We start from the raw sequence: 224,392 nt of genomic DNA, 5'->3' as shown, positions 1-224,392 counted from the left end.
CAAAAACATAGAGGGCGTTACACCCAAGCAATATCGTGAACGAAACAAGATGTAATAGTATCATTTCATTAAATTGATGTGAGAAACCGTCCGGACACCATGGTGTCCGGACGGTTTTTGAGGTTGAAGCTTAGGATTCAATAATTTTTCTGGCAATCGCAGCTAGGTCAACAATATCAATCACGCCATTGCTGTCCACGTCGGCAGATTTGTATTTGTTCCAATCTGGATGCTGCTGGGTCATGCCGTAATGAGCCGCTGCGATGGCAAGGTCGGCAATCGAGTATTTGCCGTCGTGATTAACGTCGCCTGGCAATTCAGACGTCGTCGTCACTTCAACGGTCACGGACGCTGGAAGCGCCCCGCGCTCATGACCTTCTGCATCCCCGATCGTTGCGCTTGTCACCGCGATCGACCCGCTTGCACTCTGCGATACCTGCTTCGCCGCGAATTTCAGCTCTACCACATCCGCATCGCTTGTAATCGCATGGTCTGCCCCCAGACTAGCAATAATCAAGCGAAGTTGTCCCGGAGCTTGTGCCGGCTGTTTGTAGACCGTTAAGCCTTCGCGCATTGGAACCGCATCCTGGAATTCGTAGAGATTCGGATCATACTTCACCAGCATATCTTGAGCATAAATCGGCTCATGCAACTGCTTCAGGCCGAGGCGCACCGTGAACGAATCGCCCTTCATCACCGAAGCCGGAGCCGTCAGCCTCACGGTGGTTTCCTTAACTGTTTTCGCATCGACAGTGACGCTGATGCTTACCGTTAAATCTACGTTGTTCGGATTGGCCACCCCTTCAGGCAAGGTTACTGTTCCCTTTACGGTGAAGGTCTGAGCCGCCTTATCGGCTGGATCATAGTCCGAAGCATCAACATCCCATACCACGCTGGCAGCAACATTTTCCGTATCGGTTACCAGTTGGACGGTTGCAGGCAAGCCGAGATCATCCGCCGTCTTTGCCGTTCCGTTGGCAACCCCAGTAACAGGTGTCGGAGTCGTGATCGCTTCTAATGTCTTCGGAGTTGAATTTACAATTGGAATATTGGTTGTGCCCAGCAAGTTGCCTTTTTGGTCATAAAGTTGAACTGTCATATGATTTCCGCTTGAAGGGACTAAAACATTTACGGTTTGCTTACCCGCTGTTACAACATAGCTTTTGCCATCCACTAACACGTACATACCAACGGCAGCACCGGGATTGTTTAAATTGGTGCCCTCAATATCAATAGTTAAAGTGGTGTTTGTTCCGCCGTACACTGTGCCGGTGACCGTAGCATTAAAGCTCGACACATTGTAGAAATTTGCTGTTACGATATTATCGTAGAACGATGTGGCGAATTCTGTTGATGCGCTGTTCGCATCGGCAAACACCCCTCCATTGGATGCAGTCCAATTAAGGAAGTACGCCCCCTCGTTTGGAGTTGCGACAATCGGCATTGCCGTGCCCGAAAGATATCTGCCCGCACTGCCATGGGTTACAGTACCGTCACCAGATGTTGAGTAACTAAGAGTCGGTGTGCCGCTTCTAATATCCATTTTGAGAATGTTGCTTAGCTTGCCTTGTGAATCCTTCTCTTGGACATAGATCGTATACGGTACGTATGGTGCGAGGTTCGGAACACTTATTGTGTTTGTGCCAGCCAAACAAGCTGTGCCTGTGCCACTGGTGTTGATTGTGGGGGGGCTGTCGCCAAATACACCACTATAATCTACCTGATAGTAATATGATCCGGCGGCGTTGGTTGTAAACGAAACCAGAGCGGTTCCTGTCGGGCCGTTTTTGCCGTTTGCAATGCTGTCAGACGGAACGACGTTTCCAGCAGAGATCACGAGTCCGCTTGTGCTGGTGCCATATGGGGCGGATGCTACATTTAACGTCGCCGTAGATGTATATTTTGCCGGTTCCAAAGAGCCATTTGAGTTCGTGATTATGCACCGATATTGTGTGCCGTCATCAGCAACGGTGACTTGCGACGGAGTGGTGTATGCGCTCTCTGTTGCACCGCTGATATTGTTCCAAGATGTGCCATCGGTTGATGACTGCCACTGATAAGTCAGTGTACCGCCGTCAGGCGAGTATGCGAGCGTTTGAAAAGATACGGTTTGTGCGCCCACTACCGTTTGGGAACGCGGATTTGTAATTGCAATCGGCTGTGCAGACGTCGGGTTGGTTATTATATAGCTAAATGATGAAACAGGCGAATAGTTGCCGTTACTGTCGGCTTCTACAACCTTAAGCGTGCAACTCTTGTTTATCGCAATAGGTCCAGTTAGACGAGTTCCGTTTGTGGTTGGGTCAGTATCGTCAAGCGTGTAATAGATATTATCGCTCGATGCACTTGGTGTTACTGAAACCACAATCGGATTTACGTATGTGCCGGATGCTTGGTTAACAATAGGCGCGGAAATATTTGTTGGTACTGTCAACGCAGAAGTTGTGTTGTTTGTGCTAATTACTTGATTTGCCGGCATTTTACCATCATTAAAATCCCAATTCAGATAATTTTCACCTGTTGAATTATTGATAATTTGCAGATTGCCAATGTAGAAATCAGCATTAAACGTGTTAAATCCAAATGTTCCGCCGGTAAGTGTTTTCGCATTAGGGTTAGTTGCTGTTATAGCGCCATTGTCAATTGAAACAGTAATTCCGGCGGTGTTGCTCACCGTTATATCGAAATGATGCCATACTGCCATACCGTTGTTGTCAGCACGAGTTCCGATTCTTGGTGTTGTAGCCTTCGTATCGGCAAACGATGCTGGCAGTGATTTTGATGTAGCTGTAAATGTAGTCTGTAATCCCTTAATATTCAAGTTCATTGCATTGTTGCTACTATGATTAAGGAAAACTTGATACTGCGGAATAACGTATGTCGGTGAGTTGTTGTTCAAATTTGCATAAAGACTGAAGTTAACACCTTCATTGGCACCATATAATGTCGTACTCGAAGCAGTGTTCCAGTCGCCCATGAGGAAATCGAACGACATCGTATAATTGCTCCACGCTGGCACCGAGTTCATGTACATCGTTATGCCGCCCTGTTGATACATGGCATATGGACTGCTGTTTGTTACGCCAACGCCGGTAGTATTCGTTGCTATAAGAGGATTATTAACAACGGACAACAGTGGGGTTGAAGTACTAGAGCTGAACATATCGGCAAATGAGCCAATCCGGGGCAGTACGGTTGGTTGAAGATGTGCGTAGGCTGTTTGAAGTGCAGCCGTAGCACTAATCACGTCTGTATTCGTTGCGTTATAGTCATTATATATCGCTTTGGCATTTGCAAGCGCTGTTGTGAACGCATTCAAAGTTGCCGTCGGAATATTGCCTCCTGAAGCGGAAGAAGCTATCGCAATCGAATCGTTCAGCGGTTGTTTGTTGACAGTTACCGCTGACGGGGATGCAATCGTGCTGCCAATGTAGTAGTTGTACGCAACAGTTTCACTGTAATATCCGCCGCTTTCAGATACAACCTTAAGGGTAGAGCTGTTTGCGATATTGATAGCAGATCTGTAAAGAATGCCCTTAATCGCTGGGTCTGAACCGTCGGTCGTATAATAAGCATTAATACCTGTCGGGACGGTTACTTTAACATCCTGTGCGGTTGCGTATGATCCGGATTGGACGTCAGCTGTTGGAGCCACTATTGGATTTTGGGTTACTTTAAGATCATCGATATAGAAGGTTGCATTGTTGCTATCAATATCTAGGCCTCCACTGACATTTCCAATACTTACGCTGCCAACCTGCGAGTCGTTAATAGATACGACCAAGTTGCCATTTATTAATTGCAGCGCATATGTGTTCCACTGTGTAGGGTCAAATCCTGATGGCGGAGTGATGTCAAGGACTGTAGATAGAATACCATTGGAAACCTTCCAAATTTTCAAAGTGCTGGTTGCTCGTTGATATCCAAAAAGGTAGCGGTCTGGGTTAATTCCGCCACTAGCTGTGGTTGCAACGGCTAGAGCGAAAGAATCGGTCGAACTTGTTGTACCGCCGCTCCAGCTGACAAGCTTCATTCTTCCGCTAAACGTGTAATTCGACCAAGCTGTCGTTCGATAAGCGTACATGGAGTTGTTGTCAGATGTAATTTGTAAGACATTACCGCTTGAATTCGACGGGTCCGACATAATTTTATAGGTCATATTGTGCGGAGGTGTACCATAGCCGCTGTTGGTTACCCAGTTTGTTGGAACTGAGGTGCTGCCAAGGGTATAGCTTGTAAAATCCTCTGAATAGAGCGTTGTCGAACTTAACGCTGTCGGCGGAGTACTCACAAGCGGATGTGGAGCCGGTGCCGTTTGACCGCCGTACACATATAAATCTGCAAAGTAGCTTGAACCGCCGGTTTGTTTAGTGCCGACCCAAGATGGACCCCAGTCGCCCATACCAACATACTTGAAGGAAAGCGGGACGGCGTCGGTTGATTTATAATTTGCGACTTGCTGCCCGTCAATGCTGATCTTAACATCTGTGCCAGAGGAGAAGTCCATCGTTAGTTTATGCCAACCAAATATGCGCGGTACATTCGTTTCGATGGTTTGATTTCCCTTTTGGACAACGTAATAACTTTTTGAAGTATAATCGTCGGCACCAACGCCAAGTACATTTGCTCCGTCATCAACTCGTAAGAAAGAGTGCTGGTTGATTTCATCGGGTGGGTTGACTCCATTTTTATCGCTTAGATTGTTGGAATGGTAACGGTCAAACATGTCAACAGACACAATCTTGTTAAGCGAGTTCGTAAATGAGCGGCTAACGACAACTCCGTTCGAGTTTGTCGGTGTAAAAATCGGTAACGAACCGTGACCCGAAAGCGGGTGATCGGGTGTCCCAAGTACACCGTATCGCATATCAACCGAGCCTTTTTCCACCGTCATTTTCGAAGTGTCAAACTGCCAATTTTTAAACGATTCTGCGAAATAAACATCCGACGGCGGCGTTTGTTCATTTGCATATGTCCGTTCGTTGTTGCCAAGCAACTCCGATGGGAAGCTTGCTGTTAAGCCAATGTTTTTGTAATCCATTCGTGACGGATCAAAGCTCAATACAGTCGGTGCACCGTTGTCACCTGTCGAGTTCTTGGTGACATTTTGATACATAAATATGTCGCCATAGCTGCCCGGACGGATGGCAGCCGAGTGACCCGACTGAGTGTTCAATGCTTGAATGTCGGAGTAAACAAAAGAAGTTTCACCCATTGCATCGTCTAATCCACCGGAGGCATTTTTATCTTGCATGGACGGATGTGATCCAATATTAGCAATAACAACTTGGCTCATATAATTGTAGCGGTCAATGGTGGTATCAATGCCGCTAAGATTTGTTGTTAAATGGTTTAGGTCTGCACTGCCATGAGCATGGAATGCGTCATTTGACCAGTTGTTATTGCCCGGGGTGAGCCAAGATATGAATACTGCACTATCCTCACCACTATCCTGCTCGCAGTCGTGAACATACAGATAAGAAAAGTGGTTGCCAACAACCGCATTATCTCTAACCGGGTCGTATGTCGTTCTGGTGTAACCCCCATATCCACTGGTAATCCAGATCCCACGGCGCGGGGCGTTGTAAATTTCCATATGGGATATATTGTTGTAGCCTGAATCCATCAATACAAGACCGCTGCCAGTGCCTTCTAATTGACCTACATCGTGAATGAGGACATTATAAATGGTGTTGTTATTACTGTACTTTCCAACACCGGGATAGCCACCATCAATATATAGTCCCATGAGTCCGACTTCTTCTATTGTCGTGTTTTCAATGGTGTTATATTGGTTATCGCTTTGCATCATAATGCCGTTAATACCGCCATTTTTAACATGGGTATTGGTAATGGTAACGTGATTTGTACCATCCATCGTGATGATGCCAACGCGGAAGTCAGGACGCTCTGTAACTGTGTCATAGTTCCAGTTGGTGACACCTGGTACTATTGCTTCCGGCGGATGTGAGGTTATTCCGTTATTTGAACCGCCGTCAGTCTGGTCAAACAATTCCGAGTAGTAATTGTTGCAATCGGTGTCCTTGACTGTTAGTCCGTTGATAACAATGTTATGTACCTGGTTTGACGGATCGGGTACATCACCTGGATTGGCTTTTTGTGCGCCCTGCATATTGATAACCGTTTGCATTGTCGGCGTAACAACGGTTTTGTTGGTCATCGTTTCGTCTGACGGATAGTAATAGAGAACACCATTCTTTTTGTCGTAGTAATATTCGTCTGGAGTGTCAAGAAATGCAAGATTGTCTTGCAAGAAATATCTTGAACCGCCGCCAATGTTATATTTCGTCATATACTGGGTCACAGCCCAAAACGACCCACCGGCATTGACAGTCTGAGAATTCGGGAATTTAAGTTCCCCTATCGATGAATTGTAAGAAATAACCGGCTCGGTAACCGTATCCCAGTCCCATCCGCTGCCGTCAAAACCATGGAATGATGCAATATTCGGCATGCCATTACTTGCCGCAAGGTTTAAGCCGTTAATTTCAGCAGCAGTCAAACTGTTAGTAGAAATAGTAGCATTGTAATTGGAGTTTCTACCGCCAGTTGTGCGGTTATACCCTGCTCTGGAAGTTGCAAAGCCTCGTTGGTCTAGATTAGGTGTCCTTGCCAATGTTGCCCTTTGGTCATCAACATATAAGGTGTTAAACCCGGGAGAGTAAAGCCCAGTAAATGTCGTATTGGAGTAATTCGCCTTGTTCAGCTGAGTTTTCCACACTTTGCCCACCATGCGGGTCAGCATTCCGAAGTTGGTAACATCACTTTGGGTGGTTTGTGTCCAGCCGTTCGGATCAACAGGTATACCGCCAATTAGTTTTGCAGCGCCAATTCCGTCAGAACTTTCCCAAATGATGTTGTAACCGTTTGAGCCGGAATCCTGTGGTGTGAGATTAAGAGTACTTGGCATGTAATAGTCGCCTGGTGCAATGCTAACGATAATATTGCCTTTCATATTTTGATTGATTTGTCGCACGGCTTGTTGCGCCCTTTGTAAAGTAGCAAATGGATTGTCCTGTGAACCGTCACCAGAGGTGTCGTTACCGGTTGTTGCAACATAAACGGTTGCCATGACATTGCGTTGAGCTTGAACGTTTACATCGCTTGCGTTTACTTTTGTATTTGCGAATGCAAAGGATGTGATTACCATTGCAGCAGCCAATGTTATTGACATAATTTTTTTAAAATATTTGTCCATTGGATATACCTCTCTCCTTCATTTAATAGTTTTTCTGCATCAACCTTGGTTGCTGCATATACGATTTTGTCTACATCGATTTCATCGATATCACCCCCTAATATCAATCACCAGAAATAGCTTTCGATTCGGTTTCCATCAGGGTGTGCGAGCGCATAGGAAGCATAGGCATTGTGGGGTTCGTCAAGAAGTTTGTGTAAGAAGGTAGGTTAATACAGTGATACGGTTAATGAAAGCGGTTTCATAAGTTCCGATATTCTATCAGTGCATGGACTTTCCTCCCCCGAACATAATAGATTTTAAGTATCAAAGTAACCAACTGGAGTTTCACGATTTACCTTAATCTTGTCACAAATAACCTCCGAAAAAAATAAACATTTCTATTGAAATGTTTAACAATATTCCTCAAATTTTATATAATTTCTAGTATAGAAAAAGGGGGGTGAGTCTATGTCTAATCAATTCTTGAACGCAATAAATCCGTACATCCTTTATTGTATAAATGTCATTTCAACGAATTGCCCTCCCGCAGGAAAGCCCTTCCCTCCACGAACGACTCGGTGGTTCGAATTGGAATTGATAACTTGGGGCGAAGGATTTATGGTAACGGAAGGCAAGAGGATGAATGCGCACGAAGGAAAATTGTTTTTCCGTCCTCCCGGCGTAAAGGTGCAAGACTTTGCACCCTATTATTGTTACCTCGTGGTTTTCGACATATCGTATGACCCAACCAAAGAAACACTATATCAAGGTCCGTTTTCATTAAACAACCCAGAGGCCAGAAACTCCGAGGAGCATTGGAGAGAAATTTTCCCATGGGAAAATCCCCTATCGTTTACGCTAATCGGGTGAAAATAAACACAGCGAAATTAATGTTGATCCAAACCAATGATACTATCAGACAAATTTCCAGCACGCTTGGATTCGATAATGTCACTTATTTTCATCGACTTTTCAAAAACATAGAGGGCGTTACACCCAAGCAATATCGTGAACGAAACAAGATGTAATAGTATCATTTCATTAAATTGATGTGAAAAACCGTCCGGACACCATGGTGTCCGGACGGTTTTTGGGGTTGAAGCTTAGGATTCAATAATTTTTCTGGCAATCGCAGCTAGGTCAACAATATCAATCACGCCATTGCTGTCCACGTCGGCAGATTTGTATTTGTTCCAATCTGGATGCTGCTGGGTCATGCCGTAATGAGCCGCTGCGATGGCAAGGTCGGCAATCGAGTATTTGCCGTCGTGATTAACGTCGCCTGGCAATTCAGACGTCGTCGTCACTTCAACGGTCACGGATGCCGGGAGCGCTTGACGCTCATGACCTTCCGCATCCCCGATCGTAGCGCTTGTAACAGCAATCGATCCGCTTGCGCTCTGCGCTACTTGCTTCGCGACGAATTTCAGTTCGACGACATCCGCATCGCTTGCGATCGCATGGTCCGCTCCCAGACTTGCAAGAATTAAACGCAGTTGTCCCGGAGCTTGCGTCGGCTGTTTGTAAACCGTCATGCCTTCGCGCATGGCAACCGCATCCTGGAATTCATAGAGGTTCGGATCATACTTCACCAGCATATCTTGAGCAAAGATCGGATCGTGCACCTGCTTCAGGCCGAGGCGCACCGTGAACGAATCGCCCTTCATCACCGAAGCCGGAGCCGTCAGCCTCATGGTGGTTTCCTTAACTGTTTCCGCATCGACAGTGACGCTGATGCTTACCGTTAAATCTACGTTGTTCGGATTGGCTACCCCTTCAGGCAAGGTTACCGTTCCCTTTACGGTGAAGGTCTGAGCCGCCTTATCGGCTGGATCATAGTCCAAAGCATCAACATCCCATACCACGCTGGCATCAACATTTTTCGTATCGGTTACCAGTTGGACGGTTGCAGGCAAGCCGAGATCATCCGCCGTCTTTGCCGTTCCGTTGGCAACCCCAGTAACAGGTGTCGGAGTCGTGATCGCTTCTAATGTCTTCGGAGTTGAATTTACAATTGGAATATTGGTTGTGCCCAGCAAGTTGCCTTTTTGGTCATAAAGTTGAACTGTCATATGATTTCCGCTTGAAGGGACTAAAACATTTACGGTTTGCTTACCCGCTGTTACAACATAGTTTTTGCCATCCATTAACACGTACATACCAACGGCAGCACCGGGATTGTTTAAATTGGTGCCCTCAACATCAATATTGAGGTCGGTGTTTGTTCCGCCGTACACTGTGCCGGTGACCGTAGCATTAAAGCTCGACACATTGTAGAAATTTGCTGTTACGATATTATCGTAGAACGATGTGGCGAATTCTGTTGATGCGCTGTTCGCATCGGCAAACACCCCTCCTTTGGATGCAGTCCAATTAAGGAAGTACGCCCCCTTGTCTGGAGTTGCGACAATCGGCATTGCCGTACCCGAAAGATATTTGCCCGCACTGCCATGGGTTACAGTACCGTCACCAGATGTGGAGTAACTAAGCGTCGGTGTGCCGCTCCCAATATCCATTTTGAGAATGTTGCTTAGCTTACCGTTCGAATCCTTCTCTTGAATATAGACTGTATATGGCACATACGGTGCGAGGTTCGGGATACTAAAGGTGTTATCGCCCGCAATGCCGGCTGCTCCGGTTCCAGATGTGTTAAGCGTTGGTTTTGCGGCTCCGCTGTACACCACCGAATAGTAATATGTGCCGGCTTGAGTAGCGGTGAATGTCACGGTTGCGGTACCTGTAGGCCCGTTTGTTCCATCGCTGATACTGTTAGATGGAATTACGTCCTTTGCTGTGATTTTAAAAGAATCTGTACTCGTCGACGTCGGCATCGCTACGACATTTAGGGTTGTGGAGGGTGTTGTATAGATTGCCGAACGGAGCGAGCCTTTTGTGTTCGTGATCATGCACCGATATTGTGTTCCATTATCCGCAACGGTTACCGGTGAAACCGTTGTAAACGTGCTGTTTGTCGCGCCGCCGATGTTGCTCCATGTAGTACCGTTATCGATTGAAACTTGCCACTGATAATTGAGCGTTCCACCATCAGAAGCGTAGGACATTGTGTAGAATGATACGGTTTGAGGATCGGTTACCGTCTGTGAACGCGGACTTACAACCGTAACAGGAGTGGCAGCAGCAGGATTCGTGATGGTATAGGCATAGGACGAAACAGAAGAAATATACCCACTGTTATTCGCTTCAGCGATTTTCAATGTGCGACTCTGATTGATGGCAATAGGACCCGTATACAACGTTCCGTTTGTTGTGGGGTCGGAGCCATCCAGCGTGTAGTATACACTGTCACCGGAAGTGCCGGGCGTTACATTCACTGTAACCAGGTTTGCGTATGTTCCGGCGGCTTTATCTACCGTAGGCGAAGTCACTGACGATGCATTATTCGTAACGGTAAGGTTGTCAATGCCGAATTCGTTGTTTATTCCGCCAAAGCCAACACCACCAAAAGCATTTGATGGATTTGGTACTTGCGCCACCTGCGTGCCGTTAACGTAGAAAGTGATCGACGAGGGGCTGACGACAGCTTTGTAAGAATTCCAGTTGTTCATATCGAACCCGGACGGCATTTGAATGTTGCTCACTAGCGTTTTATCTGCCGGTGAACCACTATTATTACGCTGATATATAATCCATTGGCCATTCGAGAGATTCGGATAAGTATATCTCAATTCATATCGGTTTATATTTCCACCGCTATTAGAACTTACATAGACGTAAAGTGGAGCGAAGTTGGAATATGCCACTAAACTCGGGTTAGATCCCCAGCCAATAAATTTGATATTCGCGGTGGATGTGTAATTCGTCCACGACGAATTGCCTAAATTGGTGTAGACAAGGGTATCGGGTGTTTTAATATTCAATGCCTTCCCGCTTGCATTGCTCGGGTCTGTCGTGTCCGAAACAAGGCTATAAACAGGTGCGAGGCTCGGGGTGCCGGTTCTGTTGTGTGACCAGCCAGTTGGCGCCGAGGTGCTGCCTACCGTGTACCCGCTGAAGTCTTCCGAATAAAGCGTCGTAGTGCCAGGCGAAAACGTTGGTATAAGTTTAGCCCTGGCCGTTTGCAGCAAGGCAACAGCATCTATTACATCGGAGTCGGTTGCATTGGTATTTTTGAGCACCGAATTCGCACTTGTTATTGCAGAATTAAAAGCATTCCAACTTGCAGTTGAGTAGTTTCCTTGCGTAACAGACTTTGCATTGGATATTGCATCTTTGAGCGGTTGTTTGTTTACCCCCGCTGCAATCTGCGGGGCCGTTGTTCCGCTTATCGTGTAGTTATATCCGACTGTCGCGCTGTATACCCCGGCACTATTCACCTCTGCAACTTTGAGAATACAACTGGCATTAATGTTAATCGGATTTCCGGTATAAAGGGTTCCGAAAATGGCCGGATCGGAACCATTCGTGGTGTAATACACGGAATCGCTTGCATTTGCCGGCGTAAGGGTTACGCTTTGCGGATTGCTATACGTGCCGGATGATAGGTTCGCCGATGGTGGATTAATAGGATTCTGCACAAGGCTAATATTTGCCACATCAAACGTAGCATCGTATCCGCCAAGACCAAAGCCGCCAAAAGCGTTGCCGGGATTGGAAACTTGCGCAACCTGTGTGCCATTGACGAAGAATGTGATGTAACCATTTCCAGCTGCGATTTTGTAGGTGTTCCATTCATTCATGTTAAAGCCGGAAGGCATTTGGATATTGGTTACCAAATTGTTGTCGGCGGGATTGCCGCCTCTTTGGTAAATCACCCATTGACCATTCGAAAGATTCGGATAATTATACCTCAGCTCATAACGGGATACATTACCTCCATTATTGCCGCTGACATAAACGGATGGGCCAAAGGTTGCGTATGTGCCGTTCGAATTGCCCGACCATGACACGAATTTTGATTGCAAAGTCAATGTGTAATCGGTCAGAGAAGTATCGCCCAAGCCATAGAATACGACATTGTCCGGCTCCGTGATCCGCATGGCCTTGCCGACCGTTGCGTCTTGCACGATTTGATAGGAAGCCTTGGCACTGGAAGAACCGTCCCTGTTGTCTGCCCATCCGATCGGTCTGGCCGTACTGCCCAACGGGTATTGACTGAAATTCTCGGTATATGACCGGGGTTGGACCGCCGTGGGCGGAATGCTGGCAAGAGGTGAAACCGGCGGAGCGTCCTGACCGCCATAGATATAAAAATCACTGAAATCCGTCGAGCTGCCGACCGGTTTTCCATCCGGCCAACTTTTTCCCCAGTCGCCCATTCCAACATATGTGAATGCTGTTGCGACACCGTCTGCCACGGTGTAATCAGCAACCTGCTGATTGTCGATGGAAATTTTTACATCCGTTCCGGAGGAATAGTCCATCGTAAGGGTACGCCAACCGAAATCGCGACGCACATTGGTTACAATCGACTGATTGCCTTTTTGGATTGTATAGTAATCTTTCGATACTTCGCCGTTGGCACCAATCCCTAATATATTTTTACCGTCATCGACACGCAAGTACGTATGCGCCAAATAAGGGTCATTCGGAGAGGTTGTTGGCGGGTCTCCAAAGAAATAATCTTTATGTCTATCAAAAAACTTGACCGTTACAACCTTATTTATAGGTTGTTCAAAGGGACGGCTAACCACAACGCCGTTAAGATTAGTCGGGGTAAAGATCGGAAGCGACCTGATGCCAAGCCGCGGGTCGTTCGGACTTGCCAACACGCCCAAAGACATATCCACACTGCCTTTTTCTACTGTCCACTTTGTTGTGTCAAGAGCGGACTCGTTAAATGTATCCGAAAAATATACATTTGACGGAGATGTTTGCGGGTAGGTGTGTGGATTGGTTCCGAGCAATTGAGTCGGGAATGAAGAAGTTAACCCGATTAAATCGTATTTCATTTTTGACGGATCAAACGACTGTACGCTGGATATATCATCAATATTGTTGGTGACGTTCTGGAAAATGTACATATCGCCATAGCCGCCAGAGTTGCCGGGGCGAATGGCCAATGAGTGACTCTGCGTGTTTATGGCTTGAACATTTGAAAACACAAAACCGGTTGCACCCATGGCAGTATCCAATCCACCAACCGAATTCTTTTCATGCACGGACGCCGCGGTGCCAATATTAGCGATGAGCACTTGATCCATGTAGTTATAACGGTCAACTGACGGATCAATCTGTGAGAGGTTCGTGGTTAGATGGTTAACGTCATTGGATCCGTGCTGTGTTGCAGCAGAGTACCATTGTCCGCCTCCAGCGGTAAGCCATGACATAAACAGTGAGCTATCTTCGCCGGCATCTTGGTGGGTGTGGTGCATGTAGATGTATGAGAAATGGTTGCCGACGGTATAGTTATCTCTCACGTTATCGAAATTCGGATTTGCGCTTTTCCCGCCGCGAGGATAACCGCCAAGAATAAGCATTCCGCGTTTTGGCGAATTATAGATCTCCAAGTGGCTGAATGTACTTTGCCCGCAACTCATAACGGTAAGGCCAACCCCATGACCTACGAGCTGACCGACGTCATGGATCAGAACGTTGTTAATCGTATGATGGTTGGAATATTTGCCGACGCCAGGATATCCGCCGTCGATGGAAATCCCCCCGTCACCCGTGTTTTCAACCGTCGTATTCTCAATCGTGTTGTATTGATTATCGCCGAGCATGAAGATGCCATATATGCCGGCATTTTTAATGAGGCTGTTTTTGATAGTGATGTTGTTGGTGCCTTGCATCGTGATACTGCCCACTTGGAAAGCCGGACGATCGGCAGATTCGGTATAGGCCGGCATGGTTACGCCCTGTGCCAATGCTACCGGCGGGAATGCACCAATGCCTCCCATATCGCCATAGTTATATGAATAGCTGTAATAGTCGCTAAACTCTGTGTCCATTACGGCAAGACCGTCAAAAACAATGTTATGGACTTGTAGCGCCGGATCGGGTTGATCGCCGGGTTTTGCCTTTGGTGTACCTTGCATGTTGATAACCGTTTGCATGGTCGGCGTGACAACGGTTTTATTTGTCATCGTTCCATCAGCCGGATAGTAGTAAAGTATGCCATGTGTTTTGTCATAATAGTATTCGTCCTGAGTGTCGAGGAACGAGAGGTTGTGTTGCAAGAAATATCTTGAACCATTGCTAACTGGGTACTTTACGTAATATTGGTATTTGTGATAGAAATCTGAGCCATTTGCTTGCGGCTGGTTAAGTGTAATTGTTGAGGTACCAACGTTTATACTTGCGACAGGTTCCGTATCGGTAAACCAGTCCCACGAACCGGAAACGCCGCCGGTACCGCCGTCCCAAGTAAATACTTGAGCGACTTCCATACCGTTTTGCTGCGCCAATTGCAAGCCGTTGATCTGTTCCGGAGTTAAATCGCTTTTGTTGATTTGAATATTTTTCCCGTTAGAACTTCCAGTAACGCGGTTATAGTTATCCTTGGCTTCGGGGAATCCTGCCTGAGGCATAAGGTTGGGCGTTCTTGCCGAAGTGGCCCGCGCATCATTAACATATAATGTATTAAAAGCCGGTGAATTCAGTCCGCTGAATGTTGTAGGATAGTTCGCCGTGTTCAGTTGAACTTTCCACACCTTACCTACCATGCCGGTAAGCATACCGTAGTTGGTAACGTCGCTTTGTTCGGCTAATGTCCATGTACCTGTGACAGGTATGCCGCCATAAAGCTTTGCAGCACCGATTCCACCGGAGCTTTCCCAAATAATGTTGTAGCCGTTTGTGCCGGAATCTTGCGACGTAAGGTTAAGAGTACTTGACATGTAATAGTCGCCTGGAGCAATGCTAACGATGATATTGCCTGTCATGTGTTGATTGATTTGTTGAACTGCTTGTTGCGCCCTTTGTAAAGTAGCGAATGGATTGGCCTGTGAACCGTCACCTGAAGTGTCGTCACCGGTTGTTGCAACATAAATGGTTGCCATTACATTGCTTAGAGCTTGAACGTTTATTTCGCTTGCGCTTACTTTTGTATTGGGGAATGCAAATGTTGCGATTACCATCGCACAGGCCAATGCTAATGAAGTCATTTTTTTATTAAACTTGTCCATTGGATTTACATTTCTCCTTCATTTATCGTTTTTTTGCTTGTCGAGGGAAGTACATCGAGCAATAGAACGAAAGGGATAAAATAGCGCTTAATTGGGTTTTTAAATAAATGCCGATTCGGATTTCATCTGAGGTTGCGAGATCTTACTTACACGAATTGCGGGATGAGCAAGAAGTTTGTGTAGTCAGGAAGGTTTTATCCATCGGGACGATGGATAAAGGATGTGGTTTTTATACTCTGATGTAATTGTTCCGGGTGTGAACGAGGCCCAAGGATCCCCCCCTCTCTTCTATTGTAATGTAGTAAATAGTAGCAAATCGCAATACAAGGTTACACTGTAAAAAGAGCGCCTTAATGTAAAATGGTTCAATTGTTAACCCCAAAAATGTGTTTTTTCTATAAAATGTTTAATTATAACGCCGACCAGGGCGACGGGACAGCCCAGGTCGGCGATTTATTTTTTCGATAGGTATCGTGTCCGTAAACGAATCCCATCTCCGCCCGATTGAATTTCACCGTCGGAGAGAGTTCCGTGCCGCTGCCTTGGATTTTAAATTGAAGTGAAAAAACGTCCGGACACCATGGTGTTCGGACGTTTTAATGATCTGATGCTTAGGATTCAATAATTTTCCTAGCAATCGCCGCAAGGTCAACAATGTCGATTACACCATTGCCGTCTACGTCGGCTGACTTGAATTTGCTCCATTCAGCATGCTGCTGCGTCATGCCGTAATGTGCCGCTGCGATAGCAAGGTCTGCAATCGAATATTTGCCGTCGTGGTTGACATCGCCAGGCAATTCAGTCGACGTTGTCACTTCGACGGTCACGGTTGCCGGGAGTGCTTGACGCTCATGACCTTCCGCATCCCCGATCGTTGCGCTTGTCACCGCAATCGCCCCGCTTGCGCTTTGCACTACTTGCTTCGCGGCGAATTTCAGCTCGACGACATCCGCATCGCTTGCGATCGCATGATCCGCCCCCAGACTTGCAAGAATCAAACGAAGCTGTCCCGGCGTCTGCGATGGCTGTTTATAGACCGTCAATCCTTCGCGCATGGCAACCGCATCCTGGAATTCGTAGAGATTCGGATCGTACTGGATCAGCATATCTTGCGCAAAGACCGGCTCATGCACCTGCTTCAGGCCGAGACGCACATTGAATGAGTCGCCCTTTAACACCGAAGCCGGACCAGTCAGCTGCACGGCCGTTTGCTGCACATCGCGCTTCGTGACGTGAACCTGTGCCGTCACCGATTCGCCGCCATAAGATGCGCTGACTGTCGTAGTTCCTTCTGCTACCCCGGTCAATACCCCTTTGTTATCGACGGAGGCGATCTTCCCATCCGCCGTCGTAAATACGGCTAACGAAGTGACATCCTTCACTGTACTGGAATCCTTGTATGTCGCTGACACGACCGTTGGCTGCGTATCGCCAATGGTCAGGCTGTACGACGGTTGGTTCAGGCTGAGCGTGAACGCTTCGGCCGGTTGACCGGACAATACCTTCACCTTTTGCAGAACATCAAACGCATATTGGTCAACTCGTGCAACTGCAATGATGGTGCCGGCGCTTGCGTACATGGCAGGATCGAATTCGGCAAAGGATAACGCCAAGTCCTTAGATTCATTTGTGAATTGGGCGCTAATCGTTGATGGCAACTCCGGCGCCGTCCCCGCAACGGTGGTGACATCCTCAAGTTCGCCGATCGACTCAAGTCCCACGACATTTACCGTTGTGCTGACCTTACCGTTTAATCCGACTAACTTTCCTGTCGCTGTAAACGTGCCTGTAGTATTCTTATAAGCGGCTGGACTCACTCTATCCCAGTGAATTTCTACCGTTTGATTCGTACCGTCTTCAAACGTAACATTGGTTGTCGTTGGCAAGACAGGAGCTGTCCCACGCACAGTAGATACGGGAGAAATCGCTGCAACCGACGAAATCGTGTACGTTTTATCAATATAAATGGTATAGTCTTTACTGCCCGCTGATGTGATTTCCGAAATTACCAGCTTGTTTCTTCCATTATTTAAATTTGTAAGCGCGACTGCAGTTGTATAGTCAGGGAAATTGGCTGTAATATCCACACCATTGAAAGTCACAACCTGACTCACGCCCGATAATACAGGTTTTGGTTTGATTAAAGTAACCGGCTGTGAATTATTGCTGACAGTTGCCCCATAAGTAGTATAATTCGGATTATAAGTTCCCAATAACGAAACATTCCCTAGGTTGAAGTTAGAACCATAATTTACATACGTCGGGTTAGAAATAATTTTGATGTCATCTAGTAAAACAGTAGAGTTGATTCCTCCAAATGCAACACCACCAGTGGAGTACGACCCGTCATTAACCGATATTATTTTGGTTCCATCTACTACAAATCCGACTTTGCCGCCATAAGTCTGAATTTGGAATTCATGCCACTTCGTTGCATCAAATCCTTCTGGCACCGCAACCCTTCCTAGCGAGATGTCACTTGTTGGAGTGTGCTTATTAACTTCAAAATATGGTGTTCCAGCAGGAAAACCTGTTACTCCGCCTTTATTTCTGCGGTAGATCACCTGATAGGCTGGCGGGTTTGGTTCTGCTCCATTTGTATTGATATAAATTGTGAAATTATCATATGCTTGGTTTAATATGTTAGTGGAACCCCAGCCAACGAATTTCCACTTCATATTGACAATATAGTTGTTCCAAGGGGCACCCGTTTGATAATAACTTTGCCCATCTCCGATCACGGTTTGCATAACCTTATTACTTGGATTTGCGGGATCGGCAATAACGCTCAGAACAGGAGGCTGTGAGCCCTTAATACTAAGGCTCGGCACAACGCCGTCTTCAAAATTGAGATCTAGTCGTGTTTTGTTCTCGTTGGAGGCATCATAATCCGGTACAGTCTGAATGGGAATTGAACCTAGCGCAGGCGCTGGCGTTCCCCCATAAACATAAACCTGATCAAACCAGCTTGCGCCTGTACCACTAGGAGAACCTAATTGCAAGTAGTCAAATGGGAGAGCAGTAGCGTCTTGATACACCTGCACGTCATCAATATACATCGTTACACCTGTTCCCGTGTAATCCCATTTCAGTTCGTGCCAACCATTCGAACGCTTTACCGATGTGGCTTGCTCTACTCCATCAATATTTAATACATAATTATTAAAGTTTGCACTGCCTGAATTTGCGTTTACTCCAATACCTCTACTCTTTACTCCGTCATCCGCTCTTGCCATAGTATTGAAGTTTTTCATGTTAAAAGGTCTACCCGAATCATAACCAGTCGGATTTATAGCAAATGGGTCAAACATTTTTACTGAAACTACTTTGTTTAAGGCTTGAGGAAACTCCCTATATAATACAGGTTTTCCAGATCCGGAATCATCGATCATAAGAGAGCGACTATCCTGTAAAGGTGTGCCTGCCATATATAGCGTAGTCGTTTTTGGAAGCTTGTTTTGGTAGCTCCATTTTGCCATATCAATTTCCTTGTCCTCAAAGCTGTCTTCAAAGTAAGTATCTGTAGGTTTATTGGCGGCAACCAATGGCGTTTTATATTCCGCTGGATAAGCAGTGGTTACACCGATTTTATCAAACTCCATCTTAGACGGATCGAATGTAGGATCTTGATCGTATGCTGGCCCATAATTTAAGTTTGTGTTGTCTGAAATAAGCGCTTTGTCACCATAAGCAGGTTGGAAATATGAACCTCCCTCAAAATTTAAGTTCTGTGAATTAGTAGACATAACATTTTTAAAGCTTAGTCCGTTTGCGCCCATGTCTGTATTGATGTTGTTAGGTGTAAGGTTTGTCATCGTAGGATTCGAAGCGGTTTGATCGATAATAACTTGTTCAAAATAATTGCGTTTAAAGTTAGGTTCAGGATCTTTCCCCATATAAATCCAACCGACAAAGAGTGTGCCATCATCTCCACCGTCTTGTTGGCAATCGTGTACATACACATATTCAAAACGATTGTCATGAATATATAAATCATTGTAACGGTTTAAAAATTTGTCGCCAAAACCACCCACATTGTTCGGATTTCTCGCATAACCCGCTTGCAGAAGCAATCCTCTGCGTGGGCTGTTGTAAATCTCGACATGTCTTACAGTGTTTCTGCCTGCATTGTTCATTGAAATACCTGCTGAACAAAGCACCAATTCACCCACATCATGAATAATGGTGTTTTCGATCAGATTATCTCTCGAGTAGCCTTCTCCATTGATGCCTCCATTAATAGGGTCACCAGGATATCCACCCTCAATTTGAATACCATCGTGACCGACATGCTCAATTAAACTATCACGGATAGTAATATTGTGGTTTGCTAAATATAACGAAATGCCATTCATGCCTCCGTTTTTTATATGAGAGCGTTCAATATTGATATACGAGGCATAGTTCATTTTAATTATGCCAACCTGAAATTGCGGACGGTCTATAGCTTCGGCATACGATGGATTGGTTGAATTCATAGCTTCGGGCGGATATTTTCCCATACCCGTACCTGTATCGCCCCAGTTCCAATAAGGTGAATACCAATCAGGAAAGTTGGTATCCGCGAACTTGATTCCGTTAAACTGAATGTTATGTACCGTATTATCCTTATCATTTCCTTTGAAAAGAACGATTGTCTCTACTTTAGGTATAATGACATCCAATTGTGTAATATCGCCTGTTGGATAATAATACAGATAGCCTGTTGTTTTGTTGTAGTAAAATTCACCAGGCTGGTCAAGAAATCCTAAGTTCCCTTGAACAAAGAAAGAACTACGGTCCCCCACCGTAAAGCGTGGTCTGTTAAATTCAGGTTTGTTTGGATCAGTTTTAAAAGTAAACTTGCCTGTGGTATAACTGCTAAGCATAAGTGTATTGCTTTCCCAATGTCGATCTCCACCGTAATCATCTGTAAAAACCTGCGCGTCAAAGTCACCGCGCGCCATTGCGTTTATCATTCCGTTTCTTGTGTTAGCATCCAGAATAGAGTCATTAAAAGTCATGGATGTAACGTTTGAGCCGCCTGCCCCGCCACCAGATGTTTTGTAATAGTCACTAAATGAGCTAGGAAATTTGGGACGTTTATTTAAGTTTGGCGAACGAGCCATAATCTGTCTTGTATCATTCACATAAAGCGTATTAAAGTTTTTGCTTGGGTAATCTCCTGTGCCAACAAACGTTTTATAAACCATACCTGAAACACTGTTTGGTAAATCTCCATCAGGGTTTGCAGTTGGATCAGCCTTACCGTTAACTAAGGTCCATGAGTTAGGGTCCACCTTTTCTCCGCCAATAAAATTAACAGTATTGAGTCCATCCATTTCACGATAAATAATGTTATGACCATTTGTTCCAGAATCCGCAACGCCAAATTCTACTGTGTTCGTAATGTAGTAATCACCGGCTGCAAAAAAAACATAAATATCACCTGTCATATTACTATTAATTTTTGCAACAGCCTTACGAGCGCCATCTAAAGTAGCAAGCGGCTGTTCATAGGTTCCTTGGTTTGCGTCATTACCTGTCGGTGATACAAAGATTTGTGCCTGAATATTCCCTGCTTCGCTAGCACTTGCATTCGTAACGGCAACATCCACCGTATAGGTTGAGAATAGGATTGTAAAAGCCATTGCCACAGAAGTTAGTTTTTTAACATATTTTTTCACTGGACTCCTCCTACAAAAAAATAATGAGAAAAATGCTACGCCGCGATCTCCTCGTCATCCCCCAATTGATTTAAGAAATGATGTATTATCCTCGCTGTTTCAGCGTATTGGAACTACGAGATCGTGCATACAGGAAGAAGTATATTTCCCTCTAATAAGTAGCGAATTTCAGTTCTCTAAAAAAATACTTTTCATGAAAAAATGATGATTTCTGCGCTTTAACTGCTTGATGTAATTTTTTCAAAAAATTTGTCCATTAAATATACATTTCTCCTTTATTTAATCGTTTTTCTGCTAAAATGCCGATTCGGATTTCGTCTAGGGTTGCGAGATCTTACTTTCACTAATTGCGGGATGAGTCAAGAAGTTTGTGTAGGCAGGAAGGTTTTATCCATCGGGACGATGGATAAAGGATGCGGTTTTAATACTCTGATGTAATTGTTCCAGGTGTGAACGAGGCCCAGGATCCCCCCCTCTTCTATTGTAATGTAGTAAATAGTAGCAAATCGCAATACAAGGTTACACTGTACAAAGAGCGCCTTAATGTAAAAAGGTTCTATTGTTTAACCCCAAAAATGTGTTTTTTCTATAAAATGTTTAACTATAACGCCGACCAGGGCGACGGGGACAGCCCAGGTCGGCGATTTATTTTTTCGATAGGTATCGTGTCCGTAAACGAATCCCATCTCCGCCTTACGTTGTATATCATATATTTTTCAACAATTGATAGATCGTCTGAGCCATCTGCGCCCGATTGATTTTCACCGTCGGAGAGAGCTCTGTGCCGCTGCCTTGGATGATCCCTGTTTTGGCGAATAGCATCATTGGCTTTTCAAAAACATAAAGGGTATTACACCCCAACAATATCGAGAACGAAACATGATGCAATAGTAATTCATTAAATTGAAGTAAAAAACCGTCCGAACACCATGGTGTCCGGACGGTTTTTAGGGTTGAAGCTTAGGATTCAATAATTTTCCGAGCAATCGCCGCAAGGTCAACAATGTCAATCACGCCATTGCCGTCCATGTCGGCGGATTTGTACTTGTTCCAATCCGCATGCTGCTGATTCATGCCGTAGTGCGCCGCTGCGATGGCAAGGTCGGCAATCGAGTATTTACCGTCTTGGTTGACGTCGCCCGGCAACGAAATGGACGCCGTCACTTCAACGGTCACGGACGCAGGAAGCGCATTGCTTTCCTGCCCCAGTGCATCCCCGATCGTAGCGATTGTCACTGCAATCGATCCGCTTTCGCTTTGCGATACCTGCTTCGCGACGAATTTCAGCTCGACGACATCCGCATCATGCGCAATCGCATGGTCCGCTCCCAGACTTGCAAGAATCAAACGAAGCTGTCCTGGCGTCTGCGATGGCTGTTTATAGACCGTTATGCCTTCACGCATCGCAACCGCATCCTGGATTTCATACAGGTTCGGATCGTACTGGATCAGCATATCTTGTGCAAAGACCGGCGCCTGCACCTGCTTCAGACCGAGGCGTACAGTAAACGGTTCGCCCTTCACAACTGAAGTGGGAGCTGTCAGCTGAACAGCTGTTGACTGCGCATCACGCTTCGTTACATGCACCTGCGCCGTCACCGTTTCGCCGCCATAGGATGCGCTGATCGTCGTGCTTCCTTCTGCGATCCCCGTCAATACCCCTTTGTTATCGATGGCTGCAATCGTTCCATCTGCTGTCGTAAATACGGCGAGCGAAGTGACATCCTTCACGGTGCCGGAATCTTTGTAGGTCGCTGACACGACCGTTGGCTGCGTTTCGCCAATGGTCAGGCTGTAGGACGGTTGGTTCAGGCTGAGCGTGAACGCTTCGGACGGTTGACCGGCGACTCTGTAAGTCGCTTTTGCTTTGACCGAACTGCCCGCGACCGTTCCCTGAGCGGTAAATACGCCCGCTTTAGCAACCATCTCTTTGGTAATCGGTTCCCAAGTAACGTCTACGAGACCTGTTGTTCCATCGTTGTAGACGGCTTCAACCTGTGCCGGAAGGACAGGAATGACGCCTACGTTCGTATCTACAGCAACCGATTTGTAATCGACGATGGATTTTACGATTTCGTCGCTCACGCTAAAGACATTTATTTCCGCTGCCGATGCCCATCCGCTCATACCCGCCGTCGCTTCAAGTTTGACATGCGATGCATTCGTTCCCGTAAAGCTTACGGCTTTCTCCGCGCTGTCGTTCGCAAAGTTTCCGCTAGCAACTTTGGTAAAGGTCGCGCCGTCGGTGCTTGTATACACGTTATAGCTTGTAATCTTTCCATTATCGCCAGACTGCCTTGGTAAGTACGTAATTTTATTAACTTTGTAGGTCCCTCCAAGATTTAAAGTAATCGATTGCGGAAGAACATCGGATTTATCCCACTTGGTATGCCAGATCGTTTGCGGGTTTCCGTCAATGGCCATGGATGCTCCGTGATTCTCGCTGCTCGTTTCCTGGCTTGTCGCCGTTGCTGTCATTTGCGATTGAGGTACAATATTCCCAGTCGCTGTAATGGTGATTGGATCGCTTAGTACGGTCACCCCGTCCAAAGTCGCCTTTATAGTAACGGTCGCTTTAAATCCAGGCCCGATATCGCCCTTCACCAAGATCGTATTGCTGCCTTCAACGATAGATAACCGCTTATCGCTAAATTGATATTCGATCGCGGCCTTAGACAAATCTGCTGTTTCTCCCGAACTTAACAAACCTTTAATCGAAGCAATGATCGGTTCATTCGGTTGAACTGTCGTTTTACTCAGCGTAACGCTGACTTTGTCGAGATAAGAGCCCTGATAAATATGTCCTGATTTATCGACGTATAAATAAGTCACTTTCTCTATCGAACGTCCGCCGATCGTCACTCGAATCATCATCTTGGCCATACCTTCGGAGACAGCCGTGACCAGGTTGGAATCATTCACCGAAATCACATTCGGGGTTTCACTTGTTACCGTAACTTCGACATCTTTATCGATCAGATCTCCGGCACCTGTATAAGCCTTAATTTCATAGTTGCCCGTCGTCACATTGACTGGCTTATACGCATATTCGAAGTGATCCAACAAATTGGACTTATCGATTCCGTTGATGGCCACCTCAAGCAAATCCATTGTCGCTCCGTTTGAACCGCCGTCCATGATCAGTTTGACGTATTGCGCTGATGCGTTGATCGGATATTGGTTATAGAATCCAAAATAAGCATTCCCTGTTGGTCCATTCACGGTGCTGACATCTTTCCATTCCGCGCCGTCAACGCTGGTCTGAATCTTTATTGTTTTTGGTGTATTGACATAACTTTGTTCTAAGGAATTGAAATTGATATTTACACTCGCAATCTCGGACTTCGTCGGCAGTTTAAATTGAACCCAAGCCTTTTCATTTGCCGCTACCGACCATTTGGATTGATCCAAATGAATGCCCTCAATCCCTTTGCCATCAACCAATTGACTGACTGCTACTTGATTATGGCTAGCTGTAATCTCAGCATTCCTTGCAACATTTTGATACGGCAGCAGGTCCATGTAAATTTTATTTGTCGTAAATATCTTGCCGCCCTGCGTTACATCAGCCCAAATAACTCCCCGTGCAGGTTGTTCCACATAAGGCGTTATGATTTCATTAGTATTGAAAGTAAACGTATTTACTTCGTTGATCACGACCGGTTTATATTTATCGCCCGCTTTCAGATCGACGATACCGCCATGCCATACAATTTGCGCGGCATCCAGTCCGATGGCTCCGCCTTTCGCTGATCTGCCTTCGATTTGATAGCGAAGTTTCTCTAACGTACGGAACTCGCCATAGGATTCCTTGTCATTTACAAGCAAGGTTGCTCCGATCATGCGCTCTCCAACGTAAATTTTGCCGTCTCTTGCTGTGACTTTCAGCGTATCCTGTTTCGTCACGCCTTCATACGTACCGTGTACCGTGATCGTTGTTGTTCCATTCGATACCGGCGTCACGATCCCGCTACCGTTTACCGCTGCGATGCCAGGATCTGCGCTTTGGTATGTCAAGCCGGACAATTGAGCTTTAAGCGCTGGGAATGTCATATAGCCTTCAGCATGGATTTGGAGTGACGAAGGTGTTATCTGCTCTCCCGCTGTGTTGACGTTCGTAAGCTTATATTTACGATTCGGATTGTCCGTTACGATCTTGATAATCGTATCAATGGCATCTTCCTGTACGTTGGTTAGATCGATGGTCAAGCTGTCACCCGTCTGCACGAACGAGGTAACAGGCAGGTTCTCGTTCAACCATGTCACGGATGTCACCCGATCCTTAACTGGACGAATCGTTAAAGACTTTCCGGTAATGACATCAAACCCTCGCTTGCCATCAGGCCCTTTCATAATATGAAGATAAACATTGTTGTCCCGAGATGTTGCATAGCCCCATTGCGGACCGGTCGTACCGTTCGGAAAAGCAAATTTGTCATAGTTGCCTTTTCTATCGTCTTCGTATCCATAGCCAGCAAGATAATACGGCATGGTGCCTGTCGTAGACTCATGTCGTTCCGGCTTGCCTTCCGGCGCGAACCAGCTTGCAAGCCCTTCACGCACATCAATGAACTCTTGAATGGATTTCGGATATCTTGTTGCAACATCTTCTGGAGAATCCCAGTTCGTTCCACGGCTCATTAATGGCATTTGGTCATTGTTATCCACATAACCTCTGCCGGCATTCATGATCATTTCTTTTGCAACCTGACGGTAATCATCGCGTTTCGCATAGTATGGTGTAAAGTTGTTCTTCGTGTGAACAGACTTCCACGGCTCCATAGGGGTACGTTTTACGAGATGATTTGCACCAGTATTGGCGTAAATATGACTAGCTTCGGCTGTTCTTAGATCCGGGTCTCCATACTCTTCGCCCCATGCATTGGAATTGATAATAATGTCATCGCTGTAGTTGCGAACATTACTGTACATCACGTCATAATTGGCATTCTTCATGGCTTGCGGACCATCGAAATAGAGGTATGCCGGATCATAACGCTTAATCAGATCCTCCACATTCTGTACAAACACATCTGTAGAATAGTGCTGCAAGCCGCCGCCCTCCGTTGCATAATACAAGCCGAATTTGATCCCATAACGTTTGACAGCTTCTTCAAACTGTTTTAATCCGTCTATCACTTGGCCATGTTCGTCTTTCGGGTAATATTTCTGTCGTTCATGCTGTGGGTCGGAAAACTTGGACGGCCAATAATAATTTTGTTGCAGCGCTTCAATCGAGACAAGTGAATGTCCCTGACGTTTGGCTCGCTCTGCCCATAAATCGGCGGAGAAATTCGGATCAACGAAGTAGGGGTACGTGACAATCGTGTGGCTTAACGCGCCAACTCTACCCTCTTCAAACCATTTATTCGGGCGTTCCTTGACGGTCAATGTCATCTTCTTAGTCGCCTTATTTCCATTACGGTCAGCGACTTGTACGGTAAAGTTATAGTCTCCCGGCTCGCTGTTGATACTGATGATGCCTTTACTGCTGTTGAGATCAACATTGCCATTCACTAACCCGTCCGCGATGGTACCATCGCTATTGAGTTCCAAGCCTTCAGGCAACTTCCCCTCTACAATGCTCCACGTATAACCCGGTGCGCCTCCGCTCGCCATAAATTGGAATGCCGATGCTGCAACACCGTATTTATTGCTTGTTTTCGATTTATTCCATACATATGGCCATTCCTTGTAACCAATGGGCATGTTTTGAGTTGGCAGCGGCGTTTTGATGGCATCCTCGGTCGTTAGTCCTTGCGAGACGATTTTGAGGGAGCCGGCATCCCCTTCCACCGAATTCATGATTCCGTTGATCCGGTTGCCGTTCTGATCTGTGACGCGTCCATAAAACCCAAGATAGGCCACATTCTGATCTGCCCCGATCGGAACATTGTTGGCATTCACGTCTTCGGTGTACGTATGTTTGATTTGAATCATCAATTTGTTCCAGCCCTTTTTCAACTGGATAGCTTGTTTCGTCAAATCCTTCTGCACTTCCACAGGCGTGGTCGGCGAAGATACGCAGCGATCATTGACATACAGCCGATAAGATCCGCTGGCACCTACATTGAAATACGCTTGCTGCTCGACCGAACTGTAGACGTAAGTGTGCGCGTATACATATTTGTTTCTCGTATCGACACCTTTTTTGACTGTAAAATAACCGTACAGATCTTGATAATCATCATAGTTTCGATTCCAGAGACGGTCATCAAAGTACTCCCATTTCTTACTGTTTACAAGCATTTCTCCGACTTTCGGTGTAATACTGCCTCCCGGTTCCTGGTTACCCGGCGGAATGACACCATCTCCATCAAAAACATTAACTTCCGTAAAGCCAAGACCGACATTTTTAAGATTTTTCTGTCCGTCGTATACAATCAGCAGTTCAACCTTGGAAACATTGTTTACTGGCTGCTCAAGCTCAACTGCACCAGGGTTTTGCCCCAAAGGATCAATATCGGTGATAACACCGGTTTTTAGAATATTCCCACTCGCGTCCTTTAGCGTGTAATTAACCTTTTGGACATCTGAGGTATTGGGAGGCCAAGCGGGATTATTACGATCAAAGACCTCAATTCGTTTCACTTTGATCGGTTGCTTCCAGGTTAAATACAAGGTCGGTGCAGGATCCCATTTCGGCCAAGACGAGGGATTTCCAGCAGTATCATGCATTTGAGAGACCCAATTGGTATTTTTATCGCCATCTATAGCAAATTTGGGAAGAACACTAGAGGAATCTGTTCCTGTCGGAAAATCAACAGCGCTGGTTTTCCACGTGGAGCTTGAAGTCGCGTCGGCTGCTCTCGCCCAGTTACCGTCCATTGGCCTTTCAATCTGCTCCGTTACGGAGTGTTGATATACCTCGATCTCGGAGATACCAGTAACCGATGGATATGGCGTACGTCCTTTATCGATCTCGACCTTCATCTCCACGACCTTCTTCAGCCCAGACTGTATCGTATAGACCGTTGGCTCGGCTGAGCTCGCCGACGTACTATTCACCTTTCCGGATTCGACTTTGCTGCCGTCTTCAAGTGTAAATATCAGATGATACCAATTGTTCACGTGACGCGAATCGCCCCATTGCGCGATCTTCACTTCATTGATGGCAATCGGATCTTTCCATTTCAGATTGACCCAAGGATTAGAATCATTTTCGGTCACCCACTGTTTCTTGGTGCTTCCATCCACGAGATATGAAACAGGGTTCACGGCAAGCGTCGATGATGACGCTGTCATTTCAGATGCCAGCGGGGCAAGATTTACGACCTCTCCAACCTGGCATCCATAAATATTGTCTACGACTGGCGCATCGAATGGACCTGATACCAGCCACGAGTTAATAAACGGAGCGTTTCCTGTTGTCTGCTGTGCGTATGCCTTCGTACCGGGAAAGCCTATCATGAACGATGCAAAGAGCATTGCGGTTGCCAATACGCTAGAAGTGCATTTAGTGCCGATTTTCATCATTTGTACCTTTTTCCTCCTTCGTTCTCTAACTTCCGCGCGATTTCTTGCCATTCACTTATTTACCGATAAGCATCCTCCCCCGTGTTCAAAAAGTGAGGTACTATGATTTCAATTTCACATTAGTGGATCTGATCCATCTTGAATACAGGAAAAAGGACATCTTCCTCTGAAAACTAGAAATAACGGGTCTTTAAAATAAGCACTTTTCTTTAAGATTGTGATTTTTACGATTTTCTTGTATGAAATATGAATAAAATAAAGAACAGCCCCGCAGCCGTGAAAATGACTGCAGAACTGTTCCTTACTCTTGTTACTTATTATTCATGTTCTTGATCGTGCTCGTCTTCGTCACCAAAGCGAAAATGCTCAAAGTATTCATCGTATATTTTTTCCGACTGGTCACCCTCAGCCCAAGCAATCAGCCAACCATTTTTATAGTATGCAACTGCAGGAAGCTCCTTATAAAAGTTTATTAGAGGAATTCCCTTTTCATTTTTCAAGCCTAAGATATCCTTGTATTTATGGAGATTCAATCGCTGAAGCGTAAGTCCATTTCTCTCTGCCGACGCATTTATGATCGGCTCCATCTTCGTGCATAATTTGCAATCCGGTTCATACAAATAGATAAAACTTTGCTCATCAGAGTTGATAGTGCCCATCAGCTGGGCTCTAACTTCTCGTGCCGTTCCTTTTATCTCGTTAAGACCAACCTGCGATTCATCCATCTCAGTTGTTGTTCCGTCATACCAAATACTACTAATACCCAATAAAACGAGAAGAAGCAACACTATCCCGCTCAGTAGCCAATAATGTTTTTTCATGCTACCTCACCCATTCCTTCACTCCAATAGTTTAAACGCAACATAAGCAAGGTCTATTAATGATAAGGGGAGAATAATAGATCTCCCCCTATTTCATTACCGATCCGCTCTAACTATTGCTAAAGTGCGGCATAGTTTTTTGCAAGATCGCTTTAGCTACGATTGCAAGGTCTACTACGTCAACCTTGCCGTCTTTATTTACATCCGCTTTCGCATTCCAGCCCGCCTGGCCTTCTTGTTTACCGTATGCCCCTGCAACAATCGCCAAGTCTCCGATTGTGATACCGCCTTGACCATTAACATCTGCGGTTACTTTCTTCGTATCGAACACTTGAATTGCCGCATCCAACGCAGCTTTAGCATCATCTACCTGCTGCTGAGTGGCATTCGGATCGTTTGCTGTCGCACGGGCCGCATCGATTGCCGATTGCAATTGCGCTTTAGATCCAACCACATACAAGCCGTCCTCTTCTCCTTCCACTGCTGCATTGTGCTTAGCCTGAGCGCTTGCGATCAACGTAATCAATTGCGATTTATCTACCGATATACTGATTTGAATTTCGCTAGAAGATCCGTTAATCGACAGTTCATTCCCCTGTCCGTTGGCAATAACGACATTGTCTACAGAAACTACCGTATTGGTCGCCTGATCTCCAGATTTAGCTTTAAATTTGAATGAGAGCAGATTGCCTTGTGCAGGCACGCCAAGCACTCCTTGATCCGTTTTCACGCTTGCAGCTACAACCCGGATTTGTCCCGGCACAGACTCCTTTTTATCGATAACTTGGAATCCGTCCTTCAACGATGCAACTGATTCGAACTGCAATTTCGCCGGATCATAGTGAAGCGTCAAATCTTGAGCGTACATTTCCTGGTATACACTTTGCGTAACGTCGCTTAGTCCCATCGTTATATCGAATGTTTGGCCAGGAGTCACCTGCTCTGGACCTGTCAGTGTGGAATCTGCAGGTGGATTGTTAATGCTATACTCCACGATCCCGCCTTGGTTTTGCAGTTTCTTCAATACCTGATTCGATTCATCAGAAATAGCCGCTCCTCTTACATCGAGATATTGTAATTGGGATAACTCACTTATAGGCGTTAGATCTTTTATCCGATTGAAAGCAAGAGAAAGCCATTCCAGTTGCTTTAATACACTTAACCCGGAAATGCTGGTAACCTGATTCTCTTCTATATTGAGAGATTGCAGTTGAGTCAACATCTGTATAGCTACGAGATCATGGATTTGATTACCAGCCAGGTTCAACTCCTTAAGTTGAAGCAGATGTTCCAATCCGGATAAACTTCCAATTTGATTATTAGCCAAATACAAACTCTCAAGCTGCGTTAAGGAGCCGATTCCAGTTAATTCGGTTATTTGATTGCCTGTCAACCAAAGCGATTTCAACCGAGCAATGTTGCCGAGCGCATTCCATTCCGCGATTTCATTTTGGTTAAGGATCAAAGTTTCCAGGCCGGATAATGCCCCTAGTTTCGACACATCACGAATGCTGTTATCCGCTAAATTGAGAGACTGTAACCGAGTCGCATATTCGATACCGCTTAAGTCGCTGATCCCTCTGCCGGACGCATCCATACTTGTTAATCTTTCCATGTCCAAAATAGTAATATCTCCCGCAGACTTATTCAATGTGTCCCGCACAGCAGCTTCCAGGTTAACATCCGCGAAAGAGACTTTCCCTTCATTCGCGGAGGCCACACTCGCTATCTCTATTAAAAATAAACAAAATAGAAGGAAATATAGACTTTTCCATTTCAAAGCACCCTCTACTCCTTCCCCGTTGTTATTCGACGATCACAGTTCCCGTCATAAACGGATGAACCATACAGAAGTAATTAAACGTACCTGTTTCATTAAACGTATAGCTAAATCTCGTATTTCCATTCGGAGTAACAACACCATCAAATATCCCTTCGTATGAAGTAACGGTATGCATCATCGTGCTCTTCAAAACCCATGTAACCTTAGTACCTTTTTTGACTTTAATTTGAGCCGATGAGAATCGGTCATTCATGACTTCCACCAATACTTCGGAAGCAGATTCGATGATATAGCTTTCCGTTTGGACATCACTGGCATTTCCTGAAGTATCTATTCCGATAAATTTCAATATTGTATTTTGGGAGATCGGAATTGGACTTGTGTATCTAGCAGATGACTTCGTCGGTGCGGAACCACCCAGCGTATAATAAATTACGGCATTCGGGTCATCGTCTTGAATAGTTAAAGTCACGTTCTGAGTTGAGCTATAGGTGCCTCCTGCCGGAGCAGCCCGAACTACCGGCGCTGTCCGATCGCGATCCGGAGTATGGCACTCCTGACCGGTTTGATACTGTATCGTAATCGCGTCTGAAGAATGATCCATGTCAACTGTCGAACATAAATAGGTCGAAATGACGCTTAATGGAACCATCACTTTTCCTTTTACTTGCAAGATGGGTGACTGCAATTGAATCTGCTGTCCGTTCATAATGCCTAACTTTTGTATCAACCATAACTGAAACTCGGAGTTTTCCGTCTTATAGATATAATTGCGATCCTTCGCATTCGTCTGTAATGTCCCTCCGAATTCATCGGCGATAAACTGAAATGGAACATAGGTATCCCCCTTCAACTGAAAGGGAGCGACATCGAGCATGACATGCTCGCCGTTTACGATGGCATGTGTCTCTCCGACTTTTAGGGTGATCGTTGCCTCCCCAGTATTTCCAGCCTGTTCGATATGCGTCATCGTATGCAGTCCGCCCGGATAAACCCCGTTATTCGTGTTATCAACGATTTTATGGCTATGGAACGGAAAATGACCGCTTTGATCAAAGGTAACCAGAATATCCTTCGTTTCCCCCGGATCCAGATTAACGGTATCCTTATCTACGGGAATCGGCAACGGTACTCCATTTTCCGCGATGACCTGAAAGTGATGACCATGAAGATGCATCGGATGTTCATCTCTTCCCGGATTTATTAAACGGACCATAATTTTTTCCCCTACTTTACCGTGGATCATGGTGGAGGGGTCGCTTTCCAAATCGGGAAAGGACTTTCCATTGATTGTCCAATAGCGGGGGTGGAATTTTCCATAATCGTATAAATTTCCGACTTCCGCAGTCTGGTGCCATTCCGGATCGACTTCATTGATGTGGAATACATATTCCTTGTCATAATTCGGTCCGCCGGTCCATGCTTGTTTGGCCGAGCTTTTGGCTTTCACGACAAAAGGTCCATTCAACCCCATCTGAATTCCATATTGATTGGCATCATAGGAATAATAATAATAGGAACCGGCTTGACTCGCGGTTATAAGCCGGGTGTCGCTTTGACCGACAGACAGAATCCGATCATCGGCACTCTGATCATCAAGAACCTTGACACGGAGAGGACGGACTTGAAAATCGGCTCCGTTTTTTTGGGGGCCAATATTGGTCACGGTAACTTCAACGATATCTCCTTCCTCTGTCTCAATTTTAGGTCCTGGGAATACCGCGGTTCCTGGTTTGTTTTCCAGACTGTAGCCCCAAATATAAACCTGCTTTCCATCCGCCAAGGTATAATAGCCATCCGTAGCATATAACTGGACTTTCCTAGCATCCACAGCATTTGCATTCGAGGAAGCAACAATAAACAGCGCACAGAACGCTGCGATAAAGAGAAAATACCATTTCATCCTTGCGACGCGAAACATGCCTCTCATCACCACCACAGTTTCCATATTAATATATTGTTACTCTCCATCAACCTCAACCTGATAAGTGCCCGCTTGACCAAACTTAACCAATACATCGTATCGTTCTGCGGATGCCAAGGTTATGGATTGCTTGTCTACGGCCTGCTTCAAAGGCCTGCCATCCGACGCAATAACTTTAAAAGTTAGGCCATTCATGTTAAATGTACGTTTCTCATAACCGGAATTGATGAGTCTAATCAAGAAGGTCTCCCCTGCTTGCGCTTGTATTTCAGAACCCTCGCCTTTGGCTTTAAAATCACTATTCACTGTCCAATAATCCGGTATAAAAGCTGTCCGGTCATACGTATTTCTGTGTTCAACTGCGTCATGCCAAGATCTATCAATCTCATTCATATGAAACACCGCTTCTTGGTCATAGGACGGACCTCCTGTCCACGCCTGTTTGGCTCCCATCTTCGCCTTCACGATAAATGATCCCGTCATGCCCATCTGCAAATGCTCAATGGTATCTACATGACAGTGATAGAAATAGGTGCCGGCGTGATCGGCTTTAAAGCTATAGGTAAAGCTTTGTCCCACTAATACCGGGGGGGAGGTGTGCGGAACCCCGTCGTTCCTCTGATCCGTGTCCAGCCCATGGAAATGAATGGTGTGAGCGACAGGAAGAATCCCCTGCTTAGAGGGACCCAGATTCGTCAGCATAATTTCGACTTGATCTCCTTCCTCAACTTCTAGGGTAGGCGCAGGATAAACCGCCGTTCCCTTTTCCTTCTCTAAAGAATATCCCCAAATATACATTTGGCTTCCGTCGGGCATCGTAACGTAACCATCTGTCGCATACAAATTGATTTTTTTTACGTTTGTTTCGTGCGCGAATATGGATTGCAGCGTGCTGTAATTGAATGCCGCAGTACATATAAAGAACAGAAAGAGTGCAACAACGACCCTTTTCCTCATCTGCGATTCTCCTTTTTACAAAATTCTCATTCCAAAAGAGAAGGGGGAGAATAATAGATCTCCCCCATTTCACTATCGATCCGATCTAACTATCGCTAAAGTGCAGCGTAGTTTTATTTCAAGATCGCTTTAGCTACGATTGCAAGATCTACTACGTCAACCTTGCCGTCTTTATTTACATCCGCTTTCGCATTCCAGCCCGCCTGACCTTCTTGTTTACCATATGCCCCTGCAACAATAGCCAAGTCTCCGATTGTGATACCGCCTTGACCATTAACATCTGCGGTTATTTTCTTCGTATCGAACACTTGAATTGCCGCATCCAACGCAGCTTTAGCATCATCTACCTGCTGCTGAGTGGCATTCGGATCGTTTGCTGTCGCACGCGCCGCATCGATTGCCGATTGCAATTGTGCTTTAGATCCAACCACATACAAGCCGTCCTCTTCTCCTTCCACTGCTGCATTGTGCTTAGCCTGAGCGCTTGCGATCAACGTATTCAATTGCGATTTATCTACCGTTATACTAATTTGAATCTCGCGAGAAGATCCGTTAACCGACAGTTCATTTCCCTGTCCGTTAGCAATCACAACATCGTCTACAGAAACTGCAGTATTAGTCGCCTGAGCTCCAGATTTAACTTTAAATTTGAATGAGAGCAAATCGCCTTGTGCAGGCACGCCAAGCATTCCTTGATTCTCCTTCACGCTTGCAGCTACAATCCGGATTTTTCCCGGCACAGACTCCATTTTATCGATAACTTGGAATCCGTCCTTCAGCGATGCAACCGATTCGAACTGCAATTTCGCTGGATCATAGTGAAGCGTCAAATCTTGTGCATACATTTGCTGATATACGCTTTGCGTAACGTTGCTTAGTCCCATCGTTATATCGAATGTTTGGCCAGGAGTCACCTGCTGGGCGCCTGTCAATGTAGACTGAGGCGACTGAGGCTTTGTCTCCGCCAGCACAGTTACACTGACGCTCGTTGTCAATGCCACGTTGTTCGGATTTACCACCCCTGCCGGCAGAGTTACAGTTCCACTTACCGTGAAGATCTGCTGCGTCTTCAGTGACGGGTCATAGGATGATGCCCCTACATTCCATACCACATTGGCATTGACGTTTCCTGCATCGGTAACCAATTGTACTGTTGCTGGTAACCCAAGGGCTTCCGCTGTTTTTGCGGTTCCATTTGTCAATCCTGTAACAGCTGCAGGTGCTGTAATATTTGTCACGACTTTGCTGCCCACATCGAACTTAAACCAGTTTAAGTTACCTACATAGTTTCTTGAAGTCTTAAACACAAGGTATACGTCATGAATACCTGTAACACGTGTAATTGGGGTAGTTATCGTCTGATAATTCGACCATCCACCCGTATTACTAACAGTAAGCGTTCCCGCTAAAGTACCTGTCGGGCTGTCTAGCCTGACTTCGATCGTACCCCCTGCATTTTGATCTGCAGATACTCTTGCATTAAATTCCGAAGCACCACTGGCAAAGTCAAGATTTTTATATTCTAAATAATTTCCGTCTCTAACAAATCCCATATGCTGTCCACCGCCTGTATCCGGGGTGTTATTCTCGATGATAATGCTCCCTGACTTGGAATCAAAACTTTCTGCTTCGATCTGAACGGACAATGCCGAGCGCGATGCAGCAAGTACAGTTACACTGATGCTCGTTGTCAATGCCACGTTGTTCGGATTTGCCACCCCTGCCGGCAAGGTTACAGTTCCATTGATAGCGAAGGTTTGTGCGGTCTTTAGAGCTGGGTCATAGCTTGAAGCGCCTGCATTCCATGTCACATTGGCATTCACTTTTCCAGCATCGGTAACCAATTCTACACTGGAAGGCAAACCAAGGGCTGCTGCTGTCTTTGCCGTTCCGTTGGCCACTCCCGTGATTGCTGCAGGAGCCGTTATTCCAACAAGCTGCGGCACTTTCACTGAATCTGCAAATACATTAATCTCCGCAGCCGATGCCCATCCATTGACACCCTCCGTTGCTTCGAGCTTGACATACTTTGCATTTGCCGAAGTAAACGTTGCGTTTTTCTCATTGCTATCGTTTGCCCAATTTCCGTTTGCAACCTTCGTAAAGGTCACGCCATCCGTACTTACATATAAATTGTAGCCTGTAATATTTCCGTTAGAGCCTGATTGCCTTGGCAAATACGTGACTTTATTGATATTGTAAGTTTTTCCAAGGTTTAAGGTAATCGATTGAGGGAGAACATCCGATTTATCCCACTTTGTATGCCACATCGTTTGTGGGTTTCCGTCAATCGCCATGGATGCAATATCTTTACCCGTTTCCTCGCTTGTCGCCGTTGCCGTCATTTGAGACTGAGGGATCTTATTAACAGTTACGTTAATACTCGTTGTCAATGGCACGTTGTTCGGGTTTAAGACTTTATTAGGCAAGGTTACGGTTCCTGTTGCCGTGAAGGTCTGGGCCTTCATTGCAGTCGGATCGTAGCTAATGCCGTTTAAATCCCATGTTACATCAGCATTGTAACTTCCGGCTTCGGTTACCAGTGCTACTTTTCCTGGCAATCCAAGAGCTGCCGCTGTTTTTTCCGATCCGATAGCCGCTATAATCGGTGCAGGAGCTGTTATGCTCTTAAGCGCCGTATCGCTCTCCACAGCGAATGCATACAATTCATGAATGGAAACGTAATAACTAGAGCTTGTTCCCTTATTCACGATTTTAACGTAGCGCGCATCTATGGGCTCAAAGCTCTCGTCCATTTGAGATCCGCCGCTCCAGCTCGTATCTTTGCTTGCTACTTTAGTCCACGTTTGTCCGTCCTTAGAAACAAGCAAATCATATCCGCGGAAGAAATCAGTGTTCGTTCCGTGATCGGCAAATATACGATTGATTGTATGCACTTTCCCCATGTCGAGCTGGTACCACATATCCGGCTTTGCAACCTTGCCCGTTGTCCAACGGGTCGAGTTATTGCCATCAAACGCATTGGATGCCGGTGATCCAGAATCGCTGGCCGTTGCCGTCCAACCGGATCTGTTAATTGCTTTGCTAAAGTCCGGGGACTCGACACAGCTTGTGCTACATGCTTCTGAAGGGGGCGCATCTCCAGGATACGCAAACTGGAGCCAATTGATGTTTTGTCCACCCGTCGGGAAAACAATATACACATCATGAAAGTCTCTATTACTACTGGTTGCGGTTGATGTTGTTCGATTGATATAGGCGCTAGTTGTCGTCCATCTTTGCCATCCACCGGTGGTTATTCCCGTAGCTGTGGCTACTTTCTCGCCAGTCGGGCTGTCCAAGCGCACATCGACATTAAGTTTGTCGCTGTTGGATGCCATTCGGAAGTACATCTTTTCGATGTCTTTCATATCAATGTTTTTGAATAGAAGCCAGTCATTAGCATCAATATAACCGACGTTTTTACCGCCGTGAATATCGGTTGTATCCTCCGTCTGGGTTCCTTTCTGTTCATCAAAGTCTTCAGCTTGAATGCGCTTATTCCTGAAGGTAATGGAATCGCTTGCGCTTAACGGCGCTGAACCTTCTGCTCCCTTATCGGTAACTTCCGCGATGATTTCCCAACCAATTTTCGCTTCCGGTCCGTGTCCTTCGTCTAGCAAGGTGAATTCAACTTGACAACCGGTTTTCGGAGACATCGGATGGTAATGGCTGTCATGAAGCAACAACGCAGACCATAGGATTTCTCCACATGGAATCTCTCCATCTTCCTCGTCATTTGCCTCTACGGAAAAAGTGATAGTTTGCCCGTTGGTATAGAATTGTCCGGACTCAGGCGAGGTGATTTTCACTTTAGGGACGGTATTGCCTACGGTGATGGTTGTGTTCCAAACGGAAGATTTATCGGTACTGTCCGTTACAGTCAATACGACATTGTAAACCCCGTTTGTCGTATATGTATGCGAAGGGTTTGCTTCCGTTGATGATTGTCCGTCTCCGAAATTCCACGCATAAGTAATGACATCGCCATCAGGATCCGCGGTTCCTGTTGTATCGAAATGGACCGTTAGCGGCGTGCGTCCGGACGTCGAGTCTACCTTGGCCTTGACAACCGGCTTTCTTTCCATTTTTCCATAGAAAACTTTTGTAATGGATTCGTCAGGATCAACGTCCCAAGAGCTTCCAAATTCGGCGATATAAAGCGCACCGTCCGGTCCAACCTTCATGTCAATCGGGAGAAGCAATCCGGACAAGAAATCATCGACTTTTGAGATTTCTCCGTTATCATCTGTCGTAACGGCTTTAACCCAGTTGCGGGCAAAATCGTATGCCAAGAACTTACCTTGAAGGCCTGGAATCGCATTCGGTCCTGTATAGTTATACACCGGACCTGCCATTGCCGCTCTTCCTCCACCTCCCCAAGGTGCTTTATTGGCATATGGATAGAAAGCAATAGGCTTTTTGGTTGGGGCAAATTTTTCTGCAAATAAAGCGGTGTTGATTTGGCTATTTCCGTGTATTTCTTTGCTATAAGCTATGTTGCCAATCCCGTATGGCCAACCGAAATTTTGGCCTGGAGCGGTTACGGCATTGAGTTCATCGAAGTCTCCGTTAGCTCCCCCGTTAAACGTTCCATCCGGGCCTACATCCCCTTCATAAATGATCATTTTGCCGTTTGACTTTGTCTCGAAGGAAATACGGTACGGGTTACGGAATCCGTATGCATAAATGAAATCTCGCGCATCTCGTTGATTGTTGTCCGTATAGAATGGATTGTCGCTAGGAGCGGATCCGTCCTTATTAATGCGGAGAATGGACCCCCGCATATCATCTAAGTTCTGGGATGTCTCCAAAGAACCAAATTGCGGACCGCTTGTTGGCATACGATTGTCTCCGGACGTCAAATACAACTTCCCATCCGGGCCAAAAGCGACATAACCGGCTTGATGGCAACAGGTCGGATCCGAGGGAAGCTCCAATAAGATCTGCTCCGAAGCTGCATCGAGCTTTCCGTTTTGGTAAGTAAACCGTGAAAGATGGTTAATTAGTTTGTTATTCGCTGTTTTCACAGGATCTGTATAATACAAGTACATGTACTTATTTACATCAAATTGAGGATCAAGGGCAATACCCATTAATCCATGTTCACCTTCAAGGGTGGTTGGGATATTTAATATTTCTTTTGTATCTCCATCCTGTGATACTTCATAGACTTTGCCAAGCAAGCTGATAGCAAAGACCGTGCCATTTTTGGCGATATCCAGACCAACAGGGCTTGAAATGGTCTTGGTAAGGGAAAGCTTCTGCAAGCCAACTCTCGGTGATGGTTCGTTGCACTTCGTATCGGTTGCTTCACCCCATGCATACTGGAGTCCACCTAGAAGATGTTTTTGGAAATCTTCATTAAACCAAGTTTCCGTATGATGACCCAAGGCCGTATAGAACATTCTTCCTTCGCTGACTGGACTGCACCAAGCATTCGGATGATCCTCAAACGGACCGCCTGTAACACCGTTGCTAGTCATATTCAAGCTTAAGAGAACATGCTTCCCTTTGGTACGGGGACTTTCATTAAAGTAATACACTTCTTCCAGCGCTTCCCATGTTGGACCCAGATGGGATGTCGCCGGATTGTCTTCATCCTCCACATTGAAGGTTACCTTTTGCGTCCATGGATGGTTAGTGAAGTAGGCTCCTGTCAAATCACCGTACTCCGCCCAATCATATCCGGTATCGGTTGCGGAATGTGTGCCTACATAACCTTTGCCTGATTTAATAAAATTCATGAAATCTTGCTTTTGCTGCTCCGTTAAACCCCAATCTTTAAAATTACCAGTCGTGCTTGCGAAAAAGACAACATCGTATTTCGCCAGATTGACGGCATTGATATCTGCGGCATTCTCCGTAAAATCGACTGTAAAACCGTATTTTTCCGCCATCTGAGGCAAAACTACTTTAGCCCCTTGATCAATGGACGCATGTCGAAAACCAGTTGTTTTCGTAATCACCAGTACCTTGTGATGCTCACCCTCATGTGCAGATGCTTCTCCAGTACCAATTACAGAGCTAATTGGCACCAGGACCATTGACAAGAATAGAACGAGGGACAAAAATGAACATAAAATAGATCGCCGTCTTCTCATTACGTTAACCTCCTTTATACAACTTCTGACACCATGCAATCCCAACAAAGATAATTTTGATAGTTAGAACACTTCTCTTCGTATGAATCCGATTGATAATGGAAATGAATCAATATTTTTCCATGTTAAACTCAACAAAAAGTACATCGCTCCTTTCGTTCGTGTCTGATCCACCAAAGCCACCAATTTGCTTTATATGTGCACACATTCGGTTACGATAACGCTTCCGTAGCCTTGAAGGTGTGGGGGATCGCTGTAAGCGATACTGCTGTCATATTTGACCAAGTTTGTAGCATATGCGGCGATAAGTGAAATTGGTTGTCTTCGAATTTATGCAAGATATTGAAGTGGTTGGGATTTTTTAGATGCAAGCTTTTACAATCCGTGGGGTGGATGTCGTGGATGATCTCAGTTGATTTGCGGTGAGTTTGAAAAGCAAAATAAGTAACGTTTTCATGCTAATTAAATAATCATTTCCTTTGGAAAACAATACGATTTTGCAAAGACCGCAAGAATCTAGTACTCGTGCACAATTTAGGAATACTTGAAGGCTTATTGTGCTAAACAAAAAAAAGAGGAGACGTTTCCATATGATAACGAATTGATTCACGTACAAGGGTATCATCAACATACGTTATGAAAGAGCCTGCTTCTTGATTAAGTCTGCCCAATCCATTCAGAAGAACAAAACCCGTATTGCCAGGAACATATCGTCTGTATCCCTTTTTGTTATCACGCAACATATATCTCTCGATTTCTGTAATCCACGATATTGGAGGTATTGCATTAAAACCGACAAGCTCCAGAAGCTCGAGATGCAGATCCGCTTCACTTTGCTTCAAGAGCCCCAACCGTCTGGAGATCGTTGAAGCACACAGCATACCGAAGGCAATAGATTCCCCATGCGTGTACTTCCCGTTACCGATCAATTCCATGGCATGTCCGATCGTATGGCCATACTCTAACACAACTGCGTGATTTTTTTCATATGGGTCATCCCGCATAACCATCATTTTAGCCTCAATACAAAGCTCGATAACCTGCTGAAGCTCTTCCATGCGATATAGGCACGATGCTTTTAGTAGATTACGATGCTTCTCCATTTCATGAGGAAGAATCGCCAACACATTTTTTACGAATTCACAAAGGCCGGAACGGATCTCTCTTTCCGGCAAACTTTGCAGAAAGGACAGCTCCACACAGACGACTTTGGGCGTGTAAAAAAAACCGAGAATATTTTTCCACTGATCCAGATTCACGCCTTGCTTTAATGATAATACGGAATCGGAAGCGGCAATTAACGTTGTTGGTATATGAATGAACGGTAATCCACGGAACAACATCCCAGCGACCATTCCTGCAATATTTCCTGTTACCCCGCCTCCAAGAGCCACAATCGCCGTTCGTCGATCCGCACCAAGAACAAGCGCCTTCCTGCATAAATCTTGTACGGTAGACAAGTCTTTATGCTTCTCTCCCGGAGGAAATCGAAGCAAACTGGTCGTTCCCGCTTTTGCAAATGCAGCTACCGTTGTAGAAACTATGGATTCCGGAATTCCGCTATCGCTAATTATTATGTACTTATCCGTTTCCAAAGGATCCATCCATTCCTCAACCTGATGAAGTATGCCTTCTCCTGAAATGAAATCATAGCATTGAGCACCAAATTGAATCTGTCTTCGAAAAATGGTTATCCCTCCATTCGATGGTAAAACCCCTCATAGCCAGATAGTATCTTGTCGACGTATTTTTTGGATTTGCTTACATCTGCGGATGGATCAACAACCGTTGGATCCCAATCCCACCCGACGATCACCCGTCCATCGAACTTGCAATCGATCAACTTTTTGAAAATAGACTCAAATTGAATAAAGCCGTCTCCAGGAACCGTAAATACCCCTTGTTTCACGGAATCAACGAAGTCAATTGATTTTTCTCTTACATGATTTAAGACAGACTGCCTGATATCCGTGAGATGAATATATCGAATACGGTCATAGTAGTGATTTAACAGTGCAAGCGGATCGCTCCCGCCATAATACGCATGTCCGGTGTCCAGCAATAAATGCAAATGTTGCGGATCCGTCGCTTCCATTAATCTCCCGATTTCTTTGGCCTTTTCGACAACCGTACCAATGTGATGTTGATAAACCAATCGCATGTTGTACGACTGACAAATTTCACCCGCCAGATGCAATCCTTCAGCGAAAAAGTTCCATTGATCGTCCGTTAATCTAATTACCTCTTTCTCGTTATTCGAGCGAGTTGGATCCCAATGCACGGATCCTCCTACTTCACGGATGATAACGTGTTTACAATTCAATTCCTTTAACCGTTCCACATGTTTGCGAAACGATTCAAGCTCGCTCATACGCCACTCAGCTTTGGAAAAAATGACGTCCTTCCTCACGTGCGGCATTCGGAGGTCGCCATGATCCCAAGGGACTGAGGATAATTCAAACAGAGAAGGTAAGTTTCCCTTATCGCTCATTTCACTTCCCCTTTCTACGAATGATACCCTAGCATATTGAAAATCATTGACGGGATATCCCTTGCATGCCATATGTCCGATTGATTGACGACTTCATGCGACGGACCTATGGCAATGAGAGTTACCAGATCGTCTTCGGTTACAGGAAGAACGCCATGCGAGCCTCGGATGAGTTCCGGTGTTAAAGGGATAGATCTCGTCTTGAAATCCATAAACAGCTCTACCGGATCGTAACCGGGCTTACGATGGATATCAACGGTTGTTGCATAAGGAGGAGCCGCATCCGGGTCATTCCACCAATAATAGGGAAACCATGCGTTTCGCTGTGCAATAGCTATAAGATCACCTGCATTCGTATGGTCCAGATTCCACTCTTTTTTACCGGCATCGTCAAGAACTTGATCAACACCGATGATCTCTTTCAAAGCTTCTTTCACATCGTCGACGATCATCGGATTATTAATGTAAATGTGAGCAATTTGATGATCGACGACGGCAAATGCCTGACTATGGAAAGTATCAAGATACTCTTTGCCGTTAAGTTCAATGACTTGCAACCATCCTTGCTCCCGGAGAAAACGATTTAAGTAAACCGGAGATTCCACAGGATGAAGCGCATATTCGGAAAGTATGACCACAGCCGTATCTTCCATTTCTCCCATTTGTTCAAGTGAATCCACAAACTGCCCAACAATATGGTCAATATCCATGATCGCATCTTGTTGCTGCTCGCTGCCCGGACCAAACCGCTGAGCCTGATAATCCAGATTTGGCAAATAGACGTACGTCAAGGTTGGATGATGATTCTCAATGATGTGGAGCGTAGCCTTCGAGATCCACTCGCTGGAAGCTGCACCCGCCAATGGCCCCCAAAAGGAATGTAGCTTGAAAGGACCTTGTTTCTCCGCGATTTGTTCATATAATCCTCGAGGATTCGAAAAATACCATTCCTCCATCCCCTGTTCGAGATGCATGGGAGACGGGGTAACTATGAAATCTGCGCTATCATACTTAATATGCTGCATAAATAAAACTGCGGTCTTCGAGGCGGGATTAAGCCGTTTTAATGTTTCCCACATCCGTTCTCCCTCGAGCGGAGCAATCGTTTGTTCCCACATCAACACTTCTTTTTGCTTACGGTCAAACCGGCCATTACCCACAATCCCATGACGGTTTGGTTCAACGCCTGTCGTTAATGTAGCTTGCATCGCGCCTGTCACTGCAGGAAAAATCGGTTTCATTCTGGATACACTGCCTTTCGCAGCAATACGATTCAAATTTGGAGTTAATTGACTGTTCTCCAGATGAGCTGGCGTGAGGGCGACCAGATCGAGAACAACAACACGCTTGGCTTGTTTAGGCATAATGTTCTCCTTTCGTGTTCCACTAGGTCATGGATATGGATCGTGACAACCACAAAGATACGACAATAAGGAAGGCAACGATGAGAGCGTGAAGACTACCGTCAAAAATGGAGACGAGCGCCGCATTTAATAACAGCAATGACAGAATTCCATATTTTACTCCCCGCTTTATGAATTCAGGCTTTGGTTCCCGTATTGCAGGGTAATAGGCAAGAACTTGAAAAAAACAGTAAAGTGCAATAAAAAAAAGTTCCATGAACGCAAATGATCCTTTAAACAGTTCAAAACCAATGAGCCACAGCACGATGCCTAGAGGAATCAGCGCAATGAACGATATCGTTTTGGCTGTATAGCCGTGATTCTCCCCTCTGCTCAGAGCTGTTACGCCAATGATATGAAGGAAAGGAAGCAACGCAAGCAACGCAAAATCCCAAAAATGTTCATGTACAAATGAAAATCCGAGCAATATGTTCAGCCCCCGGCAAAGAGCCATCACCAGCGCTCCCGGGATTCCGTACTTTTTTGCCCAGATATTGTAGATCACGATACACATAGCCAAGACCAAGGAAATATAAAAACTAAGTTGGCTGAACGCAAGGGACAAGATAATACCGCCAACTAATAACAAACATGACAGGATGAATGCTTGCCCTCTGCCAACTTTTCCAGACGGTATGGGTCGTTCAGGGCGTTCGATTTGGTCCAGGGAGGCGTCCATCACATCATTTAAAGCAACGCCTCCCGCATAAAGCATGATCGAAGATAGAAGCAGAAGCCACAACATTGCGTAGGGACCCGAACCCATGCTTGAGACTATGAACGCTCCGGCTAAAACATCGCCGGCTGATGTCACTAAATTCGGAACCCGCAGGAGTTGTAAATAGCCTTTCATGATGATCCTTTCATCGCGGTTGTTGCACCCATCACTTCTTTCATTATGGGGGAAATATACGCAAACGCATTTTTCGTGGCGGGTATCGGATCTTCTTCATATGGGTAAAGTTCAATCGTAATAAAACCATCATAATTGGTTTTTGCAATTTCAGTCAGGACGCCTCTAAAGTCAATGACCCCTTCCCCGGGTACCAAATGGTGGTGTATTCTTGAAGACGAAATATCTTCAAGATGATAGTGTCTTGTATATGGCGCCAATCGGCTGACCAATTGCACAGGATCTTCCCCCGCACAGTAGAAGTGACCTATATCAAAATTCAGAGCGATCTGGGGCGACGATATACGTTCCATGAACTTCAAAAATTGTGAGGAAGTCTCGATTAATAACTCCGGCTCTGGCTCAATCATAACAATGACACCTTTTTTTTCTGCATGTTCGGCAATTTCGTGAATCGCTTCCTCAAAGACATCAAGCGCCCAATCTTCCTTCGCTCCATCAAGCGGCCCTCCAGGCTCTATGGAGAGATGAGGGACCCCCCACTCTGCAGCCAGATCAATACAGCTTAAGGTGTGATTGATCCTTTTACGTCTCTCGCTTGCTTCCCGTTCGATGTAGGAAGGACGCCAGCAATCCCCAAGAGCGTATAACATGAAAGCGTTCAAGTTGCATATCTGTATTCCGTTATTCTCTGCTCTTTCTTTTATTTTTTGTCTTTGGGCTCGGGTTAGATCGGGAGGATAGGCATGCGGGATATCACACAAAATTTCTATTCCTTCAAACCCAATTTCTTGCAAGGTATCTATCGTTGTCAGCAAGTCGAATCTTTTATACGCATTTGCGCTAAAACCCAGCTTCATTTCCTGTTCCTCCTTCTTGTTTACCTTTAGTAACTAAACATTTAATTTCCCCGACATTTTATAGAACTCATAAGGATTGTTCCATACGACCTTTTGAATCTCTTCCTGGGAGAATCCCGCTTCTTTCATTCTTTTGCATGTTCGGGGAACACTGATCGGGTCAGCCGGTCCCCAGTCGCATGCACTGTTAATCATAACCCGATCCGTTCCATGTTGCTTCATAATGGCTATCGCCCTTTCCGGTGTAATCTTCCCCGGATATATGGTCATTCCAGCCCATGCCCCGTATTCCAATGCGAGGTCTACAGTTTCTTCAATGTTGTGATCCAGCAGCACCTTCTCAGGGCGCATACCGATCTCTTTCAGAATGGCAATGGTTCTTCTCGTGCCTTCCCGTTTATTGAAGTGAGGAATATGGACCATGACCAGCATGTCCATTTTCTTGGCCAGTTCAAGCTGTCTGCGCATCACTACCTCTTCCGCATCCGTAATTTTGTCAAATCCGATTTCGCCAACCGCTAGGCATCTCGGGTGCTCGAGAAACGGTTCCATTCCCTCAACGACTTGAAGAGCAAGTTCTAGATTGTTTGCTTCTTTGGGGTTTGCGGCAATACATGAATAATGTTCAATGTCATATTTTTTGGCTCTTGCCGGTTCAAAGTCCAGTATATGGCGGAAATAATCATAATAAGTATGAACGGATGTCCGTTCGCTTCCAAGCCAGAATGCAGGTTCAACGACGATTTCAATCCCGCTTAAAGACATTCTTTCATAATCATCAACTGTCCTTGAATACATATGTACGTGCGGATCTATAAGACGCATATGATTATCAACTCCTTAGTGTGTGAAATTGTAATTCAACATGTGCGCAAGCGCACGTTTTGCAGCCCCATCGGGGTCATCAGAGTACGGATAAATTTCAAACGTGATATAACGATCATATCTGATCGATTGAAGCGCTTCCAAAACTGACGCGAAATGAATATCGCCTTCGCCGGGAATGAGATGGTAATGCTTGCGGCCCCGGATATCTTCGAGGTGAATATTCGTAATCTTGTCTCCAAAACGTTGTATGGTTTCTGCCAATGGTTCTCCGAGAACTTCGGCATGGCCAATATCCAAATTAATCCCGAACGAGTTGCCATCGAATACCTCTAGAATACGCTGGGCCTCATTTGCATTTTCAATTAACAATCCCGGTTCGTATTCTATGCCGATTCGTATATTTCTTTTTTCCGCATATTGCATAATGCGAGCTATAGAATCAACTAACAAATCATAGGCTCGATCAGGATGATTTCCGGCAAGGCATTTTCCTGATGTAATACTTACGCAAGATGCCCCCCATTCCACAGCCAGATCTATACACCTTTCGGTATACCGAATTCTTTGAAGTCGCACTTCTTCTTTGCGATTGCATAACGAAGGCTCAAAAATTGTCTCTCCGTTGTTCTGAGCCATTGGATATACGCAAACCGCAGTATTGGCGTTGATATTACTGACGGACAATCCTCTTTGCTCCAACAAACGTGACACTTGTTTCACTTCGTGATAAGTAACATCGAGAGGACTTACATGAGGAAAGTCAGCAAGAATTTCCAATGCTGAATACCCGCAGTGATGAATTCTATCAATGGATTCAAGTAATGAGAAACGAGTGTAAACATTACTACTGATTGCGTATCGCATTTGAACCTCCTTTAACCGCATCATGGGACGCAAGTATGATTTTCTCCTGGCATCAGATTGAAATGCACTTGATTCGGTATACATTTATTGTAGATAAAAGGGTATTTTTGGACAATCAACTAAATTGAGGGGAAATTATATATTCTTGCGGTTTTTTAACGGTTTGCAACCGTCATAATAAATGGGGGAGAAAATAAATCTCCCACCACTTTATATTTGACAATTATTTTTTATTGCAAGATCGCTTTGGCTTTAAGCCCACCACATTTCACCTGCCTTTTCACGAATCAAGATGTCATTAAGAAAACGAGCCGCTTTCGTATACCCTTCGTTCACAGACATTAAACTATCTTCATGTTCAATACTGATAACGCCATCGTAGCCTACTTTTTGCAGTGTGCTCACAATGCTTTTCCATACTTTAACGTCTGCGCCATACCCGATCGTGCGAAAAATCCAGGACCTGTTCAGCTCATCCGAATACGGTTTGACGTCCAACACGCCATTTATGGCAGTATTCCTGGGATCTATATGCGTATCCTTGGCATGCACATGGAAAATAGCGCTTCCTAATGCCTTAATGCATTCAACCGGATCCATCCCCTGCCAGAATAAATGAGATGGATCAAAATTGACGCCGATATTATCTCCTGTCGCTTCACGCAGACGTAATGCAGTCTCTGTGTTATAGACGACAAATCCCGGATGAGCTTCAATGGCTACCCGAACCCCGTATTGCTTGCAAAATTCGGACTGCTCCTTCCAATATGGAATAACCTTGTTCGTCCACTGCCATTCCAGTACATGTAGAAAATCCGGGGGCCAAGGACATGTAACCCAGGAAGGATATAACGAATGCTCAGAATCTCCGGGGCAACCAGAAAACGTTATGACCGTGTTTACGCCAAGGGCAGCGGCGAGTCTCACAGTATCCTGAAAATCCTTGTGATCAGCTAACGCTTGTTCCTGATTCGGATGAAGCGGATTGCCATGACAACTGAGCGCACTGATGGTCAATCCTCGTTCTCCCGTCATCCTTATGATCCTGCTAATCGCTTGTTGATCTTGTAATAGTTCGGCCGGTGCTATGTGGGACTTGCCCACATAGCCTCCTGTACCAATTTCTACCGCCTGCAACCCCTGCGATTGCGCCAAGTCCAGCGCCTCTTCCAATTGCTTAACGCCGAACAGAACCGTAAAAACACCTAGTTTCATGAGCACCTTGTTCCTTTCAAAGAATTAATAGTTGGCATCCATATTGATAAATTGATCTACGTTTTCCGGAGTAACCGGTGTTGCTTCCAAAACGATGTGATGCGGAACGGATTTTTCCCAGAATCCTTCCAGACCTTTATTCTCCAAAATTCTAGTTGCCATGTTAACGGCGGTGCCTCCCATTGTAGGCGAGTAGGTCAGGGATACGATAACCTCAGGCATTTGCTTTTCTTTCATCATTTGATAAATTTCTTTCATGCCGCCAGAACTGACGATAAACATTTCTTTATCGCGTTTCGCATCACGGATCGCTTGGACAATGCCTATCGTCATGTCATCGTCTTGTGAGTAGACAGCATCAATTTGCTTATTGGCTTGTAAAATGTTTTCTGTTGCTTTCAGCGCTTTTTCTCTTGTGAAATCGCCAGGCTGTGTAGCTATGATTTCAATCTCAGGAAAATCTTTAATATAATCGCGGAAGCCCTTCGATCTTAAATCGGTAACGGTAGACGGCACGCCGGATATTTCGATGACTTTACCCGCAGGCTTGCCCGTCTTCTTCGTCAATGCTTCCACTAAATATTTGGCGTCTCCATAACCTATGCCGTAATTGTCACCGCCTACATAAGTACGGTAGCTTTCTGTGTTTACTGCTCGGTCGATGACAACGAGTGGGATTCCCGCTTTGCTTATTTTTTCGGCTGCCGGAGTTAAAGCGGCTGATTCCATTGGCAGCATGACAACAGCGTCAACTTTTTTGGTAATCAAATCTTCGATATCGGAGGTTTGCTTAGCAGGATCTTTAGCCGTGTACAAGATGTACTTCACATTCTTATGCTTTTCCGCTTCCGCTTTGGCGTTGGCGACCATTGCGCCCATCCATCCGTGATCCGCGGATGGAAGCGATATCCCGATCGTATAATTGCCTGTTTCGCTTGTTGCAGCTGTTGACGGACTTTCTTTTGTACTCTCTATATTTGTTTCATTCTTCGGATTACTGGCGGTTTCCTCCGTGCAACCCGTTAACACAGCACCGATAGAAAGCATTATAACCATTGGTAATACCCACAATTTTTTCACCATTGACTGACCCTCCAATTGAAATAATAATTAACGGCATTGCCTGTTTTCTTGCTAATCCCTCTTTTGCAATAAGACAGCCGCAACAATAATTAAGCCTTTAACCACCCCCTGTAAGTATGGCGAGATATTTAACAAATTCATAATATTACTTAATACTCCCAGGATCAGAACTCCGAACAAGGTGCCGAGAATGCGCCCTCTTCCCCCAGCCAAGCTGGCCCCGCCAATAATAACGGCAGCAATTGCATCCAATTCATACATAGTTCCGGAGGTTGATGTAGATATAGAGTTCAATCGGGAAGTCTCAATAATTGAACCAACTGCTGCTGTAAATCCACAAATCAAATATGCAATGATCGTGACTCGGAATACAGAAATAGCTGATAGACGCGCTGCTTGCGAGTTGCCTCCAACAGCATAAATGTGTCTTCCTAATACTGTTTTCTCAAGCACGATATAGGAGAGAAACACCATTACGGCGAAAATGATAACCGGAATCGGTATGCCGAGCACATAGTTATTACCGATTTTGGCATATAAAGAATTCATTCCCGAGATGGCGCCTGCGTCTGCATAATAGAGTGCCAGAGATCTTGCGATCGTCATCATGGCCAAAGTAGCGATGAATGCAGTTATTTTCCCGTATGTCACCATCAAACCATTGATAAGACCGATCAATACGCCGCATAATAAGCCCAACAAAATCGAAACAATGACAGAGGAATGATAGTTTACTTGTGCAGCCATAACGACTGTGCCAGATAACGCTAATACGGAACCAACCGATAAGTCGATCCCCCCTAGTATGATCACAAACGTCATGCCAAGGGATAAAATGCCTACGATGGAAACTTGCCTCAGTATGTTCGTAATGTTGGCAACACTTAAGAAGTATTCGCTTAATATCGAAGCAAAAATAATCAGCACAATAAGCGCAAATAGCACGCTGTATTGATCCCACACATATTTAATCCAGTTTCGATCTTGCTTAATATCCTTATTGACTCCCGTTACTGGGGTTGACATGCATCCTGCTCCTTTTCATTTAAAGTCCTGTAGCTAGTGCCATTACATTTTGTTCATTGGCGACGGTGTGATCAAGTACTCCCTTGATTTTACCGTGATGCATAACGAAAATACGGTTACATAAGCCAAGAAGTTCGGGCAACTCTGATGAAATGACGATTACAGTCTTGCCTCCAGCCGCAAACTTGGAAATCATCTCGTAGATTTCCTTCCTGGCTCCTACATCAATGCCTCTGGTCGGTTCATCTAGAATGAACAATTCGCTATCAGCAGCAATCCATTTAGCGAGCACGATCTTCTGTTGGTTTCCGCCGCTTAAGTTTTTGACGGGGGCAGTTCGTTTATTTGCTTTAACATTTAATTCGTTTACCTTCTGTTCCACGAATTGTTTCTCTAATTTCCGGCGAATAAAACTCCATTTGCTTACTTTGCGCGAGCAAGTTACCGAAACATTCTGAGTTATACTCAAATCCAGAAAAAGACCCGTCCGTTTCCGATCTTCGGTTGCGAAGCCGATACCTGCTTTTACCGCATCTAATGGACTCCTGAACGCAGCTTTCTCACCTTTCCAATACACAGCGCCGGCATCCGGCTGCCAATCTCCGAAGATGGTCCTAACGAGTTCTGTGCGACCGGCCCCGATCAATCCTGCGAAACCAACGATTTCGCCTCTCCTTACGGAGAAACTTACGTCTTCAAAATTCGGCTTGCGCGTCAGCTGCTCGACCCTCAAGATCTCATCGCCAAATCGTTGGCGTTTATCCGGATACAGATCACTTAGCTCGCGACCCACCATAAGATTTGCGATTTCTCTTTCTGTAAGCCCCTCCATTGGGAGTGTTGTCACGAATTGGCCATCACGCAACACGGTTATTCGGTCACAAAAACGCTTCAACTCGTTTAAACGATGGGAAATATAGATGATGGCTACTCCCTTGCTTTTAAATTGATGAATCAGCTCAAACAGTTTTTGCGCTTCCTTCTCTTCAAGAACTGCAGTCGGTTCATCCATGATCAGTATTTCCGCCTGCATAGACATCGCTTTTGCTATCTCTACGATCTGCTGTTCCCCGATGCTCAGGCTGCATATAAGCGCATTCGGGTCAAGTTGCATACCAAAGCTTTCCAATAACGTTGTAGTCTCACGAACCATCCGTCCAAAATCAGAAAACAAGCCAGCTTTCCTGGGCTCACGACCAAGAAATATATTTTCCGCCACACTCATATGAGGGATGAGATTCAATTCTTGATGAATAATGGAGATCCCAAGCCGTTTTGAAACGTTAGGCGACGAGATCGATACCAACTTCCCGTGTACGATGATGTCCCCTTCATCTGGCTGATAAATGCCAGCAAGTATTTTCATTAAAGTAGACTTACCAGCACCATTCTCCCCTACAATTGCATGGGCTTCTCCTGGCATCAAATTGAAATTCACTTGATTAAGCGCTTTCACATCGAAAAACTTCTTGGATATCCCTCTCATCTCTAGCAGCATTTCTCTACCTGCTTCCTCATTTAATTCGGTATAAATTATTGTAAATGAAAGGATATTTTGGGACAATTAACTTTATTGAGGGAAAATTATACATTCTTGCGATTTTAATATTCGTGATCGGACCCTATTACTGCTTTCTGAATTTTCCAGGCGATACACCTGTCATTTTCTTAAACAAGAGATTAAAGTAGTTGGAATTCGAATAACCAACCTGCATAGAGATATCTTGTACAGATAGTTTTGTCCCTGAAAGCAGCTTTTTCGCTTTGTCAATTCTACACTTTATCAAATATTGAATAGGCGATATCCCGATTTCTACTTTAAACAAATGAGCCAAGTAATAGGGGCTAACATACACAACTCCTGCTAAATCAGTTAAAGAAAGGTCCTCTGGGTAGTTGCGCTCAATATAAGCCCTTACAGTTTGAGGGATAGACGTCGTTGATGCACACTGGTTTTGATTGGTGAATCTGTACAGCAAAATGAGTAAAGTTTGAAGCAGAGAAACAATAATCTCTGCAGATCCAAAAGCCGATGTTGTGGCTTCTTTATAAATATCAGAGAACAAGCGTTTAATATGATTGAACTCCTCCTCAATTCTTATTAATGGCAACATGTCCGGTTCAAGCAGTAGTCCTTGCGGTAAACCTGAAATATGTAACTTGCAAACAGAAATGATAATCCCTCGAAGACAGGTATCCGTTGTTGAACGCAACCAATATTCCGTGTGTGGATGAATGACGAGTATATCCCCCTCAAGGATCGTTAGCAACAGGTCACCATTGTAAATCTCCCCACGTCCTTCTTGAAGCAAAAAAATACCTGTGTGTGGATTCGGTGTAAATGGATACGCTGCAGAGTGGTCGCAACGAACAAGAACAGCAGATAAGAAATGATGTGTATTTATAAATATGATTGACATCAGGTCTTAATTTCCCCACCTTTTTTGTATGAATAACTACTCTTCGTAAAAGCAACCGTTACCCCGTTATCAAATTAAGTTGCGCGTTCATTCCAAATATTTACCGATAAGCATCCTCCCCCGTGTTCAAAGTGTGAGGTCCATCATTGCAATTTCACATTAGTGGATCTGATCCATCTGGAATACAAGAAAAAGGAGATCTTCCTCTGAAAATTGACTATAACGGGTCTTTAAAATAAGTACTTTTCATTAAGATTGTGGTTTTTCCCGATTCGCTGTATGAAAAAAACCATTGATCCCATAAAAAATGGAATCAATGGCTTCATTAAACTGATTATTGCAAAATCGCTTTAGCTACAATTGCAAGGTCTTCAATATCCACTTTACCGTCATGGTTGACATCCGCTTTCGCATTCCAGCCCGGCTGGCCATCTTGCTTGCCGTACGCTGCTGCCACGATCGCCAAGTCTCCGACCGTGACGCCGTCTTTTCCATTGACATCAGCGGAGATTTTCTTCGCTTCGAACACTTGAACGGCTGCTTCCAACGCCGCTTTCGCGCTATCCACCTGCTGCTGTGTCGCATTCGGATCGTTCGTTGTCGCTTTCGCTGCATCGATCGCCGCCTGCAATTGGGATTTAGAGCCTTTCGCATACAATCCGTGCTCGTTTCCTTCCACTGCTGCATCGTGCTTCACCTGAGCGTTAGCAATCAGTGTATTCAAGAGCGACTTATCTACAGCAATACTGATTTGCAGCTTGTGGGAGACTCCCCCTACCTGTAACTCGTTACCCTCTCCGTTAGCAATGATAACATTGCTTACAGAAACGGTCGTATCGTTTGCTTGGGTATCGGAATTCACTATAAATTTGAACTTCAACAAATCTCCTTGGGCAGGCACACCTTGGTTTGCGCCTACACTGGCAGCTACGATCCGGATTTGTCCAGGCACCGTCTCCTTCTGATCGATGATCTTAAATCCGTCTTTCAGTGATGTAACCGAATCGAACTTCACATTCGCCGGATCATAATGAAGCGTCAAATCTTGCGCATACATTTGCTGATATACGCTTTCTGACACTCCGCTTAGTCCCATTGTTACATCGAATGTTTGGCCAGGGGCTGCTTGATGTGCACCTATCAATGTAGATTGAGGCATCGTTGATGCTTGAAGTACAGTCACTTGGATGCTTGTTGTCAATGGCACGTTGTTCGGATTCACCACCCCTGCTGGCAGAGTTACAGTTCCACTCACAGTGAAGATCTGCTGCGTCTTCTGCGACGTATCATAGCTTGAAGCCTCTACATTCCATGTCACACTGGCATCCACACTTCCACCATCGGTATCCATTTTCACCGTTTGCGGCAATCCAAGAGCTGTCGCTGTTTTTGCTGTTCCGTTTGCCACCCCTGTAACCGCTACAGGCGAAGTGATGCTGTTTAATTTTTTGTCAGTTTCCTTCTCCTTCACCAGTTCAAACCAGTTTAGATTCCATCCGCCTGTTTCTACGCGCAGCCTTATCGTATGTTTGCCGGCACTTAAGGAAACTTCGTCGGATACGGTCTTCCAATTCTGCCACCCACCGGTTGGCGGCAACGATGTTATTTTGTTCGAAACACCGTCTACGAGGAACTCGATTTTGCCCGGATTATTGCTGCCTACCGATACCCTGTAATTTACCTTATAAGTTCCTGTGCTCGGCACATTTATAACGTAATCCATCCAGTCTCCCGCATCTGTCCATCCTACATTTTTTGTACCCTCCGAGCTGTTCTCTGTCTGAATCCCTGACATAGCAGCATAATTCTCCGCTTCCACTTTGCCAAATGGATTTACAGTTACGCTAACGCTCGTTGTCAACGGTAGGTTGTTCGGGTTTAGGAATCCAGTAGGTAGGGTTACTGTTCCTGTCACATTGAAGGTCTGCTTAGTATTCTTCTGCGACGGATCATAGGATGACGCCTCTACATTCCATGCCACATTGGCATCTACCTCATATCCATCGATAAGAGCCAATTTCACCGTTTTCGGCAATCCGAGAGCTTCCGCTGTTTTTGCCGTCGCGCCCTCTACCGTTATCGCTGCGGGCGCTTTGATGCCGTTCAATACGAGCGAGATTTCTCCTGTTGTAAAACTCAGCCCATTGTTTGAGGCATTTGTCGAATAGGCGAGATCTTTGGTGTACGCAGTAACCTTCCAGTAATAGGTTGTATTCGGTTGAAGCTCGTTCTTGGACAACGTATATTTGTGATTCAAGATGTGGTCTCTGGTCAAAACAACATTTTTAAAGTCGCTGTCTGTTGCCACGGTAAGCGTATAGAAGAATGCATTAGGTGAATTTTCCCACTCAAATACGCCCCTTAATGATACATTTGTTGCATTATTTGCCGGGCTTGAAAGGTTGAAGCTTACAGGCGAATTACCTGGCGCTTTGGTTGTAAACGTGTTGTAAGCCGGTCCGTTCATCAATCTTGACCCATTGGCATTAACTGCATATGCTTTCCAATAATAAGTCGTAGAATGATTCAAAGGTACTGTAGGCTGGTAACATACCGCACTATTCGTCCCAAACACTTGTGTATTACATAAGCTTGTTATACCCGATTGATTGATTACTGGGTTGTTGAAATCAGGGTTATCAGCGACTACCAGCGTATATGAAGCAGCATTATATGCCTTCGACCATCTGAATTTTGGTGTTACTGCTTCGTTCGTAGTTCCATCGGAAGGCAGGTATAAACTGAAGATACCCGGTACAGTAACATTCGAGCCTACCAGAAAAGAGTAGTTTGAACCGTTTGACGCTACCGTTGAACCATTGGCGTTTACAGCAGTCACATTCCAGTAATACCGCTTGTCTATGGTGAGCGGCGTTGTTACCTGATAGCTTGTTCCTGTTACGCCTGAAGCATTGACTACAGGATTGGACATATCCTTATTTTCCGATATCAGAACATGATAGGTTGCAGCTCCCTGAGCCTGCGACCATGTCAGCACAGGTGTGGGAACAGCTACCTCGCCATCATCGGGAGTTTTCGCATGGAAGAAGCCTGGTGCTGAATCTGTTTTCTTCAGAACTAGCAGCCATACTTCTCCCGCTCCAAGGGTTACATCGACATCAAAATTGATATCCGAACTTGAATTTGCGGTCGAGTCAAAAGCCAATCCATCGTTTTCTGCAATGGATGAAGCGATCTTATACTTGTCTATACGGGTTGCCTGACCGGCAAAAGGATTGTTTTTCAATTGCAGAGTTGCTGTAGAAGTGGAATTACCTGCGTTGGATATTAGTATTTGGGCTTCACCTGCGGACGTATCTTTTGTTGCAATAGCCATCACATTGCTTGTAACCTGTGAAACATTTACACGGTCGCCGGAAAGCTTAGAATAAGCGTAGAATGTCCACCATTCCCTATTTCGCCGTGCAGAATTCTGGGAATTTTTGTCTAATACCAGCAATTCATCCAGATCATTTGAATTGACCCAAATGGCTTTGCTTGCCATCTTTACACCTCCGACAAGGAAGGCATTAAACATACGAACAATGTTGGGAGCAGTAGTACCGGGATTATCGCCCCATTCTTCTATGATTGCTCCTTTACCTTCAAGGGATGGATATTTATCTAGATATCCTTGTACTAAATTAACCTTCTGGGTTACTTCCTCTGGAGTCATACTGCTATTTGCAGCAGGAAAATCATGCCACGTGGCATAATTTATGGTCTGTCCGTTGTTGGCTGCCGTAGAGTAGTTAGACTCGTTGGCCGCATCACTCCAATATGCACTTGGACCTACCATTGTCATATCAGGAAATATATCCTTCACACCAGGCCAAGCATACTTGTAAATGTTGCCCATCGCATATCCCTGAAACCATTCATTTCCGATATCCCAAATTTCCGGTACGATGTCGTTATCCTTATAGTACTGTGCTACGTCCTTATTATACTGTTTCCATAAAGGCCAGTTATTTGGCTCGGACATGGCCCCGCCGTTTGGAGAAAGCCATGAAGGCGTATATCCCCCCAATAAGTATAAATTCATGTCCAAATCCTTTAAACGTTGTACTGCACTTTTACTCCTTGCCAGTAAGCTGTATTCCAAGGAAAACAGCTCAGTATCCGGACCATGGCTTTCTTTTGCTGCCCCAAAAGTTTGAGGATCGATTGATTCTCTGATATGTGTCATTCCAGTCATTTTTATCCTGCTATCGGGAACATCATAATTAGGAATTAGCAGCCCACCTAATAATTTTTTATTAATAGGACCTTTATCTGCATTAAAATCAATAATATATTCCTGAGGAGGCGTAGGTGGTACATAATTTGCAGTTCCATACACTTCAAGCTCGGACACTTGAGCAGCGGTTGATACACTGTTATCCGTAAAGTTCAACTGGATATACCTTGCAACAGTAGGTGCAAAGGTTACGTTTACGATATTGGAGCTTGAAGGGTCAAATGTATAGGTCGCTGAAGATAAGATAGACTTAAAGGTCGTATTATCCTTGCTCCCTAGAACAGAGAACGTCTGTGTTCTGCTTTCCCAAGCTGCAGGAAGCTTGACGACCAAACTGTTTACACTATACGCAGCTTTCAAATCGACTGTCAAAATATTCGGATATGCGTTATTAGCACCTTCCCAATATGAGTTCTGGTCAACTACCCCGTCATTTGCCTTGGTCGCACTAAAATCAGAACCAGGTACCGTTGAACCATTTGATGTAATAGGTGTGTTTAATGCTAAACTAGTTGCATCTCCGTATACCTCGAGTTCTGATACCTGTCCGTTATTAGCCCCGCTGTTAGCGGTAAAATTCAGCCTTACATATCTTGCAGCCGCTGGTGCAAATGTTACTGTAACGATATTGCTAGCTGCAGGGTCAAATAAGTAAGTTGTTGAGCCTGCCAATGCAGTATATGTTACATCATCATTACTTCCCAATATGGAGAATGTCTGCGTCCTGCTCCCCCAGCCTGTAGGCAGTTTGATGACTGCTTTATTGACGCTTTGCGAACTTCCAAGATCTACTGTCAAGGTACTGGGATATGCATTTTTTATACCTTCCCAGTACGAATTTTGACCGACTACTCCGTCATTGGCCAAAGTGGCCGGGAAGCTTGAACTGCTTGCTGTTATCGTTTTATTAAGTGCGAGGTTAGCGCTCGCTGCGCTTGCTCTTTCTGCCAAAAAACCAAACTCCGAACCTCCCAATAAAATTAAAATGGCAAGAAACAAACTGATTAAAATCTTCAATTTATTCATTTCTGTTCTTCCTCCTTATACAATTTTGTAATTTATTTCTTCTTTAAGATGAACTGAACATAACATTTATCAAAATAACCACCTCCTTTCAGGGCAAAATGGAGTCTGTTCATTAATCCAGAAATAGATCCTTTTGTTAATCTAAAACCAATCTGAACAATTACAGCTTCAAATCCGAAAGAAAGCAGTTTTTGAAAACGATTCCAAACTTGTTTTGTTTGCCAACAAATTCATTCTACTTGGATGAAAGCGTTTCTAATATTCGAAATAATTAATATAGGTGGATAATTATAAGCACATTCAATCAGCCCATGAAGGTCGGCACCACCATGAGCTGTTTGCAACATGTAGCCCTATTTGGGCAGCGTTAGTTATTTATGATATTCATTGAGAATACGATCCAATTCTATCGATAAATTCAAGATTTCTTCTGACCGTAGATCGAATCCATAGTCCAAACCAGCCTGATTCAACTCTATCCTTTTTTGTTCGATCTCATGGTTAATATCCGAGAACCTAACCATTTGTAAACCACCTACGCCTTCACACACTTTAACAATTACTTACTAATCATAGAGATAATCTACGTGACCGCTTCCGCTCCAGTGGCCTGATCTGTGAACCGCTTCGCTATCCAACCGTTTTTGTGTACAGTGGTCGAACCCTGCTGTTCCGTATGCAATGTGTGAATGACATTCCCCGCGATCTTCACCTCATACATGGTCTGCTCCAATGGCTCATAAAGCGAACAATTAATTACATGGTCCTGATCAAGATCCGGTGCATATACGACAAAACGAATTTCCGTCCAATCAAGAAATGCGGTTGAGAGGGCAGATTGCATATGCGGGATGACCGCGCCGGATTTGACCAGTATCACGATGGGGAGTTGATTTGTCGCGATGCAGTGCCACTCTCCACCTCGATAACGTTTGCCCGTCTGGTAATCGATCCACTCCCCTGGGGGCAAGTAGACTTGCCTGCTATCCGACTCTTCGAATAACGGAGCCACGAGCAAATCCGATCCGAACATGTACTGATCCTCGACAAGCCACGATCCGGGATCATCTGGGAATTCGAAAAATAGTGTCCGCAGCATCGGGTAACCGAACTCGGAGCTGAGTTTGGCCTGCGTGTAAATATAAGGCATCAGCTCGTACTTCAATTCCACGATACGACGGAACATATCCATGAACTCGGTGCTATACGCCCATGGCTCTCTTGGCGGCGCCCCGTGGCAACGGCTATGCGATGTCAACAAGCCGAACGGAAGCCAGCGACGGTACAATTCCTCCGGGCTGCTGTGAACAAAACCGCCGATGTCATGACTCCAGAATGAAAAGCCGCACAAGCCGAGCGACAAGCCCGCCCGCAAAGTCGCCATCATGGCACTGTTCGTATTTTCCGCATCTCCGCCCCAATGGATCGGATAACGCTGGCTGCCGGCCCAGGCGCTTCTCGCCCAAATGATCGATTGTCCGCTTACCGCTTCCGTGATTTCTGCTGCGGCGCGATTATAGCGCAGCGGATACAAATTATGCTCGTGAAATCCACTTTTCCCAGAAGCGTATTGTCCGTTCAACGGCGCGCCTTCGCCGAAATCGACTTTAATCGCTCCTACTCCAAGCCGGAGCAGTCCGGCCAATCGTTCCTTGTACCAGGATACCGCTTCTGGATTACTGAAATCCAAAATCGCGTCATCTGTCGGGAGCCGACCATCTGCTGTCAGCACGGCATAGCCATTGTTCACTATTTCTGCGAATAACTCATTCGTCGGGGTGAAATACGGCAACTGCCACAAGGAGATTCGATATCCTTGCTCCTTCAAATCGCTGATCATGCGCTCCGGATCATCGAACCGTTCTTCAGAAAACTCGTAATTGCATCGCCACTCTTTCTCGAACCACCCTGTGTCTAAATGAATAACGTCGCTCGGGATTGAATTATCCTTCAATTGCGCGGCGACTTCCCGCACTTCTTGTTCGTTGCCGTAGGTGATTCGGCTCATCCACAACCCGAAGGTCCAGAGCGGCGGTAGCGGACTTCGTCCGGTCAATCGCGTATATTCGGACAGCACCTCCTTGGGCGAGCCAATGAACAGAAAGATGTCCAGCTGTTCATCTCCCGTATAGAGAGTATTGGTGTCGTCGTAAGCAGCTCCGAAATCGAATGTCAATGGAGTCGATGTATGTACGAACATGCCGTAGCCCCTGCTACTCGTAAAGAAAGGTATAGGCTTATACATTTTTTGAGTCTGAACACTGAGTGCATCTGTCGTAAACAGGTTTACCTTCAACCCTCTTTTATTTAAGCGGGTAAAGGATTCCCCTGTACCGTATATTTTTTCGTCCGGATGCAAAAGAAAGCTCGCCGCCATTCGATTTCCCATATCATCAGAATTTCTCTTAAAAGAAAAAGGCAGCCCATTCGCATTCAATAACGACTTGCTGTCCGTAAAATGCCGGGTTTCCGTTACGATTCGACCGCTAGCATCACGAACGATGATTTTCCAAGGATTCTCCTGAACAGTCACCGATCCGGCTGAGCTGGTATATACGATCGCGTTTTCCCGCCGCTCCACCTTCCAGTTCGTGAGCTCGTTAACTGCTTGCTCATCCAGCATGAGCGAAGATTTGATATCACTTTTCATACCCTGACGTGAATGAATTTGAAGACGAACCGTTCTTTCACTCAAGAACGACAGTTTGAACTCCGATACCGGCATCTTCGGATATTCGTCGGGAAACTCCCAGGAAGGTGTTTCGGTAAACGGGAAATCGATTTGATTGAAGGAAAGTCTCGCTTTACGTATATATCGCTTCCACTCCATTGAGCCTTTGGCGCTTTCTGGATCAAAAGAGATGACTCGAGAAGCAAAAAAATAAGTGTCGGCACAATCTTCAAAATTTGCGCTCATATCAATAGGTTCGTTTAAACCGGTAGACTTATATTTCATACTTATCCTATCCTTTCACGGCGCCGTTCGTCAGACCGCTGACGATGTAGCGCTGTACGAATATAAACAGTAAAGCGACTGGAATCATGCTGACCGTACCGAAGGCCATCGTATTATTCCAAGAGGTACTCTGAAAGCCCAGAAAATTATATATCCCTGCCGTAATCGGTCTAAGCTGTTCCTTGCTAATAAAGGTCATGCCATAAATTAAATCTCCCCAAGCAAACAAGAAGGAAAACACTGCGGCAACCACGACGCCTGGAACTGCGATTGGCAGCATGATGCGGAGAAATGTGGTAAATGTGTTGCATCCGTCGATTTTGGCGGATTCCTCCAGCTCCTTCGGCAGTGTGGCAAAGTAAGTTCTTAACATGATGACGGAGAAGGGAATGCCTGCCGTCGCATTAGCCAAGATCGTACTCCAGTAGCTCGGACCGATTAACCCAATTTGCTTGAACAAAATGAATAATGGCGTTAAGAGCAGCGAAGCTGGCAGCATCTGTGTGACCAGAAACAGCAGCACAAACATGTGTCTGCCGGGAAAACGGAAACGGGCAACACCATACGCTGCCGGAATGGACAACAATGTCGAGATGATTAGCGACCCAACGGATATGAACAAGCTGTTGCGGAAACCCGCCATGATGTCGAATGACGAGCCCGATAGCTGCTCCGTATACGATTTGATGTACAGGGTGTGAGGAAACCACGATTGCGGGCTCTGGAAAATCTCCGCCTCCGATTTGAACGATGTCACAATCAGCCAATAAAGCGGGAACAAAAACATCGCTACGATGACAATACCGACTAGAGACAATAGCCATGGAGCATGTTTATGCAGCATTCTCATCCTCGTTCCTCCTTGTTCAGCAAACGCATATATAGGATGCCTACAATCAACAACACAAGAAACATCACGTTGGATACGGCCGCTCCCTGGCTGTATTGGAATTGCTCAAAAGACAGCTTGTAAGCAAACGTAGACATCATTTGGGTAGCATTAACCGGACCGCCGTGCGTGACGATCAGCACCAAGTCGAATACCTTGAAGGTATATATGAATCCAAGCACCAGCAATGACATGATGGTCGGTCTCAATAACGGCAATGTAATCCGAAAAAATCTTTGAACCGCCGTCGCCCCGTCAATCGCCGCGCTTTCGTAAATGTCCTTTGGAATGGTAGTCAGCGCTGTGGTCAGCAAAATCATATTAAAAGGAATACCAACCCATGTATTAGCAAGCACGAGCGTGAACATGGCTGTTCCTGCGTTAATGAGCCATTCGATCGGTGATTCTATCAGATGTAACCTAAGCAGCGTATCATTCACGATGCCATCTAAACTGAACATAAATTTAAACATCATTGCCGTAATCGTCGCCGGCAGCAACCAACTGATCATGACCAATCCTCTTAGCTGCTGCGCGAAGCGAAATGTGAGAGAGAATAGCATCGCGAATGCTAGCCCAACAATAAATTGCAAAATTAAACATGCAGCTGTGAATATGAGCGTATTGATAAGAACATGCGTCAGCGTGCCTTCGCGAAATAATTCGATGTAATTCTGAAGTCCGACGAATGGCTGCTCACCCGAAGAGAGATTCATCACATTGACATCGAATAAACTTAATCGCACATTGTCCACAATGGGATATCCAACAAAAAAAATCATGTATGCTAGAGCTGGAATTACGAATAAATATCCGACCCCATATTTTTTCACCATAGTCATGCTGTTCACTCCTTATAAAAAGGGAGTACATGAACTCCGCGCATGTACTCCAATATCAATGTTATTTACTACCAATAATTTGATCAATCTTTGCTTGGGCTTCTTTCGTAGCAACGTCTGGGGAAGAATTTAATGTAAGCACTTTGCTGAGCGCCTCAGAAATCGCGTTGGATATCTCCGGCCATTGTGGATGAGGTCCACGAGGCTGGGCATTTTGCATATTTTCAGCAAACACTTTTAGCTTCGGATTCTCCGTCCAATAAGGGTCGTTTGCCACATCTTTACGTGCAGGGAAGTAGCCAAATTGTTGTGCAAATTGCTTACTGACGTCTGGAGAAGCAGCGTATTTAATGAAATTAACGGCTTCATCTACATTTTCACCGTTGACCACACCTAAATTTTCTCCACCTAGTACAGAAGCATACTGCTTGTCTTTCGGCACGAAAGTGATTCCAAACTTCAAATCCGGCGCGTTCTTGGCCAAATCCGGAAGCTGCCAGGGTCCGTTCACCATCATCGCCAGCTTACCGGCTGCAAACTGTTTCATCACATCGGATTGCGTCCAGTTAATAACTTCCTTGCTCATCGACCCATCCTTAATCAAATCGGCCAAAATGCTGTACGCTTTCGTACCGTCTCCATCAATATGATCAAAGGTAGCCCCTGTCGAAAGCAGCCAAGGGAGAAACTGGAATGTACCTTCCTCGTTCTGCGGTGCACTAATGCCAAGTCCTTTGACGCCTTCCTTCGTCAATTTCTGGGCTGCAGTTCGCATCTCTTCCCAAGTTTGCGGTGGATTGACTCCGGCATCTGCCAGCATCTTTTCGTTGTAGAACAGCGCTAAATTATTGCTGCCGAGCGGAATGCCGTACTGCTTACCGTTATAAGATGCAGACTTCCACGGACCTTCAAAAAATTGCTCTTTATCCGGCCAATCGTTCAGCTTATCCGTAATGTCAGCAAACAGGCCCATTGCGGAATAAGCAGCATGATCAGGGTTGTCGATAATGACGATATCTGGTAAGTCTGAAGCCGCCAACCCAACCGACAGACGTTTCTTGAAGTCTGTGAATGGAATATATACCGGTTCGACTTCAATATTCGGATTTTGCTTGGTGTAGCCATCCGTCAACGATTTAATGATGTCGAATTGCGCTTTCCCTTCAAAGTAGAACCATAGTGTTAACTTCTTCTTTTCCTTGGCAGGATCGGATCCGGAATCCTTACTGCTGTTGTTCTCAGCTGATGTCGAATTATCTGTCGTATTCGAATTATCCACTTGCTTTGAACTACATCCTGAAAACACGAGCATTACAACGAGCATTGCAACGAGCATAACTGCTAATCTTGTTCGTTTCACATGACTGCCCCCTTGAATTTTGTTTGCTAACAACTTCATTCTACTTGCATGAAAGCGTTTCTAATATTCGAAATAATTAATATAGGTGGATAAATATAAGCACATTCCTCGGTTCTAAATATTCATGTTTCGATATTCCGCTGGCGACAATCCAGTCACCTCTTTGAACACCCGAGAAAAATATTTAGGATCTGAATAGCCGACCATTTGAGAGATTTCGAATATTTTAAGCTGAGGTTTCAGCAGAAGCGACTTGGATTGTTTGATTCGATAATTTTTCACGTATGCGCTGAAATTACTTTTTACTTCCTTGGTGAATAAACCGCTTAAATATTCCGGTGTAATACGAAGTGAGGAAGCCACCTCCTCTAGCGTGATCCCTTCTTGAAACTGTTCATGAATAATCCGCATCGTCTTTTGTACGATGAGACTGTAAGGAATAGATGGCGATGCAAGACCGATCTTACTCATACTCACCGCAATCGATTCGAAAGCGTCGATCAGTTCCACTTTTGTCTGGGCCGCCAAAATCGGATGGAGCCATTCCTTCTGGTATTGGTACACCCATTCGTCCCCATACATTTCGCCAATCATCTGTAAGGTCGAAGATACCAGCCTTACGGAGACATCAATGATATGTCGTGGATCGTAAAGCCTTGAAAAGCAATTTTGCAGCCAATCCTCAAAATACCGCTTAATTTGATCCAGATTTTTTTCGGAAATCGCCACTTTCACTTTATTTTCGAGTGAATGAGGAAACGGCAAAGTTTCAACCTTAAGGGAGGCGATATGTTGATCGTTCAGAATCGTATGAGCTCCGTTCAGCACGATAAACCAATGCCTGGATGCAGTCAGTGAATCGAAACACGCCTTCAAATTAGCAAGCCCAGGAATCTCTGTGCTGCTGATGACAGCCCGTGGTTCAACTGCCCTAAGAGCTGGCAGAAGCTCCTGAAGAAGTAAACGATTGACGTCAGCTCCGTTTAGGCACCCCTGAAGGATCGCGACCAGCGATTGTTCCTGCGGCACAGTAATGACTGCGTGATTTCCGATTCGTCCGAGCCATTCACTAAGATGCAGTTTAAGCAAAGTCTGTGCTGCTTCATACGCTTTTCCCAAATATACGCTGACGATATAGACAGGAGTTCCCGAGGAAAAGTCTATGACCTGTGCAGTCAAAGTCGGCAGTAACGTAATGGCCAAGTCACCATTCGTGACCAAACGATAGAGCAGGTGTTCAAATTGGGCTGTCGCATGTCCTGCAGGCATCCCCGCTATTTGCTGTAGCACTAATTCTTGCTCGACCTTCTCCAGTGTCATTTTTAAATCTAGTGCTGTAATCGGCTTTTCCAGAAATTCAAATACACCCAACTGCAGCGCTTTTTTCGCATATTCGAATTCTGAGAAACCTGTTAAGATGACCGTTTTATGCCGATGTCCTTTAAGCCTAAGCAACTCTAGCATCTCGATTCCGCTTAGCTGAGGCATCTTGATATCTGCGATTACAAGGTCCGGTCTCGTGTCTTCGATCAACCGCATGCCAGTCTCTCCGTTATCCGCCTCTCCCACAATTTCGTAACGACCGCCCAGCTTGTTTATTAATTTTATAATTCCATGTCTCGTGTTATCCTCGTCTTCGATCACGACAATTCTCATACGAATACGTCTCCTTTCCTAAGGATGGGTAGTACTATACTTACCTTTGTCCCTACTCCTTGCTGACTGATAATCTCATATGAAGCTTGGTCCCCAAAGTACATACGCAGCCTTAACAGCACATTTTGAATGCCTATTCCACCCTTAGGCCCTTCATTGTCTGTGCTTACCACCTGAATGGCATGAAGTTCCGCTTCATTCATACCAACGCCATTATCTTCGATCGTCAGCATAATGGACTGCTCCAAGATGAGACGGATGCTAATGCTGATCTGACCTCCCTGCTTGATGCCTGAAAACCCATGGATGATAGCGTTTTCAATAAAAGGCTGAATAATCAGTTTTGGAATAAGGCCTTCTAACGCCTTTTCTTCTTTGTGCACAACGCAAGCGAAAGAGGAGCTGAACCGATGCTGCTGCAGGAATATGTACCTTTCCATCCACTGCAACTCTTCTCTGACGCTTACTAGCTTATTGCTATCTTTGATGCTATATCGTAATATTTGTGCCAAACTTTTCAACATTTGACTGATTTGATGCTCATCCTTCTCAATGGCAAGCCAATTAATCGAATCCAGCGAGTTATATAGGAAATGTGGGTTTATCTGCGCTTCCAGAGCGCGGATTTCCGCTTCCTTGTGCTTCTCCCCCGTTTCCTTGATTTCGATCAGCAAATCATTGATCTTTCCCATCATTTTGTTAAAGCTTAAAGCAATCGCCGAGAATTCGTCCTTCATTGGCTCATCCAATTGGACGCTCAATGCCCCTTGACTTGCTGTTCTCATCGCTTTTACAACTTTGCGAATCGAATCCGACAGCTTCATGGAAAAAAAATAAATAAGAACAATTGCCGTGATTATTGCAGTTACTCCGACTCCAATGGTCAATCGCTGCATCGCGTACATTTCGCTGAAGAGCTCATTTTGATCGAGCAAGTTATGAATAGTCATACCGGTCTTTGAATTGACGTATGTGTTACTGATAGTTGTACTTGTTACGACCTCGTTCACCTGCTTGCCAATGCTGCTCTTATCCTGGGCAGAGACGATTTTCCCTGCGTTATCCGTTAGAAAATTCTGATTATCGATTTGCTGAGAGGTTCCAGCTACCGGGTCTTTCAAGTTTATCGCATGAGCCAACACGGATTCATAGACGGTAATGACCACAACGCCAATACTTTCCAGGCTAACCTTGTTAAAATCGGTTAATTTCCTCGCCAAATGAAAGCCGTACTGTTCATTATTATTGATAGAGTTCATCTTCTCGGGGAATGTCATGATGCTGCCCGTCTTATGATTAACGGCCGATTTGTACAAAGGGAGATTATTCAAATTACTGACATTGGACCACATATTATCGTAAGGAGAACCTGTCTGCTGATCGTAACAGACCAGCGTCCCATTGCTTGTGAAGATCGCCACGCTGCGAATGCCGTACTTGGCATAAGAATAGGACGATAAAAGATTGATCAGCTTCCGTCTACTTAGCTCGACATCTGCATTCTGAACGTTTGCTTCTTTGACCAACCTGATCACATCGTCATTTGTAATGATCTGAAAAAGCAAATCATCATAAGCACGCAATGAAATGTCCAAATTTTTGGACGTCTGAATCAGATTGGCATGAACAAGGTCATCAATCTTGCGTTTCATCGTTTCAGAAGAGACGTAATAGGAAACGATCTGCACGATCAATACCGGAAGTAAACTCACTAGCATGAAAGACATAATTAGCTTGTTGCGATAGCTGAAACGCCATTTTGGATGCAAACTTTTCACCTCGTGATCATTTTAGATAAAATCCGATTTACAGAAAAATTGAAATAGATCCGTGTTCCTCAACCGACCCATGCCCAGCCTAGATTCATCTTGATAGTGACTAGATTATAGCATTGTAAACACGTGACAATTCAATAGGTCTTCTAAAAATTAACAAAAACAACGTACTTGGGTAGCATACTTGATGTTCATAAAAAAGAAAGAGTAGAACTCCCTATTATTTTAGGAGTTCTACTCTTCTATAAATGTGAAATAGGAAGGAACATACATGTCATTTTATTTCACACTTATCATGCAAACGAAGTACGGCTTCTTCTATTTCAGAATCGCCTTGGCCACGATCGCAAGGTCTTCAATATCTACTTTTCCATCATGGTTGACATCCGCTTTCGCCTTCCAGCCCGGCTGACCTTCTTGCTTGCCGTATTCTGCTGCAACGATCGCCAAGTCTCCAATCGTGATGCCGTCTTTGCCATTAACATCAGCGGAGATTTTTTTACTTTCAAACACTTGAATGGCTGCTTCTAGTAGGGATTTCGCGTTATCCACCTGCTGTTGCGTTGCATTCGGATCATTAGCTGTCGATTTCGCCGCATTGATGGTCGACTGCAATTGCGCCTTGGAGCCTTTCACGTACAGTCCGTGCCCGTTGCCTTCCAACGCTGCATCGTGCTTCGCCTGAGCGCTAGCAATCGCAGCATTCAAGAGCGACTTATCTACTTGATTACTAATTTGCAGGGCATGGGTCGCTCCTCCAATCTCCAGCTCATTCCCTTTCCCGTTCGCAATGACAACATTGCCTACAGAAATGGTCGTATCGGCAGCTTGGGCAGCTGATTTGGCTGTGAATTTGAAGGCCAATAAGTCGCCTTCCACTTGCACGCCTTGGTTCACGCCTTGGTTCGCGCTTACGCTCGCAGCAACAATCCGGATATGTCCTGGCACCATTTCCTTCTGCTCGATGACCTGGACTCCGTCTTTCACCGACGTTACCGATTCAAGCTTCATATTCGACGGATCATAGTGAAGCATTAAATCTTGCGCATACATCTGCTGATATACACTCTGCGTAACACCGCTTAGTCCTAGCGTGACATCGAATGTTTGGCCAGGGGCGACTAGATGTGCACCTGTCAATACAGATTTTGGCATGCTTGATGCCTGAAGCACCGTCACTTGGATGCTTGTTGTCAATGGGATGTTATCGGGATTTGAAACCCCTGCCGGCAAGGCTACGGTTCCTTCAACCGTGAAGGTTTGTTCTGCCGTTACAGCCGGATCATAGCTTGAAGCATCCACATCCCATGTCACATCAGCATTTACATTTCCTCCATAGGTGACAAGTGCTACGGTCGCAGGCAGTCCAAGGGCTGCTGCCGTCTTGGCTGTACCGTTAGCGACACCTGGAATTGCTGCAGGTGCCGTGATGCTTGTAAGCTTTTTGGATCCGTCTGAGACATCAACCTGCTGCAATATTGTAGCATTACGTCCGTTAACATGAGCTACAGCTATAATTGTTCCTGCTTTTGAATATAAAGAAGGTTCAAGATCAACAAAAGTAATCGGTAATACCGTACTTCCGGGCTGACCATCTACTATCGTTTGCGCCGAAACTGATGTTGGTAATACAGGCGCTTCCTTAATCAATGTTGATATAGGCGATAATGAGTCTATTGATGTTACACCGTTAATATGGACTAGGCTGCTCACTTTGCCGTACATGCCCACCAACGAACCATTAACAGTGTATGTTCCCGGAGTATTCAGAACTTCATTGTTCATCATATCCCACTTAACAGGAATTTCCTGAGTAGTAACGCCATCAAATGTCACGGAAACCGTAGCCGGAAGTGTTGGTGATGTGCCGACCGTTGTTGATACCGGTGAAACCGTTTCTATTGTTGCATTTGTATAGGACTTATAAATACCAACAGTATAGTTAGTCGTTGCGCCCACTTTCGATGTCTGAGCGATTGTGATCGTATTTGGACCGAATATTAACGGTAAAGTTTGCGCCGTCATATCCGTGAATTGGTCCGTAATATTTGTGCCGTTCAGCAAAATGGAGAATGTTGCGCCATGTTCTGAAGTTGGCATAATAAGTGTGACGTCCTTAGTTGGATCGGTAATTGAAGCCTGATACGATGTGTGATTAGGGTTGAAATCTCCATTAAGTTTTGCATTACCCAGCTTGAGATTCGCATCATATACCATATTTGGTTCTATTTTGTTTGTCTTTACATTAATATCGTCTACGCCCAAGTTAAACTTAGCTTGGCCGAAGTCCCAAGGAGCAAAAGCAATAAAGCCGCTTGTATAGGTTGAGTCTTGCCCCACAATTGTGGTATTTCCGTCAAGTGTTGCGGATATCGTACCATTTGTAACAGTGATGGACAACGTATGCCACTTGCCAGTGCCAGTGACTGCTTTAAATAGGTCAGCAGGCAGATCAGCACTTGTCGATCCCTCTATTTTGTTGTTCGTATGGGTAGCATCACTATTTTGATCAGCACGGTATAACTCCATTTTATTGTTACTTTTATTAAAAGCAACATTGTATCCAGCCGGTTGGTATGTCATTTTCCCTGCGTGAGTACCGGATTTGACAATCGGCTGCGTATTAACAAAGAAACGTAATGGATGTGCAGTGTCTGTATAATCGCTAGCAAGCGCAAATTTTAAATCAAGCGTGTAATTGCTCCAATTATGCGCAGGCGCCTCTTCATAATAGAGGGCTGGTTCATTGTTGACGATCATAACATTGTTACTGCCATTTGTCGTATCTTTCTTCGGGTTCGCTATAACTTTCAAATTCGGATTAGTTCCCCAGAAAGTTGTAAAACCATCTTTATTATATGCTGCAGACTGTCCAGAACCCGTAATTGCAATTTCGGTTTTCGGCATTCCGTTCTCAAAATTCCAGTTGTTGATTAACGTAACAGGGTCTACTACTACTGGTGGCGTATAAGGTGGTACTGAACCCGCACTCGGTTGAAGCGGCACTACTGGATCAGCGTCTACACCACCGTAAACATCGATTAGATCATAGTAGGACATACCAGTATTTTTGCCTGGAGCGCCAGTGCTATCGTAATTTCCCATTCCAATATAATTGAATGACGCTCTATCGAGTGTTGTTACCTCTTGGTCATTAATATAAAGTGTAACTTTGCCGGCATTAGAGTAGTCAAACTTAAACTGATGCCACCCAAAACTACGAGGTATAGTCGTTAACTTTTCAGTCGTACCATCAAGATAAGTGAAATAGTCTCTGCTAGCATGACCGTTAATTCCAAGCCCTACATGGTTGGCAGAAGTATTGTCATCAACTCTCATGTACGATTGACCTCTAACATCCGAATCATTCAATCCTTCATTATAGTCATTACCGGCATAATCACGACGTTTATCGAAGAACCAACCAGTTACGGTTTTGTTTAAGTTGTCGTCGAATGTTCTACTGACTGCAACCCCATCTGAATTCCCTTTTGCACCGCCGTTAATGAACAGAGAATAATGACCGTTAAACGGACCTTCAGCTGTATACGCGGTGGAAATAACAGGATTACCTTTTTCAATTGACCATTTTGTTGTGTCAATCTCTCCGCCTTCAAAATTATCCGAAAAATAGCTATCCGATTGTAATTTCGGCGAGTTTGGATTATACAATTCGGAAGTAAATGGAAATTCTTGACGGTTAATACCGATACGGTCATATTCCATCTTCGAATTGTCAAACGAATAATAAAGACGCGGACTATACGCTGACGTTGGATAATCGCTGTTTACGTTATCAACATAAAATACATCACCATTTTGCGTCGGTTCAACACGTAAATTAGCACTTTGATTGTTAATACCTTCAATATTAGAAAGATAAGTACCTGTAGCACCCATAGCCAAGTCCATACCATGAACCGTATTAGGATCGCGGACGTCGGCTGCACTACCAATCTCCGAAGTTACAATTTGATTAAAGACATTACCCGCCTTGGATTCACCATATGGCTGACCTGTTACTGGATTAATAGCCTTTGCCGGGTCCTTTGTTCCGTATTTTCTCTGTACATCATTGCCTTTGAAGAGAGCTCCAATGAATATGGCACTATCCTCAGCGGTATCTTGTTCCGCATCATGCACATAAATATATTCGAAACGGTTGCCGTAGTTATACACGTCTCTCACCGGGTCAAAGTTTGGACTTGCATTAGGCATAGTTTGTGCTTGACCAACAAACGAAATTGCACGTCGTGGAGCATAGTAAATTTCTAGGTTCTTAAAAGTGCTAAAACCTGTATTCATTACTTGTAATCCAGCACCAAAAGCATTTACTTGTCCAACATGGTGAATGGACAAATTATAGAAGGTATGGTTGTTGTTGTATTTTCCAACTCCTGGATAACCGCCATCCGTATTGATACCGCCCATACCAGTGTTATCGATAACAAGGTTTTGGAACGTATTGTATGAATTATCGCGCCAAACAACGATTCCAAACATTCCCATATTAGTAATTCGGCTGTTTTGAATAGTAATATTATTAGTATTAATCAATGTAAACCCGCCATGCATATATGCAGGACGAACAGCATAGTCAGAATAATATGGCTGTGTACTGCCCGCTGCCTCTGGTGGTGGGTATGGAATTGCTGTACCGCCAGCATACCAAGTTTCACCGTAGCTCCAACCATCTACAATATAATTATCTGATTCTGTAGCTTCGAGATTGAATCCGTCGAAAGTAATGTGGCTAACTTGTTTTGCAAGATCCGGTGCTTTGCCCCAATCCGCAATTTCCGGTTTATCAGAACCTTGCAAACGAATAATTTCCTTCGTAGTCGGAACTACGACATTCAAGTTGTTCATATCCTGGGCGCTTGCAACACCATCAGCTGCTGTCGGATAGTAGTAAAGCCAGCCCGAATGTTTATCATAGTGATACTCGCCAGGCGATTCCAAGAAAGAAATATTTCCTTGCAAGAAATAACGAGCATTGGCATTAATGTTGTATTTTGTAATATACATTTCAGGATGCGCAGGATCGAACGGTGAATACATCATATTATTCGTTGTATCGATTCTGTTAATAGGAAGGGTGTTAGACTCAAAAGCATATCCTCCACAGTCAAAAACAAAAAGTTGAGCAATTTCTGCAACATTTGCGACTTGAGCTTTTACTAGAGCATCTATTTGAGCCGGAGTCAGGTCACTCGCTTTGTAACCCATATCTTTGTTTGAACCGCGGGTTGACAAGAAATAGGGGCCATTCCACGATGGGAATTCAGGATCCTCTACCTTATTGGGCGTACGGGCCATGATCGCTTTTTCGAAGCCAATATTATCTTTTTGAGAGCCAATATAAAGTTGGTTGAAGTTATATTGTTCAGGATCAAGTTTAACTTTATATACTTTACCCTCCGCAGATTGTGGCAATTGACTTAAATAATCTGTACCAACTACATCTGCAGCACTCGTCTGCACCCAACCGCCTGTAACAGGGTCGCCGCCGATTAATTGCGTGCTTCCGGGAGCTCCAAGGCTTTTATAATGAACCTGATGCCCATTAAAACCTGAATCCTTTTCGTCGAATTTCAACGGGTCATGAATGTAATAATTGCCCGGTGCAACAAAAACATAAATATCGCCAGTCATAGCTTTATTGATTTGACGAACAGCTTGTTGGGCTTTTGCAATGGTCAGAAACGGATGCTCATAAGTCCCATCATTATCGTCGCTGCCTGTTGTGTATACAAAAAACTCCTTGTAAATATTACCCGATGCGTTAGCGCTTACATTATTAACAACGCCACAGAAGGAGCTAATACTCAATACAAAAACTAAAAATAGTTGCAATATTTTTTTAGGATTATACTTACTCATTCCATCGTCTCCTCACATTCCTAAGTCTCTAATCGAAAACTCGCAGCGCCTATAAATGGAGCGCTTTCAAGAAGATCCTCCCCTTTCATCCATTTACAATGCTTCACACGTTGTTTGCATGTCATTGTGTATTCTGATCATAGTGTTTTAGCTGGACAAAATTAACTGCAAAAATGATGGAAAACGACATATTTGATAGAAATCATCCTATTAAATTTTGACTTTTCTCGAAAAAAACAAGGGTTTAAGCAATAGCAATCAAAATGAAGATCACCTGCGCCGCTTCAGCACGTGATGAAATTCCCTTCGGGACGAACTTGTCTTGTGAGCGTCCTTTGATGAGCTGTAGCTCAGCCGCTGCACTCACCGCGTTCACCGCCCATGGCGATACCTTATTCATATCTTTAAATCCAGGTGCTATAGAGGAGCCAAACGATTGACCGCTCATCAATTCGTATGCTTTCATTGTCATGGTGACCATTTCCTCTCGGGTTATTAGCCCTTTTGGATCAAAGCTAGTAGCGCTCTTCCCAGTCACGATTCCGGCCTTGAACGCCTTGGCGACCGCATCGGCGAACCAATCACCAGCTTTGACGTCCGCGAATTGAAGTTCTGCCTTATCATTCAGCTTCAAAGCTTTTACCATCATCGCCACGAATTCTGCACGAGTAATAGCGCGTTCTGGCTCGAATGTGTTCGCGCTAGTCCCGCTGATAATTTGCTTCGCCTCCAGCTCTGCAATCACATCGTAGGCCCAGTGGGTCGATGGAAGATCCGTAAACTTATGAACTGAACCGCCCTTTCCGCCTCCGTTGTTGCCGTTACCATTGCCGTTACCGTTACCATTGTTGCCATTGCCATTACCGTTACCGTTACCATTACCATTACCATTACCGTTGCCATTGTTGCCGGTATTCGAAATCGCGACCGTCGTCTTAACGCCAACTTGTTGCGACTTGGAAGCTATTTGACTGTCTACCAGCTTTAAATCTGTTAATTCAATGTTGGCATCTCCCGAATTTTTAGCGACGAAATTGATCGTGACAAACGTGATATTGCCTTTATCGCCAGGCACATCCCCCAGCTTGGTATAAGCGAATTTGATATGCCCGCGAGAAGTCTCACCCGCAGTAAACCCGAATCCACTAGCGCCCGCACTCACGCCCTGATACGTCAGCTTATCCGAATCATAATCAACATTCACTTCGTAACCGTAAACATCTGTCATATCCTTCCCTTTCACGGTAACGGAGAACTTGTCATCTTTCGCAATATGATTCTTCGAAATTGATAAAGAATAGGAGGGTTCGTTCGCTGCTAGAGCAACCTGCGGCAGTAAAGATAGGAATAATACGAAGGACAGGCTGTAAGATAGAAGTTTACGTCTCATGGATTTCAATACCCCTCTCATCTATGGAAGGACGGCATCCAGCCATCCTCCCTATCACTGTGCAATATTTAATAGATTTCCCTCGAAAAAATTAGATTGAAGCCACTGTGCAATTCGCCTCCAGCAGTCCCTCGGAGGATGCACTTATGACGATCTCACCCGCTTCTTCCATCGATTGAACAATAAGTAGACAGCTACCGTTGAACGCTTTTCTTCGATTGGATTTATCGGGCTCGTGACTGCTTGGGTTTCCGTTGCCAACGCCTAAGATCTTCCCTTTTCCTTCTACAGTGAAAGAGATTTCATGATCCGCCGTAGGTACAACGCGTCCATGCTCATCCACCACATACGCTCGAATGATAGCCACGTCACATCCGTCGGATTGCATTTGGGTGCGATTCGGCACCAGCTTCACCGCATACGGGGCATCCGTTGTTGTAACAACGGCGCGCGCTCCCTCCACCGAGCCATTCCGGCCGATCGCCACCAGCTCACCCGGCGCGTACTTCACGGTCCATTCCAAATGCGAGGCGCGTACCATTTCTAGATCCCCTAAGCTTACGCCGTTATGCAACAATTCGACGCGTTCACAGTTGCTGTACACCCATACTTCGATGTCCTGTCCTTCCTTGTCCGGCCAATTCCAATGCGGCATAATATGCACGATCGGCTCCTCCGTCCAAGCCGACTTCAAATAGAAGTAGTTGTCCTTCGGGAACCCACATGTATCCATCACGCCGAAATGAGAGTTGATGTTTGGCCATTCATAAGGCGTAGGCTCGCCCCTGTAATCAAATCCTGTCCAAATGAACACGCCGGAAAGAAAAGGGTTCTCGACGACATCGCGCCATGCTTTCTCCACGGAGCAGCTCCATTCAGGAATGTGGATGCCGTATTCCGGACAATACCCTTGAACATCATCCCGTTCATAAATCCCGCGGGTTACCGTACAGCTCGCACTTTCGCTGCCGATCATCTTCCGTGAAGGAAATTGCTGATGGTCACGAATATCTTGATCTTCCCGCTGACCGTAGTTATAGCCGACAATATCGACGCCATCGCTATATCCTCCGTCATTCCATCCATGATTCATCGCGGCAAGCGTCGGTCTCGTCGAATCGATGCTCCGCGTGATCGAAGCTAACGTTCTTAGCATGCGCGCGCCCATGACGGTCCCTTCCAGAATTTCTTCATTTTCCATGCTCCAAAGGATGATGCTGGGGTGGTTACGGCCGCGATACAACATAAACTTCAAATCCTCAATCCCGTTCGGCGAAATATCCAGCTTCCTATTCTCCTCCACAACCAGCATGCCTAATTGGTCACAGAGATCCAGAAGCTCTGGCGTTGCCGTATGATGGGCGCTCCGATAGGCATTGCACCCCATCTCTTTCAGCAATTTAAGCTTGTAAGCAATCAGTTGATCCGGCAACGCTACACCTACGCCCGCAAAATCCTGATGGTTACAGGTGCCTTTAATCGGATAATGCTTCCCGTTCAGGTAGAAGCCTGAATCCGCTGTAAATTCAATCGTTCGAATACCAAAGCTCGTCCGGTAAACGTCACGTAGCCCTGCTTCATCGTAGACTTCCGACATGACATAGTAAAGGTAAGGTGATTCCGGCGACCAAAGCTCGGGATGATCGATGCGAACTACCTGTTCGAACGTCCCTTGCCGTTCAAATGGAATGTCCATGTTGCTAGAACCTTCCCCTACGATATTTCCTTCTGCATCATAGATCTTCGATACGAGTCTACAAGCTTTGTCTGCAAAATACGCATTCTTCACGACCGTGACGATGGAAATTTCAGCTTGCTCTTCGCTAACCACAGGCGTCGTCACATACGTTCCGAACCGGTCTACATGAAGCCGATCCGTTACCGTTAACCAAGTATGCCGATAGATGCCGGCCCCCTCATACCACCAGCCCTCATAATCGGACGCATCCACTTTGACCAAGACAACATTTTTGCCTTCGATGCCATAACGCGCAATATCCGTAATATCGTAGCCAAAGCCTGTGTACCCGCTTGCGTGCGTGCCCAGCAAATGACCGTTTACCCAGACTGTACTGTTACGAAATACACCGTCAAACTCAAGCGTTAATTTCTTGCCTTCAAGCTCCTGCTGAATGTCGAACACTTTCCTGTAAAAACCAACGTCGGCAGATAGATAGCCATGGCTTTTGTGGTGCTTGACTTTGCCTCCATCATTCACATACTCTCCCTCAACACACCAATCATGGGGCAAGCTAACTGCTTTCCACGCTTCCGGATCAATTTGCGAAGGTTCTCTTTCGTCAAAGTAGGCGATCTTCAGCCATTCTCCATCTTCGATATCCTCGCAATCGGTAATGCCTCCCGTCATACCGCCCTTCACGGCATGCATGATCGGCAAATCTCCTTGATGGAACATCCATCCTTTGTCGAAACTTTCCTTTAATCTATTGATATCAGCCATATTAACTCTCCTTGTATCATGTTGAACCATGTTCCGATAATTGCTTGGATAATTTTATTGCCTGGGGAATAAATTGATTGAAGTATTTGTTGATGACATTCTCCGCCAGATCCGTGAACCCGCATTTTTGGGTAGCACAATAACTCCGGTTACTTGAATAGATTGTTGATTCGTATCCGGAGTTATCGTTTCTTGATTCTAACTTAATGCTCGTCCATTTCTATTTGCCGTTCGCAGCCTTCCATTCATCAATTTGCTTTTGAGCATCTGTAATTAATGCGTCTATACCCGCTGCTTTCAGTTTTTCCAGTAATTCTGGAACTGTTTTTTCAGGGTCTTGCGTTCCAGTATAGATGATCGAAAGATACTCATTCATGATGGCATTGACCTGCGCATTCTCTCTTTTCTTATCATCTGCATTGTATAGGAAACCAAGAAGCGGCGAAGTTATAGAGTCGTCATTCGCTTTTTTCATTTGATCCCACGTATCTGCCGGTTGACCTTTTTGCACATATGCATTGAACCAGCTACCGAATTCCCATGCATTGTTCGGATTGTAAGCCGAATCCTTGACAATTTCGACAGTGTTCTCGTCTACTTTCGTATAATGCTTACCCTCAATGCCGTACGTAACCAAGTTGTAAAGCTCCTTATCCTCAAAAAGTAGATCAAGCAGCATCATTGCTCTTTCCGGATTTTTACTATTTTTGTTAATTCCCGTCATTGCAGCAATAACAGAACCTGTATTTACAAATTGCGGTACGGGTTTTCCTTGAACGACCGGATATCCTAAATCCGTACTTGCACCAGATTCACTTCCAGGACCATATCCGCCTGTCACTACCACATATTTACCAGTCTTCGCCTCTGCTTTCTCATCTTTTAACGCAGCGGCATCTTTGCGGATATAACCTTTTTCGTACCATTCTCTGAACATCTTGGCTTGTGCCATAAACTCTGGACTTTCCAACAAGTTGAATACCTTAAACGCAGGATCATCGGTGCGAATGCCCAGCGGATTTACACTGTTCCCTTGCACCTGGTCAACCGTCATACCTTTTTCATTATCGTACAATTCAAACATGTGCGTAATGTTGCCTGTTGCCAAATAAGGTGTGATGCCAGGTTCACCCTGTTTCACTTGCCCAAGAAAAGGCGTTATATCTGCATACTTCTTAATTTTTGTTGTGTCCAGAGCATATTTGTCAGCCAGGTCTTTCTTGATGTTTAAACCTCTGCCGATCGCGTAAATCTGATAATTTAATACGCCATATGTTTTTCCGTTCACCTTTGCAGCAGGCCAGTACTTTTCAGGTACTTGCTCCAAAATATGTTTACCGTATTTTTGCAGCAGATCATCCAGCGGCAGCAAAGCCCCTTTAGATACGTTCTGCGTGTAGTTATTCGCCCAAGACGACGTGAAAGCAAGGTCGTACGGCTCTCCGGAAGAGGTGATGACGTTCATTTTCTGATCGTACGCCCCCCAATCGATCGTGTTGATAGTTAAGGTTGCATTGATCTTTTCTTTCAAAATTTTATTGATTTCATCCGTGACAAGCTGTTGGTCCTTCTGAGGCGTTCCCACGACATACCATGTTAAATTCACGGGGTCTAATGTTTGATTTCCTTCCGCATCCGTTGTTGATGCTTGCGTCGGCGTGTCCGCTTTCGCAGCATCTTGATTCGCAGATTTGGATCCGCAGCCCGATAACATAGCGGTCGTAAGCAAACCCACCGTTAATAGTAAACATAATGTCTTTGGCATCTTTCTGATTTTCATTGCTGAACCCTCCTGAATATCATTCTCTTTATCTATTGCATACTGTTGCCAGTATTACAACCCTTCATCGGATCTTTTACCCCTTGACAGAACCTACTGTAATGCCTTTGACGAAATATTTGTTCGCAAACGGGAAGATGAACATCATTGGGCCTGCCGCCAGCACACAAATCGCCATTCTCGCAGATTGGTCCGGCATCGCAACGCCCTGCAATAGTCCCATGGAAGCGGCTACAGAATTCCTTAGATAATCCGCGTTCGACATAATCCGCCAGAGCAGAAATTGAAGCGACACATATTCACTATTCTGAATAAACATCAGGCTTAAATAATAGTCATTCCAATACATGAGTAGGATGAACAGCGACACGGTGACAATGCCGGGCAGTGTAATCGGGACAACGATGCTGAAGAATACACGGTATTCGCTGGCGCCGTCCAATTTGCCCGATTCGATAATCGCTGGAGCAATATCGGACATGAAACCTTTCATAATCAATACAAACATCGGCATAACCAAGTAAGGAGCAATGAGAACCCAAATCGTATCAGACATATGCAGAACGCGAGAAATAATAATATACCAAGGTACCAATCCACCGCTGACTAACATCGTAAGGAATACATACAGTGAAGTTTTCTGTGCATACGGATAGTCTTTACGCGACATCACATAGGCCAGCATGGTGGTGATGATAATGCTGAAGATCGTACCTACGATACATACGAAAATCGTTACACCATAAGAGGTTAGAAGCTGACCTGGGTCTGCAAAAATAAACTTGTATGCAGTGAAATCTATTTTCTCTGGAATCAAGCTGTATCCCTGCTTCATAATGCTCTCTTCGCTGGAGAGAGAGACGGACACAACTAGAATTAACGGCAGTATACAGATGAGTGAGAATCCAAGCAAAATGATATGTGAGATGATTTTGAATACCGGAAAGCCCCGGTTAATGACTGAACTAGACATAGACAACCACCTTAAAATACGGAATTTTCTGAGTCGAATTTACGAATAAGACCGTTGACGATCAGGACCAATACGAGACCAACAATCGATTGATATACGCCGGCAGCCGAAGCCATGCCAATATCACCGAGTGATTTCAAGGATCTGTACACGTACGTATCAATAACATCTGTCGTGGCATAGAGCAGCGACGAATCTCGAGGAATCTGATAGAACATGTCGAAATTCCCTACGAAAATTTTGCCGACCTGCATGAGCACCATCAGGATGATGAGCGGCTTCAATAACGGAAGCGAAATGCTCTTGATCAGCTGCCATCTGCTCGCGCCGTCTACTCTCGCTGCCTCGTAATATTCTTCATTAATGCCAAGGAGACCCGTGAAATAGATGATCGTATAATAACCGGCATTCTTCCATACATACGTTAAAACGAGCAGCGGAGGCCAATATTTCGCATCGTTATACCAGAGTACGGCATCCTTCCCGAACCACTCTAGGATCGTGTTCACTAATCCATGCTCCATATCGAACATGGCTAAGAAAATGTAGCTGACCACCGTAAAAGATAGGAAATACGGCAGGAACAGCACCGTTTGATAGAACTTCACGGATGATCGTCTCATTTCATTCAGCATTAATGCGAATGCGACAGCGACGATCAGTAAGACAACGATAAAGGCCACATTGTATAAGACCGTATTTCTGGTGATCCGCCATGCATCCTGTGAGAACAAATATTTGAAGTTATCGAATCCCACCCAAGGGCTATCCCAGAAACCTAAATCAATTTTATAATCCTTGAAGGGCAGCAGGATACCGTATAGTGGCATATAACTGAATACGAATAACAGCAGCACGCCCGGAAGGGATAAAATGAATAGTTGTCTGTACCTCATGAAGGTTTTGATGAAGCTAGAACTTCGCAATGCCAATTCACTCCTTGTTGTTCGTTATTTCTCTTGCTAGTTCGAATCATAGAGCGAATCGCGATCCAAGAACACTGTCGAATTTAATTAATCCAGCAAATCCATCCTGTAAAATTTGATTTTTCCTGCATTTCAGGTGTAAATCGACATAAAAAACGCCGTTCAATCCCATAGGAATCTGAGCGGCGATGTAATTTTTAAGCTTTTCTATCGAAAGTTATTCTATTGCAAGATCGCCTTGGCTACGATCGCAAGGTCCTCAATATCAATCTTGCCGTCTTTATTGACATCCGCTTTCGGATTCCAGCCCGACTGACCTTCTTGTTTGCCGTACGCTGCTGCAACGATCGCCAAGTCTCCGATCGTGATGCCGTCTTTTCCATTGACATCGGCGGAGATTTTCTTACTTTCAAACACTTGAATGGCCGCTTCTAGTAGGGATTTCGCATTATCCACCTGCTGTTGCCTAGCGTTCGGATCGTTAGCTGTCGCTTTCGCCGCATTAATGGTCGACTGCAATTGCGCTTTGGATCCAACCGCATACAGACCGTGCCCGTTTCCTTCTACGGCTGCATCGTGCTTAGTCTGAGCGCTAGCGATCGTAGCATTCAAGAGAGACTTATCTACAGAGGTACTGATTTGCAGCTTGTGGGAGTATCCATTAACTTGCAGCTCATTCCCTTCACTGTTCGCAATGACTACATCGCCTGCCGAAACGGTCGTATCGGTTGCTTTGGTATCGGATTTCACCGTGAATTTGAATTTCAACAAATCTCCTTGGGCAGGCACACCTTGGTTCGCACCCACGCTGGCAGCCACAATCCGGATGTATCCCGGCACCATTTCCTTCTGTTCAATAACCTTAAATTCATCGTTCAGTGATGTAACCGAATCGAACTTCACATTCGCCGGATCATAATGAAGCGTCAAATCTTGCGCATACATTTGCTGATATACGCTTTGCGTAACGTTGCTGAGTCCCATCGTGACATCGAATGTTTGGCCAGGGGCGACTTGATGTTCACCTGTTAATGTAGATTGAGGCATCGTTGATGCTTGAAGCACAGTCACTTGGATGCTCGTTGTCAAGGCTACGTTGTTCGGATTAATTACCCCTTCCGGCAAAGTTACCGTTCCATTTACGATGAAGGTCTGTGCCGTCTTTTGAGCTGGATCATAGCTTGATCCGTCTACATTCCATGTTACATCGGCATTCACATTCCCCGAATTTGTGACCAGAACGACTTGTCCAGGCAATCCAAGAGCCACCGCTGTTTTTGCCGTGCCATTCGCCAGCCCCGTTATATCGGCCGGCGCTGTGATTCCGCTCAGTGCCGAATCTTGGTAAACCTTCAATGCATCAAATACCAACCAGTACCCGGACTTCTTCACCACTTTGATCGTATGTGTTCCGCTCGCAAGACTTTTGTTGCTATAAAGCACCGACTGTGGAATATAGCTCGAAGCAGTACCGCTTACCGTTTGCATAAGATTTCCATCAATATAAACGTCTTGATTCCCAAGATCCACGTTCTTAGCTCCGATATAATCGATACCCGTTCCTGTGAATGTAAATTGGAAGTAATCTCCGTTATTCTGCGTTTGGTGCACATCGTTCATATAATCGCCTTTACCTCTATTTTGCGAGTAAGAAAACGACCCGGTATAAGAGATTGCTGGATCATTATCATTCACATTCAGAACTGCACTGGCTTTGCTTACGGTAACGCTAATGCTTGTTGCCAACGATACATGATTAGGATTGGTAACCCCCGGAGGCAAAGTTACCGTTCCATTTACGATGAAGGTCTGTGCCGTCTTTAGCGTTGGATCATAGCTTGAAGCCTGTACATTCCATGTCACATTCGCATTCATGCTTCCTGCATCCATAACCATTTCTACGGTGGCAGGCAATCCAAGGGCTATTGCCGTCTTTGCTGTACCGTTCGCCACGCCTGTCATGTTAGCTGGCGCGGTGATTCCCACAACCTGCCGCTCTTTCATTGATTCTGCAAATACATTAACCTCCGCAGCCGACGCCCAGCCGCTCACGCCCGCTGTTGCTTCGAGCTTGACATATGATGCATTTGTCACAGTAAATGTTGCGATTTTCTCCGTAGCGTCGTTTGCCCAGCTTCCGGTTGCAACCTTGGTAAAGGTCGTTCCATCCGTACTTACATAAATATTGTAGCCTGTAATATTTCCGTTGCCGCCATCTGGCCTTGGCAATACCGTAACTTTATTAATATTGTCGTATGTTCCTCCAAGGTTTAAGGTAATCGATTGCGGGAGCGCATCGGATTTATTCCACTTCGTATGCCATATCGACTGCGGATTCCCGTCAATCGCATTGAATGCCACATCTTTTCCAGCCTCCTCGCTTGTCGCTGTTGCTATCATTTGCTTCTGAGGAATTCTATTTACGTTAACTTTAATCCTGGTTGACAAGGATACAGCATTCGGATTCTCAATACCATCTGGCAAAGTTACGGTACCATTGACTGTAAAGCTCTGGTGTCCTTTTCGCGCTGGATCGTAGCTTGCGTTGGTTACATCCCATACAACTACTCCTTTCGTTTTATTCTGGTTCGTAACTAGTTGCACATTGGAAGGCAGCGCTAACGCTTCTGCCGTCTTTGCCGTACCCATCTCTATGTCTGTGATTGCTGCAGGTGGTGTAATACTTACAAGCGTCACTTTTTGCAATCCGCCTGTTGGCTTCAATTCATAGGATGAATTCGCTTTGGTAGACACCGTGTAGACATCGCCTAAATTATTCGTACTCTTCGTTGCACTAATCCGTGCGCCGTCTTCATAGACCTCTACCTCTTGTCCCGGCCATGGGTTCAGAACGGAGAGAGCCTTTCCTTTCTCACTGAATATATTGACATACGTCGTTTGACCAAGCTCATTTTGATTAGCATCTACCAAAAATCCACCTTTCGCTCTTAAGCGAGTGAATTCAGCCTTTTGATCTGTGTGCCAATTCGCAAAAACATGGATAAAATCCTGATTGCTCTGCAATAGAGAATGCGTGATATTATTATAGAGCAAGGATGACTGAACAGTGCCGCCTACTGTATTATTGTTACGAATGCCCGTCCAATCTCCAACAGATCGATCTATAATCCCTTTTGTCAAAAAGTCAGTGATTTTCTTAATGTCATAACCAACATTGGTTGCAATCATAGCAGAACGATCCTCTTTATCGTTGTCATATTGCCAAGGTATAACATATTCAACATAATTTTTAGTATATTCTAGTAACTTAGGATCTGATGCCATTCCTACTAAATCATACAAATAAGTCGTATGAATGATCGGGAAACGCTGCCCATCGGGCTTAAGTCCATCTGCAGCAACAAATGTTATTTTACCTGCACCTGGTCTCCCCTCCGGGATTACAGCTGTCGGCAACGGAGATAATTTATCATAGAATTGTTGCCATTGGGCACGCTTATCCGCATCCACACCTAACGATTCACTTGCCTTAATCGCTTTCTCAAATGCAAAGTATGCAGATGCCAAATCCAGGAACGAGTTCTTTTGAAGATGATGTCCTTCAACGGTAGCCCCGCCAATAATATACTTACCCGTAGCTGGATTAAGTATTGCATAATCTTCAAAGAATTCCGTCAAATCGACGAGTTTACTATATAATTCTTTCTTTAAATACTCATCATCACCGGTATATTCCCAATATCTTACCATTGGAACTAGTCCCAATGATGCATTTGCTATCGATGCAAAGTAATCTGAACTGCTGTTGAAATGCTCCGTTCTACGCCCCCAAGGTGCAATATGTGTTGGGATTAGTACACCTCTTACTCCTTTAGTAAATTTAGGATACCAGTCGCTATTATTAATAACATAATTCATTTCCTTAGGGTCGGACGCAAGTGACCGGCCTACTTCCCAGAAGTCATTAATGAGCTTCGTGTAATTGTTGATATAACCAAGCCGATTTGCTACAATCGCTGCGTTTGGTGCTCGCTGCATATCGGCATTCATTGCATAATCTCCCTGCCAGTTTGAGTTTGGATTCCCAGTCCAAGGAAATTGATTGCCAGCCAATACTCCGCCATTATTGTCACTTTGAGCATCCAACGAAGCTCCCATCATGTACAATTGGCCATAATACACTCTTTCAAATAAAGCAGATTCAGCATCCAGCTTGATGAAGGACTTTAACCAGAAGTTTTTCCACCATTCCAGATGTTTTTCCTTGATACTTTGCAACTTCTCTTTGGTATTAATCGACAATATATGCTGTTTGGCATCATCTAGTGAAGTAGTGGAACTTTTCCCACCCTCAATTGCGGCAATGACAGTTACTGTTTCATCGGCAGTCAAATCAAATTTTGCCATGCTTGTTTGCTCATTAACTTTGCTTAATACAGCTTCCTTACCCATCACCTTTAAGGCTGTGGAAATATCAACGTGATCATTGTATTTATTCGAAACCAAGTGTTTGGTTACTGTAATAAGTTGGTTATCATTATCAACTGCTGAATTAAAGGAACTACCGCTATACGATTTATCAGCAGCAACGGCGCTAACACCAACCGTTATATTTGCTTCCGTCGTATTCGTTATTTCAGTAACGATCAGATTTTGTGTTGCTGATAGCCACGTTTTCGTTTCAAATCCTTTTTCAGAGACAGCGTTTACAATTCCATCTTTCATACTTTGGTCATATCTAAATACATTACTTCCTGACCCCGTATCCAACCTTTCATATGTGATCCTACCATAAGTAGTATTATGATGATCTCTGCCGCCTACAGGAGAATCCTCCCACGCATCCGATCTAGATATAAAGATTTGTTGCTTATTTTTATCTCCACCCATAAATGCAAGTACCGTGCCATTCCCCATTAGAGGTCCGTCTGGTGTAAGGCTTGTGGTGTTACTAATACTGGGAAGTTCTGTATAGGTTACAGGGTATCGATCTAGAATTCCACTTACCTCTAGCCATTCTGTATCTAGTTTCTCATTTGAATCATTAGCCTTTACACTTGTAGCTTTCGCTTCCTGTGGTATTAAAGCATTTGTAGCAATCATGATTGTAACTAGTGATAACACAATGTACTTCTTGAATTTAACCATTCTCCATACTCCTTCGCATAAAAGAATTTTAGAGATATCACTTCAAATTGCAAAAATAGTACTAACCAAAATTCAACATACAAGCTGGAAGGTTATTCAGGATTATTCTGCTAGATTTATGAATTGCCTACTACATCGTAGTGCACATGATATGACTATACCATGACATCCCCCCTATCATTGATCTAATCAACCACTTATCAATTAAGCGCTTACATTAACGGTTTAAGTAATCAAATTGAAGATCACCTGCGTCGCTTTCAGCACTTGATGATATTCCCTTCGGGACGAACTTGTCTTGTGAGCGTCCTTTGATGAGCTGTAACTCAGCCACCGCGCTCACCAAGTTCACCGTCAATGGCAATACCTTATTCATATCTGTATATCCAGGGGGCCGTATAGGTGCCAAGCGATTGACCGCTCATCAATTCGTACGCTTTCATCGACATGCTGACCATTTTCCTCCCGGGTCATTACCCCTTTCGGATCAAAGCTTGGGCCCTCTTCCTCATGAAGGTTTTGATGAAGCTAGAACTTCGCAATGCCAATTCACTTCTTGTTGTTCGTTATTTCTATTGCTAGTTCGAATCATAGAGTGAATTGCGATCCAAGAACACTGTCGTATTTAATTAATCCAGCAATGTAACCCTGTAAAATTTGATTTTTACTGTACTTCATGAAAAAACAAAAAAACGCCGCTCACTCCCAAAGGGATCTGAGCGGCGGTGTACATTTACGATTTAGTTATCGTTTGTTTCAGCACATGTTCTTTCGGCGTTACGCCATACTTTTTCTTGAATAGCTTGTAGAAATAGCTTTCATTTTCCATGCCAATCTTCTCGATGATCTGCACGATCGGAAGGTTTGAATTCTCCAGCATCTCTCTTGCCTTTTCCAATCGGACGCCATTAATATACTCCGACAGCGAAATCGTCATATTTTCTTTGAAAATTTTGCCCAGATGGGTAGAGGACATTTTCAGTTGTTCTGCGACAAGCTGCAAGCTTAGGCCTGGATCCGAATAACTTTCCTCGACGATCCCTTTAGCAGTCTCAATAATAAGGGCATGCTTCTCTGTATTGGATTGCTTGGCATTCCCTACGCCAAGGGAAATCAGCTGCATCAGCTCGTCCAAAATCTCTTCCATCGTTTCGAATTCCATCATCTTGAAATGATACACATTGTAATCGATATGTTGAGGTTGAAGCTTGGATTTGTTCATTTCATTGAGCGTATTCAATATAAAAGTCGTTACTTGCATAACCGATAACGTCATATTGTTGAAATTCTGCTCTTTAATCTCATCAAGGATGCTGACAATGACCTTTTCGGCATTTTGGATATTCCCCGACTTCATCGCATCAACCAGTTTTTTATTCCACTGCTGAGCATAGTACACTTGTTGATTTTCGTTATTAGCTGTCACGGAATCCCCTGTAATGATGGAATTTCTTCCGAATAGGAGCCGGTAGTTCGCATGATATAACGCTATACGATAGCTGCCTTCCAGTGCAATAGCAGATTCGGCCATTTCGCCAATGGACACGGATACAGTCATCTTGAAATAATTCATGATCATGTTCTGGGCTTCCGCAATACAGCCCGCCAGCGTAGGAATAACCTCGTCATGTTGGGCTTGTCCTGTATTCACGATCAGTACAATCTGGTCTTTCTTCATATCTACCGTTTCATTATAAAATTTAGCCTTCACCGTATCGTGCATAATATTGGCGATCGCAAACCGGAAGAGTTCTTGATCTCGATTGCTCTTCAGAAGAAAATGATTGTATTGATCGATACGAATCACACATACGACTAGCTTTCCGCCGGATTCGAACAATGCGGTGTTGCTTTCGATCGCACTAGCAATATCATCCTTCGTCATCGCATGACTATCAACAAGAAGATTGGTCAGATAATAATTGTTAAGCAGCCGGTCTTTCGAGCGGGTTTCTTGATAATATAACTCTCGATATTCATAGTATTTATTATACATTTGATTTAAGACACTAATTTCATCTTCAATTGGCTTGTCATCACTTTCATCCCGATCCATGATATTAATCTGTTTTACGAGTCTTCCGATTGGTATATAGATGTTCCTAGAGATCGCGAAGGAAGCAATTAACGCAAGAACAATGAATAGCAATGTAATCAGCAGAATAATGAATTTGATATGGTCTACATTTTGGAATACTTCTTGATAAGGCTGGACCTTCACCAGTACCCAATCGACCCGATTCAAGTGGATGTAAGACACATAGCTTTTTTCCCCTTTAAAATCCGTGGTGAAGGAATCGAAAGAGACCCCCGTATCTGTAATGGCGTTCTTAATGAAATGGCTGTAAAGCGACTCTAGGGATGCTTTCGTCTCCTGATCATGATTTGGATTGCCGATATTTACGCCATTACCGTTCAATAGATAAATATTGCTCTTAGATTTCGGATTCGAGGTGTTGATTCGATTGATATTCTCCAGCATCCAGTCCGCTTTAATATTCACATAAATGCTGTCATCCGGCTTATTCTCCTCGCTCAGCCAATCATACATCGCATAGGTGAACACACCATCCGTTGGCTTGGATGCAATCGGATACAGGCTCTCCACTTCTCTATAGATCGGCTTAAGTACAGGTACGACTTGGTTAGAACGCATCATCGTCTCAAGTCCGGGATCGATGCTGGATATCCCCTTGTGTGTCGACACATAGACCTTCGATTTGCCATTATAGATGACGATGGAATGAATGAATGCGTTATTGCTCATATAGGTCGTTCTTAAGTTTTCCAGCGCAGCACTTGCCTCGCGATAATTGTCGTTAATATGATCCATATCCAGAATAGCCTTCGTATCACTGCTCAAATAGATCGAGTTAGCTAAATTCTTCACCGTCTGGTCGAAGTTATCTACATTATAAGCAACCTGGGATAAGATCTGCTTGTTTAGATCATAGTTATTTCGGACCACAGAATTCTCAACGCCTAAGTAAATAATCGTAGAAAAGAAAATCAAAATACTTAAGAGAGCTAAAACCGTCCATAAATAAATCCTTACGAAATATTTACCTGATCTGAAAAATTTCTTCATGATAGCGCTTTACCCCTTTTGTCTATTCGCATGACCCATCATTCAATTACTATCATTTCCAAGTGTATTCTATCATGTGCAGTCAAATCGTTCCATAAATAACTTCTGATTCGCTGTATGAAAAAAGCCATTGATCCCATTTAAATTGGAATCAATGGCTTCTTCAAACTGATTATTGCAGAATTGCCTTGGCTACAATCGCAAGGTCTTCAATATCTACTTTTCCATCATGATTGACATCCGCTTTCGCATTCCAGCCTGGTTGACCTTCTTGCTTACCGTAAGCTGCCGCAACGATCGCCAAGTCTCCAACCGTGATACCGTCTTTTCCATTGACATCGGCGGAGATTTTCTTACTTTCAAACACTTGAATGGCTGCTTCCAATGCGGATTTCGCGCTATCCACCTGCTGCTGTGTAGCATTCGGATCGTTAGCTGTCGCTTTGGCCGCATCGATCGCCGACTGCAATTGCGCCTTGGATCCAACCACATACAGACCGTGCCCGTTTCCTTCTACGGCTGCATCGTACTTCGTCTGAGCGCTAGCGATCGCAGCATTCAAGAGCGACTTATCTACAGGTATACTGATTTGCAGCTTGTGGGAGACTTCCCCTACCTGTAACTCGTTACCCTCACCGCTCGCAATGATAACATTGCTTACAGAAACGGTCGTGTCGGTTGCTTGGGCAGCAGACTTGGCCGTAAAGTTGAATGTGAGCAGATCGCCTTGAGCATACACGTTCTCGCCAACGCTAGCAGCCACAATCCGGACTTGTCCAGGCACCTTTTCCTTTTGATCGATGACTTTAAATCCTTCTTTTAATGATGTAACCGAATTGAACTGCAAACTCATCGGATCATAGTGAAGCGTCAAATCTTGCCCATACAATTGCTGATATACGCTTTCTGTCACGCCGCTTAGTCCCATCGTCAGATCGAATGTTTGGCCAGGAGCTGCTTGATCTGCACCTGTCAATGTAGACTTAGGAGACACAGGAGACTGCTTAAAGAGTTGGATTTCTGCAACGTTAGCAAATCCGCCAGGCGAGTAATAGCGGAAATAACGGAAAGGTGTCTTGTCGGTTACCGCCGCCTTATACCATTTATAACCTCCGCCGAGGCTGCCTACTGTATACAGATTGACGAAGTTCGTTCCATCGTTAGAGCCTTGGAATATCCCTCCGGCCATCCGGCTTATATTACCTTTTCTAGGATAAAACTTGATGGTGTCGATCACTTGCTTGTTGTTTGCGCCAAAGTCTACAAGCACCCAGCCTGAAGCCGACGTCGTATCGGGCGATGTGTTTAAATCGTCATCGAACGCAAACCAGCCGTTCTGCTGCGTTGTCCCTGTGCCAGGCCATATATTCGTAGAAGCATTGACCATCGATTGCGTAACTGGAATCGATACAGGTGGCACCGGTACTTCGTTAGTACGAGGTATCCCCCCATACACTTCAAGTTCATAAACATTTGAATCTCCATTTTCAATAGCGTTTTGCCCACTTGTAATATAGAGGCGAACATACCTTACGGTCGATATCGGTATATACCTGTCCGTGCTGTTGGAAACGTTAGCTTCTACGGAATCAAGGTCATCCCAATCCGTTCCATCGATACTTCCCTGAATCGAGTAATTTTTTGTATTCAGCGATATAGTCTCTCCGCTTTCTCCCGCATGCATCACTACCCATCTAGCAATACTATAATTTTGTCCAAGATCGACCTTCAGCCATTTATCTCCGGTCGTCGTGGACGACCACTTGCTGCCACTTGTAGACGATCCGTCTACAGCTTTGGACGGATCGAATCCCGTCACATTCCCGTTGGCTGTAGCCGGCTTGTTCAAAACAACATTAATCGCAGCAGGATCGTAGTCTAAAGTAGTAACTTTGTACGGGCTGCTTTCATTTGAAACATTTCCTGCTGCATCCCTGGCTTTTACCGTAAATTGATAGGCCGTATTCGCGGTTAGCCCTGTCACTTTATAGCTCGTACTTCCTGTTGTCGATCCAATCAAGGTAGAGCCATTATAAACATCGTAGCCAATAACACCTACATTTCCATTGAAATTATCAGCAGCCTTATCCCATGACAAAGTGATCATCGTATCTGTTAGAACTTTCGCTGTGACATTGGAAGGCGTGGTAGGTGCCTGAGTATCTGCGGAAAGAGCATCCGTTGTATAATTTGTGATGGTCCAGGAAGCAATCGTACTTCTTGTGTTGACGTCCCTTCCATTGATGACCACCTTGTCGGCATAAATATCAAAAATCAAAGCTTGTGCGCCATCCACAATAGATCCATCTCTAATCATTGTAAAGTATTGTTCGTTATACAAGTTGCCCGGAATTCTCATATCATCATGCAAATGTCCTGTTATTAAAACGCTTTGAGGATATTGTCCCACAATGTCCTTAACCTTTTGATCCTGAGCCTCGTCGCTATTATAGGGGAATGGCGAAGAATACGCATGCGACTGGGACACAGTATCTTCTAATGGCTGGTGGAGAAATAAGAATATCGGTTTATCTTTACTAGCACCCTCCGCCAACTTAGCCTTTAACCATTCCAACTGGGTATCCGAAATATAAGCGCCGTCCTTATCATCAGCCTCCGATCCCAGATAGATGAAGTGGTATCCGTTTATCCACTTATCAAAATAAATGTCCGGCATTTTTGTTTTGTTCAGAAATCTGCTTTTCGCTACTTCGATTCCGCCAACCCATCTTACCTCGTGGTTCCCATATGCAAAATTGGGCTCCACATCGGGATACTTATTCATCGTGTTCATGACGACATCGTATTGCGCATCTGTGCCGTAATCGGTAATATCTCCAACAACGCTAACGGATCCCGCATTATTTCGCACAGCGTCCTGCATAGCATTGTCAAGTGCAATATTTTGTCTATCGCCTTGTTTAACTGCGTGAGTATCAGAAAAGACCATATAACTGAATTTATAGCTGGTATCCTTACTCGGATCTGTTGCAGCTAGAACGGTTACACTGATGCTAGTCGACAATGGGACATTATTCGAATTTGCAATATCCGACGGCAGAACTACCGTACCTGGTACCGTAAAACGTTGCTCGGTTTTTACAGTTGTATCATAACCTGAGGCAGCAACGTCCCAGTTTACAAATGTATTCGCATTACCGCCATCAGTCATCATAACTACTGTGCCAGGCAATCCAAGAGCTGCAGGTGAAGGCGCTGTTCCATTTATTACTCCAGTAATCGCTGCAGGGGTTGCGATGCTTGTTAGCGCCTTCGACATTATCCCTACTTTAAAAGTTGCTGTCTTACCGCGTACTGTGACTGTCAGTGTCTGGCTAGCCACTGCAGTTGAACTGCTAAAGCCACTTACATCAGAAGCTCTGACTTCCTCCACCCTTGTGGAACCATCAATGTAAGTGCCGGTGACAACTATTCCTGTGAGATCAAGGCTCTCACCGAGACGATATACTGTCTTTGTTGGCGGTGTTGTCATGGCAATACTGTTAAGCGTTTTTGAAAACTGAAACCAGTTTATGTTGGCTACGTACAATTTCCCCGTCGCAACCTTTAATACAAGATAAATATCATGAACTCCGGTAACATTGGTAATATCGGTAGATTGAGTCTGGTAGACATTCCAGTTATCTGGTGCTGTAGCTGCGACAGTAAGCGTTCCCGCTAAAGTGCCTGTCGGACTATCAAGCCTGACTTCAATATTACCGCCTCCATTCGATCCCTTTACTGCGATTCTTGAACTAAATTTCGTAGCGCCGTTAGCACCGCTTCCGAAGTCAATGTTGTTATACACTAAATACTGGCCGTCGTTCGTACCTCCTATACTTTTTCCGCCATCTGGGGAGTCTTCGATTTTAAGGGAGGTACCCGACTTGGCACTAAAGTTCTCTGCTTCCATCAGACTATACGCGTCGCTTGCGGGGGCGCTTGCTGCGTCGCTTACCGCGTCGCTTGCTGCATGCACTGGCGTATAGCCAGCAAAGTTACTGAATATGAGTGCAAACATCAGGATGAACGAAAGTGATGACTTTTTGAACTTCGCTAAAGTATCCATCTATACATCTCCTCTTATCTTCAATCTTGGTTATAAGTAATACTGCTACCGTTCTCGGACCATCGGCGGGGGTGCTCTATTGTTGAACAAGAGATTGTGCCACAGCGCAAGGGCAGTACATCGCGCTTTATGGCTGTAATCCACGCTGGACCGCCCATACCACGCCGAGCGCGAATATAACGGCCGACAAGCCGATCACAAACGGCGAATACCATTTCCGCGAGCGAATTTGCAGGAGTAAAGGCAGTATTGCTGCGACGATTGCCAATTGCCCAATTTCAATTCCTGCATTGAAGCTGAGCAGCGAGCTGATAAAATTACGGCTCGGAAGCCCCGTCTCCTGCAATGCACCGGCGAACCCCATCCCATGCACGAGACCGAAAGCGAATGTGAGCAGCCACCGGTAACGGGGGACTTTTGCTCTCCGGCGTATAAACCAATTTTCCGCTGCAACATAAGCTATGGAAAGAGCGATGACGATCTCGATCAGGCGCGAGTTGACTCGAATCAATTCCGTTGCCGTCAGCAGCAGCGTCACGCTGTGTGCTGCGGTGAACGCCGTTACAATGCGCAGTGCGTCCCGCCACCCGGTGGCGACAATGAGCAGGCAGAGCAGGAACAATAGATGATCATAGCCCGTCCAAATGTGCTTTATTCCAAGCCAGAGGTATTGAAGGAGCGTCCTGTTCGTATCGTGGTCGCCAGAGCTCTCGTATTGATGCACGCGGGTTCCTGTTTCAAAAAAAGTATCAACCACATCGTCACCGTTAACAATTGTTATAAAATTTACGTGTTGTGGGTCGATATCGTCAAACAGCAACGTATAATGAACAGTAAGATTGTCTATCGCAAACCTCGAAGTATACTCCAACAGCATCTGAACACCGTGGTTTTGTCCCTGGCCGGACAGCTCCGCCGAGACGAAGCGATATGCCAACGTTTCATCGCCCCGCTTCAGCTCTACATGCTGCCGTACGTAATCAGCAAGTCGGTCCTGGCCGCTGGCGAGCTCTTCCGCAGTCACCTGCTTATTTTCATCGGCATCAATAAACGGCAATTCCCCTTCATGAAGAAACAGCTCATAGACTGCGTGACGGCCTTCAATCGTAATTTGCGAGAAGCCTTTATTGGACTGATGCGCTTCGGCCGGCAGCGAACCTAAGCACCAACCTACCACGATCGATAGTAAAACTATCATTTTCCGTATAAATGCCATTACGATTTGACACCTTCCTCTTTCTTAGATCGATACATCTCTCATTCGGCAGCTTCAATTGTTAGGAAGAAGGATGATATCAAATGATATAATAGTGGTCGCCTTGCTTAGCCGGTTAACGTCAAATCTTGTTCTCACGTATTCTTTACTGCGCTAGTAGCGTATCCGTAAAGCCCACGGTCGAAAGGATCTTTTGTCTTAATGCGGAATAGAGTACCGAGGCTTTCGGTGCTTTATGATTCTCTCAACTTCATATGTGATATGAAGATACATAGGTTCATACCCGTTAGCACCACTTCCACTCCATTGTTGATTTATTTCCGATACAACGATCCGATTTCCCATCCTGGAAGACGACTGGTCAGAACTAACAAATCCGCTCGCAAAGAGGGAAATCATAGGGTAGATCAGGCGCTTCCTCCCTCGCAATAGAAGCCTGCAACATGAATCAGGGAATGCGATTTTCCCTTACCCTGTTATTGCTGTCTACGTTTCCATTTTAAAGAGAAAACAATAAGGTGAACAATCCGAAAAAAAGGTACAACTATACGAAAAAATGAACACATTCCAGGAGTATTCCTTAACGAAACAAACAGCTCATGAGGGTGTCGGCACCGCCATGAGCTGTTTGTAACTTGCAGCCCTATTGGGGAAGAGTTAGTTATTCATGAGAATACCGCCCGGACCAAATGATAGTCCAGACGGTTCTTTCATATGCAGCTAGGATCCAATAATTTTCTTGGCAATCGCCGCGAGGTCAATCCATGGCTTCCTTAAACGGATTATTGCAAAATTGCCTTCGCTACGATCGCAAGGTCTTCAATATCTACTTTTCCATCATGGTTGACATCGGCTTTCGCATTCCAGCCTGGCTGACCTTCTTGCTTACCGTATGCTGCTGCAACGATCGCCAAGTCACCAACCGTGATGCCGTCTTTGCCATTGACATCGGCGGAGATTTTCTTGCTTTCAAACACTTGAACGGCTGTTTCCAACGCTGATTTCGCGCTATCTACTTGCTGCTGCGTCGCATTCGGATCGTTCGCTGTTGCTTTCGCTGCATCGATCGCCAACTGCAATTGCGCCTTGGAACCTTTCGCATACATTCCGTGCTCATTTCCTTCCACAGCTGCATCGTACTTCGCCTGCGCGCTAGCAATTGCAGCATTCAAGCCGGACTTATCGACTGGGATACTGATTTGCAGCGCGTGAGAGGATCCATTCATCAGCAGTTCATTTCCCTCTCCATTCGCAATGGCAACATCGTCTACAGAAACGGTCGTATTGTCAGCCGGACCAGATTTCACCGTAAATTTGAATTTCAATAGATCCCCTTCGGCTGACACACCTTGTTTTCCGCCTACGCTAGCGGCAACAATTCGGATCTTCCCAGGCACGATCTCCTTGTGATCGATGACCTCAAATTCATCTCTCAAGGATGTTGCCGAATCGAATTGCAACTTCGCCGGATCATACTGCAGCGTCAAATCTTGTGCGTAGATTTGCTGATAAACGCTTTCTGTCACGCCGCTTAGTCCCATCGTCAGATCAAATGTTTGACCAGGAGCTACTTGATCTAAACCTGTCAATGTGGAATGCGGCTGCGATGACGCTTGAAGCACCGTCACTTGGATGCTTGTTGTCAAGGCTACATTGTTCGGATTGTCCACACCTGCAGGTAAAGTTACTGCTCCATTTACAGTGAAGGTCTGTGCCGTCTTTACAGTTGGATCATAACTTGCTGCTTCGACATTCCATGCCACATTGGCATTCATGCTTCCTTTATCCGTAACCAACTCTACTTCAGCAGGTAAGCCGAGAGCTTCAACCGTCTTGGCCATTCCGTTCGCCACCCCTGTGATTGCTGCAGGCGCCGTGATGCTCTTAAGCATCTGTTCTTGCCCAGCATTCATCAATTGAGTTACCTCAGCCTGAGTCAACGCACCGTTAAATACGCGAACGTCGTCCAGCAGTCCATCGTAAGCTTCTCCGCCGGATTCAGTGGCTCCCAGCACGATTTCATTCGTTACATTCGGAAGCGGTCCGAGATTCGTTGTGTCGCTTGCTACTACGTTACCGTCGACATAAATCTTCAGCCCGTGTGCACGATCGTAGGCAGCCACATAATGATGCCAATTGTTATCGTTGTAGGTCCATGGAAAATACAACGCTTTATAACTGGATGAACCATTGGGCCAATAGGCCACGCGAGCCTGATCCCCTGCCACCTGAAGGGCTGTGAAACGATTACTGTGACGGAAAATGCTCGTGAGGGTCTTTGGCTGAGAAGTCTTGAACCACAACGACACGCTCTCGTTGCCCGTTTGATTCAAAGTTGCCGAAGCGTTGATCGTGGCCCTTGAACCGCCGCTGAAAGCAAGCGCTCCGCCGATCTTGCCCGAATCGTTCCATGTCGGATTGTTAACCAAAGTTCCGGCATTGCCGTTGCCTGAAGAATCGCCGACGGTTGTACCTGAGCCTTCATCGAACTTCCAGTGGGCTACGAGTTCGGCTGCCTTTACAGTTACGCTAATGCTCGTGGTCAAAGGAACATTATTCGGGTTTATGACGCCAATAGGAAGCGTTACATCTCCTGATACCGTGAAGGTCTGCGCCGTCGTGACAGTTGGATCGTAGTTTGCATTATTTAAATCCCAAGTCACACTGGTATCCACAGTTCCCGCATCGGTTACAAGCTTTACTTTGGTAGGCAATCCAAGAGCTTCCGCTGTTTTTGCCGTTCCGATGGCCGCTGTTACTGATGCAGGTGCTGTGATGCTGTTCAATTTTTGGTCAGGCTGCTCTATCAACTCAAGCGATCGAATGACGACTCTTTCCGCAACTTTCAACCTTATCGTATGGGGACCTTCAGTTAAAGCTACGGTAGTTGAAGTTGTCCTAAAATTCCCCCAACCACCGGTACTCGGCAATAATGTTGTGTTCTGCAAAACACCATCAACAATAAAATCAACTCCAATAGCACCACCGTCATATCTACCTGTCAAGTAATTTGCACGGTAATTTCCTGTACTCTTTACATTCACTGAGTAGTCCAGCCATGTGTCTTTCGGTAGAATGCCTGTTTCTAGTGCTCCCATGTATATAAAGTCATGCTTTGCTATATAGTTTACAGCATTTATCACGCCAGGCACGGATACTGTTCCTACCTTTAAGGTATATATATCTACAGTAAAAGTAGCAGTCTTCCCACCCACAGTAACCGTTAACGTCTGACCCTTTTCCACAGCACTGGGATTAAAGCCGGTGATGTTGTTTCCATTTATGGTCTCATTCCGTGTAGAACCATCGCTGTAGGTGCCAACAACGGTCATGCCGCTGACATCAAATTTTTCATCTATCGCATAACTCCGCTTTGTTGGCAGATTTGTAATTGCGATGCTTTCCAACTTAGCGTCAGAGGTCTCATTGGCAATCGCTTTTATCTGATCGGTAGACAAAGCTTGATTATAGATCCTAACAGCATCAATACGTCCATTGAAGCCATGTTTGCCGCTGCTGTCTGCACCGATATATGTCCCTGTTGTTGGTGCAGCAGGAGTTGTTGCATTATTAGTTACGGGTACGCTGTTGCCATTTACATATAGCTCCCAGGTGCCGTTTCTACTTGTCGCAGTGACATTTGTCCATTGTCCCGCAGTCAAAGCAGTCTGCGATTCCAGGATCGTCTGACCGTTGATCGCGATGGACACCTTATCGCCCTGATTATGATCCAGTACGATGGAATAACCATTGGTAAGGCCATCGCCATTGGATAAGATCGTCTGCGATCCCGAAGTTGCACCATTCCACTTCACCCATGCTGTTAGCGTTAGATCGTCAGTTTTTGTCGATACAAGGTCAGCACTTGCATAATTACCGTCAGCACCGTCGAGGCTGAGTGAAGCTGAACCTTCCATTTTATTTGTCGTATCAAAGGCAGCACTCCCATGCAGGGTTGCATTGAACCCATTAGGGATACTGTCGTTGCCATTGCTGTTGAATCCCCACATCGTGCTGTAATTGACGGGTTCGATAATTTGTAATTTATCCAGGTTCACTTCTGTTGCGTTGTTGTCTCTTTTTACGGCTATCTTGTTATACGGACCCGGCTTCAGTTCAATAGCAACATCCAAATCGCTATATGAACCCGTTCCTCCGGTAGTCGGAACGCTAAGCGTCTGTACCTTGGTTCCATTTACATATACCCCCATCGAAGCATTGGCAGCAGTGGCAGCATAACTTATTTTCAATATTTTTTGGCCGCCTGATACGCCTCCGTCAACCCTGAGCATCTCAAGATAGGCTCTTCCATCCTTCATATTGACAACCTTGCCGCCAGACGCATTTACATCATTGGCATGGGTTGCGTAAGAGAATGAACCCTCTTCAGCTTCGTATACGCCGGTTGTATTCGGTCTCAGTTGTATCGTTCCATTCCAAATCGTTGTTTTAGAATTGAGATCTTTGCCCCTCATTTGCACCTTGTCTTTATACACATCAAATATTAAACCCTGATTGTTCACAACAGCTCCATCTCTTACTGCTGAGAATTTATCACTATATAAATTACCTTCCAATTTAATATCATCATGGAGATGCCCTGTTATAAAAACACTTTGCGGATAATTCGCCAAAATGTCCTTTATTTTATACTGTTGCTGTGAATTAAGTCCCCAATAATTATCAGATGGATATGATTTAGATACAGTTGCGTCTAATGGCTGATGCAAGAACAGAAAAATCGGCTTGCTTGGGTCGGCATCTTCAGCCAGCGTGTTATCCAACCAACTGATCGTCTCGTCAGTAAAACCTGCCGGTTTTAACTCAGGACTTAAAAAAATGAAATGATAACCATTGATCCACTTATCGTAGTTTAAACTCGGCGCTCCTGTCTTCGTTAAAAATCTGTTCTTGGATATGTTGAAATCATTTTCATAGTCATACTCGTGATTTCCCATTGTATAATATACAGGAGCATGAGGTTTTGAGTTCATCATATTCATGACAGCGTCATATTCATCGTCTCTTTCAAAATTGGTGATGTCTCCGACCACAGCTATTGCACTGACATTGTTAGCAACAGAGTCATCCAACGCCTTGGAAAGATTCGTCGTATTGTCATGTATGTCAGATATCGACATAAAGCTGAATATAGGACCTTCCGCGGTTTTTTCTGCCCCTGCTGCAGAGCCTTCTGCCTGAAAAAGCGCAGCACTAAGGCCAGCACTGCCTGCTAGGACTATAGCCGTCATCGTTATTGCTAGAAATGACTTTTTAACCTTGTTAAGAACCAACATGAATTGAACCTCCTATAAAATTGATGTTTTACTGCAAGATTATCACCCCGATTTCATCCTACCTACGATCACTGATACATTCAATAACTCTACTTTTAAGGTTATATGAAGATAACATTCAGGCTCATATCAGTGACCACCAAATAAAATAAAAGTGCCGAAAAGTCCTTTAGACTTTCTCGACACTCTGAAACAGCGTATGTTGTCTATACCTTCAAATCAAACGATATGAACATTTCCAACAAAATATAAAGGTGATTTCAGGCGCGCTCTTCCATGCCAGTCCGTTCCACCTGATACTTTCAAATCTAGTTTCTCACAACAAAGTTCATACCAATTGCATTCTTTGGGAGAATGTTCAGGATAATATGCTTCGATGCCGTCTAACCCCAGATCTTTCATCTGCTTAAAAATGTTTAACTCTTCATCCAAGCTCAGTTTCATCAGTTTAGGATGCGCCAGAAATACTTTTCCTCCGCTTTTTTTAATAACGTCGAAGCTCTTTTCAACCGGAGCAGAATATTCCTGCTTTACGAATTTGAAACAATAATCAACAAAGCCCGCGTATTGCTCCCAGCCGTTAAACAATCCATCCTTCAACATTGCAGAGAACACATCTGAGAGGTAAAACCCTTTTCTTTTTTGATTATGATTCAATACTTGTTCCCAAGAATAGCCGTACTTACGAGCTATATATTTCTCAAAAGTATACTTAGTGTACTCTGTAGCTTCAGCAGTTAAAGCATCCAACAATTCTAGTAGCGCTATGTTTTTTATGTCAATGCCATAACCGAGAATATGTACGTGCTTTTGACCGATGCGCGATGAAATCTCTACTCCGGGTATTGTTTCAATGTTCGTTCCTACAGCAGCCGTCATGAAGGCTTCTACTCCATCAACAGTATCGTGGTCAGTTAATGCTACTGCATCTATTCCATATATTTTAGCAAGGTTGATTAATTGTTCCGGGGTGTCTGTACCGTCAGAATAACAGGAATGCATATGATAACTATATCTCATGCTTCACTCAACCCCTTTTTGTGCCGTTTGACTGACCTCTTCATTTTTGCTCCTCCTCGTACTAAAAATCATGTTTCATATCCATGTTAACGAATTGAAATATGGAGAACAATCCGAGAAATAAATAGAACTATCCGTAAAAATGAACCTTATATGCCATAAAGCCATTGATCCCATTTCAATTGGAATCAATGGCTTCTTTAAACTGATTATTGCAAAATCGCCTTGGCCACGATCGCCAGGTCTTCAATATCTACCTTACCGTCGTGATTGACATCAGCTTTCGCATTCCAGCCTGGCTGACCTTCTTGCTTACCGTAAGCTGCTGCAACGATCGCCAAGTCTCCAACTGTGATACCATCTTTTCCATTGACATCCGCGGAGATTTTCTTGCTTTCGAACACTTGAATAGCCGCTTCTAGTAGGGATTTCGCGGTATCCACCTGCTGCTGCGTAACATTCGAATCGTTCGCTGTCGCTTTCGCCGCATCGATCGCCGACTGCAATTGCGCCTTGGATCCCTTCGCATACAGACCGTTCTCGTTGCCTTCCACGGCTGCATCGTGCTTCGTCTGAGCGCTAGTGATCGCAGCATTCAGACCTGATTTATCAACCGGGATTCTGATTTGCAGCGCGTGAGAGGCTCCATTCAACGGCAGTTCATTTCCCTCTCCGTTCGCAATGGCCACATCGCCTACAGAAACGGCCGTATCGGTTTCTTGGACCTCAGACTTCACCGTAAATTTGAATTTCAATAGATCCCCTTGGGCTGACACACCTTGTTTTCCGCCTACGCTAGCTGCTACAATTCGGATCTGTCCAGGCACGATTTCCCTGTGATCGATGACCTCAAATTCATCTCTCAGGGATGTGACCGAATCGAATTGCAACTTCGCCGGATCATAATGTAGCGTCAAATCTTGTGCATAGATTTGCTGATATACGCTTTCTGTCACGCCGCTTAGTCCCATCGTCAGATCGAATGTTTGGCCAGGAGCTGCTTGATGTGCACCTGTCAATGTGGATTGAGGCATCCCCGCATTCATCAATTGCGTTACCTCGGCCTGCGTCAACGCACCGTTAAAGACGCGAACGTCGTCCAACATTCCTTTGTAAGCTTCTCCGCCAGTTTCATTGGCTCCGAGCACAATTTTATTCGTTACAGCCGAAAGCGGTCCGAGATTCGCCCCGGTGCTTGCCACGACGTTACCATCGACATAAATCGTGAGCCCTGTTGCTTGATTATAAGAAGCTACATAATGATGCCAGTTGTTATCGTTGTAAGTCCATGGGAACGACAGCGCTTTATAACCCGATGAACCTTTGGTCCAGTACGCCGCGCGAGCCTGACCCCCGCCTGTCACTTGAAGGGCCGTGAAACGCTGATCGTGACGGAAAAGGTTCGCATTGCCCGTTGCAGGCTGAGAAGTCTTGAACCACAACGACACGGACTCGTCACCCGTTTGATTCAAAGTTGTCGGAGCGTTGAATACGACCCTTGAGCCGCCGCTGAAAGCAAGCGCTCCGCCGATCTTGCCCGAATCGGTCCAAGTCGGGTTGTTAACCAGCGTTCCGATGTTGCCTTTGCCTGAAGAATCGCCGACGGTTGTACCGGAGCCTTCATCGAACTTCCAGTGGGCTACTACTAGGTCGACAGGCTTTGTAGATACGCTAATGCTTGTCGTCAACGGTACGTTGTTCGGGTTTATGACTCCAGCGGGCAGCGTTACGGTTCCTGTTACCGTGAAGGTCTGCTCCGTAGTTAAAGTTGGATCATAGTTTGCACGATTTACATCCCAATTCACACTGGCAGCCAAGGATCCCACATCGGTTACAAGCGTTACTTTGGCTGGCAATCCAAGAGCTGCCGCTGTCTTAGCCGTTCCGATGGCCGCTGTTACCGGTGCAGGTGCTGTGATGCTGTTCAATTTAATCTCTGTCAATCCAAACATCAAATCCGCGATAATCGGCAGATGGTCGGAAGCTACGCGGGTCGTTTCCGTTAGCAGGACATCCGCATTCTTCATCCCTATATTCTCGGAGGCAAAGATGTAATCGATTCGTTTTACCGGCTTCGGCAATGGATCGGTGTAATCCTCGTTCTGACCCAATGAGCCGAACACATCGTTATAGGCTTGCATCATCGGTTGCATTTCGGCGCTGTCCGGAATCGCATTGAAATCGCCGACGAAGATTGCTGGTCCTTCGTTTTTCCCGCCCCACTCCAGCACTTCCTTGATCTGCCGTGTCCGTTCTTCCGCTTTTAGGTGATCAAGATGGGTGTTGAAGAAACGAAACTGGGTTCCTTTAACATCGACTACAGTTTCCAACAATCCCCGTTGTTCGCTCGTGCTGAAAAGGAGATGATTCTGGGAAGAAACAATCGGATATTTGCTTAAAACGGCCGTTCCGTATTGATGGCCCCCATTATCCAGATTAGCCCCATAGGCGTATTCCATGCCCAGATACTCAGACAGCAGTTTGGCCTGATCTTCGAAATTGCTCCGAGGACCGAAGTTATTATCTACTTCTTGCAAGCCGATGACATCGGCCTGCGAGTCTTTGATAATGTCACCGATCCGTTTCAGGGCCAATTTCCCATCCGATCCTTCAGCGTGATGAATGTTGTAGGACATCACTCTGATTTGAACCTTCTCCAGATCAGAAGATTCCGCCGCCTTTACGGATGTCCCCACCGAGAACGGGACCGCCAACAAGGACAATATGGCGCCGACAAAAATTGATTTTTTAAAAATAGACATCTTAAACAAGTTACCACTCTCCTAGATTTTTTTAGTACAAATACTAATAGTTAAGAATGGGCCTTTGTCGTCTTGCTTAGCCCTTTAACGTCGAATCTTGGAAGTTAAAAGTGGTCGCCTTGCTTAGCCGGTAAATGTCAAATCTTATTCTCCCTCCTTCTTTACTACAAGGAGTATCACCCCAATGACATCGTACCTACGTTCACTGATACATTCAATGACTCTACTTTTAAAGTTATATGAAGATAATATTCAGGCTCATACCAAGCAGCTGGAGAAAATACGAAGTGTTCTCATTGCAATCTTTGAAGCAGCCAATAAAATGCCAGCACAAAAATAAGGCAAGACGTTGAAATCATCATTTTACGATACCATGGGAACCTTCGCAGCCATAGCAAGAGGGGAAGTAATAGGCATAGGACCATGAGCTGGCCCGTTTCCACACCTAAATTGAACATCAGGAGCGTGCCAATCAGATTGTCCTTTGGAAGTCCCGTTTCGGCCAAAGCCCCGGCGAAGCCCATGCCGTGAATTAGGCCAAATAAGGCCGTCAATAGCCACCGCCATTTCGCCTTTTGAACAAATATATTTTCCACTGCCACATAACAGATCGACAGAGCAATCAAGGCTTCAACCCAAGACGGGATGACCTGAATGCGGCCCGACGCCACCAAGAAAAGGGTAATGCTGTGGGCGATCGTAAATGCGGTAACAATCTTGAGTGCATCCTTGAAGCGAGATGCGATTAATACTAAGGCTAATAGAAAAAGCAAATGATCATAGCCGATTAAAATGTGTTCGATTCCAAGTACAAAATATTTCCACAGGACGGATCCAATTCCAGGCTGGGCAATGGCGATCTGAACATCTTTTTTATTAATATCAATAATATCCTGATGGAAGAATTCCCCTGAATGGACCAAGAGTACGCTCGTATGGATAGGCGCATCTTCAAACACTAGATTGTAATGAAGATTAAATTGTTCGATCGCTTCATCAGCGGTTAACTTGAGTTGCAACATGACGCCTTTTATGGAACCCTTTTTTGCCACGTTCATCGAAAGAAATTCCATCGTTAAGGGCTTCGAATCCACATCTATACGAAGATCTTTCCGTATAAACGATTCAATGCTCTCTTTCTGCGAGGCCAGTTCCTCGTTCTCTAGATTATTATCCTTGTTGTCATCAAAATGTACCAGCATGTCTCTTTGATCAAGAAAAAGTTCATAATCAATCACGTTACCTTTAACGTATACCGCCGAGTAACCCATACTTTGGGTATGGGCAAATGAAATTCTAGCACTCGCAAAAAATAGTAAGGTAACTATGAACAAGGACAGGAATACACGTAGTTTCATAGCCGGACCTCTTTTCATGATAGCTTCAATCTAAATCCTGGAGAGGATCGTAATTAGGATAAATATAGGGTGAAGCCGGGGCATCAATTTCCTCGATTTGACTTGCTTTTATCGTGATGATTTCATTGCCATCGTAGTTCCCAATTTGAGTTGTACCTGTGACCTTTACCCACGTATCTTTGGCAAAGTTCTGTGCGGTAGGATAATCAATCATCACCCCGTACGGCATGGCATCAGCAGAACAACAGTTAAAAACAAACCGACCGACGACAAACTGGCTGCTTTTCATGTTCGTTTCACGATATACAAATCCGCTGATCTCAATTTTTCTGCCGACAAAATGATTCTTAAACAGGTCGATTGTCGATAGGATTTCCCTGTACAGCGGCTCTTTGACGTCAATGGAATCTTTTTTATACAGCCACATTCCGATCTTGGATAAGTCAGGCTCCCACTCATCGTGGAACATCTTCTCCAGCTCCGAATCGGTATTTTCATTGCCCGATGATGCCTGCGCAGTGGAGGAACTTTCAGTTTCATTAGCTGGAACAGCACTCTTCTTGGCAACTGTCATCTTCGCTGCGGACAGATTCATTCCTTTCGCCGAAGCCATAGAGCTGCCCATCAGCGAATCCGGCAGAAGAAATCCTACAAGCAAAGGAAGTATAAGCAGGCCGTAGGACACGATGTTTCGAAAGGAAGAGCGTGATGCCGGCTGTTCGCAGTCGCAGGCCATCCGTTTGCCCCGATAAGCGCGAAAGGCGGAATAGCCTTGAAAACAGGCGACGGCATAAAGGGCGATTGCTGATCCTTTGACGAAAATCATCATACGCGGAGCGATATAATACTGTAGATAGTCGGTTTCTACCAAATATACGATGTAGCTCGAGAAGCCTAGTAAAATGACAGCGCGAAGAATATAGTGCATGCTGAACAAGCGGTTTTCATTCATAATAAGCCCCCCCAGAGCAGTCCTCCTGCCAATACGGTTATGGCGACGAGCAGAGACAAGATAATTACGAATTTCGTTTTAAATACGGAGAGCAGCATCAAGGTGCTTTTGAAATCCAACATTGGACCAAATACAAGGAAAGTCAGCAAAGAACTGGATGTAAACGTCGCTTGAAAGGACGATGCGACAAAAGCGTCAGACGTCGAGCAGATCGACAACACATAAGCGAAGCCCATCATAAACAAATGAGAGGTTAGCGGTCCTTGCCCGAGATCAACCAAGGTTTCTCTCTGGATAAAGGTTTGAATAAGCGCCGTTAGCAATGAACCTAAGACGAGATATTTGCCCATTTCAAAAAATTCATCCGACGCATGAACAAGAAATGTCGTCAATTTGCCCTGATGCTCATGCTCATGCTGATGACCTTCCCCTGAATCATGGCCGTATAATTGGGAGCGGTTGTTACGCAGCGGACTATCTTTGACAAACCGGTACAGCAATGCACCGATGATTGCGGCGACAACAAAGGCCAGTCCCATGCGTGAATAAGCCATAGCCGGATGATTGCGAAAAGCCATGAATGTTGCTGCGAATACAATAGGGTTAATGATGGGGCCCGTAAGGATGAAAACGACTCCGATATAGACGGGCATACCCTTCGAAATCAACCGTCTAACGACAGGGATCATACCGCATTCACACATTGGGAACACAATGCCGAGCAAGCAGGCGAATAAAATACCAAGTACGGGATTGGATGGCGTCCAGCGGCGTATCATTTGCTCGGAGACAAAGCTTTGAATCAGGGCGGAAAGCAAAACGCCCAGCAAGATGAACGGGATCGCTTCCAACAAAATACTTATGAACAATGTTTTGAAAGATTGAAGATGTTCGGTCGTATTGAAGGATAGCTGGGAAAAATCGATTGTCAATAAAATCAATCCGATAAAAAGAAAGCAAATTGCCGTTACGGTATAAAGGCTGAGTCGAAAAATTGTGGATGGCATGCGTATTAGCTCCTAAATAATAAGTTATTTGAAGATAACATTCAGGCTCATATCAAGCCCGCACGGAAACACTATTCCTTTCAATAAGTTGAGTTTTTAATTTCACTGTTTTCTGCTTTTCATCACAATGGTTCATGCGCCTAATGAGAAGCTTAATTGCTTCTTTACCTAGTTCTTCTGTCGGTTGCCTTACGGTTGTAAGAGCAACTGGGAGCATCGCTGCCAATTGAATATCTGAAAAACCAACGATTGAAAGTTGATTCGGAACCAAAATATGGTGTCTTAAAGCTGAAGATAAAACGGAGGCCGCGATGTAATCGTCACCGCATATCATAGCGGTTAGGTCCGGATTTTCTTGTAAAAATCGATCCAGTAGCGGGTCATTGTCCGAATAATTTGTCCGATCTTTTATTTTTTCAATAATATGAATGTTTTTGCTTATTACCGGGATTCCATGATCAAACAACGCTGTAAAGTATCCCCGATGCTGTTCTTCACTCCGGCTTATCGATGAAATCGCTTTGGTCACTAAGCCAATTTCTCGATGTCCTTGTGCAATCAGATGTTCTACCATTTGATAGGTTCCTTCAAAATAATCAGGATACACGCAATCTATTGAAATCTCAGGGAAATATCGGTCAATCATTACGATCGGATATCCTTCCATCTTCAAACGCAATACTTGTTGACTGCAATCATCGCGGACTCGCGGAAACAAAATAATCCCTTCAACTCGTTCGTCAACAAGCTGCCGAAGACAAGAATCTTCGTCTTCAATTCCTCTGCTTATTCTGATCATAAGGTTGTAATGATGCGCTCTTGCCTCTGATTCAATCGTGGATATCATTTGGGACATATAAGAATCCAGCTCGGGTATGATCATTCCAATGCTATTACTTTTCATGTCGTTTCGTTGTATCTCGCTTGGACGATCACTAAGAAACGTGCCTCTTCGGGGCATACGGTAAACGACTCCCTGAATGGCCAGATGCTTAAGCGCCATCTTGGCGGTCATTGTGCTGACATTGAACATTTTTGCCAGTTCTCCCTCGGAAGGAACCGGGTCATGTGGTTTTAACCTTCGGTTCTTTATCATTCTCTCAACTTCGTTAACGATTTGATGATACTTATGTTGCGATTCTGCCATCACCACTCAGACTCCTTTTAATGGATTTTTACCGGAATGCGCTACATGTTGACGGTCTTGTCCCCTGTCAATTTAAAGAAAATCAATAATGAGATAATTGTAGTAACTGTAAGGATGCTGGATATCGCTGCCGCCGTTCCGTAGCTTGCCCTGATTACCTCCGTATAAATAGCAACGGACAACGTAACGGTACTGCCGGTATATAGAATAACTGATGCGCTTAATTCATTTATGACGGTAATCCAACTCATAATCGCCCCCGCAAGCACACCCGGCAGCATCATGACCGCAGTAATCTTAAAGAAGGTTTTCACCGGGGAATATCCCAAACTGATGGACGCCTCCTCCAGGCTAGGGCTGATCTGGTGCAGAATGGCCGCGCTGGATCGAAGTGTGTACGGAAGCTTTCTTACAACATAGGCAAGAACCAGAATCATGGCCGTTCCGCTAAGCAGCATCGGCTCTTGGTTAAAAGCCATAAGAAGCATGATGCCAATGACAGAGCCCGGCAAAATAAAAGGAAACATCGTTACTGTATCGATCACAGAGGTCAACAGATTTTTCTTCCTGATTGATAAATAAGCGATGAACATTCCGAGCACAACGATGATGGATATAGCTCCCAGGCCAAACATGTAAGTATTGGCTATCGATTGCCCAAGAGTTCGAAAGACAGATTTGTAGCTCTCCACCGAGAAAGCAGCCAGGAACCGCGATCCCTTCGTCTCCAGGAAGGATGTCACCACGACGGTCAACTGCGGAAGAATAGCCAAGAAAACGATAAAATAGATGGCGATATGGGACAATATCCCTCGAGTACCTTGGAATGCAGCAGGCTGTATCGGCCTTAAGGAACTCATTGTGAAAGATTTTTTACTGATAATATACTTCTGGCCCATAAATAACAGGGCAGTAATCAATACCATAATGGCAGACATTGCCGCCGAAAAATTTGCCTGCCCGCCTACTTCGCTAACAAATTCGGAATAGATCATAACCGGCATAACATTAAAGCCTTCTCCGATTAGCATCGGGGTGCCGAAATCTTCGATCGCAATCATAAAAACGAGCAGGGAACCTGCGAGCAATGTTGGGGCAATCAACGGTAGGATGATTGTAAATACCTTCTTAACTGGACTGCATCCCAGGCTTTCTGCTGCCTCGCCAAGCGACACGTCAATCTTCTTCAATGCTCCGGACACATAAAGATAGATATAAGGGTATAATTTCAAAGTCAATACGAGTAAAATTCCTCCAAAACCATATATGCTTGGAAGCTCAATCCCTAAAGATTGAAACCATTTTGTAATTACGCCACTACGACCGCATAGAATGACCCAGGAGTACGCTCCGATAAACGGCGGCGACAACATCGATATAATAATCAAGATTTCAATTAGTTTTTTGCCTTTGATTTTGTATGCAGACATGAGATAGGCCAACGGGGCGCCGATCAATACCGCAAGAACGGTTACGCAGCAGGAAATCATAAAACTGTTGATTAGACCGCGATAATAATATTTTTTCTGAAAAAACTTAACAAAATGATGAAATGTAAATTCGCCGGTCACAGAATCTTTAAAACCGCTTACTAACAAGGCAAACATTGGAGTGATCAAGAATATCGCGAAAAGTATGGCTATACCCAAGGTTATAACGGTCCAGAAATCAAACTTAATCTTGAATTTAGTCATATTTCTTCACACCCTTGATTAAGCTCCGTTCTCCGTCCTCGGTAAACACGTTGATTTTATTAGGGTTTGGCATCAAATACAGCTTATCCTCTGCTTCGTAAAATCTGCTCGCTTGACCCAAATCTTGAACAAATTCGCAAGACAGGTCCGCATCCATCATCATTCCATCATGGAAGGTTACCCCGTAATTGTTGTATTGACCCAGAAAAGTGCTTTTACGGATTGTTGCTTCCAAGCCGCTCTCAACAACGGAAAATTGTTCGGGCCTGACCGCGATAATGACATGCTGTCCATCTATCACGTCATCGACCAAATTATGAACAAGTATTTCATAACCGTCATTGAACACGATGCGTGTTTCGTTCGCTTGAATCCGAATCGTTCCCTTGAAGAAGTTGGAATGGCCAATGAAGCTCGATACGAATGTATTGGCCGGACGGGAGTAGATATCTCTCGGATTTCCAACCTGTTGAATGACGCCATCCTTCATGACTGCAATGCGATCGGATATGGCCAGAGCCTCCTCTTGATCATGGGTTACATAGACGGTGGTAATGCCTACATTTTTTTGTATGTCCCTGATCGCAGTTCTCATATCAACCCTCAGCTTGGCATCCAGATTCGAGAGTGGTTCGTCCATCAGAAGAACACTGGGACGGATGACTATAGCCCTCGCTAACGCTACCCGTTGCTGCTGTCCGCCGGAGAGCTTCTCCGGAAGTCTTTCCTTGTACGGATCGATTTTTACGACCTTCATCATTTCGTCTGTTTTTTTCTGCCTCTCAGCTTTGGATAGTTTTCTTAGCTTCAAGCCGTATTCTATATTTTGCTGTACCGTCAGATGCGGGAAGATGGCATAATTCTGGAATACCATGCCAATGTTTCTCTTGTGGGCAGGTATATCATTGATGACTAGATCGTCAAAATGTATCTCGCCTCCCTCAATCGAGTTAAACCCCGCAATCATTCTGAGCAATGTCGTTTTGCCGCAACCCGATGGTCCAAGCAAAGTGAAGAACTCACCGTTTTTGATATCAACGGAAAGCCCCGGTATAATCGTAATTTGGCCGTTATCGTATTTCTTAACGACCTTATTGACATGTATGGCTACGCTCACTTAACTTCCTCCCTCGCAATAGAAGCCTGCAACACGAATGTAACAGGCTTCTCATTGCAACTTTATTTCTTATCTTAGATGTTCAATTGTTCTATCAATTGCTTGTGTAAAGATCTTTAAACTTGTCGAGCCACACCTGATTGTTATCCAGCTCTTTCTGCAAATTTTCTTGCACGATCTTAAATTCCGTAACCTCTTTCAGCCCTGTCGGAGCAGGGACATCCGTCCTTGAAGCCCGCATGTTCAACTTCTCTGCAGTTAGTGTCTGTAAATCTTTCGATGTTATAAAATCAACGAATTTCTTAGCGTTTTCCATATTTTTCGCGCCTTTAATGATCTGTACCGTACCCGGTGATACGATGACGCCCTCATTCATGTAAACAATCTCTACGGGAGATCCTTGTCTGACCGCCGCGGACGCCATCTCTTCGTGCGTGATTCCGACAACATACTCGCCATCGGCAACCCCTTTAGGCACGGCAGACGAACTTGAAATCAGCTTGCCGTCAAGATTCTTGATCAGGCTATTGACATAATCCCAGCCTTTATTCTCATCTTCCGCTCCGATCGTCTGTAAGATGTTCGCAAGATGCGTCAAGCCGGTTGACGATTTGGCTGGATCAGGGAATGCGATTTTCCCTTTCAGCTTCGGATTGAGAAGGTCCGCATAGCCTTCAATTTTGATGTCGCCAATCAGATTCTTGTTCACAAGAAGCACCATCGGAATAATGTTGTTCCGGGTAATCGTACCTTCCGTGTTCTTGGCCGTATCGATCATCGCGCTATCATTCTCCGATGTATAAGGTTCGAACAATTGTTGTTTCGGCACTACAACCGGCACCGTCCCTCCCCACTCAACATCGCCGAGTGGATTGTCCTTTTCGGCTTCGATTCGCTTAAGAAGCTCTCCTGTACCTGCTGTAACGACTTCAACCTTAATCCCTGTTTTCGCTTCAAATTCAGGAATCACAACATTCATAACTTCGGTCGCGGCTGCTGTATACACGACTAGCGACTTGGATGCTTCGCTCTTCACGCTTTCATTACTTTCGGAATTTGTGGCAGTGCCTGTCTTGTCTGTCCCTGTGCTTGAGCAAGCAGCGCTCAATAAAATCATGCATGCTGTCAGTAAGAATACGAATGTCCTTTTCACTCTAACTCCTCCAATAGATCATGTTTTTTGTTTGTCTACATCTCCATTTTATAGAGAAGATAATAAGGGTAAAATCCAAAAAAACCGTATAACTATCCTAAAAAATGAACACCTTCCGGGGAATTCCTCACCTACACAAAAACAGCTCATGGAGGTGTCGGCACCGCCATGAGCTGTTTGCAACGTGCAGCCCTATTGGGGCAGAGTAGTTATTTATGATATTCATTGAGAAGTCGATCCAATTCTATCGATAAATTCAAGATTTCTTCTGACCGTAGATCGAATTCATAGTCCAAACCAGCCTGATTCAGTTCTATCCTTTTTTGTTCGATCTCATGGTTAATATCCGAAAACCTAACCATTTGTAACCCTCCTACGCCATCACAACTTTAACAATTAGAAATCGTTAGCTTCAAGTCAATTCTAATGAAGAGGAAATAGGGAGAACAATCCGAAAAAAGAGTATAAGTATCCGAAAAAATGAACAACTAGCTAGACATGTTCTCTCATCAAAATAAGCTCATAAAGGTGTCCATCCCCTTATGAGCTGTTGTAATTCGCTATACAAATTTATATCTTCACTCCATTCCAACTCCAGTTAATTCTTTCTTTTCTTTCGGTGAATTCTTAACGATGACCCGGTTACTAGATTTCATGAAATTTGTTGGGTTTGTACCTGTGTATTTTTTGAACACATTACAAAAGTGCTTATATTCGCTGAAGCCCGTCATATTGGCGATTTCATAAATCCGGCATTTTCCTGCAGCAAGCAATTCTACAGCTTTCTGAATTCTGTACTTATTAAGGATGTCCAAAAAAGTCTGGGAAGTCATCTCTTTCAATTTTCGACTTAAGTAACTTGGACTGACGCCCAGCTCATCGGCTATCGATTCGATACTGAGCTTCTGATCGTAATCACTCTTGATTCGCTTAATCGCCTCACTGACATAATAGTTCTGCTTTTGTTCAGCAAATAGATAATCATTCAAATCAATCAAATGGATATCTTCTTTCATCTTATTCGTTATATGGATGATGTCATCGTAAACCTTGCCTTGATTAATTTCGCGCTTGATATTCTCGATAATTCCAGCAAGCTTCAGTTCATCAACAGGCTTTAACAAATATTCGAACACTTTCAATGAAATCGCCCTCTTGGCATATTCAAATTCACTATAGCTGGTCAGAATAATGCTCTGGAATGAATAGATTTGCTGCGCTTGCTCTACCATATCTATTCCATTCAAGACAGGCATCCTGATATCTGTAATCACGATGTCGGGTCGGTACTGCTCGATCAATCGGAGTCCGTCCTGCCCGTTACTGGTATCGCCTATAACGGTACAATGCATTGACAGCCAATCCACGGTATGAACCAGCCCTTTTCGAATAATCTCCTCGTCTTCAACGATGACTACCTTCAGCAACATTCGTTCCTCCCCTGTTAACCGGCAATGTGATTGTAACGACTGTTCCGCTATGATGCTTGCTAGTTATATCTACCCCGTAATTCTCACCGTAAATGAGCTGCACTCTTCGATGGACATTATATAGTCCGACATGGGAAGAATGGTTAACATGCTGCTCCAGAATATGCCTGATATTATGTAGAACCTGCGGTTCCATCCCCTCACCATCATCATTGATGATGACGACCAAGTTGTCCCCGGATATGCCCGCCTCTATCTTCACACTTAAGGACTGACGATTTGCAAAGCCGTGTTGGATTGCATTCTCTATGATCGGCTGGATGATGAGCTTAGGAACAATGCAATCCAAGGCGGCTTCTTCCACACGAATATCATAGTCGAAAAGACTTCCAAAACGGTATTTTTGAATGAAAAGATAGTTCTTGGTATACTCGACATCCTCCGCCAGGCTCACCTCCGAAATCGTATTATTGATGCTGTACCTTAACAAGTTCGATAAGACTAATATCATCGTATTTGCAGATGAAGGATTCATTTTCACCATAAAACGAATTGCTTCCAGCGTGTTGAACAGAAAGTGAGGATTAAATTGAGATTCTAGTTGTTTAATTTCGGATATTATGTTCTGCCGAGCCTTTTCCTTATTCGCTTCTATCAAGTTTTTGATATCGTCCAACATCTGATTGTATGCATCCGCAAAAACCTGAAACTCATCGTTAGATTTGACCAATAGCCGGGTATCCAAGTTACCATTCTGAACATTCTCGATCGCCCTAATGATGTCGTCTATCACCCTAGTTTTACTATTTGCAATTTTTCTTGCCGATAGATAGGTAGTCAGGGCTAACATGATAAAAAGCAAGCTTAACAGCAAACCTGCCAAAATAAGCATCGATCTAAAGTAACCGATGGAGGTGAGGGTATAAATTCGAATTTCCCCATCGAGAATTTCACTTCTTGTCACATATTGACTGTCTTCATTCGATTCTACAACACCAGAATGATCTCTGTAATTCATATCCAATTTCCCTAATTCGTTCACGAGCAATTCATTCGTGCATGCAATCACATAGCCGAAATGATCGGTTATAACAACGCTAGTCGAGGAGTTTTTGCTGATCAGCTTAACCAGGTCGCTTTTGTTAAAGTCGAAGGTGATAAATCCAGCAACATGTCCTTCTATTATTATTGCTTTTCCTACTGTCAAGCTTTGGCTATCCGCATCAAGAGCAGGGTGCCTGGATAAGATAACCTTCTCCGGCGTATCCAACATTCTTCCAATGATTCCCCACTTTTTCGCATTTTCACCTTGGGCATATTCAGGGATATGATTCGTGCTTTGGATTAAAGGCTTCAGCTTATCGTCAAATACGAAGAAACTTCCCTTTGTCTCCATCTGATTCATAAAATTATAAAGCGTTTCGTATAATGCACTCTTGGAATGATTCGTTTCCAGATATGCCCGCATATTGACGTCATTTGACAAAGAATCTGCTTCTTGCTGATAAGAACCAATAATAGATCCTACTGTATCCGCTATTTGTTCATTATACTCATAGTTGCGCGAAACAATATTTCGATAAAAGCCGGAGAATGACAGGAGGTAACTGGCTACCGTAATAATGATAACCGGAATCAGTGCATAGATAATAAATGAGTTTCTAATGTCATCTTTAAAACGTCTGATATTGCTTGCCATTGCCTCACCTTTATACTTGAAGATCTTATTTCACATATTATCACATCCATTTATCATGAAATTGAATTCATAAAATCTTAATATGCTTCTGATCTTCTGATCATAGATTTCTCGTCTCACAAAGTTAACTTCAAATCTTTTATTTTCTGCCATGATGAATGACAAAAGGCCCAGTACCGCTGCGAACGCAGCGGTACTGGGCCTTAAATAGTTCAGATAGTTATTTCACTCTTGCAACCTTTAACATCTTGCTTCTTTCCTTGAAGAAATGCCGCAAACCCTTGAAGAAATGACCATTCACAATCATCAGAATACCATCTAACATTGGCATATTTACAACGCCACCTGTCATTCTGGCTATTCCCCTAAACGGCATATGATACACGGACATCATGATAAGATTTGCCGTGCTTCTTCTCCCGATTTTTCGGAGGAACCAATACGCAAATACGATCGAATGATACGCAAGCCTTCCAAATACTCCCCTGGCATATTGACACTGCGCAATCGTATCGTTATATTCCAGTGGTTTGCTTCGATCCCATGTGGAGACTGGCACCTTACGCCCAAGCAGGTGTTCAAATTCTTCTTCACTCACCATGCTTACTTGGCCGGAGTAATATGATGGCAGCTTCTCCTTGTCATAAGGTAATGGGGCTCCTGTCCCTTCCACAAAAAGAACTTCCTCTAATCGGATATCGGCACTTGATGCACCAATCTTAATCTTATATTCCGCTTCTTCGACTTCCCACTGATTGGTCTTTACATTGAAATAACGGAAAGTCTTATCGTCAAAAGGAATGAATACCTGCTTGGACTCACCTGCATTTATAAATACTTTCGTAAATCCCTTTAATTCCTTTGTCGGTCTGAAAATATCATTGGATGTACATCCAACGTAGAGCTGGACAACCTCCATTCCAGCCCTGTCTCCTGAATTGGTTAATTGGAATGTTACACCTGTCTTATTGATTTGAATGTCAGCATAATCAAAGGTCGTATAGCTCAGTCCGTAGCCAAACGGGAACAGGACGTCTACATTCGCTGTATCATAATACCGATAGCCAATGTACACACTTTCTCTGTACTCTGCGCTGACTTCCTTGCCTGGAAAATGATAATACGATGGTGTATCCTCATATCGAAGCGGATAGGTTTCTGCCAATTTCCCAGACGGATTGACATCGCCTGATAAAACCCGAAGGATCGCTCTGGCTCCCGCCTGACCGCCTAAATAACCATGTAACAGTCCTTTCACCTTGTCAATCCAAGGCATTTCTACAGCTGAACCGCAAGAAAGAATGGCCACGATATTCGAATTCATTTGATATAAAGCATGCAACAAATCAATCTGATTCTCAGGAATCTTCATGCTTTGTCGATCTAATCCTTCAGCTTCCGTCACTTCATCCAAACCTAAATACAACAGAACGACATCTGCTTGCGCGGCAAGGGCGCATGCTTTAGCAATTTTTTTCTGATTTTTCTTCCCATAACGTTCAAAGCCGGGTTCAAATCCAATGCTGACAATGCCCGATTCCTCAAAGCAATCCAACGTATGATCCAGTATTGTCGGGTTTACGATCGATGATCCTGCCCCCTGATATCGTGCATCCTTGGCAAAATCACCGATAACGGCTACTTTCTTCCCAAATTTAAGCGGTAATATCCCCTCTTCATTCTTAAGAAGTACGATAGACTCTTCTGCAACCTTTTGCGACACGCGATGATGTTTCTCGATATTAAAATCGGTATGAGGTCTCTGGTACACTTTCTGCGTTGTAAAAATAAGTTCCAGTAGCCTGTCTACACATTCGTCCAATACTTCTTCTTTAATCTTTCCGCTTTGAATGGCTTGAACAATTTCTTGGTCGGTCTCCCCGGCTGTAGTAGGCATTTCCAACTCATTACCAGCTAAAAGGCCTGCCACGCGGTCATTGCTTCCGCCCCAGTCCGTAATAATCGTGCCTGTATAGTCCCATTCACCACGTAGAATATCTTGCATTAAATGCATATTTTCATTGGCGTAGGTTCCGTTTAATTTGTTATAGGAAGACATGATTGACTTCGTCTTGCCTTCTTGCACTGCAATTTCAAAGGCAGTCAAATAAATTTCACGAAGCGTTCTCTCATCCACGATCGTATCAATCGACATACGTCGTTCTTCCTGATTGTTCACGGCAAAATGCTTCACACAGGCTGAAACGCCTTGGGATTGAATTCCTCGAATATAACTGGCAGCCATTTTACCGGCATGATAGGGATCCTCGCTAAAATACTCAAAATTTCTACCGCATAAAGGATTTCGCTTCATATTGACGCCAGGTCCGAGCAAGACATGGACTTTCTGTGTAATTGCCTCTTCTCCAAGATACTCTCCGACTTTTTCTCCGAGCTCCATATTCCAGCTATTGGCTACCGTTGCAGCTGTTGGATAACAAGTTGCCGGTAAACCGGCATTAAGACCCAATTTGTCTGACGCTACTGCCTGTCTTCGAATCCCATGCGGTCCATCTGCAAGAAATATACTATGGATTCCGAGACGTTTCATATCCTGAGTTTGCCAGAAATCTTTTCCTGACATGAAAGATGCTTTCTCTTCTAACGTCATTTTTTCTATTAGTTCTTTATACTTCATTTATTTTCCTCTTTTATATTTTTGACAGTATTTGCACAGAAATATAACAATAGACTTATTTAAAAAACAATGAAATCTACTAATCGTTATAAAATATTTTACTACAGATTCCAAATACTTTCTAATGCTACTTTTGTATCCTTAGCCGAAATCAAAAAAAGCAGATACCTAATCAGGTACCTGCTTCAGACTGTCAAAAGTATCTGTCGATAACTTATAATTTAACGGATTTCTCGCCTTTTTTCGCATAGCTTGGATCGCCGACTGTAAGCACTTTAAACTTGCCGTCTTGCCATTCGATCGTCGTTACGCTCGAATTCGGCAGGCCGCCTTTGTCCCAATCCCAGCTATTCGGATCCAGCGCCGTCACATAGTTCAGAATGGTGAGACCGTGACTAACGACAAGAATATTGCCGCTTTTTCCTTTGTTCTCTTCAACGATCCGGTTCATTGCCGCTTCCGTCCGCTTCAGAAGTTCTGCGTAAGATTCGCCGCCAACGGTTTTTAATAGATCCGGGCTATCGTAGAAGTCAGGATGCTGCTTCAGAATGTCGCTTGTAAATTCTCCTTCCCAATCCCCGAAGTTCATTTCCTTCAACCTTTTATCCGTCTTCAGCGGCAAGTTTCTTCCATCCAAAATGATATCGGCTGTATCTACCGCCCGTTCACTTGTACTGCTGTAAGCAGCGCTAAAAGGAATGTCCTTTAAGCCTCTTCCCAAGTTTTCAGCAACCTTGATCCCTTTTTCCGTTAATGGGGAATCCGAATAGCCTTGCATCCGGTCTTGCACATTAAATATCGTTTCGCCATGTCGTACCAAATAGAATGTAAGCTTCATTTCGCCCTTCTCCGCATAGCTTGGATCACCGACTGTTAACACTTTGAATTTCCCATCTTTCCACTGTACCTTCGTCACGCTTGAATTTGGCAAGCCGCCTTTGTTCCAATCCCAGCTGTTCGGATCCAGCGCCGTCACGTAATTCAGAATCGTCAATCCGTGAGACACGACAAGAACATTGCCGCCTTTCGCTTTGTTCTCTTCCACGATCCGATTCATCGCCGCTTCCGTCCGCTTATAGAGTTCTTCATAAGATTCTCCACCAACCGTTTTGTATAGATCTGGACTATCGTAGAAGTCGGGATGCTGCTTCAGAATATCGTCTGTATATTCGCCTTCCCAGCTGCCAAAATTGATTTCTTTGAGCCGCTTGTCCTTGGTGATCGGAATGTATCTGCCTTTCAGAATCAAATTGGCCGTGTCGCTCGCCCGTTCGCTCGTGCTGCTGTAAGCCGCGTTAAACGGAATATCTTTTAACCCTCTTCCCAAATTCTCGGCAACTTTGATTCCTTCTTCCGTGAGTGGAGAATCCGAGTACCCCTGAAGTCGCTTTTGGGTGTTGAACACCGTTTCGCCATGCCGCACCAGATAAAACGTAATCGTCTTGCCATTCTGAGCTTGATTGCCGTCACTAGCCCCAGCTGCAGCCGCAGTGTAAACAACCATCAACATTGCAACCATCATGACCGATATCGCGCTTGCTATTTTCTTCTTCAACGCTGGTCCCCCCGTTAACATTAGTTAAACCCTATTAATCTTTGTGATATTTTATAAGCTCCCACAGAAATACTGCGTCCAGCCCGTCCTGGCAAACTAGTTAACCTGCCCATAAAACCATATTTAAGACTACGATACAAATTGGTATCCTTATCTTCGATATATTTCCATAACTCTTTTTTCTTCATGAGATTTTCAGCCGTTCCAGAACGGATTAACAATATCGTAGATATCACCGTAACAATTTCCAGATGTCTGAGCAAATAGTGACGCAGATTAGGATTTGTAATAGATTCGATATTGACTTGGTTGATCAGAAGTTTATTGACTTTAATCTGTTGATCAATCCTTTTGATCATCACATTCTCCTGAACAGACTGATCCTCTCTGCCAATGAAATATCGATAGAAATCGACATTGATATAATAGATACTCTTCACATGCGGAAGCGGTGCATATACGAATAAATTGTCTACATAAAAGGTATGCTTCGGAAGTTCCAACTGACAATCTCTTAGCAATTGTGTTCTGTAGATGATCGAATGCATCATAAGATATTGTCCTTTACGAAAATGCAACATGTCGTCCCATGTAAAAATCGTTCCTTCCGGGAGTACATTATTGTATTTCATAATCTTCTTATAGCTTACGCCTTCTTTTTCATAGACAAAATTGCTAATCATCATGTCAACAGCTTTGATTCTTGCTACGAAATCACTTATCGTTTCTAGAATTTTGAGATAAGCTCTGATATCTACCCAGTCATCACTGTCAACAACCTTAAAATACAAGCCTGATGAATGACGAATACCTGTATTAACAGCCTCTCCGTGCCCACCATTTTCTTGATGAATGACTTTGACAATCGTTGGATATCGATCTGCATACTCATCCGCAATTTGTGCGGTTTGATCCACGGAGCCATCATTAACAATGATTAACTCTACATTTTCTCCCCCTGGTAACAGGGATTCTATACAATATCGCATATAATCCTGCGAATTATAGCAAGGTATAACAACGGATAATAATTTCATTTCTCACACTACCTGTTCCTGATTTTCTGGTTTTTGTTTAAAGATCACTTTAAAAATTGGGAAGAACACCCAGAAGGAAATCGCACTGTTGATAATCATCGTAATGACGTCTGCGATCGTTTCCCCAACAGATCCCATACCCCACGTATTCATGAACAACTCATAAATTGGCGCTTTGTAGAAGCCTTGGGCTGCTGCTGCACCAATTGTGATCACGATATAAGCGATGACGTACCAAAATGCTGCTTTCCATATATTACTGTTCGACTTGAATGTAACGCTTCTTTGCACGAAAAAGTTGATGATCTGTGCAATCGCCAGCGTGATTTGAACGGCGAGGAAATAGGCAAGACCGCCTCCGCCTCCGGATGACAGAGAGCCTGCAGCATAATCAAATATATAATAATCACTGCCATTAAAGTTATGTCCCATCTGCCAAATTTGAAAATTTGTATCTACTAACGTTGTCTGTGCGAACAAACTTTTAAAGAAAGGCATTAGTAAAATTTGCAAAACGGTAATTCCATTACTCAATACAAAAAACACCAAAAATTGTGCGGTATTCGGATGTTTTTCCTTGTAGTTAGCCCAAAAGCCCATCAGTCCTGCAGCTTCTTTTTTATTACTCATATTCCCGCTCCTTTGTCGCTTATTATGTTAAATGTTGCGTCTAGCGACCCTTAACATCTTGCTTCTTTCCTTGAAGAAATGCCGCAATCCCTTAAAGAAATGACCATTCACAATCATCAGAATCCCATCCAACATCGGCATATTGACAACGCCGCCTGTCATTCGGGCAACTCCCCGGAACGGCATATGATACACGGACATCATGATGAGATTTGCCGTACTTCTTTTGCCGATTTTCTTTAAGAACCAATACGCAAACTCGATCATATGATACGCAAACCTTGCGAATAAACCCTTGGCATATTGACATTGCGCGATCGTATCGTTATAACCAAGCGGTTTGGTTCTGTCCCATGTGGAGATCGGTATCTTGCGACCGAGCAAATGTTCAAATTCTTTTTCACTCACTTTGCTTGCTTGACCTGAATAATACGATGGAAGCTTCTCCTTTTCATAGGGCAATGGGGCTCCAGTCCCTTCCACAAAAAGAACTTCCTCTAATCTGATATCCGCACTTGATGCACCAATCATGATCTTATATTCCGCTTCTTCGACTTCCCACTGATTACTCTTTACATTGAAATAACGGAAAGTCTTATCGTCAAAAGGAATGGTGACCAGCTTGGTTTCACCCGGTTGAATAAATACTTTTGTAAATCCCTTTAATTCTTTTTTCGGTCTGAAAATATCCTCGGATTGACACCCAACGTAGAGCTGCACAACCTCCATACCAGCCTTGTCTCCTGAATTGGTTAATTGGAATGTCACACCTGTCTTATTGACTTGAATATCCGTATAATCGAAGGTCGTATAGCTCAGTCCGTAACCAAACGGGAACAACACCTCTACATTCGCTGTATCATAAAACCGATAGCCAATGTACACCCCTTCTCGGTATTCTACGCTGACTTCCTTGCCTGGAAATTGGTGGTATGATGGTGTGTCCTCATAATAAAGCGGATAGGTTTCTGCCAATTTCCCGGACGGATTGACTTCGCCTGATAGAACCCGGAGGATTGCTCTTGCTCCCGCCTGACCGCCCAAATAACCATGTACCAGTCCTTTTACTTTGTCAATCCAAGGCATTTCTACGGCGGAGCCGCAAGAAAGGATCGCCACGATATTCGAATTTACTTGATACAACGCATGTAATAAATCAATCTGATTCTCCGGAATCTTCATGTTGTGCCGATCCAGCCCTTCAGCTTCGGTCACTTCATCCAGACCCATATATAACAGAACGACATCAGCATTCTTCGCAAGAGCACATGCTTGATTTATTTTTTGCTGATTTTTCTTCCCATAACGCTCAAAGCCGGGTTCAAATCCGACGCTGACAATGCCTGATTCTTCAATACAATCCAGCGTATGATTCAGTTTTGTAGGGTTGACGATCGATGATCCTGCCCCTTGATATCGTGCATCCTTGGCAAAGTCACCAATAATAGCTGCTTTAACACCTTGTTTAAGCGGTAATATATTACCTTCATTTTTGAGCAGCACGATGGACTCTTCCGCTGCTTTCTGCGCTAATTGATGGTGCTGTTCTACATCGAAGTCTTTTTTATAAGCTTTCTTAAAGGCTTCCTCCGTTGTGAAGATCAGATCAAGCAGCCTGTCCACACATTCATCCAGCACTTCTTCTGTGATCTTTCCACTTTGAATGGCCTGAATAATTTCTTCATTGGTCTCGCCGGCTGTCGTTGGCATTTCCAACTCATTACCAGCTAACAGTCCTGCCACACGGTCATTGCTTCCGCCCCAATCCGTGACGACGACCCCTTCGTAATTCCATTCCTTCCGCAGGATCTCCACCATCAAGTGGAGGTTCTCATTGGTGTAGGCGCCATTTAACATATTATAGGAAGACATGACCGTTTTGGGCTTGCCTTCTTGGATTGCAATTTCAAATGCGGTAAGGTAAATTTCCCGCAGTGTTCTCTCATCCACGATCGTATCAATGGACATCCGTCGTTCTTCCTGATTATTCACGGCAAAGTGCTTCACACAGGCTGAAATGCCATGGGATTGAATGCCCTGAATATAACTAGCAGCCATTTTACCAGCATGATAGGGATCCTCGCTAAAATACTCAAAATTTCTACCACATAAAGGATTTCGCTTCATATTGATACCAGGTCCCAGCAGGACATGGACTTTTTGTGCAGCAGCCTCTTCGCCAAGGTAATCTCCAATTTTCTCCCCGAGTTCCGTGTTCCAACTGTTAGCTACCGTCGCAGCCGTTGGAAAACAAGTTGCCGGATTACTTGGATTCAGGCCTAGATGGTCTGCTGCCTCCGCTTGTTTGCGAATACCATGCGGTCCATCTGCAAGAAATATACTATCGATTCCGAGACGCTTTATATCCTGAGTTTGCCAGAAATCTTTTCCTGACATTAACGATGCTTTCTCTTCTAACGTCATTTGTTGAATTAAGTCTTGATATTTCATGGTTGAATTCCTCATTTTAGCCCTTTTGGCGGTAACCACGAGGGTTACCGCCAAAAGCACATCATTCTTTTAGTTTGATATAAATGGTGACGAAATTATAGATTTTGATTTGGATCACTAAGCACTTCTGTCTTGCGATTTCTTTGACGTGTCACTTTCTTGAATCCAAGTACGAGCAATGCCAGAAGAAGGATATCCGCTAGACCAAGGAGCAGCACCCAATATGGATAAGGTGTAACAATATCCTGTGCATTACTATTGGCAACGGTGTACAGGATATTGTGACTGGCGGTTCTCATCGCTTGTCTTCCTGTATTTGTATCTGTGCTTAATTTGGTCGGTTTGTCACCGAGCGTCGTAAGCATCAAATCATTACCTGCGCGAATCGCCTGATCTACATTCATAAATGGATACATATCGAAGTCACTAATGACCATTCCTTTGAATCCCCATTCATCACGAAGCACGGTTTTAAACAGTCCAGCATGCGCACCAGCCCACTTCGTTCCAATACGGCTATAGGAAGACATAACAGCAGAAGACTTTCCTTCCTTAATGGAAATCTCAAAAGGTTTTAAATATAGTTCACGAATGGCTTGCTCATTGGACCAAACAGCAACACCATCACGGTTTGTTTCCTGATCGTTTAATGCAAAGTGTTTAATAAAGGTATATACACCCTTAGTAGCGGCACCTTGAACAACAGCAGCACCCATCTTACCTGAGAGCAATGCATCTTCTGAATAATATTCAAAGTTTCTTCCTGAGAACGGTGTACGATGAATGTTCATGGCCGGAGCGTATAGTCCACTTACACTATATACTGTCGCTTCATTCGCTAAGGTTTCACCCATTTTTTGAGCAAGATCCATATTCCATGTGGATGCAAGCACAACCTCAGTCATATATTGCACGCCTTTCAAGCCAGTAAGAAGGGCGTTTATACCAGCCGGACCATCCAAATCCGTTACAATCGGCTTTCTAATGGAATCAACTGCCTGCGTCGCATATCCGCCATATCCGATTAATTGTGTCATATCTTTAATTGAAAGTTGCTCAAGCAAATCATTCCACTTTGGATCGTTATAGTCCAAACCAGCGACATCTTTCAGCGTTAGGCCATGTTTTGCGAATACAATGTCTTTATCATCAGGGTTATCGATCACCTGCTGATCTTTCAGGGCCTGTATCAATTCTTGTGACGCTTCCTTATCTTTCGTCCGTTCTTTAGGCAATGTTCCTTCCCAATCTGCTCTGGAGACATAAGTTAAATCACCAGCTGCCTCATCAAACGTATTCGTTGCAGTTACTTGATCGGAGGAACGTTTATGGTCTTGATTATAAACAACGGTATCTTTCACTTGATATGTTCTTGAATCGATCACATCATGAGCATTGTTCATCAATTTAATGTCATATGTGCCAGCATCAAGTACATAGGCTTTCTTATTCTTAGAGTCATAAGAAGCCATATCTTCTACCGTAATTTCAAGCTTAACCGTCTCGGAAGCACCCGGCTCAAGAAGTTTTGTTTTATCAAATGCTCCTAGCACCACATGGGATTTTTCGATTCCACCAACTTGGTAAGGGGCTGTATAATACAGCTGCACTACTTCCTTACCAGCTGTCGTTCCCGTATTGGTTACTTTTACGTCAACGGAAATCTTGTCATCTGTTGTGGTGTAGTTTGTAATTTCTTGCTTAAAGTTCGTATAGCTTAGACCGTAACCGAACGGGTACTGAACAGCTTTCTGATACGCTGCCTCATTCATTAACCCTGTTTCATTGTTCACGTAACGAGTTTCATAGTAACGATAACCAACATAAATGCCTTCATTATAATTTACGAAATTAAGAAATTTAGGGTATGAATCTCCATACTTATCTACAGTTGTATGCTCGGAATTGGAGTATTTAAAATCTCCTGCATTATAGAATGCCGGAGCCGATGTTACGTCATAAGCATAGGTATCTACTAATCGGCCTGATGGATTTACCTTACCTGCTAGTACACTGCCTACACTGGTATTACCTGTCGACCCAGGACCACCGATTTGAATGGCAGCGTCGATGTCCTCATTCTTCAGAAATCCTAATTCCATGGCATTACTGGAATTCACAACAACGACTACTTTTTTGAAATTTCTCGATGTAACCATCTTGATTAATTGCTCTTCCGCTGCTGACAATTGAAGATAATGACGATCCTTCGAGCCGCCATACTCTGCTGTTTCAAGTGGAAGGTCGCCGCCTTCTCCGCCAGCTCTTGATAGAACGATGAGTGCTACATCAGAGAATTTCTCTGCATCCGCTAACAATTTATCGCCAAAATCACTATTCTTCGGCTCATGTAATGTATAGTCACCGCCATTCATATCAAAGACGTTCATTTCCTTTTTTGCAGGAGCATGCGTTTGATAGAATTGTGTTAACTCATTATTTACCGTAAATCCTGCCTTTTCCAGACCTTGCTGAATCGTTACATTTGCACTTTCATCCCCGGAACCTGAACCACTGCCACCGTAGACCATTCGAATGGACGCTTGTCCAAACACGTTTACATTCTTTTCTCGGTCGTTAGATGTGTTGAGAGGAAGTGTATTCTGTTTGTTCTCAAGAAGAACAAGCCCCTCATCTTCGATTTGTTCCACAATGGATTTGGAAGCTTCTGTTGCCTTAGCAAGTTCTGCTTCATCAACCTTCGCTTTGGTCAAATATTGGTTAATGACAACCTGATATTGGTATACCCCAGCATTAAGACCCACAACAACGACGAGCCCCAAACTTAACAAGGTTATCCATAGTCTTCTTAACCCTTTTTTCTCCGCCTTATTTCTTTTTGCCAAAATGAAACCGTAAACAAGGACAGCGACTGCAAGAATACTAGAAGCAACAAGCAATACCGTTACCATGGTTGAAACTGTAAAAATGGACACGGTTACAATTGTGCCAATGATTAGTGCTAATAGGATCGCTACCCAAATTGTAGTCGTTTTTTTACTTTTAACTGGTTTACTCATGTCTTTCCCCCTCTGTATATGTAGTGATTCACATGTGTACAAGCATGGAATGTATGCTTTCATGCTCGCATTTTAAGAGTAATGCATAGAAAAAGAAATAACTATCAACCAATAGTTAGGGGGCGGTAACTTTTTGTTTACCCCATCCAAAATAACCCCACAAAGTGCGGTCTTTACTTCGAAGCTGATTCAGATACTTTGCGGGGGGCCCCGGAAAATATAAATTCTAATAGATCAAAAAAGTCGTTTAGATGGGCTATTCTGCACATCAAAACGACTTCATTTTTTCTTTGATATAACTTTGGAATAATGAAACTGCCTTCGATTGAATTCCTCTTTTTCTAAGGACAAGATAAAAATGTTGTGGAATTTTTTCCTTTAATCTTACAATTTTAAAATCTTCATCTTGAAATGCTTCTTCAATAAAATCGACCGATACGATGACAAACCCATACTTTTTACAAAACCTGTGCGCAGATGTCACACTGCTAAATTCATGAATGACATTCGGTGTATATCCGTATTCCAAACATTTGATTAAAAATCCATGCTCCTTCTCTTGCCCCACCGCTTTAATAACCAAAGATTCATTTTCTAAATCGATCACTGAAATTTCATTCTTCTCGGCTAGAGGATGGTTTTTGGATACAACGACCACCATTTCCCCTGATGCGATTAACTCATATTCATAATCACTATGATCAATTTCGTCAGACTGCATGACGATACCAACATCAACTTCATCTTGAAATAGCATATCTGTAGGATACTCGTCCGGAAATTCTCTTATTTTTAATTGAATGTCTGGATAATTCTCAGAAAACCGATACAAATCATCTACAGGTAGCAGCGCTGCCGTAGAATAAGTAACCACAACATGCAGCATTCCTTTTTTTCCGCCCATAATGCTTATTTCTTTTTTGATGTCTTCCATCAAGTAACAGATGTGTTTAGCTCGCGCATATAATAACTCTCCAGCTTTCGTAGCCTCCATTCCACGCGGCCCTCGATAGAACAAGTCTGTTTCTAATTCTATTTCCAGATGTTTGATGGTCTTACTTATTCCCTGTGGTGTGATATACATGTCCCTGGCCGCAGCCGTAACACTTTTTTTCTCATATACTTTGATGAATGATTCCAAAGCTTCTGTATTCATATAGCTTCCTTTCGTCTTTAACGGGACTGACTGATTGTATCAGTATAACAAAGATATACTTCATCCTTCCACCCTACATTAGGATTGACAATTAACGATCTTGTTGCTAAATCAATTTTAGTATGAAAAAATGAATATGATAACGAATGGGCAGATACTTGCCCAAATGAAAATAGCTAACAAGGAGATTCATCATGTATGATTACTTAATCGTGGGTGCAGGTCTATACGGATCTGTATTTGCTTATGAAGCCAAAAAAAGAGGAAAAAAGTGTCTGGTTATTGATAAAAGAGATCATATCGGCGGAAATGTATACACCGAAGAGATTGAGGGTATTAACGTTCACAAATACGGCGCCCATATTTTCCACACTAACAATAAAAAGATTTGGGAGTATGTAAATAGCTTTGTGGAATTTAATAGGTATACCAATTCCCCTATCGCGAATTATAAAGGAGAAATCTATAACCTTCCTTTCAATATGAATACGTTCAATAAATTATGGGGAGTCGTAAGTCCAGAAGAAGCACAACAAAAAATTGAAGAACAAAAAAAAGCCGCAGGGATTACAGAACCTAATAATCTGGAAGAACAAGCCATTTCACTCGTTGGAACCGATATTTATGAAAAACTAATCAAGGGTTACACCGAAAAACAATGGGGAAGATCCGCAAGAGACTTACCTTCCTTTATCATTAAAAGGCTGCCCGTTCGTTTTACGTATGATAATAATTACTTTAATGATCGATATCAAGGTATCCCGATTGGCGGTTATCAAGCCATCATTGAGAAAATGCTAGAGGGAGTAGATATTCAGTTAAATGTTGATTTCTTCCAGCGTAGAGATGAACTAACCCCTTTGGCTAAAAAAATCGTATATACGGGGATGGTTGATCAATATTTCGATTATCAATATGGTGTGCTGGAGTATAGAAGCTTAGAGTTCGAAACAACCGTGTTAGATACAACCAACTATCAAGGAAATGCCGTTGTCAATTATACGGATCGAGAGACACCCTATACGCGAATTATTGAGCATAAGCATTTTGAATTTGGCACTCAGGACAAAACGGTCGTCACTCGAGAATATCCAACAGAGTGGAAGACTGGGGACGAGCCTTATTATCCAATCAATGATGATAAGAATAACAACATGTATTATAAATATAAAGCGTTAGCCGACTATGAAACTAATGTGATCTTTGGTGGACGATTGGCAACCTATAAATATTATGATATGCACCAAATCATAGGCGCAGCCTTGGAAGCTGTAAATAAAGAGTTCAGTAAAGATTGATTCTGACAAATCACCCCCTGTGTTCACAAAAGCCATGCTAGTGTAAATCTAGCATGGCTATCTATGCATTATTCGGTGACAATGCTCAACGAAAAGTGCCTGGTGCATATCGAAATGTAGAATCCATCGCGTGACATAGCTGCTCATACAATGAACTCCAAGCCGCAACTTCTTTAATATTCGACAACATACCTAATAGGATGACTTTGCGAGGCTGCACCTGGAGCAATTCCTCTTCAAGCACAAGGATAGAGTCCAGTATATCCTGCTTATTCGACTTTTCGATCGAAGCTCCTTCCACTGCCTCTCGTATTTGCTTCACGAGGATGAGAGGATGTACGATCTTCGTCTTTACTTCATCCCCCTCCAATAAGGAGAACATACGCGCATTCAGCAATGGACTTGGACGATGCTTTATCATTCCCTCTGCCGTATAATCCATGATTCCGACAATATGCTTGCTAATCTTTTCTATCTGAATCGGAATGTTATCGAATAGCTTAAGACACATATAGGTGAATACCAAGCTGCTAAGCAAAGATGCGCCATCCATCAGATAAGGCTCGAATTCCTGCCCGTATATATCTCGCAGACTTTCTACAAGCATCTCGATACTAAGCTTACTCATCTTGAACATAAATTCACGAATATCCTTATTTACATGATCCGCATTATCCCGCATTTGCATTTTAATAAATTCAGGGTGTTCATTCCATATGCTAAGATAAACTTCGATTTTACGTATTAGCCGTTCTCGTGGATTAAGATCTCCTGCCCGCTCCATCATTTGCATACGATCTTCCAATAACTTAGATTGATACATAAAAATGTTCAGCAGCAACTCATCTTTGGAACTGTAGTACTGATAGACACTTCCTTTCGACATTTTGCAGAACGAGGCTACCTCCTGCATCGTCGTATGCGAGAAACCCTTCGTTGCGAATAATTTCATCGCTGAGAGCATGATTTGCTTCTTCTTCTCTGGCATATGCTCTTCCATAATGCTGCCCCCTACGCTATGATCTCCAAGGTTCTTACTATGACCGATTAGTTCTCTTCATCATGAGAAAACCTCTTAACTTTCTTTCATGATAACAAAAGCGGTTATTAGCTGCAACCACGTAGAGATCATATAAAATTGAACACGACACTTGCGTAGAGAGAAAAATTACGATGTCTGTGAGTGCTTAGCCTGCTGAGCCGATGTCGAATGGGACGACTTTTTCCCCCACATAGCGAATATTGCTGCACTAATGAACAAAATAACAGCACCGAAGGCGTATGGAATTTGAATATGGACGTCGAACAGAATGCCTGCGATGGATGGGCCGATAATGTTGCCCAAACTCATATATGCATTGTTCATGCCAGCCACGAATCCCTGCTCATTTCCGGCCATCTTCGATAGCAGCGTGTTAACTGCTGGCCTCACAATGGAAGTCGCTATGAAGAACAGCATACTCACGACGAAAATGAGGAAATAATTGGACACGAACAGCATCGTAATCATGCTGGCCCCGGATAAGATGAACATGGAGATCAGCAACTTCTTCTCACCGAATCGATGCAGCAAGCGTTCAATCAGCACAGCTTGGCATATCACGCCGATGAGCGCGCCAAGCGTAATCATGAGTGAAATGTCTTTCGGTGTAAAGCCATGCTTCACATCGACATACAGGCCAAAGATCGCTTCGAAGTTCTGTAATCCAAACGACAAGGCGAATACGAGCACCAGCAGCATGAAGTAAGGTGCTTTCGTTGAGGCGACAAGCTGACGGAGCAGATTTTCGCGCTTCTGCATACTGTTTCTTGCACGCGCTCTTTCTTCTGCCGACAATGATTCCGGCAGGAACAGCATCGACACGATTGCAGATATGCCCGCGAGTGCAGCCGCACAATAGAATGGCACTCGAATCCCGTAATCCGCCAAGAACCCTCCAATGCCAGGACCGATGACAACGCCAAGCGTCATGGAAGCCATCAGCAGCCCAAGTCCTTTGCCGCGTTTCTCTTCCGTCGTAATATCCGCTACATACGCCATCATGGGCGGGGTCATCAAAGCTGCCGACATGCCACCCAATAAGCGGGAAAGATAAAGCATCCATAATTCTGTAGCAACGCCGAACAACAGCTGTGAGATCGTAAAGAGTACCATCCCGGTTACAATAAGCAATTTCCTGCCATACTTATCCGACAGCTCGCCTGCGATAGGCGAGAACAGAAACTGAGTTAACCCGAATGCCGCTACGAGATAACCCATGGCTTGGCCTGTTACGCCAAACTCCGTCACATACTTCGGCATGATTGGGATGATCAATCCCATCCCAACCATGGCGATAAACATGTTAATCATTAGAATAATCAGCGAACCGGATCCTCTTTTTGGTACTGACAATCTCCCCATCTCCTTCTCTTAGAACTTTACAGTTCTTATAATGACCATAAGGTCATTTACCATGCTACTCCAACATTCTGCAGTTTGTCAAATGTTAGATCACGCTTCTGACTTCGAATTCCTTTTCACGCAAAACAGACCCGAACACAGGAGCGCCGGGCGGTGTATATGTTATCTTCTTTAAAAAAAACAAGAGGTCCGAGAACTTACTAGTAATAAAAAGAGCGGATCCAATTTGGATCCGCATTATTTATTATGCCACTTATAGCACAATCAACGAAGTAGTGAGCACCAACTCCATATTAACTCCGTAGATCCAACCATCGAATTTCTTCCGGTGTTAAAACAAGCTTCGTTGCTTCAAGACAGGATTTCAGTTCCTCATCGTTCCGTGGACCAATAATCGCCCCAGACGAAAACGGTTGATTCAGCACATAGGCCAGCGCAATTTGGATGGTCGTATACCCTTTCTCAACGCCAAGCTGCTCTGCACGCCGATATCGTTCCCAGTTCGCATCATTGTAGAATACACGCACCAAATCCGCATTCGAACGATCTTCCGGGGTATACCGCCCTGTGAAAAATCCTCTAGACTGCGCAGACCAAGACAAAATCGGAAGCTGCGAATGTTCATACCAAGACAAGGACTCCTCATCGATACTAATGCAATCCTGCCAATACGGCTCGATGGCTTTCGCCAGACTCAGGTTCGGGCTGCTGAAAGAAAAACCACGTAACCCGTGCTCTTTCGCGTAGTGATTCGCTTCCTCAAGACGCGTCGTCGTCCAATTGGATGCTCCGAATATCCCAATTCTTCCCGCTTCGACATGCTCATTCAGCGCTTCAAGAATCACTCCAACCGGTACGCTAGGATCATCACGGTGGAGCGCGTAAAGATCGGTTCGATCGGTCCGCAGCCGTTCCAAGCTAATCATCAGCTCTTCATAAATCGCCGCGTGGTTCACGCGGGAACCATCTTGATTCGGATGCGCGCCTTTGGTCCACACGTTGATCTGGTCTCGGTTCTTGCGTTCCTCCATCCACATGCCAATGGCCTGCTCGCTTTTTCCTCCGGAATAAATAAAAGCCGTATCAATCGTGTTGCCGCCAATCGCGACATAACCGTCCAGTACCCTGCATACCTCATCGAAGGTCTCCGGCGCAAAAAAATCCGAACCCATAATTAATGAAGACACATGATTCCTAAGACTTGGAAAGGATAAACTCTTCATCTCATTCATCTCCTCTAGATTTGAATGCGTTGCCGTCTGTAAGCGGATTCAATGCAAGCGTCAATGACTTTCATATTGGCGACAGCATCTTCAGGACCAAATCGCGCGGATTCTTCTCCCCATACGATTCGGGCGAAATGATCAGCTTGAAGTGAATACTGATTGAGCATTTCTTGCTGCTCTTCCCGCTTCCCTGCGCTCGTATGTACATAAAAGGTTGGATCACCAATATAGGCCGATGGCACTTCAATCCGACCGTCTGTACCAAGAATCTCCAGCGTATTCCGAAATGCAGCCCACATGCTGCAGTCGAAGGTTAAAGCTACGCTATTCGCAAATTCAATGACTCCCGAGGCCATCATGTCTACATGATCATGATCAGGTGATATTAGCGCATGAACCGTTGCCGCTTCCGGCTCGCTTCCCAGAATCAGACGGGCCGCACTAATCGGATAACAGCCTACATCATAGATAGAGCCGCCGCCCCAATCTCTACGATACCTCACATTGTTCTTATCGGCATGATTATTGAAAGTGAAGGTCCCGTGAATCCCTCGGACCTCGCCGATCTCACCGGATGCGATGATTTCTTTGATTCGATCATATCTAGGATGATTGCGGTACATAAATGCTTCTGCGAGATGCTTTCCGGTGCTGCGGCTTACCTCTAGCATTCTCGCAGCCTCTCCTGCATTTAATGCCATTGGTTTCTCGCAAAGTACATGCTTGCCTGCTTCCATCGCACGAATGGACCATTCCATGTGCAGATGATTCGGCAGGGGAATGTATACTGCATCCAAGCTCGAATCCGCTAGCAATTCTTCATAACTGCCGTAAGCCGTCGGAATTTCCAGCTTATCAGCCGTTTCTTGGGCTTTACGCAAATCTCGGCTTGCGATCGCTTGCACAACACTTGTTGTGGATTGCTTGATTCCCGGTATGACTGACCCTACGGCAATTCCCGCACACCCAATAACTCCGAAACGCAAAGGACGATTTGTCATCGGACACCTTCTTTCAATAGTTTACATTTTTGGCTGATGTGTACAAAAATAATATAAATCATTCTTACGAGACGATCAACCACAAGATTGTGACGATACTGCCACACAGTGCCGTAAAAAACTCGGAAGAGCACAAACAACTAAAAGAAGACAGACCACATCCAACTTGTAGTCTGTCTTATCTGTTACCGCTAGCTATATTTCCATAAGAATACTTTCCGTACCTTCTTTTTCTTTTAATTGAGCATAATACAGAGAATGATATCGACCACCAGCTAGAATTAATTCGTGATGTGTACCTTGTTCAACTAGATTCCCGTTTTCCATGACTACAATTAAATCTGCATTTTGAACCGTTGTCAGACGATGTGCAATGACTAAAGTTGTTCTTCCTACCATTAGTTTTGCAAGAGCATCCTGTACAATCTTCTCGGATTCATTGTCTAAAGCTGCCGTCGCCTCATCTAACAGCAATATGGGTGCATCTCGCAAAATAGCTCTTGCAATAGCAATCCTTTGCTTTTGTCCACCCGACAACCGACTACCGCGTTCCCCAATTTCCGTATCAAAGCCTTCATTTAATTTCATAATAAAATCATAAGCATTTGCTTTCTTTGCTGCAGCGATAACACTTGCTTCATCAGCCGCCATGTTACCATCCAATATATTATCTCTAATCGTCCCTGTGAAAAGTATTGTCTCTTGAGGAACAAGCGAGAAATAGTCTCGATATTCCCTTAGACCCATAGACTGTTGACTTCTACCATCAATTTCAATCAATCCATTCGTTGGAGAATACAGTCCGAGCAACAATTTAAATAATGTAGACTTCCCTCCACCACTTGCTCCTACTATGGCTATCGTCTGACCTGCCTTTACATCGAAGTGAACGTTTCTAAGAATCATATCTTCCTCTGAATTTGTATAAGTGAAGCTGACACTAGATACGGTTAACCGCCCAAAAGATTTTGCACATCCCTGATCTGGGAGTTCCTCATATTCCTTAGGAGCATCGATGATCTGAAAGATTCGCTCAGCACCTGCTAAGGCTTGTTGCATACTTGACCAAAGCCCAGGGAGTTGCGAGAACGGTTGCACAAGGTAGTTCATAAGTTGAATGAACGCGATCATAGCACCAACTTCTAGATTCCCTTTTGCAACAAAAAAACCAGCAACAAGGATTGCAATAATAAAGGTTAGTGTTGCAATACTTCCTGATATAGCATTTGCACTTCCCTGTACTTTACCCTGACTTCGCTCGATATCAGATATTTTTGTACTGTACTGTTGATATTGTTTCGAAATTTTCTTCTCTAGACCAAAAATTTTATATAAAACACTGGCCCCCAATACATCTTGCAAGAAAGAGGTTGCACTGCCCACGGCTTCTTGCAGAGTAATGCTTTTCTTACGCATCGCTTCACCGAATAGTTTCCCTACCAATATCATGAGTGGTCCTATTGAAATAGAAATTAAGGCGAGAGGCCAGTGAATGTTTAATAAATAAATAAATGCACTAAGTGCAAGTAACGGATTTTTAAGAAGACCCATGATAATATTACCACTAGCTTCTCCCACAGCTTGATTATCACTTGTGAAACGTGATAGTAACTCGCCCGAATGATTTTTATCATAATAAGATTGAGGTAACCTTAAAACATGATTAAGTGTATCCAACCTTATATCGTTCCTTACATTTAAAGATGCCTTTTGTTTGAAATATGTATCTAAATATGAATTAAGCGCTGTAAAAATTAACATTCCTGTAGCTATAAGAATCAAACTAGGCCAAGCCTCAACTTCGCCTTTTACAGCAGCATTTGTTATAAAAGACAAAAACCACGCGATAAAGAGATCTAGAAAGGTCCCGACCATCATCGTGATGATCAAACAAACATATAATAACTTATATCTTCTCATATACTTTAACAACCGAATAAAGGTACTTTGTTTGTTCATGTCACACCTCTTTCCTATTTTCCCATACCTTCAAGAAAACTCAACACCTTACATATACTAACAGTTTATATTAAAATATTCCATATGAAACCGTTAGTATTTATATGATTATGTTAGGTTTAATCCGAGGATACCAATAAGCGTTATTTCATTCCCCTCTTTTTCCGTTCCTATTGAATCATGCAAAGAAACATCCTTACGTCAAAAAACACACCGATTTAATCGATGTGTTTTTGACATTCTTACTTAAACACGAACTCGATGCTAAGAGACGCCTCCTTAATTTTTGCTATTCCCTTTGCCCATATAATCTAGTACAGCCATGATCACCTTGACAGCTTCCGCTCTCGTTGCTGCTGCCAGAGGGTCAAATCGTTCTGCGTCTTTGCCCTGGATGAAGTGGGCTGCCGTTGCAGCCGCAACATCCGTCTTGGCCCAGGATGGAATTTGGTTCGCATCCGCATAGTCCACTTGCTTGGCTTCAGCCGATTGTGAATCTAATCCCGTTGCACGGGCAGCCAGCACAGCGAGCTGCGTGCGCGTGATCAACAGCGCAGGACGGAAGGAGCCGTCCTGGAATCCTTGAATCAGCTTCGCATCAACCGCTGCTGTGACGTCGGATTTAGCCCATGACGAAATTTGATCATCATCTTTAAACGTAGTCCCACTCCCCGCTACCGAACCCGAAGAAAGCTGAAGAGCGCGCGCAAGCATTGATACGAACTGCTCTCTCGTCACTTGCTGATTCGGGCGGAATGTGCCGTCGGCAAAACCTTGGACGATACCAAGCGATGCCGCTCTAGCTACAACGGAAGCCGACCAGTGGCCTTGCATGTCTTTGAAGTCGATCGTCCCCTGATCGCTCCCATTCCCCTCGCTGCCTCTTTCGGCAACAACTTGCTTCATAAATTCAGTCACCGCGCGTTTCAGGGCGGCCACAGCTTCGTTCACTTGCTGCTGCGTAGCGTTATCTAGCTTCTGAATAGCGACAGCCGCATCAATTGCCGCTTGTAACACCGTCTTAGCTCCTGCTTTATACTCCCCTGGCTTGCTGCCTTCTACGGCTGCTGCATGCTTCGCTTTCGCGTCAGCAATCGTCTGATTCAGTGCTGTCTTGTCAATGTTTTTCGGCACGGAAGGTGTAGATGGATTATAGGGATTGCTTGGATTGCCTGGATTCGTCGGTTGATCGACATGGACGGATTTCTTGAACGTCTCGACAGCCTGTGTAAGAGCTGCTACGGCTGCATCGACAGCCTCTTGCATCGCCGCCCCATCCAGCATCACAGCCTCGGCAGCGGTAATCGCCGCCTTGAGTCGAGATTTCGATCCGACCGGGTAATATCCAGCGGAAGACCCCTCCTGCGATTGTGTATACAATTGATTCGCCTGCGATATCAAGGCTTCCAGCTTCGTCTTATCCGACTTCACCAGATCCTTGACGGCATGAGCAGCCAGCATGGCATAACCCGCACTAGATACATCCCAGTCGGCCGACAGATGGCCTGCCTTGAGCGCATCCGTCACCCGTGTCAAGCTAGCCATCGCGCGATCCGCATCGCCCATTAACGTCGCGACATACGCGGCAACACCATGCAGGCCGCTCAGTTCGCCCTCGGAAGCCCATTTCGGAAAGTTCTGGTTCAAAGCCGTATAAAGAGCTGCCGCTTCGCTGCTATCCGGAGCAACAACTCCTGCAGCAATCGCCGTAAGCTGAGCGCCGGCATCCTCCCACTTCGTCCAATCTGCTGGAGTGGGTTGATCTGCGGCATCGATTGACATCGTGTATGCCCTCGCCTCTTCATTCCATAGCTTTGACTTGATTCCTTCACGCAGCATTTCCATATACTTCTCGAAGTAAGCCGCTGGGCCTTCATCCTTAAAATGATTCCGGAACAGCCATACGCTATCCTGCATTCCTTTTAGGACTAGTAAATTGTCCTGTAACGATTTGATCTTCCCATCCTTCTTCGACCACATGAGACCATCGGCAGCTTGCAAAGCCATCAGCCCCAGACCGCCTGTCAGAATATCTAGTTGATACTGGGTAATGACGAACTTGCCCGTTCGCTCGAAATAGGCGCGCTGAAGCGATATAAAGGAAGCGATACTGGCAGCAGCACTCTTATAGTCCTCTGTCGAAACCCACTCACCGCTCTGCTCATCCAGCTTCATTTCATATTTGGTACCGTAGACGCCGAAGCGGTCTCCCCAATTCCAGCTGCCCACATAATTCGTGATATATTTCTCTGCCAGTTCAATCGTCTCCGGCCTTAGCAACAAACCAAGCGCAGCGATATTGGATGCAGCCGGATCTATCTCCTTCTGCTGTTCATTCAGCGTCAGAGCTCCATTATCCAACTGGCGCCCAACTAGCCAGCCTGACATCAAATCCAATATTTCATCCGGCTTCGAAGCGGCCTCGCGCGAAATGCGGATCGCAATCTCATCCGTCTTCAGCACGTCATTGCCTCGCGTGACGAACGCCCACAGCTTAATCTGCTGAATAGCCGGATCAAGGGGCAAGCCGCGCAACGTAAAGTGATTCGCGCTTTCTTGCACCAGCAGGACGGGTAGATCCATATGATACGCAATTTGCGCATCCGACAGATCGAGCTGCTTGCCGTCCTTATTGAAAGCTTCAATCACTATCGAAGTGCTCTCGTTACGGCGCAACAATTCGCGTTCTGCCTTGATCGTAACTTTAGCCATGCCTTCCCCTGCAGCCCCAAGACGGACGGCGACGGTCAAATCACGCGTAAAATAAACGTTGTTAAAGCGATCCTTAGCTTTTACTTTGACCTGATAATCGCCATTGACCAGCCCTTGCAGCGCTATCCCCCACGTTCCCGCTTCAAGTACGGCATGAAATACTTTCTGTTCTCCTGTCAGCTGATGGATGAATGTGACTTCGATATCCTGCAGGCCGACAGCTGTGCCTGTCACTTGATAAGGAAGCGCTTCGATAACTGTCCCCTCTTCCATCGAGGCCATTTCGAATTGAACCGGCGTATCCGTCATCTTCTGCATTTGGGCAGCCGTGAGCATACTGAGGCCGCTCTCCATCACGTACCATGGCCACGGATGATCCTTATCCACATAAGTCGCTTCAATCGATTGTAGAAATTGATCGACGCGCACCTTGTCTCCCATCAACGCTGCCGCGCTGGCTAAGATCGCCCATGGGAAAGCATCGCTCTTCGCAAGTGTCGGCCAACCCGGATGATGTTCGTTGAAGCTATTGTACAACTGGATTGCCCGCTCGCTGTCGGGCGCGATGACGCCTGCCCAGATCGGGGAGATTTGAGCCGTCGCATCGGCATAGAAGGTCCGCCAATCCGGATTCAGTAGTGTCCCCGTATCTGTTTTTCCCGGCGAATACATGTTTTTTTGTTCGATCCACAGCTCGGATTGAATCGCCGTATGAACCTGCTCTTGGATTGCTTGAAATCTGGCTGCTTCGGCCGTGTCTCCAAAAATATGCTCAGCGATCCATGCCATATCGATAAGTCCTCGATACACCTCGGTATTGTCCATCAAATACTTCACTCGATAGGTCGGCTTCGCCCACGTCAGGCCATCCGCCTCCTGTGTGGATAGCATCGCCGAAGCGATCTGCAGGATTTGTTCCTTGTGCTCTGCGACATACGCCTTATCCCCTGATACCTCTGCATATTTGCGCAGCACGTTCAAAAAGGTAGACGCATAAGAATCCGTCGAGTCGAAATCGAGCGTAGGCGTTTCTGTCTGACGATCCACCTCTACGATATAATCGTAGACCGACCCATCCGGCGCATCCTGTCCTTTCCCTTCGTTCAAATGGGCAAAGTACCAATCCATGTATTTTTTTACGACGTTCGCATATTCCGGCTTTTCCAGCAAGCCGAGCAGAGCAATGTGCGAGAAATAGGGAATGACTTTGTACTTTCCGTTATAGCTATCAATCGCCTTGCTATACGTTGGAATCGCGCCATTGTCGAATTGCAGGCTGGCAATCCATTCTGCTTCGGCATCGATAATCTTTTGATACCTGGCACTTGTATCCTTCGCATCGTTCGCTGCATCGTACCCTTCCGCCACGTCGCCAGCGTTTGCATGGGCATAACCGGGAGCGGCTGACGTTATCATCATCATGGCAATAATAATAAAGGCAATTCCTTTTCTTAAATGAACCATTTAAGTTCCTCCTTAGCCTTTTATCGCACCTGATGTTATCCCTTGGATGAATTGTTTCTGCATCGCAATATACACGAGCACGACCGGCAGCACCATAATCGTAGAAGCCGCCATCAACAGCTCATACTGCGTCGTGTATTGTCCGACGAACACGGACAAGCCCATCTGAATCGGCATCAGCCTATTTTCCGAGAACAGCACTAAGGCCAGCATAAACTCGTTCCACACCGATAATGTATTGAGGATCACGATCGTAGCTAGTGCCGGCCGGGCAATGGGCAGCATGAGTCTATAATAGATTTGGAAGCTGGTGGCGCCATCGATGATCGCTGCTTCCTCCAATTCGCGCGACATCTCGTCAAAAAAAGTTTTTAAGATGAAAATCGACACCGGCAGCGCTGCGGCAATCAGCGGTAATATATAGCCGATTCTCGTATTCGCGAGTCCCAAATTGCTGACCACAAGATAGATAGAAATAAAGGCACCAGGAATCGGGATCATTAACGTAGCCATAAAACCTAAGAAAATGACCTTCTTCCCTGCCATATCCAATCTCGCGATCGCGTATGAGGCCAGCGATGCGAATAGAACCACGCAAACCACGACAATCACGGAATATAAGACGCTGTTGAACGTATAGACATTAAAATTGCCCTGAAACCATGCATCCTTGTAATTTTCGAGATTAAACGCATTATTCGGAATCAGACTCCGGTTCGTAAAAATTTCATTCCGCTGCTTCAGTGAGGTCGAGACCATCCACACAAGCGGAAAAATGGAGATCACAGTCCACACGATCAGGGATAAATGAGTGATGCCTTTGAAAAAGAGCGTGCCTTTACTCTGCATACGTTATCCCCTCTCTAGTCTTTCTTCTGGGACAGCTTTAATTGGATGAGCGATAAAATAAACAGCATAATCCCAAATATCAGGGATAAGGCATTCGCCATGCCGAAATCGGAATTGGTAAAGGCTTCACGATAAATGCGCAGCGCAGGTACCTCTGTCGCGTAGCCGGGTCCCCCCATCGTCATCGCATAGACGTGATTGAATATGCCGAGCGCCCCGAGGATCGTCAAAATATTGACCAACGTGTATACCTTGCGCAGCGATGGAATCGTAATGTATCGCAATTGCTGCGACCGGCTCGCCCCGTCAATGCTGGCTGCTTCATACAAGTCTTTGGGTATGCCTTGGAGTCCCGCCAGGAATAAAATGAATGAGCCGCCGACCCCTTGCCACATCGAGCTGACCGCTACCGCATAGAGCGCCGTGTAGATCGAACCTAGCCATACATGCGTGAATTGGTCAAGGCCAATGTCCCTCAGCACACCGTTCAGAAGTCCCTTCGGCTCATAAATCCATTTCCAAATGTAACCGACAACGATGCCGGACAGGATCGGCGGAATATAGAATACGACACGGTAAAACTTGCCGCCTCGAATATTCGAGTTCGCCGCGACAGACAGCAGCAGCGCAATCGTATTCATGAATACAAGCGACAACAGTGCAAAAATGACCCCATTGCCTACCGCTTCCCACCAACGCGTATCGGTTATTGCCGCGGCATAGTTTTTGAAGCCGACGAATTGATAGTTCGGATTCACGCCATTGAAATTCGTAAAGCTGTATTGAACCGTGCGAATGATCGGAAGCAATGAGAACAAAATAAACAGCAGCAGTGCCGGCATAACATAAGCCAGATTCAGGTAGCGCTTAACGATTTTGCTTCGATTGCCGATCGGTTTCCCTTTCGTGCTTGGCAAGCTGCTTGCATCCATCGAATCACCTCTGTGTATATGCAGGACGAACAACCCGACCGGTTGCCTCCTGCATGGCTACTCTTTCTTTTCCTTCAGCGCCTTCTGTAGTTCCGTGTCCATTTCCTTCAGTACTTGATCCGGTGACGACTGTCCAATGGCGATCAACTGAATTCCTTTTTGCAGAACCGTCTCCACGCTTGGAGCCGGGTAAGTGCCACCGTTCTCGATGATATGGTTCATGCCGAGCGAGAAGTTGCGCAAGGCCGGCGTCATGCCGCCTTCCGATGTCGCCGCTTCCATGTTGGCAGGCAGATTGAAGCTTTTGGATGCGTATTTTTGCTGCTGCTCTTTTTCAACGAGGAATCTGACGAATTGCATAGCCGCTTCTTTATGCTCAGTATGTTGATTGAGGACTAGCGGAACGCCGATACCGCCTGGTATTTTCACATCATGCGTCGCGTCCGCTGGCTTAGGCGGCTGGAATACATCATATTGCGTAAAACTCGGATTCATCTGATTGAACACGCCGATGGCCCATGAACCGTCATAGATCATCGCAACTTCTTCATTGACGAACATTTGCTCCGCCGTTGGCAAATCCATCGTCGCAATGCCTTCCGCGAACGCGCCATGTTTGTACAGGTCCTCGAATCGCTTCAGTACATTCAGATAACCTGAATCCATGAGCGGCTCTTGGCCCTTCTTCACGTTCACTAACTTCTCTTCGCCCAGATATGCGATCTCATAGGGCGCTGCCAGCGAACCGGCCACCCATGAGCCAATGCCTGTTGCGAACGGAACGATGCCTGCCGCTTTGAGCTTATCGACATCAGCCAGCAGCTCCTCCCATGTCGTTGGCGCGGAAGCAATACCTGCTTTTTCGAATAGCTTGGTGTTGTACACGAACTGGATATTATTCGTATCCATCGGGAGTGCATAAGTGCCTAATTTTTTCACGCCAAAAATATTGCCTTCATCGTAAGTAAACGTTTTCAAAATGGTGCTAGGAAACTTGCCGAATATATCTTTCATATCGCTAAGTTCCATGACGTTGCCCGACTCGACGAGCTGCCCCAGATCTCCGGCACCGCCTGCAAAGGTCATCACATCCGGCAAAGCGTTATTTTGAGCCGATGCCATGATCTTTTGCTTAAAGCCATCGCCGCCGAATAGTTGGATATCGACTTGGATCCCCGTTTTCTGTTCAAAGTCCGCTGCCATTTCTTTCAATAAGTCATGACGGTCATTCAAATAATGCCAAAACACAAGCTTAACGTCCTTCGTATCGTTAGTCGTACTCGCATTCTCTTGCGACGTGTTCTCTTTCGTTGGTTTCTCATTGGAAGTCATATCTTTGGAGTTCCCGCCACAGCCCGTCAAACCAATCAATAGGATGATGGATATGATGAATATCCGCCATGTCACACGGTTATGCTGCTTCATTGTATTGGCCTCCTCAATTATGATACGATGAGTCTAATAAGTGATTTGTCGATGTCCATATTGTTGGACGATGGCTCGATTATGCTCGTCGCCTCCATCCACATTGGCGCTAATGAATACCGGCGGAGTGCGATCCGCTTGGACAAAGCGCGCAATGATTTCTGCGGTTAGCGATTGTGCGATCATCGCGCCCGCAACGCTGGAGGCCGAGCCTGTTTTTTCTGTTAGACCTGGAATTTCTAATAATACATCGCCATAGGGACAGCAATTATCAATGACAACGTCTGCGATCTCATAGAGCTTCTTGCCGCTCGGATGACGACTGTCTGCATGCTGCGAATGATCCAGCGAGGTCACAGCAATCACCGGAATGCCCCTGCGTTGACACTCCAGCGCAAGCTCATTCGATGCGCCGTTCCTGCCGGAATTCGATACAATGACGAAGGCATCCTCGGGCTGAACCGCATGCATTTCCATCAATCGGTGAGCCGTATGCGGATCCCTCTCTAACTCTACTAGATTAATGCCCGTCGTCCCTTCTAATGCAGCGATATCCTCCAGACCGACCAGCTTCATTGGCGCCAGTCCTCCAGCTCTGCCGCACATCTCCATACCGAATGCGCGCGAATGCCCCGCACCGAAGATATGCACGATCCCCCCTTTCAACAAACTTTGAAACATCTCTTCAGCAGCCTTACTCACATTGCCCATTTGTGTACGTTCTAATTGCTCGATGATCGACGTCATGGCTCTGAATACTTCATTCGCTCCAATGCTCATATCTCGTCTCCTTGCAATGCCAGATTTACGATCGACATATCCATGCGGACCTGAAGCAATTGCGCCGATAGGATTAACGCCCCAACTACAGGCGGATATTGCGGCTTGGAAATACGTACAGCTGCATCATATCGATGAACTGTGTCCTTCAGGCTGGCGACGACCCGTTCGGAATGAACGACACCGCCTGTCATATAGACATGATCCAACTTCAGCGTGCTGTCATACGCCCTTGCCTGTTGCAGTACGGATACGGCCAGTCCGGCAAGTTCTTCTCCTGCCTGCTGAAGAATGGTCTGTGCAACTTCATCCCCATCGGCCGCTGCCCGCTCCACCAGCAGCGACAACTGCGCCATATCGCTTCTTTGAATTTTGTCTGCGTGAATTCGTTTTTTGATTCCCCAGAACGATTCTTCTCCGAAATGATCAAGAATTTGCTTGCCGAGTACCGTCTTCGGACCGCGCGACTCACTGTCTCGAATTCCAGCTTTAATCGATTGAAGTCCAATCCAATAAGCGCTCCCTTCATCCCCCAAAATATGACCGTAACCGCCGGCAACGAACTCCCGCCTTCCTTCGAAGTAATATCCTATGCTACCACCTCCCGCAATAATTAACACCCCGTCATTCTTCCCGTTCGAAGCGCCTGACAGATTGGCCTTTACATCGCCTTCGATCATGCAGGCATCCACTTGAACGCATTCAGCAATCCAGCTTTTTATTAATTCCTCATGCTCTTTATGCACGCCGCTGATGCTGGCAAATGCCATATCGACTTTGCGAATCAGCTTCGCTTGCACGAGCAGCGCTTGCAGCGACTGCTGGATTGCCTGTTTGGTTTTGACCTGCCCATTGAAAGTAAGCATATGATCGATCGGCGGTCCGCTGGCGAACAAGCAAGTTCCGTTCTCATGATCGTACAAGCAGGATTTCGTGGACGTCTGCCCTCCGTCGATTCCAAGTAGAAGCATGAATCATTTCCTCCCCTACATCCCCATTAAATCGCTCTGACGAACCTCGCCGTAATCTCCCACGGCGCTGTAATCGATGTCCCGACAACGACGCTGTGAGCACCGCGAACCGTAATCGCCTCGTGAGCATCGGATGGAAGCGCAAACCGCCCTTCACCGATGACCGGTACGTTGACCTGCTCGACGATACGAGTAATCAATTCGAAATCAGGTCCTTCTGTTTTATCTTGCTCCGTATAGGAGGTATAGCCCGCCATAGTCGTCGCGACGACATTTGCGCCGAGACGTTCAGCCCGCACAGCTTCTTCTACGTTTGAAATATCCGCCATGACAGGAAGTGCTAGACGGGCCTGAATCGCGTGAATCAATTGCTGCAGTTCAGCTTCATCTCCTCTCGCCTGAAAGGTAGCATCCAGCGCGATCATATCGGCGCCTGCCTCCGCCAATACGCGCGCGCTCTCGAAATCCGGCGTAATGATACGGACGCCGTACCGATCCGGTAGTTTATTAATGCCGATCACCGGCAGATCGACTGTCTTCTTAATCTCGCGAACATCGTCTGCGCCATTCGCGCGAATGCCGCCCGCGCCGCCGAGTAAAGCGCTCTCAGCCATCGCCCGCATCAGCCTCGGATCACCATAGAATGGTGTTCCAGGCCATGCCTGACAAGATACGATAATTTTATTTTTTATCGATGCGATCATGCGGCTACACTCCTCAATACAATTTGTCGAGAATGGAATCGGTCGTCTTCCACAATTTTTTGATCTCCAGGGATTGATCGGACATTTTCAACGTCAAACTGATGCTTAACAGTTCAATGACGTACAGCATCGATGCCTTACTCTTGAAACTCTCCACGATATTGCTCAGTCCGCGATTCATGCAGACGAGGCTGATATCCGAGACCTCCGTTATCGGCGCTTTCCCGTGTCCCGTGATGCCGATGGTCTTCGCCCCAGACTTGCGTGCCGCTTGCATGGCGGCCACGATATCCTTCGTGCTGCCCTGCTGCGAAATGCCGATCGCGACATCGCCCGAATCCAGATGCGCTGCCGCAATCATCTGCAGATGGACATCGACTTGCGCATCGACCATGAGGCCAAGCCCCAGCAATTTGATCTTCAGCAGCTGAGCCATCGGGCCCGATTCCCCAAGACCGAAAATATGTATCTTTCGCGCGCCCAGAATGGCCGCTACCGCTGATTCGAACACGGACTCCTCGATATGCATGGCTGCATCCAGGATGCTGTTCGCCGCATTATTCGCGAGCTGTCCGGGGAGGCTCTGCGCTTCTTGCTCCGGCATCGCTGGCTGTCTGCGCTCCAGCTCCTGGGCCAAGCGGATTTTGAGCTCTTGATATCCGCGCAAATCGATCGTCCGGCAGAATCTCGTCACGGTAGATTGCGCTACCTCCAGACCTTCGGCCACTTGGGTCACCGTGTTATAAATAATCGTCTCGGGCGAATTGAGAATCAAATCGGCAATCCGTTTCTCCGTGACGCTGAAGCTATCATAAGCATTCTGTATCATTGCAAATAAAGTGAGTCCTTCTCCTGTTCGATCCTGAACAGGCGGCAATGTATCGCTCATTGCTGCTATTCCTCCTTCGGTCTTATGTTGAGATCAGTATAGCATCCTCTGTAAAAGATTGGCAAGAATATTTTTTTCTATGATTATAAAAGAATAAATATTTTATTCACGATCTATTTTTTAGTCTTTTTTCAGTACTTGTTTTGAAATTCTGCACCGATTTTATAACAATCGTCGACCTCAACGAAAGTTAAATAAGCCGTCTCCAGTAAAGTACCGGGGACAGCTTAAGGAAGGCTTCGTCGTCAGCGTTCTTGATATCGCAACCCGCTGTATTGCTGAATCCTATTATAAGGACTTGTTCTTACAATCTAGTGACACGAGGCAGGACGGTTTGCCACTCAGGCCGCTTAAGGAACTCTCGCTTCACTTTCTACCAGTTGATTCATTCATGAACAAGAGCCTTATACGCTTCAAGGAAGGATTGAGGATCTTCAGTAATTGTATATGAATAAACACCTTGCAGCGTGTGCAAGTACAACATACCCCCATCCCCTCCCATGGATCGATAAGAAATATCGAATACCTCCTGAATTAGAAACTCTCGATGAGCTGTAACAACCTTCTCCTGGTATAAATAGATCCATCTGTCCTGCTTGTGAATCGTTTGTTCTAATCCGGAAATGTTCCTCTCCACCTTGTAATAGGACAATGCTGCGATCGAATTCATTATTTCCCTCCTTCACGTAAAAGCGCAAAATGCCCGAAAAACGACAAAAAGGAGCCTTGGTGATGAACTGCACCCCAATTGTTAGACACAGTCAACCAATTGGAGGTGTAGTTTTTTTGGCTAAATACTCAACTGAAGAGAAATTAGAAGCTGTCCTGGCTTATCTAGAAGGTAAAGCGTCGTATAAAACAATTGCTGAAGAACGTAATATGAGCACTGCGCCACTAAAAAGATGGGTATTACGTTATCAAAAACATGGAGAGGAAGGAATTACCTCTTCGTATACAAATCACGAGATTCAATTTAAAATAGATGTACTCAATTACATGAACGAATTTGGGGCATCCATCAATGAGACCGCCGCTCGATTTAATTTGTCTTCGGATTACACAGTACTTAAGTGGAAGAGACAATTCGAAACAGGTGGAATAGACGCCCTCATATCAAAGAAAAAGGGGCGCACATCCATGAAAGAAGATACAAAGAAATCAACTCCAGTTGAAGACTCAACCGAGGCTTTACAGGCGGAAGTAGAACGTTTACGAATGGAGAACGCCTACTTAAAAAAGTTGAATGCCTTAGTTCAAAGCAAGGAAAAGTTACAAAGCAAGACAAAGCGCAAGTAGTATTTGAACTAAGGCTAGAGTATCCCATTACTTCATTACTGCAGCTGGCTCAGATTCCACGTAGCACGTACTATTACTGGGTAAGTACAATGGATTGTCCAGACAAAGATACGGTCTTAAAATCCCGTATTTTAGCGGTCTATCATGAGCATAAAGGCCGTTATGGATACCGTCGTATTACAGACGAGCTACACCATGAAGGGCAATTAGTGAACCATAAAAAGGTGCAACGCATCATGCGTGAACTCGGCTTAAAATCCATCGTTCGCATGAAGAAATATCGCTCATATAAAGGAACAGTTGGTAAAATTGCTCCAAACATCCTAGATCGAAATTTCAACGCTACAAGACCAAATGAGAAGTGGGTTACAGATATTACAGAGTTCAAATTGTTCGGAGAGAAGCTATACTTGTCACCCATACTTGACTTGTTTAACGGGGAAATCATTACCTACACCGTTGATTCACGTCCACTCTATACGCTTGTCTCTGACATGTTGGATCAAGCCTTGAAACGTAAGACAAACGATGACATCTTATTGATTCATTCTGATCAGGGTTGGCATTACCAAATGCCCCAATATCAGCAGTCATTGAAGGAACAAGGCATAACATAAAGCATGTCACGTAAGGGGAACTGTTACGACAATGCCGTTATGGAGAATTTCTTTGGGATCCTAAAATCCGAGTTTCTTTATACAGAAGAATTTGATAGCATTGAACAATTCAAAGTAGAACTTGATCAATATATCCACTATTACAACCACAAACGAATAAAGGCAAAACTAAAACGCATGAGCCCGGTACAGTACCGAACTCATGCGTTAGAGGTGGCCTAACTATATACTGTCTAACTTTTGGGGGTCACTTCATGACAGGCTCCTCCGATTAGCTTATACATTAAATATTATATAATCGTTATCCGCATTTCACAAATGAACTGCATTTGAATATCGGACTATACCTACAATCTTTCAATCAACCAATAAAATGCCAGAACGAATATAAGGCAAGACGTTGTGATCATCATTTTACGATACCATGGGAACTTTCGCAGCCATAACAAGAGAGGAAGTAATAGGCATAGGATCATAATCTGGCCCGCTTCCACACCTAAATTAAACATCAAGAGTGAGCCAATCAGATTTTCCTTTGGAAGCCCCGTTTCGGCCAAAGCTCCGGCGAAGCCCATGCCGTGAATCAGGCCAAATAAGGCTGTTAATATCCACCGCCATTTCACCTTTTGCACAAATATATTTTCCACTGCCACATAACAGATCGTCACCGCAATCAACGCTTCGACCCAAGACGGGATGACGTGCATACGGCCCGACGCCACCAAGAATAGTGTAATGCTGTGGGCGATTGTAAAAGCAGTAACAATTTTCAGAGCATCCTTGAAACGGGTTGCAATTAATACTAAGGATAACAAAAATACCAAATGATCATAGCCGGTTAATATATGTTCGATGCCAAGTACAAAGTATTTCCATAAGACGGAGCCAGTCTCAGACGGAGCATTCTCGGCCTCAGGTAAGGTGATCTGAATATCTTTTCTATTGATATCAAGAATATCCTGATAGAAATAATTCGTTGAATGAACCGAGAGTCCACTCGTATGAACCGGCGCATCTGCAAACACCAGATTGTAATGAATATTAAATTGTTCGATCGCCTCATCGGCGGTTAACTTTAATTGAAACACTACGCCTCTTGTAGAACCCTTTGTTGTCACGTCCATCGAAAGCATTTCCATCGTCAAAGGTTTCGAATCCACTTCGATTTGAAGATCTTTCTGTAAAAACGATTGGATTCCTTCCTTTTCCGATAGCAGTTCCTCGTTCTCCAAATTACCATCCTTGTTGGTATCAAATTGAACAAGCAAGTCTCTTTGATCAAGAAATAGTTCATAGTTCATCTCGTTCCCTTTAACGGCGATCGCCGAGTAACCCATGCTTGCGGAATGCGCATATGAAGTAGTGGAAGTCCCCAACAATAATGCGATGATTATGAAGGATAGGAAAGTTCGTAAGTTCATCTGATGGACCCCTTTTCATACCATTTCTACCATTATTGGTTCAAGCCTTCCAAAAGTGTTTTTACTTGAGGGTGAAGGTTCAAAGCATTCAGAATAATCGTCAGCGCCTCTGCACGTGTGGAGCTTCCTTGCGGATCAAATACCCCATTGCCCTTGCCGTTGATGATGCCCGCTGCCGCAGCATCCTTGATTAGATTTGCCGCATACGAGCTTGCGCTTGCCATATCCGTAAAGTTACCTTTTGAAGCATCTTTGTCCACGTTACTTAAATCCACAATACGGGACAGAATAATGACCATTTCTTCGCGGCTGATCGTTTTGTCCGGCTTGAAGGTTCCGTCTCCGTATCCGGTAATAACTCCTGCGCTCGCGAGTTTCTCAATCGCGTCTTTAGCCCAATGTCTGTCAATGTCATTCAGAACACCCGCATGTTGATCGCCGCCGATGATATCGAATGTGCGAGAGATGATCGCTGCAAACTCGGCGCGCGTGATTTTACCGTTCGGATGGAACGTTCCATCCTTATACCCAGCGACAACGTGCAGTTTCACGAACGTACTAACGGTCTTCTCGGCCCAGTGTCCTTTGATGTCAGCCAGTTCAATCTTAACATTCGATTTCTTGGCTTCCTCTATCTTGGACTCGATATCATGAATTAAGTTTTTTCCATTAACAATTTTGCTGTTGAATACATCATCCGCTTTAGTACCGTTATTTCCATTATTTCCGTTATTTCCGTTATTTCCGTTATTTCCGTTATTTCCGTTATTTCCGTTATTTCCGTTATTTCCGTTATTTCCTCCGTTACCACCATTCGATGCTTTTACATCAACCGATAACTTGCTGTTGCCTGAAACAACAGTAGACACTAACTGCGAATCCAACAGTTTCACGCTGTCCAGGACAATGTCGGCCGCTCCCTGACTAGCCGCATGAAATGTTAGTGTAGCTAGGGTTACATTCCCGTTCTGACCTGGTTTATTGCCTATTTGCGTATGCGCGATTTGAATCTTATTCCCTTTCACAATAGGATCTACAGAAAAGCCGTTACTTTCGCTAACTCCTTTCACAAACACCAAGCGGCTAGTATCATAGGTTAAATTGACTTCATATGCATACATGTCGCTTAATTGTTTTCCATTCACCGTAACTTGGAAATCCTCCCCTTCAGATACTTTTCCTTTCGATACGGAAAGGACGAAAGACGGGTCGGCTTTTGCATATACAGCGAGTGTGGGAAGAAAGAGCACCGTCAAAAGCAATGTCAGACTGACTGAGAATAGTTTTTTTATCATCGAAGACCGCCCTTTCGGAAAATACTTCTGAACATTCAGAGGGAGAGGAACAATGGGAGGATACTATTAAATATCCCCCTCATTGTATTTCCAACCCATCCTGAATTTCACTGATGTGATCAAGCAAACAAGGTACGGCGTTGTTTTATTGCAAGATCGCTTTGGCTATGATCGCAAGGTCTACAATATCAATAGTGCCGTCATGATTTACATCCGCTTTCTCATTCCAGCCTGTTTGACCTTGTTGTTTGCCGTAAACCCCTGCAACGATAGCCAAGTCTCCAATAGAAATTCTTCCATCTCCATTAACATCTGCAGTTATTTTCTTGGTATCAAACAATTGAATTGCCGCTTCCAATGCAGCTTTCGCACTATCCACCTGCTGCTGAGTGGCATTCGGATCATTTGCTGTCGCACCTGCCGCAGCAATTGCCGACTGCAATTGTGCTTTGGAGCCAATCGCGTATAGACCGTCTCCATTGCCTTCCACTGCAGCATTGTACTTGGCCTGAGCGCTTGTGATCAACGCATTCAAGAACGACTTATCTACAAGTTTACTTATTTGTATCTCGTGGGAGGCACCACCGACCTTCAGCTCATCACCCTGTCCATTTGCAATTACGACATTATCTAGAGAAATTGTCGTCTTATCGGTAGCTTGAGTTCCCGTTTTGGCCGTAAATTTGAATGCGAGCATATCGCCTTGGGCAAGTACGCTCGTGCCCACGCTAGCAACCGCAATCCGGACTTGTCCAGGTACCGACTCCTTATGATCGATGACTTGAAATCCATCTTTTAGCGATGTAACCGAGTCGAACTTCAAATTCTGCGGATCATAGTGAAGAGTCAAATCCATACCATACACTTGCTGGTATACACTTTGCGTAACGCCAGTCATTCCCATCGTTACATCGAATGTTTGGCCAGGAGCCACCTGCTGCAAACCTGTCAATGTAGACTGAGGCATTGTTGTCGCCGGCAGCACAGTCACGCTGATGCTTGTTGTCAATGTTACGTTGTTCGGATTTGTCACACCTGCTGGCAAGGTTACCGTTCCATTTACCTTGAAGGTCTGTTCTATCTTTAGAGATGGATCATAGTTTGCAGCATCTACATTCCACGTCACTTTGGCATTCTTACTTCCTCCATCGGTAACCAGTTCCACGGTGGAAGGCAAGCCAAGGGCTGCTGCCGTCTTTTCTGTTCCGTTAACCAATCCTTGGATGGCTGCGGGCTCTGTTATGCTCTTTAACGCCACAGGTTGAACGACTTCGAATGTCTTGCGATCTACTATCGTATAACCGTCATTGAGCATAAAGAGTGCATCATAAGTGCCAGGGGCCAGTCCATTGTTTAAGCTAACTCTTCCGTTTCCAGACTTTAGATAACTCCATGTAATAGATACACCGGCACCTGGAGGAACAGCTCCAGTTTTGTAGATGCCGACCCAATCCTTCCCGTTTGACGCTGCCCCATAATAGGATAGGGTAATAGCTTCCCCTTTATTGTACTGGGATTTGTCTAGGGATAGAGATCTTTCTCCAGCTGCAAGAACAGTTACATCAATGCTTGCTGTCAATGGTATGCTGTTCGGGTTATCAACTCCGGAAGGCAGGGTTACGGTCCCTGGCACCGAGAAGGTCTGTGTCGTCTTGATAGCCGGATCGTAGCTAACACCGCTTAAATCCCAATCCACACTTGTATCCACATTTCCTCCATCGGTTACAAGAGTTACTTTGGCGGGCAATCCAAGAGCTGCCGCTGTCTTGTCCGAACCGTTGCTCGCAGATACCGCTGCAGGCGCAGTAATACTATTTAATTTCGCACCCTCAGTTGTAATGTCAATTTCCTGGTACGAACGGTTATACATGGAATCATCGGCGAATACCCTGAGTAAATATGGCGTTTTCGGCATTAAACCTGTAATCTTGTATTGCCTGTATTCGTCGTATGGCTTGTCCATTGGATACGAAAGGCTGTTGAACGACTTGTCCACTTCCCCAGTGAGCTTGTTGGTAAGCTGAACATTATATTCAAAATTTCGCACATTGTCATTTGCCTGCTTTATTGTAAAAGTAACTTCGCCGCTTTTTAAGGAATCGACCTTAATTCCCTCATCAAACTGCGGAGGTATGAGGTCTTTTGTATCGCTCCTGCTATACGTAAAGGCATCTTTGCCTTCGCCAACGTTTATTACACGAGGTGTGCCTACATATTCATCTGTAGCTAAATTGTACTGTTTGAGAATAATTTTCGAACCGTATACTTCCAGGAAATTTACGATTTTAGGTGTGGTTTTATAACTGCCATACGCACCTTCTATATATCCGCCGTACGGACCGTCATCTTGATAACTGGAATATGACACCGCACCGGAATCGAGAAACGTAGCCGCACCTTGATAAAGAGAACGTTCGTCGGTCGGATCGTATTGCGTATGACCTGACATATAGAACACCTGCGAAAAATTATTGTCGGCAATAAACTTGCCGAAACTATTACTTGCACCACTGCTCCAAGCCGATCCCCACACGGTTCCGCTAATAGGGTAGTGAGACATTGCAAATATCGGTTTTTTTGGATCATAATCTGGTTCACTTTTAATTTCGTTGAGGAAATTTGTAGCTTTTCCCACTGTGTTATTGCTGTTAATATTTCCGTCAAAACCAATCAAATTATATCCTTTTATCTTTACTCTATAAGCACTGTTGTAAAAATCGTTATCGTACGACTGCTTTGATTCGTTCCACGCGCCCGCCGAACCGACAGGTATTAATGTTTCGGAGCCGTTCATATCATGGTTGCCTTTTACCATATATAACTTCGTATGGTCAAATAAGCCCTCACTTTTAAGTTTATTGACAACATCCGTCATCAAACCCATCCACACATACTCATTGGCATTGTTACCGCCAGTAATGTCGCCAGGCATCAACATGACGTCGGACTGAGGGAATGTACTCAAGGATTTTCTAATCTCTTTTTCTATGTTCTCTTTTGAACCGGGATGACCATTGATTTCCGGGTCGCTGTGCACAGTTATATTTAAATCGGCAGGAGTTGATGTTTTATTGCTTTTTTGATAAATGAATATGGCATTGTTTAGTTCACGGACGTAATAATTGATCGTTTCCTGGGTATAAAATTTTACTTTTTGCGTTGTTGCAACCGTATTGGCATCATCTAAAACCTTTTTCAAATAATCAAAATCGGTTTGGCTGAAGCCGTTATCGAGACCGCCTGCTACGGTTGTATTTGCTTCTGATATGGCGTCGTTAAGTGCGTTCATATCTACTTCATGTCCAGCGTAGCTATTATAATTCGCTTGAATTGCATCGTTGCTAATTACGCCTTTCGAAATCATCAGATCAGCGATATCGAATGCATTACCGCCTTTGTTGCCCAATCCATCGCCACCGATATTCAAGGGGTTCGATGTATCTAAAGCTCCGTGTCTCAGCGTAGTATCAGCCATTTTGTAGGCATCGATATAAAGCGAGGCAAGCATTTTATCTCTGTCTACAACAAATGTCACGTAGCGCCAATCGGAAGCATTAAACGTGTTGCGACCAAAGGAAATGTCCTTTACTTTGGCGGTCGGGAATCCGAGATTCATGTTGACCGAATTGGCTTTGGTGTAAATCGCCCAGCCTGCGTTAGAGCCGTTGCTGAAATCCTTGTTTGATAAGATCACCTGATTATCTTTCGTGTCGCCCTTATACCAGAAGGATACGGTGAAGCTCTCTTCACCGAATGTCAAGCTTTGAGGCGTACTGATATAATTGTCGTTGCCGCTGTCCAAGTGCAGCGCTTTAGTTCCTGGTAATACACCTTCTACAAAACTATAATTCCCTTTTGCTATCAAATCTTGCTGAGTTACATCGTCCTTTAAATTATTGTCGAATTTAATCGATGCAATAAGGGGGTTGGCATTTGCAGTATCGGTTGCTGCGTATGCGCCGGTCGAGAACATCGTGAATATCATCGTTAGTACGAGCGTAAACGATAAAGTTCTTTTCACTAGAGAAAACCTCCATACTTTAAGTTTTTTAAGAGTCTGTTCAAAAATCTCGTAAAAATGAGTAAAAAAACAAAACGCACCGTAGGGAAAAATGGTAAAGACCCATTTGGGCGAACGTTAACGGGCTACAAGCACAAACGTTGTTCTTACCCGGATCAGAGCAAGTGCGCTTGTGAGAAGACGTATTCCGATCCGGATGCGACAGGGCGTTTCAATCCTTAAGCACCACCTCCCAAAAATTCTCTGTGTTTAATACTTGTTGGGATGTCGAGCCCTGGCTCAAACAGCGATTTTCGCGTTTGTAATTTCGATGACTCACGTTCAAGATATTTTTTATATTTATTATTTTCCACATGATAAAATCTCTTATTTCATGTTTGTACAAAAATAACTGTACAATGAACACGCGATCAATAGGTTAATTACATGTAAAATCTGAATTTATTTATTGTAAACATGAGGCTGCAATCCGCCATATCAAAAAAAAGGATGAGATCGACGAAGTGGTCAAGCTCATCCATGCAAACTATCCGAATAAAAACTGTATCCACCCCATCCTACTCTCACCCTTCATCTGTAGATCCCTCTAAGTGAAGTTCAGCGTACGAAGAGATTAGTACATTCGCGTCATTGAGCCAGCATTCGTTAGATTGTGACGCATACTTAATCATTAATCCAATAGTGACTGCAGCTCCTGCGGATTTCCCCATCTGCATATCGCTGTTGGTATCCCCAATCAAGGCCACCTGATTCGGTGCTAAGCCAAGCTCTAGGCAAGCCTTATTTAACATTTCTGGAAAAGGCTTTCCCTGTTTCACCAGATCGTTCCCGATAATAACTTTAAAAAACTGGCGAATGCCCAACCACTCCAAATGTTTTTCCGCTTCCGCTGTCTCATCAGCCGTTACAATGCCCATTGGCATTCCTTGATCATGGCATTGCTTCAAAAAGTCTATAACTCCCGGCAGCGGATAGGCCGGACGAACCTGTTCCATTTCTTCATCTGCCAGACGCTTACTTTCCCTTGCAAACTGCATGGATTCACTCCAAGGGAGTCCTAGCCGATAGCCTTGCCATGCTAATATAGCGAGCATATCGCCAATCGATCCCATGGCCAATGGACCGTTTCTACTATAATCAGTGATATGCCCAGCGGCGTTATGAACCGTTCCCCACAAATCCGAGATGGGATTGATGACCCCATCCGTTGCAACAGCCAAGACTTTACTTGAATAATTCCGGTATAACGACTCGCTCCAACATCCCCAAAGACTTATAAAGTCGAGAAGTGTGCCATCCTTATCAAATAAAATCCCCTTCACAGAATAGCTTCTCTTATTAATCATCAATTTCGGCATACCAATCGCTCCTGAGGTCTCATATAATAAAAACAATTTAGTAGTTAATCGATGTTACCAGAAATCATATTAATCCCATCTATGATTCAAAATTAATTGAATTTTTATTTATAAATCCTCAAAATCCTTAAAATCTTTAATACGTTCAATTTATATTGTACTTAAGAATTTCCTACTTTGTGTCAAACGATTATTAACTGAGCGTTAAGATTACGTAAATGGTCAATTCAATTTCCCTTCCTCACGAAACCGCTGATATAATAAAAGCGAAATCTATTGAATCTGTCATTTATGCAGAAATAAGGAAGTGAAAAGTCTATTGTCTCAAGACAGGGAAAACTACATAACTGAACAAAGATTGCATATCAGACAAAAAGTAATTGACGCTATTGCGGAAACGATGGATTTATACGGTGCCACTCCTTCATCCGGTCAATTGTACGGAATAATGTTCTTTGAAAATAGCCCGATGACTCTTGATGAGATGAAGGTACGAATGAATATGAGTAAAAGCAACATGAGCTATGCAGTTAGATCGTTGGTAGAATCTCAAATGGTCAAAAAGTTAGAAGAAAAACAGGATCGAAAAGAACTGTATCTCGCGGAGGTCGATTTTTTTCTTGCGTTTCAAAACTTCTTCACGCTCAAGCTCCAGCGTGAAATAAATGTAATGACAGAAGCTATTAGTAAAGCTCTTCTTGAATTAACAGAAATTATTATTGATGAACATATTACAGACCAGGAGCGTAATCTTGCGTTGCAAGATTTATATAAACTCCGACATGGACAAACCTATTACGAATGGCTCCAGAAGTTTGTCGATGCCCTGAAACGAGGAGAATATTTTAAAGATTTTTCTTGAGTCTGTAAATAAAAAGAAGAAGACTCCATTAATAATCAAGAGTCTTCTTCTTATTGGGGAAACATGTATAAGTTCTTAAATTCCTACTTCTTCCCGTTCACCCCAAGTCGTCACTCTGACGCTGACTAGAGGCTTCGGATCACCTTCGAACTTGCAGCTGAACGATAGCGGTTGTCCACCAGTCCGTAAGATTGGTGCTTCGGCAGAAGCCTGTACGGTTTTTAGTAGATTCCAGTTTTGATCGTAAATTTTACCGATGCTGCCGCTCTCACATACGAGATATTGGTTCGCGAAGACTTCCGTATCAAACGTCATATATACACCATTCGTATAGAACGTAGGTCGTTTTATTGAAGCGTCGTCGTTACCATACGAAGGAATGACGCGCAGTGTAAACTTCAGGGGTTGATCCGCATATCGGTTAAAATACGTCCAATCTGCACCCCCTGGTTGCCCTGGTTGCAGCTCAGCTGGATTGCATACGAGTGGTTTAGAAATATTGACTGGATATAAGTTCCACTTGTCTTCACCAGCTGATTCCAAATGCCAGTCGCCTTTCGGTTCCTTCAGCCGTTCCCGCTGTTCTGGTGTGAAGGCGCCGACTTGTCTCGCTCTCTCCCACTCGCGTACGGTCGTAAATATCGACTCGATGTTTCCATTACGCTTAAGTACTTGCATATCGGCAACTAGAGCAAAGCCAGCATTAAATCCTGCTGCTTTGGATAATACCCATTCGATTTCGTCCGGTGACGTCGCTTCGAACTGATCAGAAGCAGAACGAACAAGAAACCAGCCAAGCATAGGCGGAATGAAGTTCCTGGTGAAATATCGTTGGTTACTAAGTCTCCATTCAAGCTGCCCTTCACGTGTTGCAGCCCCCCAAGGCTCACCCCAATTAAACCGTGTGAATACATGCCATAGATAGTTTGGAACAACTATACTAGCATCATTAATGACTTCTTCGCCCCAGCCGTCATAACACATTTTCACAAAACGATTAACGCCGTAGTCGTCATGCCCTGTTGCATAGCAGCCTTCTAGACCATCGAATGATATTTGCTTCAAACCCGTTTTCGTGAACAAATCGTTAATACGTGCGCAATATTCGTCTTGCAGCTCGATGTTCGGGAAGAATACATCGTACGGGTGATCCCATAGCCGACCTATGGTCGTTCCCGCTTCATGCACTGCAATGGTTGTTCCATTTGTACCACGCTTAACGCCGGTCAGTTTCCAAGGCGCGCAATCTGTCACAGCATGATATTCAATTTGCTCACTTCCGAGTTGTGCCGTCTGTCGGAACAACTTCACCTGAAACGGTGCCGGGTCGTCGACCTCAATCCAATCTGCATCGAAGTCCAAGGCTGCAACTAACCGCGACGTGCCCGCCAATTGCAATCTTTCGTCCGGCGTTGGCGTTACATACGCATCATTTAGCGTCGTAAAGTTAGTCAGTGTATGAATGCCGACATGAACGCCCTCGCTTTTAGCAAAAGCGACAGCTGACTTTAATCCTTCATCCCCATTCGGGAAGCTCTTCGGTTTTAACGTGAAATGTCCCCAAGTGCTGAACGGATCGGGATGATATACGTATTTTAGACCGGCCATTTTGGTATAACGTACCGCTTCGGATATCGTGGCTTCGGAGAAATCCGTAATCAAATAGGATTGGTTCGCCGCAGGAGATACTTTTCCCCATTTTCCTTCGATCATCGGATGAGGCAACCCTTCTCCTAGCTCGATCGCTTCAATTGTCTCAAGCACTTGCCGAATTTCACAGCCGAACAAGGCAATGCGTGATCCAACGATATTAGAATCTTCCCCGCGAATGGGCGCGACATCAACGAGTGGTAAGTTCCATGCCGGACGACGCGCGCTTTTCGACCGATTTCTAGCATAGGCCTGCAGCATGCTTCCATCTCTCGTCGGCCACGCTGCGCAGACATGATATTCGAACTTATTGTCGGATACTTGATGGGTGTCAGGATCAGGTTTTTCGTTCCGATTATCAGAATAACTTTGCTGCACACCTTCCAATCGATCGAGCTCGACGGGCCAGCCTCCAACTGTCTTGATGTTTAAGGACTGAAGACCAATCGCGAACTGTCCGTTATGCACGACGCCAACCGATTCACCGATCGAATCGGTAATGGTTGTAAAGTAAGGGCCCCATAGGATCGCATCCACCTCGACGCCTGTAATACGTTGAATTTCAAACGTCGCATACTGCGATTTTTCTTTCACCAACACATCGACTATAGTACCACTTTCGGTAAATTCGAAAGTTAATAGATTCTCATTGTACGATACCTTCGAAGGCTCCTCTATTCGACCTTCGATGACAGTACGAATAAGCGCTGCAGTGTATGTCGATGATGCATAATGATGATTGCTGCAATCATTCATACCCGTGATTTGACCTTTTTCGTTCAAGTGTATCCCCAAGGCTCCAGCATTTATGGTATACATCGTTTTCTTATCTCCTTGTCTCAGTAAATTCAAACATCCTTTCCAATTCAATCCAATTGGGAAGGATGTTCGATCAAATGATATGATTACGATTTCAAATTCTCATCATAAATTTTTTGTGCTTCGTCTAACACTTTATCTCCACCCATTTTATTCCATTCAGCAACAAAACTATCGAATTCGCTCAGAGGTTTTCGGCCCGTAATAAAATCGATATACGTCTGCAGCGTATACTGCTTCAGCTTATCTTGTGTTTCATTGTAGATTGGCTTGTCGAGTGGCGCTAAAATATCAATGTTTCTCGTTCCTTTAGCACGGGTATCTTTCGCTAATTGACGCAGGCTTTCATCGGATGTATACGCTGTTTGGAAATCGTAATCATTGAACGAGCCAGCCATCGAGTAACTTCCAATCCCAGCCTTTTTGCGTTCCTTCTCGTCGGTATACGGCGCGATGAATTCAATCGTTCCTTTATCGCTCTTATTCCAATGAACACCTTTCTCTCCAAAGTTCAATGTCTCATAGATTTCCGGATCGAATTGCGTCGCTTCGAAAATTTGCAAATATTTGATCATTTTGTCATGATCCTTTTCCAGTTGCTTGCCGAACATGACGCCAGAAGCATAGGCTGGATTATATTGCGATATGCCGTATTTACCATCCGGCCCCTTTATGCCGCCTTCGATTGCAAAGTTAAAGCCTGGGTGCTTCTTCGCCAACTTGTCGTACCACTGTTCTCCACCTAGGAATGCATTCCCCGGTAAAAATGACCACCAGTAGAACTCAACGGCTCCGATTTTATCCGTAAGGACTTTATCTTCCACGTTCGAGCCTTTATTGACAACAAATTCAGGATCAATCAAATCGTTTTTGTACCAACGGTTCAAAACTTCAAGCGCTTGCTTCGCGCCTGGTTCAATTTCTCCACGGACGATTTTACCATTTTTCTCACGGAATATATTCGGAAAGGCGTCATATGCACCAAACACAGCGCTGAACAAGGTTTCGATATTTTCGCCCGATGCAGTGATGCCATACGTATCTTTTTTACCATTACCGTCAGGATCATCATTCCGGAATTTTGTCAGAGCAGCTTCCATCTCTTCAAGTGTTTCCGGCGTTTTCGTAATGCCTACTTTTTTCAGCCAATCTTCCCGGAACGCGAGCTGAATCCCATCGATCCCAATATCCCAGATCACAGGTAATCCGTAGATTTTTCCATCTCTTCTAATATACTTAAAGGGGTCCTCACCAAGATAGCGTTTGAGCCATGCCATATATTTCGGCATATTTTGCTCAATTAACTCTTGCGGAATTTCCGCTGCAACGCCTTGTTCGAGGAATTTATCATATTCGGTGAACGACGGCTCTTTCCACCAATCCGGAATTTCACCCGAGGAAATGAGAAGGTTCAGCTTCTCTTTCATAGCTTCCCTGGAGGTTGCGGTAAAATCCAGATCAACATTGAACTTCTTTTTTATGGCATCTAGACCGACCGAATGATCCGTTTGATTTTCATCCAAATTCCAGAACGTCAATTTCATTTTGGATTGTGATGCGTCTGCATTCCCTTCCGATTGTTTCTTCTCATTCTCGGATGATGCACATCCCGCCAAGACTGACGTCAACATAACTGCCGATAACAAACCAAGCATTACGCGCTTTTTCAACATTTTCGACCATCCCTCTCTAATTTTAAATGAAATTTAGGGGTTTACCCTTTTACTGCACCCACCATAACGCCTTTGACAAAATACTTCTGAATAAACGGATATACGACTAGCATCGGAATGATCGAGAACATGACCACCGTAGCCTGCAGCTGTCTTCCTGAAAACTCCGTTGTTTTTCCGATATTTTGAATAACGCTGTTGATGTCCGCCATGCTGTTCTGAATAATAATTTTACGCAATACAATTTGCAGCACTTGTTTACTCGGATCTGAAATGTAGATCAAGCTGTCAAACCATGCATTCCAGTGACCTACACCTACCCATAAAGCAATCGTCGCGAGCACCGGCTTCGATATGGGAATGACGATCTGCGTGAATATTCGCAAGTAACCTGCCCCATCCACCCGAGCCGAATCTTCCAGCTCTTCAGGAATCGAACGGAAGAAATTGCGCATAATCAACACGTTAAACGCACTAATCATCCCTGGAATAACAAGCGCCCAAATCGTATTCAACATTTGCAGTTCTTTAATCAGCAAGTAGGAAGGAATCGTGCCCCCGGCAAATAACATCGTGAACAAAATGAAGCTTGTAAACGTTCGATTGTATGGCAAATCTTTTTTGGCTAATGGGTAAGCCGTAATCGACGTAAAAGATATAGAAATGATAACACCGAGCACTGTCCGCAGAATCGTATTCCAATATCCCTGCCAAAGCGCGTCGAACTTGAAAGCCAACATATAGCTCTCAAACGTGAACTGCGTCGGGAACAATATGATCCCTGATGAATAGGCAGTACCGTCAGCTCCTGCACCGTCTAATGAAATAACGACCTGCGTCCAAAAGGGGTACAACGTGATCACGACAATAGCTAGCAGAATGAGATATATAAAGCCATCGATAATTTTGTCACCCGTTGATTTTTTTACGTTAATCATCTTCTCACTCCTTCGTCCAACCAAGCCAAATTACCATATGGCATGCTCCTTGCCGCCAATCCATTTCACAATCTGATTCACTATCACAATCAGAATCAATGCTACCACGGATTTGAACAATCCAACGGCCGTCGCATAACTATAGTTCATCTCAATTAAGCCTTTGCGATACACATAGGTATCAATAATATCTGAGACATTATAGACTTTGACATTATACATATTAAATATTTGATCGAATCCCGCGTCCAGTATACCGGACATGGATAAAATCAGCATAATCGCGATAACAGGGGCAAGCATTGGGATGGATATATAGATCATCCGTTTGAATCGGCCTGCTCCGTCAAGTACTGCCGCTTCGTACAACTGCGGATCAATGCTCGAAATGGCTGCGAAGTAGATAATCGAACCCCAACCAAAACCTTGGAAAATACTCGTCACCACCAGGATAGTCCGGAAGTATCGATCGTCTGCTAAGAATAGCATCGGATCGCCGCCAAACATTTTGACAATGCCGTTGGTCGGACCTTCTAGTGAAAATAATGTAAAGAATATCCCTGCCAGAACAACCCACGATATAAAATGCGGTAAATACGATACCGTCTGTACCATCTTTTTAAATTTCACATTGGAGATTTCACTGAGTAACAGTGCAAAAATGATAGGTACTGGGAAACCAAACACCAGCTTGTATAGACTGATCATTATCGTATTTTTCAATACCGTAAAAAAATAGGTGTCGTTCAAGATCTTCTCGAAATGACGAAGCCCTGCCCAAGGACTACCGATAATGCCCTCTGTAATCTTAAAATCTTTGAATGCCAACAGCACGCCATACATCGGGAGATAATGAAAAATAATATAGTAGATCATTGCCGGTATTAACATGATCAACAACACACGGTATTGCTTGAGCTTTTTTTTCTTTTCTACCCTACGTGCATGTCTCGTGCTTACTACCACCATTTGGTCGCTCATCGCTCCATTCTCCTCCTTTCTGTAAACGCTTCCTTTTTGATAATAAAACTATATCATAGGGAACTTATGATGAAATTATCAAATATTTTAGAAATGATTCAGTTTTTTACGGAGTTAAAAAGCCCGTCCGGCTAGCCGGCGGGCGAAGTTGAACATCGGAAAATAAGTTGTTTATGATGCGGTACTATTCAATATTCTGCGGAATAACGACGGTCATAATCGTACCATAACCAAGTCGACTCTGGATGGAGATGCCGTATTTTGCCCCGAACCGCAGCTGCAGCCGCTCGTTGACATTTTTGAGACCATATCCGGCCGATTGCATCATAAGTATCGTCTCGATTGTCTCCTGGTTCATACCTGGACCGTTATCTTCGATCTTGAAATTGACCGTCCCTTTATCAAGCCAGGCACTAACATTCAGAAGCCCCCGTCCCGTCTCCTTCTGTTTGATACCATGCTTGATCGCATTTTCTACGAGCGGTTGAAGTATTAAATTAATGGTGGAATAATCGTTAACCTCATCAGCGATCTTATAAACGACATCGAAGCTATATTCGTCCATAACCTGAATAATCTCAATATACGATTTGATATTCTCCAATTCGTTACGTACAGTAATAATATTGCTGCCTTGATTAAGAGCCGTCCGATAAAATTTCGACATCGATGTAACCACATAACTAATTTCATGCGCATCGGTTTTGAGCGCCTTCCAATTGATGAACGAGAGGGTATTGTATAGGAAGTGAGGATTGATCTGCGATTGCAGCGCTTTGAGCTCTGCCTCCTTCTGTATGATTTTACTGCGATAGGATTCATCAATCAGCTCATTTAGTCGGTTAAGCATCTTACCGAACCGATTGGTTAGTTCTCCGATTTCATCTCTGGACTCACTCCGAACCTGTAAATTCAACTCTCCAAATTCGACCCGCTTCATTATCGAATTGAGCGAAAATATTCGTTTGATAAACGTCTTGGAGAAGAGCGAAATAATGATCAACAAGCTCACAATGCAAGCAAGGATCACGATTAACGTCGCATTAATGATTGAACCCGCGTTCTGGGACAAATGCGCTGCAGGTACGAAACAATAGATCGTCCAATTCGCCTGCGCTATCTTCTTCTTGACAAGAAACATCTCCGTTTGACCTATGCGTATCGTTCCTTCATTCATTTTCAACATTTCCTTGGTGTCGAGGGCGGTCAGCATTGCACTTTGATTCGCGTATATAATCCGGTTATTTGCATCAGAGATGACGACACCATACTCACGAGCTAGATCGGTAATACTTTTGAAGAAACTGCTCTCATTAATACGCATATAGACAATATTTTTGTAGGGATCTTTGATAAAACTTGGAAATTTATAGGTTACGAACAGTTTGTTATCATCATATTGCCATAGCGGTTCTATCCCCTTGATAGCTTCGTTATACCATGGCTCCTCATAAACACGTTTGTATGAGACGACTAAATCACCGAATTCCGGTACAGTGCTTTGCGTGTACAAGGTAACTTTCTGAATTTCCTTGTCCAGGTTCATCATCATGATGAAGTACGGATCTAAGAAATCTCTCAAATCTCTCGCAAGATTGACTAAGTCGATATAATCATTTGCTGCGATCTTCTGAAACATTTTATTGAATACGATCGATCGAACCATATGGTTGTAACGTTCAACCGAATTGTTAATACTCTCCGTAACTGTATTCACATTCTTATCTATCCCCTGCATTCCCTGCAAATTGAGCATTTCCTTTGATTGATTGTATGCGTATATACCAAGCACCATAATCGGAATGATAATAACGATTAAATAGGATAGGAATAGCTTTTGATTAAATCTCAAGCGATTGAACAGTCCGTAGATCAGCCGTTTCATCACTTATGTCCCTTCTCTGAATTTAGAAGGCGTTCGCCCGAAATGATTTTTGAATAACGAGCTGAAGTATGGAAAGTTGCTGTAGCCCACATCTTGGCCGATATCGATAATTTTACGATTAGTTGTGATAAGCAGTTCCTTCGCCTTTTCCATTCGATGCAAGGTCATGAATTTATTAATACTTATCCCTTTCTGTTTCTTGAATAGATGGCTCAAATAACTAGGAGATAAATAAACCCGCTCCGCCAATAACTCTAACGACAAGTCAGTCTGATATTCGTTCTCGATCATTCGGACGACTTCCTCGATAGCTCTTGGCAGCGCTTCTACATTGGTTTCGCCGTTAGGCTCGTTAACCTTCAAAATACTTAAAACTACTTGACGCAAATCACTCAGCTTCACAGTTCTATATATGTCTTCCAAATCCAGTTTGAATCTATCACTATCCTTTTTCTTAGTGGCATTGAATATGGTTTTGACAATTTCGGTGCTCACATATTTTACATAGGTAACCGTAAAATGCTCGCTGTTCTGTAAAGCGTCAAACAATTGCTCGACATGTAATTGCGCGATATCATATCGGTTGTCCTGAATATTCTGAGTCAACTCCGTTAGCACATCATTCACTACTGCAGTCATATCACCCACAACAAATGACATGCGGTTCGTCAGCAGCACCGTACCCTCATCGAAAAAAAATTTATTTTCCAGCATCGTTTCCATCTCATGAAATTCTTTAGAGAGCTTCTTCGCATCGTCCACCAATTTGCTGACGACAACACAGATATCACTACCGAACATATCTTTGAATATCTGGATCAAATGCTGGCCAAGGTCCGATATAGCTTCCAGCGATTCGTCGGGAAAGGTTTCCAAGAGCAACAAGCATTGAAATTCATTTAAATGAATAAAATCGACGTTGCGCTGTATTAATTCTCCGAGCTGCCGTTCGAAGTCAAGATCAAGCCGATCAAAAAAGCGCTTACGAGAATCCAGCATCAGCATCCGCATGTAAGGAAAACTATCGTACCCACTGGTAGGCACCTTCAGATCTAGTTCTTCCTCCGTCACATCGGTCTTGCTGAATATCATGTCAATCAGTTGCTTCTGCTTTTCGTATCTGACCTCCTTCAAATAGACAACTTCCAGCCTTTCCTGCTGAACCTTCAATTTCTGAGCTTCCTCGCACAGCTGGATGACCTCCGTCATGTTCTTAATAAATTCACTAACCTGCACTGGCTTTAATATATAATGGATCGCCTTCAAATTGATTGCTCTTTGTGCATATTCGAACTCACCATAGGCGCTCATAAACATCATTTTGATAGGTTTACCAAGCTCACGAACCTTCTCTGCAAGCTGTAATCCGTCCATCCCCTTCATCCTGATGTCGGAGAGCAAGATGTCAACATCATGACTTTCGATAAATGAGAGAGCGCTTTCACCGCTGTTAGCTTCAAAGATCTCCAAATTCAATCCATATTTATCGACTAGAAACTTAACTCCATCCCGTTCGAACTTATCATCATCGACGACAAGCATTTTTAGCATCGTACCTCACCGCCTTCCACCAGAATTAATATCATGAGTCTACCACAAACTAAAGCATGGAGAAAAGTTCCATGCCATATTGCGGTTATACTCTTCTACAAGATGGGAGAATTGTCTCAAGAGATACGATCAGATTATACTATCAATAAGCATTATTTCATTGCCTTCTTTGTCCGTGCCGATTGAGATCAGATCCTCGAGATCTTCGCTGGTAATCTTTTCGTGAAATAACTACGATTTCCACTTCTGACCTACATCGTCAGTTTCTAATGAAAACGGAGAAAGACCATTTTTATTGATTTTGATATCTAAATTCGGACGGACTCAGCCCGGTCACGTTCTTAAATACCCTGCTAAAATAATGTTGATCGGCGTACCCAACGATTTCAGCGATTTTTCCAACTTCTCGTTCAGGATTCTCCATGATCAATCTCCTCGCTTCATCGATTCTTAGTTTAATGATATATTTTAGCGGTGTAACTAGGTAGTGCTTTTTAAACATCTTGGATAAATACGACGACGTAAAATGATATCTCATCGCTAATTCCTCGAGATTGATATCTTTTGTATAATTTATTTCCAGATAATTGGCGACATGTCTGATAAGCTGAAACGTATTATCATCCTCATCCCCGATCAAAATCATCTTCCCTATCAACTCCCATAGTTCGCCGAAGAAAACAGATAGTTCACGACAAACAGCCAGCCTGGAATATAGCTCGGACTCTAATGAAAACAGCTTCTCCTCAGAGAGAACTCCCGTTTGTAAATGAACGGATCTGATCAAATGCATCGTAACCTTCTCCAGGAGGCGTTGAGGGTACTCGGCATTTCCCCATTGCTTGAAAGCTTGGAAGAGCTCGGTCTTAAGTAAATTCATCTGTCCGGACTGGATCAGTGCATTCACTTTATTTTTCAACACCTGATCTGTCATATAAGAGGCGAATGAAGTTTCCGACTTATTAGAGGTGCATAGAATGCTGGATTTGCAGGGTACCAGTTCGCGGTCCAGGAGACCTCGGATCGTCTGAGCTTGCTCCCAAATATCAGTCCAATCTACGAAAACCTCATGATAGCAGACTTGAACGGGTAGACCCCCGGAATATTTAGAGAGAAAAGCCTGAATCTCTGCAGCCATAGCTGGGATTTCTTCTGGATGTCTATCCTCTGCGGATATGAGTATAAATTTCTGATTCGGCGCTTTCTCGTCGACGACGACCCAAAGGCTATTCTGCCCGTGGAAACGATTCTTGATCGATTCGAAGGATACGTCTCTCCATAGCTCGCGGAAAAATGCATATTGTTCCGGCGGAATGACGGAAGCGCAAAGATTACCTATGCAGACCAGAAAGGTAGCAAACGATTGATTGGATCGTGCAACTGGCTCTAATCCTTCCTGAGCCCCATGGATTGATAACGTGAGCAGCTCTCTGGTCATTTGATAGTTTCGGTTCTGCAGAATAACACTTATATTTTTCAAACATTCCTCTAAGGCTGCAAGACTGACGGGTTTAAGCAAATAGTCACGAACGCCCAGCTTCATTGCGGATTGAGCATATCCGAAATCGTCATATCCACTGATGATCACGAAGTGAATTTCTGGACTGTTTTCCTTGATCCGACGTATCAACTCCAGCCCATCCATCTTCGGCATTCTGATATCGGTAAAGACGACATCGGGCTTTAGCTCCATAGTAACGGTCAAAGCCTCGACTCCGTCCGAAGCCATTCCAACAATCTCGTAGGAATCCATTCCTTCTATTTTTTGAGCGATGTTTCTTCGGATTCTAGGTTCATCTTCCACGATAACGACCCTGTGCTTAGCATTGTTCATCTTAATCTCTCCCAGGTTCATGTTTGACGATAATAGATACGAGCGCACCGCCGCGAGCATGATTCGAGATGTTCATCGTGAACCGATGACCGAATAACAGCTTCAAGCGAGAGTAGATATTCAGAAGCCCCATCCCGCTAATTCGTAATGTTGGGATTTTGACTAAAGGATCGGTCGCTTCGAACTGTTCCGTTAATTGACGAATTCGGTCCTCGTCAAAGCCATGACCATTATCATGAATAACCAGCTCCCATCGATCTACATGAAGGGTTCCCGTAATCGAGACAATCCAAGGTGGATCAACATGAATCCCGTATTTCATCGCATTCTCGACAATGGGCTGAATGATAAGCTTCGGCACTGCAACTTGTTGGAGTGACTCGGGTACATCAATAACGAATTGAATGTTATCCTCATAGCGCAGCTTCATCAGATTTAAATAGTTGCCCGTATGCTCCAGCTCTTCGGACAATAGAACGGGAGCCGCATGATTCGATGAGATGTACCTCAACATTTGCGATAAGCGCTCGCACCATTCAACAATCGATTGTTGACCGTTCTCCTCAGCCAAAATGCTGATGTTAGTAATTGTATTGTAGAGAAAATGCGGATTCATCTGAGCTTGCAATGCGAAATTATGGGCTTCCAGCTCGTGTGCACGCGATGCGACAGTCTCCTCGAGCGATTGCTGTAATCTTAAGCGCATTTCGTTAAATGCCAGATTCAGATGTTCTAATTCATTCAGATTGCTTGGTTCATCGGATTCGTTCTTAGGAGGAAGCGTATTTAGACTTAGAAGTTTAATGGACTTCTGGACTTTCTTAATCGGAATTGTCAGTGATCTAGAGACCAAATAGGAGATAGCCAAGGTGATGAAGATCGTTATAATTCCTAGCAGTAAAATGATGTTGCGAAACGTATTGACGGGTGCTAGAAGCCGTTCTTTGGATTCCACTGCGATAACGGTCCAATTCGATACATCCGAGTAACTATAAGCGATGATATTATTATCTCTGCCATCAGAGTTAATAAGCGAATTGGAAGAACGGTTATTACGGTGCTCATTAACTAATTTCCAATAAGCTTGGGGTTTGGCCTCGCTAGTCTCCCAGCCTAGAGGATAAATCAGGTGCCCTTGTTCGTTCAGCACGTAAATTTCGATATCCTTATTTGTTTGTAAATTCGGATTCACTTGAGCATTCTCAATAATATTCGTAAATACTTGATAATCCTGCTGCACCTCGAGAATGCTAGACACCTTTTCCCCCCATGCAGGCGGGAATGCCCGGCTTAAAGAAATAACGATATCATCTCCTACTTTCCAAGAATCCGAATGAGGAAGTGAGATGTAACGTTTGCCGTTTAATAGAATTGTATCCTTAACCCAAGGGACAGATGTGATGCTGCTTGGTGACATCAACATGAATCGTGAAACGTCACCAACATTGGCGAATTCGCCGGATAAGTGAAACATGTTGATTTGTTTAAAGGGATTGTCATAGCCTATGATCGGAAAAATAATATTGGTGAACCGGCGCTGCCGTTCAACGGAAGACTTATTGATTTCGAACATCTCGGAGAAGAATAGCTCGTGAAGTGGCTCGGAAAACAAAATTTTGGTGGACGCGGAGTTCATATTTCTAATTTGAGCATCGAATTCAGTAGAGATATGTGCGGATAATTGAAATAACGCTTCGGACTTACTCCTCTGTAATATATCAGAAATATAAAAGTAAAACGAAAAGACGATGACGATAATGACACTAATCATTAATAACGAATAATTGTAAAACAACTTTGCTTGAATACTTTTCGGTTTCATTCGGGCGAAAATCCTCTCGCAAGATTTACCCACATTATATAGATCGAAATTAAGAGTTACAAACATTTTTTTGAGCTGCGAGTGCGAAAATGTCCACATGAAAACGCTTAAAAAATCCATGTAACTTATTTCCTGTATATTTTATTATATTCTTAAGGTTGGCCACCCAAAGATAGAGATTATACAAGGAGGCGTCAGTTATTATGAGCAGCTTTATGAAAAAGCGGGTCAGCAAAATGTTCGTATTGGTCGCATTAATTAGTCTATTGGCAGGTTGCAGCTCTTCCGAATCGAATTCCAATTCTTCCACAGCCTCTTCAGCTAACGCATCCGACACTGAGGCGACCAAACAGAATGGCGTTACGATTACCGTAGCGACCTCCGCCAACTGGACCAAAGACATTGACAAGGAGCTTGCCAAAGATTTCGAAGCTCAAACGGGCAATAAAATCGAATTCCTTATATCTCCGGATGATCAATACGTTAACGTATTGAAATCGAAGTTCCAAACCGGCGAAGGTCCTGACGTGTACTTGACTCCGAGCGGCGTTGCGATGGAACAATTCTTGCCTGACCAGCATGCGCTTGATTTAAGCAGCGAGTCATGGGTATCCAGATATGCCGATTGGGCCAAAGCGGGAACAACATATAACGGCAAAGTCATTGCGCTTAATACCTGGTCTGTGGACGGTTGGGGAGTGCTGTACAATCCAGCATTGTTCGAGCAAGCCGGAGTATCCGTACCGACGAACTACCAAGATTTCGTCAAAGCGTGCGAAGCTCTGCTTGCCAAAGGAATCACGCCAATATACGAGCCAGGGAAAGCAGAATGGCATCAAGAAGTTTTGTTAAATACAATGGGATCCATGCTGTCGAAGAAAACGCCGGGAATTTATGATCAATTCAACACAAATCAAGCCAAACTGGCCGACCAAAAGGATTTAGAAACGGGTCTGACGCAATTGAAAGAACTCGCGGACAAAGGATTCTTCGGCAAGGACTTCTTGTCTCAAACATGGGAAAATTCGGTCGACGCCATGGGCTCCGGCAAATACGCCATGATGCTGACGTACTCGACATTCCAGAACGAGGTATTGGCCAAATATCCAGATAGCAAAGCCGATACTTGGAGTATGTTCCCTCTTCCTCTTGCGGACAACAAGACCTGGGCCACCAGCTCCGGCGGTGTCGTTCGCTCCATTAACCAGGAATCTAAAGTCATTGATGCGGCTAAACAATATTTCGACTTCTTGGCAAAGACTGAAAACTTGAAGAAGTACTATGCTGCTCGTCCCGATCTAGGACCGATCTCCTTTACAGACGTCGAAGGTAAAACAAGCAATGCATACACTTCTGTTATTGCAAATGCAGCCGATGGAACGGGGCTAGACTTCGAAGGCGGGGTTAAGTTCTGGAACCAATCTGTCATCGGCAAATTGGTGCAGGATCTGTATCTCGGTGGAAAAACACCGAAACAAGTGCTGGAAGCCATCGATTCGGACCGAGCGAAAATGTTCCAATAATAGAGCTATGAAGCGGGAGCCTGGCAGGTAGACAATTCGTTCATCCATCAGGCTCCTCTTCTTTTCACTCAAGACAAATAGGGGATATCCGTATGCAAAATAAAAAAATCTACAGCCGCTTTTTTGTATTGCCTGCATTCGTTCTGTATACGATTCTTTTCATCCTCCCCGTCCTTGGGGGGTTGTATTACTCGTTTACGAATTGGTCTGCTATGAAACCAACCATTACGTTTATCGGTCTGGATAACTACAAAGAAATCTTCTTTTCATCAGGTTCATATCTGAAAAGCATCTATCATACGCTCTCTTTTACGCTCTATACCGTTGTTTTCAAATTGGGCATCGGCTTGGTTCTGGCGCTCCTTCTGAATGAAGGTTTAAAAACAAAAAAAGTGTTACGAACTGTATTCTTCTTACCTTACATGCTGTCACCATTGATTATCGGGATCATTTTCATCTCTATTCTAGGTCCGGATGGACCGCTTAATATGGTACTTAGATTTATCGGGCTGGATCACTTGACGCATAGCTGGCTGACCGATAAAAACGTCGTACTCGGCTCCACGATGGGCGTTGAAATATGGCGGATGGTCGGATGGAATATGGTCATCATCCTGGCTGGGCTTCAGACGATTTCGAAATCGTACTATGAAGCGGCTGCCTTGGACGGCGCGGGAAGATGGAAGCAGTTCACGCAGATTACGATTCCGTTCATTATGCCAACGCTGATGATCGCGATGATTCTGAACATGATCCACGGACTTCGCGTATTCGAAATCATCTATGCTTTGACCAATGGAGGACCTGGAGATTTGACCGAGGTCATCAACACCCAGGTTTACAAGGAATTCTCTATGGGAAGATACGGCATGTCCAATGCGCTGAGCATGGTCGCGTTCATATTTACGCTCATTATCGCTTACCTGATTAAACTTGTGTCTTCGCGTGAGGAGGCTGCATCGTGAGACAAAAACCGCTCTTGCTGATCATGAAAGAGGCAATGACCTGGCTTCTTGCTTTATCTATCTTAGGCCCTTTGAGTTTAATTGTCGTCAATTCACTCAAGACGGCTGCGGAAGCGAATACCGTAACTATGAACCTTCCTCTCAAGCTGCAGTGGGTTAATTACATAGAAGCGTTCGAAGGCGGCAGCCTTCTTCATTCCTTTTTCAACAGTTTGCTTATGTCGTCTGTATCCGCAGCAATCAGTATCCTGGTCACCTCGATGGCGGCTTTCGTTCTCGTACGCAATAGAGATCGGTGGAACAAGATGATTTATAACTATTTTTTTCTGGGGCTTGTTGCACCTTTAAATTACGTTACGACGATCAAAGTATTGCAGGCGCTTCATTTGCAAAATACGTTTCCGGGCATTATTCTCGTGTTCGCGACGCTTGGGATTCCGTTCGCCGTATTCCTCTTTTACGGTTTCATTAGCAGCGTCCCGACAGAACTGGACGAGGCCGCGATTATTGACGGATGCGGATTAGGAAGGCTTTTCTTTAACGTTGTGTTTCCGTTGTTAATGCCCGTCACGATTACTGGATTCATTTTAAATTTCCTAGGGGCTTGGAACGATTTTGTTACTCCGCTTTATCTTTTGAACAAGCAGGATAAATTAGGCATGATTAATGCGATATACAACTATTTCGGCGTCCATTTCAACGAATGGAATATGATTTTTACAATTATCGTGCTTACCGCGTTACCCGTGCTGGTTCTATATTTGATCGGTCAAAAATATATCATTTCCGGCATGGTGTCGGGGTCACTCAAGGGATAAGAGGTGAAACGTTATGATTAAACATGATTCTGAACGCAAAATATGGGTTCTTGAGGGAGATTCCTTCGCATACGCATTGGGGTTAAGTAAAACAGGGACAATCGTTCAAACCTATTTCGGTGAAAAGCTCCCCTATTTATCAGATTATCCAGAACCTGAGCTTATCGCGGAGTATCCATATTCGGGTGGCAGTGAAGTATATCAAGAGACATTTATGGGCTTTGGAAAAGCGACTTACACAGAGCCTTGCTTAAAGGCAACGTTCGAAGACGGCGTCAGAGACTTACAGCTGGTCTTCATCAATTTCAAGATTTCGGACAGCGTCCTTTCATTTCGAATGAAAGACTTTTTTTATCCACTTGAGGTTATCCTGCATTATAAGATTGTTCCAGCGTATAATCTGCTCGAATTGCACAGCGAAATAATAAATTCTGGAAGTGGAAACATCCTGTTGGAGCAAGCACTAACAGGTTCCTTATATGTACCACGTGATGAAGCTTACCGGTTAACGTACCTAACAGGCAAATGGGCAGGCGAAACGCAGCTTAGTCATACGGAGCTGCCGGATACCAAGCTGGTTTTGGAGAGCAGACGAGGCACGACCAGCCATTTTACCAATCCGTTCTTCATGCTAGACCGTGGCGGCAATTCTCAAGAAGATCATGGCGAGGTCTATTTCGGAGCATTGGCTTTCAGCGGGAATTGGAAAATCGTGTTTGAGAAAGACAGGCTAGGTATGGTCAAGATAAGCGCGGGAACGAATGATTTCGACTTTGCCTGGAATTTAAAGCCCGGTGACAACTTCGTTACTCCGATATCCGTCCTTGGATTCGTAACAGAAGGCTTTGGCGCCGTCAGTCGAAATCTGCATCGCTACCAGCGGGAAGAAGTTCTTCCGGCCGAACACCGTTCAAGTCTTAGGAAAGTGCTCTATAACTCTTGGGAAGCCACCTCTTTTGACGTCAACGAGGATCAACAAATCCATCTGGCAAAAATCGCTGCGTCAATCGGCGTAGAATTGTTCGTCATGGATGACGGCTGGTTTGGAGCAAGAAACTCCGATAGAGCTGGCCTTGGAGACTGGATCGTCAATCCCGACAAATTCCCGAATGGTCTTCAGAATTTAATTCAGGAAGTTAATGTGTTAGGTATGGATTTCGGGCTTTGGATCGAACCGGAAATGGTTAACCCCGATAGCGATCTATACCGAAAGCATCCGGACTGGGTTTATCACTTTCCTACAAGAGACAGCACGCTGATTCGTAATCAGCTCATTTTGAATTTGGCTAGATCCGACGTACGGCAGTATCTTTTCGAAAGCATCGATCGTCTACTAACGGATCATAACATTCGTTTCATCAAATGGGATATGAACCGCAACTTTAGTGAACCTGGTTATCCGTCAGCTCCGAGAGAAGAACAGAAGGAAATTTGGTTCCGGCATGCGGATGGTGTGTACGAAATCGCCCGAAAACTCAAGCAAGCCCATCCGAATGTTATATTTCAATCTTGCTCCGGCGGTGGGGGACGGGTTGACCTGGGCATTCTGCGTTACTTCGACCAAGTCTGGACGAGCGATAACACCGACGCTTTCGACCGATTGAAGATTCAAGAAGGCTTCTCTTATGCTTATTGTTCCAAAATTATGGAGTCATGGGTCACCGATGAAGTAAGTTGGATAAGCAGTCGCAAGCTGACCTTGGCTTATCGTTTTCATTGTGCCATGATGGGCAATTTGGGAATCGGTGATAATTTGTTGAAATGGAGTCCCGAAGAGCAGCAAGAGGCACGCGAACTCATCCATTTATACAAGGAAATCAGACACATCGTTCAAGATGGAGATCAATATCGGCTTAAATCACCTAGTGAAGGCCCGCTGGCATCGGTGGTGTATGTAGGAGAACAGCAAGAAGAAGCCGTCGTATTCGTTTTCTTGCACGCAAGGAACTTCATGAATCATCTTCCTAGATTAAGGCTGAAGGGGTTGCGGGGCGATTGGCTCTATCGGATCGATGGGTTGGAACAGCTCTTTAGCGGGCAAGCGCTAATGGCTATCGGAATTAAGCTTGAATTCAATGGCGATTTTCAAAGTAAGGTTGTACGTATAAGGAAAGTTGAAGCTCCGTAATCGAATTGGATTACAGAAAGAGGCTCATATGCATGCATATGAGCCTTTTTCTTACCCCGTCTTCCCACCACAAAAAAGCTCATAAAGGTTCGACACCTTTATGAGCTTTTTGTAACCGATGTCTTATCGTAAGATCGCTTTGGCTATGATTGCAAGATCTTCAATATCTACTTTACCATCATGATTGACATCCGCTTTCGGATTCCAGCCCGGCTGACCTTCTTGCTTGCCGTACACTGCTGCAACGATCGCCAAGTCTCCTACTGTGATGCCGTCCTTTCCATTGACGTCTGCGGATATTTTCTTGCTTTCAAACACTTGAATTGCCGCTTCCAGTGCGGATTTCGCGCTATCCACCTGTTGCTGTGTAGCAATCGGATCGATTGATGTCGCACGTGCCGCATCGATTGCCGACTGCAATTTCGTTTTAGAGCCACTCAGATACAGACCGTGCCCGTTTCCTTCTACGGCTGCATCGTGCATAGTCTGAGCGCTAGCGATCGCAGCATTCAATAGAGCCTTATCTACAGAAGTACTGATTTGCAACTTGTGGGAGTTTCCATTAACTTGCAGTTCATTTCCCTCACCGTTTGCAATGGCTACTTCGCCTACCGAAAAGGTTGTATCGGTTGCTTTGGTATCGGATTTCACCGTAAATTTGAATTTCAACATATCTCCTTGGGCAGGCACACCTTGGTTTGCGCCTACGCTGGCAGCTAAGATCCGGATTTGTCCAGGCACCGTCTCCTTCTGATCGATGACCTCAAATCCGTCTCTCAGTGACGTAACCGAATCGAACTTCACATTCGCCGGATCATAATGAAGCGTCAAATCTTGCGCATATATTTGCTGATATACGCTTTCCTTAACGCCGCTTAGTCCCATTGTTATATCGAATGTTTGGTCAGGAACTACTTGATGGGCACCTGTCAATGAGGATTGCGGCTGTGTTGATGCTTGAAGCACAGTCACTTGGATTCTTGTTGTCAAGGTTACGTTGTTCGGATTTTTCACTCCTTCCGGCAAGGTTACGGTTCCCTCGACCGTGAAGGTCTGTTCTGCCTTAATAGCTGGATCATAGCTTGAAGCCTCGACGTTCCATGCTACATTGGCATTCATTCTTCCTGCATCCGTTACCAGTTCTACAGTGGCTGGCAATCCAAGTGCTGCTGCCGTCTTCGCCGTGCCGTTCGCCAACCCTGTGATTGCTACAGGTGCTGTTATGCCAGTAAGAAGCTTGGTTGCAAGCCTATCCTTTAACTCTTTCAGCTGCGCTAACTGTGCCGGGTCAATCTCACCAAAATGATTTACCTTCGTGTCAAAACCTATTACATAAGATTTTGCAATTGCAGTTCTCGCTTTATTTTCGACATACTCTATTGTTTTAGAAGTGCCGGCGGCGCCCCAACCCCATCCGCCTGTGCCAAGGGGTCCAAATAAGAAGTTTTGAACATCAGTAGTATTTTTCGCCCAACGACCTTCATATGGGAAAATATCGAAATTATTGATTTCTCCAGCAGTATAATCATGGTACTCCGTGTTTTTAGCAAATGCAATTGACGGACTTGTTCCTTGATTAAACGTTACGATACTGTAAGGATTTCCAGATTTGGCGGCATTAGCTAGAGTGGATACGTTATATTCCAGTGACATATTATTTTGGCTTTCCAATATACCGCCTGGATACATTCCGTCAAACCACCATCCAGCAATCTTATCCCCGTAATGTTTCGACCACCATTCTACCATTTCAACATGTATTTTCTTCGCTTCTTGACTGACGGGACCATTGGAGCCGCGTATTCCTTTAAGAGCGTCCACGGTCACTCGATAATCTCCGGGGTTCCAGTGAGCGCTGTGTGGAGGATTAGACGGTAGATAGAGCATAACCTTGATACCATACGGCGCCACTGCGTCCGCAATCTTCATAGGTAGATCATTTTCCATAGAAGCCGTTTTGGGATTTACTTCTCCCTCTCCTAAAAGACCTGCTTCACGCAAATATTGGTCGTAAACTTCGTTTGGTGCACAGTATTCCGCCGCATTTTGTCCCAGCGTTACAATAATATATTTTGCTCCGGTTTGACTGATTTGTTCTGCATATTTCTCCGCATCAAATTCCCCAATAAACTCATTCCATGTCTGTTGATTTCTATCCCATTTTTCACCCGGCTTAGTCGAAACAAAATCCAGATTTACAAACTCGGAAAGAATATGATGTGAGACACCATATTGTGCCTCAAGAAACCAATCGGTAAGAGGATTCCCCTCCGTTGCCAGCACCGGTCCAGTCGCCGCACTCATAACTGAGATGGCTGCCCTATTGCCGTGAATATCAACAGCTTTCACTTCGCATTTTAGGTATTTCCCAACATATTTATCCAACAAAATAATAGTTTGCGTGTTAATCCCTTGCAGCTTCGAGTATTCTCCGTCGACTGTATCAGAAATATACCACTGATATTTGGTTTCTCCCTCAGCATCATTATCAGCATCATTAAATGTATATTTTACTTTCAATATGCCTTTAACATGCGGTTCTGTACCCAGCTTCGGAGAAAGATTTTCAACTGTCGCATTCGATATGACTGGAGCGCTGTTGCTTCCCGCAGGCAATACAAAAACCTCACTTTCTTCATACATATCATACTTAGCAGTTACACTAACCGTTTTTTCCACCGAGTTGTAATTGACGATGGGATCAAATACAAAGGTTGCTGTTTTATTCGTGCCGTCATATACGTATGTTTTAATATTGGAATTTATTGTCTTACCATCGACTTTAAAGGACAATGTGAAATCCTCCTGAATCGGTTCGAAATTAGGTGTTTCTTCAAATGAAATAACTAACTTACCATTATTAAAGGTAGTTATAGAATGCACTGCTTTAATTTGTGCGGCTTCTTTGACCTGTTCCTGCGTCAATGCCACGCTGTACAATTTCAGATCATCCATAAGACCCGTAAAATCATGTTCATTCCAAAGCGAGCCTAAGCTGTTAGCGTCTTTTCCAATATACATTGGCATATCTGTTTCTACAATATCCGCAGTTGGTAAATCTGTCTTTTTTAAAACTTCCACTCCATTTACATAGTAAATCAGATTTCTTCCCTCACGAATAACGGCAATGTGATTCCATACCTCTTTTTCAACAGAAGCACTTCCAAACGCTTCCTTATAATTATTGTTTATGCTCCCGTTGGAAAAAGCCACACAATGATAGATCTGTTTTTCTTTTAACAGCATAGCCAACTGGTTATTTACATTGCCGCTATTACCGCGACTTACAATGGCCTGAGTAGCCTTACCTCCAGCATCCTGCTTAATCCATGCCATCATGGTATAAGCGTTTTTCGGCTGAAATATTTTTCCGATATCAATATAAGTACTTCCATCAAACTTGAGCGCTTGACCATGACCGCCTTTCCCCACTACAAGTGTTGGTGTATTGCCTTTTACCGTAAGTTCGGCACCATCAGCTTTGTTTGTAATCTTACCTTCCGTAAGCGTATCCATGTCAAAATAAACTGCAGGCTTTGGATTCGTATTTGTTGTATCTGGAATTTCTTCTGCAAAAATAATCATAGGAGTACAAGTGAGCGCCATTACTACCACCAATAACATTGTAATAAACTTATTCACTTTGTTATTTTTCATTTGTTATTCTCCCCTTAATTCGCAGATACGTTCTATTTCATTAACCTAACAAATTCATAGAATCGATGAAGGGAGAGCATAGCTCTTCCCTCCCCGATTCATTCCCATTGTTTGAAATTGCTTTATTGCAGAATCGCTTTGGCTATGATTGCAAGGTCTTCAATATCTACTTTACCATCATGATTGACATCCGCTTTCGGATTCCAGCCCGGCTGACCTTCTTGCTTGCCGTACACTGCTGCAACGATCGCCAAGTCTCCTACTGTGATGCCGTCTTTGCCATTGACATCTGCGGATATTTTCTTGCTTTCAAACACTTGAATCGCCGCATCCAATGTCGCCTTCGCGGTATCCACCTGCTGCTGTGTAGCAATCTGATCGATTGATGTCGCACGCGCCGCATCGATTGCCGACTGTAGTTGAGCTTTAGAGCCACTCAGATACAGTCCGTGCCCGTTTCCTTCTACGGCTGCATCGTGTTTAGTCTGAGCGCCAGCGATCGCAGCATTCAATTCTGACTTATCTATAGAAATATTAATTTGCAGCTTGTGGAAGGCTCCGTCTACCTGCAGCTCATTCCCTTCCCCGTTGGCAATAACAACATTTCCTACAGATAGGGTCGTTTCGGCTACTTGGGCAGCAGATTTGGCTGTAAATGTGAAGGACAACAAATCGCCTTGGGCTTGCACACCTTGATCCGCGCCCACGCTAGCAGCCACAATCCGGATATGTCCCGGCACCAGTTCCTTCTGTTCGATGACCTTAAATCCGTCTTTCAAGGATGTAACCGAGTCGAGCTTCAAATTCGTCGGATCATAGTGAAGCGTCAAATCTTGCGCATACATTTGCTGATATACGCTTTCCTTAACGCCGCTTAGTCCCATTGTTATATCGAATGTTTGGTCAGTAGCTACTTGATGGGCGCCTGTCAATGAGGATTGCGGCTGTGTTGATACTGGAAGCACCGTCACTTGAATGCTTGTTGTCAAGGCTACGTTGTTCGGGTTATCTACTCCATCCGGCAAGGTTACGGCTCCATCGACCTTGAAGGTCTGTTCTGCCTTCACAGCCGGATCATAGCTCGAAGCCTCGACGTTCCATGCTACATTGGCATTCATGCTTCCTGTATCCGTAACCAGTTCTACCGTAGCAGGCAATCCGAGGGCTTCCGCCGTCTTTGCCGTTCCGTTCGCCACGCCTGTGATCGCTGCAGGTGCTGTGATGGTTTTCAACTCCGAATCTCGATATACCTTCAATGCATCCAATACCATCCAGTACCCAGATCTCTTCACCACTTTGATCGTATGCGTCCCACTCGCAAGACTCTTGTTGCTGTAAATGACCGCCTGGGCTGTATAGCTTGGAGCGGTTCCACTTACAGTTTGCATAAGCTTGCCGTCAATATAGACTTCCTGATTCCCGATATCTCCGTTCTTAACACCGATATAATCTATACCCGTTCCGGTAAACGTATATTGGAAGTAGTCACCATTACCTTGAGTCTGGTGCACATCGTTCATATAATCACTTTTACCTCTGTTTTGAGAGTAAGAAAAGGAACCGGTATAGGAAATGGTAGAATCCGTGTCGTTAACCATCTGAACTGCATTGACAGAGTTTACAGTTACGCTAATGCTTGTTGTCAATACTACATTGTTAGGGTTTGTAACGCCCGCCGGCAAAGCTACAGTTCCGTTGACAGTGAAGGATTGTGCAGTCTTCAGAGCAGGATCGTAGCTCGAAGCCTCTACATTCCATGTCACATTGGCGTTCACTTTACCTGCATCGGTAGCCATTTCGACTTTTGCAGGCAATCCAAGGGCACTGGCTGTCTTCGCAACTCCGTTCTCCACCCCCGTGACAGCAGCTGGAGGTGTGATTCCAACAAGCTTCCCCGTTATAGGTGCAAGACCTATATTGATCTCCGCAGCCGATGCCCAGCCATTTATGCCCGCCGTTGCTTCGAGCTTGACATATGATGCATTTACCGGTGTAAAATCTGCATTTTTCTCCGTGTCGTCGTTGGCCCAGCTGCCACTTGCAACTTTGGTAAAAGTCTCCCCATCTGTACTTACATATATATTGTAAGCTGTAATATTTCCATTGCCGCCGCCTGACCTTGGCAAGACCATAACTTTATTGATCTTGTTGGTTCCTCCAAGTTTTAAGGTAATCGATTGCGGGAGAACGTCGGATTTATCCCACTTAGAATGCCACATCGTCTGAGGGTTTCCGTCAATCGCCATGGATGCCGCATTATTATCGCCGATCGTTTCCTGGCTTGTTGCTGTTGCCGTCATTTGAGACTGAGGGATCATGGCAGATTTAATCGTTACACTGATTTGTCCGGATGCCACAGTCGTTTGACCTGACATCGCTTTCACAGTGATTTCTGCTGTTCCCGGTGAAACCCCGGTCACAAGACCGTGACTATCAACCGAGGCTACAGTAGAGCTACTGCTGGTATAAGACATCGAAGTGCCGGATAAATCCGCTCCTGCGATAGAAGTTAGCTGAGTCGAATCCCCCACTGTTAATTTTGTGTTTACGGCATTCAAAAAGAGCGGCTTCGGATAAGAAATCGTCCTCTTATACTGGTCAGGCGTTGTTCCCGATTTAACGATAACGACATCTTCCCCTACAGATGTCTGGAAGCTAAGCAGTCTTCCCGTAAGTGTCTCAGCTTTAGCGCCATTGCGATACAAGTCAACGCTCTGCGCGGCTCCCCATGGGTTGTTAACATCGGCGGTTTGCCCGAGGCTAGAGTAAATCTCAACGAATTCGATATTCTGTGATCTTTGCGACGCCGTGACTGTGAATCCTTTTTTAGCTTGCAGTTGGAAAACGGCATCAATATCCGCTGGCCACGCTCCAAATGCATGAATCACGGGGTTTTCGCCTGGGCCTTTGGCTAACGACTGAAGCAATCCGTTCTGAATTCCCTCTACAAATACGCCGTCTTCCTGAATAGACATTGTCTGCGTTTCGCCGTTCGTGGACGGTAGACGGTTCGGATTGGTCACTTCAAAAGTTTGCCATTGCTTCAAATTCGAAGCCAGCCCCAATTTTACCAAGTCGCTGCGACCCATTCGGGCTGCATCGGTCATAAACCTGGACCAAGAACGTATGCCTAGACCTGCAATTTGACCATTCATGTAATCCGTATAAGCTTGCTGCGTTTCCAATGTATTCATGTTCAAGTCCCATGCATTTAAGTTAACACCGCTTGCCTTGGACTCAAGATTGACCTGATCGAAATCAAGCAGTTCTACCTGGTACTCATCCCAGACCGTCGGAGCGCTCTGTAGTAAATAAATGATGGGGCTTCTCCCCAAAGCATAAGTCGGTTTACCATCCGCTCTTGTTCTCTTAAGTATTGAATTCGAATCGCTGCTCAACGGATTCGGAGCCAAGTTGTCGACGATATCCTGCCACAACGGGATCAAATCGGAATCGACATTCAACAGCTGCGCTGCTGTAATCGCCGTTGGTAATAGTCCTCGAATATAGTTCAAATCATTTAAGATATCGTCGGCTCCCCAGATCGTCTCCGCAAAGCCCGTCTTGTAGATGTGATATTTATTATCGGGTCCTTTCTTCAAGTTCGGGAAAGTACGGTAGAACTCGGCGGCTCCTTTGATGACCGGATATGCGGTAGTACTCAAATAATCGAGATCCATCGTGTACAAATACCGATCCCAATACATATTTGCGATGTCGGCAGCGTCGTAGACGAGATGGGAATGCCAACCCGATTTCCACTGTCCTCCCGTTCCATCTATTGACCATCTTGAATCAGCACCGGCAATTCTTTTATTTCTGAAGTTCTTTACCTCCGTACTGAGGTCAAGACCGTTTAACAAGCTATTCTTTAGCGAAGCCGCGATATTGTCCGGTAATACCTCGGGTCCGTCAAATGGCGATGTCTCGGGAATATAGATCCCTTGGCTCCCCCACTGCTGCTGGGCTGCTGTTTGGTATTTATTCAGATTTCTTGTGATCATGTTCAGGAACGGATTGAGCAGATCCGAATGATTTCCGGTTTCCAACCCGTAATAAGCTCTGCTGTCATTAAAAATCCAGTATTCCGTTCCCCACATTGCCTTGCCGTTATCCGTGTTGAATAGTAGCCCATTAAATTTAGCAGGATATTCGCCTCTAAAGCACGAGGCCATGAGGTAATAGAAATTTACGAAATGAGCACCGTAATCTTTGTCGTATCCCATTCCTTGTACAGCCGGGAAGGAGACGAACGACTTGGACCAATAATCGTGCCACCATGCCGTGTGGGAGTTATATATGTTAGTGTAGCCGGCGCTCTTGGCAGTATCTACCGCTGACGTGGCGATTGTCGTCACATCGTCTGCACGATTCATGCTTGCAGCACTACCGATAAAAATAGTGAAGCTCCCTGTGCTTGCTGGAATGGAGAGACGCATCGTTTTTGCATCCAACTGACTTGCAGTTGCCGTTCTTCCTGCGACGTCGATGACGGCTGCCGACATATTATAGAAATTGTTGACGGGGAGATTGGTATCTGTAGGTTCTTCGTATTTCTGAGTAAGAATGATCTTGCCGTTGTTCTCGCTAATAACCGAAGTCGCTGAGTAATTGTTTTTGGTTTCTAGCGGCCCCGACCGGGTCATGGACAGATCAATGTTGATTGGTGCAGGCGTCGTGCGGGTGTCGTCCACCCGAATGGCAATAACGTCTTGATCGCTCCATGCCAGTACATCCGCGGTCAAGTTCGTACCTTGGATGTTCTCTGTCGCGTTATACATGGAGAGATACTGCGGAACGTTATCGGAGGGGAATACTGTTCCACCGAAATCGACGCTTACATTGCCAACAGCACCGAAGTAATCGCCGTGCAGGCTTGTCGCGGACGAAGCCCCGTTGTGACCAAATACATCAACTCGGTTGACCTGCGTTTTCAACTTCGTCGGTTCCGTCCATACCAAGCCGCCTACGCGACCATTGCCAATCGGCATTCCCAAGTAACTAGCCGATACTTGTCTATTAAAATAGAGGTCTGCCTGCGAGACTAGACTATCATAATCCACGTTCAACATCGATGATTGTCCTGGGCCACTTGCGGCATGCGTAACGTCAGGCTTGGCCAGATCCAACCCGATCACCGAAGTAGAAAGAAGCGTAAATGCAATGGAATGAATACATAGTTTGCGCATAATCTTGGACACCAATATAACCTCCTATAATAGAGATTGCTTTTATTGTCAGTGAATTCTGCTAAGCGAAACTCGAGCTTACTTGAAAGAAATCCCCCTTTCTATTTTTAAGCGCTTACAATTACGAGGAAAATAAAAGGAATAATTCTAGAACCACTCTTAAAGGGCCCCCTCAGATTTCCCCTCCTTAATCATATATCCCTTTATACGAGTAATTACATGGATAAAACTAATCTGTTTATGTGGACATTTTTGTAATCCCCTTCGTATGACACCGCTCGAATATCCGCTTCAATTCATCAGATAAAAGCCCCTCTGAATATAGGGACTATGAATAAAAAAAGGGGGAGACAATCGTCTCCCCCGTCTAACAAAACTTCCATTCGAACAAAATGCAAAGTATTTTTATTTCAGAATCGCTTTTGCTACAATTGCCAGGCCTTCAATATCAACTTTACCGATTATAAACGTATGCGCTAGCTTCCCCTATCTAATTTTCAACCACAGAATGATGCAAAATGCTCACATCATCAACCAGGAACTTAAGCGAATGTTAAGGATTTGATGACCAACCTGTTAAGGGTTATGGTGTATAATCCTATGTATAGCTAACGCTTAGTTCTTATATCATTCAAAGAGGTGTAAATACAGCATGTCCAGAGAAGCCATTCTTCTCGTTGATGATGAGAAAGAAATTATTAAGCTAATCGAAGTTTATCTTAAAAATGAAGGATACGTTCTATATAGTGCCGCTAACGGCCTGGAAGCCTTGGACATCCTGCGCAGCCATCCGGTGGATCTGATTATTCTCGATGTCATGATGCCCAAAATGGATGGGATCCAAGCTTGCATGAAAATCCGCGAGGAGAACAATACCCCGATTATTATGCTGTCGGCGAAAAGCCAGGATATCGACAAAATTTCGGGCCTTAGCATCGGTGCTGACGATTATGTCACCAAGCCGTTCAATCCCCTGGAACTTGTCGCCCGGGTCAAATCTCAGATCCGCCGGTACAAGCTATTAAACTATCGCAGCAAGCCCGCTGAAAATGAGATCGTCATCGACGACTTGGTCATCAACACCGCAACGCATACCGTTACGGTTGAGGATCAAGAGGTGAAGCTGACGCCCCGTGAGTTCGATATTTTGAAGCTGCTTGCTTTCAATCAAGGAATCGTGCTCAGCATGGACAAAATTTATGAAGAGGTATGGAACGAGCCGTTCATGGAATCGAAAAACACGGTCATGGTCCATATTCGCAAACTCCGCGAAAAAATCGAGAAGGACGCCCAGCACCCCGCTTTCATTAAAACCGTCTGGGGCATCGGCTATAAAATGAAATCAGCGAAGGAGGTGTAGCAGCCATGAAGACCAAGGTATACATCGGCATACGCTGGAAGTTCCTTGCCGTGTTCGTCGGTTGTATCGGGCTAACGCTGCTGTTCGTCCTGCTCGGTCGGCTGCTCGTCACCTATTTGATTAATTATCCTCCTTATAACCGGCCCCTCATATGGGTGGTCAACCATATCGGTTCCCAGCCCACGGCCGTGGTATTAGGCTTAAGCTTTTTTGTGATTCTCTACGTATACGCCACTCGGCCGCTCGTTCGAAATGCCAAGGAACTCGCGGCTGTTCTTGGAAATATGGCGAGTGGCCGGCTTCACGCGTCCGCTGAAGTCAAAACCTCCGATGAGCTTGGTGCCATCGCAGGGAACATCAACAGCTTATCCCAACAGATGCACGCTTATCTTGAAGAAATCCATCACGGGTTGACCGAAATTACCAAGGGACATTTTGATTATCAAATCCCGGTCAGGGAGAACCATGAGCTCGGTCGGATTGCAGACAACATCAACGCCATGAGTGAACAGCTCAACCGTTCTATTCAGGAAGAACGAAACGCCGAGAAAACGAAAAACGATTTGATTACAGGCGTCTCCCATGATCTGCGGACCCCGCTCACCACCATTCTTGGTTTCCTTGAGATCATCGATAAGGATCGTTATACCGATGAGGTGGAGTTACGCTATTACATGAATATCGCTTATGAAAAATCACTCACCCTTAAAAAGCTCGTCGACGATCTGTTCGAATACACCCGGATCAATAACGGCATGCCCCTTCATTTGCAAGAGCTCGATGTGGGCGGGTTTTTCAAACAGCTGGCCGAAGAATTCGTTCCCAGCCTGGAGAAGACAGGCATGGCACTTCAAATTCACGCCCCCGAACAGCTGGTGATGATACGCGCTGACGGGGATCACCTGGTACGTGCGTATGAAAATCTGATTTCCAATGCCATCAAATACGGAAGCAGCGGCAAGCATATCGACATCTATATTGCTCAGGAAAACGGGCATGCCAGCGTACGTATCTGCAACTACGGAGAACCGATTCCGAAGCAGGACCTTCCGTTTATATTTGATCGCTTCTACCGCGTCGAAAAATCCCGTTCCAAATCGACCGGCGGCACCGGACTCGGACTGGCGATCACGAAGAGCATTATCGAGGTACACGGAGGACAAATCTCCGTAGAGAGTTCTACCAAACAGACGGTATTTGAAACCCGGTTTCCCGCTGCAGTCCCGTCGCCATTAGATTGAAACTTAATATTCGTTGAAGCATGCAATGACAGCTCTCGCTACTATGCGGGAGCTTTTTTGCGTTCACGCTTACCGCCATCCTTCCGATTAAAAATTACCAAAATCCACTAAAATACTTAAGCATTTGTTAAGCGTTTGGGTAGTCGCCCGTTAAGAAGTCTCCGGTACTCTGAATTCAACATAAAGACATCTGCCGACGGACGTATCGTCCCGTACTTGGCATGTCTATAGACAGAGGAAGGAGCACGAATCTCGAATGAACACGATCATTTCCAAGGTTTCATCCACTTATAAAAAGCCGCTGCTTATCATGTTGATCTTACTAATCTTCACGCTGGCAACGTATTTGCGGCTCGATTTCCTGGTCTCGGTGAACCACCATGTTTCACACGACACCAAAAACTACGACGTGATGGTCCGACAACTGCTGGAAAAAGGGATTTACGCTTATAAAGACACCGAGCCGAATGCCCAGGTTACCCCAGGATACCCTCTGTTTATGGCAGCGGTGTACAAACTGGTCGATTACCAGCACCATGACCCGTTCCCACACATCAGGTATATCCAGTTCATCATGAGTCTGGTCACGCTATGGCTGACGTACACGATCACGCGCAAGCTGGCCGGAACAAAGGCAGCCATCATCGTGCTGCTGATCTGCAGCGTATATCCGCCTTTTGTCTGGAGCAACGGAGCCATACTCACGGAGACGCTGGCTTGCTTCTTCCTAATTCTCTTTATTCGCTTGCAATTGGCGGCCTTTGAGAACAAGACACGGACATTCGCTCTCCTTAGCGGAAGTGTCATGGGTCTGTTGGTACTGACCCGGCCAGAGTTTCTGATATTAATTGTACCGGTGTACATATTTCATTTTCTCTGGAAAAAGGAACATCGTATCTCGCTAAAGCTGCTGCTGTTCACCTGCATCGGAACAGCCATTATCCTCTCGCCATGGGTGATTCGTAATATCGTCTCCCTGCACGAGGTGGTTGTCGCTTCGACCCAGGTTAATCCTTTTGCGGCCGGCACCTACCCGGACAAAAACTACGAAGACGGCCTGGTGGACCGCCATGGCAAAACTCAGATGGAAGTCGCCAAAGAGCGGCTGAAAATCGGCTTTACGCAGCATACCTGGGTATTTATGAAGTGGTACACCGTCGGGAAGCTCAAGTACATTTATTCAAATATGTACTTCGGCAGCGGCCACGGCCCGCTATACCGCGTGCTTCCGAGTCCGCTGGGCAGCCTGCTGCATTTGGCGCTTGTCTGGTTCTGCCCGATTGCCTTCATCGCAACGTTTCGGAGATGGAAGCAACCTTTAACGCTGCTAATGCTGATCGTCGTCGTCATGACGGTCACCCGTCTGGCATTCGTGCCTGAGTACCGCTACAACTATACCGTCATGCCGCTGATTATCATGATGGATGTGGTGACCGCTGCGGCGATCCTCCGCTCCCTATGGATGAAATTAACCCAATCATCAACCCGCTCACAGAAAGGAGACGTTTCTCATGTCGAACCAAGCTGATATCCGCAATCAATCTCTTAAGGTGCTCGTCATCGTACCTGCCTATAACGAAGCCGAGGGCATCGCACAGGTCATTGACCAGCTTCGCCGAGAAACGCCTTACGCAGACGTTCTTGTCATCAACGACGGGTCCAGCGATGCGACCGGCCCAATTGCCAGGGCAGCCGGAGTCAACGTCATCGACCTCACCTGCAATCTGGGGATCGGCGGTGCCGTTCAGACCGGATACCGCTATGCGGCGGAGCATCATTACGATTATGCCGTGCAAATTGACGGTGACGGACAGCATAGTCCGTCCGATCTCGGTCGGCTTCTGTTCGCCATGTTCGATACCAATGCCGACATGGTGATCGGCTCCCGGTTTATCACGAAGGAAGGCTTTCAGTCCACCTTTGCCCGCAAAATGGGGATCGGTGTCCTGTCGACCCTCCTGACCCGATTGACCGGAAGGACCGTAACGGATCCTACTTCGGGCTACCGTCTGTGTGGAAGACGAGCCATCTCCCTCTTCGCCCGGGAGTACCCGACCGATTATCCCGAAGTGGAGGCACTGATGCTGCTCTACAACCGGGAGCTGTCCTTTGCCGAAATTCCGGTTGTCATGCATGAGCGCCAGGGCGGCGTATCGAGCATATCGGCGCTAAAATCTGTGTACTACATGTCGAAGGTCATCCTATCCGTCCTGCTCATGAAGACGATGAAAAGGAAAGCGTGGGAACATCGCTATGAATCTTAATATTTACCTCATTAGTTTCTGCATCAGCCTGGCGTTCGCCGGCACGATTCTAGTATTGATCCGGAAACGCAAACTGCGGGAGCAATATGCGCTTCTCTGGCTGCTGATGAGCTCGGTCATGATGGCACTGTCTCTGTTCCCGTCCTTGCTCGACGTTGTCGCGCAGTGGATTCATATCTATTATCCTCCATCCCTGCTGTATTTTCTAAGCGTGGTGGCCGTGCTGTTCATTCTGCTCCATCTGACGATGGCCGTCTCTTCCCTCACGCATCGGGTCATTATTCTGACCCAGACGCTGGGCCTTCAGGAGCAGCGGATCAAAGAGCTCGAGGCCCTGTCTGTTCAACCGGCACAGGCTCCCTCCCACGGCCAGATGACAGAGGTGATTCGTTGACATGGCGTACTCGATGCTTATGCTCAATATCATTCTCCTTGTTGCCGGGCAGATCGCTTGGAAAATCGGCCTGCAGCAATCCGGGGGCATCCATTTCGGAAACCTCTTTTCGGTCTTGTTCTCGCCACTGATCCTGCTTGGGATTGCGCTTTACGCCTTGGCTACGGGACTGTGGTTCGTCGTACTGTCCCGTCTGCCTTTGAGTCTGGCCTATCCTTTACAAAGTCTGGCTTATGCGATCGGCATTTTTGCCGCCTGGTATGTCTTCGGCGAGAGCGTCCCGCTGAACCGCTGGATTGGGGCCGCCGTCATCGTTCTGGGAGCGGCCATGATTGCCGCCAAATGACGTCCAACGCCAGATACGCTTAAGGCATCATACTATTTTTCACCCTATTACCTTCTATAAAGGAGTTAGTCACTTACATGAAACTGCAAAAAGTCATTTTACTCACTACCGCAATTCTGCTCTCCTCTTATGAAGTACCCTCTGCCTTCGCAGAAACCCCGCAGATCGAGTCCGCTTTACAGGCAGATCTTAGTTCCACAAAAACGATTCTCTATCTGAACAGCAACCGGATCGAGAATAACGGAGCCACCCAGACCTTAAGCGGCACCACGGTGGTGAAGCAAGGTGTTACCTATGTTAGTCTCCGTTCTCTCGCCGGAATCCTGGGTTATACGGTCACCTACGATGCGGCCGCCAAAGCAGTCAACACAGCAGCACCAGACGGTACTGTGGCCCGGTACCGGGTAAATACGAAGACGTACGAAGTCAACGGAAGCGGGCAACCGATGAGCGGTGCAGCCTACGAGAACAAAGGCGTCCTCATGGTTCCGTTCACCTCGCTGACGGCCGCCTTTCGTATCCCCTATAAGCTCGAAGGGGATCGAATCACGCTGTCCCGCGGTGGCTCGGGTTCCGAAACTGAAACTGAAAAGCCGCAGAATGAACCTCCCACAGCTTATTTTAGAACGGATAAGGATCAATATCGGATCGGTGAACCCATCACGGTCTATGACGAGAGTACCGATGACGAAAATGCGATCACTAGTCGGGAGTGGGCAAACAACGAACCTGCCTTTTTCGAAGCCGGTATCGTCGAAATTAAGCTGACGGTGAAAGATAAACAAGGGCTTAGCTCGACGTACAGTAAGCAAATCGAGATTACATCCGACGTCATGTACACCAAGGAAGAATACGGCAAGCGCATCGCTCCACCGGGTACCTCTATCGATATAAATGAAATGGTTTTATCATTTGATGCACTGCCGTATACTTACACGACCGAGCCCTATATCTTATTCCGCACCAGCGGACCTGAATCCGTCAATGAAGAAGGAATTCTATATCGGGACACCATTTCCGGACCAACCCGCCTGATGGCTCATCATAAAAACAGCCTGAATACCAAGGCGCGATTTTACTTGATCGCAACCAATCGGAATGACACGGCCGTCTCGATCCAGATTGAAAGCGCAGGCTTAGCCGGTCCGTCTCCACATCCCGAGGTGACTGGACGGATGGCTGGCGCAAGGTATTTGCAGTCTACCCTAACCGGTAATGAACGGTCGAGCCAACAAATAGAGCCAGGTCAAAGCGTGGCGATCTTCCCTCAACTCAATGCTGCCGTTGCTGCTCCCGGAGATATCGTATCGATGAACGCCGATCTGACCAGTGATGGGCCGATCGAATACACCATGTTGATGGTCCGAGCGGATCAAGACCCTATCGCGGCTCTGCCCTCCCTGCCTAATTTGAACCCTAACGAAGCGATCGTCCGCGGAACGTTTGCAGATTCAACCCGAGTGTTCACATATGATGGTATCGTTGGACAAAAGCCGGAACGTCTGCCGCTAACCGATAACAAAACAGATCGTTTTCAGGAGGGGATGGACGGGATCCTTAACACCGTCGCTATAAATTCAGGCAATTACGGCGTGCTGTACAAAATCACCTTGAATCACGTCTCGCCAGGTACGCTGATCGCCTTTAACCCTCGAGGCGGAAGATACTTTGGTTCGGCAAGGGTCAACCAGCAAGTCGTCGATATTAAGTCTAGCGGGTCCCAGCAAAGTGCCACTGTGTTGTACCGGACCAAAGACCAGGAGGAGAAAGTCGAAATCTGGCTATCCCCCGCCTCTGGCAGCAATTTGCCGTTTGCCCTGTTTTTTCTGCCCCTCTCGAAGGAGTAAAAGTAGCCCGTCAAAGCGCAAATGCTTTGACGGGCTTTTCCGGCGTCCAAGAGATGCCAAGCTCTTTTAACCGTCTGCTTTCCTGTTATCAATGACAATGATCAATCAATTCGAAATGTAATCAGGCTCCTCCTTACAACCATTAGACACAGGAAACCCTCATACTCTTTCATCAGGCGCCTAGGATACTTGTCACTTGTACCCATTCAGGTGTATTTCGGAGGTTTGTTTTGCCCAACTCCGCATCAAATTACCATAAAAGGTCACCGCCGGACCGTACTGTTCTGCCGCTTTAGCTTTTACACTAGAGATAGCTGCCTTCCGGCTGCCATAGGATAAAGAAAGTAGCAATGAAAAGGAGGTTTTTCGGATGAGTAAAGAAATGCATGCCGATATCATCATTGTCGGAGGCGGAACCGGCGGTACGGCCGCGGCGCTCGCGGCGGCCAAATCCGGAAAAAGAGTCATTATGACCGAAGAGACCGAGTGGATTGGTGGTCAGCTGACCAGCCAAGCAGTGCCGCCCGATGAGCACCCATGGATCGAATCATTCGGCTGCACGGCAAGCTATCGATCATTCAGGGACGGAGTCCGCCAGTACTACAGAACCTTTTTCCCTTTAAAGGACGACGGGCGTGGCGCCGTTCCGCTGAACCCCGGCGGCGGCATCGTCAGCAGGCTTTGCCATGAGCCGCGCGCGGCGCTGGCCGTGCTGGAGCAAATGCTGGCGCCATACGTCCACAGTGGACGATTGATGATTTTACACCGGCATAAACTGCTGAGGGCCGAAACGTCCGGCGACCGGATCGTGAGCGTCACCGTGCAATGTAGCGTAACCGGCGATTTGGTTGAGCTCATCGCGCCTTTTTACCTGGACGCCACGGAATGCGGCGATCTTCTTCCCGCAGCCGGCATCGAATACGTGACAGGAGCAGAGTCCCAAAGTCAGACTGGTGAGCCCCATGCCGTGGAAGGGGAGGCACAGCCGATGGATATGCAGGGCTTTACCTGGTGTTATGCGCTGGATTATGTAGAAGGTGAAGACCACACGATCAACAAACCGGAGCAGTATTCCTTTTGGCGCGACTACAAGCCGGCGTTTTGGCCCGATCGTTTGCTTAGCCTGGCCGGTGTCAAGCCGTCAACGATGGAGCCTGTCTCCTACGAGCTGTTTCCCGGCTTCGGGAAATTTTCGCTGTACGAATACCGCCAAATTTTGAATCCCTCTCTGTTTCGGGACGGACTATTCGGCAGCCCCGTCACGCTCGTGAACTGGCCGCAGAACGATTACTGGCTCGGACCCGTCATCGACGTAAGCGAAGAGGAACGAAATCGCCATTTGTATGGAGCACAGCAGCTGAGCCTCTCCCTGCTCTACTGGCTTCAGACTGCGGCTCCCCGTCCGGACGGGGGACAGGGCTATCCCGGCCTTCGCCTCCGCCCGGATATCGTCGGCACAAGAGACGGACTGGCAATGTATCCGTACATCCGCGAATCCAGACGAATTCAAGCGGAATTTACGGTGCTTGAGCAGCATGTAGCCACCGACTGCCGTCCAGACGGACGAGCGGAGACGTTCCACGATTCGGTGGGCATCGGCTGTTACCGCATCGATCTGCATCCGAGCACCGGCGGCCAGCCTTACATCGACATCTCCTCCGTGCCCTTCCAAATTCCGCTAGGCAGCCTTGTTCCGAAACGGATCACGAATATGCTTGCCGCCTGCAAAAATATCGGGGTCACCCATATCACGAACGGCTGCTACCGTCTCCATCCCGTGGAGTGGAATATCGGAGAAGCTGCGGGATACTGCGCGAGCTACTGTCTCGACCGCGGGCTCATTCCTTCCGCCGTGCGGAACAACAAGACCGAGCTGGTCGATTTTCAGCGGCGGCTCAGCCAAGAGGGCATCGAGCTCGCGTGGCCGTCCATTCACTCGGTTTGAATAGCTGCCCTGTCGTCAAAAAGAGGCATTCCCCTAGTCCGAAAAGACCTGGGGAATGCCTCTTTAAGTTCGTGATTAAGCATTGTATTCTATAGCCGCAATAAGCGCCGGATGTATACTTCCTTTTATTTTTTCGACTGATACCACTCATTAGCGGCCTTCACCATATCGTCTCCGCCTTCCGCGCGCCATTGCTGCAGGAACGTATCGTAGTTTTCCAAAGGCTCGGAACCGCTGATGAATTTCAGCACATTATCATCGAGCAGCGTTCTGAGCTTCAACGTATTTTTCGAAATGGCATCAATCGGCGGCGCAACGGACATCGGATCAATCACGATAATGCCCTCAGCATTTTTCTGGAACGTTTCAAAATAATTCTGAAGCACCGGATCCTTCCGGACACGAGCCTGCCAATAAATCGGGTACTTCTCCTCGTCAACGCCGGTGATGAACGCACTGGCATTGCCCAAATCATCATTGAATTTAGGAAGAATCGGATAATATTTGCCGTCCTTCACCTCATGGTGAACGCCTTCCTGACCGATGGCGAGGCCTTTAAACGTCTCCGGCTCCAGCTTCGCGTTCAGGAATTTCATCGCCTCTTCCTTATTTTTGGAGGCCTTCGGTATGGCAATGAACCAGTTGGTTTTCGTGTCTACGCCGGTAACAGCTTTACCGTCTTTCCCTTTCAAATAAGGGATAACCGTTACTTTGGCATCCGGAAAGTTCTGTTTCAGCGCGGAAATCGTGCTGCCCGCGTTCCACCAGGCCAGCTTGTAAACGGCCGCCTTGCCGGTTGTAAATTTCTCGATCGCTTTTTGCGCCGTGTTGATCGGCATTTCCGTATCCAGCAGCCCTTCCTTATACAGTTTGTTCATAAAGGCCAGGGTTTCTTTCATTTCCGGAAGCTCGGCCTTGTGCATCAGCTTGCCGTCAACCTCTTTCCAGTCGGTAAGCAGGCCGAACGTCGTCGCGATATCGCCATAGATGGAGTCCTTGCTGCCGGTGAGCGGGATAATGTTTTTCTTTTCCTTGATCGTTTTCAGCATATTGTACAATTCATCCGTAGTGGTCGGAATCGACAGGCCCAGCTCATCCAGCCAATCCTGGCGTACGACCAGCTCCTCGCCGACGGTCGCGCCCGTCCCCGTCTCCGGAATGGCGTATTTCTTGCCGTCGATGGTCGCACTGCCCCACGATTCCGGTTTGATCGCCTGATTGATGTAATTGCCGTGGGCGGCAAGAAGATCATCGATCGGCTCCAGCGCGCCCGAAGTCGCGAGATTGTAGAATTGCTCGGAACTCAGCTTCATCACATCAAAGCTTTCTTTGTTGGCCATGAGCAGATTCAGCTTTTCATTCCCATTTTCCGCCGGCAGCATTTCGTACTTGACGTTGTATCCCGTCTTCTCGTTAATGTACTGGCTGATATACTCCTTGGCCGGATCAAACAGCCCGTACTGCATGATCATGCGGATCTCCTTCTTGCCGTCTCCTCCCTTCGTCCCCTCTGAAGAGGATCCTGGTGACTCCGTCTTTGAAGCTCCTCCGGCGCAGCCGGACACCGCTAGACTCAGACCCAGCAACGCGACAAACATCGTTTTTCTTTTTCTCATGCTTTAACCTCCTTGGAATGGGATAACCGTTACGCCGAACCCTTGTATAAGAGGGCATCACCGCCTTTGTGGAATGACCTTTGCCCTCTTCAGCCCTTGACCGAGCCAACCAGTACACCCTTGACGAAATACTTCTGCAGGAATGGATACACGAGCAGAATCGGGATGGTCGCGAGCAAAATGGACGACGCTTGAATCGATTGCGGGGTCATGTTGATAGCCAGATCCACGTTATTTTTCAGAAAATCTCCGCTGGAAGAAACGATCAACTCCTTCAGGTACAATTGGAGCGGCTTAAGCTCCGGATCGGTAATGTAAATCATGGCGGTAAAATAATCGTTCCAGAAGGCAACCGCAAAAAACAGCGCGATCGTAGCGAGTACCGGTAGGGAAAGCGGAAGCATGATGTGAATCAAAATCCGAATATTTCCCGCACCGTCTAGCTTACCGGATTCCTCCAGCGAGTCCGGCAGCCCCTCGAAGTAATTTTTGATGATCAACATATTGAAAACGTTTACCATTGCGGGTAAAAATAAAACCGCGAACGTGTTGACCAAATTCAGGTTGTGCATAAGTAGATACGTTGGAATCAAACCGCCGCTGAACAGCATCGTGAACACAAACATGAGCAGCAGCCATTTACGCCCGCGCAGCCGGACCTTGGAGAGAGGATAGGCGGTCATCGTGGTCATGATCAAGCTAAGCCCCGTCCCGATCACCGTCAGCAGCACGGACGTTTTCAGGGAAGTCAGGAACAGCGAGTCCTGTAGAACGTATTTGTAGGTGTCAAATTGAATGCCGACCGGGAATAGCCCGACACGCCCAGACACCACCGCATCCTCGCTGCTGAGGGATTTTGCCAATAAGTTAATAAAAGGAACCAGTGTCGTAATCCCGATCAAGATGAAAACGCAGTAATTGAATACGGTAAAAACTTTCTCTCCCGTGGAAGATTTGATGGCGTTAACCCCTACACCTGCGGAAATGGTTTTTAAATCGAGATCCTGTCTCATCGTGCTCTCCTCCTTTACCAGATTCCCCGTTGCAGGTATTTTTTGCTGAGCGCGTTGCCGACAATGACCAGCGTGAACGAGATCACGGCTTCGAAGAGTCCTACAGCCGTTGTGAAGCTGTAATCCTGATTGCCAAGGCCTTGTCTGTAGACATACGTGCCGATGACATCCGAAACTTTATACACCACCGGGTTGTACATGACCAGGATTTGCTCCGTTCCCGCTTCCAGAATATTTCCCAGGCGCAGGATGAACATGAGAATGATGATCGGAGCGATGCCGGGAAGCGTAATATGCCACAGCTGCTTCCATCTGCCTGCCCCGTCGATTTTGGCCGCCTCGTAGAGGGTCGGATCGACCATGCTGAATGCGGCAAGGTACACGATCGTGCTCCATCCGGTTTCCTTCCATCCAGCCGAGGTGACCAGCACGCTTCGGAACACGCTGTTATCCAGAAAAAAAGCGACCGGCTCCAGGTTGAGCGATACCAGCAGCTTGTTCACCAGACCGCCGTTCGTGGACAACAGATCGATGAACAGGCCGCTTACGATGACCCAGGATAGAAAATGCGGCAGGTAAATGACGGTCTGTACCGAGCGCTTGATGATCATGTTCTTCATCTCATTCAGCATCAGCGCCACAATGATCGGTAGCGGGAACAGGATGATGATTTTCAGCAGGCTGATGATGACGGTATTTTGGAATACCCGCGCAAAGTCCGGTGAGGTAAACAGCTTCTCAAAATGCTTCCAACCGACCCATGGGCTGTCCCCAAAGCCGGTAAATATGTTGAAATCCTTAAACGCGATCGTAATGCCGTACATGGGCGTGTACTTAAAAAGCAAAATAAACAGAACCCCCGGAACCAGTAGCAAGTACAAATCCCATTCCTTCCAGATATCGCTCCACAGCGAGGGAAAATATCCTCGGCGGTTCGATCCGGGTACAGGCAGTTTCTTCGATCCTGGCTTCATGCAATTCCCCCCTCTGATGAATAAGCACTAAATTCTAACTTCGATATCTAAAATTGTAATGCTAGGCTAAAAAGCCCGGTAGGCGACAATCATTACTGTTTGTGGTAATTTGATGCTCCTTTGGCGCACGCAAAAAGGCATCCCATCTGGTTCAAGGGATGCCTTATCTAATAATATATTCGTGCTACGGTTTGAACTCCCCCGGATTGACGCCCCAGTACTTACGGAACACCTTCGTAAAATAACTGACATCACGGTAGCCCGTCTGCCTTGCGGCATCGTACACCTTTTGCCCGTCCTGCAGGACCCGCTTAGCTCTCTCCATTTTCTGCTCCAGCACGTAAGCCGAAAAAGCCATCCCCATCTCCTGCTTGAAGAGCCGACTCAGATAGGAGGAATTGACGTACAACCGGTCGGCCACAGTATGCAGCGTAATATCCTGGTCGATTTCCTGCTCAATGATGCTCGCTATTTTTTGGACGATCTGATGGCTGCTGCTTTTACGCTGTCCCTTCATATAATCAGTGATACGGCCTACGGTTCTTGCCAGCCAAGATCGTGTCTGCGATTTCGTGTTTAGGAGTTGGATGTTCTGCATAAATGCCCAGTCCTCGCCTATCACCTCCCGGATGCTCCAGCCCTGCTTGACCATGATCCGAATGAACAAGCTGTTCATATACATTACGCCCTCCTGGAACTGCTGCGATGTCCCGGTACGAGCGAATAGCTCCTGCCACAGGCCCTCTACGGCCTCGGCCGCTTTAGCCTCATGCGCCGTCTCCAGCGCAATCTCCAGCATTTTTTCCAGATGCTGCTGCACGGAGATTTCAGGCCTGTTCCCTCTTTCTTCTTCCCGGTAAGGTATGGCGATATCCGGCCCGTACACGACTCTTTCCTGGAGGGCTCTACAGGCTTCCGAATATAGCTGCGGCAGCTCCTCCATCCTTCCCGCCCTGCCGCAAATGCCAGCGCTCGCCGTCAGCTTCAAAATTTCCTTCGCATGGGAGAGTAGCTTGACGACGGACGCATTGATGTGCAGCATGAATTCCTGCGGATTTTGTTCGGGCTCCGCCCTAAACACAAGAAGTACGTCCGAATCCGGGTCCGTGCATACCCAGCAGGAGGACTGGGACAGCAATTCCCCGGCCAGACACCGGATCGTAAACCGCAGCAGCTCACGGTCGTTCGGGCCGAACCTAGCGTCATGCTCCGGAACGGGATCCAAGTCCAAGACGGCTGCGGCCAGCTGCGTATCCTTCTCCAAGCCCATATACAGCTCGCTGCTCCGATTCAGTATCTCCCGTTCATCGTATTTGCCGCTCACCCAATTCAGAATGAAGTCGTTCTGAAGGCTCGGCATATGGTCCCTCCACTTTCGCTCAAGCTCCGCCTTCCCTCTCCACTGCTCTAAATCCTCCCGGAGCCCATCACGTGCCTCAAGCACCGCCTTCAGGATGACCTCCTCCCCGGCAGGCTTTAACAAATAGCGGGACACCCCATGCTCCATCGCCTGCTGGGCAAAATCGAAATTGTCATGGCCGCTTAAAATAATCATTTTCATAAACCGCTTTCCGACCTGCTTTTCCTTCAGCCGGGCAATCAAGGTCAAGCCGTCCATCTCTGGCATCTGAACGTCGATCAGCATCAAATCCGGCATTTTGCGTTCCGCCAACTGAAGCGCCTCTACCCCGTTCGCCGCGAGTCCAACCACCTCAATCCCATGGTCTTCCCAGGGGATATTGTACGCCAGCGAATTTCGGAGCCTGGGCTCGTCCTCCACAATAATTAAATTCAAACTTCCCGCCCTCCTTCGTAGGGGTCATATGCACGACCACGGTCTTGGATCTCCGATCTCCGCCGCGGAACAAGCACCGCATCCGTCTTCATGTTGCCGCTGCATGCCGGATTCACGGGGATTCGAATCGCAACAATCGTGCCGGTCCCGGGCATGCTCTCGATCGTCAAATCAGCCTCTTCCCCGTAGTACAGCCTCAATCGTATGAAGACATTCCGCAGACCGAACAAATCCTTGATGTTCTCCTCGTCCTGCGACAGGGATGGAAAGCTCCGGGACCTCATCCGCCCAAGCTCGCTCCGGATATAGGACAGACGCTCCTCCTCGATCCCTGGGCCGTTGTTCTGCACACAGATCACCACCCTGTTCTGTTCCATCCGGCTAGACACGATGAGCCTTCCTCCGCTCTCCTTCCCCTCTAGTCCATGCAAAATCGCGTTTTCCACGAGCGGTTGAAGCAGCAGCTTCAGGATCGGAAGTGCTCTCGTTTCATCGGAAATCCGATACTCCACCTCAAAGCTGTCCAGAAAACGCAGCTGCTGGATCCGAATATAATAGTGCAGGTGGGTCATGCTCTCTTCAACGGTAAATACCTGCCTTCCCTTATCCAGGCTGAGACGGAAAAATTTCGACAGGTTCATCACCATCTCGCTGATCTCGTCCGCCTCATAATTTTTGGCTGCCCAGTAGATGGAATCCAGCGTGTTATACAAGAAGTGCGGATTGATTTGGGATTGCAGAAATTTCAGTTCCGTTGTCGTGAGCCGGAGCTGCTGCTCGTAATGGTCCTCAATCAAATGCTTTTGCACGGATACCATGCGGTTAAAGGACTGGATCAAGAAGCCGAACTCATCCTTCCTTCGGGTCTCCACGTGGACGTTCATTTCACCGCTGCTCAGGCACCTCATCCCGCGCGACAGCTTGAGCACCGGGGAAGCGATTCCACTGTACACGACCCAAGAGATAATAAAAGCAAGCAGAATGCTGATCCCGATAATCGTAAAAGTGAACAACCGGAGCTGATCGGTCTCCCGGTAAAGTTCGCTTTTCGGCTGAACGAGCGCGAGCCGCCAGGAGGAATATTCGGAGTCCATCGATACCTCCATATCCTTGGAAGAGGGAGCTCCGCTTACTGGGGCATTCCCCGTCTCGACGATAACTTCCCCTCGATCATTGAACAGAGATACCCGGCTGTTCTCCGACGGAAGCAGCGTCTTCAGAATGTTGAGCAGCTTGCTCCGGTTAAAGGTAACCACGAGCAGATTGGACTTACGGTCCATATTGTATAGATCCATGGAACGAATCAAAGAAACGCTGTCCGTTCCCATCAGCTTGCCGAACGTCCGGGCGTCCGATACCGGATAATCGGCCATGACGTACGAAATCCCTGTCCCGTTATTCCGGGCCGATTCCACCAGCCATTCCTGTTCAGGCTCCGATGTCAGCTTACGGCCACCGAAATGGGTCGAGATGAACATGTGCGTGGCTTGGTGGTACACCGAAATTTGCGATACAAATCGGTTGACCGAGACCGAGTTCGACAGCTGTTGAAGCACGTTGGAGAAATCAACGATCGATCTTGGCGAGAAATCCGCTCCGTTCTTGTTCAATAACTCATTCAGGTTCGGGTCCGCCGAGATCAGCGTAGAGATCTCCTCCACGTTTTGCAGCGCCAGATCAAAGTGGTTCATCGCCGAAGATAGCGCTACCTCCGTTCTTTTCACGGCCTGCTCGTATAAAATGTCCCTTGAACGTTCTACCGCAAACAAGCTGATGAGAACGAGCGGCAGGAGAATGAGCAGAAAATAGCCGGTCAGCCTAGTCTGGATGTTACTGGCAAAGCGGTCAGTTACCCTGCGAAATACGTTAATCATCCTCATCCCCCCCTGACCATTTGCCGCCCACTGCGCTCAAACCATCGATTCACCTCTCTCGTCATTTCATCCCCGCCTTCCCGCTTCCACTGCTCCACATAACGGTCAAACGACTCGATCGGCTCAATCCCTAAAATGATATTCGTAAAAATGCCTTGAAGCTCACTCAGCTTTTTGTCGTATTTGCTCATGGCCCACGTGGGAATGCCGTAGAACTCGTTGTGGATCACGTTTTGGCGAATCATCTCCAGATTGTCGTATAAATGAAAATCCCCCAAGGAATCCAGCCGTTCCTTGGACAGTACAGGATCCGGCACATCCACCAGCGATTGATAAATACCCCTGTACAGCTGCTCGTCGTGCTTCTGGAAATCCGTCACCATCCTGCCGTTCTCCCATTTCCATATTTCGTTCTCAAAGCCAAGTTTCAAATTTTTATAATCGCTCGCGATAAAATCAAGGAACTGAATGACCTCCTTCGCGCTCAGAGAGCTGGCCGGGATCACATTATAACCGCGGATCATATCAGTTTCGTATACTCCCTTTTGTCCGTCAGGTCCGGTGGGATACGGAAGAGCGATCCATTCGGCCTTCGGATCCTTCTGCTTGTTGGCCGCAATGGGGCCGCGGGTGTCATACCAGGTGGCCGAGAAAAGCCCAACTTTGCCGTCCTGGATTTTTTCGAAAAGGTTGTTTTGCAAATTCAACGGAAACTCGCGGTCCAGCAAGCCTTCCTCATATAAGCCGGACAGGTAGGCCAGCGCTTGTCTCGTTTCCGGCAAAATGCTGCCGTTGACCAGCTTTCCATTCCGTTCAACCCACGTATCCAGCTGCGTTCCGAAAGCGCCGAAAAACGGGGATGACCGTCCAAGATCAATCATCAAGGCCAGACCGATCGTATCGTCAATGCCATTGCCATCGGGGTCGTCCTGTGTAAACGCGCGAATGACCTCATGGTATTCCTCCAGCGTCTCGGGCGGATGCAGTCCGAGACGGTCAAGCCAGTCCTTTCTACCGTACATCAGCTCAACACCACTAACCTCGTTCAAGCTGGGAATGGCGTATATTTTCCCGCCATATCTGACCCGATCCCACGCCTCAGCAGGGATTTTTTCTTTCAGATGGGGTCCGTATTGATCAATCAGATCGTCAAGCGGCTGAAAAGCCCCCTGCTTCGCATAGTTACCAAACCATACCGCCTTGTACACATGGAGCATATCAGGCAGATTCCCGGAGGACATGATCACATCGAGCTTCTCATCGTACACTTCCGTAGGGGGCGTCGTAATCTTAATATCCAGTCCTGTTTGCGCCTCAATATAGCTCAGGTATCGGTTGTCGTTCTCGTCCATTCCGGCAGGAAACGTCATCCCCAGATTAGAAATGACAATGCCGATAGACTTTGCAGCGCCTTTGTGCTGCTCCTCCCTGTTCTTCTCACTAGTCGGAACATTACATCCCGCGCTAAATAAGAAAGCGGTTACAAACAGGATCGAAACGGATCGAAATTTGCTCCTCATGCTCTTTAATACCTCCCATGCTTCTAAAAATCTACTTACTATCATTGGGTTGTATTTTGCTTTTGCTAATTCAACAGTTTATCATATATGCATTTACCTGTTTCAAGATTTTTCCTGATCAAGAAAAAAGGGATATTCCGTAGTCATTCGACTTTTCCGGATATCCCTTTGCATCTTATTCAGTAACTATTTTTAAAGCTACTGCAGCCAGATCCTGTAAATCAATGATTCCATCTCCGTTTAGATCCGCTCGCTTTACTTCTTCCCAATCTGCATCGGCCGAAGTTTTTCCATAACGTGAAGCTACAATGGCTAAATCTCCAATGCTGACTTTCCCATCGCCGTTTATATCCTCTTTCATGCCTGGATTTGCGCCTTTAATCTCAATTTGCATCATAGAATTTTTGCCGATATATTCATTGCCCTGCGCATCGCCAAACGCCATATTAGTGACGGCAATATTGCCCTTTGCGTTCTGTGTAACCGTCTTGGCTCTGAAGGTAAACGCCAGTAGCTGCGCGTCATCAGCGACAGCATGGTCTGCACCACCACTTGCGACAAGTAGACGAATTTTCCCTTCCGCTTCCTGACGCAATCCTACGATATCGATTCCTTCCATAATCGAATCTGCTGATATAAACTCAAATCGATCCGCATCGTAGGCCAGCGAAATATCCAGGGCATAAGCTGGATTCTTCACATGATTGAGCCCCATGTTAACAGTGAATGTCTGATCCCCGGAAACCGTAGCCGGGCCGGTTAGCACCGTTTCTGTTTCCGATTCCGCCCCCGCTTTGCCAATGTCATCGACAGAAACGATATAGGTGTAAATTTCACTAGCCGGGGTAGAATCGGTTGCTTTCACGCGAACTTCGATCTTGTCTCCTGCAACGAGTGCTGGAGTTACCGAGGTCTTTTGCGCTTCCCCTGTTCCCGAGGTCCAAGCTTGTTTTACCACATTGGATGCACTAGTAATTCTAAACTCTAAAGCAGCACTGATCGTAATCAGAGTTTGGCCAACTGCAGCGTCTACGGCCGGCCTGGTGACGGTTACATCCTTCGCAGTCGGCGCGTCCGGTTTTTCCATTCCCGGGACTTCCCACTTGGCGTACAGGATGAGATCCTTTGTAACCTTAGTGTTGAAGTCATAGGCCTGCGTCAGATCTATATCCGTGTACCAGTCAGCGAAGATATACCCTTCACGTGTCGGGTCGACGGGCTTCGCCGCCTTCTCGCCGTCCTTTACGGTAGCTGCGCTAACCGCGCTGCCGCCATTGGTCTTAAAGGTAATGGTGTGGATAAAGTCCGGCGCCGGCAGGTTATTCACTTGTTCCGCCTTGGCCGCAAAGTTATAGAGCGCGACGTTGTCGAGCTCACCTCTGAAGGCGTTGATCTTGCTGCCGATGCGGGACAGTGGCGTGATCAGCGACGCCCATTTGTTGCCGCCCTGCTCTGTCCTCTCCAGCGTGTGAATCTTCGTGCCGTTAACATAGAGCGTGGTCTTGGTGTACTCCATCACCAGCGTCAGGCGCACCCATTCGCCCTTAGGCAGCGTGTAATTGAAGGAGTAGTCGCGGAAGTCGCGGGAGAAGCCCACTTTGCCGGTTCCCTTCTGCACAGCCTTGATCGCGCCGATATCGGACTCGAACAGAACCTTTTCCGTGTCGTCGTCATCTGCCGTGCGCTTCACCCAGAAGTCCAGCGTGGAGTTGATGCGCATGTTGTCCACCGGCGTCTCCACGTAACTTTCGCCGCCCTTAAGCTGGAGCACTTGGCCATCCCGACCCTCAACAAAGGCCGCGTTGACCGCATCGTCCTTAAGATTGTAGCCGTTTGAGGATGCGTCAAACTTTTCGTTGCCTTCTTTAAAAGCATAGTACTGCACGACTTGACCCTTACTCTTTACATCATAGGTCGGGTTGGTCCCCGGCGCGTACTTGATCTGCGCCGCTAGCGCGTCGATGTCCGCCACCTTGTAATCCTTGGCGCTGCTCCATAGCCGCTCGCTGAAGGTGGGCAGGATGTCGAACATACGGTCAAATAACTCCACGTCAGTGGTTCCGTTGTCGTTCTTCACGCCGGTTTTGTCGTTCCACAGCGCGTAAGAGCCGCCCTTGACCTGCGGGTCTCCCGCAGGGAGCTGTAGGCCCATCATGTTGCTCGGCTTCCAGCTGTTGAGAATATTGGACTTGCTCAAATAATCCCAGTAATAGCCCGCGCCCGGTACGATGTATACGTTACCGTCATGGATGTTGATCATCTCGTACCCAAGATCGTACATCGCCTTCGGGTTCGCGTAACCCGGATACCACATGTACATCTGTACGCCCTCCACGGTGATCGGGGTCGTTCCGCTGTTCTCGGTCTGCGAACCCCAAACGCGCGGCGTGCGGTGCATGTCATCACGGATAAACTTGAGCAGCGCATCCTGATAAACGCGAAACGCTTCCTTTTCCGCCTGGCTGCCACCCTTGTACTCGTCGGTTCCGATGTGTACCACAGTATCCGGCAGGAATACGGGGTTCTCATCCTCCATGTACTCTGCGAAGACTTCCTTCATGAATTTGAGCGAATCCGGGTTCTCTACGTCGAGATAGTTACTCTTACCCGGCCGCGCCAGATCTGGCCGTGCGTACGTATAGGCCGAAGCGTGACCCGGCGTATCGAACTCGGGCACGATATTCACGCCTTGTGCCTTGCTGTCGATCAGTAACTGGCGGAACTCATCCTTGGTATAGTAGATGTCGGTGCTGGTCAGTTTCGGTACATTAGACTCCAGGCGGAAGCCCCAGTAGCTAAGGTCGAATGCCTCGTCGGAGAGATGGAGGTTGAAGTCGTTCATCTTGTACCATGACATCTGCTTGACCCACATCTCCAGGAAATCTAACGGAATCGCCTTGCGCCCCACGTCGAACATGAAGCCGCGCACCTCATATAACGGATAGTCGCGCACAAGCCCCTTCGGGATACTGGTACTGTCGCGCTTGAGTATTTGCAAGATCGTACGGGTGGACCAGAACGCGCCCACACTGTCGCTGGCCGAGACGGTCACATACTCCCCAATCTCCATGTCGTAGGTTTCCTTGTCAAGCTTCTGGGTGCTGGCCTTAAAGTAGAAGTCCCCGGCGGCGGGCGTGGTGCCGGTCACCACGTTGATCGCATTTCCTGTGATCTCCTTATAATCCACCGCAAAGGTCTGTGCCATATCCTGATATGCCTGGTCCAGCGCTGGATCTACTACAATCTTGCTCGCCGATTCGATGTTGAAGTCGCCCTCGCGGCCAAACCACTGCTGCAGCTCGGGCAGCACCTTGGGCTTGGCGTTCTTCGATTGCGTGCTGTCGTATTTGCCTGGAACGGTCAGCTTGACCTCGTACAGTTCGGTCTCCTTGCTGCCCGCAAGCTTGATCTTGTACTCCACCGCTACCTCGGTGTCAACCAGCGGCTTGTGGATCTTGCGATTTGCGTCGATGACCTGTTCGTAGTCAGTGCCGCCGTAAGTCACCTCCACGCCGCTTGGCAGTCCGGTAGGCATCGGGAGCTCGGTGTCCTCGGGCTTCAGGGTGATGTCCTTGATCTGCTTCTTCACCTTGTCGATTGCGCTAACAAAGTCCAGATCCTGGTAGATTCCGAACTCATAGAGTGAGACCGACGGATAGCCATCCACATTGTCAGCCACCAGCCTGACATACCGTGCGGTACACATGGCCGCCAACATGATTTCCTCATGCAGTGCGTATTCACGCGTGCCTACAGTGTACACGGTCTCCCATGTCTTGTTGTCGCTCGAGATCTCAATGTGGTAGTCGATCTTGATCTTCGTGGTCTCCCAATCGAGCGCCACGCGGTTGAAGTTCAGCGGCGCGCCGAGATCCACCATGAGCCATGCGCCCTTTCCCTGCGGCTCACTCGCCCAGCGGGACTGGTCCGGACTGTTGGCGTCGCGGTTGACAATCCCATCCACCGCAAAATTAGGCTTGTGCGTGCCGTCGTCCTTCGACGCGCTCGCCGTTTTGCCAAGAGCCTTATTAATGCTAGCCACATCGGGCGCCCAAATTTTGATTTCATACAGGGAGACGCTAGGGTATGCGCCCTGTTTGAGTTTGTCGATTGACAACTTGACGTATTGCGCAGTTACCGCGTTCTCCAGCACGACCTGGTCGGTAAAAGGATAGCCCTCCTTGTTTGTAACTGCTGTGTAGACCTTCGACCACGTCTTGTTGTCGTCCGAGACCTCAATATGGTAATCCTCGACGACGTTCTGCTCCCATTCGAGGGTCAACCGATCAAAGACCTGCTGCTGCTTGAGGTCGATGGTGACCCAGCCCGGCGCACCCGCCTCGCTGGACCAGCGGGACTGAGACGGCTTGTCGGCGTTACGGTTGACAATTCCGTCTGTCAGCTTATCTGGCCCCCAGTAATTGATGGGGCTCTTGTATGCCGTCGCAGCTTTGCCTAGGGCGATGTTCGCTGGGTCGAGGTTGTTCGGCGGCGGGGGAGTATTGGGGGCAACGCCCCAGATCTCGAGCTCGCGGATCGAAACCGACGGATAGCCTTTTGTCACCTTGGCGCTAACCTTGACATACCGCGCGGTCTTGCCGTTGTCCAATACGATGGTACTGTGCGACGTGCCGGCCTTCTGCCCGGTGATCGCCTCGCTCCACACCTCGTTGTCGTTTGAAAACTGGATCGAGTAGTCCATATCAATGGAATTATTCTCCCACTCAATTTCCAGCTTCTCCAGCTTACAGAGCGCGGCCAAATCCACACTGATCCAGGCGGAGCTCACTTCATGAGCCCAGCGGGTGCCCGTGTTGCCATCCACTGCATTTTCCTTGGCGAAACCGCTTACACCCGATGCCTTAGTTTCCTTGCCTAGCGCCAAATTTGTATTTTTTTCATCGGGGAGTGATTCGGCCGCCGACACCGCCCCCAAGAATAAAGATTGTATCATGACCAATACCAATGCAATTGCCATCATACGTTTTATCGCATTCCTCGCATTCAATTTCTTTTCTCCTCCCTCGTATCTCGCATAATCATATTTAGCGTTTTTGCCTGCCTTTTCGTAGCATCCCTCCTTATGACGTCTAAAAGGCGTAAACTCTACGGAAGCAGACAAAAGCCTGTTTCCGTGAGTTTACGCCTAATTGAATAGTAACGCGCTCTATTTAATAATACTGATGATATTGCAAATCTATTCCCAATTATGATTACTAAAAAAATTCTCTTTTCTCTCAAATGCTCACGTATCCTTCCCGTGAGCAAGTCGATCTGCGTCAATTTCCTCTTTAAAAAGTTCCTGGTAGTATTTGCTCTGCTCTTGCACGAGTACCTTCTGGTATTTGTTTTTATTAGCATTGGCCTTCACATGGGTAGCATCAATGAATAATACGTCTGGATTTACGAACCCATATTTCAAAGCCTCTTCAAGGACTCGGGTAACGATCTCTTCAAAAAGCTTCGTATCTTTAAACCGTCGATCATAATTTTTACCGAAGGTGGAGAAATGGGGAATCGTCTGGCGCATGGAACGAATACCGAATAGGCATTGAATAAGAGTAATTTTAGCATCGCCGAGCTGATAGTTTTTCTCAGCTTCGAGTCGCTTGATATGCTCTCCTTTGGCCTTCATTTTGAGAGGAATATCCGCTTTTATATTGAAAAAAACAGGCATCCGCTATCCGGCATGCCTGCATTTTTGAATATCTATCTCACCGCTTCGCCTTATAAAACTCATGATACAGCTTGTTGATCCGTTGTATCATCAAACTTAATAACTAATCGTATTTGTCTACTCAAGCACTATTTTTACTGTACCTATTTGATAAGGCTGGATGACCATCTTGAGTATTATATCCTCTACCCTTAGCTCTTCCTTATATGCTACTTTTTGTTCATTGATATCTGTCCAATAGGCATGCTTGATTCGTTCTGGACAAATCAATGTGATGGTGTCTATTTTCCCTTCCATCTCGTAAAAACGCACGATGAAACTTCTGTCCCCTTCCTCTGCTCCTTTGATACAAGAAACTACAGAGGTCTGAGACTCAAATGCGACAAAGGAATGTCTTGGATTAAGCTTCCCTTGTTGTCTTAACCCTGTTACTACAGTCATTTCGTGGTTATATTTTTGGACATAGTCATGTAGCACTTTGGGATTGCTGGATTGCATAACACCTAATCCAAATTCGAGATGATTGATGCCATACTCTGGACATGGATCTGGATCGTAAGAGCTTCTTAGTAAGGTAAGGGTCAGACTATTATCTACGCCTCTAAATCCATAGCCTACTTTGGACATGAGCATCACACCTGTTGATCCGTCCTTACCTTCTCCGTAGATATAGTTATTCCCCGGAAGATCTAGGTCGAGCGCTTGTCGTGTAACCTTGCCAAAAGGAACATCATAATGATACATTTCACATGAATCATGAAGCGGCATATAGAATTGCAGTTGCGGTACGCCTTTTCCAAGACGCCCCACCTCTTGCCAATCACATTCCACTTTAAATTCTAGATGACTGCTGCCTTTATCTAAGGAAACGATAACTTTAAGCTTTGAATTCCTAAAACTTAACTCATAAGCTATTTGGCTTCTTAATGTACCTGCTGCACTTGTGATTTCTAGATTTTGATGAATCCACTCTATATGTTTGTAGCGTCCAACAAACCAAGAGGACATTCCTGTACCCTCATCTGTAATCTCCTTATGGTCGGCCTCATCGACTAATCTAAATATCCCTGATTTTCTCGCAGCGTCGATCATTTCTTTCCCAGTTGCTTTATCAATCATGGAGTCAATCGATCCGTCTAAGCTATTAAACACAACTTTAATCTTCTCATTTTCTAATGTATAGCATGGTTCATTTTGGGTACGTTTTTCATGCCAATAGCTTACTTTAACCCGCTCCATAGCTTGTTCCGTTAACATGTATGTTGCATAGCCGCATGCGGGAACATCCACTTCCAATGCTACTTTTAAATAATTGTGTCCCCAGTAGTGATTAAAGTCTTTTTCTAATACCTGATGTGTTACGACTTCACCTTGTTCATTGGTAAACAACATACGCTCGTGGTCATATGGCCATTCCCAGATCATCAATTCAATCACTTCTTGACGGGCCTGCATCGTTGGATTAAACACATGGTAAATTCGGTTTTTGCCTGTACCATTCTCATACTGTGAAGATCCTGCACCGGCACCGTAAGCCAAGCCCGGCTCATCCTCGCCCTCACTTACGACAAAATCAGCCGTATGAATTTGCTGAGCGATCTTTTGAAGAGCTAGTTTCTTGTTGGTGTTGGTTGTTGCTGCAACCTCTTGATAAAGGCCTAGAGCATAATCTCTTGTGGCATCAACCCCTGAACCTGTCAAAATATCATGGAACTGATTAAATAATACGGATTTCCAGGCTTTTTCAAAACTTTGCTGTGGATAACGGGCCCCTTGGGTTACAGCCGCCCATGTACTAAAGAGCTCTGCTTCGTACAACCCATTTTCAGAAGCTTTGTTGCCCTTTTTAATCCGGCTCTGAGAGCTGTAGCATCCATCACAAATGAAATTCTGTTCTTGAACTTCAATAGGCAACTGATCTCTATGCTTTTCAACGATTTCAAAATACTCTCTATACGTCGAAAATTTCACTTTAGGATAGATTGGCCACGTGGCAACATCCTTGATTCTTTCAATATCTCTTCTTGTTGGTCCACCGCCATGGTCACCTACCCCATAAACTTTTAGAACAGAAGGGATATGAGTTCGATCCGCTAGATCGGGTACACAAAGACACATGTCGGAATGAATAAACGCATTATAAAATTGCGCTTCCCAGTTGACGATGATTTCAGCTCCTGAAGGGCTTTGCCATCTATATAGTGTGGGGCCCTCTTTGCGCCCTCTGCAATGATAGTAATACTTCACGCCCGCTTTGGTGAGAATCTCCGGCGTGTTGATGCTATGTCCAAAGGTATCTGGTTCAAAATCGAGATTAAAGGAATCTAATGGCTGATTAAACAGTTGAGATAAGTATTTCTTGGTGTATAACAATTGTCTCGTTTGGCTCTCTCCACTTGGCATATTTTTATCTGCCTCAACCCACGTAGACGCGGTAATCTCCCATCTGCCTTCGGCCACTCTTTGTTTGATCTCTTCTAACATTTCTGGGTCATAGGTTTCTACAATCTTATATAACGAACCTTGAGATTGTGAAAATGTAAAGTCATCGTATTCTCTCATGATTTGCAGCATCGTGCGAAATGTATCTAACGTAATACCTACGGTTTCATCCCAGCCCCACTGCCAATTCATGTCAATATGGGCATGAGCTACACATAACATTTCAAACTGCTTGGCTTCTTCTCGTAGTGGCATGAGTTTTTGCTCCATCTTACTTACCAGCTCATTGGTGATAGCCCCTTGCGCGTCATATCCCTCTACTAAATCCTTCTCCACTTCTTCAATAAGATCATCAAATGCCCCTTCTTTTCTTGCTGACAAAAGGGTTGCATACTTCATTTGTGTCATTGCACGGTCTTCTTGATAGGTTAGTTTTTTATTTCGTAATCTATTGGTTAATTTCTCAAGCATCGCTGGTTCCTCCTTATGTTGGAATGAGAGATCTCATCAAATTTTGGGGGTATCGTAGAATTTAGTGTACAATATCTATGTCTAAGAATCTTTAAGTCTGCTGGACATTAGATTGAGAAATAACGACATGGGAGGGTCTATTATGGCTGACATCATTAGTTATCTGACTGCTAAAAATTTCACCATTAGCCTTAGTGGACTTCAGATCAAAGTACTAGATGCTGCCGTATTAGATGCTGGACCGCATTGGGAAAAAGAAGATCACTTTCATACTTACTTTGAATTTCATATGATTAAATCCGGGAAAGGTATTGTGTCGATCGAGGGCTCAACACTCTCTTTTCAAGAAGGAGACTTCTATATCACGGCACCTTATGTGACACACCAACAAGTGTCTGATCCTATAAATCCTATGGTTGAATACTGTCTACAATGTGAAATTAGCCGATCTGATACACCAGATTCCACCTACTTTAATACATCAGAGGATACAGAATTTTTCATAAATGTCCTTTCGACTACCTACCCCCACACCTTCCAAGACAACTATGGCGCCATGGGGTTATTTGATTCCATTATCCAAGAAACATCCCTTAAACTCCCAGGATTTTCTTTGCAAATTCAGCCACTATTATTCCTTTTAGTTGTAAGCTTATTTCGCTCTGTGATTACCACACTTGATCATACCCATATGCCTGATCCGCAAAGTGATGTCCGTGTATCCCGGATTATGAATTTTATCGAAAACAACTATCACCTTTCCCCTACGATCGATGATTTGTCTAAGCTGATATTCCTTAGCCCTAAACAGATTAATCGGATTATGAAAAAACATGTGGGCTATACCTTTAACGAACAACTTTTACTTTACAAAGTCTCTCAAGCTAAACACTTGTTGAATCATTCTACCCTAAGCACGCAAGCGGTAGCCGATGCTTGTGGTTTTTCTAGCCACTACTATATGTATCAAGTTTTTAAACGGCTTGAGCTCCCTCCTCCGGCGAGTTTTAGAAAAACAAATTTATACTAATTCTCGCCTAAGTAAATTAGCTGTATCATTCGAGCAATTCATAGTCTTTCCAATTTACGCCAGCTCGAATATAACGCTTTTCTCGACTCAAAATTCAAATCGATGAAATACTCAAAACAAATAGCACCCCTCCAACAATAGAAGGGTGCCAACATGTTTAATATTTACAAAATCGATGAATAAAATCCCTTCACCGCTTTGCCTAATATAACTCATCATACAACTTCATGAGCGCCTGCTTCTAAGCCGAAGCGGCCGACGACATCATCGGCGCCGCAAATGTCGCTAATTTCGTGCCTTTATTCGGCTGGAAGAAAAAGTCTATGAAAACATAGACTTTTTCTGTGCATTTAACTATGGCTATAACTAGCTTTCCCTAGATCCCCAGCTAACCCTAATCGTATCAATCTTTTTCGCGCCTAGGTTATATTGAACATGATTCTTCTCAAACTCGACTGGGCACAAAGCCTGTTCCAACAAATCTGTCTTAAAGCATTCTGCAAGCCGCATCGGGAATTGAATATCTATTGATCCGCAACTTTCCTCAGCATTATAGCAGCGGATAACGATCCCATTCCGTCCCTCTGCGCCTTTTACGGCTGATACAATGACATTCCCACTCATACTCATAACCGGATTCGTCATGGCTAATTGCGGCTTGTTCGCATTCGGATCAGGACGTGTGAATTGAGAACTAATATTAGAGTCCTGTACCCATGGACGACCTGTAGACCACTTCAGTTCATCAATCGGCATCGTTCTCTGCTTCAAGCCCTGATGGAACAGTTCGGCTTCCATATACAGCTCAGTTGCAGATTCACATCCGAACGGACGTATCGCTAATTCAAATTCATTCTTCCCTAAGCATTGACCCTTGATCTGATGATCAACATCTAAAGGTATATCAGCAAAATGAATAGAGCCGACTCCGCGAATTAGTGTAATCGCCAATTGCTTGCCTTCATCTGCCATTTCATACTCATGTAAGCCTGGTGCGTAACATGCGACCCCTTTGCTTCCTTGATCTGCAGCGATCAACTTCCAGAACGGATGAATGTAGGAGTTGCGCTGCCACTGCGCATCCACTCCTGGGACACGACGCACAATATCATACTGTCCGCCTGCGAGGCTTTCCTGCATTGCCTCTGCCAAAGGCAGCACATAGCGAATACGATGATTGGTGACTTGATTATCGATCTGAACACGAATCTTAAGTTGCTTAGATTCCCTCTCTAAACGAAAGTGAACCGTGAATGTACATGCTTCAACTTCTGACGTTCTCGTTCTGGTCTTCATATCGAGTTGTGCCGGTAATTCCCATGTAAAGCTATAGCTGATTTCCTCATAAAGCGCATTTGAGCAAACAGGATTATACTCGACTGTTCCCTGGTACGTCTGTGCCTCGCCAGCAGCTCTGAACACATAGAGGTTCCCTTGATCCCCTTGTTCTTCCCAGCGACCAAGCTGCTTGTAAAGATGACCTGTTGTTTTATCCGTTACATCGAATGTGCCATCACTAGCAAATTGGACATGAATATAATCATTTTCCAACACATGCGAAGCCTGCTCCTGATCTGGTATGACGATTCCAACTTGATGCGGGCGAACGACATACGTGCTGTAGCCTAAAGCTGGTACTGTTGGCTGCCATTCAATCACGTACTTCCGACAATCAATACCGAGTGGTAAGTTAATCGGGCTCAAGGTGCGAATGCGACTATCCTGCTCAGCAACGATACGATAAGGAATCGATATCCCGTTGTGATCTTCAATCGCGAACTGCTGAACATCATCATCTGCATGGAAATAAAGCTCGGTTTGCACCACATCTTCTGCTTGCAACTGTGAGGTGTTCGCAAGGAACAGCTTCTGATCGTTAATTCCGAATGCACGATTATCCACTTGGTGAGCTAATACGTCCAACTTCTGCTCTAGTAGTGCTTCTCCTGCTTCTGTAATGGAGGCATAACGCTCCATCATGTGATCATGTACACCATCAGTACTGCAACCACAAATACTATCATGCGGATGATTCTTCATCCATAACTTCCATAAATAGTTCATGTAATCATAATCATACGGATCAAGGTCTAACATTTTGCACCAGCTAGAAATCGGCTCCAGCCATTTCTCTATTAGATCATGGCATCGTGCATCCGCCTGCTTGATGTACAATCGGCTTGACAATGTGCTTGCCAATACAGATTGATCATTGCCCTCACGCAGTTCATGATGAATTACGGGATATGAATCAGGTGCTTGCAGCATCTTCTCCCTGACAAGCTTTGTATAATGCGGTAATGTGCTATGCTCGATCGAATATTGATCCCCATAGTGCTGTCTTAGTTTATCGAGTGCTTCGGTTAGATTCTCTTGCGCTTCAAGGTGATCCACACCGTTCATGAGCAGATGATGAGGCAGTTTATTATAGAGAAGTTCCTTGTCCTTAATCATCTCAAACGTATTCAATAGATCATCCCGTTCTACAGGAAAGCGTTGCGCGTTATTGTACCAATTCGGCATAAATACACCTACTACTTCTGAGCCGTCCGGCGCTTTCCAGAACAATTGCGGACTGCCATGCAGCTGAATGTCATAGCCTCTGCCAAACACCACATTATCAATGCCGACTCCTTGCATAATCTGAGGGATTTGTCCGATAATTCCAAAGTGATCAGGGAAGTAGCCATTCTTCATTTCGCCCTCTAACATGCGTGAACGACGAATGCCTTCCATTAGATTGCGTACAGTGGACTCTCCACTCGTAAGATATACATCATTTTGTACATACCAAGGCCCTGTCAAGATACGCCCTTCACGAATAAAGCGTTCTAAGATTTCTTTCTTCTCTGGGCGAATCTCCAAGTAATCTTCTAATATGACAGTTTGTGCATCCAAATGAAAACAGTTGAAATTAGGATCATTAGTAAGTAGCTCTAATAAATTATCTACCAGCTGCACAAGTCGAAACCGAAATTGCTCGAACGTTAAGTACCACTCGCGATCCCAGTGGGTGTGTGATATGACATGAAATACAGGTTTATCGTTCTGACTACGTTCCATGTATCTTGGCCTCCTAATGACTAACAATCTATATAGCCGTGCATAACATACAGAATGAATAAGTTGCTTCTGCCTCACCAGGAGTCGTCTTCGTCTCCAGAACAATCGCTTCACCCAAGTGATCAAACGTTTCGATCGTTTCGGTCCAACTTGACCATCCAGCATGCTCGAAGGTCATCTCGACTTGCCCCTGCTGTCCTTTCCATACGACGCTTCCATCATTCAATTCAGGACAAATCAAACTGATAAAGGCTTCCCTAACGGTTAATGGAGTACCATTCATTCGGAAATAATCCGTCAGTTCAAGGCTCGCTCGTATTAACCATTCTTATGCTGAATCGAAGAGGTCGTACTTGGAATGAAGGAAAATACGCGCAGCTTCTAGAAATTGCGCGTAGTAGCCTTTACTTAATAAACATTGACTTTGATTAGCTGGTATCTGATGGATACGCCAACTAGGAAACACTTACATTTCTTTTACTTAATTTCTTAAATACCGAGTATTCCTTATTGGACTTAATAAAACTTAATATCTTTTCGGCGCATTCTTTTGGATTCAACGCTTCAGTATTTACTTCAAGGTCATATTCATCAATGCAATATACTTTGCTGAACTGTGAAGCTGCTAGTCCAATCTTTCTATCTCCTCTTGTTTGCTCTCTTCTTATGAGTTCTTCTTTCGAGCATATTACACCTACAAATAATGTAGGCTGATCACTAAATACATCAAGGCACTCATTAAACCACTTATCATTTTCGATTACGGTATCTGCTATTACATTCAAACCCATCTCTGAAAACAATTTTATAGTCGAAAAGTACATTGAAACTATGGGATCAAAAAGTATTTGTGCGACAACTTGATCATCTACTTCTCTTGTAGGTTCCATATTCGGAAATTTGTTGTTTATAAAATCATTGAAATTATGAAAAAAATCATCTATTGATAAGTGATGAAAAAGAATCTCTTTCTGATTGATCAGTTCCATAGAAATACTCGTCTTTCCTGAACTTGAAGTTCCGTTCATCAACACAATCATGCCTTGCTTCAAACGAATCACCCTCAAATATAAGATTTGCGTATCTTTCAGATAACGTCTTATTCACGAACTTCGTAAATAATTCCATATGTAGGGTATTCGCGAAACTTTTGAACTATCCTGCCCATTACTTGAATGAAAACGGCAGCTGATCGTTTGACCAGCTGCCTCTAATCATGATTCAAATATCGTGTCCCGTTAACGCAACACGCTATTCACTGAGGAATCTCCCTTATAGGCATCTGCACAATCATATAGTTATTAACCTACATACTGTAAACACAGGTTATTTGACTTTACGAATAGTGCATTATCTTTTTAAAGCAAAAGGAGATATTATATGACAAATTTTTATTCTTTTCACGGGACTATCACTATGATTAATGATTTTTTTACAGGTCAAAATGATGAAGGGTGTGTTAAATTAATATCTGTAGACAATGGATTGGGAGCATTAGTAAATTTCGTTGTGTCACCCAATACTTATTTTGTAGACCATGTAATGGTGTCAGTAGGAGATCAAGTGACTGGATATTATGACGGAAATGCACCTGCTCTTCTAATTTACCCTCCACAATATGAAGCAATTGTCATGGTAAAAAATAGCCCATATCAGAATGTAAAAGTAGATTATTTTAATACTGAATTGGAGAGCAGTGATGGACGATTACGATTAAATATTTCTCCATATACTCAAATCGTATTAACAAATGGGCAACAGTTTTCAAGAACCCCTGCGAACCGAGATCTAATTGTTATTTATGGACCTACAACAACAAGTATCCCCGCCATTACCACACCCTATAGAATTATAGTTTTGTGTTAGGGGGCATGCTGTCCACTGCAGAGGATGGAATAATATTCATAATTCCTTGGTTCAACTAATCTCCCCGTTAGCTTAATAAAACAATGAGCAGCTGCCGCAGCAAACTACTCCTTATTTCGTTTAACTAACGTGTCCCGTTAGTTAAATCATTTTCATTACGACAAATACTCCTGTAACAACATTCGAGCTTCCTCGAAGTTTCTATATTTTCTTCCAAATTCCTCATAATCAGCGATTCTATCTTCGAAAAACTTGTATTGTGGGAACCAATTAAAAAATGACATATTGAGTTTTTCGATTTGTTTTTGAGGAATCTCTGCTTTCTTTCCATCTAAGACGTAACTTACAGTGCCAGCAATATTCATACAGTATGTGTTAAAATCACCGACCAATGAGTTTTTGTCTTCGGTAAGTTTCAAAAAGTTTTTGCGAAAATCATCCTGTATTTTATCAGTATCCCTATACGGAAAGGGATTATCTAATTTGATGGTTCTCAATTTCTCAGTCATATTGTTCACGAAAACTCACCACCATTTCTTAGGTATTCATTAATTGAACAATGAGAGGAGCAGCTACCGCTCCTCTATCGTGTCCCGTTAGCGTAATAACTGTTGATTAGCTAACTTTATCAAATTCTCTCGGGTGTCTCATAAACGTACTTTGGCATTGGTAGTATCAGATGACACTGGACTCCAGTTACAGCCCCCCAGTAACAGGGGTATACGATCCGGTAACAAAACGCGAATCGTCGCTTGCCAAGAACGAAATAACACCTGCAATATCATCAGGTTCCGCCACACGCCTCAGTGGTGTGAAGCTACTAATGGTTTGTTTCTCTTCCTCTGACAAAAAGGCCGTCGCATCGGTTTGCACTAATCCGGGTGCAACCACGTTGGCTGAAATCCCTTGTGGACCGAATTCTTGGGCAATATAGTCGGAAAAGGTATTCAACCCTCCTTTTGCCGTTCCATGAGCGATCATGTAAGGCGAGGGATCCTTACCCAAACTGCTGGATACATAAATGATACGTCCGAACTTTTGTTCGATCATGAATGGAATAACGGATTTAGTCGTCACGAATGCTGCTTTTAGTTCATCGTTTAATTTCTGAGAGAACTCCTCCCAATTCATTTCGGCAAAGGGCTTCGCAGTGAAACTCATATTCGCGTTGCAGACCAATATATCAATTTTCTTAAAAGCTTCTAAAGTAGCGTCTACGAGCTTTGTAAATTGGTGTGAATCACGAACATCCGCCCGGAGAGCAATGGCTTCTCCGCCGCTGGATCGAATATCTGAGACCACCGCTTCAGCAGCATCTTGATTTTTTAAATAATTAACAACGACTTTCGCACCCCGTTGGGCCAATAATTTTGATGCAGCTCTTCCAATTCCTCTAGCGCCTCCGGTAACGATAACAACTTTCCCCTGTAGATTCATATTATTCTTCCTTCCATCTTACTATATAATTTCGAATGTTCTAACTTTAGATTCGAGCTTCATAACAACATTCCGGATAGTCTTAGCGAAGCTGACCAAAAAACTTTCGGATGTCATTAACTAACAGGTCAGGTGCTTCCATTGCCGCAAAGTGACCACCGCGATCGAATTCCGACCAGTGCACGACATTATGCTCACGTTCGACAATACCTCGGATCGAGATGTCTTTCGGAAAAACCGCAACACCAGTTGGAACCGTAGAGCGTTGAGCAGGCATGCCCCAGGATTTCGCCTCCTCTTTATAAATCCGTGCCGATGACCCTGCCGTTCCGGTCAACCAATACAATGAGACATTTGTTAGCATGTGGTCGAGATCAACGGCATCTTCCGGAAGATTTGCTGTAGGGTCTGTCCATTCCTTGAACTTCTCTACTATCCAAGCAAGCTGACCGACGGGCGAGTCAGTCAGACCATAGGCAAGCGTCTGAGGTCGTGTAGATTGTATAATCGCATAACCCGTTGTCTCATAGCTTTGTTGAGTCAACGTATCGTAGCGCGCTCGCTCGATTTCAGTTAAATCAAGCGATTCTGTGGGATCTCCGGACGGGAATGTTGTAAGCCCGTTTGCATGAATACCAATGACAGAGTCTGGCGCAAATCGTCCAAGCTCTGGAGAAACCATTGCCCCGGTGTCACCACCTTGAGCGCCGTAACGTTCATAACCTAGTCGACGCATCAGTTCAGCCCAAGCTCTGGCTACTCGATTAATGTTCCACCCTACCTCGGTTGTCGGTCCAGAAAAGCCAAATCCGGGTAGTGAAGGTATGACGACATGGAATGCATCTGCCGGATTACCGCCATGAGCACGGGGATCGGTGAGCGGTCCTATAATGTTCATAAACTCAACGATCGAACCGGGCCAACCATGTGTGATGATCAACGGCATTGCATCTGGTTCTGGGGAACGTACATGCAGAAAGTGTATGTTCTGTCCGTCTATGGTGGTGGTGAACTGCGGGAATTTGTTAAGAGATTCCTCGTGTTTGCGCCAGTCATATTTGGATCTCCAGTATTCCGCCAGTTCCTTGAGGTAATCAACGGGAATACCATAGTCCCAGCCTACACCGGCCAAAGCATCCGGCCAACGGGTGCGGGTTAAACGGTCTCGTAATTCATCAAGATCAGCCTGCGGAACATCGATACGGAAAGGCTTGATCTCAGTGCTCTGGTGGCCACTGCGTACAATTTGTTGTTCTGAATGAGTCATTTTTTGGAAAGCCTCCTCAAATTTCTTTGTATTTTCTTGTAACTGATTAATGTGTTCTCTCTATTTAAACTCATAATAAACCATGCTTATTGACAACAGTGTGTCAACAATCGATATAAAGTTTAGCTATCTCCAAAGCACTTTTCCGTACAGCTGCAGCAATATGCGAGGGTTCAAGAATGAACAAATCCGTTCTAAAATGAAGTAAAAAGCCGATTAACCAGTCGTTATCCGGGTATCGGACCCGAACGATAAGCGAACCATCGGGTTGCCGTTCAATTTCATCCGCATCAAAATGATCTTCTGCTGGAACCTTAGCCGGTCCTGTAAATCTAAGCACCAGATCGACCATCTTGGAATCGCGCTGCGGACCCCAATTTTCATTCAACTCAGACAGTGTCACCATTCGACGCTGGAACGTATCCTCAAGAATGAGTAGATTCCGGATCCGAGAAAGCCTGAACATGCGGTAATCATCTCGGTTTAAGCAATAACCGTGAAGATACCACGTGTAGCCTTTGAGCACCAGCCCCATAGGTTCAATACAACGTTCTGTTTCTCCCCCTTGTCCGTTGGTATATGTAAAACGGATCAGCCTTTTATCACTTACGGCTTTATGCAGCGTGTCATACTTGTTTCGTTCTGAAGAGCTGCTTTTCCACGGATTTAAGTCAATGATGACCTGATCAGCACCAGCCATACGACCTTGTTCTGCCTTCGAGACCAATGCGCCAACTTTGTCGAGCAGCCCGTCTAAATTTTGGTTGCTAAATGCCTGTGTAGATTGAAGGCCTCGCAAAGCTGTAGAGAGGGAAATAAGTTCATTGAATGAAAGCATTTGCCGATCCAATCGAAAGTTTTCCATGATTTCGAATCCGCCTTCTGCTCCCGTGTACGAAATAATGGGAATTCCTGCTAGATTCAATGATTCCAAATCGCGATAAATCGTACGCAATGAAACCTCCAGACGATCAGCCAATTCTTGGGCCTGTACGCGTTTGCGGTTTAATAGAAGGATCGTAATGGCCATAAGTCGCTCAAGTTTCACTGTTGTCCCCCCAATTCAATAAGGTAACTGGTTAATAAAATATTTCAGTTCCACGAATACGATGCTTTAACTCCTGCGGGTAATTAGGCTCTTACTTGTATAATAAACTTGCATTGTAGACAATAGTCTGTCAGGATTAGAAAGTTCACCAGTGTTTTGTTGCTTTTTTTTGAAACCACGAATTCAGATATCATCTTAAATGATCAAGCCCCAGTTAATAAAACCGGGCTCTAATACATCTACGCTTGATTGGCTTATTCCGTTATCCTGCCCGTTAGTTCAATAAAATGAGCAGACTGCGGTAGTCTGCTCAGCAATGTATAGTATTCAACTATCGTGTCCCGTTAGCGTAACGTGAAAACTTTTATCTTTTCGATATATAGTACGGGTAATCCATCTTTTCTTGAACTTTTTGAACAACTTCTTCATTAGTAAGCGATTCTATGAAATACAGACCCAAATCAATGGAAGCAGATACTCCTCCACCTGTAAAAATGTTACCATCTCTTACATAGCGCTCCTTAACAACTTCTGAGCAATAAGGTGTCAATAATTCATATGCAGATGGATTTGTTGTTGCTCTTTTACCATTTAGCATTCCAGCAGCACCCAGAATTAAAGCTCCCGTGCAAACAGACACCTTATATTCTACATTTAGTGCGGTCTGAATCCATGAGATAAAGTCAGTATCATTCCTGAGTTGCCTTGTAGACAACCCTCCAGGAATAAAAATCAAATCATATACCGAAAGGTCCGGGGAAACATGATTGATTTTCATAGTTAATCCTCTGTCATCGGTTATTTGTTCTTTGTTCGAACAAAAATCCCACGACACATTTTCTTTTGCTTTTAGAATTCCCATCCATGTTACAGCTTCATAAAAACCAACAAAATCTAAAGTAGTCATCTTATCAAACAAAATGTAAGCCATCTTCATTACTAAGCACCTGACCTTTCATCATGTGAAATAAAAAAAGTATCTGATTTAAGATCAAATACTTTGCCCAGGCGTACGGCGATATGAATATGTGCTCCCTCATGGTTATCCACGTTTACGCCAGTTGCACATACCAGATATTTACTATATTGTATTCTGGAAAATCATATAAATCAATCACGTATTCTTAATTAAACTGCCAGTTGGTTAAGAAAAGGCAACCGATCACAAGTAGCTGGCTGCCTTCAAATTCTTTATTGAGCTATCGTGTCCCGTTAGCGGAATAATCTGTTAACTTCAGACGGTTGGAACTTCAATGAATTACTAAAACAGTTACTACTAATTTTGTGATTTTTCGGACTTTATCATTTCGTTCCACTCACTTAAATAAACTGCATATCCCAAATTTTTAGGTTCAGACGTCAACCATGAAATAAACTCTAATTCGTTACCATCAGGATCGTTAAAATAAATAGCTGCCGCAGGCATCCATGTATGTACAATTGGCTCAATTGGTTCTTTTCCAAAAGCTTTAATGGGTTCAAGACCTCTTTCTCGTAGCCAGTCAATTGAATCCTTTAATAAATCCAAATCAGTCCCAAAAGCAAAATGTCTTTTGCTAACATCACTTCCCTTTGGAACTTCCCAAAGACCAAGTAATTGACGTTCCTTTCCAATATAAAAAAATGCAATTCCTCTTTCCTCAATTAATAATGAAAGTTCCAGTCCCAACTTGTTATAAAACTCAATAGAAGCATTCAAATCTTTAACTTGTAAATGAGTCTCGTATAGATTCTTAATCATAGCTCTGCTCCTTGAACAGGTTAATGGTATGCTGTCACCTGTACGTAATGTAGCTATCGTGTCCCGTTAGCTTAATACGTAGAAATTAGAGTATACATCTAAAATATCAATTGTTGTCCTACAAGTTTCTAGGTTCAATATATATAATAATTGGACCAAGCCTTCCATCGTTTTTAGTTTTGAAGGTAGCTGCAACAAATTTATCTTTATCTGATTTCAAATTACTACTCCCCGTTTTGAGAGAACCCGATCCATTTCATCAAAATGTTCTTTGTTGCTTGAAGCATAGATCAAATCAAAACTATCGTTATTTTTCATCACTGTTATTATGCTGTCATCGTAATTCCCATAAAATTCGATGCCAATCCAATGCCGAAAGGAAAAACCTTTATTATTAAAATTTTCACGAATAAAATCCAAGTCGGTTTGTTCAATGGAATAGAACGATTCACAGCCGTATTCAAGAGCGAATACGGTTTGCAAATAGGCCATCGCATGAAAAAAATCGGTCAATGTTTCAAAATCTTTTTTCCATACCTTTTCATCGTAACTCATATAGACAGGGGGATTGGACCTGGATAAATCGTTCTTATGGATTCCCCAAACACAGACACGTTGATTCTCGCAATAAAAAATTAAATATTCGCTATGTTTGAAGTATTGGAGTTGCTCGGGTTTGATCAAACTATCTTGCGTATGATTCAGCCGCTCGTCTTTACCGAGTTCCAAATAATAATCTATAAACACCTGGGGCAATTCACCAAAATTATTTTTAATGGTTTGTATCTCGTCATGACTAAACCCATTTCGTTTCGTAATATGAAACAGCTTTTTAATCATTGTAAAATCAGTCACCCGCATCACACCTTATCCTTGTATAATACTCCATCGATTGACTTAAGAATATTCCAAGTCGGTCTCCTTAACCATCAAGAGAGCATATTACACACCCATTTTACCATATCTTTACTCCACTATCCTCCCCGTTAGCTTAAAGAAATGAGCAGGCTCGGCAGCCTGCTCAATAATGGTTTGTTTATTCAACTAATCTGCCCGTTAGCTCAGTTCAAACTTGCTTCAGCCAATCCACGGAGTGATTAATCATCTCTCCTATTATGACTGACCTTGTCCAGATTTTACGTCGCCGTGCATCCCAATCCAACAAAAAAAGAAAGGTCGCCCCTCCTCTATAAATAACAAATGATAATTTCCAGGATAATCAATAACATATAATTGCTCTATTGATGTTCCCCTACGGTAACTGTTATCCCAATGTCATCTTGTGGGGCAATAATTGAAACGATCCCCCCCTCTGAACTAGGAAAAGGACGAAGCTCGATCTCACCTTAACCTTCACGTAGACATCATATAACGTGCCAGGCTTCAGATGAGAGAAATCCCAATTCATATACTGAATATTCCA

At 45.1% G+C, this 224,392-nt stretch carries 123 protein-coding genes, 2 pseudogenes and 1 riboswitch; of the genes and pseudogenes, 19 read left to right on the top strand and 106 right to left on the bottom strand.

Annotation, left to right across the window (positions count from 1 at the left end; genetic code table 11):
- Positions 1 to 130: 130 nt before the first annotated feature.
- Positions 131 to 7,219, bottom strand: coding sequence for an FN3 associated domain-containing protein (locus tag ACFQZR_RS01705; RefSeq protein ID WP_379342277.1), 7,089 nt, complete (start codon positions 7,217 to 7,219; stop codon positions 131 to 133).
- An 815-nt stretch (positions 7,220 to 8,034) separates the two neighbouring features.
- On the opposite strand from ACFQZR_RS01705, the gene ACFQZR_RS01700 reads away from it, so the two are divergent.
- Positions 8,035 to 8,229, top strand: a complete 195-nt coding sequence (locus ACFQZR_RS01700) for a helix-turn-helix transcriptional regulator (RefSeq protein WP_379342275.1) — start codon at positions 8,035 to 8,037, stop codon at positions 8,227 to 8,229.
- Between the two features lie 75 nt (positions 8,230 to 8,304).
- Here ACFQZR_RS01700 and ACFQZR_RS01695 read toward each other — a convergent pair whose 3' ends face one another.
- The 58 genes from ACFQZR_RS01695 to ACFQZR_RS01410 form a co-directional block, all read right to left on the bottom strand.
- Positions 8,305 to 15,285 (bottom strand): chitobiase/beta-hexosaminidase C-terminal domain-containing protein, encoded by a 6,981-nt coding sequence (locus tag ACFQZR_RS01695; protein WP_379342273.1) that lies wholly within the window; start codon positions 15,283 to 15,285, stop codon positions 8,305 to 8,307.
- A gap of 611 nt (positions 15,286 to 15,896) precedes the next feature.
- A complete protein-coding gene (locus ACFQZR_RS01690) occupies positions 15,897 to 20,951 on the bottom strand; it encodes an Ig-like domain-containing protein (protein ID WP_379342271.1) in 5,055 nt (1,684 codons plus the stop codon).
- Between the two features lie 960 nt (positions 20,952 to 21,911).
- Complete coding sequence (locus ACFQZR_RS01685) at positions 21,912 to 28,427, bottom strand: discoidin domain-containing protein (RefSeq protein WP_379342269.1); 6,516 nt, start codon at positions 28,425 to 28,427, stop codon at positions 21,912 to 21,914.
- A 317-nt stretch (positions 28,428 to 28,744) separates the two neighbouring features.
- The gene (gene traF, locus ACFQZR_RS01680) at positions 28,745 to 29,248 is read right to left on the bottom strand and encodes a conjugal transfer protein TraF (protein ID WP_379342267.1); all 504 of its coding nucleotides are present in this window, start codon (positions 29,246 to 29,248) and stop codon (positions 28,745 to 28,747) included.
- A 109-nt stretch (positions 29,249 to 29,357) separates the two neighbouring features.
- Positions 29,358 to 30,863, bottom strand: a complete 1,506-nt coding sequence (locus tag ACFQZR_RS01675) for a leucine-rich repeat domain-containing protein (RefSeq protein WP_379343746.1) — start codon at positions 30,861 to 30,863, stop codon at positions 29,358 to 29,360.
- A 190-nt stretch (positions 30,864 to 31,053) separates the two neighbouring features.
- On the bottom strand, positions 31,054 to 32,934 hold the full coding sequence (locus tag ACFQZR_RS01670; RefSeq protein WP_379342264.1) for a stalk domain-containing protein: 1,881 nt from the start codon (positions 32,932 to 32,934) through the stop codon (positions 31,054 to 31,056).
- Positions 32,935 to 32,991: 57 nt separating this feature from the next.
- Positions 32,992 to 33,912 carry a multicopper oxidase family protein gene (locus ACFQZR_RS01665; protein WP_379342262.1) on the bottom strand — a complete coding sequence of 307 codons (921 nt, stop codon included), beginning with the start codon at positions 33,910 to 33,912 and terminating at the stop codon, positions 32,992 to 32,994.
- A 113-nt stretch (positions 33,913 to 34,025) separates the two neighbouring features.
- A complete protein-coding gene (locus tag ACFQZR_RS01660; protein ID WP_379342260.1) occupies positions 34,026 to 40,016 on the bottom strand; it encodes a carbohydrate-binding protein in 5,991 nt (1,996 codons plus the stop codon).
- Positions 40,017 to 40,576: 560 nt separating this feature from the next.
- Entirely contained in the window at positions 40,577 to 41,620 is a 1,044-nt protein-coding gene (locus tag ACFQZR_RS01655) for a 3-dehydroquinate synthase family protein (RefSeq protein ID WP_483874907.1), read from the bottom strand.
- Between the two features lie 86 nt (positions 41,621 to 41,706).
- The gene (locus tag ACFQZR_RS01650) at positions 41,707 to 42,387 is read right to left on the bottom strand and encodes a TIM barrel protein (RefSeq protein ID WP_379342258.1); all 681 of its coding nucleotides are present in this window, start codon (positions 42,385 to 42,387) and stop codon (positions 41,707 to 41,709) included.
- 134 nt (positions 42,388 to 42,521) lie between these two features.
- Positions 42,522 to 43,871, bottom strand: a complete 1,350-nt coding sequence (locus tag ACFQZR_RS01645) for an alkaline phosphatase family protein (protein ID WP_379342256.1) — start codon at positions 43,869 to 43,871, stop codon at positions 42,522 to 42,524.
- A 22-nt stretch (positions 43,872 to 43,893) separates the two neighbouring features.
- Positions 43,894 to 44,763 carry a UbiA-like protein EboC gene (gene eboC, locus ACFQZR_RS01640; protein ID WP_379342254.1) on the bottom strand — a complete coding sequence of 290 codons (870 nt, stop codon included), beginning with the start codon at positions 44,761 to 44,763 and terminating at the stop codon, positions 43,894 to 43,896.
- Positions 44,760 to 45,623, bottom strand: coding sequence for a sugar phosphate isomerase/epimerase family protein (locus tag ACFQZR_RS01635; protein WP_379342252.1), 864 nt, complete (start codon positions 45,621 to 45,623; stop codon positions 44,760 to 44,762). The genes eboC and ACFQZR_RS01635 overlap by 4 nt, the downstream gene beginning before the upstream one ends.
- A gap of 33 nt (positions 45,624 to 45,656) precedes the next feature.
- Positions 45,657 to 46,448, bottom strand: a complete 792-nt coding sequence (locus ACFQZR_RS01630; RefSeq protein WP_379342250.1) for a TatD family hydrolase — start codon at positions 46,446 to 46,448, stop codon at positions 45,657 to 45,659.
- Between the two features lie 15 nt (positions 46,449 to 46,463).
- Positions 46,464 to 47,315 carry a sugar phosphate isomerase/epimerase family protein gene (locus ACFQZR_RS01625; RefSeq protein ID WP_379342248.1) on the bottom strand — a complete coding sequence of 284 codons (852 nt, stop codon included), beginning with the start codon at positions 47,313 to 47,315 and terminating at the stop codon, positions 46,464 to 46,466.
- A gap of 252 nt (positions 47,316 to 47,567) precedes the next feature.
- Positions 47,568 to 48,530 carry a sugar phosphate isomerase/epimerase family protein gene (locus ACFQZR_RS01620; protein WP_379342246.1) on the bottom strand — a complete coding sequence of 321 codons (963 nt, stop codon included), beginning with the start codon at positions 48,528 to 48,530 and terminating at the stop codon, positions 47,568 to 47,570.
- A 24-nt stretch (positions 48,531 to 48,554) separates the two neighbouring features.
- A complete protein-coding gene (locus ACFQZR_RS01615) occupies positions 48,555 to 49,613 on the bottom strand; it encodes a substrate-binding domain-containing protein (protein WP_379342244.1) in 1,059 nt (352 codons plus the stop codon).
- 51 nt (positions 49,614 to 49,664) lie between these two features.
- Positions 49,665 to 50,639: an ABC transporter permease gene (locus ACFQZR_RS01610; protein WP_379342242.1), complete on the bottom strand. Its 975-nt coding sequence runs from the start codon at positions 50,637 to 50,639 to the stop codon at positions 49,665 to 49,667.
- 19 nt (positions 50,640 to 50,658) lie between these two features.
- The gene (locus tag ACFQZR_RS01605; RefSeq protein WP_379342240.1) at positions 50,659 to 52,095 is read right to left on the bottom strand and encodes a sugar ABC transporter ATP-binding protein; all 1,437 of its coding nucleotides are present in this window, start codon (positions 52,093 to 52,095) and stop codon (positions 50,659 to 50,661) included.
- 169 nt (positions 52,096 to 52,264) lie between these two features.
- Positions 52,265 to 53,059: an AraC family transcriptional regulator gene (locus ACFQZR_RS01600; protein ID WP_379342238.1), complete on the bottom strand. Its 795-nt coding sequence runs from the start codon at positions 53,057 to 53,059 to the stop codon at positions 52,265 to 52,267.
- Between the two features lie 334 nt (positions 53,060 to 53,393).
- On the bottom strand, positions 53,394 to 58,325 hold the full coding sequence (locus ACFQZR_RS01595) for a galactose-binding domain-containing protein (protein ID WP_379342236.1): 4,932 nt from the start codon (positions 58,323 to 58,325) through the stop codon (positions 53,394 to 53,396).
- A 371-nt stretch (positions 58,326 to 58,696) separates the two neighbouring features.
- On the bottom strand, positions 58,697 to 58,849 hold the full coding sequence (locus ACFQZR_RS01590; RefSeq protein WP_379342234.1) for an aspartyl-phosphate phosphatase Spo0E family protein: 153 nt from the start codon (positions 58,847 to 58,849) through the stop codon (positions 58,697 to 58,699).
- 59 nt (positions 58,850 to 58,908) lie between these two features.
- Positions 58,909 to 61,242: a glycoside hydrolase family 31 protein gene (locus ACFQZR_RS01585; protein WP_379342232.1), complete on the bottom strand. Its 2,334-nt coding sequence runs from the start codon at positions 61,240 to 61,242 to the stop codon at positions 58,909 to 58,911.
- 46 nt (positions 61,243 to 61,288) lie between these two features.
- Positions 61,289 to 62,131: a carbohydrate ABC transporter permease gene (locus ACFQZR_RS01580; RefSeq protein WP_379342227.1), complete on the bottom strand. Its 843-nt coding sequence runs from the start codon at positions 62,129 to 62,131 to the stop codon at positions 61,289 to 61,291.
- The gene (locus ACFQZR_RS01575; RefSeq protein ID WP_379342225.1) at positions 62,128 to 63,012 is read right to left on the bottom strand and encodes a carbohydrate ABC transporter permease; all 885 of its coding nucleotides are present in this window, start codon (positions 63,010 to 63,012) and stop codon (positions 62,128 to 62,130) included. Before ACFQZR_RS01575 ends, ACFQZR_RS01580 begins: the two co-directional genes overlap by 4 nt.
- A 61-nt stretch (positions 63,013 to 63,073) precedes the next feature.
- Positions 63,074 to 64,372: an ABC transporter substrate-binding protein gene (locus ACFQZR_RS01570; protein WP_379342223.1), complete on the bottom strand. Its 1,299-nt coding sequence runs from the start codon at positions 64,370 to 64,372 to the stop codon at positions 63,074 to 63,076.
- Between the two features lie 114 nt (positions 64,373 to 64,486).
- The gene (locus ACFQZR_RS01565) at positions 64,487 to 66,028 is read right to left on the bottom strand and encodes a response regulator (RefSeq protein WP_379342221.1); all 1,542 of its coding nucleotides are present in this window, start codon (positions 66,026 to 66,028) and stop codon (positions 64,487 to 64,489) included.
- Positions 66,025 to 67,740 carry a cache domain-containing sensor histidine kinase gene (locus ACFQZR_RS01560; RefSeq protein WP_379342218.1) on the bottom strand — a complete coding sequence of 572 codons (1,716 nt, stop codon included), beginning with the start codon at positions 67,738 to 67,740 and terminating at the stop codon, positions 66,025 to 66,027. The genes ACFQZR_RS01565 and ACFQZR_RS01560 overlap by 4 nt, the downstream gene beginning before the upstream one ends.
- A 381-nt stretch (positions 67,741 to 68,121) precedes the next feature.
- The gene (locus ACFQZR_RS01555) at positions 68,122 to 73,686 is read right to left on the bottom strand and encodes an Ig-like domain-containing protein (RefSeq protein ID WP_379342216.1); all 5,565 of its coding nucleotides are present in this window, start codon (positions 73,684 to 73,686) and stop codon (positions 68,122 to 68,124) included.
- A 244-nt stretch (positions 73,687 to 73,930) separates the two neighbouring features.
- Complete coding sequence (locus tag ACFQZR_RS01550; protein WP_379342214.1) at positions 73,931 to 75,076, bottom strand: S-layer homology domain-containing protein; 1,146 nt, start codon at positions 75,074 to 75,076, stop codon at positions 73,931 to 73,933.
- 91 nt (positions 75,077 to 75,167) lie between these two features.
- Positions 75,168 to 77,537 (bottom strand): beta-galactosidase GalA, encoded by a 2,370-nt coding sequence (gene galA, locus ACFQZR_RS01545; protein ID WP_379342212.1) that lies wholly within the window; start codon positions 77,535 to 77,537, stop codon positions 75,168 to 75,170.
- A 220-nt stretch (positions 77,538 to 77,757) separates the two neighbouring features.
- Positions 77,758 to 79,317, bottom strand: coding sequence for an ABC transporter substrate-binding protein (locus tag ACFQZR_RS01540; protein WP_379342210.1), 1,560 nt, complete (start codon positions 79,315 to 79,317; stop codon positions 77,758 to 77,760).
- Between the two features lie 76 nt (positions 79,318 to 79,393).
- Positions 79,394 to 80,290 carry a carbohydrate ABC transporter permease gene (locus ACFQZR_RS01535; RefSeq protein WP_379342208.1) on the bottom strand — a complete coding sequence of 299 codons (897 nt, stop codon included), beginning with the start codon at positions 80,288 to 80,290 and terminating at the stop codon, positions 79,394 to 79,396.
- Between the two features lie 11 nt (positions 80,291 to 80,301).
- Entirely contained in the window at positions 80,302 to 81,186 is an 885-nt protein-coding gene (locus ACFQZR_RS01530; protein ID WP_379342206.1) for an ABC transporter permease, read from the bottom strand.
- A 252-nt stretch (positions 81,187 to 81,438) separates the two neighbouring features.
- Positions 81,439 to 86,325 (bottom strand): discoidin domain-containing protein, encoded by a 4,887-nt coding sequence (locus ACFQZR_RS01525; protein ID WP_379342204.1) that lies wholly within the window; start codon positions 86,323 to 86,325, stop codon positions 81,439 to 81,441.
- Positions 86,326 to 87,058: 733 nt separating this feature from the next.
- A complete protein-coding gene (locus tag ACFQZR_RS01520; RefSeq protein ID WP_379342202.1) occupies positions 87,059 to 89,413 on the bottom strand; it encodes a helix-turn-helix domain-containing protein in 2,355 nt (784 codons plus the stop codon).
- A gap of 172 nt (positions 89,414 to 89,585) precedes the next feature.
- Positions 89,586 to 93,482 (bottom strand): carbohydrate-binding protein, encoded by a 3,897-nt coding sequence (locus tag ACFQZR_RS01515; protein ID WP_379342200.1) that lies wholly within the window; start codon positions 93,480 to 93,482, stop codon positions 89,586 to 89,588.
- 127 nt (positions 93,483 to 93,609) lie between these two features.
- Positions 93,610 to 94,680: a HupE/UreJ family protein gene (locus tag ACFQZR_RS01510; protein ID WP_379342198.1), complete on the bottom strand. Its 1,071-nt coding sequence runs from the start codon at positions 94,678 to 94,680 to the stop codon at positions 93,610 to 93,612.
- Between the two features lie 800 nt (positions 94,681 to 95,480).
- Positions 95,481 to 99,995, bottom strand: coding sequence for a LamG-like jellyroll fold domain-containing protein (locus ACFQZR_RS01505; protein WP_379342196.1), 4,515 nt, complete (start codon positions 99,993 to 99,995; stop codon positions 95,481 to 95,483).
- Positions 99,996 to 100,214: 219 nt separating this feature from the next.
- Positions 100,215 to 101,015, bottom strand: a complete 801-nt coding sequence (locus ACFQZR_RS01500) for a PHP domain-containing protein (protein ID WP_379342194.1) — start codon at positions 101,013 to 101,015, stop codon at positions 100,215 to 100,217.
- Positions 101,016 to 101,224: 209 nt separating this feature from the next.
- On the bottom strand, positions 101,225 to 103,777 hold the full coding sequence (locus tag ACFQZR_RS01495) for an endonuclease/exonuclease/phosphatase family protein (protein WP_379343742.1): 2,553 nt from the start codon (positions 103,775 to 103,777) through the stop codon (positions 101,225 to 101,227).
- A 293-nt stretch (positions 103,778 to 104,070) separates the two neighbouring features.
- Positions 104,071 to 105,135 (bottom strand): HupE/UreJ family protein, encoded by a 1,065-nt coding sequence (locus ACFQZR_RS01490; RefSeq protein WP_379342192.1) that lies wholly within the window; start codon positions 105,133 to 105,135, stop codon positions 104,071 to 104,073.
- Positions 105,136 to 105,160: 25 nt separating this feature from the next.
- Positions 105,161 to 106,087 (bottom strand): TIGR03943 family putative permease subunit, encoded by a 927-nt coding sequence (locus tag ACFQZR_RS01485; RefSeq protein ID WP_379342190.1) that lies wholly within the window; start codon positions 106,085 to 106,087, stop codon positions 105,161 to 105,163.
- A complete protein-coding gene (locus ACFQZR_RS01480) occupies positions 106,084 to 107,094 on the bottom strand; it encodes a permease (protein ID WP_379342188.1) in 1,011 nt (336 codons plus the stop codon). Before ACFQZR_RS01480 ends, ACFQZR_RS01485 begins: the two co-directional genes overlap by 4 nt.
- A gap of 52 nt (positions 107,095 to 107,146) precedes the next feature.
- Positions 107,147 to 108,241: a GntR family transcriptional regulator gene (locus tag ACFQZR_RS01475; RefSeq protein ID WP_379342186.1), complete on the bottom strand. Its 1,095-nt coding sequence runs from the start codon at positions 108,239 to 108,241 to the stop codon at positions 107,147 to 107,149.
- A 41-nt stretch (positions 108,242 to 108,282) separates the two neighbouring features.
- Entirely contained in the window at positions 108,283 to 109,935 is a 1,653-nt protein-coding gene (locus tag ACFQZR_RS01470; RefSeq protein WP_379342184.1) for an ABC transporter permease, read from the bottom strand.
- Positions 109,928 to 111,052, bottom strand: coding sequence for an ABC transporter ATP-binding protein (locus ACFQZR_RS01465; protein ID WP_379342182.1), 1,125 nt, complete (start codon positions 111,050 to 111,052; stop codon positions 109,928 to 109,930). The genes ACFQZR_RS01470 and ACFQZR_RS01465 overlap by 8 nt, the downstream gene beginning before the upstream one ends.
- Before the next feature lie 94 nt (positions 111,053 to 111,146).
- On the bottom strand, positions 111,147 to 112,205 hold the full coding sequence (locus ACFQZR_RS01460) for an ABC transporter substrate-binding protein (RefSeq protein WP_379342180.1): 1,059 nt from the start codon (positions 112,203 to 112,205) through the stop codon (positions 111,147 to 111,149).
- A 209-nt stretch (positions 112,206 to 112,414) separates the two neighbouring features.
- On the bottom strand, positions 112,415 to 112,567 hold the full coding sequence (locus ACFQZR_RS01455) for an aspartyl-phosphate phosphatase Spo0E family protein (protein ID WP_314584876.1): 153 nt from the start codon (positions 112,565 to 112,567) through the stop codon (positions 112,415 to 112,417).
- Positions 112,568 to 112,783: 216 nt separating this feature from the next.
- On the bottom strand, positions 112,784 to 113,635 hold the full coding sequence (locus ACFQZR_RS01450; protein WP_379342178.1) for a response regulator transcription factor: 852 nt from the start codon (positions 113,633 to 113,635) through the stop codon (positions 112,784 to 112,786).
- Positions 113,610 to 115,334 (bottom strand): sensor histidine kinase, encoded by a 1,725-nt coding sequence (locus tag ACFQZR_RS01445; RefSeq protein ID WP_379342176.1) that lies wholly within the window; start codon positions 115,332 to 115,334, stop codon positions 113,610 to 113,612. The genes ACFQZR_RS01450 and ACFQZR_RS01445 overlap by 26 nt, the downstream gene beginning before the upstream one ends.
- Positions 115,335 to 115,554: 220 nt before the next feature.
- A complete protein-coding gene (locus ACFQZR_RS01440) occupies positions 115,555 to 117,972 on the bottom strand; it encodes a beta-glucosidase family protein (RefSeq protein WP_379342174.1) in 2,418 nt (805 codons plus the stop codon).
- A 214-nt stretch (positions 117,973 to 118,186) separates the two neighbouring features.
- Entirely contained in the window at positions 118,187 to 119,527 is a 1,341-nt protein-coding gene (locus ACFQZR_RS01435; RefSeq protein ID WP_379342172.1) for a histidine phosphatase family protein, read from the bottom strand.
- 20 nt (positions 119,528 to 119,547) lie between these two features.
- A complete protein-coding gene (locus ACFQZR_RS01430) occupies positions 119,548 to 120,564 on the bottom strand; it encodes a glycosyltransferase family 2 protein (RefSeq protein WP_379342170.1) in 1,017 nt (338 codons plus the stop codon).
- Positions 120,565 to 120,567: 3 nt separating this feature from the next.
- Complete coding sequence (locus tag ACFQZR_RS01425; RefSeq protein WP_379342168.1) at positions 120,568 to 121,194, bottom strand: hypothetical protein; 627 nt, start codon at positions 121,192 to 121,194, stop codon at positions 120,568 to 120,570.
- A 27-nt stretch (positions 121,195 to 121,221) separates the two neighbouring features.
- Positions 121,222 to 123,645: a beta-glucosidase family protein gene (locus ACFQZR_RS01420; RefSeq protein ID WP_379342166.1), complete on the bottom strand. Its 2,424-nt coding sequence runs from the start codon at positions 123,643 to 123,645 to the stop codon at positions 121,222 to 121,224.
- Between the two features lie 95 nt (positions 123,646 to 123,740).
- The gene (locus ACFQZR_RS01415) at positions 123,741 to 126,665 is read right to left on the bottom strand and encodes a beta-glucosidase (protein WP_379342164.1); all 2,925 of its coding nucleotides are present in this window, start codon (positions 126,663 to 126,665) and stop codon (positions 123,741 to 123,743) included.
- Between the two features lie 268 nt (positions 126,666 to 126,933).
- Positions 126,934 to 127,821: a LysR family transcriptional regulator gene (locus ACFQZR_RS01410; RefSeq protein ID WP_379342162.1), complete on the bottom strand. Its 888-nt coding sequence runs from the start codon at positions 127,819 to 127,821 to the stop codon at positions 126,934 to 126,936.
- 194 nt (positions 127,822 to 128,015) lie between these two features.
- Between ACFQZR_RS01410 and glf the strand changes: the two genes are divergently transcribed.
- Complete coding sequence (gene glf, locus ACFQZR_RS01405; protein ID WP_379342160.1) at positions 128,016 to 129,119, top strand: UDP-galactopyranose mutase; 1,104 nt, start codon at positions 128,016 to 128,018, stop codon at positions 129,117 to 129,119.
- An 85-nt stretch (positions 129,120 to 129,204) separates the two neighbouring features.
- On the opposite strand, the gene ACFQZR_RS01400 is transcribed toward glf, so the two are convergent.
- The 14 genes from ACFQZR_RS01400 to ACFQZR_RS01335 form a co-directional block, all read right to left on the bottom strand.
- Positions 129,205 to 130,119, bottom strand: a complete 915-nt coding sequence (locus tag ACFQZR_RS01400; protein ID WP_379342158.1) for a TetR/AcrR family transcriptional regulator — start codon at positions 130,117 to 130,119, stop codon at positions 129,205 to 129,207.
- A gap of 168 nt (positions 130,120 to 130,287) precedes the next feature.
- The gene (locus ACFQZR_RS01395; RefSeq protein WP_379342156.1) at positions 130,288 to 131,514 is read right to left on the bottom strand and encodes an MFS transporter; all 1,227 of its coding nucleotides are present in this window, start codon (positions 131,512 to 131,514) and stop codon (positions 130,288 to 130,290) included.
- A gap of 302 nt (positions 131,515 to 131,816) precedes the next feature.
- On the bottom strand, positions 131,817 to 132,746 hold the full coding sequence (locus ACFQZR_RS01390) for an aldo/keto reductase (RefSeq protein ID WP_379342154.1): 930 nt from the start codon (positions 132,744 to 132,746) through the stop codon (positions 131,817 to 131,819).
- 14 nt (positions 132,747 to 132,760) lie between these two features.
- On the bottom strand, positions 132,761 to 133,750 hold the full coding sequence (locus ACFQZR_RS01385; protein WP_379342152.1) for a Gfo/Idh/MocA family protein: 990 nt from the start codon (positions 133,748 to 133,750) through the stop codon (positions 132,761 to 132,763).
- 195 nt (positions 133,751 to 133,945) lie between these two features.
- Positions 133,946 to 135,709, bottom strand: coding sequence for an ABC transporter ATP-binding protein (locus ACFQZR_RS01380; protein WP_379342150.1), 1,764 nt, complete (start codon positions 135,707 to 135,709; stop codon positions 133,946 to 133,948).
- 279 nt (positions 135,710 to 135,988) lie between these two features.
- Positions 135,989 to 139,885 carry an S-layer homology domain-containing protein gene (locus ACFQZR_RS01375; RefSeq protein WP_379342148.1) on the bottom strand — a complete coding sequence of 1,299 codons (3,897 nt, stop codon included), beginning with the start codon at positions 139,883 to 139,885 and terminating at the stop codon, positions 135,989 to 135,991.
- A 12-nt stretch (positions 139,886 to 139,897) separates the two neighbouring features.
- Entirely contained in the window at positions 139,898 to 140,734 is an 837-nt protein-coding gene (locus ACFQZR_RS01370) for a carbohydrate ABC transporter permease (protein WP_379342146.1), read from the bottom strand.
- Positions 140,735 to 140,748: 14 nt separating this feature from the next.
- Positions 140,749 to 141,666 carry a carbohydrate ABC transporter permease gene (locus tag ACFQZR_RS01365; RefSeq protein ID WP_379342144.1) on the bottom strand — a complete coding sequence of 306 codons (918 nt, stop codon included), beginning with the start codon at positions 141,664 to 141,666 and terminating at the stop codon, positions 140,749 to 140,751.
- Positions 141,667 to 141,723: 57 nt separating this feature from the next.
- On the bottom strand, positions 141,724 to 143,091 hold the full coding sequence (locus ACFQZR_RS01360) for an ABC transporter substrate-binding protein (RefSeq protein ID WP_379342142.1): 1,368 nt from the start codon (positions 143,089 to 143,091) through the stop codon (positions 141,724 to 141,726).
- Between the two features lie 33 nt (positions 143,092 to 143,124).
- Positions 143,125 to 143,871 (bottom strand): sugar isomerase domain-containing protein, encoded by a 747-nt coding sequence (locus ACFQZR_RS01355; protein ID WP_379342140.1) that lies wholly within the window; start codon positions 143,869 to 143,871, stop codon positions 143,125 to 143,127.
- On the bottom strand, positions 143,868 to 144,842 hold the full coding sequence (locus ACFQZR_RS01350) for an N-acetylglucosamine kinase (protein WP_379342138.1): 975 nt from the start codon (positions 144,840 to 144,842) through the stop codon (positions 143,868 to 143,870). The genes ACFQZR_RS01355 and ACFQZR_RS01350 overlap by 4 nt, the downstream gene beginning before the upstream one ends.
- Positions 144,843 to 144,868: 26 nt before the next feature.
- Positions 144,869 to 145,546, bottom strand: coding sequence for an N-acetylmannosamine-6-phosphate 2-epimerase (locus ACFQZR_RS01345; protein WP_379342135.1), 678 nt, complete (start codon positions 145,544 to 145,546; stop codon positions 144,869 to 144,871).
- A 13-nt stretch (positions 145,547 to 145,559) separates the two neighbouring features.
- Entirely contained in the window at positions 145,560 to 146,435 is an 876-nt protein-coding gene (locus ACFQZR_RS01340) for a MurR/RpiR family transcriptional regulator (RefSeq protein ID WP_379342133.1), read from the bottom strand.
- 385 nt (positions 146,436 to 146,820) lie between these two features.
- Positions 146,821 to 147,105: a hypothetical protein gene (locus ACFQZR_RS01335; protein ID WP_379342131.1), complete on the bottom strand. Its 285-nt coding sequence runs from the start codon at positions 147,103 to 147,105 to the stop codon at positions 146,821 to 146,823.
- A 116-nt stretch (positions 147,106 to 147,221) separates the two neighbouring features.
- Here ACFQZR_RS01335 and ACFQZR_RS01330 point away from each other — a divergent pair.
- Positions 147,222 to 148,570, top strand: a pseudogene (locus ACFQZR_RS01330) (IS3 family transposase).
- 125 nt (positions 148,571 to 148,695) lie between these two features.
- On the opposite strand, the gene ACFQZR_RS01325 reads toward ACFQZR_RS01330, so the two are convergent.
- From ACFQZR_RS01325 to ACFQZR_RS01315, 3 genes are all read right to left on the bottom strand, one after another.
- A complete protein-coding gene (locus tag ACFQZR_RS01325) occupies positions 148,696 to 149,769 on the bottom strand; it encodes a HupE/UreJ family protein (protein ID WP_379342129.1) in 1,074 nt (357 codons plus the stop codon).
- 32 nt (positions 149,770 to 149,801) lie between these two features.
- Positions 149,802 to 151,064 carry an S-layer homology domain-containing protein gene (locus ACFQZR_RS01320; protein WP_379342127.1) on the bottom strand — a complete coding sequence of 421 codons (1,263 nt, stop codon included), beginning with the start codon at positions 151,062 to 151,064 and terminating at the stop codon, positions 149,802 to 149,804.
- A 145-nt stretch (positions 151,065 to 151,209) separates the two neighbouring features.
- Positions 151,210 to 155,085, bottom strand: coding sequence for a LamG-like jellyroll fold domain-containing protein (locus ACFQZR_RS01315; protein ID WP_379342125.1), 3,876 nt, complete (start codon positions 155,083 to 155,085; stop codon positions 151,210 to 151,212).
- A 57-nt stretch (positions 155,086 to 155,142) separates the two neighbouring features.
- Here ACFQZR_RS01315 and ACFQZR_RS01310 point away from each other — a divergent pair, with 57 nt between their 5' ends.
- Positions 155,143 to 155,307 (top strand): hypothetical protein, encoded by a 165-nt coding sequence (locus tag ACFQZR_RS01310; protein ID WP_379342123.1) that lies wholly within the window; start codon positions 155,143 to 155,145, stop codon positions 155,305 to 155,307.
- 341 nt (positions 155,308 to 155,648) lie between these two features.
- Here the strand turns inward: ACFQZR_RS01310 and ACFQZR_RS01305 are convergent, their stop codons facing one another.
- Entirely contained in the window at positions 155,649 to 156,443 is a 795-nt protein-coding gene (locus ACFQZR_RS01305; protein ID WP_379342121.1) for an HAD family hydrolase, read from the bottom strand.
- A gap of 319 nt (positions 156,444 to 156,762) precedes the next feature.
- Between ACFQZR_RS01305 and ACFQZR_RS01300 the strand changes: the two genes are divergently transcribed.
- Positions 156,763 to 157,305 (top strand): GbsR/MarR family transcriptional regulator, encoded by a 543-nt coding sequence (locus ACFQZR_RS01300; protein WP_379343740.1) that lies wholly within the window; start codon positions 156,763 to 156,765, stop codon positions 157,303 to 157,305.
- Positions 157,306 to 157,380: 75 nt separating this feature from the next.
- On the opposite strand, the gene ACFQZR_RS01295 is transcribed toward ACFQZR_RS01300, so the two are convergent.
- The 8 genes from ACFQZR_RS01295 to ACFQZR_RS01260 form a co-directional block, all read right to left on the bottom strand.
- Positions 157,381 to 159,774: a hypothetical protein gene (locus tag ACFQZR_RS01295; RefSeq protein ID WP_379342119.1), complete on the bottom strand. Its 2,394-nt coding sequence runs from the start codon at positions 159,772 to 159,774 to the stop codon at positions 157,381 to 157,383.
- A gap of 86 nt (positions 159,775 to 159,860) precedes the next feature.
- Positions 159,861 to 161,447, bottom strand: coding sequence for an extracellular solute-binding protein (locus ACFQZR_RS01290; protein ID WP_379342117.1), 1,587 nt, complete (start codon positions 161,445 to 161,447; stop codon positions 159,861 to 159,863).
- Positions 161,448 to 161,488: 41 nt separating this feature from the next.
- A complete protein-coding gene (locus tag ACFQZR_RS01285) occupies positions 161,489 to 162,385 on the bottom strand; it encodes a carbohydrate ABC transporter permease (RefSeq protein WP_379342115.1) in 897 nt (298 codons plus the stop codon).
- A 30-nt stretch (positions 162,386 to 162,415) separates the two neighbouring features.
- Positions 162,416 to 163,366, bottom strand: a complete 951-nt coding sequence (locus tag ACFQZR_RS01280; protein WP_379342113.1) for an ABC transporter permease — start codon at positions 163,364 to 163,366, stop codon at positions 162,416 to 162,418.
- Between the two features lie 184 nt (positions 163,367 to 163,550).
- On the bottom strand, positions 163,551 to 165,251 hold the full coding sequence (locus tag ACFQZR_RS01275) for a sensor histidine kinase (protein ID WP_379343737.1): 1,701 nt from the start codon (positions 165,249 to 165,251) through the stop codon (positions 163,551 to 163,553).
- 3 nt (positions 165,252 to 165,254) lie between these two features.
- The gene (locus ACFQZR_RS01270; RefSeq protein WP_379342111.1) at positions 165,255 to 166,802 is read right to left on the bottom strand and encodes a response regulator transcription factor; all 1,548 of its coding nucleotides are present in this window, start codon (positions 166,800 to 166,802) and stop codon (positions 165,255 to 165,257) included.
- A 292-nt stretch (positions 166,803 to 167,094) separates the two neighbouring features.
- Positions 167,095 to 168,636: a response regulator transcription factor gene (locus tag ACFQZR_RS01265; protein ID WP_379342109.1), complete on the bottom strand. Its 1,542-nt coding sequence runs from the start codon at positions 168,634 to 168,636 to the stop codon at positions 167,095 to 167,097.
- Position 168,637: 1 nt separating this feature from the next.
- Entirely contained in the window at positions 168,638 to 170,458 is a 1,821-nt protein-coding gene (locus ACFQZR_RS01260; protein ID WP_379342107.1) for a sensor histidine kinase, read from the bottom strand.
- 203 nt (positions 170,459 to 170,661) lie between these two features.
- Between ACFQZR_RS01260 and ACFQZR_RS01255 the strand changes: the two genes are divergently transcribed.
- From ACFQZR_RS01255 to ACFQZR_RS01240, 4 genes are all read left to right on the top strand, one after another.
- Positions 170,662 to 171,981: an ABC transporter substrate-binding protein gene (locus ACFQZR_RS01255; protein WP_379342105.1), complete on the top strand. Its 1,320-nt coding sequence runs from the start codon at positions 170,662 to 170,664 to the stop codon at positions 171,979 to 171,981.
- Positions 171,982 to 172,073: 92 nt separating this feature from the next.
- Positions 172,074 to 172,946 (top strand): carbohydrate ABC transporter permease, encoded by an 873-nt coding sequence (locus ACFQZR_RS01250; protein ID WP_379342103.1) that lies wholly within the window; start codon positions 172,074 to 172,076, stop codon positions 172,944 to 172,946.
- A complete protein-coding gene (locus tag ACFQZR_RS01245; protein ID WP_379342101.1) occupies positions 172,943 to 173,764 on the top strand; it encodes a carbohydrate ABC transporter permease in 822 nt (273 codons plus the stop codon). Before ACFQZR_RS01250 ends, ACFQZR_RS01245 begins: the two co-directional genes overlap by 4 nt.
- Before the next feature lie 13 nt (positions 173,765 to 173,777).
- Positions 173,778 to 175,892, top strand: coding sequence for an alpha-galactosidase (locus ACFQZR_RS01240; RefSeq protein WP_379342099.1), 2,115 nt, complete (start codon positions 173,778 to 173,780; stop codon positions 175,890 to 175,892).
- A gap of 123 nt (positions 175,893 to 176,015) precedes the next feature.
- On the opposite strand, the gene ACFQZR_RS01235 is transcribed toward ACFQZR_RS01240, so the two are convergent.
- Positions 176,016 to 179,549, bottom strand: a complete 3,534-nt coding sequence (locus ACFQZR_RS01235) for a LamG-like jellyroll fold domain-containing protein (RefSeq protein WP_379342097.1) — start codon at positions 179,547 to 179,549, stop codon at positions 176,016 to 176,018.
- A gap of 122 nt (positions 179,550 to 179,671) precedes the next feature.
- On the bottom strand, positions 179,672 to 184,750 hold the full coding sequence (locus ACFQZR_RS01230) for a discoidin domain-containing protein (protein WP_379342095.1): 5,079 nt from the start codon (positions 184,748 to 184,750) through the stop codon (positions 179,672 to 179,674).
- A 640-nt stretch (positions 184,751 to 185,390) separates the two neighbouring features.
- Between ACFQZR_RS01230 and ACFQZR_RS01225 the strand changes: the two genes are divergently transcribed.
- From ACFQZR_RS01225 to ACFQZR_RS01190, 8 genes are all read left to right on the top strand, one after another.
- A complete protein-coding gene (locus tag ACFQZR_RS01225; RefSeq protein WP_314584970.1) occupies positions 185,391 to 186,098 on the top strand; it encodes a response regulator transcription factor in 708 nt (235 codons plus the stop codon).
- Positions 186,099 to 186,103: 5 nt separating this feature from the next.
- A complete protein-coding gene (locus ACFQZR_RS01220) occupies positions 186,104 to 187,339 on the top strand; it encodes a sensor histidine kinase (protein WP_379342092.1) in 1,236 nt (411 codons plus the stop codon).
- A gap of 256 nt (positions 187,340 to 187,595) precedes the next feature.
- Positions 187,596 to 188,867 (top strand): ArnT family glycosyltransferase, encoded by a 1,272-nt coding sequence (locus ACFQZR_RS01215; protein WP_379342090.1) that lies wholly within the window; start codon positions 187,596 to 187,598, stop codon positions 188,865 to 188,867.
- A complete protein-coding gene (locus ACFQZR_RS01210) occupies positions 188,851 to 189,603 on the top strand; it encodes a glycosyltransferase family 2 protein (protein ID WP_379342088.1) in 753 nt (250 codons plus the stop codon). The genes ACFQZR_RS01215 and ACFQZR_RS01210 overlap by 17 nt, the downstream gene beginning before the upstream one ends.
- Entirely contained in the window at positions 189,593 to 189,997 is a 405-nt protein-coding gene (locus tag ACFQZR_RS01205; protein ID WP_379342086.1) for a DUF2304 domain-containing protein, read from the top strand. Before ACFQZR_RS01210 ends, ACFQZR_RS01205 begins: the two co-directional genes overlap by 11 nt.
- Position 189,998: 1 nt before the next feature.
- The gene (locus ACFQZR_RS01200) at positions 189,999 to 190,343 is read left to right on the top strand and encodes an EamA family transporter (protein ID WP_379342084.1); all 345 of its coding nucleotides are present in this window, start codon (positions 189,999 to 190,001) and stop codon (positions 190,341 to 190,343) included.
- 77 nt (positions 190,344 to 190,420) lie between these two features.
- Positions 190,421 to 192,190 (top strand): stalk domain-containing protein, encoded by a 1,770-nt coding sequence (locus ACFQZR_RS01195; RefSeq protein ID WP_379342082.1) that lies wholly within the window; start codon positions 190,421 to 190,423, stop codon positions 192,188 to 192,190.
- A 370-nt stretch (positions 192,191 to 192,560) separates the two neighbouring features.
- Positions 192,561 to 194,135 carry an FAD-dependent oxidoreductase gene (locus ACFQZR_RS01190; protein ID WP_379342080.1) on the top strand — a complete coding sequence of 525 codons (1,575 nt, stop codon included), beginning with the start codon at positions 192,561 to 192,563 and terminating at the stop codon, positions 194,133 to 194,135.
- 125 nt (positions 194,136 to 194,260) lie between these two features.
- Here the strand turns inward: ACFQZR_RS01190 and ACFQZR_RS01185 are convergent, their stop codons facing one another.
- From ACFQZR_RS01185 to ACFQZR_RS01145, 9 genes and pseudogenes are all read right to left on the bottom strand, one after another.
- Positions 194,261 to 195,751, bottom strand: coding sequence for an extracellular solute-binding protein (locus ACFQZR_RS01185; RefSeq protein ID WP_379342078.1), 1,491 nt, complete (start codon positions 195,749 to 195,751; stop codon positions 194,261 to 194,263).
- An 89-nt stretch (positions 195,752 to 195,840) separates the two neighbouring features.
- A complete protein-coding gene (locus ACFQZR_RS01180; protein ID WP_379342076.1) occupies positions 195,841 to 196,764 on the bottom strand; it encodes a carbohydrate ABC transporter permease in 924 nt (307 codons plus the stop codon).
- Positions 196,765 to 196,778: 14 nt separating this feature from the next.
- Positions 196,779 to 197,738 carry an ABC transporter permease gene (locus ACFQZR_RS01175; RefSeq protein ID WP_379342074.1) on the bottom strand — a complete coding sequence of 320 codons (960 nt, stop codon included), beginning with the start codon at positions 197,736 to 197,738 and terminating at the stop codon, positions 196,779 to 196,781.
- Positions 197,739 to 197,922: 184 nt separating this feature from the next.
- Positions 197,923 to 199,533 carry a response regulator transcription factor gene (locus ACFQZR_RS01170; protein ID WP_379342072.1) on the bottom strand — a complete coding sequence of 537 codons (1,611 nt, stop codon included), beginning with the start codon at positions 199,531 to 199,533 and terminating at the stop codon, positions 197,923 to 197,925.
- Positions 199,530 to 201,407 (bottom strand): cache domain-containing sensor histidine kinase, encoded by a 1,878-nt coding sequence (locus ACFQZR_RS01165; protein WP_379342070.1) that lies wholly within the window; start codon positions 201,405 to 201,407, stop codon positions 199,530 to 199,532. Before ACFQZR_RS01165 ends, ACFQZR_RS01170 begins: the two co-directional genes overlap by 4 nt.
- Positions 201,408 to 201,409: 2 nt before the next feature.
- On the bottom strand, positions 201,410 to 202,927 hold the full coding sequence (locus tag ACFQZR_RS01160; protein ID WP_379342068.1) for an extracellular solute-binding protein: 1,518 nt from the start codon (positions 202,925 to 202,927) through the stop codon (positions 201,410 to 201,412).
- 175 nt (positions 202,928 to 203,102) lie between these two features.
- Positions 203,103 to 207,908 carry a discoidin domain-containing protein gene (locus tag ACFQZR_RS01155; RefSeq protein ID WP_379342066.1) on the bottom strand — a complete coding sequence of 1,602 codons (4,806 nt, stop codon included), beginning with the start codon at positions 207,906 to 207,908 and terminating at the stop codon, positions 203,103 to 203,105.
- Positions 207,909 to 208,181: 273 nt separating this feature from the next.
- Positions 208,182 to 208,496, bottom strand: a pseudogene (locus ACFQZR_RS01150) (IS5/IS1182 family transposase); the annotation flags it as partial.
- 225 nt (positions 208,497 to 208,721) lie between these two features.
- Positions 208,722 to 211,517: a glycoside hydrolase family 38 N-terminal domain-containing protein gene (locus tag ACFQZR_RS01145; protein ID WP_379342064.1), complete on the bottom strand. Its 2,796-nt coding sequence runs from the start codon at positions 211,515 to 211,517 to the stop codon at positions 208,722 to 208,724.
- 142 nt (positions 211,518 to 211,659) lie between these two features.
- Between ACFQZR_RS01145 and ACFQZR_RS01140 the strand changes: the two genes are divergently transcribed.
- Positions 211,660 to 212,547 (top strand): helix-turn-helix domain-containing protein, encoded by an 888-nt coding sequence (locus ACFQZR_RS01140; protein ID WP_379342062.1) that lies wholly within the window; start codon positions 211,660 to 211,662, stop codon positions 212,545 to 212,547.
- A 366-nt stretch (positions 212,548 to 212,913) separates the two neighbouring features.
- Here ACFQZR_RS01140 and ACFQZR_RS01135 read toward each other — a convergent pair whose 3' ends face one another.
- The 3 genes from ACFQZR_RS01135 to ACFQZR_RS01125 all read right to left on the bottom strand — a co-directional run bounded on the left by ACFQZR_RS01135 (position 212,914) and on the right by ACFQZR_RS01125 (position 216,662).
- Complete coding sequence (locus tag ACFQZR_RS01135; protein ID WP_379342060.1) at positions 212,914 to 215,610, bottom strand: alpha-mannosidase; 2,697 nt, start codon at positions 215,608 to 215,610, stop codon at positions 212,914 to 212,916.
- Positions 215,611 to 215,638: 28 nt separating this feature from the next.
- Positions 215,639 to 215,893, bottom strand: a complete 255-nt coding sequence (locus ACFQZR_RS01130) for a hypothetical protein (RefSeq protein WP_379342058.1) — start codon at positions 215,891 to 215,893, stop codon at positions 215,639 to 215,641.
- A gap of 172 nt (positions 215,894 to 216,065) precedes the next feature.
- Positions 216,066 to 216,662, bottom strand: coding sequence for a chloramphenicol phosphotransferase CPT family protein (locus ACFQZR_RS01125; protein ID WP_379342056.1), 597 nt, complete (start codon positions 216,660 to 216,662; stop codon positions 216,066 to 216,068).
- 328 nt (positions 216,663 to 216,990) lie between these two features.
- Between ACFQZR_RS01125 and ACFQZR_RS01120 the strand changes: the two genes are divergently transcribed.
- Complete coding sequence (locus ACFQZR_RS01120; protein ID WP_379342054.1) at positions 216,991 to 217,476, top strand: hypothetical protein; 486 nt, start codon at positions 216,991 to 216,993, stop codon at positions 217,474 to 217,476.
- A 155-nt stretch (positions 217,477 to 217,631) separates the two neighbouring features.
- Here the strand turns inward: ACFQZR_RS01120 and ACFQZR_RS01115 are convergent, their stop codons facing one another.
- The 7 genes from ACFQZR_RS01115 to ACFQZR_RS01085 all read right to left on the bottom strand — a co-directional run bounded on the left by ACFQZR_RS01115 (position 217,632) and on the right by ACFQZR_RS01085 (position 223,830).
- The gene (locus tag ACFQZR_RS01115) at positions 217,632 to 217,985 is read right to left on the bottom strand and encodes a YxiJ family protein (RefSeq protein ID WP_379342052.1); all 354 of its coding nucleotides are present in this window, start codon (positions 217,983 to 217,985) and stop codon (positions 217,632 to 217,634) included.
- Between the two features lie 187 nt (positions 217,986 to 218,172).
- The gene (locus ACFQZR_RS01110; protein WP_379342050.1) at positions 218,173 to 218,913 is read right to left on the bottom strand and encodes an SDR family NAD(P)-dependent oxidoreductase; all 741 of its coding nucleotides are present in this window, start codon (positions 218,911 to 218,913) and stop codon (positions 218,173 to 218,175) included.
- 82 nt (positions 218,914 to 218,995) lie between these two features.
- Positions 218,996 to 220,180, bottom strand: coding sequence for an epoxide hydrolase family protein (locus ACFQZR_RS01105; protein WP_054027607.1), 1,185 nt, complete (start codon positions 220,178 to 220,180; stop codon positions 218,996 to 218,998).
- Positions 220,181 to 220,283: 103 nt separating this feature from the next.
- The gene (locus tag ACFQZR_RS01100; RefSeq protein WP_171642513.1) at positions 220,284 to 221,228 is read right to left on the bottom strand and encodes a helix-turn-helix transcriptional regulator; all 945 of its coding nucleotides are present in this window, start codon (positions 221,226 to 221,228) and stop codon (positions 220,284 to 220,286) included.
- Between the two features lie 364 nt (positions 221,229 to 221,592).
- Positions 221,593 to 222,165, bottom strand: coding sequence for a DJ-1/PfpI family protein (locus ACFQZR_RS01095; RefSeq protein ID WP_379342047.1), 573 nt, complete (start codon positions 222,163 to 222,165; stop codon positions 221,593 to 221,595).
- Positions 222,166 to 222,223: 58 nt separating this feature from the next.
- A riboswitch (ZMP/ZTP riboswitch) is annotated at positions 222,224 to 222,303 on the bottom strand.
- 201 nt (positions 222,304 to 222,504) lie between these two features.
- Positions 222,505 to 222,969 carry a VOC family protein gene (locus ACFQZR_RS01090; protein ID WP_379342045.1) on the bottom strand — a complete coding sequence of 155 codons (465 nt, stop codon included), beginning with the start codon at positions 222,967 to 222,969 and terminating at the stop codon, positions 222,505 to 222,507.
- A gap of 216 nt (positions 222,970 to 223,185) precedes the next feature.
- Positions 223,186 to 223,830: a hypothetical protein gene (locus ACFQZR_RS01085; RefSeq protein ID WP_379342043.1), complete on the bottom strand. Its 645-nt coding sequence runs from the start codon at positions 223,828 to 223,830 to the stop codon at positions 223,186 to 223,188.
- Positions 223,831 to 224,392: the final 562 nt, after the last annotated feature.

Origin of the sequence: Paenibacillus sp. GCM10027629, assembly GCF_042676425.1 — a bacterium.
Taxonomy (GTDB): Bacteria; Bacillota; Bacilli; order Paenibacillales; family Paenibacillaceae; genus Paenibacillus_K; species Paenibacillus_K terrigena.
This window is presented reverse-complemented; position numbering and strand designations above follow the sequence as displayed.

What these genes read in the sequence shown, in the direction of transcription:
- ACFQZR_RS01705 (WP_379342277.1), bottom strand. Translation starts at nt 7,219, where the DNA reads ATGGACAAATATTTTAAAAAAATTATGTCAATAACATTGGCTGCTGCA.
- ACFQZR_RS01700 (WP_379342275.1), top strand. Translation starts at nt 8,035, where the DNA reads ATGGGAAAATCCCCTATCGTTTACGCTAATCGGGTGAAAATAAACACA.
- ACFQZR_RS01695 (WP_379342273.1), bottom strand. Translation starts at nt 15,285, where the DNA reads ATGGACAAGTTTAATAAAAAAATGACTTCATTAGCATTGGCCTGTGCG.
- ACFQZR_RS01685 (WP_379342269.1), bottom strand. Translation starts at nt 28,427, where the DNA reads ATGATGAAAATCGGCACTAAATGCACTTCTAGCGTATTGGCAACCGCA.
- traF (WP_379342267.1), bottom strand. Translation starts at nt 29,248, where the DNA reads ATGAAAAAACATTATTGGCTACTGAGCGGGATAGTGTTGCTTCTTCTC.
- ACFQZR_RS01675 (WP_379343746.1), bottom strand. Translation starts at nt 30,863, where the DNA reads ATGGAAAGATTAACAAGTATGGATGCGTCCGGCAGAGGGATCAGCGAC.
- ACFQZR_RS01670 (WP_379342264.1), bottom strand. Translation starts at nt 32,934, where the DNA reads ATGAAATGGTATTTTCTCTTTATCGCAGCGTTCTGTGCGCTGTTTATT.
- ACFQZR_RS01665 (WP_379342262.1), bottom strand. Translation starts at nt 33,912, where the DNA reads ATGAGGAAAAGGGTCGTTGTTGCACTCTTTCTGTTCTTTATATGTACT.
- ACFQZR_RS01660 (WP_379342260.1), bottom strand. Translation starts at nt 40,016, where the DNA reads ATGAGAAGACGGCGATCTATTTTATGTTCATTTTTGTCCCTCGTTCTA.
- ACFQZR_RS01655 (WP_483874907.1), bottom strand. Translation starts at nt 41,620, where the DNA reads ATGGATCCTTTGGAAACGGATAAGTACATAATAATTAGCGATAGCGGA.
- ACFQZR_RS01650 (WP_379342258.1), bottom strand. Translation starts at nt 42,387, where the DNA reads ATGAGCGAGCTTGAATCGTTTCGCAAACATGTGGAACGGTTAAAGGAA.
- ACFQZR_RS01645 (WP_379342256.1), bottom strand. Translation starts at nt 43,871, where the DNA reads ATGCCTAAACAAGCCAAGCGTGTTGTTGTTCTCGATCTGGTCGCCCTC.
- eboC (WP_379342254.1), bottom strand. Translation starts at nt 44,763, where the DNA reads ATGAAAGGCTATTTACAACTCCTGCGGGTTCCGAATTTAGTGACATCA.
- ACFQZR_RS01635 (WP_379342252.1), bottom strand. Translation starts at nt 45,623, where the DNA reads ATGAAGCTGGGTTTTAGCGCAAATGCGTATAAAAGATTCGACTTGCTG.
- ACFQZR_RS01630 (WP_379342250.1), bottom strand. Translation starts at nt 46,448, where the DNA reads ATGCGTCTTATAGATCCGCACGTACATATGTATTCAAGGACAGTTGAT.
- ACFQZR_RS01625 (WP_379342248.1), bottom strand. Translation starts at nt 47,315, where the DNA reads ATGCGATACGCAATCAGTAGTAATGTTTACACTCGTTTCTCATTACTT.
- ACFQZR_RS01620 (WP_379342246.1), bottom strand. Translation starts at nt 48,530, where the DNA reads ATGAAACTAGGTGTTTTTACGGTTCTGTTCGGCGTTAAGCAATTGGAA.
- ACFQZR_RS01615 (WP_379342244.1), bottom strand. Translation starts at nt 49,613, where the DNA reads ATGGTGAAAAAATTGTGGGTATTACCAATGGTTATAATGCTTTCTATC.
- ACFQZR_RS01610 (WP_379342242.1), bottom strand. Translation starts at nt 50,639, where the DNA reads ATGTCAACCCCAGTAACGGGAGTCAATAAGGATATTAAGCAAGATCGA.
- ACFQZR_RS01600 (WP_379342238.1), bottom strand. Translation starts at nt 53,059, where the DNA reads ATGTCAATCATATTTATAAATACACATCATTTCTTATCTGCTGTTCTT.
- ACFQZR_RS01595 (WP_379342236.1), bottom strand. Translation starts at nt 58,325, where the DNA reads ATGAATAAATTGAAGATTTTAATCAGTTTGTTTCTTGCCATTTTAATT.
- ACFQZR_RS01590 (WP_379342234.1), bottom strand. Translation starts at nt 58,849, where the DNA reads ATGGTTAGGTTCTCGGATATTAACCATGAGATCGAACAAAAAAGGATA.
- ACFQZR_RS01585 (WP_379342232.1), bottom strand. Translation starts at nt 61,242, where the DNA reads ATGAGCGCAAATTTTGAAGATTGTGCCGACACTTATTTTTTTGCTTCT.
- ACFQZR_RS01580 (WP_379342227.1), bottom strand. Translation starts at nt 62,131, where the DNA reads ATGAGAATGCTGCATAAACATGCTCCATGGCTATTGTCTCTAGTCGGT.
- ACFQZR_RS01575 (WP_379342225.1), bottom strand. Translation starts at nt 63,012, where the DNA reads ATGACTATGGTGAAAAAATATGGGGTCGGATATTTATTCGTAATTCCA.
- ACFQZR_RS01565 (WP_379342221.1), bottom strand. Translation starts at nt 66,028, where the DNA reads ATGAGAATTGTCGTGATCGAAGACGAGGATAACACGAGACATGGAATT.
- ACFQZR_RS01555 (WP_379342216.1), bottom strand. Translation starts at nt 73,686, where the DNA reads ATGAGTAAGTATAATCCTAAAAAAATATTGCAACTATTTTTAGTTTTT.
- ACFQZR_RS01550 (WP_379342214.1), bottom strand. Translation starts at nt 75,076, where the DNA reads ATGAGACGTAAACTTCTATCTTACAGCCTGTCCTTCGTATTATTCCTA.
- galA (WP_379342212.1), bottom strand. Translation starts at nt 77,537, where the DNA reads ATGGCTGATATCAATAGATTAAAGGAAAGTTTCGACAAAGGATGGATG.
- ACFQZR_RS01540 (WP_379342210.1), bottom strand. Translation starts at nt 79,317, where the DNA reads ATGAAAATCAGAAAGATGCCAAAGACATTATGTTTACTATTAACGGTG.
- ACFQZR_RS01535 (WP_379342208.1), bottom strand. Translation starts at nt 80,290, where the DNA reads ATGTCTAGTTCAGTCATTAACCGGGGCTTTCCGGTATTCAAAATCATC.
- ACFQZR_RS01530 (WP_379342206.1), bottom strand. Translation starts at nt 81,186, where the DNA reads ATGAGGTACAGACAACTATTCATTTTATCCCTTCCGGGCGTGCTGCTG.
- ACFQZR_RS01525 (WP_379342204.1), bottom strand. Translation starts at nt 86,325, where the DNA reads ATGGTTAAATTCAAGAAGTACATTGTGTTATCACTAGTTACAATCATG.
- ACFQZR_RS01520 (WP_379342202.1), bottom strand. Translation starts at nt 89,413, where the DNA reads ATGAAGAAATTTTTCAGATCAGGTAAATATTTCGTAAGGATTTATTTA.
- ACFQZR_RS01515 (WP_379342200.1), bottom strand. Translation starts at nt 93,482, where the DNA reads ATGGATACTTTAGCGAAGTTCAAAAAGTCATCACTTTCGTTCATCCTG.
- ACFQZR_RS01510 (WP_379342198.1), bottom strand. Translation starts at nt 94,680, where the DNA reads ATGATAGTTTTACTATCGATCGTGGTAGGTTGGTGCTTAGGTTCGCTG.
- ACFQZR_RS01505 (WP_379342196.1), bottom strand. Translation starts at nt 99,995, where the DNA reads ATGTTGGTTCTTAACAAGGTTAAAAAGTCATTTCTAGCAATAACGATG.
- ACFQZR_RS01500 (WP_379342194.1), bottom strand. Translation starts at nt 101,015, where the DNA reads ATGAGATATAGTTATCATATGCATTCCTGTTATTCTGACGGTACAGAC.
- ACFQZR_RS01495 (WP_379343742.1), bottom strand. Translation starts at nt 103,777, where the DNA reads ATGTCTATTTTTAAAAAATCAATTTTTGTCGGCGCCATATTGTCCTTG.
- ACFQZR_RS01490 (WP_379342192.1), bottom strand. Translation starts at nt 105,135, where the DNA reads ATGAAACTACGTGTATTCCTGTCCTTGTTCATAGTTACCTTACTATTT.
- ACFQZR_RS01485 (WP_379342190.1), bottom strand. Translation starts at nt 106,087, where the DNA reads ATGAATGAAAACCGCTTGTTCAGCATGCACTATATTCTTCGCGCTGTC.
- ACFQZR_RS01480 (WP_379342188.1), bottom strand. Translation starts at nt 107,094, where the DNA reads ATGCCATCCACAATTTTTCGACTCAGCCTTTATACCGTAACGGCAATT.
- ACFQZR_RS01475 (WP_379342186.1), bottom strand. Translation starts at nt 108,241, where the DNA reads ATGGCAGAATCGCAACATAAGTATCATCAAATCGTTAACGAAGTTGAG.
- ACFQZR_RS01470 (WP_379342184.1), bottom strand. Translation starts at nt 109,935, where the DNA reads ATGACTAAATTCAAGATTAAGTTTGATTTCTGGACCGTTATAACCTTG.
- ACFQZR_RS01455 (WP_314584876.1), bottom strand. Translation starts at nt 112,567, where the DNA reads ATGGTTAGGTTTTCGGATATTAACCATGAGATCGAACAAAAAAGGATA.
- ACFQZR_RS01450 (WP_379342178.1), bottom strand. Translation starts at nt 113,635, where the DNA reads ATGTTGCTGAAGGTAGTCATCGTTGAAGACGAGGAGATTATTCGAAAA.
- ACFQZR_RS01445 (WP_379342176.1), bottom strand. Translation starts at nt 115,334, where the DNA reads ATGGCAAGCAATATCAGACGTTTTAAAGATGACATTAGAAACTCATTT.
- ACFQZR_RS01440 (WP_379342174.1), bottom strand. Translation starts at nt 117,972, where the DNA reads ATGAAGTATAAAGAACTAATAGAAAAAATGACGTTAGAAGAGAAAGCA.
- ACFQZR_RS01430 (WP_379342170.1), bottom strand. Translation starts at nt 120,564, where the DNA reads ATGAAATTATTATCCGTTGTTATACCTTGCTATAATTCGCAGGATTAT.
- ACFQZR_RS01425 (WP_379342168.1), bottom strand. Translation starts at nt 121,194, where the DNA reads ATGAGTAATAAAAAAGAAGCTGCAGGACTGATGGGCTTTTGGGCTAAC.
- ACFQZR_RS01420 (WP_379342166.1), bottom strand. Translation starts at nt 123,645, where the DNA reads ATGAAATATCAAGACTTAATTCAACAAATGACGTTAGAAGAGAAAGCA.
- ACFQZR_RS01415 (WP_379342164.1), bottom strand. Translation starts at nt 126,665, where the DNA reads ATGAGTAAACCAGTTAAAAGTAAAAAAACGACTACAATTTGGGTAGCG.
- ACFQZR_RS01410 (WP_379342162.1), bottom strand. Translation starts at nt 127,821, where the DNA reads ATGAATACAGAAGCTTTGGAATCATTCATCAAAGTATATGAGAAAAAA.
- glf (WP_379342160.1), top strand. Translation starts at nt 128,016, where the DNA reads ATGTATGATTACTTAATCGTGGGTGCAGGTCTATACGGATCTGTATTT.
- ACFQZR_RS01400 (WP_379342158.1), bottom strand. Translation starts at nt 130,119, where the DNA reads ATGGAAGAGCATATGCCAGAGAAGAAGAAGCAAATCATGCTCTCAGCG.
- ACFQZR_RS01390 (WP_379342154.1), bottom strand. Translation starts at nt 132,746, where the DNA reads ATGAAGAGTTTATCCTTTCCAAGTCTTAGGAATCATGTGTCTTCATTA.
- ACFQZR_RS01385 (WP_379342152.1), bottom strand. Translation starts at nt 133,750, where the DNA reads ATGACAAATCGTCCTTTGCGTTTCGGAGTTATTGGGTGTGCGGGAATT.
- ACFQZR_RS01380 (WP_379342150.1), bottom strand. Translation starts at nt 135,709, where the DNA reads ATGAACAAACAAAGTACCTTTATTCGGTTGTTAAAGTATATGAGAAGA.
- ACFQZR_RS01375 (WP_379342148.1), bottom strand. Translation starts at nt 139,885, where the DNA reads ATGGTTCATTTAAGAAAAGGAATTGCCTTTATTATTATTGCCATGATG.
- ACFQZR_RS01370 (WP_379342146.1), bottom strand. Translation starts at nt 140,734, where the DNA reads ATGCAGAGTAAAGGCACGCTCTTTTTCAAAGGCATCACTCATTTATCC.
- ACFQZR_RS01365 (WP_379342144.1), bottom strand. Translation starts at nt 141,666, where the DNA reads ATGGATGCAAGCAGCTTGCCAAGCACGAAAGGGAAACCGATCGGCAAT.
- ACFQZR_RS01360 (WP_379342142.1), bottom strand. Translation starts at nt 143,091, where the DNA reads ATGAAGCAGCATAACCGTGTGACATGGCGGATATTCATCATATCCATC.
- ACFQZR_RS01355 (WP_379342140.1), bottom strand. Translation starts at nt 143,871, where the DNA reads ATGAGCATTGGAGCGAATGAAGTATTCAGAGCCATGACGTCGATCATC.
- ACFQZR_RS01350 (WP_379342138.1), bottom strand. Translation starts at nt 144,842, where the DNA reads ATGCTTCTACTTGGAATCGACGGAGGGCAGACGTCCACGAAATCCTGC.
- ACFQZR_RS01345 (WP_379342135.1), bottom strand. Translation starts at nt 145,546, where the DNA reads ATGATCGCATCGATAAAAAATAAAATTATCGTATCTTGTCAGGCATGG.
- ACFQZR_RS01340 (WP_379342133.1), bottom strand. Translation starts at nt 146,435, where the DNA reads ATGAGCGATACATTGCCGCCTGTTCAGGATCGAACAGGAGAAGGACTC.
- ACFQZR_RS01335 (WP_379342131.1), bottom strand. Translation starts at nt 147,105, where the DNA reads ATGAATTCGATCGCAGCATTGTCCTATTACAAGGTGGAGAGGAACATT.
- ACFQZR_RS01325 (WP_379342129.1), bottom strand. Translation starts at nt 149,769, where the DNA reads ATGAACTTACGAACTTTCCTATCCTTCATAATCATCGCATTATTGTTG.
- ACFQZR_RS01320 (WP_379342127.1), bottom strand. Translation starts at nt 151,064, where the DNA reads ATGATAAAAAAACTATTCTCAGTCAGTCTGACATTGCTTTTGACGGTG.
- ACFQZR_RS01310 (WP_379342123.1), top strand. Translation starts at nt 155,143, where the DNA reads ATGAGTAAAAAAACAAAACGCACCGTAGGGAAAAATGGTAAAGACCCA.
- ACFQZR_RS01305 (WP_379342121.1), bottom strand. Translation starts at nt 156,443, where the DNA reads ATGCCGAAATTGATGATTAATAAGAGAAGCTATTCTGTGAAGGGGATT.
- ACFQZR_RS01295 (WP_379342119.1), bottom strand. Translation starts at nt 159,774, where the DNA reads ATGTATACCATAAATGCTGGAGCCTTGGGGATACACTTGAACGAAAAA.
- ACFQZR_RS01290 (WP_379342117.1), bottom strand. Translation starts at nt 161,447, where the DNA reads ATGTTGAAAAAGCGCGTAATGCTTGGTTTGTTATCGGCAGTTATGTTG.
- ACFQZR_RS01285 (WP_379342115.1), bottom strand. Translation starts at nt 162,385, where the DNA reads ATGATTAACGTAAAAAAATCAACGGGTGACAAAATTATCGATGGCTTT.
- ACFQZR_RS01280 (WP_379342113.1), bottom strand. Translation starts at nt 163,366, where the DNA reads ATGAGCGACCAAATGGTGGTAGTAAGCACGAGACATGCACGTAGGGTA.
- ACFQZR_RS01275 (WP_379343737.1), bottom strand. Translation starts at nt 165,251, where the DNA reads ATGAAACGGCTGATCTACGGACTGTTCAATCGCTTGAGATTTAATCAA.
- ACFQZR_RS01270 (WP_379342111.1), bottom strand. Translation starts at nt 166,802, where the DNA reads ATGCTAAAAATGCTTGTCGTCGATGATGATAAGTTCGAACGGGATGGA.
- ACFQZR_RS01265 (WP_379342109.1), bottom strand. Translation starts at nt 168,636, where the DNA reads ATGAACAATGCTAAGCACAGGGTCGTTATCGTGGAAGATGAACCTAGA.
- ACFQZR_RS01260 (WP_379342107.1), bottom strand. Translation starts at nt 170,458, where the DNA reads ATGAAACCGAAAAGTATTCAAGCAAAGTTGTTTTACAATTATTCGTTA.
- ACFQZR_RS01255 (WP_379342105.1), top strand. Translation starts at nt 170,662, where the DNA reads ATGAGCAGCTTTATGAAAAAGCGGGTCAGCAAAATGTTCGTATTGGTC.
- ACFQZR_RS01250 (WP_379342103.1), top strand. Translation starts at nt 172,074, where the DNA reads ATGCAAAATAAAAAAATCTACAGCCGCTTTTTTGTATTGCCTGCATTC.
- ACFQZR_RS01240 (WP_379342099.1), top strand. Translation starts at nt 173,778, where the DNA reads ATGATTAAACATGATTCTGAACGCAAAATATGGGTTCTTGAGGGAGAT.
- ACFQZR_RS01235 (WP_379342097.1), bottom strand. Translation starts at nt 179,549, where the DNA reads ATGAAAAATAACAAAGTGAATAAGTTTATTACAATGTTATTGGTGGTA.
- ACFQZR_RS01225 (WP_314584970.1), top strand. Translation starts at nt 185,391, where the DNA reads ATGTCCAGAGAAGCCATTCTTCTCGTTGATGATGAGAAAGAAATTATT.
- ACFQZR_RS01220 (WP_379342092.1), top strand. Translation starts at nt 186,104, where the DNA reads ATGAAGACCAAGGTATACATCGGCATACGCTGGAAGTTCCTTGCCGTG.
- ACFQZR_RS01215 (WP_379342090.1), top strand. Translation starts at nt 187,596, where the DNA reads ATGAACACGATCATTTCCAAGGTTTCATCCACTTATAAAAAGCCGCTG.
- ACFQZR_RS01210 (WP_379342088.1), top strand. Translation starts at nt 188,851, where the DNA reads ATGTCGAACCAAGCTGATATCCGCAATCAATCTCTTAAGGTGCTCGTC.
- ACFQZR_RS01205 (WP_379342086.1), top strand. Translation starts at nt 189,593, where the DNA reads ATGAATCTTAATATTTACCTCATTAGTTTCTGCATCAGCCTGGCGTTC.
- ACFQZR_RS01200 (WP_379342084.1), top strand. Translation starts at nt 189,999, where the DNA reads ATGGCGTACTCGATGCTTATGCTCAATATCATTCTCCTTGTTGCCGGG.
- ACFQZR_RS01195 (WP_379342082.1), top strand. Translation starts at nt 190,421, where the DNA reads ATGAAACTGCAAAAAGTCATTTTACTCACTACCGCAATTCTGCTCTCC.
- ACFQZR_RS01190 (WP_379342080.1), top strand. Translation starts at nt 192,561, where the DNA reads ATGAGTAAAGAAATGCATGCCGATATCATCATTGTCGGAGGCGGAACC.
- ACFQZR_RS01185 (WP_379342078.1), bottom strand. Translation starts at nt 195,751, where the DNA reads ATGAGAAAAAGAAAAACGATGTTTGTCGCGTTGCTGGGTCTGAGTCTA.
- ACFQZR_RS01180 (WP_379342076.1), bottom strand. Translation starts at nt 196,764, where the DNA reads ATGAGACAGGATCTCGATTTAAAAACCATTTCCGCAGGTGTAGGGGTT.
- ACFQZR_RS01175 (WP_379342074.1), bottom strand. Translation starts at nt 197,738, where the DNA reads ATGAAGCCAGGATCGAAGAAACTGCCTGTACCCGGATCGAACCGCCGA.
- ACFQZR_RS01165 (WP_379342070.1), bottom strand. Translation starts at nt 201,407, where the DNA reads ATGATTAACGTATTTCGCAGGGTAACTGACCGCTTTGCCAGTAACATC.
- ACFQZR_RS01160 (WP_379342068.1), bottom strand. Translation starts at nt 202,927, where the DNA reads ATGAGGAGCAAATTTCGATCCGTTTCGATCCTGTTTGTAACCGCTTTC.
- ACFQZR_RS01155 (WP_379342066.1), bottom strand. Translation starts at nt 207,908, where the DNA reads ATGATGGCAATTGCATTGGTATTGGTCATGATACAATCTTTATTCTTG.
- ACFQZR_RS01145 (WP_379342064.1), bottom strand. Translation starts at nt 211,517, where the DNA reads ATGCTTGAGAAATTAACCAATAGATTACGAAATAAAAAACTAACCTAT.
- ACFQZR_RS01140 (WP_379342062.1), top strand. Translation starts at nt 211,660, where the DNA reads ATGGCTGACATCATTAGTTATCTGACTGCTAAAAATTTCACCATTAGC.
- ACFQZR_RS01135 (WP_379342060.1), bottom strand. Translation starts at nt 215,610, where the DNA reads ATGGAACGTAGTCAGAACGATAAACCTGTATTTCATGTCATATCACAC.
- ACFQZR_RS01130 (WP_379342058.1), bottom strand. Translation starts at nt 215,893, where the DNA reads ATGAATGGTACTCCATTAACCGTTAGGGAAGCCTTTATCAGTTTGATT.
- ACFQZR_RS01120 (WP_379342054.1), top strand. Translation starts at nt 216,991, where the DNA reads ATGACAAATTTTTATTCTTTTCACGGGACTATCACTATGATTAATGAT.
- ACFQZR_RS01115 (WP_379342052.1), bottom strand. Translation starts at nt 217,985, where the DNA reads ATGACTGAGAAATTGAGAACCATCAAATTAGATAATCCCTTTCCGTAT.
- ACFQZR_RS01110 (WP_379342050.1), bottom strand. Translation starts at nt 218,913, where the DNA reads ATGAATCTACAGGGGAAAGTTGTTATCGTTACCGGAGGCGCTAGAGGA.
- ACFQZR_RS01105 (WP_054027607.1), bottom strand. Translation starts at nt 220,180, where the DNA reads ATGACTCATTCAGAACAACAAATTGTACGCAGTGGCCACCAGAGCACT.
- ACFQZR_RS01095 (WP_379342047.1), bottom strand. Translation starts at nt 222,165, where the DNA reads ATGAAGATGGCTTACATTTTGTTTGATAAGATGACTACTTTAGATTTT.
- ACFQZR_RS01090 (WP_379342045.1), bottom strand. Translation starts at nt 222,969, where the DNA reads ATGATTAAGAATCTATACGAGACTCATTTACAAGTTAAAGATTTGAAT.
- ACFQZR_RS01085 (WP_379342043.1), bottom strand. Translation starts at nt 223,830, where the DNA reads ATGCGGGTGACTGATTTTACAATGATTAAAAAGCTGTTTCATATTACG.